Below are 230,686 nucleotides of genomic sequence, written 5' to 3'. Positions count from 1 at the left end.
TTTATCAAACACAGGTTGATCATGTTGCAGTAACCAATCAAACCCATTCAATTGAGGAAATAAAGGCGAATTATCAAACTAAATTTGAAGAGCTTCAATCAAAAACAAATAGCCAAATTGACACCTTAGTTGAGCAAGCACTTCATGATTTCAAAGCCTACATAAATAAAGAGCAGCCTGATGATTCACTGAGTACACTTTATCAAAGCTATGCTGCTCAAGGACAAATAATTGAGCAGCAAACAGAGGAAGAATTCCAGACGTTATATCAAAAGCTCATAATCGAGCTTTCCCAAAACGGATATCCTGAAGATGAAGCAGAAGAGTTTAAACAAATATATGAACAACAAAAAGAAGAACGGAAATCTGAAATTCTCAAACAGGCTCTTTCCCTTGTTCGGGAATAAAATATCGAGTATTTTTCTTGGTTATTAAATTAAACTATCTATTTAAATAAGATTTATTCACGATTTTTGATTTGTTATTTTCGATTCTGTTAACTTATTTTCGATTATAAGAATTTATTTACGATTTTCACTAACTTATTTTCGATTAGACAATTTTCGCCAAAATTCGCCCCCCTCTCCAGATCTGCACGTGCACATCCTGTGCTGCAGAGCTGGATATCGTGCACAACACAGTTCTAAAGACCAAAAAGCCGTGTGCTACTCAAGCACACGGCTTTTCCTATCCTACATCCCTGCTAATTTCTTCTTCAAATCCGTCTCCATCAGCGCTAAATCCTGTTCTGCTTGAAGTCGCTTTGCGCGTCCTTCTGCTTGAATACGGAGTGTTTCTTCTAGTGTTGAGATCAAGTGGTCTTGAACCTTTTTCAATGTATCTACATCGACAAGTCCTCGTTCGTTTTCCTTCGCTGTTTCCAGCGTATTGACCTTCAACATTTCTGCGTTTTTCAGAAGTAAATCATTCGTTGTTTTTGATACGAGTTTCTGTGCTTCTACTGCATCCTTTTGGCGAAGTAGTGTGAGTGCGATGGCTACTTGGTTTTTCCAGAGTGGAATCGCCGTTGTGATGGATGATTGAATTTTTTCGACCAATGCCTGGTTTGCGCTTTGAATTAAGCGGATTTGCGGGGCACTTTGCATGGTAACTTGTCTGCTTAAGACAAGATCATGTGTCCGTTTTTCCAAGCGGTCGGCAAATTGCATGAGATCATTAACCTCTTGAAAGGCCATTTGATCTTGTGTGAGTTCTGCCTTTTTCTTAAGTTCAGGAATTGTTTTGTTTTGCAATTCCTCAAGCTTCAGTTCACCCGCTGCAATATATACATTTAATGCATGGAAGTATTCCTTATTTTGCTCGTAAAGCTGTTCAAGTACTTGGATATCTTGAAGTAAGCCTGTTTTGGAATGATCGAGTTTGACGCTAATTCGATCGATTTGGGCGCCTGTTTTTTGATATTTTGTTAATACTTCTTGAACAGAGTTAGAGATTTTCCCAAACATTTTTGAGATAAGCCCGCGTTTTTCCGGCTTTAATGCATCAGGACTCACTTGTTCCAGCTTTTTCATTAAATCTCCAATGATTTGTCCAATTTCACCGGTGTCCTTTTTTTGGACATGATCAAGCATAGAGTGTGAAAAACTTAATAGTTTTGATTGAGCTTGTGTTCCGTATAATGCGATGGCCTGCTGGTTTTTCGGATCGATTTGTTCAGCTAGCTGAATTGCCTTTTTACGGTTTTCCTCTGGTAAAACATCAAGCAGCTTGGCTGGCTTTTCTGCTTCTGGTTCTTTATTTACAACAAGTTCCTCTTCCCCAAACGGGTTTGATAGCAACTCATCAAGTTGATTATGACTCATAAAATAGTGCCTCCTCTTATTTTTTCACCGTTTTATCGATTGTTAACTTTGCAACATCCAATTCAAAATTCAACTGAGATATATCCTTCGATAACACATCATGTAAATCCTGTTCCAATGAGTCAGAAAGCTGTGATATCGTGCGGCGTGTTTCTGTTAATGATTGTGACAGCTCACTAGTTTTCGAAGGCTGGCCAGCTAAAAATGCATACTTTTCACTTAGCTCAACAAGAGAATCCAGATGTGAATAATAAAATGATTCAGCTAAATAAAAGCGCTTTGGCTCTTTTTTCGTGATGGTATAAATTCGATTTACTACTCGGTACATCTCTATGTTTTGTTTTATCGTTGAAATCGTTCGTATGCTAAAAAGTGCCTTGCGGAGTCGTTTTATTTTCTGGTCCGCTTCTTTTAGATGTCTCTTAATATAGGCATATTCTTTTCTCGACAACTGATTTTGCTTTAAGAAATGCTGGTGAGTGAGCGCCTTTGTTGAAAAAAATACAGCAGTCCCTCCCCCTATGGCATATGCACTTGACCAAAGAAACGCTTGATCTAACGGAAAATAGCTAACCAACCAAATTGTTCCTGTTGACATGGTTGCAGCTGTTGATTGTATAAAAAAATGGACAACTTGCTTCATCATTATCGTCTCCTATAGATAACTTTCACTTCTTATTAAATAGTACGATTGAAGCACGTGATAAGTTTCATTTTTCATTAAGTTTTCGCCTATTTACTTGAACATACTTCAGCTCTTGACTAAAATCAAATTTTGTATACTTTGCTCATCGTAAAAACTTAGTTTAATATAGAGAATGGATTAGAAAAGCGGAAGCGCCTTGATCAGCTTCGGGCAAATAAGCTAATTTGGAATAGAAGGCGTTCCTTGCCTTCCATTCCAAATTAGCTTATGACCTCGAGGCAGTCTAAGATCGCGACGTCCTGTCGCAACGACTGCACTTGCACATCCTGTGCTTCGGGGCTAGGCGCTGTAGCTAGACACCAAAACTATGTATAAATATAAACTGCTTAATATGTTTAGAAAAGAATGATAGGTGATGAAAGTGGAACCAAGACGTAATGACCCGTGTATATGCGGAAGCGGGAAAAAATATAAAAAGTGCTGTATGAAGAAATCAAGTGTTATTCAACTGCACGAAGTAAAGGAAGAGCGTTTTTATCAGCAAAAGCATATGCTGACACTTAAAATAAAGGATTTCATTTATAAAGAGCTGCCTGCAAGTCAGCAGTACAAATTATTTAGTGAGTTTAAAAGAAGAACTGAGCACTCTCTATCTAATAAAAATGAGAACCCATTTTTTGAGTTCTGGCTTATCTTTTTCCATCGTTATGAAAATGGGTTACGTGGGATTGAATGGTTTATTTCAACCCAAGAGAAACGTCTTTCACAGGATGAACTTGAGATGGCTCAAACATGGAAGTCTCTGACTCCAAAGCTGGTTCAAGCTGTTGACCATGATGAAAAAAGCGTCATTTTCAAGGATATGCTGACAAATGAAACATATCCTCTAGCAAAAATTCAGGAAAACCTTAAAGACGCGGTTGCACCTTGGAGCAGTACATTCGCTCTGATTGAGCAATTTGACTCTTTATACTATTTTAACGGAGTCCGAATCGTTCAAGGCCCGGAAAACATTGAAAAAGCGATAAATGTGATAACAGAGCTTCAAAAAGAACAGAATCTATCTGTCGAACAAGTGATGATGGATTACTATCCTGAAGTGTTGGCTGCCTTTAACATGGCAAAAGTTCGGGAAAACACCGAAAAAAGTGAAATTACTCAATATATCAATAGATATCAGATCCTTAATCAGCAAGCACTGTTCGATCTGCTCCAAGCTGAGCCTCACTTTTTAATCGACAAATGGGAGAACCAGCTGAAAGTAAGTAATTGGGTGAATGCTTGGTATCAATATACGGACAATGCACTAACAGAACCAATCAATATTGGCAATGTGATTGGAACACTCACAATTGAGGGTAATACGTTAACATACATCACCCTTAAAGAGGATACGATAGAAGAATTACAATCAGTCTTTCATTCAGGCCTCATGACATTGCAGGATGAGCAACAGAAAACAATGGAGGTTCCGAAAACGGTTGAGCTGAAAAACACAGTTGCTTCTATACCGGAGGGTGCTCCACAATATATGCTGCTTTACGCTAACCATGATGTACGTTTAGATTTAGATTTGAAGCTTCCACTATTCGGAGACAAATCTGTACTAGACTTAGTGAATGAAGGACAAACAGATGTGGTTGAAGCATATTTACAGCAAAGAGAATACAATTTATTTACGCAAGCCCAGCGTGAATTCAAGCAAATCGAGATCACAGCTGATTTCAACAGTGTCCGAAAAGAACTCGGCCTGCCACTTTCACCATTTGTCACAGGTGGAACTGAGCGTCTCACAACCATAACTGAAATTGTCTCGACAAGTGAAGGACAAACACTCGTTAAAGAAGAAGATATCCCTGTTTATGAATTATTAGGATTCACTCCATCAACAGTAAATACCTTTTATTCAGAAGACCTTGTTACGTTTTTCAAGGAAAAAACAGATGGGAAATCAGACCTCACATTACGAAAATATCGAAACTGCTTATTCGATTTAAGAGAAATTCTAGAAGGACATGCAGTTGACAGCTGGGATGCATGTGACGAAGATTTCTGGAAGCAAGTATGCTTAAGAGACCTCCCTTCACTCTATGATCCAATGAGCAAAACCGTTGCAAAAGACTTTATGAGCACAATAAAGGCTCTGGCGAAATGGCTTGTGAAAGAAGAAAAAGCTACGGCGATTGCAAAAGCAATTGGTCATATTGCAAAAGATGCAGAGGAACAGTTAATTGAGTATGTTGAAGGACAAAAAGTGAAATAATTTTTAGATAGGGACTTTCTCCTGTGATCAGGGGTGAGTCCCTTTTCGTACTAATAGCTGTTTTCACAAAGATTGTTGCTCTTGACTTCACTTCTACCTCTATAGTGGAATGGAGCGGAAGAAACTCAACTCCTGCGGGAAGTAGAGGAATGGCTGAGACCCCGCAGAAAGCGAGTGTCTGGAGCGTAATAGAACTAATTTTAACATCTCTTGTATTAAATTTGCGAAAACAGACCAAAAAAAGAGCGCGAACCCGCACTCTCCCTACGCAGCAACCTCTTCAAAATCAGGTTGACTATATATTTTTCTCATAAAATAACCAACAATCACGCCCACAAGCGCCGGTAGAATCCAGCCAACACCCTGCTCATAAAGAGGAATAACCCCTAATACATCATTTAACATCCCATTTAAAAATGTTGTATTAATCGTTTCAATCACACTAAAGACAGCTGTGAAAATCGTTGCAACCAAATAAACAGAATGACTTACCCTGTTGCCTACAAGTCCAAGTAAAATTAAGACAACTGCGATCGGATAAATAGCTCCTAAAATCGGAACAGAAATCGATAAAATCTGGTTCAACCCTAAATTCGCAACCAATAAGCTAAGCACAGCGAGAATCACAGCCCACTTTTTGTACGAAAGCTTTGGAAAAAGTGTTGCAAAGTATTGACTACATGAAATAATTAGACCGATACATACACATAAGCAAGCTAGGGTAAAAAGTAAACCAAGCAAGATAATGCCTATACTGCCAAATAATTCATTCATCACAATCGTTAATACTCCGGCTCCATTTTCTGAAGTACCAAGAGATGCACTTGATGCACCCAGGAATCCAAGAATCGTATAAATGGAAGCAAGTAAGATTCCAGCACCTAGACCTGCAAAGCCCATATATTTAGAAACAAGCTTTGTATCCTGTACACCTTTAGAACGGATCGTATTCGCAACAACAATTCCAAACACCAATGCAGCGAGTGCATCCATTGTTAAATAGCCATCCATAAACCCTTGGAAAAACGAATTATCTTGATACGCACCTGTTGCTACAGGAAATTCTCCCATCGGTGTAATTAGACTTTTCACAAAAATGAGTGCAATCATGATTAATAAAATAGGTGTTAATAGTTTCCCAAACCGATCAACAAGCTTCGATGGCTGTAAGCTTAACCACAATGTTACAGCGAAAAAAATGATTGTATACACAGCTAACATGACGGATTGATTCATCCATGTTTCAGGTAAAAATGGCTTCATCCCCATTTCATAGGCAATCGAACCTGCTCTTGGAATCGCCAAACCAGGTCCAATGGAAACATAGATTAATAATGGAAATAAAAAGGCGAAAATTGGATGAACACGGTTTACGAGTGTATGAAAACTGCCAGCCTTGGCAACAGCTAGAACACCAAGAATTGGCAAACCTACTGCTGTTGTAATAAAGCCTGCGAGAGAAAGCCACACATCTTCTCCTGCAGAACTACCTAAAAATGCTGGAAAGATAAGGTTTCCTGCACCAAAAAACATCGAAAAAAGCATAAAACTAATAAAAATAAGTTCATTTTTCTTTAGCATGGTTAACCAAGCTCCTTCCGTATAATAGGCTGAATTATAACAAGGAGCCACTATAAAATCTAGTCTATTGAAAATAGATAGAGTATTAAAACAATTAAGATTATTCTAATATAAATTTTAAAATTGGAAGTTATTATAAAATTTATTTTTTTCTATAAAATTCTTATAATTTATGCTACACTATCCTTTGTGTCGAAATTTAGGGAATTTTATTAATATAGCTTTTCAGGAGGAAATTATGAAACAAACACAATCCGGTAAGCAAACAATTGTTATCGGTTTAATGCTATTTGCGCTCTTTTTTGGTGCAGGAAATATGATTTTCCCACCAGCATTGGGACAACAGGCCGGAGTCCATACTTGGACAGCCATTTTAGGATTTTTAATTACCGGGGTTGGTCTACCATTTTTAGGAATTGTTGCGATTGCACTATCGGGTAATGACATTCAAACAATCGGAAACAAAGTTCACCCAACGTTTGGTCTGATTTTTCCGATTATTTTGTATTTAACAATTGGTCCCTTTTTCGGAATTCCAAGAACCGGGACAGTTTCTTATGAAATTAGTGTGATCCCATTTCTTCCAGAACAATTAATAGATACAAAAACACCTCTATTAATTTATACCATCATCTATTTTGCACTTACGTATTGGTTATCATTAAATCCGAGCAAATTAGTTGATCGGATTGGAAAAATACTGACACCTGCTTTATTAACTATTCTTGTTATCCTAACTGGAAAAGCACTGCTCACACCGATGGGAAGTTTTCAAGCGCCACAAGGTGATTATGTAGAGGGTGCGTTTTTCAAGGGATTTTTAGAAGGATATTTAACAATGGATACGTTAAGTGCTCTTGTATTTGGGATTGTGGTGATTTCTTCCATTAAAGAGCAGGGAATAAAAGACCGATTTGCCATTACGAAGGTATGTATAAAAGCAGGACTTATCGCAAGCGCAGGGCTTGTGTTTGTGTATGCATCACTAGCGTTTATCGGTGCTTCAAGCGTATCATCAATAGGATATCTAGACAACGGAGGCGCTATTTTATCCTCAACAGCCAGTGCTTTATTCGGTCCTCTTGGAAAAATAGTGTTGGGACTTGCAATCACATTTGCTTGTTTAACAACAAGTGTGGGCTTGATATCTGCTTGCGGAAACTATCTATCAAAGGCGTTTCCGAAATTACGTTATAAACAAATCGTTCTAATTCTATCTGTATTCAGTACATGTGTAGCGAACTTCGGATTATCACAACTGATTTCTTTGTCAGTTCCGTTGTTAACAGCTCTCTATCCTTTAGCGATTGTTTTGATTCTGTTGTCATTTTTAGAGTATGTACTACCAGCAAAATCAATTGTATATATCATTAGTTTAAGTATCACGGCCGTTTTCAGTATCATTGATGGATTGAAGGCAGCTGGTGTGAATATGGATGGATTGAATTTAGATTTTATCCCGTTATTTACGATTGGAATTGGTTGGTTTGTACCTGCGGTTATTGGTATCGTAGTTGGATATGTGATTAGTATGGTAAATAGAGCTTAGCCCTGGGAGGATTCCTTTCAGGGTTTTAGTTTGTTGCTTTTAAAAACTTAGTCCGTTGCATTGCGCTCCAGACACAAGAGTCGCCGTGGAGGAATTCGAGCCTCCTCGTCTTCGCCTGGGGGTCTCGACCTTCCCTCTACTTCCCGCAGGAGTCAAGTGTCTTCCGCTCCATTCCACTATCTGCTTTAAAAATATTAAAACCGAACAGCCCTTTATTTATATTTATTTAATAGAAGCTAATATCTCTGAATACACTTTATTAGGGATCTACTTAAAGGAGCTGAGAACTATTCGGTACATTCGATTAAAGGCCGCTATTAATGAAGAGCAGATACGTGATCGTCTTCTTTATCAGCCTGAGATTATGGAGCTTCATTTAACAGAGAAAAACCTGTATCATCCGTATGAAATCGTTGATTACATTCGTCTGTTAAAAGCAAGAGGAATTCGCGTCTACCTTCATCATCCGATGAAACACCACGGTCGGTATTTAGATATTATTAGCTCCAGTCCGGAGATGCGCCAATTTTATAATTGGTCCAGTGAACTTATTGCATCTATTTGTAAGCAGGAAAACATCAAATGTATTATACATTGTCATTATTCAGATTCTGAATGCTCCAACTTCGCGGATAAGGAAAAACGGTATGAAATGAGAAAACGCATCGAGGAAATTCTTCATATATGTAATCAATCATTTTTATGGGAGGATACAACAGAAGGAATTTTTTCAGCTGAGAATCCACATCTGCTTGATGAAATCGTCCGTCCCCTTCATTTGCCTTTAAATATTGATGTTAGCCATACTTTCATTGCGTTAAAAGGTAATAATCGAGCGTTGGAGCATCATCTAGAAACCTACTCTTCATACGCTGACTACTATCACCTTGTTGATTCACTTGGTGTAGAGCATGATTCATTGCCGCTTGGAAAAGGAAGCATCAACTGGGCAACGGTGAAGCCTTTCGTCGGAGATACAGATTTTATTTTTGAGATTGATTTGAGGGAAAGTCAATTTCTGGACTGTCGATTGATGATTGAAAGTGCTGAGTATTTTAGTAGAATTTAAGAAAAACAGCAGCAAAACAAAAATATGCTGCTGTTTTTCTTGTATCCACAGCTGGCAGTACCGGAATTCATGGGCTTGTGATTTGTGTTGTGTCATTTTAGGTTTAGTTGCGTCTATCCGATGCTTCTTTGCGTCAAAACATACAAATGTTGCGTCGTTTTCCCACTTAGTTGCGTCCCACACCATATCAACCTTAACCAACAAAGCAAAAACCCCTGCAGATCTTTCCACAGGGGCTTCAACTGAACAACTTCCGTATCTCATACTCAGGCAATGGCTTACTAAAAAAGAACCCTTGTCCCAGATTACAGTTATTTTTCAATAAAAAGTCTACTTGTTTCTCTTCTTCAATCCCCTCGGCAATGACGGTGAATTTCATAATATGTCCCATATCAATGATGGCTTTTGCAATTGAACCATTGTGAGTTGGGTCCAAAATATCATCAACAAATGATTTATCCACTTTGATTTTATCAATCGGCAGATGTTTTAAATAGCTTAATGAGGAGTAGCCTTTTCCAAAATCATCAATGGCGATTTTGACGCCAAGTTGTTTTAGCTCCTTCAATATGACAATCGATTGATTGATATTTTGCATAATGCTTTCCGTAATTTCAAGCTCAAACATATTGGGGTCGACATTATATTCTTCCATGACTTGCTTCACACTGTTGATAAATTCCTGTTCCTGCATTTGGCGAACTGAAATATTGACAGCCATCTTGATTGATCCATGGCCAAGTTGCTTCCATTGATTATAATCTCTACATACTTGTTGTAAAATCCATTTTCCAATTTGAACAATCAACCCTGTTTCTTCAGCAATCGGAATAAACTCCACAGGGGAAATTGGACCTAGCTCCGGATGCTCCCAACGAATTAAAGCCTCCACTCCAATAATCGTACCTGTTTCCAGTTCAAACTGAGGCTGGTACACCATGTTAAACTGATTTGTATCAAGTGCTTTTCGCAATCCAACTTCAAGGACCATTTTTCTTGTTGATTGGGTGTTAAGACCCTCATTATAGTACTGAAAATTATTTTTTCCATGTTCTTTCGCCAAATACATAGCGGTATCCGCATTTTTAATCAACGTTTCCTGATCTTTTCCATCATAAGGATAAAGACTAATACCGATGCTGGCTGTCACAAAAATTTCTTCACAATGAACATAGAACGGACGGGAAAAATCGTCTATGATTTGCTGGGCAATTTTTTCAATTTCTTCCTTCTTCTTTCCTTCGAGAAGGATTAAGAATTCATCTCCCCCTTGGCGGGAAACAAGGCCATCACTTTTCACTGTATTTCGTATGCGATCTGCAACATCCTTTAATAAAAGATCACCAGTTGAATGTCCTTTTGTATCATTAATCACCTTAAATCGATCCAAATCTAAAAATAAGACAGCAAGCTCTTGGTTTTCACCATTTGTTGTTAAACTGTTATTTACATGCTCTTTGAACATGTTTCGATTAGGAAGATTTGTAACCGAATCATAGTAGGCCATATTGTGAATCAATTGCTGAGCTTTTTTTCGTTCGGTAATATCGCGACCGACTACAAGCTTTGCGATTCTGCCTTCATACAAAATTTTCATAAGAGAAACTTCTGCATCAATCACATCACCATTTGATAATAAAAGCTGACATTCGAAGTAATTTTTTTCAATATCATGGTCATTGTCATCCATCTCCTGAACAATGTCCTTAACACTCCTCACATTCTCAGTAGAGACAAATTCCAGTACATGACGTCCAATAATATCAGAGGTGCCAAAAAGCTCGTTTCCCGCTTTATTAATAAACACAAACTTCCAATCCCTAATAACAGCGATAATATCAGGAGACATTTCTACTATTCCCCGGTAGCGCTCCTCCCGCTCCTTTTGCTCTGTTACATCAAATAAGACACTTGAAAAATCGACAAAATCCCCTTTTTCATCATAAGTCGGTATACCCCGATCACGAATCCAGCGGACCTTTCCATCCGGCCGAATAATACGATAAAAGCTTGTGACTGGCTCCTTCTTAGTCAATTGCTGCAGCCGCTCTTCAATGACCTTCTGATCTTCCGGAAGAACAACCTTTCTCCATAAAAGCTGATCACGATAAAATTCATCCATGGAATACCCATATAACTTTTCAATTCCTGGTGTAATCATTAAATGATCTGTTTTCATATCATGCGACCATATTGCAACATCTAATGAATCAAAAATATATCTTAACCGTTCATTACTATGTTTGAGTTCTTTCGTCGTTTTGTTCATCACATAAATAAGAAATAAGATAAAAACCACCGTTACTAAGGAGATGGTAATATGTAGGATTGAAAAAGCAATATGTTTAATAGGAAGGAATAAATCTGCAACTAAAACGAATATCTCAACTAAAACAAATAAGCTGATCAACAACCACTTTGTTTTCAGCAAAAACATTTGAATCCACCTCCCCTTTCTTTTAAAACAAAATTTGATAATAGCATATTATCTCCCATTATACATGATGCTATGTCAAAATAGCGGACAACTGAACAAGCATAAGACGATTTAGAATAGAGGGCGTTCTTTGCCTTCAATAAATTAGCTAGACCATAGAGGGGCTAGGCGCTGGATGTCGTGCGCTTAACCACAGTTCAAAGAAATTTTTAATAGCCTACACAACTAGGAAAGCCGTCTTCTTTTTTGTATACTAATCTAGTAGAAAAGATTTGACAAGGTTAGACACAAAACTACATGAAGCAGTTTTAACTTCTTTAAAAATGGAAGCAATCAAAATAGTCATTTTTTCGCGAACCCATGCTTATAATGAAAACATGCCTATTAAGGGACATGTATATTTGTGAAAATGCAAACAAGGTTAGTCAGACTGAAAACAAGCCGCATAATGCTGAACGATATGAAAACATGATGGTATTTAAAAGGAGGATCACAATATGAATCTCATCGATGTTCAACCCGTCAAATTTAGTTTTTTTGAAAAGCCGCCAGCTTCCTCTATGAATCAGGCGTTTGTTTATACAAATGAACAAAACAATTATCAAGTTGTTAAAAATGGTGACCGCTTAAGCCGCAGTGATCTTCGTGCCGGGAAATACACGAAGGTCTACATTGTTAACATGGCGACACAGAGTTTCCAATGTGAAGAAGAGTACCCTTCATTAGACAGAGGTCGTGACTTTTTAATTGATCTTTCCATTGATTATAAAGTGGTTGATCCGATTTCCCTTGTTCAACAGGGTGCAGGTGAAATTGTGACATATATTAAAAAGAAGCTTCCTTACTGGCTTGAGGAAATCACAACCGATTACCCGATCTCAGATTCCAAGCGAGTGAAAAAGCATATTGAGGATCTTCATGAACACTCTTCCATGGTAGCTGGTTTAAAGCAGGTTGGGGTTGTGATTTCTGATATTAATGTTCTTGTCAAGCAAAGTCAACGTGATCAAGAACATGACAAACAATATTGGAAGCAGGATCAAGATAGCGAACTAAGATTGCACGAAAAAGAAATTAAAATGCGTGAGGCCCGCTTTGTTGCAGGTGAAATTCAAAGGGAAATTGAAAAAGGGAATCTTCTTAATGCCCTTTTTATTGCTGAAGATAATAAAGCTGCCCTAGAAGTTGTCCAAACCCGCATTCATAACGAAGAAGCGTTCAGGCTTGAGGTACAACACCAAGTGAAAAACCTGATGATGGACCCTACTGTTGATAAAGTCGAAATTGATAGGCAGGTAGAAAAAATTAAAACTTATTTTCCTTATGAATTTAGCGGCAGTGGCAACCAGACCCGCCTTTCAATGAGGACAACTGAAGAAGACCAGCTTGATGATTTACGTGATCGCTATCAATCTGCTAAAGGGGAGTAACGAGAGTGGAAACCATACTTCAGCAACTATACTGGCTATGGGTACCACTTGCCCTGCTACCCATTTGGCTCAGAATTGCTATTTTTACGTTTATCATGATCATTCTCATGCGGCCTATTCTTTTTCATTTAGCACCAAGACTCATCCATTGGGGCAGCATTTTACTGCATAAGGCCGTTTATCACTTATCCTATCCAGTAATGGTGTTCTTTCATAGAATGCTGACCAAAAGGAGAAATCAAGGGGACTATTCGATTCCTTCCTGGATCGAAGGAACTGAAGAGCTTTTTGCTTTTCTCTTAACAACATCGAGCAAAACAGAAACGCTCACAAAAAAGCGTACGCGCAACAAAGCCAAATGGAAAAGGACATTCCGTCTTGTTGGATTTGCCCTTGCCATTCTATTGCCACTCGCCATCATCAATAACCCGACAAGCTCCTACTCCCAAACGTGGGACCGCTTTGACAAATGGATGACAGAAGAAAAAGTCCAAAAAGATCTAGGCTTTGATATTAAAAGCTATCAAGGAAATTTTCTAGCAAAAGTGGATGAAGTAAGTGCAAAGGTGAACCCTAAGGAATACACCTTAACAGACCAATATAAAACCAGCGGCGGTAACATCCGCGCCAATCCTACGCTAGACGCTAAAATCGTTGCAGCTATCATCAAAGACGATACCGTCACATACCTCGACGAACAAAAAACCGACAACAACGGCATCACATGGCTCAAAGTCGAAACAAAAACCGGCAAAACCGGCTGGATCTCCGGAAGAATTATCCAAGAAAAATAATGCGGCTCGGTGGTTGGCCGGCTTTGGGTCGGGGGGACAGGTTCCTTGTCCCAACCGCCTGAGCTGAGTGCAATACCACCGAAGTTTATAACCCTAATAATGACCCTTTTCAGGTACATTGTTAGGGTTTTTCTATGGACCAGGGGGACAGGTTCCTTGTCCCAGATGGGACGAGGAACCTGTCCCCCTGTCCCGAAAAAAACATTAATTTTTTTCAATTTCACGCTACTCTCCTCCCCTTTTTTTATATATAGAGGGCGAAAGGAGGTGATCAGCATGGCAAGTCAAGTTATCCTTGATTCACAATTAAGTCTTGTGTTCGACATGGGCTTGGACGAAGATGGCAAAGTTATTTTAAAGCGTAAAAACTACAACAATGTGAAAACAACTGCAACACCTGATGAGTTGCTTCAGGTTGCTCAAGCCCTGGCAAGCTTACAAACTGAAACACTTTCATCTATCGAGCGAAACGACTCTAACCAAATTAACCCTTAATCGCATGAGCGTTTGGGACTTGAGAGAAAGGAGGTGACCACATGGCAAAAACATTAGAACTTCAATTTTTAAACACTGATGGAAAAACAGTTAAGCTTAACGTTGACTCTCCTATCGAACCTGTTGATCCGGCTGCGATCAATGCAGCAATGGATGACATCTTAGCGAGCAACATCTTCTTCACAACCGGTGGCGAATTTGTAGCTAAGAAGGGTGCGCGTATCGTTGAGCGTAATGTAACAGATGTTGGACTTGCTTAAACCAATTGAGAGCTGACGAGGTTTCTTTCTTCTTGTCAGCTCTTTGTCATTTATATTTTATCCTAAACGAAATGGGGTGAAAAAATGGATCAATGGTTATCGGTTATCAGCGAGCTGGGCTTTCCTATTGTAGTGACACTTTATTTGCTCAATAGGATTGAAAGCAAACTTGATACGCTAAATCATTCCATACAAATGCTGCCAACGCAGTTAGGGAAAAATTAATCAGCTAGTACTAAGGAGAATCGTATATGGCGGTTCTCCTTTTTTGAATAGACAAAAAATTGGGTCAAGGAACCTGTCCCCCCGACCCACAATATGCTAATATAATAAAAGTGCATAACTTTGAATAGTATTTAATGAAGAATAAAATAATGAGGGGTGTTTGGATGAACCTGATTGAGAGTATGATTAATGGAACGAATACATTATTGTGGTCTTATGTATTAATTATTATGTTAATAGGATTAGGGCTGTATTTTACGTTTAGGACAAAGTTTGTTCAGTTTCGCTTATTTGGTGAAATGGTTCGTTTATTGGGGGAAGGTGCAAGGGCCGATAAAAAAGGTGTGTCATCCTTCCAGGCTTTTTGTATTAGTACGGCTTCACGTGTTGGTACAGGGAACTTAGCCGGTGTTGCGATTGCCATTACAACGGGTGGACCCGGGGCTGTATTTTGGATGTGGCTTATCGCACTTATTGGATCTGCCTCCGCGTTTGTAGAAAGTACATTAGCACAAATTTACAAAGTAAAAGATGGCGACACATTCCGAGGCGGACCTGCTTACTACATGGAAAAAGCGTTAAATGCCCGCTGGATGGGTGTGACGTTTGCCGTGTTAATTACACTTACCTTCGGATTAGCCTTTAACTCTGTTCAAGCCAATACAATCACGAGTGCTTTTCACTCTTCTTTTGGAATAAACAAAGTTTTAATCGCGGTTATTTTATCGATCATTACCGCTATCATCATTTTCGGCGGGATTAAAAGAATTGCAAGAGTATCAGAGATTATCGTCCCGGTTATGGCTGGAGCTTATATTTTAATTGCACTTTTCATTATGATCATCAATATTACAGAAATTCCTAGTGTATTTGTTTTAATCTTTGAAAGTGCCTTTGGATTACAGGAAGCTGCAGGTGGTGCGTTAGGTGCTGCGATGATGAATGGAATTAAACGTGGATTGTTCTCGAATGAAGCCGGAATGGGTAGTGCGCCAAACGCTGCTGCTACAGCTGATGTTAGCCACCCTGTTAAACAAGGTCTTATCCAATCTCTTGGTGTCTTCGTTGATACACTGATTATTTGTAGTTCAACTGCGTTTATCATTTTGCTTAGCGGATTATATACTTCACCAGAATCAGATGGTATTGTGTTAACTCAACAAGCACTTGAAACATCAATGGGAACATGGGCTGGTATTTTCTTATCCATTATCGTGCTTATGTTTGCCTTCAGTTCAATTGTAGGAAACTATTATTACGGTGAATCAAATATTGAATTCATCAACAACAATAAATTATTCCTTAACATCTATCGTGTTGCTGTAGTAGCAATGGTTGCATTCGGTTCTTTAGCTTCATTAAGCTTTGTTTGGAGTCTAGCTGACTTGTTCATGGGACTAATGGCTATCATCAACCTGATCGCGATTACGCTACTCGGTAAAATCGCCTTCTCTGCTCTATCAGATTATATGAAGCAACGTTCAGCCGGGAAGGATCCTACTTTTACAGCGGATTCGATTGAAGGGTTAAAAAATATAGAGGCTTGGGGCAAGCCATCAGAAGAATAAAGGATTTAACAAGGCTGACTCATCATGGGGTCAGCCTGTTTTTTACTTTTTATACAAAATGAAGTTGTTTTTTCTCCGTTCTAGTTTGTGACTCCTTTAAGTGAATATATACTTCCTCACCTATAGAAAACATGTCATCAAGGTCTTGGTGGATCACCCACTGCTCCTCTTTTATTGTAACCGTATAGTGAATCTCTTTTCCTTGATACTGAACATTCGTAATAACTCCTTTTATACCAGCTTCTCTAAATGAGATTTCAAGCTGTTCCGGACGGGCAGGAAAGAGGTTTTCCCTTCTCAATTCCTCTGTTACAGCCGTTCCATCCCATTTAATTGTCTTCTGATGGAAAGGGTAAAATGCGGATCCTTCCCATTTCCCCTGGATTAAGTTCGCTTTTCCAACAAAGGAGGCAACAAATGGTGATGTTGGCGAGCTGTAAATTTCCTTTGGCGTGCCTACTTGTTCTATCTTCCCTTTATTCATGACAACAATTTTATCGGCCATCGCCAGTGCCTCACTTTGGTCATGAGTAACATACACAATCGAAGCAGCCGTCAAATGGTGCAGTTGCTGAATCTCTTTTCGCATCGACATGCGCAATTCAGCATCTAAACTACTAAGTGGTTCATCCATTAACAATAAAGACGGTTTTGGGGCGATCGCACGCGCTAGGGCTACCCTCTGTTTTTGACCTCCAGAGAGTTCACTCGGCATTCGTTCTCCAAGATGATACATATCCATCATCTTTAATACTTCATCAACTCTAAAATCCATGCCCTTTTTAAGATCTTCACTTAAAAATTGATGATGTTTCATTGGGAAACGAATATGGTCCCTTACATTCATATGCGGCCACAAAGCAAAGGATTGAAACACCATTCCAATGTTACGTTTCTCCGGCGGCAGGAAGGACGTTTCATCAGCGACTACTTGATTTTTCATTACTACTTCACCTGAAGTTGGAGAATCAAAACCGGCTAATAAGCGAAGCAATGTTGTTTTTCCGCAGCCTGATGGACCAAGTATCGCAACAAACTCTCCTTCATTAATATCAAGATTGATTTGCTGCAGTGCCCGAAATGAGCCAAAGCTTTTACCTACATTCTTAATTTGAGTGGTCATGATGCAGCACCCTCCGATCCCATAACTTTTGCAAAAAAGATAGTATAAAAAAAGCCAATAAGATGAAAAGAACGACTATACAAGAAAAGGCAGTGGAATAGGTTGAATAACCTGCTTGTTCAAAGTTAAAAATTACAAGTCCTATCGTTTCCGTACCACTGGACCATAGCAGCGATGAAACCGTTAATTCAGTTAGTGCTGTTAAAAAGACGAGTAACGCACCACTGATAACGCCGGGGATAATCAATGGCAGCAAGATTTGCTTCCACTTAAAAAACCCATTAGAACCGCTCACTCTGGCTGCTTCCTCTATTGAAGGATCCACCTGCATGAACGCCGTAATGCTTCCCCTAACCTGTAAGATTAAAAAACGGGTAACATAGGCAATGAAGAGAATCATAATCGTCCCGTATATCCCTGGATTCCACCCCGGAATTGGTTCCATCCAAGCAAAAATCATCGCTAACGCTAAAACCGTACCGGGCAATGCATACGGAATGCCGATGATCATCTCTAAACCCTTTGACAAGATTGAAGGTTTTTTTGTTCTTATATAGGCAATACCCGTACCTATCACCAAACAAAAAATAGTGGTAATGATCGCTAAAATCGCACTGTTCTTCAAGGAAGTGATCGCTTTTTGATTTTCAAGCAACACAAATTGATAGTTTTTCAAACTTATATGTTCAGGTGCAAACGGCAACCCATAGGCTTTAATGAGAGAGGCAGAAAGCATTGAGATAAGCGGAACCATTGTTGTCAGCAACAGAAAACTCCATAAAAGCAGTTCAATCATCAGGCGCTTTCTTTTCGAAAATAGAAATCTTGGTTCTTTATCCTCAACAGCTGTTTCATAGTTTTTAGACTTCTTTAACAGCAGCCACTGAATAAACGTACCTGTTAAAGCAATGAATCCTAAAATGACCGATAAGGTTGCCGCTCTTTCAAAGGAATTTGGCCCTAACCCTACAATTTGCTCATATATATATGTACTTAGTACTCTTATATTACCCGGTATCCCAAGAAACGCAGGAATACCAAAGTTATCTAAGCTCGCAATAAAAGCCAAAAATCCGCCACTAGCAATCCCAGGTAATGCAAGAGGAAGCGTAATGTTTTTGAAAGACTGCCACTTGCTTGATCCTGAAACCCTTGCCGCATATTCAAAATCACGTGGAATTTTTCTAAGAACCCCTACCGTTAATAAGTAAACCAGCGGGTAATGGGATAATCCCATCACAATAATGATTCCGTGTAAACTATACATGTTCAGCGGCTCTAAAGATCCGGGAAGCAAACTTAATAGATTAGCGAAAAATCCGTTTTTACTCATAAATCGAGTCCATGCTAATGTTGTAATATAGGAAGGGATAATAAAAGGTAAAAAAATGAATAATTGAATCAGCTTCTTTTGTCTAATATTTGTGTACGCAACAACCCAAGCTGTCATAATCCCTAAGATAATCGCAATAATAGACGAACCCACCACAACATATAACGTATTTTCAATCGTTTTCCATGTTGAACGATCTTGAAGCACGGATGTATAGTTTTCGAAAGTAATCCCGCCTTCTGAAGAAAAGCTTAAGAAGACCAGTCTGAAAATAGGTACAACAAAAAAGATTACTACAAACAGTGCACCCATTAAAAACCACCATTTATTTTGTTGTTGGACACGATGAACAAAGCTTTGCAACATGAGGAATTTCTCTCCTTACCTTTTAAAAAGGAAATAAGGCTATCTCAAGTATAAAGCACTGGATTAGCCTTATAATTTCCAAGCCATTATTGTCCAAAAATTGCTTCAAATTCCTTTTTATCTTTTTCTTTTGCTTGATAAAGCTCACTTATATCTGCATCGATCACGTTCATTTCGTCAATCGTCTGCAAGCCTTCCGGAGCGTCAACACCTTTGCGAATTGGTGTGTAACCTATTTCCGCCGCTAATTTTTGACCTTCTTCTGATAAAACAAAATCAACAAATGCCTTCGCCGCTTCTTCATTTTCAGCATCTTTCATAATACCGATTGGCTCAGTAATAACAGGCACTCCTTCTTTTGGATAAATTAATTCAACTGGTGATCCTTCCGCTTTTGCTCGGGCTACGATAAAATCGACAACCATTCCGTATGCTTTTTCCCCATCTGCAACAGCTTGAAGAACAGCTCCATTTCCTTTTGTCACCGTCATTTCATTTTCTTTTAAACTCTTAAAATAATCCCAGCCAAATGCTTCATTACGTGTAAATACACCTAAATTATAGGCTGCAGCACCTGAATAAAACGGACTTGGCATGATCGTTTTACCTTTCGCACTATTATCCGAGAGGACATTCCATGAGTCAGGCATTTCCTTTACATTTGCTGTGTTTGCTACTAAAGCCGTAGCCATAACCTTTGTCCCGGCATACATGCCATCAGGATCTACTAGATTAGAGGGTATTTCACTGAGTTCCTCTGACTTATATTCAAGTAATAGATCCTCTTCCTTCAAGTCCTCAAAGGTGACAGAGTCCGCCACTAGTAATACATCGGCTTGAACATCTCCGGCTTTCTGCTCAGCTTTAATTTTGCTAATTACCTCTTCTGTCCCTGATCGATATGTTTGGACATTTACATCAGGATATTTTTCAGTGAATGCATCTACTAACTTCTGCGCATCCTCATCCGGTTGTGATGTATAAAAAGATAAATCTCCTTCAATTCCAGTTGAGCTGCCATTATTTGTACTGCTTTCTTCACTTCCGCAGCCAACAAGTGCAAGAGATACAAGACTTAATAGAAATCCGCCTTTTACTAGATTCATGTTTTTTCCTCCTAAAATTTTCAACATCTTCTCAAAACTTTTATAGTAAGTTTAATAGATTGATGTTAAGCGACATTATAGGCAGGGTTAATGTTTTGATAATTTTATGTAAAGGAATGATTAACATTTAAAGATCCTCTATCTTTTCAGCTAGAGTTTTTGTGCCAAAAAAAGAACATGGTATGTTCACCATGTCCTTTTAAAATATTCCTAAAAATTTCTTACGTCGTACCTCTTGAGGTGGTTGACGATAAATTGTGTTACCTTCAACTACCAACTCTGCATTTTCCTGGAACATGTAGACTAAATCACGTCCAAATTCTTCTCCGATCTCATCATAAGCTTCGCGCAATCGGAAGGATCTTCCTGATAGATTATGTGCATCTGATGCGATAAAATGCGCTTGGTTTGATTCAATTAATTGAAGAGAAAACTTTTTTATTTTCTTGCCAAAATGTCCAGTGACACTTGAGGCTGTTACCTGTGTTGCAGCACCTTGTTCAACCAACTTATATAAAATCGAAGGATTCTCGATAATCTCCGAATTTCGTTCAGGGTGAACAATGATTGGAGAAAGTCCTGCCAGTTGAATATCAAATAATAGCTTTTTTGTATATCTCGGTACGTGATTTGACGGAAATTCAATAAAAAGATATTTTGAGTGATTAAGAGTCAAGATCTCGCCCTTATCATAATCCTCCAAAAGATCTCCATAAATTCGTGACTCCTGGCCAGGTAATATTTCAATAGGAAGATTGTGTTCCTTAATCGTCTTATTCAACTCTACAACTTTATCTTTAATTGAAGAAGCAACATTGTCGTACTTTCCATTTTTATGATGTGGTGTTGCAATAATCTTCGTAATCCCCTCATTCACCGCATGCTTAATCATATTCAACGAAGCATCCAGATCCTGAGCACCATCATCAATTCCGTCGAGAATATGGCAATGGATATCTATCATGTCATTCCCCACCTTTCTACTTAACAGAAAAATATCAATACTCCTATTATCATATAATCAAACAGGTACATGGGGACAGGTTCCTTGTCCCAGATGCTTATTGCTGTTCCATCTCTTGCCTACTAAAAGTTTTTTGTTCTACACACAATAAACAACAAGGCTTTCCTCAAAGGTTCAACTATCACAAAAACGAAGAATTTTTGCATAAACACGGTTACTCCAGCTTTTTGTATCGCTTTTATTGAAGTAGAGATCTTATCTCTTCCTAGAATTCTCCCTTTTTTACGTTCAATGTAAGTTGCTCTGTCGCTACTCATTTCTAAAGCTACGTGTTCTTTGTAAGGTCATGCACGTCACTTCCCAGCCCTCTGGATCACACTCTTCGAAATACCTGTCACTCTTGCAATTTGCCTTAAACTAATGCCGTTTACAGCCTTAAGTCTAAATAGGACAGAATCTCGTTCCTCCTTATCCATGTACTGCAACATGTTTATGTTGGACACACCTATTTCAAAAAGGTACCTTTTTACTTCATCATCTGTTAACCGTATTCTTACGGTATCTTCCAAGCATTGATCATCATTTGGTTTTTCCATATAATCCTTGAACAATAAAAGGGCTTGTTTTCTATCTGAAGAGAAAAATTGAAGGGGATAATCTACATCAATAATCGTTGCTTTATGAAGGTACTCATGGATGCTTGTCCATTTGCATTCGAAGATAGTAGGAAATAATCCTGCTTTTAGCGGGTTTTGGTGAATATAACGAAGCACGGTAAGAAAATATCTTATACTATCAACATTTTCGCTTTTAAACCGTTCTTGAAACAAATGACCACAGCGTTCATATTTCAAATTGTACCAGTAAACATAGCTTGAACTGATTCGCTTTATCACATTTGAGATATTATCTGACTCCTTTATCAATAGATGAATATGATTATCCATTAAACAATAACTGAAAAGGTGAAAATGACCCATTTCCTTATACCTTTTCAGAATTTGTAAAAACTTCCACCTATCTTGATCATCTTCAAAAATTGTTTGTCGATTGATGCCTCTAAGCATGATATGATAGATGCCGTTTGGACTCTTTTTTCTTGCTATTCTAGGGATAGGGACCACCACACTTTTGAATTATAGATAAACGAAAGAGATTGGAGACGAAACCAGAGGTGCAATGAGGGGAGGGGAAATTCACACATAAATTATTCTACTTTTTCCACTTGAATTCTGCAAGAAATTGGAACTGGGACAGGTTACCTGTCCCCCTGTTCCACTAACTTAATGAACGGTTCGACAAAGGCCGGGTCGAATTGCTGGCCTGAGCATTTGCGTAGTTCTTCGATGGCTTCTTCGAAGGTTTTGGTTTTTTGGTAAGGTCGTTCTGTTGTCATGGCATCGAAGGAGTCGATGATGCAGAGAATCCGGGCGAGCTTTGGGATGTTTTCTCCTTTGAGTCCGTATGGATAGCCCTTTCCGTCGTAGCGTTCGTGGTGAAGCTCGACAAGAGGCAGGAGGTCATCGTATTTTTTTGTGGATGCCAGAATTTCCTTGCCGTACGTCACGTGCTTTTTCATCATTTCCCATTCGTGAACTTGCAGTTTGCCTTTTTTATTAATGATGTCACGTGGGATTTCAAGTTTTCCGATATCATGGATGAGAGCTCCGAGTATTAACCTTCTTTTTTCATCCTCACTTAGCGAAAGTTGATCACTAATGTCGACGGCATATCTGAACACTCTTTTGCTGTGTTGATATGTGTAGATATCCTTTGATAGAAAAATCTGCAGCTGCTGTTCTAGACCTTCAATTTCCTCTTTAATTTGAGGTCCTTTATGATTAAAGCGACCTTCTTTATAAATTTGGCAATTGTTTTTCCCTTCAGCCTTAGCAAAATAAAGCGCTTTGTCCGCTCTTGCTAGTAGCTCAGAAGCTCCGTATGTGCCTTTTTCATACTCTGTAATTCCAGAAGAGAAGGATAGGCACCTTAATGGTAGAATATCAACACCTTTAAAAGGGGTATCATTGTATTCCTTGCGTAGTTTGTCCATGAACATTTTTGCTTTTTCCTGGCTTGTTTCAGGCATGATGATCCCGAATTCTTCCCCGCCGTACCGTGCGGCAATGTAAGGGAGATCCTTTATTTTTTCTGATAAGAAGCTACCAAAGAATGTTAACAGCTCATCGCCTTGAACATGTCCATTGAAATCGTTGTATTTTTTAAAATCATCTAAGTCCAGCAATGCGATAGAAAACGGATCTTCATATTCACTTTTTTTAATGTATTCATCAAGCGTTTGTTTAAAATAACCATGGTTATACAGGCCTGTTAAAAAGTCTTTTTGTGCTCTTGTTTCTTCATTTTTATACAAAGAAAACACTTTCTGAAAGGCGAGTGACAGAGTAATAGATAGAGAAATAAATAAGAAAACGCCAAAGATTGGTTGTGCATGAATAACAATCGTCATGACAAGTGATAGCACCAATGTGCATAAATAACTAATGAACGCTTCTTTTAAATCATCTTTACTTAATAAACTTTGAAAAACTGTCCCAAAAGGCTGTTTCGTTACTAAGAAAAAGTACAGCCACATAATGATAACATTCAGGATAAAATAGACGGTTAACGATATGGTATAAGGCCATAGATTTGTGATGTCTATACTCCCGACTGTTCCGCCTGTGATGATAAACGTATAATAAGTTGTAATGATCATAATTGAATAGTTGGCAAAATTGAACAAATGCTTCCACCATTCTAGTTTAAAACGAATAAGGAAAAAGGCTAAACTACTTAGGATTAGTACATAGAGTGGTACATTTAATCCAAACAAAAAGATACATGCTAAATAAATAGCAGAATCCATTGAGAGAGAATTTCCGGACGGAAGAATAATGTTGAAATGATTCAAGAGGAGAATAGCTCCAATGAGTGTATAAATTAAGACCCAATTTGATAGCTCCACAACATAAAGAGGCAGATTCAAAAAGAGGAGAATCATGCTGAATAGACAGATGAACGTAATATAGAGATTTTGACGATTAAGTATCATTTTTTATCACACTCACTACATACTAATTGGAAAAGAGGGAACCACAGATTCCCTCTTTTTATATGATTACCAGAATTTCCAGCCTGAAGTTAACGCTACGATAGCTGAACCAATAATAAGTATGTTTAGGATAGCATTTTTTGTTTTATTTTTCATTATATTTTCACCTCCTTCGAATTCCCATTTAATGGTTCCTCCCGTTCTTTTGTGCGCAGCATGATTGCTTGAATCGCAAGGAAGCCCCCTATATTCATCACCACATCACCAATGCTGATAATCTGCTCTCTTGGATATGGTGCCTTTAACGGAATAATATCACCTAAAAAGGCAAAAATCGTAGAATCTGTGACAAGCGTATGCTTAGCATATAAGCTGTTTTTTAATGTTTCTAAATAGTACGGATCTAAATGTAGAGCAGCCTCACCAGAAACAGGCATTCTCCCTCCATTTACCGCCATCACGATGAAGTTAAGCAGAACTCCAACGAAAATGAATTTGAAATGGTCATGAAATCGGTTAATCCATAAAAAGATAAGTCCAATCACATAGACGCCTATGAAGGAAAACTGACTAATTTCTCCTACCCATTCAATTTTATTTTGAAAATAGAAAATACAGAGCTGAAAAAGCAGAAGCGCCGGGAACACCCATCCCATTTTAAATCGAATCTCTCCAAATCCTTTTAAACTGCCACCTCGAATAAACCCTATTAAAATGGCAACAAGCAGGCCATCATAAACCATCGCACCCTCACCGACCTTCAAGAAATACAAATTTTTGACAGAATCTTCTAACAATCTACAATTATTATAATCTATTACAATTCAAATACACTAGTGCCTATCTTCTTTTTGAGGCTTTAGACCTAAATAAAGGTGGGTCAGGGGGACAGGTTCCTTGTCCCAATCGAGCAACTCCCGCTACATTAAATAAGAGAGAAGTGCGCAAACACTCCTCTCCTAACCTTCCAGCCCGTGCTGGTCGTTTGATTTCTAATATACTCTCTCATAGCACACGTCTGAATCACCTACTAGATGTGAAACCGCAGCATCAATCCCGGTACACTAAATGAAACGAAGCGGGACGAGGTACCTGTCCCCCCGTCCCAACCGGAGCGACACCTGTACCTACCGCAAATACCACATCAGTTCCTTTGTCTGTGTCATAGGCTGTGAAGCTGATGACTTTTTCTCCTGAGTTTAGGTAGAGTTCGATTGAGTGGAGGTCCAGGTAGATCTCTAGTAGTATCTCGTCTTTTAGTGATGAAGATAGTGTTTCTACTTTGATTTCCCCTTGGTTTCCGTAGTCTGATGTGAGAGATAGTGTGTTATTTTCTATGTCTACTTCTACTGTGGTTGATTTTTCTCCACTTTTGTTCAGGTTGATCTCGAATTTTCCGCTTGTTTTAGGGATCCTTATTTGCATATAGCCTGTTGGTTTTCCTTCAAACTTTAACTCCTCGCCATTAGCTAGTTGAACATGTTGGTCGGTAATAATAGAAGAGAAGTAGGTGTCTGTTTCAATAAAGGGCTGTTGGATGAGCTGTCCGTCCTTTACGTCCAGCTTTCGCGGCAGTGACATCATTCCGTTAAAGCCGTATTCCTTTGGTGGTGCTGTTTCATGCCAGCGGTGCATCCAGCCGATGAGTAATCGTTCCCCCTCTTTCCCCTCTGTTGATTGTGGAGCATAGAAGGTTTGGCCGTAGTCGAGCAGGCCTTTGCTCTCCGGTGTAAACATCCCTTTTTCAAAATCCATCTGACCGATGACATAGGCTGTTTTATTTTGTATTTCCCCCGCGAATTCAGGGTCACATGGCATCTCGGAAAATAACAAGACATCTTTGTCATCAATTCGGAACAAATCCGGGCATTCTAGTAACGTGTTATCTTCAAACTTCGATTGATAAATTGATGAGTGGAAAGTCCACTCTAAAAGGTCCTCCGACTTGAACATAATGATTTCGCCGCGTCTTTGAGTGTTTCTTACCGATAACACACAATAATAAACTCCATCGGCTTCCACAATTTTCGGATCTCTAAAGTCGCAAATAAGGTATCCCTCCGGTAATTGTTTTTCGCCGATCACAGGATTTAACTGATACTTTTCAAATTGAACCCCATCTTCAGATATTGCCACACATTGGCGCTCCGCAATTTCCAGTTCATCTCGGTCAAATCCCATGTTCGGATCAATATGTCCTGTATACATTAAATAAAGCTTTCCATCTTTTTCAATCGCACTGCCTGAAAAACACCCATTTGCGTCATACGCTTTATCATTAGCCAATGCAACAGGCAGATGCTCCCAATCAATGAAGTTTTCAGTTGTAGCATGTCCCCAGTGCATGTCATTCCACGTAATATCATACGGATAATACTGATAAAACAGATGATATTTTCCTTTGTAATAGACAAATCCATTCGGGTCATTCATCCACCCGATTTCAGGAGAAAAATGATAGATGGGCCTGCTTTGTACGTTATGTTTATTTGCTTGTATATAGTCATTTGCCTTTTGTAATCGGTTCATTTTGCACCTCACTTATTTAATTCCGCTCTGCATCGAGCCTTCGACAATGTATTTTTGAAAAATGATATAAAGCACAACAATCGGAATCGTAACAATCGTTAATGCTGCCATAATATGGCTTGTGTAGATATTATACGTATCACTGAAAATAGCATTTAATGCAACCTGAATTGGCATAAGGTCGGCATTCGATAACGCCATAACCGGCCATAAGAAATCATTCCAGGATGCCAAAAAGGTTAAAATTCCAACTGTGATATACATATTTAAACTAGATGGAATCACTATTCTAAAAAAGCAACCAATTTCACTGAGCCCATCAATTTTTCCAGATTCAATCAGTTCACCCGGGAATGATAAAAAATGCTGTCTGAATAAGAATATATTCATCACATTAATGATAAATGGCATTAAATATCCCGGCACTGTATTAATTAAACCCATTTCATTCACAACTAAAAATAAAGGCAGAATCGTCGCTTCAATTGGAACAATCATCAATGCGATAATAAAAATGAGAATCCAGTCCTTGAATGGAAATTGGAATCGCGCTAACGCATAGCCCGCCAGAGAATTAATGGTTAGTCCAAATACAACCGTAATCGACGCATAAATCAAGCTGTTACCGACATTTTGAAAAATATTATAAAAGCCCAGCAGCTCTGTATACGATTTTAATGATAGATCAGAGAAACGAGGGATGATTGCATAAATCGAACCCATATCCCGGTAGATCACTTCATCAATTTTGAAAGAAGATAAGATCATCCAAAAAAGAGGAACTAAAAACTGTAACGCCACAACAGATGCCAACAAATAAAACAACGATTTCTTTACGATCTTCATGCCGCCCGCTCCTCTCTAAATAGCTTTTTAATCACAATCGATACAACCACTAAGAAAACGGTGAATGCCAACGTAATTGCACTGGCATATCCAATATTTCGGTGTCTAAATCCGTATTCATAAATATATTGCAAAATGGTCATCGTAGAGTAATCCGGTCCTCCGCCTGTCATCACCATCGGTTGGACGATGAGCTTAAACGCTTGAATCGTAGTGGTAATCACTAAAAACATCAGAATTGGTTTTAATGAAGGAATGGTAATGAATAAAAACTTTTGAAATGCATTTGCCCCATCAATGTCTGCTGCTTCATATAAACTACCGTCAATATTTTTTAAGCCCGCCAGGAAAATCATCATTTGATACCCACAACCGGACCAGGCAGAAATGGCTACAATTGTATAAATCGCCTGATCAGCGCTTGATAAAAACGGCTGTTTCGGCAGTCCGATATTTGCTAAAATTTCATTGATTAATCCTGAAGTCGGGTTTAACATAACTGTCCAAAGTATGGAAATGACGACAAGAGACAATACTGCCGGTGAAAAGTACGCGGTTCTAAAAAACCCGACACCTTTGATCTTCTTATTGACAATTAATGCTAAACCAAGTGCCATCGCTAACTGAAGAGGTACAACAAACACAACAAACTTGATCGTGTTCAAAAAACTTTGAATGAGCACTTCATCTGTCAGCATTCGTTTGAAATTTTCCATGCCGATAAATTGTTTATCATTTGGTTTTAATAAATAGTAATCTGTAAATCCATACGTAAAAGCTAGAATAATAGGTAAGACGATAAATAAAATAGCAAGCACCATTGCCGGTGTTAAAAATCCATAGGCTGAGACAACTTCACCTTTTTTATAATGCTCACTGTTTCGGTAATGTTCCGTTGTATTTCTTACTTTCACAAAGTTTTTTACCGTTTTCATCACTTCACACCCTTTTCACTTGGCTTGTCAGGATAAGCCCAGTTTATAAGAAGAGGCGAGGTCCCCCTCACCTCTTTCCTAAATCTGTTATTTTTGATATTTCTCAAACTCTAAATCAATTTTCTTCACAGCATCATCCACGTATTGTTTGATTGTCGCTTCATCTGTTGCTTTATTTTGACCGATTTTCAAGATAACATCTTTTGCAAAAGTTTCTGAAAGGTAAGGATACCCCGGTGAAACAGGACGAGATTTATTTGTGTTTTCAACCTGGTATTTCAATACTGACCATGCTTCGTTATGATATGGATTGTCTGTATTTGTATCAATCACATCGATTGCATTTACTCGAGTTGGAATCGATCCGTTCGCATGATAATATTCCTCAGATGCTTCATCATTGTTTAACCATTCCATTACTTCAACTACCTGCTTAATGCGTTCTTCATCTTCCTCTTGTCCATTGCGTACAAACGCCCAGCTGCCTGATGGAGTATATAAACCATCATAGTTTTCATTCATTTTTGGATAACGAACAGTTTTAAACTTTAAGTTTGGATAATTGCTTGTTAATTCACTCACATACCAGAAACCGCTTACAGATAAAGCTGTTTTACCAGAATGAAAGGCTTTTTCCGACTCTGTTGCACTTGCAAGCTGCGGATCTGCAAATAATTGTGCATATTTTGTTAATGCTTCAACACTTTTCTCACTGTTTAATACACCGTCAACTGTGACTCCATCTTCACCAACTATGTTTGTCTCATTTCCCCATAAAAGCGGTGTGAAGTAGTATGTTCCTGTTTCATAAGCACCTGCTGTAATATCAGGTAATAGTAAGCTTACTGCACTTTCATACCCTTCAAATGCCGGATCATTTGATGTTTTTGCAAACTCATCTACTTTTCTGGCAAGTTCAACAAATTGATCCCATGTCCAATCTTGATCTGATGCAGGAATTAGTGATTTGACATCTTCAGGTAATGCATTAATCATATCTTCGTTATACATAATCGCTACACCTGAATCAGAATAACCCATCCCATAGAACTTCCCATCAACTGTTCCTTGATCAATAATCGCTTCTGTAAAGCCTTCTTTGAAACCTTCACTCATATAGCCATCAAGTTCACCAAGTAGACCGGAATCTACATATGCGGCAATATCCGGTCCATCCAGTGTAAAAATGTCCGGCATATCGTTCGCCGTAATGGCTGCGTTTAATTTATCTATGTAGCCGGATCCCGCACCTGCACGTGTGATATTTTGAATTTCAACTTGAGGCTTGTCAGGATGTTCTTCGTTATAGCGCTTCACTCGATCTGCAAACATCTTTCCTTCCGGATGATCGGCTGCAGCTTGTGTCCAAATCACAATTTTGTCATCACTGCTACTTGCACCATTTGAGCTGCACGCAACTAACGAAAGAGATAAAACTAAGATTGAAACGAACAACATTAATTTTTTCATACTTTCATAGACCCCCTAATCTGAATAATTGGTGAAAACGTATTCACGCTTTCTGGTTTTTATGTTACGATAGGCATAAATAAATGTCAATACATATTTTAAAGCGTTTTCATTGTTTATTCACCATACAAAGATAGTAGATGATATTGTGATATAATAGGTGTATACAAGCAATGTAATCGTCTAAACGAGAATAATTATAGGTTAATATAAGAATACGTATTCAAACGGAGGAGCAATTATGAGTAAGCTTACGATGAAAGAAATCGCCAAACTTGCAAACGTTTCCCAATCAACTGTATCACGGGTGATTAATGGAAATAATGGAGTAAATGAAGATGCTGCTAAACGAGTTCTTCAAGTCATTGAGGAAGTTGGTTATGTACCAAACAAAGCCGCCCAAACCCTTAAAAAAGTCAATCCAAAATTATCGGGGTATGTTTAACTGAAACCTATAACCCTTATTTTGTGGAATTAATCGACGCACTTGAATCGGAGGCCCGCAAGAACGGCTACAGTATTTTGCTGCACAATTCCAAGCATAATCCGATCACAGAATGGGAAAGCATCCAGAACTTTATCGCCCGTCAGGTAGATGGAATGATCCTTGTCCCTACAGGAGAGTACAATATTCAGCGGATCAGCAAACTGGCCATCCCATCTGTCGTCATGACCCAAAACCGCAAACCTCTTGATAGCGTAGGCCTTGATCATGTAAAAGCCGGAAAGATTGTCGGAGAAAAATTCATTCATAGTGGTCATAAAACCTTTGGATTTATGGGGACCATTCCTGACGATAAATTCCTCGGCTATAAAAGCGCATTATACGAAAACGGATTTGAATTCAAACATGAAAACTATATTCAACTTCAAGAAACCTCAACCAACAACTTTTTAATGAGACAGGATATAGAAGCCTATTTAAACTCTGCTGCATCTCTTGATTTCACATGCCTATTTACAGCAAATGATATTATGGCACTTGAATTTATGAAAGCTGCAAAAGAAAGAAAGATCGAAATACCAGAGGATATCAGCGTGATCGGATTTGACGATACCTACCTCGCAAAAATCATGGGAATCTCAAGTATTCATCAACCAATCGAAGAAATAGTCAAAACAACCATCGAACTATTACTAAACCGCATGGAAGACGAAGTCTCAGCCGAATCCGTACAAATCAAACTCGAACCATCCTTGATTGAGCGGGGAAGTTCTTGAGTCGGTGGGTCGCGGGGGGGCGCGGGGGGCGCGGGGACAGGTTCCTTGTCCCACTTATCGTGCAAAATCATGAACGATATAACTGTAGCAAAAGAGCCGTAAGTTGCAACTTACGGCTCACACACACTTTCCCCCTACCTTTTTCCCCTCTGTTTCTCCAACCTCACCACACGCGCACCCTCAAAATAAATCATTCTCACAACCTTATAATTGACAAACAGCACCGTTTTTTGCCAAAACGGAACACTCCCTGTATATCGATCAAAACACGCGACCAATACAACTGCCAACAAGGCTGTCTGCGGTGACACAAGCGGATGATCAAAAATTCCTGTAAAAAACAAAACCGGAAGTGATAGCAGGAAAAAGTTGAGCAATTCCTTTTTTTCGCATGCACAAACAACATACAACAAACCTTAAACAGTAAGGTCATAACAAGTAATAGAAAAGCCAGTCCACCAATTGTGCCATACTCTGCAAACAACCCTAAAAACATATTATGAGCATGTGGTTCTGGATGCGTAAATTGATCATAAGCATGACGGTATCCTAAAGGAGTTGTTCCAAAGAAAGGATACTTTTCCCAAATTTTAATACTCGTCACCCAAATCTCTTTTCTTTCAAGAATTGCTTCATTAAGTAAAGAAAACCTCGGTATAACACCAAGAATTTGTTTATGGAAAAGCATAAAAAGGGTGGCAGCCACCATTCCGATTTTCGCTGAATACCTAAACATAAATATAACCAAAACAAGAAACATCACACCAATCCCCGCACGTGAACCTGTTTGAAAAATGCCAAACATCATAATAGCCACGAGTACATAATTCCATCTGACGACCTGTTTGCATTGCTGCCTTTTTAATTGTTCTGCTAACAAAAAAGAAAGAATAAGCAATAACAGGAAACTAGCAAAATTCGGGTTATAGGCCGTCCCAAACAATCTGCCATCAGATTCGGGTGAAGGTCCAAGGAAGATCGTACCAGTCAACCCTCCAATCAACATGTCTGTTATTTGAACGTTTTTCAATAAACTCCCTGTCACGACCAAAAATATGCCACCAACAATCATAACCCACTTAAAACGCCGAACAAGAGCCATTGTTACTCGTTCTCTTATATACAAGTAAAGCCCTAAATATCCTAAAATCATCGCAAAAATCAGCATGTAACCTTCTTTATCTTCTGAAAAAGTTGCCCCCAATGTCGCTAATGCCAAGCAAATAAAAAAGAAAGTGGTTGTATTAAGATAGAATGGAACCTTTAAATCAACTGTATTTTTCAAGTGAATCCATCCGATCAACATCAGCCATAAAATTCCCACCGGCGGCAATACAAAACAAAATAGAACCCCTATTTCAAGTTGATGCTTTTCAAGAAATTCTTTGTTTATAACTTGTTTTAAATTTGTCATAAACTCTCCCTTTTTTCTTGCGGATTTCAAAAATACTAGTGTTATATATAAGTAGGACACTATTTTTTTATACAAAAGATCTAAAAATCACACAGTAAATTAACATTTGATTTACATTGCAATTAGATTTTTACAATTCCTGAATTCAGGCGAAAAGCAGATCATTCATAAGCGCATTTTCACAACAAAGTTAGTCCAAATTCACCAAATTCGTTTAATTATTATATAAATCGACAAATTCCAACGTTATTCTTCTAAAACATCATATAGACTAGAGGGGTAACTTTATTTAAGGAGAATAAATGATGATCTATGAAACATCCATTATAAAAGGGATTTTCCGTCCGCAGGTAAGCCTTTATCAACTGCAAAAGGCCGAGACAACAGGAGGGATTGGCTGGAGAATTTTCCTTCTCTATCTATTCAGTTTGCTTATATTTGCAGCTGGTGTTTATTTTGGCATTGGCACTGAATCATACTCAGGAGCAATTACGAACTTTTCCAGAGAAGAATTCGAGGTTGGGAAGGTGTTTATTTTATTAGGAAAACTGGTTTCAAGTTTACTCTATACGACTCTACTCCTTTGGTTTCCAGCCTTTGTTTATTGGATCGTACTTGATGTTTCCTATAAAAAAGCTTTGATTGTTCAACTATTCGCCTTCTCTATTCATTTAGTGGAAAAGGCGATCACCTATCCTGTACTTGTGTTTTTTCATTTAAGCCAGGCAAGCACCCCCTTCTCATTAGGGGTCATTGCTCAGCAATTAATCGACCACGAATATTGGGTTCATTTTTTTAGTTCCATCACCCTTTTTCAACTATTAGCCATCTTTGTTCTTTATGTTTATTTATCACGACTTACTGAAAAACATAATTTATTCACTCTTTTCATGATCGTTCTGTTTTACATATTAAGTTGGCTCTTACACGCCTTCATGGCGTATCTTGAGGTACCTGTATTAGTAAGGATGTGGTTAGGTTGAAAAAGTGGTTTATTTTCTCACTCATCTTCTTTTGCATTTGTTTTATTACATTAAATGCCTATTTGATCTGGAAAAAAGATAGCAAAGCAGAGCACACCGTATATGTTCACGATTGGAAAAGGGTTCAAGAGCGAAATATCATTAAAACACTTGATACAAAGGGAATCTTGATGCCTCAGGAGGAATATAAAGTTTATTTTGATGATAAAGATAAAGAGTTTCTGCGTTTTCTGGTTAAGGAAGGCGACGAAGTAACGGCCGGTACTCCGCTGATTGAATATGCAACACCTGAGCTTGATCAGGTAAGAGATACGTTGGAGAGTGATATTAGCCAGGCCGAAGGAGAGCTGAGCAGTATTGATGAATACATCGAAAAGCTATCAGACTATCAGGCTTCTATTTCTTCTGACTCAAGTTATGCATACGAATACGATTCGGTGTTCGCCTTTGAAGATGACTTTAATTTTTCGGAAGATATAACGGACACGGAAGACACGTCTAATGATGTGATAATCAGTCAAATCAAACAGGAAATCTATAAGCAGGAGCTTGAAAAAAGTAAGCTTGAAGATAAAATTTTCAACTATGAAACTCAAATTAGTTTAATTAACGAGAAAAGCGATTCCGCTATGATCATTAGTGAAGGAGATGGGATTGTGAAGGACGTAAACGATCAGCTCGGAAACCCTGTTGTGACGATTGCCTCCACTTCATTATCCATCAAAGGCACTTTAACTGAGGAACAACTGAAAAAGGTAAAGGTTGATATGTCCTTTAACGCGACAGTTTCAGGAGAAAAAGCAAAGCTAGAAGGAACAATATTCGATATAGGTTCTTTTCCTGAAAATGAACCGGAAATAGATAAAAAGAACGTCTATCCATATGAAGCCATACTGTCAGAACAAGCAGAGGCACTTCCAATCGGTACAACAGCCGACGTAATAGTAACACTTGATCAAGCATTAAAAGTCCCAACAGTTCCAAGTAAGGCCATTGTAAAGCAAAAGCATGGTAAAAAAACGTTTCTTTATTTCTTAGATAAAAATGGGTTAGTAAATAGAAAAGAAGTGACAACCGGACTTCGCTCAGGTGATCTACAGGAGATAAAGGAAGGAACAGAAATTGGACAAGTAGTCATGACAACAGATCAATCACACAACAAAAGCAAGTTTGCAACAACCATGCAGCCGACATACCTAAAAAAGAACGCATTTAAAAACCTTTCACCCAAAGAAAAGTGGGAATCGTTTCTCATTGGAGTTGCGGAGAGGTAAGGTGGAACGGGGGGACAGGTTCCTTGTCCCTGCCTCCCCCATTTCGTTTCAAGTCCTATATTGTCCTGCTTGATAAACCTCATATCTCGATTAAAACTGGACCAAGGAACCTGTCCCTCTGTCCCTACCCCGCAAATTCCACAGCTTGGCGAAGGGCTTCGATTAGGCTTTTTTCGTCTGCGATTCCTTTGCCGGCAATGTCGAAGGCTGTGCCGTGGTCGACGCTTGTACGGATGATTGGCAGGCCGACTGTGATGTTGACACCTGCGTCTAAGCCTAGTACTTTAACTGGTCCGTGTCCTTGGTCATGGTACATAGCGACAACGACGTCGAAGTCTCCGCGAACGGTACGGAAGAATAATGTGTCTGCAGGTAGCGGACCTACTACATTGATTCCTTCTCCTTGTGCTTTTTCTACACCTGGAACGACTTTTTCGTCTTCTTCTCCGTAACCGAATAATCCATTTTCACCTGCGTGTGGATTGATTCCGCAAACAGCGATTTTCGGTGATTCAATACCTGATTTTCTCAATGTGTCGTGCGCAAGTTTGATGACATGGTAAACACGCTCTGGGTTAATCATTTTTACTGCATCAATGATTCCGACATGTGTTGTCACGTGAATGACTTTTAGATTAGGTGCTGACAGCATCATCGAGAAGTCTTCCGTACCTGTTAAGTCTGCAAGAATTTCTGTGTGGCCAGGGTATTTATGGCCGCCTTTGTGTAACGCTTCTTTGTTTAATGGCGCTGTACAAATGGCATTGATTTTGTTTTCTTTTGCTAATTCGATTGCTTTTGCTAAATATTCAAAAGCCGCATGACCTGCTTCTGGTGACACTTGACCAATTGGCAGGTTGGCATCTAATAGATTTAAATCTAAGCAATAAACTGTACCGAAATTATATGGTAAGTTTTCAATAAGGTCAGCTGTTACAGATTCAATGATTAGCTCACTGTTTACAAAACTCTTTGCTCTTTCAAGAATTTTGCTGTCACCGATTACTAGAGGTCGGCTGATATTATACATTTCTTCACTTGCTAAACTTTTTAAAATAATCTCCGGACCAACGCCTGCTGCGTCTCCCATTGTGATTCCAACGATTGGTTTTACTTGACTCATGCTCTCACCCTTCTTTTGTTTGCCATGTATTTGACTACATTGACTAATGATTGTTCATGTCCAAATCCACCAGCTTTTGTAACCGCCCAATAGCTGCGATTCTCACTTCTTAAGCGACCGAACGGAAGACCTGGTTCTACTTCAGAGTAAAGCTCCATTTCTGAAATGGCTAATTCCGAGCAGACTGCCTTTGCTGTATCTCCACCTGTCAAAACTAAACCTTGAATAGAGGCGCAATTTCCTAAAAGACCTTTCGCAATCTGTCCCAGTCCTCTTGATATGGCTTCACTTACTTCCGTTACATTTAAACCAAGCGCTTCACCTGCTTCCTTCGCAGAAACACGATTTTCCTCAGAAGCCTCTACATATAAAACAAAGTGTTCGTATTCTGAATGTTGGTTTAGTTGATCTATATAGTGGTCTAATTCAAACGTATTTTCCACTAAAGTAGCAGGATCTACTTCCATAAAGAAAGAATTTTGCAGAGATTCTATTTTGCACAACTGTTCTTTCGTTACTTGAGATAAGCTGCCTGAAACGATTAACGTCTTTTCAATTTTGATTTCTTCCTGACTTTCTTCATTAGAATGTGTTAACTGAAGCGCATCTGGTAAATACTCAATTAATCCGGCAGAACCGGCCCAGACTGTTTTCTTGTTCAGGCTAGAAAAAATGTCGCAAATTCTTTGTAGATCTTCTTCTGTTTCACTATCACATACAAACCATGTTACCCCTTGATTAAGGATCGTCGTAATGATTTGGTTTAGTTCTTCTATAGATTGTCCCAGCATACGTTTATCAACTAAGGCAATTTTACGATCTTGATATTGTGTTAATAATTTCGGTATAAACGCTTCTGTTACCGGTGTTTTCGGATCTTTCGAAAACTCCGTATCCGTGATTAACACACCATTTACATAATGATTTCCATCAATTGTTTGACGCTTCATTTTTGGAAAAGCGGGCGCAATCACGACCACTTCAGGCTGATACACCTGTTCTACAGCAGATAATTCAGCCGCAATATTTCCTCTTAATGTTGAATCAACCTTTTTATATACATGCTGATAATTCTCCTTCTGAAGGAATAAAGCAGCTTGGTATGCCGCTTTATATGCTTCTTCTTGCTTCTTCGCGCGACTATCGGTATCAACGATTAACACATCGGGCTTTTTCGTTAAAGTTGATGTTTCAAAATCGAATACAACCGTTGACGATAGATGTTTTTTCGCTAATTGTACACCTGAATCGTTCGCACCTGTTAAATCATCAGATATAATGCCAATTCTTTTCTCCACTCTTATCACACCCTTAGACGTTTGCTTCTTTTACGTCTTCTTGTTGTTCAAATTTATAGCCCTTTTTCTCTAATCGTTTCACCAGGAACCCTACATAAATTGGTAGTAAAATAGCTGTTGTCACCACTGAAGCTGCGACCTGTACTGTCGCAATGTCGACAACTGATGCAAAGCTCGCATTTGCCGCTGCGATCGCAGCCGGTGTCGCTACCGCGTTTCCTGCTGTTGACCCTTCCGCAGCTCCAACGATTGGATTCCATTTTAATGCTTTAAATACGAAATAACCTGCAGAACCTGTTACAAATACTGTTAATAAACCAAGGATAATTCCCGATAATCCCCCTTCAAGGATGGCGCCAAAATCAATTCCCATCCCTAGTGCAAATGCGAAGAATGGAATTAACATTGAGCTACCTTTATCTAAGAACGTACGCATGTCTTCATCAAGGTTACCTAATACCATACCAACTAAAATCGGCAGTAACACTGATATAAATGAAGTTAATGAGAACATACCATCAACAAAGCCCATTGCTCCGAAAATAGATAGCGCAATCATTGTTAAGAAAGGACCATCATTAAGTGCTAAAAGTGAATATGCCGCACGATCTTCTTTACTTCCGTACTGACCAACTAATGCAACGAATAATCCGCCATTACTATTTGTCATGGCTGCGATAACAGCGATTGGCGCTAAACCTAACCATAATCCATTATCACCAGCCAATAAGTAAGCGATTAATCCAAATACCGCACCTACTGCCCATTTCGTTGCTAAAAGTGTCGCCCCTTTACCAACTGACACACCAAAAGATTTCACGTTAATTTGTGCACCTGTACATAAGAGGAAAAGGGCAATCAATGTACTCGCACCGTCTACAAATAGTGCTTGAGTAAAGTTACCAATCCGTAATAAGTCCGGGAAAAATGTATTTATCAATGCTGCAATTAGCAACGGCACAACCATCATACCGCCAGGAATTCGATCTAAAGTTGCTTTTATCTTCATAATTGTAACACTCCTTTTATAATTGTTTCAATATTAAACACTAAATATATTTAGTAATCGGTTACAAGGATTATTGTAATGGCTTACACAATATTTTGCAACACATTAAATATAAAATGTTGTATTTTGCAACAAATAAAAAAGCAAGCTGAACAGTTATTGTTTCAGCTTGCGCCATAAAGTCGATCGATTAATTCCTAACCGCTCTGCAACTCTTGTTTGATTATGATTTTCTTCTTCCATAATATGCTCAATAATCCGTTTTTCTATTGTCTCCAATGTACCAGAAAGAAATTCCTTATCCACTGTATTTGCTTCTTCTTTTTGCTCCTCAACATGTTGCTGCAGAAGTTTTTTTCCTAGAACATATCCCTTTTCTTCTAAAACAGCTGAGTGAAGAATCGATCGAAGCTGTGCGACATTTCCAGGCCAGGAATATTCCTCTAACAGTTCCATCGCATCTTCCTTCATTTTAATGACTGATGTTCCAATTTGACCGTGAAAAGCGGCGATAAAATAGGTCGTTAGCGGTCTAATGTCGTCTTTACGGTCTTTTAAAGATGGGATTTGTACTCGTACTAGATCAGTGTCGTAGATGAGAGAATGAGAAATTTCCTCTTCCTTTGTTAGAGACAGGACAATTGTTAGGTTTTCCATTTTTAAATGACCCAACATTGTCGTTAGCTTTTTCATCTCTTTTGGTGATAATGCTTCTATTTCATTTATATAAAGTGTCCGTATATCACGATCTATTCCATGTTCAAGCAGTAACAGACTTTCAGCCGTTATACTTGAATAAAGTCCCTGTCCGTTGTTTTTATTATAATGAATGTACTGAGAGAGAAGCTTCTTTCCTGTTCCTTCACTTCCAATAAGAAGCCATTGATCATGATTTGCGTTTTTTTCAATGAGATTCATACACCTTTTCATGGCTTGACTGTTTGAAATGATCATCGGCTGCTGTGAAACGGTTTCAACATGGATGTTTTGTTGATGAGTATTTTGAGTAGTGACCAAAGAGTACTGAAATACATAATATTCTTGAGCTTCAATCACTTTCTTCTTTACAGATTGTTTTACCATTTGCTGCTCACTTGTTGTAAAGATACTTACATCATGATTTAGGTTGTTTTTTTCCTGAATGTATTCATGCAGTTTGTTTAGTGGTAGTGGACACTCTTTAAAATCATTCCAGTGCTGATAGGCAATGTTACCATCACGTGATAGGACGATGATGTTTGAGGATGCTTCCACTAAAAGTGAACGAAGTAAAATAATCTCCTGCTGCTGTTTTTGATGCAGACGATAAATAGACTTCGCCTTATGAAACGCCTCAAAAATCGCTTCCCGACCGGACTGAATCAGAATCCCTTCCAAATGATGCTTTGTCGCCGCATCCATGGTAATGACATCACCCATGATGAGTTCATAACCCTCTTGCTTAAGATTTTCAACCAGGCCATCAACCTCTGTCGCTTTTTCAACGGTGAACACATCAATTTGGATATCAAGTAAGTCCGTAATCGCCTTTGCACCTAGAGTTATATTCGAAAAGCCGACAATTGCTTTTTTACCCGGAAAATCATTCGCAAGCGTCAGTACCCTAAGCATGTCATAGCCTGACACATGAATATCGATGACAGGAATATTCACCACATCTTCAATTAGCTTGGACGTACCACCACGGCTGATGATCACATCAAAGCCCTCATCCTCCGCTTCCCTCGCAACCGGAATGGCCTCCTGAAGATTCGCAACCTTCATATATAAATCAAGCTCCTGCTCCTCCTGCCGACAATCTTCAATTAAATGACTCATCGCCGGATAAGGAGCAATAACTAACGTTCTAATTCTCATTTGATTTGATCACACCTGTTTTCGTAATTGGGATGGGGCCTCGCTGGGGGCGGGGGCCTCTTTGTTGTGGGGCGGTGGTCCCTTGGTGGGACGGGGGGACAGGTCCCTTGTCCCACCTCCCCATAAAGTTGTAGCTATGTATGTTTTAATACCCGTTACTTTAATTTACTTTCTCTTCCTCTTACACTCTAACTCATTACCTTCAAGTGGGTCAATGAACCTGTCCCTCTGTCCCAAAAGCCCAGGCATATTGAGTGTGTACGATTGCCATTCATCCTTCTACCTATCTTTCAGCATCCTGTTTATCTTCTCAATATCAAACTCTTCATACCCCTGCATTATCCCCCATTGAACTGTATGTTTATAATCCTGATGCTCGGGATTTGCTAGAATGGAGAGGAATTCTGTGTAACCGGGAACCCCACCTACATCTTCCGGAGGAGCGTTTCCTTCTCCGTCAACGCATTGTGGGTGATAGTCATGATACTCATTTATTACCTTCTCAACTTCAATTTCGTGCTTCCAATCATCGCCAAAATCATAAGTGTATGTCAAAGTTTTATTTGCAGGTATATACACTGATAGCTTTATACCTTTTTCATGCTTCATTTCGGTTTGTTTTGGATAAGTTAAGGCTTTTTCATCACTTACAAGATTGATCGTTGGTTCTGCGTCATCGTTGTAAATAATAAATTCATGAAGGTGATTATTTTTCCATCCAAAGGTTGATTGAAGAATCTTATGCAAATCATGAAATGTCCGATTGACTGGCACGATGATTCGACGCCAAACTTCGTGATCTTCCAGCTTTAGCACCACTTTTAGTTGTACCGCCTTCGTCTCAAAAATAGGCTGACCTGCAAATATCTCAAGTTGTTTATACATCTCTTCATTCGGATAAATATATTTATTTTTCCCGTCACCAACTAAACTCCTGCTAACACGTTTACTTAACTCTGAATTAATGACAGATTCTTGATTCAAGTAGTCCAGAAAATAAAATGTTGTTTCACATGCCTTGTTCAATCTTGCCACCGAAGTACGGTCCTTCGTTTTCGAATAGGTGAAATCCATTGATTGAGTTAAAAACTGCTCAATTACTTCTTTTTTAACTCCTTCTGCTTCAAATGTTTCGCGGATCGCATTCACAATGAGTTGATCAAAATACTTATAATCCTTTGCCTTTAGGCCATGCAGGACTATGATATATCTAGAAAGATCATGAATGAGTACAATCGTTTTTCTACGATTTACAAGAATAAAATGGGCATGCCATGAGAAAAGTGGATTCTGCTCTTTGATTGGCTCGTGAGGCTTTATTTTAGTTGCTCTAACAGTTTTTTTGTACATTGAATGAGCATATTCGCAAATCTCCTAACCTGAATATTTGGATAGATACTTTATTATAAATGAACCTGAAGAGAAATAAATAGTAGGAGGTGCATCATAATTTGCCTTCAACCTAGTGGGACGAGGAACCTGTCCCCGTGACCCAGTCATGTAGTTCCCAAAATAGGTTGCTTTTGTTTTCTTGGCGTAGTTTTAGGGTGAAGGTTTCGTGTAGGATACGGTAGAAGTAACCTTCGAATGTTGTGTGAATTTTTCCTCTCTTTTTGCAAAGACAGTTTGTTTAAATGCGCTGATGATACATTCCATAAAATCCTCAATTGTTTTGCCGTGGTCGAATTTGTTATAGACGATCATGACTCGGTTCCATAGGTTATATATATCGATAGCATTAAAAAATGGTTGTGCAGTTTTTTTGAATTCTTCTGGGATGGATTCTGGTAGATAGCTGGAGTCTAATTCTTGTAGTGTGGGTTCACATGCTTCTCTTACGTTAGTTCGTTCTTTTGTTTTTTTCTCACAGAGTGAGCTTTGTTTATTCTCTGTTTTATTAGGAGTGACAGGTGCAGTGACATTCTGGGGTGACATGGTAGTTTTCATAGAATCGATGGATCCAAACGTCTGAATGATTAAAAGGTTTACTCCCTGTTTTCCATTCATTCTTTTTGTCGGAATTTTTTTAATGATTCCTCGCTCTTCTAACAATTTCACAGCACGAATGACCGTACGTTTACTCAAACCCACTTGCTCAGCAATATAATCATATTTAGCAAAAGAAACTCCGACAACTTTGACCGAATGCTTCCAAATAAGATGAAGAACAGCTAAAGTTCCCTCAGATAATTCAGCTTTATGTTTATATAAAAATCCACGAACTGACTTGTCCATTTCTTCAATTGTTGTAAATGATTGATACTTTTGGATTGTGTCATAATTTAGCTTTTCCACGTTTTCTCTCTCCCTATTATACATAATGGTTGGTAGACATTTTGTCTTCCACCCGTTATATAGGGATTTTTTGAGATAGAGTAGCATAAAAATTAAATATTCTTTAAATTTTTTGGTGGTACGGGGGGACAGGTCCATCGTCCCTGTTCCCCTCACACCCGTGTTCTTATCTAAGATCAATCCACTTTCTCTATCGGACCAAGGAACCTGTCCCTCTGTCCCTTCTATATTCTCCCTAACAAACCTAAATCGACCAAGTAATATATTTTCTTATCATGTTGCAAGTCGATTATCAGGTTGGTAGCTCCGGCAGTTCCGACAAATTCCCCTTTATAGTTTAGCCTCAAGACAATATAGTCCTCATTAAAATAATTTACTTCTACTGAAGCATTACCACTCGTATCAAGATCTAACCTTTTAGCAATTTCAGCTAAATCAAGATCGAAATTTATATCGGACGTATCGTTACCCTCAGCATAATTCTTTATTGTTTGAATTTCCTGGATTCCTCCTGATAGATCCTTGTTATTCCCATTTATATATACATATTTCCCGTCTTTACTTAAGAGGTCATCCTTTTTAATATCTATAATCTTATTTAGTTTATTATCAATAATTTTATTTCCAAACATTTTGGAATACTGACTAGATGGATCAACCTTTTGAAAGCCTTTATAATAGTCCTTTAACTCTCCTGAATCCAACTTACTTTGTAAATCTTCATCATAAAGTTCACTAATTACAATATTTGATAAATCTTGTTTTACAAAAAGCGTCATGAACAAATCCCAACCTTCAACACTTTCAACACTAAAATCCTGAATTTCTATGACAAAATGATCATTGTTTAATGACTTGAGATTTACTACCATATCGTCTGACTTTTTCACATCGTATTCTTTCATAAGCTCAGGTAAGTCAAATGTCTTTTCGCTCTTATTTGTCTTAATGTTAAGTTGGTTATTTTCCTCCAATGAAATTAGTGGCAGATGATATTCATTGGTTTTTTCGATGGTTTTATATAAATCATCTTCTTTTCTATCAGTTTGATTCATTTGTAACAACTTTTCTTCATAATTATTTGCATCTACTAAAGGTTGATAATAACTTTTTAATTGATCTTTTGTGAAATGGTAATAGTGAACTAATCTATCATTTTCACTTTTGTTACTAACTGAATAAACATAAGAATCATCCTTTTTCATTACCTCATTATCACCATCTCTAGAGAGATAACCTTTGATAAATTCAGTTAATCCCGGGCTTTCTTCTGTAGGAAAACCCTCCTTATAAGTAACTTCCATTTGGTTTGACGATCCTTTATTTTTCATATTACTTTCTTCACATCCTACGAGAAGGAATATAGACATTAGAAAAAAGGAAAGATTCACAAATCGTTTATTCATCATTTATGCTCCTTTTCCATCTGTTTAATATTTACTTCTTTCATTATTTTAATAAAGTCTTCGTCTTCTACTTCATAAACATGTCCGGGATCAAACACGTTAGTACCTTCCACTTCAATTTGGGGTCTTTCATCTATTAAGTCTCCTAGAATCTCAGCATTCTGACTTTTCACAGATACTGTATCATCACTGTTCGTCTTGTATTCTTGTGGAGGGGCAGAGTAATATGGAGAATAATTTACTGTATATTCAGTTCTATATCCTGCTACAGCTGTAATATCCATCTCTTCAAGTTTCCGATATATTTCCGGGTTTGCAGATTTCAATTGATGAATATCATCTGAAAGTGGTTCACTGGTCATATCTGTGTAAGCATTACTATAATCCATACCGTCTTTATTGTTGCGATTATTCTCATTGAAATCTAAAAAATCACTTGTGTTTTTTGGGTTTTTTCCTCCTAATTCTGCTGCCCACCGAACATTATTAGCTGCTGTAGCTAAGAAATTTGTGTCATATGGTGTTCCTACTGTAGTAATACTTCGTACATTGTCAGGATAATCCATTGCAAATTGTAGAGACCTTCTACCACCGTAACTATGGCCAAACATATCAATTTTTGTCTCCCCATTCATTAGCCCCATTTTATTTAATTCCAGTGCCAGATCATCACTTGTTTCCTGTCGATGTTCGTTTTTATGTGTTGTTTCATATATAAAGTGAATACGACCTTCTTTATTCACAAAAGCTCTATCATTCATTAATTCAGTTAAATCTTCATCATATTCAATTATTGTTTTTCCATCTCTATTTATAACTACTCTAGAGTAAAGCTTCTTTCCATCACGTTGAACAAAAACTATGATATCCCCATCTTGTGCTGCATCTTTTGCACTATTGAAAAAATCTTCTCCTGTATCCTCAATCCCATGCACATAAACCGAAACATTATTAAACCCAGAAAAATCCCCACTCACATTATTTTCAGCATGATAAAGAATACGAATATCCGTTAACGCAGAACGCACAGGCGATCGATACAAACGGACCGCATTTTCAAATTCAAGTTCAATGTCATCCAGATCATACTTCAAACTGTTATAGTTCATGATGATGTCATTAATATCCATACTCATGCTTTGGATTCTCATAAATTCAGTACCCGACTCGTCTTCCTCAGGATCATACTTTCTCCATGCATCTTCCAAACAAGTTTGCAGATCACTTATCCAGCCATCGACCGTACTTTTCGTCGCTGAAATATCCAATGTGATCATACTGCCGCCAACAGATGCTGAAAGCCCAAAAACAGTACTTACATTGCTGCTGAATTTTTCATAAAGAAGTTGTGATCCGGCATCAGTCAAGATTCCATTAGCCGTTGTTTCATGTCCTTTTATGATTGCCGCAACTTCCGGATGTCTGCCATACACGTCAAACCCTCCTTTACTTTACCAGTTGTCTTGAAATCAAGTTATCAACACGCTGCAATTCCTCAGTTAATAATCTCGCACTTTTTAACAAGTCTTCTAATCTATTTCTTGCATTTCCCACAATAGAAAAGATCTCCTGCTTCGCTTCCGGCCAAATATCCGCAACATCTCCCCAAGGAAATTCTGTATCAAACATGACATGATCTAGTAATGTATGGAAATCTCCGAGTACTTCATCAAGCGCAGCCATGTTTCCCTCAAAACGATCTGTCGCCTGCTTTAGTGATGCAGGAGTCAGCTTTACTTCATCTTCAATTCTGCTTACTGAAAATGTATAATTCATTTCAGCACGGCTACTCGATCCTGCCGGTCCTCCCGTTGACTCATCAACCGCTTCAACTGCCTTAACAAAGTTCAGGACCGTATCCGCAAAATACAATAAACTGCTGCTGGCTTTGCTAAAAAACGCCAGATTATTCACCATTTTTTCTTGAAGACTTATCGCAGCCTTTCCAGTATGCCGATCTAACTTTTGTTTAAATGTCGTCATATGCTCCAGCAATAAACTAAATTTTCCTTCTAATTCTATAATGAGCAAATGAGTTTTCCCCGGTAAATCCTTATTAAATCGAATTGTCCCCATGATCATCATCCTCACGTTTTTCCGCTTCTGCTAACAAAGCATCCAACTGCATTTCCTTTTCATCAACATATCCGTAATGATACACAACATGAATATCTTGATGATTAAATAAAATAAATTGTTCTTTTGCATCCGTAAATCCGTTCGGATAGTTCACAGCCGCATAGTCCCTGATGACTTGATTTGTTTCTGAAAATAATTGTCTACCTATAATTAATAACCGTCTTGAATCATCATGCAGCCCTACAACACTTCCAACTGGAAGATAATGTTTGGAAAAAATCATGTAAGATCCGCTCCTTATGTTAAAATGAAATACTATGATCAACGAGTTTTTTCCTTATTTTAGTAAAAAGTACACACTTATTCATCTTACATGACGATTCGATCAGGATAAATAGATAAAAATTCACTTTTTTTTATTTGTTTAGACTGAAAAAGTACTACGCAAGGAGATTTCTTACTATGTAAAAATTGAAACCTTCTATAATAAATTATCGTATTAAGATTAAGGATTTTAAGAAAAGATTGGAGGAATTGGTATGGAATGGATACTCCTGGGTGCTGCTGTAATGTTGATTTTATTGATTATCTTTATACGTAAAAAGGTCTCTTTTAAATTTGGTCTATCCCCGGGAACTTTGGAAATAAGGCCAATAAAAGGGTTAAAAAAGCTTAGTGATGACCTCGAGAAGTCCCTTAGTAACAGCTATATGGAAAATGTAGAAGAGAGGGTACATCGAGAAAATAGGCTAAAAGAAAATGAGTACAAGTGGCGCCTCCTGGATTTAAAACGTTATTTTATCTTGACTTCTCTTTTAAAGGAAGCTCCTATGTTTAGCGACAAAGTCGATGAACTGTGGCATCAAATGCTCATGTTTACCCGTGAGTATGATGAGTTTTCAAAGAAATTTTTAGGAACCACTCTACATCACAGTCCAAACGTAAAAGTAGAGCCTGACCCTGATTTGCGGGGATTTTTCGATTGGATCTATGCTGAGCTTTTTTTCATTCGAAGAGAGAATATCCATCTTTATCAGGGATTTTTCAGGCACCCTGTACATCCTGGAATCATTGATGATTTTAAACATTTACCGGAAAATGAACTGATTGATTTATATTTTAAAAGTGATAGCCATTATATGAATACAGTACTCGCACTGATCTCCTCCATGAAAAAAACGGCAAATAATATAAAAAATAATGAAAAAAGTGTGATTCACGACAAAATGAGAAAGTGCAAAAGTGAGCAAAATTTTAACAAAATGATTGTTCCTGTCTTATCTGTTTCATATTTTCATTATGATGAGTTTTCAAGTTACATGAAAATCAGCAAGAAAAGTACATCAACATCAAGTTGTACAAGTTGCGGATCTGCCAGTTCTTGCGGTACAAGTTCATGTAATTCTTGCTCGTCCGGAGGGAGTTCCTGCTCAAGTTGTGGTGGGGGTGGCGGGGATTGATTCTGGTAGATAACCGGATAACTATTCGTTTAGTTTAAGAAGAACAAAAGCTGGTCCACCTTGAACAGCCTAGGGCAAATAAGACGATTTAGAATAGGAGGCGTTCTTTGCCTTCAATTCTAAATTGGCTTATACCTAGAGGGGCTAGGCGCTGGATGTCGCGCGCATATCCACAGTTCAAAGAATTTATAATTTCCTAAACAATACTAAAAAGAGAAGTGCCTGTGACACTTCTCTTTAAAATTCTGCGGTCAGGGAGATGGTTTAATGATTCTTGCGAGAAATCGGGACAAGGAACCTGTCCCCCTGTACCAAATTAGATGTTAAATTTCTTCATTAGGTTTTGTAAGTCGTCTGCTAGTGTTGCGAGTGATTGGGAGGAGGCTGAGATTTCTTCCATTGATGCCAGCTGTTCCTCGGTTGCGGCTGAGATGTTTTGTGTGATAGATGCTGATTCTTTTGCCACTTCGCTTACTTCATTGATTGAGCCTGTGACGTGCTCTGTACCTGCCGTGAGGTCTTTTACCGCTTTTGAAATGTCTTCTATTTGTGAAACAACATTGTTTACGGCGATATCAATTTTTTGGAATGAGCTGCCGGCTGTGTTGACAACTTTGATACCTGAGTTTACTTCTTCAGATGCCTTATTCATTGTGTTTAATGTGTTTTCAGCATCTTTTTGGATTAATGAAATTAAGTTTGAAATTTGCTCAGTTGATTTATTTGATTCTTCTGCAAGCTTTCTTACCTCATCGGCTACAACCGCAAAGCCTTTTCCATGTTCTCCTGCTCTAGCTGCTTCAATTGCCGCATTTAAAGCCAATAGGTTTGTTTGCGCTGAAATTCCTGAAATCACATTGGAGATTTGGCCAATTTCAGATGTCCGTTCATCCAGGCTTTTTACTGCCTGTGATAAGCTTGTTACGTTCGTATAAATGGAATCCATCTGCTTATTTACTTGCTCGATTGCCTGGTTTCCATCTTGAGACATTTTTGAAGCATGTAACACATCGTTGGTTATTTTTTCTGTATTATCAAAAATCGATTTTGTATGATCCATGATGTCGTTCATCACTACAGAGCTTTTATCGACATTTTGAACCTGTACATCTGAACCGGATGCTAATTCTTGAATAGTGATCGTGACATGCTCACTTGCCTTGGTGCTTTGTTCAGCACTTGCACTTAGTTCTTCAGCAGCCGATGCTACTTGCTGTGTGGAATCATTGACAGTCGCAAAGATCGATTGTAGTGTTGTTGACATTTGATTAAATGAGGAAGTTAACTCACCCATTTCATCTTTCGATTGATAGCTTCCCTTGCCTGTGAAATCTCCATTTTCCGCTTTTGAAAGCAGACTCTTCATTTCGTGAATTGGTTTTACAATCATACGCGCGATGACTGTGCTAAGTACGACTAAAAGAATAAGTGCAATGATGATAATGATGAAAACAAACGTCGTTACTTGGTCTACTCTTTCTTTGTTCTCATCGTTAATTGACGTAGCGTAGGTCAAATTGTTTTGCTGCATACTCTTTAATGTTTCATTTAATGCTTTACGATTTGGCTCAACAGATTGCAGATACAAATCATATGCATCTTCATTTTTATTCTCAAGAGCTAATTTAATCACTTGATCTCTCGTCGAACTTAATGCTTGAGCCTTCATTTTATATTCATCAATTAATTTCACATTTGCAGGACTCAAATGTTTCCCTTCTAAATCATTGATAACGGCATCTGCTTCTTCCCAAGCCGACGTAATTTCATCGCGTAATTCTTTATTTCTTTCCGGATCTTTTGTCACAAGCAGTTCAATTGTATACGCATCACTTGCTCTTGCATTCACTCGGATTTGCATGATTGAGTTAAGCGGGATAAGACTATCCTTGTACATTTCCTCCGAATCTTTCGCCATCTCTTTAATATAATGCAACCCCAAATAACCAACTGTACCAAGTGCTAATGCACTGACTATGATGATGATTAGCAGCTTTTTCATCATATTTAAGTTTCTTAATAGCTTCACTTCACGATCTCCCTCTGTTTTTATTTTTCATTTTTCTATCTACCTTTAATATCGGTTTCAGAAGGGAGGTTGTTGAGGGTGAAGCGACTTTTTGTTGTTTGGCAATTCATGGGACAGAGGGACAGGTTCATTGTCCCTGCCCCAACTGCCCAAGTTTGTTTGTAGAAGGCGAATAATTTGCGAGTAAATGTGCTATAACTGAATTTTTATTTCATTAGATAAGTAACCACCGTAGAATTCCATCAATCACTTCCGCAACAATGATAATTAACATGATAAATAAAACAATAATAATAGAAGGTATACTGTAGTCATATTTATCAGTACTCATTTTCACACCCCTTTATTATAAGAGAGATAAGATATTTTTCTAAATGTCTTATCTCTTTCATTTTTATATCACATGCAAAAAAATAATAATTGAAACTGGCAAACTACCAGTTTTGTCTTTTAATGAAAATTAGTTTAATAGGAAAGAAAGATAACAACAGTGGAAGAACATATAGAAGTGGAAAACAGATCTAAAATTAAGGGGTTACTAGACGGAGCGAAACGAGGACCTTAAATATATCGAACAACAAAGAAATAATTCACCTAAGCTCAATTCAATAAATTCCCATCCTCTCCTTCCTTAAAGCCAGGGTGTTTCCTTTTCGAATAATTATTATGTATGATGGGAATTTATGAAAAAGAGAAGTGCACGAACACTTCTCCCAGCATTATTATTTTGAGTGGTGGGACGATGAACCTGTCCCTCTGTCCCTAAACAAATCCAGAAGCTCTTTTGCATGATGTACTTCATGGTCGGGCGTGAAGGTGGCGTTTTCAGGTAATGCTCTTTTTCGGTGGTTCATCCAGATTGCCTGCCAGCCGACTTGTTTTGCTCCGATAATATCTTTTTCAAAAGAGTCACCGATATAGACTGTTTTGGTTTTATCTAGTCCTAGTTTTTCTTCCATGATTTCAAAGATCTCTCGTTTCGGCTTTGCGTATCCATGCGTGCCGGAAATGAAGATATTTTCTGCGGGAATCCACTTGGTAAGCTTTAACTGTTCAATCTTTTTTGACTGGTGCTTTTCTTCTCCATTTGTCAGGATCGCTAGCTGAGTTCCTTCCTTGTGAAGAGCTTCTAATAATTCTTCTATTTCATTAAATAAGATGATTTTCTGTTGTTCCTCCACATAAAGGTGATGAAATGCTTCGGCTTTTTCTATATCTATTGGGATATTAAACTCGTTACATGCCTTGATAATCCGTCCAGTTTGCCATTCAAATTGGGTGATTTCACCCGCTTCACTTTGATCAAATAGGATTTCGCTATGCTTTCTACTTACTCTATAAATTTGATCAATCTCTTTATCTGTAAACGATCCTTCAAACATTTTTCTAAATGTCTGATGAAAGGATCGTGCTTGGTCATATAGTGTGTCATCTACGTCGAAAATGATTGTGTCCATATTTGATACCCTCCTTATCCTCTACTCTCATCATAACACGAATCATAGGGGTGAATTTATATGAACGAATAAAGAGCCAACAGGTATTGTTGACTCTAGATAACTTCTTTCATTTATCAAATTTAACAAACAAGAATACAATGAATAGGTAAAAAAGCAGTAAACCTGGAATAACAAATAAAGCTTGCGTTTCACCATCTATGAGCATAGCACATTCATCCTAATTTTTTTGCTTATTATTCCCAAAGCACAATTCTAAAATGTATACATTGCTAAAAATCTGTAAGAAGAACTTCTCTTTTTTAGCTGCTTCTTTTAAAAGTGCTAATTCAAATTTCATTGTATGATAACTGTTTATTGTTTCTGTTTAAGCGCATAAAAAAAACAGTTCCATCGCATAGAACCGTATTCTTCATTCATTTTATTGGGTGATTTCTGGTGGGTATCCTGATTCACCTAAAGGTATGTGATAAAGGTAAGAGCTAAAATGAGAACGGTAAAAAAGATCACTATATAAGATGAAAACTTAAAATCATATTTTCCTTTTTTAATTACGTTAAAGATTAGATCAACTAACTTATTAATACTGAATTTTTATTTCCTCTGGTGGTGTAGTCTCATTGACCAGATTCCGTGAAGAATTTTGACTTTGAGTCTGTCCTGTGAATCCTGATAACCGTTACTTGATAACCCAGTAACCGGGGAACTTTCACTTTATTTGAAGGTTTATCCCATGTATAATAAGAATATAATAGAAAAGAGAAGTGCGCTAACACTTCTCCCTGCAACCTCTACCGTCAGGGTGGTGGTTGTCAAAGTTGATTTATTTCTTTTGAGAACCACCCTTTTGCTTCCTACGGCGCGGGGTGGTTTTCTTGTTGTTTCGTAGAAATTCAAGAAATGTTTCCATAATTATCACCTCCTTTCCTCCAAAAAACAGAAAGAAGAGCGACAACCAACCACCCTCACAATATTCAGTTGCAATCTAATCTTATCATAATCTATCTATTCAAAAATCTATCCACCTTCGACAAATTTCGATTGATCCTTTTGATAATATCTTTGAGTGAGTGGGACAAGGAACCTGTCCGAGACCACTGAAAAAGTGTCCTTTTTAAATGCTCATTTTAAGAAATCGACGATTTCTATCTCTAGAATCCAGAAAATGGAATAAAAAATGGCTATACGTGTCTTTTTAGAGGATAGTATCGCTGCTATCCTCTTTAAATTTACTGCTAATGCGGTTATTTTTGCTTGTAAGGCCACGCTTTTTAGATCGTACCCCCTGGCACGATCTAACCCGTGGAAATTCTTCATCTCACCATTTTTCCATTCGTGAGAAGCTCTTTCCCGATATTTTTCTTTGAATTCATCTGACTTTTGTTGTTGGCTGTACTCATAGAAATCTGGAGTATTGATCCCAACCTCTAAAACTTTTCCTACAGTTTTACCAGAGATACAAACATCTCTAAATGGGCAATTTCTACATGTTTCCTTTTTGAAGTAATAACGATAGGATTGTCGATTTTTAGTCTTTTTGTGGTATTTCCTTACGGAAATATTCCCCTGGATACAGAACCATTCATCAGAATCTTTATTGTAGCTGTATAATGCTTCATTTACTCTATAGGCCATTTCACTAACTGGTATGTATGCCGTGGCTCCAATTTCCTTTATTCTATCTAGTATATTCTTGCGGAAGTATGCCTTGTCGGCCAATAATTCATTTATTGTAATACCGCCTTTTTTTGTCTGTTCCAATAACTTGTCAAACATCTTACCATCCACATAGGCTCCATTATCAACATGGACTGCAGTAATAATTCGCTCTTTCGGCATCATCATAAATTCAGTTTTATAGCCAAAGAAATGAGAGGTTTTACTTTTATGTCCTACTCTAGCGTCTAGATCGACAATTGAACGAACTCCTTTTTGTTCCAAAAATTTAGGGTCCTCCAGAATTTCTTGCGCAACCTTTAGTAATTTCTTTACCTTGGAGCTGTTTTGTATTTCTGTATGTTCTTCTACGCTTGTAATTGTCTCTTCGAGATAAGATTTCATGGTTGCCTTTGCTTCTTTATGATCTTCTATTTCTTTATAATCTGGAATTTCTTGATTTATTTCCTTTGGTACTTCACCATTTTCGCTCTCGATAGTTTTAAAAATCTTTTTAGCTAGACGCTTCATTACTCTTTCTGCAGTACATTTAAATGTATTAGCTACTGTGTGAGTGGTATCAATGCTTAATCCAGATCCCTCTAGAATCCCTTTATCAACACATTGTTTTACGATTTTAGAGATGATGTCATCGATCGTTAAATTTCCTTCTAATTTATTCTTACGAAACTTAGTCAAAAGGCTTGGATGAGGTAGATCATCTTCGGGGTTAATGCCAAGAAAATACATGTAAGCAAGATTCAATGAAGCCTCTTCTATGACGCGTTCATCTGATAGGTTATAAAGATATTGTAAGACTAAAAGTTTCACCATAAGCTCAGGCTCTTTTGCCGGTCTACCATAATACTTACAATAGGTTTTTTCGAGTTCTCTGTTAATAAAACTAAAATCTAATTCATCTTTAAGAATTTTAAGTTGATGATTTTCAGGAATTTTATTGTATAATACTGAATAGATGCTTAATTGCATATCTTTGTCTTTAAGCATAAAAAGAAAACCTTCCTTCTTTGATTAATTGTTTCTTGGTCGATTCAATTATACCAAAAGTAGGAGGGTTTTCTTTTTTATTGTACTGTTTTTTTACATATTACCAGTATTTAGGGGGCGTTTTTCAGTGGTCTCAACCTGTCCCCCTGACCCACTCCCGACCAAGAAGAAGCGATCTCTTTCCCTATTTTAACTCCTCAACCAACTGAGTTAGTAATTTAGCATTGTCTTTTGTTATTGATTTCCCGCTTTGGGCTGATAGTTGGTTTGTGTATGCTTTTAGTTTTCCTTCCATGGCTTGTTTGTTCCCTTTTTCTGCTGATTGTTTTGCAGATGTTAGTTTTGTTGTTAGGGAGTTGGCGATCCCTTCATTTGTAACAAAGGTTTGTGTTAATCGGCCTAGGCTGTCGAAGTCTACGGTTACTGTGAAGATATGTTCAACTTCGGCTTTATTTCCGGCTTTGTCTGTGGCTGAAGCGGAAATTTTGTTTTCGCCTATTTTGAACGTGTAAGCAGGTCCTTCAACTTTTTGACAGTTTGCTTCTTCAACCCCTGATAATTCGTCAGTCGCCTCACAAGTGATTGAGATAGTGGCATCGACTGTATATTCTTCATTAGCTGAAAACTCAATCACAGGGGCGGTTGTATCTAATGTAATCTGCTGCTGATAGGTATCACTTATGTTTCCTGAGCCGTCTTTGTATTGAATATATACTGTTTTTTCTCCATCACCACTAGGTAATTCCATGTTTTTAGATGTTGTGTAGTTTTCCCAGTCAGTCCAGTTTTCTGAATCTGTTGAGATTCTGAATTGGGTTACTTCGCTTGCGTCATCTTCTGCATTGAGGCTAAGGCTGACGTTTCGTTTATTTGTATATTCTACACCTTCATTGATTGAAAAGTCTCCAGTTGGTGCTGTTGTATCTTTTGGTTCCTCTTCGACGATCATTATCCAGCTAATTTGCGGGTCTGGAGCGTTTGTATTACGTACTGTTACATCCAATAGCCCATCTGTGATCTCAACATCATAACCAAGAACATCATAGGAATCTGTGAATGTATAGTTCTCTGTTCTGACTTCGTCGTTTATGAGGATGTTTGCTTTTCTCGAGCCTTTTGTCGATGAATACCAGCGATCATAAAGGCCTGTGTATACCGTATATTTCCCGTTTTCTAGTTGGAACTTATAGGTAAGGTCTTTACCGTTGCCGCCAATAAGGTATCGTAATGCAGAGAAGAGATCATCTCCTTCACCGCCGGCAGGTGCTGATATATCTCCAACATAGCCCCATGTTTGGCCTTTGTCTGGTTCATACATCTGGTCGATCGTTTCTTTATTTACGAGTGTATCCTGCATATAGGAAGACCATGTTACATAATCCTTTGTTTTAGCTCCTCCAGCATGGACAAAATATTTCACATTGTCAGGTATCACAACAATTTCTGCTCGAATGACTTTGTTTGACACTTCAGAAAGTGTACCTTCAACCACTACCGTACCTGGTGTAGAGAAATCGTCCGCGTTTATCTCCCATGTAACCGGTGTATCCATTTGCTTGCCTGAATACGTCACATTAATCTCATTTGGTAGATTTGGAACTTCATTTAGTGATACTTTTTCAGGTAATTCGGTGTTGATTGTTACTCTGCCCATTCGATTTAACGTATCCAAATTCCACTCATCATACCATTGTAAGATGATTTCATCTTCATCTCCAAATTCAATTGGAAGCCAGATATATCTTGAGTTTGCTAGGTCATTTTTGTTCCAGCGATCGCCCATATAAATATATTTACCATTCTCACGATCAACTGGGATGACGTACGTACTTTGTGACCCAAATGTTGTCGAGGCTCCATCTCCAACTGACGGATCACCCATTGGCTTCCATTCTCCTAAAACAGAGTCAGCCACATGGTATCTTGCCGGGTTTGGGTCCCATCCTGTTGCACCAGATGTGATTAAATAGTATTTCCCTTCATATTTGAACATAGCCGGTGCTTCACGGTGTCCATCGTAAATGGCGCGCGTAAAGTCTTTTCCATATTCTTCCCCGGCAATTGCTGTGTACTCTTCATTTAGTTTTGAAATATATAATGAATAATTTTCTTCACTTGAATAGATGATATAAGCCGTACCATCATCGTCTACAAATAAGTTCATATCGCGGGCCATTCCTGTGTTTTGGACCTTGTAAGGGAATCCTTCAGGCACTTTGTTTAAGCGATTGCTTTCTAAAAATTCAAAAGGTCCTGTTGGTGAATCACTGATCGCCACACCGGCTTTTGCTTTTGCATAGTTCGCATCAGAACCTTGATAAGGTCCGTCTACATGCAGCCATAATACATACTTATCTGTTTTCTCGTTATAAATGACCTTTGGTCGCTCTAAAATACCTCGTGCTGTATTAATATCACTGAAAATAACATCCTTTTCTTCAGCTGATCTATTTTTATATAACTCTTTAAAATATGGATCTGTATCTAAATCTTCACGGGTTTCAACCGCACGCATGACAACGCCTTCATCTTTCCAATTATATAAATCCTTTGATGAATAGGCATGAACACCTGTTGCAGGAAGGTATCCATTTGTTTTATCTTCTCCATACCAGTAGTAGGTTTCAGTTTTTTCATCGTACATTATGCCGCCGCCATGGGCCTGAATGATATTCCCATTCGTATCTAACCAAGGCTGCCCTGGTTTAAATGAATCATTTGGCGTGTTAACCATCAGTCCAGCGATCCCGTCATTTAATTGTTTAATAGCCGTTCGAATCTTTTCCTGGACTGCTTTTGTTGCTACATCTAATCCATTTTCATTGATATCTTGAATCAGTGCCTCGGCTTTCGTAATGGCAGTGTTTAACTCTTCAATTCCTTTCGGATAGTAAACATCCGTCTTTTCCGCTTCTATTTTTGCCTCGGCCATTTTGTCTTCCAAGTCAGACACTGGAATCACCACATACTTTTTTATCATAATATAATTCACTAATGGATCATTATAGTTCGTTAAAGCAGCTGAAGCTGGCCCCTGAATTTTAAGGTCTAGTTCACCATCTGTCACTTCGAGTTGATGATACGTGAATTCTTTTTCTTCGCTATAACTGCCAATCTCATAATCACCTTGAGACAGGTTTTGTCCCTCACCCATTATATTGACGCTTCTTCCACTCCATGGATTTTTAAATCCTACTAAAATATCATACTCGCCATCTGGTAACTCAAACTTGTATTCAATGGCTTTATCACGTGTTTGAGGACCGTTGTAATAACGTAATGTCGTCTTTTTATCTGTTTCGTTTCCATCAATCACCGAAGTAGACGTTGTTTGCGTTACTAATCCCCACTTCTTCCCTGTCTTTGCGTCTACACCGTAGGGTTGTTCTGTTTTACTTGAATAAAGCCCTATTTTGTCTGTACCTTCAACAGTGTCAGGTGTTTTATCACCTGCATTGACAAAATATAGGATATAGTCATTATTTTTTAGTTCTTCGTCTGTAAAATCGTCTTCACTTTCTGCTGCGGAAGCTGGTGTCATCGAAAAATGGGTTCCTAAGATAATGGCTAGTGTTAAAAGAAGACAAACGATTTTTCGCATGTTGGACAAACTGATTCCTCCTTACATTTTTTGTTAGGTTTGAAATGAAACATAAACATTGAGAACAGCTTTAGCCTGAGTAGTAAGTAAATAAGAATTCCTAGGATGTTGGGATCTGGAGGTATGTAGGGATGGTTGCGAAAAAGTATTTGAATAGAGGGGAAAGAGTTAAATATGCTATGTGATAATATTGCAACCGCTTTCAATATAATACCTGAACAGTAATATTGTCAATACTATTTGATTTACTGATTGTGAATATGCTTCGTTTGTCCTGTATTTTGTGTTTAGTTGGGATGAGATTAGGATAAATGGTGGGGATTTTCGGATTTGACTAGTGGATTAAAAGAGTTTAGCGGTTGTTTGCAATCGGTTTCAAAATAACAGTTTATCATTTGACCAGGACTTGACCGAGAGGGACAGGGAACCTGTCCCCTTGTCCCTAATATTCTTCCCGGTCTTCTGCGATCATGTTTAGTCGTTTTATGTTATTAGATGTTTTTTGGCGAAATTGATATGTAGTGATTAGGTGTCCTGCTTTTTCTCTTCTGCGTTCCAGGACGCTTTTGCTGATGTTTACTTCAAGTTTTACTTGGTTATGAAAAATAATGGTGGAGCTTGGTCCTTTTGAATCAATATCTCTAATATGCTGGTAGGCTACCCATGCTGTGTCCTTTTTCATGGGTGATCCTAGTGGGATCATGCAGTATTTCAATGGTATGCTCACCATGATGGGAAGGTTTTTTTGTCCCTTTAAGATTGATCGTGCTGACTTAAGACTCCCGTCGAAACTTCCCCCATAATACACACAGCTTTCATTTAAAACGTAATATGTACTTTCTTCTAGTTGAATCTCTCCGAATGTTTCCAATAATCTACTATGTAGATGTCCTGTATTAGTGTAATGAGGGATTATGGCCATTGTTGATTCTGTAATAATTTCCTGATTATGAACCTGAAGGTTATAGTTCATGTTTGTGTTCCTCCTTTTCTCGATATAAATGCTTTTTATTTTAAAAGGAGTTAGATATAATACCAATATAGTTGGTATTAATCCAACTAGAGAATTCCTTAAGCACTATACCCGTCAAAGTTGATGTGCTTAGGGGTTTTTTTTCCTCCTACATAAACACCACCTCCTTCAGTGACTGATCTATCTTGTTAACAAAACACTATTATGATCATTTTTTCGTTATTTAAATACTGTCTATCTGCTTGAATTACTGCATGTATATATATTTGCACTGTAATTGGGAAGGTTTCTATCTTTAATGGCAAGTTTGTTCATTACGAGTAAAATCGTGGTGGTTACTGAAGATATTACTTCGAGTGCTCCTTTTTTATTCGAGGTGTCAAAGTGTTTGAGATGAGAGCTACTGACTAAAGTTAGACTTTTAGTCTAGTCCTTAGTTCCTCTTTCATAAATTTCCACTTATATTATAACGGTAAATTTTACCTATTGGTATCGTTTTTCTTTAAAATTATGTAAAGGTTTTGTATATTTCACTTTTATATTAAATTCAAGTATTTTACCTTATTTGAAAGCCATATTAGGTTAAATAGTTGTTCTCCTCCTCCATCCCCTTTTCACCAAAAAGCAGTATATCGCTCATTTCCCACCTCACTCCCCCTCAATATGCCCCATATCCCTAAGGAAAATGCCCGATATTAATCCGAACCCCTTTCCCATTCCATCCATATTGAAAATGTCTCTAATCTCAATATCTTGTTATCCTCAAACTACCGCGGAATACATAAGAATGCATTCTTAGAAGGATTCTTTCATGTACGAGGATGCGAGATTTGAAGAATTGCATCAGCAATTTGAGCCGATGATTTATCATGCTATGAGAAAATTAGGGATTTACAAAAACAGACACGAGTTTTATCAAGTCGGATGTATTGCCTTGTGGGAAGCCTCCCTTCGATTTAATAAGGACAAAGGGGAATTTAAATCATATGCTTATTCATATATAATTGGACGAATGAAAAGTGCTCTTACAGAAGATAAGAAGAAGGAAGAAAGAGAAAGTCATAATGAAGACATATGGGTTGAAGATGAAACAACTTATGGGGATTTTTCTACTGTTTTATGGGATTCTCTGTTTGAAAAGGTCTCTTCTCTATTATCTGAAAATCAACGTAAATGGGTGAAAGCTTACTGTTTATATGGAAGTACCCCGGGTGACATTGCTGAAGATGAAGGGGTTTCAGTTGCTGCGGTGAAAGGATGGCGTAAGGAAGCGATTCGTAAGATGAGGGAGTATTTTGTTCATTATCATTATGGAAAAATGAAATAGTCGATGAATAGAGTATAGGTGTCTACCTACTTATATTATCTGACCATGGCCTGATCAAGTGGGACGACGTACCTGTCCCCTTGGTTCAAAAAAGAGCCGGAGTTTCAAGACTCCGGCTCTTCATTAAAAACTTATTCTTCTACAACTTCTACTTCCGTAGTAGCTTCTTCTTTAGTTGTATCTTCTTCAACAGCTACAGCATGAACTGCAGAGTTTTCATTTGCATGAGATTTTGCTGTTTCACTTGCGTGTGCATTTGCTTGTGCTTCTGCTTTGTTTACAGGAGATGGATTTACCTTTTCTACTTCTGTTTCAATCTCTTCAGCTGTTTCTGTTGGTTCCTCTTCTGTTACTACTTCTTCAGTTACTTCTGTTGGTTCCTCTTCTGTTACTACTTCTTCTACTTCTGTTTCAACTTCTTCAGCTGCTTCTGTTGGTTCCTCTTCTGTTATTACTTCTTCTACTTCTGTTTCAGCTTCTTCAGTTGCTTCTGTTGGTTCTTCTTCTGTTACCTGCTTCTTCTACTTCTGTTTCAACTTCTTCAGTTACTTCTGTTGGTTCTTTTGTTACTGCTTCTTCTACATCTGCTTCAACCTCTTCAGCAGCTTCTGTTGGTTCTTCTGCTACTGCATGAACTGCAGAGTTTTCATTTGCATGTAGTTTTGCATGTTCACTCGCATGTTCACTTGCTTGTGATTTTGCTTTATTGGCAGCAGATTTATTTTCTTTTACTTCTTCTACAACAGCTTCAGTTTGCTCTTCTTCTGTTACCTCAGGTTTTACTTCAACTTCTGTAGCAACTTTTGTTTTTCCATGTACGGCAGCATTTGGTGCAGCGTTTTCTTTTGCTTTAGCACTAGCATTCACACTTGCCTGCGATTTATTTGTTTTCACCTTTTTGTCTGAAGCATTTTCAACTTTTACCGTTTTTACTGCTTTTGCATCTGCTGGAGCAGCTGCTTCACTAATTTGTCCTCCTGCAAAAACACCAACTGATACGATTCCAGCTAACACCAACGATTTTACTACATTATTTTTACATTTCATTTTATATGTCTCTCCTTTTTCTTTTAAAAATTTATTTGCGTTCACTTTTAAATAAAGGGAGATTCTTGTGGTGGTGGAGATGGAGGTGCATGATCCCATTGGTTGCGTAATTCATATTGACGAGAAACAAATGGCTGAATTCGTTTCAAACTTAGATACTTCTCTGATTCTAGTAAGAATTTATCAAAAATACTACTTGTGTACGACCCATTTCCTGAACGATCCTTTGATGATGTTTCTGGTGCCTTTTGTTTAGATAAAGAGTGAATACTTACCTTTGCATAAAGACTGTTATCCGGAATTGATGGAAGGTTCTTTTTCTCTTTACCATTAGGCTTCTCTGTTACATCTTCAGGTGCTTTCAGGAGTTTAACAGTTTGATTATCATCTGGTACATCAAGGATTTTAGAATATGCCTTTTTGATATTCTTTTCTTCACTAACAGACTGTGCAGTTTTTTTTGAGCTTTGTAAAACATTCACTGAAGCTTCCTTTGACGTCTCCTTCTGCTTTTCATTCGTTCGTGTTTTTCCCTTATTTTGATCAGAGACAGACCTATTAACTGTTTGCTTCGTTTCTTTTTCAGTAGTATGTATATCTTTCAAAACTTTTTTACTATTTTGCTTACCTTCTTCGACTATTTGCTCCGCCTTTTCATTTGCTTTTTCTGGCAGTGGCAACTGATCCTTTTGTTTAGCTTTTTCACTGGCCTGAGCAGGAATGACTTTGATTTTCTCAACCACTTTCTTTGCAGGTTGTTTCGGCTCAGACTTCTCCGAATTTCCCTGTGAAGAAACTTTCGGTATAGGCTTTAAATCTTTCGCCGTTTCAACGATTTCTTTTGTTTTACTAGCCTTCTGTGTTTGATCAGGCTTTTCAGCAAAAGCTTCGCAAGGAAAAAACAGCCCTGCACAAACAATAGAACCCAATAAAAGTAAGCTCCTTATTTTCATCATTTCACCACCTTTCGTCGGAAAGAAATGAATACACTCATACTATTTCAACAAAATTCAGCATTTTTTGTCCGTTTGAATGTCTATTTGCAACAAAACGAGCCTTTTCTCCTAAAACGGGTCAGGGGGACAGGTCCGTTGTCCCTGTCCCCTACTCTATCATTGTGCATATGCATGTTTAACTTCAAAATTATGATCGTTCTCTAAGCAAGTGGGTCAAGGAACCTGTCCCTCTGTCCCATGATCGAGTAGAGGGAAGACCCCTCTGCTTTAGTCTTTTGTTTGAGATTGCTCTTTGAACAACTTTCGATAAACCGATGTATCGATAACCTCTTCGACAGAAGGTTAATCCCTTCGCCTCTCCCTCAGGGATTCCTAATTGGATAAGCGATTTGATTCGTTTCTTCGATACCTTCCATTGCTTCCATATGATGACTCTAATTCTGGAGCGAAGCTTCTTATCTATCTCAGTCTTTGCTTTTTTCATATTCGAGATTCTAAAGTAGTTAACCCACCCAAGTATGACTTGTTTTAGTTTTAAGGTTCGGTAGTCTAGCGAAACACTCCAATTTCGCTTTGTTAATTTTCGAAGCTTCCTTTGAAATTTTTGTATTGACGTTGAATGGGGTTTTACTTGGTATTTCTCATTCTTAAAATCGTAATAATATCCAAATCCTAAGAATTTCAAATCTTTTGGACGGGAGATTTTACTCTTTTCTCCGTTGACTATTAACCCTAATTTATTTTCTATAAATCTCACAATTGATTCCATCACTCTATTCGCTGCTTTCTCACTCTTCACGAAGATTAGGGCATCCTCAGCGTATCTCACGAATTGGAGTCCTCTACTTTCTAGCTCCTTATCAAGTTCGTTCAACATAATATTACTAAGCAGTGGGCTTAGGTTTCCTCCTTGCGGAGTTCCAACTGGTGTTTCTACATATTTTCCATTCACCATAACTCCACTGACAAGATATTTCCTTATTAGGGAAATGACATCTCCATCATCTATTGTATTAGAGATGATCCGCATGAGTTTATCGTGATGAACTGTATCGAAAAATCTTTCAAGGTCAATATCCACAATCCAATCGTATCCATCATTTAGAAATTCCAAACTTTTAATAATTGCCATCTCACAACTTCTTTTTGGTCTAAAGCCATAACTGAATTCACTGAATTGCTTTTCAAATATTGGACTGAGAACTTGATGAATGGCTTGTTGAACTACCCTATCCACTACTGTTGGCATTCCCAATTTGCGCATCTTACCATTTTCTTTTGGGATCTCCACTCTTAAGGCAACTTGTGGTTGGTACTTTCTTGTTCTGATGCGCTGACGTAGCTCATCCTTGTTCTCTCTCAGATATTGTTTCAGTTCATTGACCGTTATTCCATCGACCCCACTAGCACCTTTGTTTTTATATACACGCAAGTAGGCTTCATTCATATTTTGATTACTTAGAATTTGTTCTAAAAGTTCCACACTCGTTTCTCCTTTCCTCTCACGTAGTAAGTGATAGCTCCATTTTGGTTATCCTTTGAGGTACGCTCATACTTTCACCATTAACACATTCGGAGTATGTCACTTACGCATTCGTGGTGTTGAAACACTATAAATTGTTCAGCCCTTCATGAAATTACTTCACTACTATGGCTTCTGCTGACTTCTTGCGGCTAACCTTTTTCGACTGTACCCTTTGTACATCCGCAAGATCTCCCAGGGTAAGACAACCATCTTTCCTCTTTTACTCGCCTGATCTACTTTACAAAGTTACGCACATCTTTTGGACTTTAACTTGTTTGGGAGTCTTATCCCTTTGTAAAGCCTTAGTATCAGATTTCTGTTCGTCGAGCCAAGATTTTATTCCACGCTTCCTCCAGCCCTTATCTCACGATAAGTACCTTGCGCTTCCTTAGTGGTTGGTCGATGTGTACCCCTCAGTGGACTTTCACCACCTAGATAGTTGCCATGCCTGGCACACCAAAAATAAGGGAACAGCAAGTACTGTTCCCTTGTTTAACCTTATTCTTTTTCAGATTGTTTTTTTGCTTCTTCTTGTTGTTTTTCCCTAGCTTTTTTTGCTGCTTCACTTGCTTTCTCTTCTTGCTTCTTTATTTCTTCAGCGCGCTTTTGTGCTTCTTCTCGTTGTTTTTCTTCAGCTTTTTTTGCTGCTTCCTGTGCTTTCTCTTCTTGCTTCTTTATTTCTTCTGCACGTTTTTGTGCTTCTTCTCGTTGTTTTTCTTCAGCTTTTTTTGCTGCTTCCTTCGCTTTCTCTTCTTGCTTCTTTATTTCTTCTGCACGTTTTTTCACTGCTTCTTGTTGTTTTTCTTCATCTTCTTTTGCTGCTGCGTTCTTTGCTTTCTCTTCCTGTTTCTTTATTTCTTCAGCCTTTTCTTCTTTATCTACACTATTAGATTTATTTTCTGTGCTCTTGACACTTGTTTTTTCATGAGATTCCTCTAAAACTTCATCGGCCTCTTCATTAAGTTCTTCAACAACTTCAGCTTGTTCTTCTGCTAACTCTTCATTATTTTCAGCAAGCTCTTTTTGATATTCTTCTTCATCAATTTCACCTGATGCTAATTTTGCCTCTAATTCTGTACGTTTTTGATTAGCCTTTTGCTGCTTTTCTTCTAACTTAGCTAACTTTCTATTTATTTTCTCTTCAAATTTCTTCTGTGCATGAATAATATTTTTTTGAAGAGCTTCTTTCGCTTTTGGATTTTCTACTTTTTCTAATGCTGTTTGTAGAGCAAGCAGATTAGCCGCAAATTTGGACTCAAGTTCAGCACGTATTGGGTCAACTGGGGCTTTTTCTCCTGAAGGGTCACCTTCAACAGCTTCTGTTTGTTCATTATTAGTAGCTGGTGTTTCATCAGATACTGGCAGCTCAAATTTTTCTAATGCCAATTCTTGTTGTTCAATTGCTTTTTGAAGCATTTCATTAGCTAGCTCTTCCTCACCTTGAGCTAGTAATAATTCTGCCTCTTTGATGCGTTCTTCAACATATGTTGCTAGTAATTCGGCTTCTTTTACTTCATCAAACGTGAAAGCCAATTGTACATTTTCCTTTAATTTTTTTACAAAATAAAAGAAATCACCTGGTAAAAGTGTTGATTCTACAATCGTTGAATGATCATTCGTATCCTCTACATTTGACTTTTCTGTTTCAGTTTCTGCCGAATCTACTTCATCTTCAGTAGCGGTTTCTAATTCTTCATCCACCTGATTTGATGGCTCAACTGTTGAATCTGTTATTGTTTCAACTGTTTGCTCTTCTTGAACAGCTTCTTCTGCAGAAACTGGTTCTCTCTCATGATTATCCGCTAATGCCTGTCCAGTTCCAAAAGAAAACATAAATACTGCTGCAATCATACTTGTAGCTAGAACATTTCGAATTCCTGCAAAATTTTTCTCCATAAAAAAATTCCTCCAACATAAGTTTATATTCGGAAGAATCTCGAATGAACTCTATTAACTTAAGTTTATTCTCCATTCTTCATTTGGTAGTCCAGCCATCCTAGTAAATTCTTACCGTAGATCTGTGACTTTGCGTATCTACCTTTCGATAGAGTTGCCTTTTTCAAATGAGGAACGAAATTCCTTTATTATTTCCGTTCATCATTATCTAAATATAAATATACTAGAAAAGAAAACAAATAAACATACACCTTTTCTTGGAAACTTGGTGGGATACCATTGAAAACTTAAAATTGACACTGTGAAAGGAACCCGTCAACTTGGACCAGTGGCTTCCTTACTCACTATGATTTCACCCTTTAAAACTTTATGTTTTACGTTGCAATTCAGGGTACTTCTTTGCCCAGTACTTTGTTCGAAAAATATGGAGTCCAATTGCAGGCATAATATTAAAGACAAAAATAACAAAGTTAACAACTATCCAATCTTCCGTCGTTTTATTTGGATTCCCTCCTAATAAAACAAACCCAGTTAATAAACCAGATGCAAATAATACACAACTTCCAATAATAAATGCTGCATTTATACTCTTAAGTAATCTTATTTTTGATTGCTTCATAGAAACTCCTATTCTTCATTTTCTGCATAAATTAATTTTCCCCTTATAAAAAACATAATTGTATGAGCAGCATGTAATACTGCCAGGTAGACCGTATGTTTCATGAAAAAATCAAGGTCAATCGGATTTGCATTTACCAGATTCTTTGATTAAAAAGCATAAACTCTGATCTTATCAAAGAGTTCAGGATTTGCGTTTTTCCTAACTCTCTATTATCGCTATTAGATTATAACTATAATTTAATTGCTTTGTCATACTTTTTAATCTGTTTGTAAAAGGTGAATAACATTCCTTCTGTATGATTGATATACCTTTTAAACATCCTAGGAGCAACCACACATGAAAAAATTAAAATCAATCCTTTGTTTTTTTACGTAGATACCATAAATACGATTATTACACTTAATAGATTGTGGAAAGAAAAAATAAATCATATAAAACCCCCGGTTTTATCGACCGGGGGTTTTACATTCTCACTGCCTCTTCCTGCCTTAAATTTCTGAGTACAGTTGGTGGGTCAAGGTACCTGTCCCTCCGTCCCATCTTAATAAAACCTTTAAATGACATTAACTAAATTTACAATTTCATCCTGTATGATAAGAAGTGTATAGTAAATTAGACATGGTAAAGGAGATAGAGATATGGATGTAAAGGATATTCTTTCTAGTAGGGTTATCCACTTTGCTAGTATGTTTAATGAAGAGGTTGAGTTGGGAGTAATACAGTATCCTGATCATTATTATGTGTACGCGTCGATTTGTAATGATCGTGGGGAGTTTTTGGGAAGAGGAATAGACAAAGTTGAGAGGGATGCTGCTCGTCAGGCGCTTAAGAAGCTTTATATTGACGCATATGATAGTTTTAAGTGAAGAAACCAAGGGGAAATTTCCCCTTGGTTTCTTCGTTCGAGCATACTACCTATTATCCTTTACTACTACTTATAAAGAATATTGCTTCTCAAAGTAATTCTGATATTCACCACGTAAAATCTGCTCCCACCACTCCTGGTTATCCAAGTACCATTGGATGGTTTGAGCAATTCCAGTTTCAAAGTTATACGTTGGTTTCCAACCTAACTTCTCTAGCTTAGTAGGGTCAATCGCGTATCGCTTATCATGACCTAATCGATCTTTTACAAATTCAATTAAGTCTTCTGATTTTCCTAATGTTTTAATAATGGTTTTCACAACTTCTAAATTTGTCCGTTCATTGTGTCCACCCACATTATATACTTCTCCATTTTCACCTTCGTGTAAGACTAGATCAATGGCAGAACAATGATCTAATACATGTAACCAATCACGAATATTCTTTCCGTCATCATACACAGGTGCTTTTTGTTCATTTAACACACGTGAGATGGTTAAAGGAATTAGTTTCTCCGGGAATTGATATGGTCCATAGTTATTGGAGCAACGAGTAATATTAACAGGTAATCCAAATGTTTCGTGATAAGCACGAACTAAAAAGTCTGAAGATGCTTTACTTGCACTGTATGGGCTATTTGGCTGAAGTGCAGTTTCTTCCGTGAAGAAAGTTGTTGGATCAAAGTCCAGCTCTCCATATACTTCATCAGTTGAAACATGTACAAACTTTTTCACATTAATGTTTTTGCTAGCATCCAGTAATACTTGGGTACCAAGAACATTCGTACGAACAAACACTTCTGGATCTGTTATCGATCGATCAACATGGCTTTCTGCAGCAAAATGAACAACGTAATCAAACTTTTCTTTCTCAAAGAGATTAAGAATTGCTTCACGGTCTGCAATGTCTGCTTTTATAAAGTAATAATTATCTTTGTTTTGGATATCTTTATGTTTTGTCAGATCTCCCGCATATGTTAGTAAATCTAAGTTATAAATATCATAATGAGGATATTTATTTACCATATAATTAACGAAGTTTCCGCCGATGAAGCCTGCTCCGCCGGTTACAAGAACTTTTTGTTTAGCCAATATTACACCTCTTTCCTAGCTATTACTTTAGCTGAATAAAGAGAGTTACCCCATTAATATTTCGTACCCACACCTTTTTGTCTACCTTTTTCGGTTCTAGCATTTCATCAATATGTATAAGATCAGAGCCGAGTAATGCTGTTAATTGGGTAAGATCGATTAGTTGATGTACTTTTTTCTCATCATGTTGAAAGATGACATTAATTCTACCTGGTGAATTTGAGACCATATTTATCCTCCTTCTATTTTCTTTTTATGTTTCACAGAAGGAGGTGATTTTAATCGATTTTTTTATATAAAAGGTTTCTAATGACAGTCTTTTCGGTTATACCCCTTCTACATATCTGTTGGTTTTTGTGCTTTTACATAAACGTAATTACCCTTGCGGTAGCAGCCCAGCTCCTACGAGACCTGCCTTTTGATCTAATACGGCCGGCTTAATGACTAATGTTTCCTTTAAGCTCGGATACACATACTCTCTTGTTTTTTCAATCAATGGCTTTAGAATCAAATCCTTCGATTTCATGACTCCTCCACCAATGACAATGACTTCCGGGTTTACCGTATGAACAATGTTTGCAAGTCCGATAGCAAGATAGTTGATGGCTTCATCAACTATTTCCTGTGCTTGCTGGTTGCCTTGCTCTGCAAGCTCGAACACGCCTTGGGCACCGTTTGGTATATTTAGTCTCTCTTTTCCGATTCGACCAATTGCCGTTCCAGATGCAAGTCCTTCTAGTGCACCTTTGTTTAACCCTGGACCTTGGTAAGCATCAGGACTTGGATTCACGATCATGTTTCCGATTTCCCCACAGTTTCCTTGGGCACCTGAGACAAGCTGGCTGCCTAAAACATAGCCTCCGCCGATTCCTGTGCTGACGGTGACAAAGAAGACACTACTTGCGCCTTTGCCTGCTCCGAGTGTGGCTTCGGCAAGAGCTGCTGCGTTGGCGTCGTTTTCTAGCAAAACTTGCATACCTATTTTTTCCTCCAGCATGTCCACAATCGGGACGTTTACCCAGCCTGGTAAGTTTGGCGGCTCAATGATGATACCTCTGCTCGGGGATAATGGGCCGGGTGAGCCGATTCCAACTGCTTTGATGTCATATTGCGATTTTAGATCATTGATGGCATCTGCCATGTTGCTGATGGTGAATTCCGGACCTTTTTCTGGTTCTGTTGGGCGGCTTTGCTCGTTGATGATTTCTCCTTTTTCATTAAACAAGCCGATACGCAGGTTTGTTCCGCCTAAGTCAATGCCGATTGTATACATCATAATCCCCTTTTCTATTCGTATTAAGTATTTGTTATCTATAAGTTTACCAACTCCCCAAATAAATGAAAGCGTTATTTTTCCTTCTATTATATATATTTATGTTTCTATCATTTTATACTCCTGGCAAATAAAATACTAAAAATGGTATGATTGAATTTATGTGATGAAAGCCCTGAGAATGGAATCGACAGAAGGACCCATTTTTCTCTTCCATATACTGACAGACTTTTTTCATCCTTTTGTCTAATCTAGTTAAATAGAGTAAGAGAATGATGGAGGTCTTGTTGATGAAGCTTGAAAGAATTATTTTAGTGATACTTGTTATCCTATTACTAGTAGGATTTACATATGGAGGACATTCTTCAAGATATGAAATTGCTGCGTCAATCAAAAATTATGGTGATGGGTGGGAAGTTGTTGAGGATGATCGGCATGCTCCTCTGAATATTGAGAAAGTCGTCACTGAACAAACGCGAGTTCTTATCTATTATAAAAGTTGTACAGAGAAGATTCACTCCTTTATTGTCACTCCAGATGAAACGATGATTGCTGGTGGATATCGTGTTGGAGTGTCTGCCGCAAATGGGGTTGCTTCTATTTATATTTATGATAAAGAAGGAAATCCAATAAACCCGCATGAGTATGTTTCTGAAAAGGGAAATATTTGGGTATATGGTGTATTTAGTTTGAATTAAGGATTTCAAATAGCGATGTTCTTTTCACCAAAAGGCAGTTCCCTTCTCGGAGACTGCCTTTCCCCTTATCCTTTCACAGATCCAGTCAATAACCCTTTTACAAAATACTTCCCTAATAGAATATAAATTTATAATGTAGGCAATGCCGCTAACAGTGCTCCAGCCATCTGCACTTTCAATAGACAATCTGACTTCCAGAAAGATTTTGCAACGCCACCATACTCGGCTAGTTGATCGGACCTGACTGCCTGTACCCTCATGAGTAAGCATTTTCTAGCATTGTGCCTAAAAAGGACTAATTGACTATATTGATCTATACAATCTCATAAAGAAGTACCTATGGTAAGATATGTCCAGACTTTTTGACAAAATCCTACTTGAATGAAGCGAAAAACCCTTTATTATGTTAAAAAGCACTAGAAATCATTGAATAATATCAGTTAAAACCTTATAATAATTTGTGAAAATAGTACTATCTAAATCGTTTCACTTATAATTCTGGTGTGTTGAACAATTTGCTGTATGTGGGCGCCTGGCAAATTGGGAGCAAGTGGCGCAACCGTCCAATCTATTTGGGCGGTTTTTTTAGTTTGGAAAGCAGATTTGCCAAAAATAAATAAGGAAGTAGAGTGTGAATGAAAAAAATCTATATCGTATTCTTTTGCTTAATCGTCATGACTTTGACAGGATGTGCATTTAAAAAGAGTGAACCGGAACTTACTGCTGTTTCACCCAAAGTGGAAATACCTAAAAAGGAAAAAGAAGCAAAACCAGCTATCACGCAGATAGCTACAACAGAAAAAAAGATGGCACTAACTTTTAATGGACTTTCAGACAAAGAAATGATGCTTAACTTATTGGATGAGTTAGATCGGCTAGGTATTAAATCCACCTTCTTTTTACAAGGGATGAGGGTAGCTGAGGACCCGGAATTAGCAAGGGAAATTTTGGCGAGAGGCCATACCATTCAAAATAATACATTGAACCATGTGTTACCTAACAAGGTAAATTATGAGGAAGCATATGTTGAAGTAGCATTAGCGAACAAAATTTTTCAAGAACATCTAAACATTCAACCATCATTTATCCGCAGCCGTTCTGGTGATTCCTCTCAGTCCCTGGAAGAAGCTGCAGCACAGCTGGATATGCAGGTCATTTCCAACACGATTAATCCTCAAGATAGCAAAATGCAAAGTGCTGAAGATATTGCAGCATATATTAAACAATTTTCAAACCGTGGAGCTATTATTCAGCTTAACACATACATTAACCCAGAAGTCATACGGGCGATTGAACTCATTTACGATGATGCAGTTGCTGCAGGGTATACTCTGACAACATTTGAAGAAGTGGAAAAAGGTCATTATTTAACGGAAGAAAATCCAAGTACAAATCATCTTGCGATAAATCCTGATTATGATGAAAGTAAACCTGCTATTATTGACAAATTTTCTACAAAAGAAAAAGAAATCGCTCTAACATTTGATGATTGGGCTAGTGATGAAGGGATTTCTAAAGTTTTGGACATATTAGATACCTATCATATTAAATCAACATTCTTTTTGATAGGAACGGGTGTCGAAAAAAATCCTCAATTAGCTAAGCTTATTGTAGAGCGTGGACACGAAGTGGCTAGTCACTCATATAGCCATAAGGTAGTTACAGAAATGGATCCGTTAGATCTTCAAGAAGATCTTGTTAAAAATGATCAAGTCCTATCATATGCCTTACAAGAGAGGCCTGTAAATTATTTTAGACCCACTCAAGGTATTCTTGATACTGAATCAGCGAAGGCTATTACAGCGACAGGGATTGACTATATTATCCAATATGATGTTACATCACTGGACTGGGATATGTCCCGTTCTGATCAAGAGATTTATAATCGTGTAGTAGATCGAGTCGAGCCAGGGAGTATTATCACCATGCACATATTAGATAAATCACACACAGTGACGGTATTGCCAAGCATTATCGAAAACCTGCAACAAAAGGGCTACACTTTTAGAACAATATCAGAAATGATCACTAAAAATATTGAAGGAGGCAGCTAGTATCTTAGCTAAGTTCCTATGTCTACTCGTGAAATTATAACAAACCCAAAAAAAGACCGAAGAATATTATCCAATATTCCTGATCCACAAAAAATCCGAAAAAACATTGACAGAAGAGGAATTCATGAAACTCTAGAAGAAGTTGCTGATCCTAACCAAGTATATAAAGCACGACTAGATGGTCAGCGATATATTGCATCATTTCCAGTACGTTTACGAATGCCCTCCATAAAAAAGCAAACTGGTTCATGCATGGATATCTCTAATACAGGAATACTCATTCAACTACCAAGCGAATCTATTAAATTTGAACCAAACCAAGTTGTTAAACTATCTTTCTCTATCCCAGAGGGGGCAATGCCTGAAGGATTTGAATCTAAAGTTACCATGCGTGCCAAGGTTGTTCGTCAATTCACTGAAATATTCGAAGGGAAAGAGCAATATTTATGTGCACTCCAATTTGAACAATCCATTGAAAGTTATTTAAAAAAACGGCATTGGGGACTCTCAATATTCGCTTCAAGTTTGTTTTTACTATTCATTACGCTGCTTGTTCTATTAATGAGAGCTGAAAGTATTATTTATTTTAAGTTTAATAAATTCCTATATTTTTATAGTTTATTAGCCGCTGCCTTTTTGCTTAGTCGGTATGTCTTTGGACTACTCTATCGAAATACATCTGTGAACTTGAATTATCAACCAGGTGTATCGATTATCATTCCTGTTTTTAATGAAGAAGAGTGGATCCAGCGTACTATTCTAAGTTGCATCGATCAAACTTACCCGGTAGATAAACTAGAGGTCATTGTTGTTGACGACTGTTCAACAGATCATACCGCATCGAAAGTAAGAGAAATCATGGAAAAAATCAACTCTGAAGGTGAACGCTTTATGACAAAAGAGCGGATTTCCTTTCATATATTACCTCAGAACGCGGGTAAGCGTGAGGCGTTGGTTGTTGGCGTGAATAAAGCCAAGCATGATTTGGTTGTGTTTGTCGATTCTGATAGTTTTCTTGAACCAAACGCGATTCTAAATATCGTTCAACCATTCCAAGATCCGAAAATGGGCGGTGTAGCAGGACGAACGGAAGTGGAGAACAAATTTACAAACATGTTAACAAAGTTGCAGACTGTACGATATTATATTGCCTTTCGTATTATGAAGGCTGCTGAATCAACATTTGATTGTGTGACTTGTTTATCCGGTCCACTTTCATGTTATCGAAAAAGCCTAGTACTAGAAAATGCGGATGCTTGGTTAAAACAACGATTCTTAGGACATCCAGCAACATTTGGCGATGATCGAAGTATGACGAACTATATTCTTAAAACTCATCGAACTGGTTATCAAGATCAAGCCGTTTGTTCCACTATTGTCCCATCAGATTTTAACGTATTTTTAAAACAACAAATGCGTTGGAAACGTTCATGGCTAAGAGAATCATTGCGTGCTCTGACATTTATAGTAAAAAAAGAACCGTTTATGATGGTATTTTTTCTTATAGGCCTTGTTGTACCAATTGCAGCTCCAATTGTTGTGATCTATAACCTGCTTTACGTCCCTTTAGTACATGGCATCTTTCCAACAACGTTTATCGTAGGACTATTATTAATGGCCTTTATGATGAGTTTTGCTCATTTGCTATTCCGTAAAAGCAAATTATGGTTTTTTGGTGTTATTTTTGTGTTATTTTACGAGTTTATTCTATTGTGGCAAATGCCTGTTGCATGGTTTACGTTCTGGAAATCGACTTGGGGGACGCGTGAAACACCTCAAGACGTATTAGAAAAAGAGAAAAAACAAAACCGTGTACGAAAGAAAAAAGGCAAGTTAAAGGAGGGGGGCTAATTGTCATCTAATCAAAGTATATTTAACTACAAGCTAAAAAATAGAAAAAAGTATGTAAAAGTGATTTTTCAACTAGCAGTCCTTGTATTATTGGTAGGTATTATTATAAGAGCCGTGTTTATTACAGATGAATATAAACCCCTTTCTGCCAAGGAAATGGTTAATTCCGATGGATTTATTGCCCTGTCCTATTTTGGCGTTGATCGCAGCGGCTCAGCAAAATATATCTCGAAGGAAGAATTAGAGAAGCAATTATCTGTCCTAAAAAAACAAGGGTTTGAAACCATTTCTCAGAAACAAATCATTGATTTTTACCAACAAGGAACACCATTACCTGAAAAAGCTTTATTTCTATCATTCGAAGATGGAAGAAATGATTCAAGCATCTTTTCACAAAAGGCATTGGAGACGCTAAATTATAAAGCAACGATGTTTACTTATGCTGATAAAATGGACACAAAAGATACAAAGTTTCTAAAACCACATCATTTACAAGAAATGATAGAAAGTGGTTTTTGGGAACTAGGATCAAACGGCTATAGGCTTACTTATATCAATATTTTCAACGGAGATGGAGAATATTTAGGCGAGATAGAGGAAAATAATGTTCCTGATAAAACTTCAATTGAATATTATAATCACTATTTAATGGACTATTTACGTGATGAATACATGATTCCAAAGGAAACTCGCACAGAGATGGAAGAGCGAATTACAAAAGATTATCAATTCATGCATACCATTTATGAAGATCGTTTTTCGAGTATGCCAAAAGCATATGCAATTATGCATGCCAACTCTTTATACAATAATATGCACCCAGCTGTAGAGGCAGCGAACAACAAGATGATTAAAGAATATTTTTCTCTTCATTTTAATCGTGATGTTTATGCATACAATGATTCAAAACAGGATATCTACAATTTAAATAGATTGCAGGTGGCGCCACACTGGCCGGTGAATCACCTGTTAATGAAAATCCAACATGATTCGAAATGGACGATAGACTTTGAAAATGGCGATAAAAAAATTGCTGATAAATGGAAAATCAGTCATGGTGTTGGTGAGTTTGATCAGCATAAAATCGTTTTAACAACCGAACCTGGTAAAGAAGTGATTGCAACATTAACCGAGAACCTACCATCTAAATTTACTGCCAGCTTTGATTTAAAAGGGAATGTCATGGGAGCACAGTCATTCACTATCCAAAGCGGGGATGATCAAAATCAGCTTAAAATGATAATAGAGAAAAATGTACTCAATGTCTACAATGTAGCAGATCAAAAAGATGAATCAGAGCTTTTGTTTAAGCAGAAACTAGATGAAATAAATTGGAGCGGGCAAGATTATGCTTTTAACAAGGCGACACAGTATGACTTTATGACAACACAACAAGGATCACGAATTGATGAGGATGAATATCCAAGCACATTAAAAAATGATCGTCATATCGTTCTTTCTCTAGCTGATAATAAATTGAAGATCAAGGTTGATAATAAAAGGATTGCAGAGGTAGAAATGCCTTTTTCATCATCTTCTTATCAGTTACTGCTTGGAGGCTCCATGATTTCAAAACAAAACTCTCATGAGCAAGATACTGATTCCATTTACGATTCTATTATCGAAAATGTGATCATTCAGTCACAGGATAAGACATTATACACGGTAGATGAATCAAAAAGTGAATCGTTCCTCCGATCTGTTTCTCAGACTAGCTCAGACATAATTGACTTTTTTATAGAATCTTTTTAATAGGGTGACATTTAATGAACGTTCAAGTAATCCAGAGTATTCCTTTACTCGTTTCTATACTCCTCCTGACTTCTTGTTCATCTACAAACGAAGAAACGGAGTATGTGAAAGTAGAACCGGTTGAGGTTGTGCGAGACATCCACAAATCGCTATGGCTTGTCGATTGGGCATACGAAAAAAGTATAGAAGAAACTTCTGAGTCAATCGAACATATCGATAATATCCTTTTATTCACAACATATTTTACAGAGTCTGGTGAGTTACACCAAACAGAAGATTCGATTAAATTAATTGATCAAGTTCTTCAAGAAAAGGATTTTAAAGAAAAAGAAATCTATCTGACGATTATTAATGACCAATTTATGAACGATGGTACGGTTGTTCATAAAAATCCAGAATTACTGAAAAATTTGCTTTCAACAGCAACAACTCGTCGAGAACATATTGGGCAGATTTTAACGTATGTGAAGGATTATCCAATTGATGGGATTGAAATTGATTATGAAAAAATCCCCATTGACTTGACTGATGAGTTCTTGCTTTTTGCTAAGGACTTGGACAAAGCATTGGAGGAGGCAAGCCTATCATTACGTATTTTAATAGAACCAAGTTTCCCTGTTGATCATTACCCTTTACCTGAAAGTCTAAATTACGTTGTGATGGCTTACAATTTGTATGGATATCATAGTGGGCCCGGACCAAAAGCGGATTATGAATTTTTAGATCGTCTGATTGAAAAATTCCCTAATCACTCAGAGAATATTGGAATAGCCCTATCAACTGGTGGATTTAGTTGGCAAGAAGGTATTGTTAAAAGTTTAACAAATCAACAAATACAGGACTTAATAGACCAATATAACCCACAGCAATCTCGCGATGAGAAGAGTGGAGTGATGTTCTTTGAATATATAGAATCAGGCGAAAATGTTGAAGTTTGGTATGCTGATTCAACTACTTTGACACTATGGAGTGAGTATTTACTGGAGAATGGTGAGTATACTGACTTTTCTTTTTGGAGATCTGGTGGACTCACTGGAGAGACGCTTACGACGTTTGAAAAATTAAGTGATATGGAAAATTAATATTCACACAAAAGATACGAGCACCAATGGCGCTCGTATCTTTTTTATTAGGATGCGTATACTTTCTTTATTTGAGAAATTATGTCTTGAATCATTTCATTTGTTGTGATGTCTGTTCTTGCTTCGCCTTTATCATAGGCACTTAGGAGAATTTGTAACAGCTCTTCTTGTTTCAGCTGATTATCTTTCATATTTCAAAAGTTTCCTTTCTTTATTTTACAATTTCAGACAATATGGGAATATTATAATTGGAAGCTTGCATATAGACAAGTTTTTTTATACAAAAGCTGACAATTAAACCCTAATTTCTAAAAAATTCGTCACTTTTTATTCACATTAACATCCTTCGGAACCATCTCCCTTTTTATGTCCCCGGTTGAATCTCTTCCTAAACCTTTTTGTACCATTTGAAATGAGGTATAATAGATGAATTAGGGTTTATTTCATGATTCGATTTATTCTTACTTTATATATAGCAAAAGCGCTTTGCTTTTTTTGAAAGGAGTCCATTCATTATGCTTGGTCGGGAACTTAGTAAAGAACTTGTACTTGGTGCCGCTGAACAGATTAAACAGTTGCTTTCACATCAGGAAGAAGAGAATCGAAATGTTGTGAAAAAGGGACTCATTTTGTATCGTCAAGGCAGTATTTATAATGTGAGCACAACAAGTCATTCTGTGTCTGCCAAAGTACAGGATGTCACAAGTGTTCAGGTTGAGCTTGATTTAGATGATTTTTCGATGAGTACGTGCACTTGTCCTTCAGATTCAATTTGTCGACATCAGCTTGCAACGTTTCTCTATGTATATGCAAGTGTTGACCGAGTCGGCACGTTTGTTGACCTATGGAAGGAAGAAAAGCCGATTGACGATGTGTTAAAGCATGTAAAGAAGGCGAGTTCGCTTTTAAAGCCTGAAAAAGATTATGAAGATACTCTTGGCAGCTGGATTGCTTTTTTTGATCGGGAATTTGAGCGCTGGTATGAGCAGGTAACTTCTCCTAATCAGCTGTTTCAAAGTCTTTTTCATCATTATTATTCTGCTTTAAAAAAGAAGGCGCCTAAGTCCCCGGAGATGAAGCAATTTTTTATTGTTCAGGCATCTGTTACGGTGTTTTTGAAAATTTTGCAGCTCATTAATGAGACGAAGCCAACCGACTATATGTTACAACATATTATTTATCCTTATCTTGATCAGCTTATCGATAATGTTGAGGTGGCCATTTCTGAGATGAAGCGTTATGCTTTGCCGTTTGCTCTTGATCCTTATTTAGTTGATAGTGTGGAACGTTTCCGTGAGCTGTTGTTTACGAGTAAAGAGTATCAATATGAGCGAACAAATCTCTACAAGCTATTATGGATTGAGCTGCTTCGACGTGATAAATTCATTTCAATCGAGCGCGAATGGCTGGAGGAGCATCTTGAGGAAGAGCAGAAACAAGATCCCTCCTTTGCGATTGAGTTCGAAATGGCGCTTATGCATATGAACTTTCTTCAATCACGTGATGAGGAAATTTTTGAGGTCATGCGCACAAAGCTTACACCATCTGCCCTCCCATTTATCTTTCCTTGGGTAGAGGATATTTTTAAAAAGAAAAATTGGAAGCGACTGTCGAGTTGGATTTCTTATTTATTAAATGGTACGAACGAATATATTAATAGTCCTTTACCATTTGATGAAAAGCGGCAAACGATCCGCTATTTATTGAGATTTATCTCACAGTACGCACGCGCAACCAATGATGATGTGCTGTATGAGCGCGCATGTAAAATGATGCTGCCGTTAAGTTATGCCGAGTATCATGATTTACTTTTAGATAAAGAGCAGTACAAAACTTGGATTGAGCTGCAAACACTGTTAGGGTTCTCCCTTGATGAGATGGATACATATGTCTTAAGGGAAATTGAAAAAAGCGAACCAGGTGTGCTGCTGCCTCTTTATGTTCAGTCTGTTCAACATGAAATTCGGATGAAAACACGTGAAAATTACAAAATGGCTGTACGCTATTTGAAGAGAATTAAAGCTCAGTACAAGAAGTTGAAGCGTGAAGAGGTTTGGGAAAATTATATTTTGCAGCTGGCTGATGAGCATAGACGATTACGTGCTTTTAAAGAAGAGTTAAAGAAAGGAAAGCTCATTCATGATTAATACCATTGAAATTGTGTTGCATGCAGAGCAAATTGAAAACAATGATTTTTATGTGTATTGCACATCTGCACACGGTGATCATCATTTGGAGATTGATGAATTTGCCAGGTATCTTTTTACCTGGCATGAGTCGTCCTTCTTTGGCACAAAGCTCGAGGATATTAGTTACATCGGCATTCCTGCTGTTCAGCTGTCACCTTGGATGATGGTCGAACTCCTTGGAAAAGAAACGTATAATTCGCTTGCGAACATTGAGCTTTCAGATGATGCGCAGAGGTTGGCCGATATTGCCCATGACATTTATGAGCTCATTTCAAACGGTGAGTACCTGCCTGATTTTGAAGGCTGGAAAAATGGTGTGCTGAGATTTAAGGATACCGGTAATGAGCTGGAGGGATTTGCTCTTGACTGGTTTTCTCATGCGATCACGGACATGATTGCACATGATCGTCTTTTGCATGAGGCTTGGGAGGACATCCTTGCGTCATACCCGGTACTCACGACATTTCAAGGTCATTTTATCGACGAAACGGATTTTCTCGAAAAGATCGGTTGGCATAAAGATGAAACTCCATTCACCGTTGGACTGCGCCTGAATGAGCCGGAAACTGACACAGACGAGTGGCAGATGGAAATTATGTTACGAAGCAAGGCAAATCTTGATGAACTGGTACACTATCAAGGGAAAAGTGATCTGCCTAAAAAGTGGCATCCACATCTGGAAAAGATTGAACGTGAGCAGGAGCGCTTTGCCGAGATTGTGCCGTGGTTAAGCTTTGAAACGGGTACAACATATGTGACCGAGGATGAAGCTTGGTTGTTTTTAACAGATGCGAGTGAAACATTGATTAATATGGGCGTGGAGATTTTGCTTCCATCATGGTGGCAGGTTGTCAAGGATTCACAGCTTATGTTGAAGGCTAAGGTTTCTTCCACTCCACGTGGTCAGTCATTTGTTGGCATGAATTCATTGATCGATTTCAACTGGCGTTTTGCGACAAACGGAGTGGAAATGAGTGAAGAAGAATTTCTTAAGCTTGTTTCCGAGCAGCGTCGCTTAGTGAATTTTAAAGGTCAGTGGATTAAGCTTGATCCTGCTTTCATTAAGCAAGTTCAGGCCATTTTGAAGCGGGCGGATAAAGAAGGCCTGCATTTATCTGACATTCTCCATCAGGAACTGAATGCTAGGGATCTTGATGAAGATACTGATGAGATCATGGATACACGTGCGTTTGCAAATATTCAAATCGAGCTGAATCAGCAAATGAAAGGGATGCTTCGTAAGCTCACTGATACAAATGAGCTGCCGACACACGAGGTACCGGCTGATTTTCTGGGCACCCTTCGTCCTTATCAGCAGAACGGTGTTGACTGGCTGTTGTTTTTACGAAGTGTATCATTCGGCGCCTGCCTGGCCGATGATATGGGGTTAGGTAAAACGATTCAAATGATTGCATATTTTTCTTATGTAAAAGAAGTAGAAAAGCCTGAGCAGCCTGCACTGATTGTGGCTCCAACATCTGTTCTTGGAAACTGGCAGAAGGAATTTGAGAAGTTCGCGCCACATCTTCGTGTGAAGCTTCACTATGGTCCGAATCGACCGAAGGAAGAGAAATTTGCGGTGTCCATTGAGAATTATGATGTTGTCATCACCTCCTACGGCTTGTCACATGCGGACTATGAGGAAATTTCCTCGATTCAGTGGAGCACGATTTGCCTTGATGAGGCGCAAAATATTAAAAACGCCCATACAAAGCAATCGAAAGCGATTCGTAAGCTGCGCGGACAACATCACATAGCCTTAACAGGTACACCGATGGAAAATCGCTTAACAGAGCTTTGGTCGATTTATGATTTTCTCAATCATGGTTATTTAGGAAGCTTGCACAGCTTTCATAAGCGCTATGTGTTGCCGATTGAAAAGGATCGGAATATGGAGCAAATCGAACAGCTTCAACGCTACATTAAGCCGTTTTTATTGAGAAGAACAAAACGAGATGAACAGGTTGCCCTTAATCTTCCTGAAAAGCAGGAGCAGAAGGAGTATATTCCGTTATCTATTGAACAGGCATCCTTATATGAACAGCTTGTCAAAGATACGTTTGAACAGGTGAATTCTTTGGCCGGCATGCAGCGTAAGGCATTGATCCTGAAGATGCTAGGAAAGCTAAAGCAAATTTGTAATCATCCTGCTCTTTATTTGAAGGAACAGCAACCGAAAGAATTGGTGTCTCGTTCACATAAAATAGAAAAATTATTGGAATTAACAACTTCCATCCGTGAGCAGCAGGAAAGCTGTTTGATTTTCACTCAATACATCGGCATGGGTGAAATGATGAAGAAGCTGCTTGAGAAGGAATTTGGTGAAAAGGTTCTTTTCTTAAACGGAAGCGTGATGAAAGCAGAGCGTGACCGCATGGTTGAGTCCTTCCAGCGTAAGGAGTTTCCATTCTTGATTTTATCTTTAAAAGCTGGTGGAACCGGATTAAACTTAACAGCGGCAAATCATGTTATCCACTATGACCGCTGGTGGAATCCAGCTGTAGAAAATCAAGCAACAGACAGAGCGTACCGGATCGGCCAGGATCGATTTGTCCATGTTCATAAGCTCGTCACAACCGGAACGATTGAAGAAAAAATCGATGATATGCTCGAGAAAAAGCAATCGTTAAACGACGAAATCATCCAAAGTGAAAACTGGATCACAGAGCTTTCATCAGACGAGCTTGAAGAGCTCTTTACCTTATCAATGAGTTAGGAAGGGAGTTCGTGTTGTGGCAACAAAACAAAAGAGTAAGAAAACAGCAGAAAAAAAAGCCCCTCAGTGGGAGAAGTTAGTGAAGTTAATCGAGAAGAAGGTTTCTAAGTAAGAGCGACAGTTTCGGCTGTCGTTTTTTTGTCGCTTAAATCTTGAGTCTCTCTTCCATAACCTTGATTCTTGTATCATGAATTCCCATTTGTGAGCTCAAATGATACACACCTGATTTTAAATCATTGACATTCATTTCGTACACTTTAAAAGCACCACGATGTTGTTCAAGCTCTGTTTCAATTTTCACAAAATGACTTCTGAATTCTGTGGTCATGTTGTCTACTTTTGTTTCTAGATGTGCCATTCTTCCTTCTAAACGAACAACTCTATCCTTTACATCATGAACATCTTTAGATATATGGTCTAATTTTTTTTCGATACTGACCATAAATTGCAATACTTTATCCACTTTATTCACCTCCTTTTTTACCTATTATACCACCTTAGTCAGAAAAAATCGGCTGATCACAACTTTCCACTCGTGATCAGCCTTCCATTTTGAGGACATAAGGGGATACCATTGATTTTCTCTCATGAAGAGAAGTCGGAGACATAATTAACTTTCCTGCTCAACTAATTCACGCGGCTTACCGCTCATAAAGCGGACTGAATCTGCCACTACTTCTGTTACGTACACGCGGTTGCGTTCAGCATTTTCATAGCTGCGCGTTTGGATGCGGCCTGTCACACCTACGACTGAGCCCTTTCGGCAATAATTTGCCGTGTTCTCAGCTGTTCGTCGCCAAACCGTGCAATTGACGAAATCTGTTTCAATTTCTCCAGCTGCATTTTTAAAGTTCCGGCTTACCGCGAGAGTAATATTGGCGACCGGGGCACCATCCGCGGTATACCGAATTTCCGGATCCTTTGTCAGACGACCGACTAAGATTATTTGATTAATCACCTCAAACCTCCTTTCCTTTCATGTACAACCGTATTGTAAATGATGAATCACAATTGGAAAAATGAGTAAAACTCAGTTTTGTTTAACTGATAGCTCATGAAACTTGTTTTTCTTTGAAGAGAAAATAGCGTTTCCTTTTAAAACTTCAGATGTTTGGACATTTTTTTAAAACAGTTGTAGATATTCATTGCAGGGAATTCTCAAGGTATGAGAGTACTCACTTTTCATTTTATTGTAGCTACTTAATCCATTGATTGAATAAAAGTTTACTCGTAACAAAAAATAACAGTATGTTATGGATCAGGAGGAAAATGATGAGAAATATAAAAAAGAAGAAATATATATTTATTCTTTTAGTCATTCTTTTAAGTGGAACGATTATAACACTCCAGGAAAACAACACTGAAGCCTTTTCAAATCAAGTTATTCAACGAGGATCAGCTGGGGATGATGTCATTGAGTTGCAATCTCGTCTAAAGTATATTGGCTTTTACAAAGGGGAAATTGATGGTGTTATTGGCTGGGGAACATATTGGGCGCTTCGGAATTTCCAATCTGAATTCGGACTCCCTGTCGATGGGTTAGCAGGTTTAAAAACGAGGCAAAAGCTTGTTAGTGTAACAAAATATGAGTACACTAAGGGAGCTGATCAAGCTCAAAAACAAACAGCTATTAATGTTCCAGCTGGTTTTTCTCAAAATGATATTCAACTCATGGCTAATGCTGTGCATGGAGAAGCACGTGGTGAACCTTATATTGGACAAGTTGCAGTCGCAGCTGTTATTTTAAACCGAGTGAAGAGCCCAACATTCCCCAATACAGTATCAGGTGTTATCTTTGAACCATTGGCTTTTACTGCGGTAGCTGACGGACAAATTTGGCTGACTCCTAATGAAACGTCAAAAAAAGCTGTTCTTGATGCTATTAATGGCTGGGATCCGACTGAAAATGCGAATTATTATTTTAATCCTGATACAGCAACAAGCAGCTGGATATGGGGCAGACCACAAATAAAAAAATTGGGAAACATATTTTTTGTAAATAGAATCATTTGTTATACATTTTTGGCATAGCTGCATTCAAAAAAACGCATTCTTCTATAGAATCGCGTTTTTTCTTTATCTATTTTTTCTTTGCATTCTATTGACCTTATATTGTTCAAAATCCCACTTAGATAAAAATTCTTTTGTTGAAGTATAGCCTGATTTATAGAGAAAATCGATTTCATCCTCAGTAAGTTCATAATCAGTTGTGTTGATGTCTCTAGTCGGAATTTGAATCGTGCGTTCAAGCGTTTCTTCGTTTAAATGTCGCAAATCATGGGCTTGAAGCATCGTTTTATAAATATTTTTAATAAGGTGGATTGGCGTAGGTATAACTGGATCTATGTTCACTTCATCTTTTACAAAACGGAAGCCGAATGTTGGAAACCGAGGATTCTTAGTATCAAATAACCATATTGGAAAGTTACTTAGTAAACCGCCATCTAAAATGTAAGATTTTTTACGATCTTTTGTTTTCCATATAACCGGACGATAGAAAAATGGCAAAGATGCACTCATCATAACCGCAGTTGAAATATTTAAATCAGCAGGAGTCATCCTGTAGCGATCCAAATCATCTGGCAAAATAAGCATTTGCCCATTCGAAATATCAGAAGCAATAATCTTCAACTTCCCATCTGGCAGGTCCGCAAATGTCTTAATGCCTTTTTCTAGAAGAAGTGAATCCACCCACGATTCCAAATAATCGTTTTTATAAAGTCCAAGATGAATCATAAATTCTAAAAGAATGCCGAATACGGGAATTCGATGCAAAGTTGTCTTACCGCGGAGCTTTGAAAAATCGAGTACACTTAGACGATCTCTAATTTCATAGCTTGTGTAACCGCTCGCCAAAAGAGAAGCAATTAATGCTCCTGCTGATGTTCCAGCCAATCGTTCCCATTCTACTTTTTCCTCTTCCATTGCTTGAATCGCTCCAATAAAAGCCATTCCCCTAGCCCCGCCACCTTCAAAAACGGCATCTACCTTCAAATTGCCACCACCTCACTATAAGAATTAATGATTAAACTTTCAGGATCGTTCACTGACAATAATTTGGGTTTAAGTTGAAATTTTCAATTTCCTATTTTACATGTTCTAGCATACTTAAAACTTCAAGAAGCCTAATCTAAATTCCTTCCTTATTCCAATATATAGCCACATTCAAAAAGATGTGCCACTAGATCAACTTGCCTGCTTGTTGAAGACATCTATTTATCATGAAATTAAATCACTTCAGTAAGAATTTTATCCCACTCTTAACGGGCAGTAGCGATCCACACTTAAATCCGCTCCAACTTAGTAGCTTTCCTTAGACAATTAACCATTGAAAGGCCTGGGAGTAAGTGATTTTTTCAAAGAAAAAAGGAACGGAAATGGTATGAGAATTTCCGCTCCTTTTTTCTCTTATCGTGACATATTATCCTGAAACCGGGACAAGGAACCTGTCCCCCTGACCCAGGAACCCGACCCGCAAAACTTATAAAACAATGAAAAACGTTACTGGTAATGTTGCCAAGCTTAGTGTTGTACTAACGAGTGTTGCGCTTGATACGAATTCTGGTTCTGTGTTGAATTGCAGAGCGTACATTGTTGTGTTTGCGGCTGTTGGCATTGCTGCCATGATGATCATAATTTGCTTGATCATTTCATCAACTGGCAAGAACAATGTAATTAAATAGGCAATACAAGGTGAGACAGCCAGTTTGGTTACAAGGGAAAGAGACACCTTCCCTTTTTCAAAGTTTTTAAGAGAAATTTTGGCAAGTTGCATACCTAATACAATCATAACTGTTGGAATAGCAGCATCTGCCACCATGTCAATCGCCTGTGTCATAGATTTTACTAGATCAATATGAAAGGTTTGAAGGAGAAAGCCTAAGATTGCCCCATAAACTATTGGCATTCGTTTCACAGCACGAATAGCTGCACGAACTCCGTCTCCTTCTTCACTTCCTTTTGCTGCGTAATATACACCAACCGTACACATCACAAGCTGTTGAATGACCATCAAAATAATGGCATAATCGAGACCAGCTGCCCCAAATAGTAGCAGAACAACAGGTGTCCCGTAATTGCCATTATTCATAAATGATGAGGCTAAGATCATTCCACATGTTTCTTTAACCGAATACTTTCGTATATAAGCAATCAAATACACGACGGCAATTAATGAAAAACAAAGAGCAAATGTATACAAAGCCATATATACATAGGTGATCGTAAAGGTTGTTGTATAAAAGGTTCGAAAAACTAAAACCGGTGACATTAAATAAAGAGCCATCGTCGATATCGTTTTTGTTTCAAATCCAATTTTTTTCTGTCCTATATAACCGAGTGCAAAAATACTAAAGATCGGAATAAGGATAAGGAAGAAATCCACTCATTCACCTTCATTCCTAATTTCGTTATTTCTGGTAACTTATAAGTTTAATACAATAATTCGTTCCTCTGTCATTTCTTCAATGGCATATTTTGGACCTTCTTTACCATTTCCACTGTTTTTCACTCCACCGTATGGCATGTGGTCTACACGATAAGCCGAAGCATCATTAATGATAAGACCGCCTACCTCAATTTCCCGTGCTGCCTTCATTGCAAACTGTAAATCATTTGTGAAAAGACCTGCTTGTAAGCCATAATCTGAATCATTTACTTTCGCAATCACTTCATCTATGTCTTTATATGTTGCTATAGAAACCACTGGACCAAATACTTCCTGTCGACATACTTTCATGTCATCATTAACATTTGTTAGAATAGTAGGCTCATAAAGCGCTCCATCTCGTTTACCACCTAATGCAATCACAGCTCCCTGATCAACTGCTTCGTTTACCCAGCTTTCTACACGTTCAGCTTCACGAAGTCGGATCATCGGTCCAATGTCTGTTCCTTCATCCAATGGATCGCCAACAACTAGTGTTTCTGTTTTTTCCTTTAGAACTTGTAAAAAGTTTTCAAAAGCGTCTTCATGAACATAAACCCGTTGAACAGAGATACAAACCTGCCCGGCATTGTTAAAGCTTTTTTGCGCAATGAGTGATGCTGCTTGCTCAACATTTGCATCATGGTGAACAACTGTTGCTGAATTGTTTCCTAATTCTAATGCGACTTTACGCAGCCCAGCCTTTGAGCGAATATATTCACCGACACGTGGACTTCCTGTAAAGGTAAACATATTAACATCTTTATTTTCCAGTAACCAGTCACCGATTTTCGCACCGTCTCCTGTTAACAGCTGCAAACGACCTTTTGGCAAGCCCGCTTCTTCCATTAATTCTGCTAACATCAGTGCACAAATTGGTGTTACCTCAGCCGGCTTTAAGACAACACTATTTCCGGCAGCAATGGCTGGACCGATTTTATGACAAACTAAATTGACCGGTACATTAAATGGGGTAATCGCTGCAATCACACCTACTGGAACACGTACGGTAAAAGCCATTCTATTTTCAGAGCCTGGTGCGGCTTCTACCGGAACACCTTCCCCATGGATGCGTTTCGCTTCTTCAGCTGAAATCACTAACGTTTGGGCGGCACGCTCGATTTCCCCTCGAGATTCACGAATTGGTTTCCCTACTTCTAATGCAAGCACTTGAGCAAATTGGTCACGACGTTCGACTAATAGTTCCGCGGCTTTCATTAGCACTTCATAGCGTTCGTATGGGGAAAATGGTGTCTTTAGTGCTTCCTTTGCACCTTGTACAGCTGCATCAACATGTTCTTTTTCAGCTATAGAAATAGTTGCTGTTACCTCTTGATTATATTTATTTAACACATCCATAACGTCCATTGTTTTTTCCCATTGTCCATTAATATATAATCCGTATTGTTCTGTTGTGATTGTTGTCACGATTCCCACTCCTTCTTCTATCTCATAAGATCAATATGATATGTGTATGTTTCACTGCTGAACTTTGTTGTGGTAAATTCGATTGGTTGATCTTCATTGCCGAAGCTGAGTCTTTCCATCCTCAGCATAGCCTGACCTCCCCGTATCCCAAGTAAGTCAGCCTCAAATAATGTTGCATTTACTGCTGTAATTTTTTCCTTTGCATGTTTTAAGAAAATATTGTTTTCCTCTAATATTTCATAAAAGGTTGAGTCGTTTAAATCCTGGCATATTAATAATTCTCCGATTTTCTTGGGCCAAAAAGAGCGCTCAATCGCTATCGGTGCCTGGTTGGCAAAACGCAGGCGTTCAATGACTAAGATCTCCTCATCCATTGGTACCTGAAGGACCGATTTTTCATAAGGGAAATCTCTACTCATTGTTACTACCAGTAATTTTGAGCTTGGTACCATTCCCTTTTCTCTTGCTTCCTCTGCAAAACCTTTTAGCTTTGATAAGCTTCCGACAAATAATTGCGGTTTTACAATGGTTCCTTTTCCCTGCTGTCTTTCTAAGATGCCCTCTTGTACGAGAATGGAAATTGCCTGCCGTATCGTTGTTCGGCTGACATCAAACTCTTTCATCAGCTCATTTTCCGTGGGGATCATGGCATTTGGTTTCCATTTCTTTTCTTGAATCTGTTTAATAATCGTGTCTTTCACCCGGATATACAATGAAATGCTTTTCACAGGTTTGCTTCTACCTTCCACCGGAAAAACTCCCTTCATGTAGTAAAGATATAAGGGAAGTTTTAGATAAATACATCTGTGTTTAATTGAAGCAAACGACCAAGCTCAATTAGTTGTTTTGTTACATCGCCATATACTAACGCAAAATGCGGTTCATACCCTGAGTTCATAAGATCATAAAGGGTATTCGTAACATCTGTTGCTAAAGCTACTTCAACAGAAGTGCCAGTAAAAGGTTGTTCAACATCGAGTGCCTCCCCTTTCATGACGAGCAGCCTGTATCCATCAGGTGTATGGCTGACACGGAAAATCGTCACTTCTCCGGCTTTTAATCCAAAGTCCATCGCCAATCCTATTTTTCGATTTGGATGTACGCCGGCTGTTGCACCTGTAGATGGGTGTGCAAGTGAATAAGCACCAGCCCCGCAATGCCAAAACACAACAGAATTTTTCTCCTCGTTTACATGGACTAAGTCACCTAAGTATGGTGCTCCCCCTCTCGTTAATTCTTGTAAAATATACATAGAGATCGATCCATGAATATCAGACTCACATGAAGAAACCATTCCATCTTCCGTAAACTGTGATAAAACAGAACACGGTGCTGCACCTAATTCATTGAAAAAGTCTGGCCAACATCTCATCGCAATTGACTTAATGTTTTCTTCCACGATTTGTTTTTTTACGTAAGTTGAGAACTGAGCGAACTTTTTAACAGTCTCATCCTCACGGTTTAAGCCGATAACCTGTTGTTCTGCACGGTCGATTTCCCCAATCCATTCTTCCTCAGGAAGCTCCACACATTTATGAAAGGCTTCATGCAAATCCATTTTATGAAGCGTTACACCCAGGGCTTCTTTTAACTCATCTTCGTTTGCATCTGAGAAAAAGAATCCTGGTGGGTAATCGCCAACAACACCCATTTTTAATTGATTCAATGATTTCAACACACGCATCACATCAAATTTTTGATTCAATTCTGTTTGTAATTTTTCCTCATCCGGATTTCCAAAAGTAAATGTAAATGGATGGCGGTGGTTTCGTAGAACATTGCTTGTGCTATTGCCGCCTGTTAACGAATTTAATCGCAACCGTCCACCTACACTTGGTTCACGAACAGACCAGACAATCACAGGCTCCCTAAAATACTCAAGCGTTTTTACCATGAATTCTCCATCTGCAAATGTAACACTTTGATAAAGGATCGTATCAATTTCAGAGGAAGCGTTTGTTTGCAAAAATTGTTCTAGCTCTTCTACTGAGGTTAGAATTTCATTTGGCGCCACAATTGTGTGGCCGCTTTCCTCCAACCAGTTCATACTTTGCTTGCGATACGTTTCTCCCGCTTCTAAATCGAATGTCTTTCTCCCTATCGGAAGGTATAAAACAACTGCATATGACATCAACTATTCTCCTTTTCTTTTTCAAGCTTCACAACATTAATTTATCATTACAAATATAAATAGATCACTATCTTTAAAACTACAATTCTTTATTTTTCATAAGATCTTTCAATTCTTTATTCATAGTTACCTTTCAACAAAAAGTAGGTACCTTTAATTCTATGATATGTAAACGTCTACAATATTTCAAGTGTTTTTTCTTTTTTATTTCATTTTTCTACGTTAAAAAGCAGACAATGATTTGCTCACTGTCTGCCTTTTTATCTAGTAAGTTCAATATTATAATGGTATTTATCACTGCGAAATTTTACTTTAGAAAATTCAATGGCCCGATCATCGAGACCATAGCTGATTTTCTCTGTTTCCAGCAGTGCTTCACCGCCCCGAATCCCTAATAAATCCGCTTCATATAATGTGGCATTAATTGCTGAGATCTTTTCCTTGGCTCGTTTTAAAATAATTCCATTTTCCTCTAAGATTTCATAGAATTTCGCACGATCTAAATCTTGATTTTCAAATAGCTTCCCAATATGTGAAGGCCAGCATGTCCGCTCTATAGCAATTGGTTCGGAATCAGCAAAACGTATCCGTTCAATGACTAAAACCTCCTCATTTTCAGGGATATCTAACATTGATTTTTCATGATACAAATCCTTTTTCATTTCGATTCGGAGTAATTTAGATTTTGGAGTTAAGCCTTTCTCAATTGCTTCTTCAGCAAAACCCTTTAATCGTCCATTTCCGGTTAGTTGCTGTGATTTTACAATCGTTCCTTTCCCCTGCTTTTTTTCTAATAAGCCTTCCTGTACAAGTATGGTAATCGCCTGACGTAATGTTGTTCGGCTCACATTAAATTCTTCCATTAACTCTTGTTCTGTTGGAATCAATGAATTCGGTGCCCATATTTTTTCTTGAATGCGCTTAATTAAAATATCCTTTACTTGAAGGTATAGAGCGATATTTTTATTGGGATCAACTTTGGTTTCCAATGCTACCATTCCTTTCCGCTGCTACTTTTCAGACTTCATCTATTTTCACTTAGAATAGGTATTCACTAATCATCATGACTATTATATCATACATACCTACCTTAATTTTAAGTGTGTGTGTTACAAAAATTTGAAGGAATGCTGTACCAAAAAGGCTGTTGAATGCTTCAACAACCTTCTCGTCTCTTACATATTAGCGATCTTCAGAAATGTTTCTTTCCACTCGGAGTGTTTACGATAAAATACAGGTGGTTTTCCGATTGGCGCAGCTACTGTCACATCTCCGCCTTTATATTCCTGACCGGTCCAGAGGTGAACCCATTCATCTTCCGGTAAATAGACATTCCACTCTTTTTGATTTTCCTGATGGACTGGAGCAACCAGTAAGTCCCTGCCATATAAATATTGATATTGAATATGGTAGGCTTTTTCATCTTGTTCATAGTGCATAAATAACGGGCGTTGTACAGGAATCCCGCGTTCTGCGTTTTCCTTTACAAGTGATCTTGTATAGGGTGATAAGGCCACATAAATTTGTGTCATTCTTGCTAAGTGATCTAATGACTCGTCATCATCATCATATTGGAAGCAATCATCCGGACGATTTCCTTCATGTGTTCTCATGACTGGCGTGAAGGCGCCCATCTCAGCCCATCGCATCAATAATTGCTTTGAACGCTTATTGCCGTGTAAGCTGGTGTATCCACCGATATCACTATGATGTAAGCCACAGCCGATCATCCCGGAAGACAATGCAGCTGGTATGACTGAAGCTAAGCCATCGTCTATTGAGAAATCTACACTTTGATCGCCGCCCCAAAGAAGTGTGCAATATTTTTGCACTCCTGTATAGCCTGCGCGCATAAAGTACACAGCTTCACCTAATTTGTTTGCTTCTTGAACTGCCTCATAGTTAACTTTTGCCCATAGCGCAGGCCAAGCATTATGCATGATTTTGGCATCCACACCATTATGAAGCACAACATCTGTTGGTAAATACTCGCCAAAGTCAGCCATCCAGCCGTCAATTCCGAAATCAAGCATATTTTCTTTAATGACGCTTTTATACCACTCAAAGGCTTCAGGATGTGTAAAGTCCACAACTCCGCAATAAAACTCACCAAAGTCTACAAGGTATGTTTCACCTTGTTGATTTAATGCCAAATATCTCTTCTCATTTGCATATTGATAAAGATCACCCTCAACGGCTACATATGGATTAATATAGCCTAAGAATCGGATCCCTTTTTCTTTCCACTCATGAATTTTCTTATCAAGATTTGGGTATTCCTCCGGATTCCATTTCCAGTTCCACATTAATCGTTTTCCGAAGGAGGTGATCCGCTTTCCTTGCCAATCCTGACACCAAACTCCTCCAACCTTCACTCCCTTAGCAAGCGCCTTCTCCAGCTTAGCCTCTACAACATCTGTCCCACCTTGAATTCCAAGCCAAATTCCATCATAGGTCCATTCTGGTAATTCTGGCTGACGTCCAAAGCGTGCTGTGATCTTTTCTACTAAATTTAGAAAGGTGGATGCTCCTTCAAATATAATTTCCTTTGGTACTTCCCATACTTGTAATTCATGAAAATCAGCTTGGCGAAAATCGAAATCAGCATATGCTGTTGTTTCCACATGACAATAATATTTATTGCTTGAAACATAAGTTGGTTGCGGGAAATTGGTATTGTAATAATCTCCGCCAGCTTTGTCCTTCACATCAGCCTGCCATGTAACATAGGTATTCTTGTTTCTGCCAACACCTGGTTCTGATGTCCAAAGCGGAAAGTTTTTTCCTCTCATATTAAAATGAGACAGCTGTTCACCACATCCATACACTTTTTCATGTTGATCCGCTTCAACACGAATCCAAAAACGATTAACACTTTCTTGGGTTTCGACAACTCTTAATACCGCTTGACTATCTTCCACTTTTAACGAGAATGTTACTGTCGGATCTTCCCCTTTAAATCTACTAAGAGATAGGAAAACTGTTTCATCCTCATTTACACATGTTTTGGCATATCGAAGAGCTGTCCTCTCAATGACATAATCATGGATATCGAAATTCCCGCGATACATGTCCATTTTTTCTTCCCCATAACCTACGTAAACAAAAGGTTTCGTGGCTGAATGCTTTACTAATGTTTCTCCATTCCACACTAGTTCAAAACCGTCCTCACGTACTTCTAATTCCATCCCTGTTTTTGAATGAATGTCGATCATGTTCAATCCTCTCGCTTTCTTTCAACCTGGTCTCATAGAAGAGAGTCTAACAACCTGGACAGACTCAATCTCTAATTAAGCAAGTTTTTTATCTTTATTTTCACTCTCTGGTTGTTGATTCGTTAGATAGCTGGAGTATTTTTTCATCCAACTCTTCACTGAAAAAACACCTAAAACAACGGCAACAGCTGTTACCAATATCATGACCGGCCAAAACATTGGAGAAACAATTTCATCACCATAAGCCAGACCTATAGGTGAGAACACGACATATGTCATGACGATTAACGTTAATAACACAACGGTAACAAGTAATGAATATTTCCAAGGAACAAGACTAACTTGCGCATTTGACTTAAAGATATATGGAACTTTCATCGGCTTCATTTTTCCAATGACCATCATTATCGCAACTTCAACGCAGAATAAAATCGCATACACATAGATAAAGTTAATTGGTACCTGGAATCCAAATAATTGGTCTAATCCCCAAACAAGCATATAATACGTGATTACGTGAAAGACAATCACGACCTTCGCAGCAAGTGCCGGAATACGCTTAGAAAGCAAGCCTACTAGAACAATTGTGATAATTGGGATGTTGAAAAACCCTGTAAAGCGGCGGATTAAATCCCATAATCCGTCTGGTGCATTCATAAGCAATGGAGAGATGAAAAAAGATACTAACGCAATAATCGTTCCAAAAATCTTACTAACACGAATTAATTCTTGATCTGTTGCATGTTCTTTTAATGGTTTGTAAATATCTAAAGCAAACATGGTAGCAGCTGAATTTAATAATGAGTTGAACGAGCTTAAAACCGCTCCAAGTAAGACAGCTAAAAAGAATCCTGACATATACAATGGTAATACATCTGCTACTAGTGCCGGGTAAGCTAAATCAACCGGATTCATTCCTTCACCATAAAGTTGGTAGGCAATTAAACCTGGAACCATCATAAAAAACGGAATAGCCAACTTAAAAAACCCTGAGTAAAGAACACCTTTTTGCCCCTCTGCTAAACTAGCTGCACCTAGTGTCCGCTGAATAACATATTGGTTTGTACCCCAATAGAATAGATTCGCTAAAATCATTCCAGTAAAAATCGTTCCAAATGGTACCGAATCCGTACTGGAACCAATGGCATTTAGTTTCTCCGGGTTAGCCTTTACAACTGTTTTCACACCTTCTGCAAAGCTTCCGTCTCCAAGAGTCATAAAACCTAAAACCGGAACAAGAACACCGATAATTAACAATCCAATCCCATTAATCGTATCGGACACAGCAACCGCTTTCAACCCGCCGAAAATGGCATAAACAGCTCCGATAATTCCAACAACCCAAACGATTAACCAAATGGATTCCTCATATGAAATATTAAACATAGCTGGTACATCAAAAAGCTGTAATATCGCTAAAGCACCGGAATATAAAACAGAAGGAACTGTTACTAATATATAACCAAGCATAAACAATAACACAGAAAGACGACGAACCCCTTCATCATAACGTGAACTCAAAAAACCAGGCAACGTTGTAAAAGCACCACCTAAGTACTTTGGAAGTAAATAGAGTGCCATAATGACAACAGCAAATCCTGCTGTTACTTCCCATGCCATATTCGATAAGTTCGCTCGATACGCCTGCCCATTAAGACCAATTAACTGTTCTGCCGATAAATTCGTTAACAATAAAGATCCGGCAATAAAGGTACCTGTTAAGCCGCGGCCAGCCAAAAAGTAACCGGTGGAATCGCTTACATCACCCTTCGTTTTTAAATATGAGATCCAACCTACTAAGCCCATAAAGAAAATGCACGATAAAAGCGTGAACCAGATATTTGACATCTCCATAATTTATATACTCCCTTATTTTTTTATCATCATTTGTCTTAGTAATAAATTTGAATGTTTTCTCCCTTTATTCCTGGATAGGCACCACGATTAATCAATACTTCTCGATCCGGGTGTGCCAACAACCATTTATTCTTCATAAATAATAACGAATCTTCCTCAGTTCTTTTTTCAATCTCTTTATTTAATGGCTGATTCGTTCCATCAGGTAAAATCACAACAACTTTAAAACCTTTATCACTTATTTTACATGGTGCAAAATGAAGAGTTGTCCCGTACAGTTCTACTGCTGTTCCTTTTGGAATAAAAAAGGCTTCAATTTCGCTTGAATCATATTGATTATGTTTAATAGATTGCAATTTTCCTAGTAAAAGGACAATATCTGTCAAAGCGTAATTAATCTCACTGCCCTTATGATATTCTAGACCATTTAGCGTTGAATTAACACCATTACAATAACCAATTTGGATCGGTAGTTGACCATAGAAATGACTCTGAATTTGTTCTTTAACTGGTGTCTCTTCCATTTCTGCAACAGATGGGACATAAATATTTCCTTCATTTGGAATTACTGTATGGTCCATGTATAGATCTAATTCATTGAAATTGTAATTATCTATTATGTTTCCATATGAAGCAAAAGCAGGGTCATTCACATGATAAAAAGGGATATGGTTATTTAGTGTTTTTATGTTTTCAAATTTATCCAAAGGAATTTACCTCCATACAACTTGTGGGTTAAAGGCCCCTCAAAGAAAAAAGATAGGTATCTTTGAGGGATCTTAATAGCCTTTTTATTTTAGGCTCTTTTCTAAAAGATTGTTGTTTTAAATAAGTACTTAAAAACTAAATAGGGTTGATTTGAACGGATATGCGAGACTCCTGTGGGAGCTGTGGGACAGGTGAGACCCCGCAGACGCAAAGCGTTGAGGAGGCTCACCGCCCACCCCACGGAAAGCGAGCAGCCTGGAGCTCAAATCAACAACCTCTACACTTATTACAAAGCAACAATGTTTACGAAAACAGCCTTATTTTAAAACAATTTCTTCTTGTACCGTATTGTCCCAAGCCTTACGGAATACATCCAGACCGTAGTCCGTAAACGCATGATAAAAGCTGTTTTTATAAACATCAAATCCGCATGTTACAATGTGTGCTCCCGCTTTTGCCGCATCAACAATTTGCTTTCCGTTACGAAGTGCCGCAACAATGATTTCTGTATCATAGTTATAACCTTTATAGATATCAACAATATCTTTAATATATTGATTTGTATCTTCCCCGCTATTTTCCTTCCAGCCTACAAATGGTGAAACGAATTTCGCTCCAATTCTTGCTGGCTGTAAAGCCTGTGAAGGGGAAAATACAAGCGTAATATTCGTCCGAACTCCCTCTTTTTCTAGTTCTCTAGCAGCGATTAGCCCTGGCTCTGTACAAGGGATTTTTATAATAAAGTTTGATGAAAGAGCAGCAATTTTTTTCCCTTCCTGGACCATTTCTTTTGCATCATCCAAATGTGGATTGATCTCTGCCGAAATTGGAAAATTTTCTACACCTTTAAATTCACTTCCTACTTCATCTAAAACTGTTAAGAATGACTTTCCGCTTGTCATAATATGACGCGGGTTTGTTGTAACCCCATCAATCCCCCAATTTTCGTATGCGTATTTAATTTCCTCAATTTTGGCACTGTCTAAAAAATATTTCATTTTATTTCCCTCCGTCATCATTAGTTATATTCATAGTGACCTTTTATAAAAAGTAGTTACCTTTGTTATTATCATATGAAAACGCATTCTGAATTTCAAGTGTTTTTTTATTATTTATTTATTCTTTGAATGAGATTGCCTTGCTATAGTAGGGTTAATACGTTGATGCAATTGGGTTACAGCGTTTAATAAAGACTAAAAAGAGAAGTGCAATCAACACTTCTCTTTTCACATTAGGTTATCTAAGTTACTATTTAGGTATGTTTAATAAGGTTGATCCTTTAATCGCTGTATAGGGTTAATAAGGTATGAAAAATGATTTTTGCCTGAGAAGTTTATACTCTGAAGAATACGTTGAAAGGCTTTTGATTGAATGAGCTCATCATTAAGAGGTGTGTCTATGTAGTGTTGTTCATCTTTATCCCGTGTAAAATACTGAATGGACAGGTTACGTTGATCTTGCTGAAAGATGAATCTAAGGATGCTTTTTTTGTCAATGGCTTCATACCGAATATCGACTGTCGCATGAGCTGGTACCCGGAAATGATGGTAGTTATTTGTCCCTACTTCATGATCTCCTACCCGGAGAACGACTAGGTCCTGTGCATTACTTTCTTTTACTTGTAGTGGATTTTTTGCATTTTGTTTTAAATAGATTGACTTCAGCTTATAGTTTTTCATCGTTTACCCTCATTTCTCTTATTTTATCTATAAGTCCCACTGTAAGTATATTCCATATTAGCTGGTCGCTAGAGTTAATTTGTGTTGATATATTGCGAAAAATGACGATATCCGTGGAAAAAGTGTGGCTTGTCTCCATCTTTCTTCATATTTTTGAGATTTTCTTAAAATAGGTCTAAATATCTAAGTTTGTCCGTAATATGAACATTTACTGTATTGTCTTAGATTCGTACATTCCCTCTATCTTTTCTCCTTTACGATAACAGTAAGCTTGGAGAAGGGAATTGTTGGTTCAATGAGAGAGTTAGAAAAATTCCAAATGAATCTTAAATTTTATCGAGAGCAAAACGGATGGTCACAGGAGCAATTAGCGGAGAAAATCAATGTTTCCAGACCTGTCATCACAAGACTTGAAACAGGTGAACAGGAACCGGATTTGTCGTATTTATTAGCATTAAGCGATGCTTTTCATGTAAGCATTGATCATTTAATTGGCAGAGATGAACAAACAAATGATTATTTATATGAAGTTTACGGGAAGTATCAAGCTGATGGCTCTGTCTCTCAAGTTGTTGACTATTTAATTAAAAATCCAAAAATGACACAAAGCTTACAACAGCTTTTACAGGTAAAAACAAAGCACCGTAAGCTTATTGAAGATACAATTATTCGTGTAGTTGAGAATTCATCAAGGATTTCCGAATAATTCCATTCCGCTATTCCAGATTTATAGTAGCCTTGTGGTATACTAGAGGAAAATAAGGTAGCGGGGATGATCATGATGAAAACGTTCAAGCTTGTCGGCTTAAAAATTGATGAACAATCAACTGAAGCAAAAAACATTCCTTTACTTGACGGTCTTGTCATTAACAAAGAAGATGGCGAAAATTCATGGTTAATTGAGGCGTTGATTTCAAAGGACTATTTATCTTTTTTTAAGGAACATAAAGACGAGAACCATACATTAAGGATGTTTGTGACAATCTCAAAGGTCAGCAATGCACCCGCCAAGATTTCAGCTAGCGTTAATACGATCACGGTGCTCGATGAATCCATCTCCGTTCTTTTTGATGGCCAATTATTAACAACAAGACCGCAGTATCGACCTGAGGAGCTTTTGGAGTCATTAATAGATCAGGGATTGTCCGGCAATGCTTTAATGGATGCTTTTAAGGACACCGTTCAACAACGTGGATATTCAACAAAGTTGTAAGGGCTGCACACTTGGTGAAGCCTTTTTTTCATGGGGCAAAATGAGGACGAACAAAAAGGCTAACCCAAGCAACTTATTGGGTTAGCCTTTTGTAGAAAGATCATGATTAACGATTATTTGTTTTTATCCTTGTTGTTATCGTCAACATTTCCTTCTTCCAACATGTTTTCTCCTTCTTCAGCGCCCTCTTCCATCATGTTTTTGCCTTCTTCAGCGCCTTCCTCTACTGCATCTTGCCCTTTATTAACTCCTTCTTCTACTGCATCTTGTCCTTCATTAACTCCCTCTTCTACTGCATCTCCGCCTTCATTCACGCCTTCTTCTACATTTTCTTCTACTGTATCGTTTTCATTTGTTTCCTCTGGCGGTGCTGGATCTTGATCATCAGCTGTACAACCTGTTACAAGCATTGCTGCAAGAAGAGAACCTGATAAAGTTAATAGCCAATTTTTTTTCATAATAAATGCCCCTTTCTCTTGACCTTATTTTAAACCCGGTCTTTGATTATTTTTCCCGACACCTTTGTTTTCATTCTTATTTTTTCGATATTTTCGGTCGATATGCATTATTTAGACAGGTTTTCTTACCATGAAACCTTTTTGATGGAAAAAGAGTCGAATGACCTAGGCGGGTTGTGGCTGGATGGAGGACATTTTTTAAGGATTTGTGGGGTGGATTTGTCTTTCATTGGGGGGATGAAGGACTTTTCTCCCCTCTTTACAGCTTAATTCGTCCCTCGTACCTTAAATACTAAAAAGTCCTTCATGGAAACCCATGAAGGACTTTCTTAAAGATCTTAAGCTTCTTTTTTCTCACCTAATGCAAACATGATTTCCGCTTCACATGCGACTTCGCCGTCAACGGTTGCGACGGCTTTTCCTTTTCCGAGTGAGCCTCTTAGGCGGATGATTTCAACCTCAAGGCGTAGTTGGTCACCTGGTTTTACTTGTCTTTTGAAACGGCAGTTATCGATGCCTGCGAAGAACGCTAGTCTTCCGCGGTTTTCTTCTTTTTTCAAGATCGCAACTGCTCCAACTTGCGCTAAAGCCTCAACGATTAGTACACCTGGCATAACCGGGTAGTCCGGGAAGTGTCCGTTGAAAAATTCTTCGTTGGCCGAAACGTTTTTGATGCCGATCGCTTTTAATCCTTCTTCTACTTCTAAAATACGATCTACTAATAAAAATGGATAACGGTGTGGGATAATGTCTTTGATTTCATTAATATCTAACATATGTAGGAATCTCCTTTAAACTTATTTTCACGCTTCTTTATTATGTACGACAAAAGGAAGGCTTTCACCTTCCTTTAGCACAGTATATATGGAATATTACTCTTTTTCAACTAAGTCAATGATATGCTGCCAGGTCGATTTATTAAGGGCATCCTGTGGATTTCCGTTGCCGATTACACCGTATCCGACCATGAGTCCAACAATTAAACTGACGGCCATAAATAGGATCACAAGGATGACTCGCAGCCAAATGGGGATAAGGCGAATCCTTAATTTTAGTTTTTGTACTTCTGTTTTGCTGCTTTTTTCTTCTTGTTTTTTCTTAGCTTTTTTGATTTCTTCTCGACTGACCGCTTTTGTTGTTTCTTTTGCTACCAATAGACTAAACTCCTATCTTACGCCGTTAATTAATCCCAGCATTTGGTCGCCAAGTGTGATGGACTTTGCGTTCATTTGGTATGAGCGCTGTGAGATCATTAAATCGGTCATTTCCTTTGTTAAATCAACATTGGACATTTCCAGTGCACCTTGCTGTAAAGAGACACCTGCACCATCTAAGTAGGTTAATACGTCATCGATTTGCATGTTACCGAGATCTTTTAATCCGTAGAGGTTATTTCCTAACTGACTCAGCATTTGCGGACGATCTACTTGAACAACACCCAACTGAAATTCCTGTGGTTGTTCATTTTCATTTCTCGGTACTGCTGTGATCGTACCATCTTTTGAAATCACAAGCTCTTTAAAAGAATCATTTAGCCTGATTGGATTTTGATTTTCATCCAAAACAAGATTACCCGATGCTGTTGATAGTAAGAGCTGATTGCTGCCGTCGGTTGCTGGTGATAAATAGAGAGCACCATCTCGTGTATAATTAATTTGCCCATTTACATCAATTTGTAAAAACTGATCTGGTGAGGTAAAGGCAATATCAAGTGATCTGCCTGTTTGTTTGATGCTGCCTTGTGTGAACACAACGCTTTTGTTCAGCCTTGCACCTGTTCCCTGTCTAATCCCAAGCTCTGTGCTAAAACGTTCTTCTTCTCTTTCTTCAAGCGCATTTCCTTGATTGTTAAATTGCTGACGGACTAATTCTGAAAAGGATGTTTCCGTTCTTTTATAGCTTTGTGTATCCACATTTGCTAAGTTGTGGCCAATTTGATCAAGCTGCTTTTGGAGCTGGCCCATTGTATTAGTTGATGTAATCATTGAGCGTAACATCTGTTATTTCCCCCTGTTATGATAAACGGCCAATTTCATTTGCAGCCTTTTCCATACTTTTATCATATGCTTGCAACACTTTTTGATTTGCTTCAAATGAGCGATAAGCTGTCATCATATCTGTATATGTTCGTCCGATATCAACGGTTGAGTTTTCTAAATATTTTTGTTTTAAATTGTATTGAATGTCACCATTACCAATTGCTGTTGGAAGGGCTTGTCCGTCTGATGTACGGTAAATGCCGTTTCCTTCTTTGACAAGATTACGTACGTCTGCTGCGAAGCGTACGTCGATTTGAGCGACAGTTTGTCCGTTTACTAGTACGTCACCAGCTTCTGTTACGCTGAATTCTCCGGATTGAATGGAGATTGGTTGTCCATCTCTTGATAAAACCGGGTTTCCATCAGAAAGTAAAAGACCATTCTCATCAAGAGTAAAGTGTCCGTTACGAGTGTAACGTTCTTCACCAGCTTGATTTTGAACAGCAAAGAATAATGAACCTTTTACATTGGTTTCAGGATTTAGCGGAACATTTTCTTCTATTAACGCAACATCTGTTACCAACCCTGTTTCTTTTAGCTCGCCTTGAATATCTCTGCTTTTTATTTCTTGTAAATAAACTCCCGAGTTAAGAGAGCCGATTGTTTGCATACCTGGTACATTCATTCCATTACCAGTTGGAAGTGTTTTATTTTCCATTCGTTGCAGTAGCATTTCCGGAAATGCGCGGATTGTTGATTGATCTGCTTTATATCCTGCTGTATTGGCATTTGCCATATTATTTGATAACATTTCAGTTCGGCGCTGCTGTGTTAACATGCCGGCAGTTGCTGTATATAAACCTCTTAACAAGAGTTCCCCCACCTTAAATGTGTTTTTCCGATCAATTGAATTCTTTTCGACAGAATTCCCTATTTTCCATTATAAAGGAGAACGACTGTTTTCTCATCACATTTTTTCATATTTCCTTTGTTAGTTTTTAGGAAAAAAATATTTTTATTTCCTTTTAACATGCTTGTCTATATAATAAAGAAAATCTGATAAGGGCAAACTTGTCGAAAGGCAAGGACGCAAAGCTATGGGCCTATCCAATGTTTACATTGCACGGTCGCCAAGTTGCCAGGCTCCTTTTTGAGCCATGGGCTTAAAAAAGGAGAAGAATGAGATGAAAAAGCTTATTTTGATGTTTGTGTTTATTTTGCTTTTGGCAGGAGTTGCTGGTGTGAACAACAAGGCAAATGCCAGTGCGAATACAGAGTACTCGACTTGGCTCTGGGATACGAATCAAATTGTGACAAATCGTACTGCAACTTTACAATTTTTAGAGGAAAAACAAGTTGCCCGTGTGTATGTACAAATTAACCGATCGATTAAAATTGACCAATATAAGCTATTTATTAAAGAAGCTACAGCCCGTGGAATAAAGATTTATGCGCTGGACGGTGCACCCGATTGGGGGCCTTCTTCAAAACCTTTTCTTCATTTTTTGAACTGGGTGACGGCATATCAAGCGGGTGCAGCTGAGGATGAAAAGTTTTCCGGCATACACCTTGACGTTGAGCCCTATCTCACTTCACAGTGGACAACAAATTACAATGGAGCTGTGCTTAAATACCAAGGTGTCATTCTGGCTGCTGCAGATACAGCAGAATCACTCGGAATTCCATTTGCTGCTGATATTCCATTTTGGTTTGATGAAATGAATGTGAAAAACAAATACGGTAAAGGCAACCTCGCTGAATGGGTGATCAACAATACAAGTGAAGTCACAATTATGGCATATCGGGATAAAGCTGTTGGTCCTAACGGCATCATTGAATTAACTAAATATGAGATGAATCTCGCAGCATCACTTAATAAAAATGTTACGATTGCAGTTGAAACGATGAACTTAGGTAGCAGTGATGGGTTTCTGACATTTTATGAGGAAGGTCAAACCGTGATGGACCAAGAACTTGCGCTTGTTTATGAAGCCTATAAGGAGTATTCAAGTTTTAAAGGAATTGCCATACATCATGTGGGAAGTTGGATGGAGTTGGAGTAAAGAAGAGTGAGTGGGTCGGGGGGACAGGTCCCTTGACCCACTATATTTTCGATTTCGGGATTATATTTATGTTTTTTGACTATTTATTTATGTTTTTCACAAGTTTATTTTCGATTATTCAATTTTATTTACTATTAGACAAATTTCGCCATAATACGACGCTAACCACGTGTACCCTCACCATATATCCCCCTGCAAAACTTGGGACAAGGAACCTGTCCCCCCGGACCAACCCGGACCAACCCGGACCACCCAGACCAACCCCCGGACCACCAAAAAAAGAACCTGCCCCAGGCAGGTTCTTACCAAGTATTAACCAAATTTTTTGCGTGGTAGTTTGTCCATGTTGTCCAGCATGATTCCTGTTCCGATTGCGACACAGTCCATTGGTGCTTCGGCTACTAGTACTGGTACTTTTAGTTCTTCGGCTAAAAGCTGGTCTAAGCCGTTTAGCAGTGCTCCGCCCCCTGTTAGGATGACGCCGCGGTCAATGATGTCTGCTGAAAGTTCTGGAGGAGTTCTTTCTAGGACACTTTTAGCAGCTTGTACAATGGCAGCAATTGGTTCTCGAAGTGCTAATTCAACTTCTGTTGAGTTGACTGTAATTGTGCGAGGTAATCCTGTTACCATGTCACGACCACGAATACTAATTTCTTCATTACGTGCGCCTGGGAATACCGTTGCTACATTGACTTTAATGTCTTCTGCAGTACGCTCACCAATTAAGAGCTTGTACTCTTTTTTGATGTAATTTAAAATTTCCGCGTCAAACTTGTCCCCAGCCATTTTAATGGAAGAGGCGGTGACAATATCGCCCATTGATAGCACAGCGACATCTGTAGTTCCACCGCCAATATCAACAACCATGTTTCCGTAAGGTTGGAAGATGTCCATGCCGGCACCAATCGCTGCTACCTTTGGCTCTTCCTCAAGGAATACATTTTTTCCGCCGCTTTTTTCAGCAGCTTCTTTAATTGCTTTTTGCTCAACTGATGTAATATTCGTTGGGCAGCAAATCAGCATGCGCGGTTTTGAAAGTAATCCTTTTACATTCAACTTATTTATAAAGTGTTTTAACATTGCCTCTGTTACTTCAAAGTCTGCAATAACACCGTCTTTTAATGGGCGAATCGCAACAATATTCCCAGGAGTACGTCCTACCATACGTCTTGCTTCTTCACCAACGGCAAGTACCTTACCAGTATTTTTGTCCAGGGCAACAACGGAAGGCTCGTTTAAAACAATTCCCTTCCCTTTCACATGAATAAGTACGTTAGCCGTACCAAGATCTATACCAATATCCCTCGCAAACATTCTATCTATATCCTCCTTGCAAATCTTCATATCCGAAATACTGACCTAATTACCTATTTTATCACAAATTCGCAAAAATAGTATGATTTTGTAAAAAAATTTCAGGTAAGTATGTAGGGAATTGTCGATTTACTTAAAGTAGATAGAAATTTCTTTATTTCACTGGTTCTTCTTCTAAAATCTCGTCCTTCTTGTACTTAAGCTTTGTTGCTTCTCCACCACGCAAATGTCTGATTGATTTATGGTAATCAAGTATTTCCTTTACTTCATTCGCAAGATCAGGGTTAATTTCAGGTAGCCTTTCCGTTAAATCCTTATGAACGGTACTTTTGGAAACACCAAACTCCTTCGCAATAACGCGAACTGTTTTCTTTGTCTCCACGATATACTTCCCAATCTTGATTGTGCGTTCTTTGATGTAATCGTGCACACCACTCGACCTCCCTAATATGGATGTGAGAAGTGTGAAATGAGACTCGCATACCAAGACACTTTGGCTGAAATTCTCTTAGATGATCGTATGTTGCCTCTTTTACAGCGATTAAAAATTACACTCACGATCCCTCACCTCAAACACTCTCTTTGATAGGTTTGTAACATTTTATTAGCTTGGATTAAGATATATGCTAGAAAAGTCAGAAGGGACAAGGGTTTTCTTTATTTTTTTTTATTTTGATGTGATTTGAGCAAGAAAATCGAGGCTTTTTTATTTTTCAACATTTATTTTCAGTTCATTGTGAGATTTATTTCCCGAGAAATTTGTCGACGGGTGTAGTGATGAGTTGGAGGCATACCTTTTATTATATTTTGGAAGCTGGACGATATGACTAAGTCTCAATATATTTTCCAACAGGAAGGTAATATTTGTAAAATAAAAAGAGTAGTCAGACCACTCCTTTTTCATTTTTGGCAAAAAGCGATTTTCAACCCTATAAGTGTGAACAGGGAGCCTTGTATTAAGTTAATTTTTTTTGATAACGAGGCATCTTTACGTAGAAAATAACCGACTTTTCCAGCAAACAAACTTATTAACGTGTAAATAACTAATGCTTGGATTAAAAATAGAATGCCATAGATCAGCATTTGCATGGATACATTTCCATTTTCATATTGAATAAATTGCGGAAAAAATGCCAGAAAAAATAAAGAGACCTTTGGATTTAAAAGATTCATGATGACACCTTTTTTGTATAAAGCTTTGTAGTCTAAAGAGTCCTCATTGTTTAGATGAAAGCTTGAGCTCTTTTCTCTAAAGGACTTATATGCCAAGAACAACAGATATGCTGCTCCTGCATACTTTACGACAGTGAAAGCTAGAGCTGACTGATAAATAACCGCGGATATACCAATGGTCGCAGCCGCAATATGAACTAATAATCCTGTGCAAAGTCCAAGTGTCGTAAAAATCCCTGCATTTTTCCCTTTTGCAATTGCTTGTGCCAAAGTGAACAAGTTATCTGGTCCCGGCATAAGAGTCAGAACGATTGCTGCACCTAAAAAGAAAGTATTGATAGAAAGTCCACGATTATCCCCCCGCTTTTTTAATGTGAATTTTACCATATCAACGTAAAAAAGCTCAAAATCAAAAGATCTGAGCTTTTAGCATGTTTTATTGTGTTCTCTCATAGTCAATTTCGTATTCTGTTGCCAGCTTTTCCATTTCTTCATGATATTCGTTGAGAGCATTCATATATTCTTCACCTTTTGCATTTGACTGCTCAATTAATTCCTGATCTGTTTTCTCTAATGCTTCTTTTTCGAGCAAAAGAGCGTCATAATAAATGCCTAATGCTTCTTCCAATTTGTCTTTTATCGGCTCAAGCTCATCGACATTTACTTCCAGTGATTCTGCTGTTTCAATGGCTTTTTCGAATTCAGGAATAACCTCACTTGTTAAAACACTATGTAGCTCTTCATCATTTTTGAAATTTTCACCTGATACAGTTGCCAATGCTTCATTTGCTTTTGTTTCATAGCTGGCTATTTCGTTCATGTCTTCGTTGATAAAATCAACAATTTCTTTTTGCTTTTCTTCGTATGATAGCTCATTTTCTGTAGACTTTTTTGCACTAGGTTGTTTTTCTGAAGAAGTGTCATTACTACAGGCTACAAGCATGAACATCATCGCGATGATGAAACTGAGTTTTTTCACCTGAACCTATCCTTTCTACTGCTTAAGATTTGATCATTGTCGGGTCATTTTTAATAAATGCATCACGACGTTTCAGATATCTTTTCTCTTGTGTTACTTTGATTAAGCCCATCATAATCAGACCAACGATGATGCCTGAGAGAGCATACCAACCCACTACAAAAAGAAGTCCGATATATACAAAAAAGGCACCGAAAAACAATGTGTAAACCGCTAGTAAGAGAATGTTAAACAGTTGCAGCTGATAAATTCTCATCTTTTCTTCTTTTGATGTTGTGTCTTGATTTTTTAAGTTCGAAAACAGCTGTAATTCTGACCGTACTGTTTTATATGGCGCAATAAACCAATTAATGATCGCCTTCATGATGTGTACCTTGTTTTAATGAAAGTAGTTTTTCCTTCATGAGTTTTTCGCCTTCAGATTCAAATCCTTTGAAAATAACTTGTTTAATTTGTTCATGGTGAAAAAACACATTTGTTTCGTCTGAAATATGTCCTTGCGGGTAAGGACATGCAACATACTCCCACACTTTTTCCTCTTGATCCGCCTGCTGCTGCATTCTTCCATATATCATAACTGGTTGAACAATTGCTTCTATTAACACAACCGTACCAATTGGTAGTAACTCTGTTCCTTTGTCGATGTTGATCGAATTTATTTCATTTCTCATTTTCACGTTCTCCTTTCGTTAAGAAGGATTATTCTGCTTTTTCGACACTGAATCCTAGTTTAATTCCGAGGATAAACCGGAGATCAAGCATTGTTTCTTTTCCGATTTTTGCTTCGCCTCCGACACCAAATGCTGAACCGCCAATTGTACCCTTGATGTTGTAATCAATAAATGGAATAGGCAATATCCCTGAAACCTCTCCCTCTGCTACTGACGCTTTAGCGGCGATACCGACTGAGGCATTGTCAACTCCGGCGTAGGCATTCGCCTTTAGGACCTCTCCTTTGGCTTGTAAGCCTGTACGACCGACATAGTCTATTTCTTCATCAAGCTGTGTCTTGATTTCTGCTGCATAGACAGTCCCACCAGCTTTGACTAAAGGAAGAACACTTTCTCCCCCGACACTTGCTTGTGCCTCTGCTGCCCCAATTTGTAGATCGAAGCTAGAATCCATCACACCTGTATCATGCTTTACACCCGTGTGAATGCCGCTCAACTTACTGCTTCCGCCTAGCTGACCATCTCCGTCACCATATCCTGACCAATCATTCTCTACCTTTCCTGCACCTGCTTCAAAGGTGAAATCACCTTTTTCAACTGTGTCTCCCACTAGGTATGGAGATGTTTTTTCCACTTCTTTCTCAGTTGTTTTGCTTGTAGTTGAGGTGAAATTTAACCCTAACCATTGATATGGTGTCATTGAATAAGAGTTATAGGCATAAATAGATTGTGTTGAACGATTTGCTGCGAGTGAACCGTTTGTCATGAGATGCATGGGTGTTGAACGAATGCTTCCCATTAACAGAGCATGAGTCGGATTTAGAAGTGCCTGTAATGGATGAAAGTTTTCGAGACTTCGAGGGTTCACAGCTGCCTTAGTGCCCATTTCTTCTATGTATGCTGTTAATATTGCTAAATCAGCAGATAATTCCTCTAATGAAGATGTGCTTTTTCCATCAAAGTCTTCTAAATCTGTTATTGTATCATTGATTGATTTTTTTGCTTGTTCCACCTGCTGATTGACTTCACCATCGTCCAACAGGTCGACTGTCACAATATCTGATACATTTGAGATGTATTGATTCGCATCCGCTGTTACATCATTTGTATAGTTTTGAACAGCTGTCAGCTTATTCGTTAGCTCACCTTGTAAAAATTCCTGGTTGATATATCCCGTTTGATCAGATTCAAAGCCGTTCATTTTGTCTTTGCAGCTTGTTAGCTTTGTTTTATAGGAAGTAAGCATTTGTTTCAGCTTGAATAAAAAGGGCTGATGACAAGATTGGTAGTAGCTTTTAATGGCTGTTGCCCCTTTTCCTGTAAACGAGCCCTCCAAATTAATCAGCTCAGCAATCGATTTCTCGATAGCTTCCAATCCTTCTATTTTTTCAGTAACTGCCTGAATTGTGTCATCAAGTGATGCATGTAAGTCAGATACATCTAATACTTTCATTTCTCTACCTCCGCAACACCTTGTAGCAGCATGGATGTTTTTAACGATTCGTCCGTTGCTTTCATCGCCTCAACAGAGGATGTGACCATTGCTTCATTTTGCGCTAAAAGCTGTTGATAATTGGTCATGATCTGTTCTAGGGACTTATTAATCTCTTCTATTTTCTTGGTGACATCCAGTTGATTATTTTTCACAACATCCTTTGGTAATGAGGGATCCAGAGAGGTTGAAGCTCCCGTCATTCCCTTTACTACACGCTCTATATCATGATATTGAAATTTGATTTCTCCCATTATGATCTCTACCTTACTTTTTATTTTGGTTGTTATTCATCTTCCAGCATCTCTAACTCAAGAGTATGAATGGTTTGCTTTAGTGATAGGATTTCGCTTTTTAAACTACTCATTTTGCTGTTAATGGTTGAAAAAGCATTGGAGAGTTGAGTAGATTCAAGATCCTGGTAGGAAACAAGAATTCCTTCCGTTCGAATATCCTCAAATTTGTCGGCAATCGAGCCTTGCCACGTAGTAGATGTTAGCTCAGGGGTGGTAACCGATTGGTTATAATTCAAATACTCCTGCTTAATGCCTTGCAGTTGACTATGGCAATCTTGCAGTCGTTGTAGCTGTTCTTGTTTCTTCCTTAAAAGCCCATAATAATAAAATAAAGACAACGTAATCTCCCTCTTTACTTTTACTGACTTATCTATGTATTGTTCATTACAAATCGTTAAAACACTTTTATATACCCTAAATCAGGATCAATCAAACCTTATTAGATTCAAAATTTCCCAATCTTTTCAACTATAACATAGTTAAATAATGTAAGAATGGTGAGAATGATGGATTTTTCGGGGGTGGTGGTGTAGGTGGTTTTTCCTAGGTGTGGGGTGGGTCGGGGGGACAGGTTCCTTGTCCCGCCCCGCCATAAAGAAAGGGACAAGGTACCTGTCCCCTTGTCCCACTTACCCTCTGATTTGGCCGGCGATTTGTTGGTCGGCGTCTTCGAGTGCTTTTGATGTGCTGTTAAGTTGAGTTGAAATGTCTTCTAGTAGTTGTTGCATTTGGATGAATGATGGTCTTAATGATTGGTATTGTTCGCTGAATGCTCTGCTTGATTCACCTTCCCACATACCTTCAAGCTCACGAATCATCGTATCTAAGCGAGAGACTTGTTCTCCAACTTGACTGCTTTCACTTGAATAACGATTGGCCATACTAATCAGTTCAGCCGGGGTTACACGGATAATACCTGACATGCTATTCACTCCTTATGGATTATGTAGTTATTTTTCATACATACTACAAATACCATATTCCTCCAGATAAACAAATGAATATATCCATTTGTAAAGAAAAACGAATCTATTGAATTAGGTATCTGTTTTTCTATATGATTTTTGACATACTTTTTTTGCTTCTTATGCATGACAATGGTCTTATCGTCGGGACGGAGGGACAGGTACCTTGTCCCACATAAGAAGAGCGCAAGCCCCTTGGTTAACCTCGGGCGAATAAGACGATTTGGAATAGAAGGCGTTCTTTGCCTTCAATTCCAAATTGGCTTATGACCTCGAGGGGCTAGCCGCTGGAGCTAGACACGAACGCTAAGTACAAAAGTTTATACTTTCTTACCCCACACAAAAAAGGGACAAGGGACCTGTCCCCTTGACCCATTATTTGTCCATCCACACTTCTCCGTCTTTGTATGTCATTTGTTCTGGGTAGCGTAGGTTTAGGACTTCTTCTTGTGTTTGGATGGATGGTGCTTTTGTTGAGAGTGAGACGATGATATTGGTTAAGATGGCTGCGGCTGCTCCGAATACACCTGCGCCTGTGTCGATAATGCCGGCGATGGTGAAACCGCCGTATTTAGAGGCAAAGATGTAGATGAGTGTTACCGTTAAACCGACTAGCATTCCAGAGATGACACCTTGAGTGTTTGAACGCTTCCACCATACTCCGATGAGCAGTGCCGGGAAGAATGTCCCTGATGCCAGCGCAAATGCCCATGCGACGATTTGTGTGATTGCTCCCGGTGGATTTAGCGCGATTAACCCCGCTAATACAGTCGCAATGACAATTGACCAGCGAGCAACGGCTAAACGGTTCTTTTCTGATGCATTTGGCTTCATCACCCGATAGTATATATCATGTGCAAATGATGATGATATTGAGATCATTAGGCCGCCTGCTGTTGATAGAGCAGCTGCCATTGCTCCTGCAGCAACAAGACCGATGACGAACATTCCAAGATTTGCGATTTCCGGTGTTGCCATTACGACAATATCATTGGAAATTATCAATTCGCTCCATTGTAAAATGCCATCACCATTTCCATCAGCAATTTGCAGTTTTCCTGTGTTTACCCATGATTCAGTCCAAGCAGGCAGCTCAGATAGCTTTTGTCCTGCAACCTGTGTCATTAAAATAAAACGCGAAAATGCAGCATATGCTGGTGCAGATAAATATAAAAGTCCGATAAACAGAATCGCCCATGCCCCAGACCATCTTGCCGCTTTCATTGTTGACACCGTGTAAAAACGAACAATTACGTGTGGAAGACCAGCTGTTCCTGCCATTAACGTAAACATGAGTGCAAGGAATTGCCATTTCGTTCCGTTCGTAAATGGAGCAAAATATTCGGAGATCCCGAGCTGCCGATCAAGCTCCCCCATTTCCTCGACAATTTTTCCATACGAAAGCCATGGAGCAGGGTTTCCTGTAATTTGCAATGACATGAAAATAACCGGAATTAAATAAGCGATGATGAGGATAATGTATTGCGCAACCTGTGTCCACGTTATCCCCTTCATTCCACCAAAGGCAGCGTAAAAGGCAATAAGTACCACGCCAATCATTGTTCCAAGCTTTGCATCTATCTCAAAAAGGCGGCCAATAACTACTCCTGACCCGGATAATTGCCCAATTGAGTAGGTAAAGCTGATAATGATCGTACATACAGCCGCAATGACGCGGGCCGTGTGACTGTTATAGCGATCTCCAATGAATTCCGGTACAGTGTAACGACCATACTTACGTAGCTGTGGCGCGAGCAGAAAGGTTAATAGAAGGTATCCACCTGTCCATCCCATAATATAAGCAAGTCCATCATATCCAAGCAGCATAATCGTACCAGCCATCCCAATGAATGAGGCTGCACTCATCCAATCCGCTCCGATGGCCATTCCATTAAAAATCGGTGGAACACCGCGACCTGCTACATAAAAGTCAGATGTTTGCTTCGCTGTATTGTAGACCGCAATTCCGATATACAAGGCAAAAGTAAGCAAAATAATAGCAAGTGAAACAATAAATTGAGCGTCCAATAAAAATCCCCCTTATTAACTTGAGCACTCCCCTATGTACTCATTAGCTAGTGAAAGTTTATCTGATCCCCTTTTAATCAATATAATATCAATTTTATATTTTCCGTTTTTTTAATGATCAAGCGTTTTCCCGGCGCTAAGCTGTTCATTTTTTGATTCATCAATGCCATACTTTTTATCAATTGAATCACTGACTTTTGCGTTAATAAATAATAAAAGGATAAAGACCACAACAGCCCCCTGCGCCCCCATGAAATAGTGAAAAGGAAAGCCGTTAATCGTAAAGCCGCTGAAAAACTCCGCAAATAAGACAATACCGAATGATGATAATGCCCCAATGATTAAGTAAATGACAATGTTTCTAGTTCGTTCTCTAAAATAGGCATCCGCTACTTTTTTATCAATTTTTTTCATAAAGCACCTCCTGAAAATGAATGATCACTCGGAACCTTAAGACAGACTGAAGATGAATTTTATTGTTTCTAAAAATGGTGCAGGTACTAATGCAATTTGGACAACGAAGTAAATAAGCAGTGTTACAACCGGTATGAGTAAAAACTGAGGTTTTTTCTTTCTTAAACAAAAAATAAGACTAAAAAGAGTTAAAGCAAGCATCAAGAATAATGTCATCATATTGGACTCTCCTCCTTCATATAATTGTAAGCGTTATCATATTATGATATACTGAATACACCTCCTGACAGCTTTAACATGTCTTATTATGTATGGAAAAGATATAGCTGGTCAATAAAAAATTGAAAATTAAGGATATTTTTTCTTCGACAACTTTTTTTGCGGTCTATCGCCATTTGCCGTGAATTTTGGTATCTTTATCCTATTATGAAGATAAAAACATTACTTCTCTATATTTTTTTCTAAGTTATTTTTCATTGCTTTTGTATTTATTGTTTTTCTCTGCGTACCGGCAGTCTGTTGAGGGTGAGGTTGCTTATAACCTTGTTCCTTTTAGGACAATCGGTGCCTATTTTCACAATTTTGACGGCTTTTCGCTAACTGACCCGTTTATCGGAAATATATTGGCTTTTCTTCCGTTTGGCTTTTTTCTGCCGACTTTATGGAAGATGGTCGACACAATTTACAAGGCAGTTCTTTGGACTTTTGTCTTGTCGTTGTCTGTTGAAGGATTTCAATTTCTATTTCGGGTAGGAGCTTTTGATGTGGATGATCTGCTATTAAATACATGTGGTGGGGGATTGGGGTTCGGCTTGTTTTGGTTCGTTAGAAAAACGTGGCTTTCCGTCAAGTCCTAATAGTGAAGGTCGTACCTAATGATTACATAAAAAATCGAGGTTGATCTCTGAGTAGTTTGAGTTCAACCTCGTATCGTTGGAGGGACAAGGAACCTGTCCCTGTGTCCCGGCTTATTCTGCGCCTTTGTCAGCGTCTTTGTCTGATTTAGGGGCTTTTTCTGATTTGTCAGTGTCTTCTTTTGGTGTTTCAGTGTCTTTTGCTGGAGCTTCTTCAGCTGGTTTTTCTTCTTCAGCTGGAGCTTCTTCCGTTTCACCTGCTGGAGCTGGTGCTTCTTCACTTACTTCTTCTTCTGTTGCTTCTTCTTCAGCAGCTTCTTCAATGGATGTTACCGGCTTACCCATGAAGCTTTCTGGATTTACAGCTGTGCCTGCTTGGCGGATTTCAAAGTGAACATGGTTGCCATCTTCTTCATTGTAAAGATTTTCACCAGATTTACCGATTACTTCGTTTTGCTCAACTTTGTCGCCTGCTTGTACACTAGCTTCTGCTAATGATTGGTATACTGTTACGACTTCGTTTTCGTGCTCAATTTCTACAACAAATCCTAAGATTGGATCTTTTTCAGCTTTTGTTACAGTACCACTTAGTGATGCTACAACATCGAATTGCTTTTGATCTTCTCTTGCGATGTCGATTCCTTTGTTCATTCTATACGTATTGTTATAGAATACAAGTGCTGCTTCTTGCTCTTCTGTTGTTGCATTCGGGTCATAAAACTTTTTCACAACGTTTACTGCTTCAGCATCTACTGCTGGCATTGTGAAGTTTTCTTTTGTTGCGTTTACTTCAACTGCTTCCTGCTCATCTAATGCGATTTCGTCTTGATTATTTTGCAAATCCTCTGCAACATTGTTGCTGATGTTTTGGTACCATAATACTGCTGTAAGGATAACTGCTGCACTCATTAGGTAAATTGCCGGAAATACCCAACGTTTTCTGAAAAATTGTTGAACTTTAGTTTGAGAAGTACGTTTCTTTTCTTCCTCTCTCATTCTATCATCACCTCAGAAATCAGTCTGAACAGATTATCTGAATTATATACACATCCTGTAAAAAAATTTTTTAAAATTAGTTTGCGCAATGTTTATAATAATATGTATGCCTTTTTAAAAAATTTTTTAGAACGATGAGATAGGAGTATTGATAGATGAAAAAAATTGTCTTTACGCTGTTGCCTATTCTATATATGGCCTTTATTTGGACATTATCAAGCTTTCCGGCAGATGCGATTGTGGACACACAGCTTTCGTTTGATGCATTATTAAAGGAATCTCTGCATCTTATTGAATTTGCGATTCTTTATTGGTTCATAGCCTTTGCTTTTATGGCACATGGCAAATGGACAGAAAAAGCAAGTATCATTGCGGCTGTTATTTCGGTTGCTTACGGGCTAACAGATGAAATTCATCAATCCTTTGTTCCGGCACGCTCTGCGACTGTGATTGATTTTATAAAAGATACAATTGGTGTGGCCGTTTCTTATTGGATTGCGAAACGGAAGTTTTTTTCGAATTAATTTATCGGCGGGTTTTGGGGGGTTATCAGCGAAAAGCAGAATTTATCGGCGAATTCGACGATATATCAGCGAACTGAAGAATATATCAGCGAAACCGAAAAGGAGCCCGAGGGCTCCTTTAATTTTTGGCTGTATATTTAGATAAGAATGGTTCTGCTTCAGATACCTTTGTTCCATTATAATAATGAGCAATAATTTGTTCATATGTTTTGCCATCTTCCGCCATAAAGTTTGCCCCGTATTGGCTCATTCCGACTCCATGGCCAAACCCTTTTGTTTCAATCACAACGGAGTCACCTTTGATTTCCCATGTGAAATCACTTGATTTTAGGCCTAATTCTTCTCTTATTTGCCTTCCAGTAAACTGCTTTCCATCTATTTCAACCTTAGCGACGCGTTTTCCTGGTGTTAGTTCGGTTATTTTTCCAACTGTCCCGCTTGATGTATCGAGCTTTACGCCTAATGTACTTTCAAAGTCTTTAATCGTAATCACTTTTTTATCGTAAAATTTAGGAGAATTTTTGTCCCATGAGCTTTTTACACTTTTCAAATAAGGAATGGCTTCTGTCCAATAAGCCTCAGAGTTTTCTGTATATCCATTGCTTGTTGAGAAAAATGATGCATCAATTGGCTGGTCTTGATATGTAAGGATTTTTCCTTGTGTCGCTGCAACGGCTGCTGTGATTTTTTGCAGCTTTGATTCATATTTGTCTCCCCAAATGGCTTTTAACTCTTCCGGATTTTTATATACTTGATGCATTTGAGTGTCTGTTACAGCTGCACCATCAGGTGTACTTATTGGTCCATTCATAAGCTGTTTTGTAATATATGTTCTCGCTGCTAGTGCCTGTGCCTTTAATGCTTCTGCTTCAAACTCTGCAGGCATTTCAGATGCAACAACACCAATCACGTACTCTTCCAGAGGAATGGATTCGATTTGTTTTGTTTGGCTGCGGTATACAGGTACATCTAATGGCGACTCAGCAAGCACTGGTACCTCCGATTTTGCGACGGTTAATTCTTCCCCCAATTTTCCCTTTGATTGCTCCATAAATGGTGTAACGAGTAGTGTCGGAATGAGGAGTATAATGATAAATAATCCCCCAAATGCGAAGAGAATTGGTTTAACTGGTTTCATGTTCGGCCTCCAATTGGTTTAGGATGAGTAGTATGTCTATAGTTCATCTTATGGCCGTGGACAAGCAATTATGACTGAAAAAAATATGGACAATGTACTATTTTAGTGGGAATGGACAATCATTTTTAATGTATGCGCAATTAATTAGAAAGTTAATCGAATTCTTTTGTATTGTGGTTGAAAAACTTAAATTGTTAGCGTAATCATTCAAAAAACTGGTCGAATCATTGGATGATTCTTAAGCTCGTCCCCACTCCAGTGCTGTATTTGAAAAAATCCCTTAATCTATGTATAAACTCCCTCAAAAATAGGCACTCTAATAAAGTCGTTAAAAAATAAAAGAAGCAGATCGCCATTTTAGACTTCTGCTTCTTTTATAAAGGCATATTAATCTGATACGGCAGCTTGCTGCTGATCAGACGTAAATGTTGTAATTTCTTCTTTCACACGTTCGATGTCTGCGCCGATGCCTGCAAGTTTTTCGTGGAATGCTACATAACCACGATCTAAATGCTTAAGTTCAGTAACACGAGTGTGGCCTTCTGCACATAGTCCTGCCAGGATAAGTGCTGCGCCTGCACGTAGGTCTGTTGCTGCTACTTCAGCACCTTGCAGCTTGACAGGTCCGTTGATGATAACAGAACGTCCTTCAATTTTAATATCTCCATTCATGCGACGGAATTCTTCAACATGCATGAAGCGGTTCTCGAAAACTGTTTCTGTGATCATACTTGTTCCGTTTGCACATAATAGCAATGCCATCATTTGTGATTGCATGTCTGTTGGGAATCCTGGATGTGGCATAGTTTTGATGTCGACAGACTTCAGTTTTTCCGGTCCGATGACACGTAAACCTTCTTTTTCTTCGACGATTTTTACGCCCATTTCTTCCATTTTTGCTACTAGTGATGTTAAGTGCTCAGGAACGGCTCCTTTGACAAGGACATTTCCACCAGTTATCGCTGCAGCGACCATAAATGTACCTGCTTCAATGCGGTCAGGAATGATTGTGTGGTGTGCACCTGTTAATTTTTCCACACCTTCAATACGAATTGTTCCTGTACCAGCTCCACGGATTTTTCCACCCATGGCATTGATATAATTAGCTAGATCCACAATTTCAGGTTCTTTCGCTACATTTTCAAGGACAGTTGTTCCATCTGCAAGAGCTGCTGCCATTATAATGTTTTCTGTTGCGCCAACGCTTGGGAAGTCTAAATATACTTTTGCTCCCTTTAGTCTTCCATTTACCTCTGCTTCAATAAAGCCGTTACCAACTTTAATAGAAGCTCCCATTGCTTCAAAACCTTTTAAGTGTTGGTCAATTGGACGTGAGCCAATTGCACAGCCACCTGGTAATGCAACACGTGCATGACCATTACGAGCTAATAATGCTCCCATAACTAAAACAGATGCGCGCATTTTTCTTACATATTCAAATGGTGCTTCTGTTTTTAGCTCTTTTGATGCATCTACAATCACTTGATTATTTTCAAAATGTACATCCGCGCCTAGATGGCGAAGAACTTCATTAATTGTATACACATCGGAGAGCGTAGGTACATCACAGATTATACTTTTTTCTTCACTTGCTAATAAAGATGCAGCGATAACTGGTAGAACGGCATTTTTTGCTCCTTCAACTTTTACAGTGCCGTTTAACCTACGACCGCCGCGGACGATGATTTTTTCCAAATTATTCCCCTCCGCGTCCCAATTTCTCTATATTAATATTCAGACGTAATGATTGGTGTTCCTATAACGACCGTAGTTTTATCGCCCATTCCGTCAGATCTTAATGCAATTTGAATGTTCATCTTATCTTCTTTTGTTGGAATATAATCTTCCCAAAGTGAGGTCTTAGCTGATACCGAAAGAAAATCTTGTTCCGTGAGCTCTTCAATCGGTTTTGCGTTGAACTCTGTTAGTAATTCATCCATTGTCTCATTCAAAACTTCTTCCATCTTATCACCTACTATGCCTTCGATACAAGCATATATTGTAGGATTTTCTTGGAAAATGTCGAATGATCTTTGAGTAAAGAATGTATCCATATCATTCCAATTGCGATTAGTACCTACACCTATGACCTCATAAAGGATATACGATTGTTTTTCATCATTTGTGAGGGTGGCGAGAAACTGGAGTTTTTCCGTTATATTTTTTTCTTTATTTTCATAAACACCGATCGCTTTAAACACGTCGTCTTCATGTTTATACGTCCAAGTATATTGACGATATTGCTTCGTCATTTGTTTCAATTCTTGTATAGATTTATTTTCGACAAACTTTTTTGAATATAAAGACCATTTCGAAATCTCTACATTTTCGTTTTCCATCCGTTCTGCAATGGATGATAATTTTGATTGATTCTCAAGCGCTACTATATGATTGGCTACCAAACTGAAGATAATTGATAACGTTAAAACCATCATTCCTATCCCTTTATTTCTCATATACGGTCACTTCCTCTCCTTAGTAACATTGTTACCGGATTATCAGTGTCCATACGTGGAAAAACTCGTCAATATTAGACAAGGTGGAAATCATTCTTTGTTATCCCAAACGCATATGTAACCATACATTCCCTCTTTCAAAAAGTGGTAAACCCCTTGTTAGAATAGTGTTGGAAGTTGCTGAGACCATAATAAATAATCCAGGAAAAAATTACTTACAATAGATCCAATAGCGATAGTTAACAATATGAGAAGTACTCTTGCTTGAATCACTTTGCCCGCTTTTATCCATTTATCAATATTTAGTGCTTGTAAGGCCCACCACGTTACAATGATGAAGGCTAGGTGCACGATCATACTGATTAAGGCCAGTTGTCCATAATCGGGCATACTTCACCCCTCCACTTATCCTCATATCACTTGAGAATAACGCTTATTTTAAAGACACACAGCAATCTCAATCTTACCTGATTTAAGCCAAAAAACAACCTCATATTTTCCTATTTAAAAATGTAAATATTTCCGTGTTTTTAGACTTAGTTTCTTCGGTATATACCCTTGACTATTATATAGGGAAAATCCTGTAACATGATTGATTTTTGTTTTTAACAAAAATTTAATGAATGGTGTCTATGATTTTACAAAGTACACACAATATTTATTTTACTACGGGAAGATACCCACTATATTCCTCATTTATGAAATAATTGTTACAGATTTTCATTTGTAAATTGTGTGGTATACTTTCATGGAATCATTTAAGAAGTCTTGTTGTTAAAATATGTTCGTTTTATTGCGCTCCACTATAGAGTCAAAATAGGATTCATGAGCAACAATTTTTACGAGAACAACCTATGAAAAAGGGGGAGTTAGATGCAACTTAATTTTGATCATCAATATGATGCAACATTGGAATATGCAAAACAATTACCTTCTTTTGATAATATTTACGCAGCGCAAGCATTTTATTACGAATTCCGACAAGAACATCTTCACCTATTAATGGAAATTGCAAATGAATACCAAGTCGCCCTTGATGATTCAAAGAACAGTCTTATTGCATTGGAAAATTTGTATTTTTCATTATTTAAAAATAATAGTTTCTTTGATTTACAGGTGACGATTGAAGAGTTTGAGACAAGCATGGGTATTTATGTGTGTGATGTATTAGTTAAACAGCACCCTAACAAAGCAGAATGGCTTGTAGAGGCTTATGCTTATGGTGATTATCAATATGTTATGGGAGTCCGTTACGGCCGTTATAATCAATATTTTCAGAACTTATTTCCTCAATTTTATTTAATGAATAAAGATGCAGAGAAGCAGGAGTTATTAAGACGTTATCAGCGGATGGAAAAACGCTGTAATTAGAAAAACTTGGTTAATCGCCATGCCCTAATGGAGAAAGCCTTAGTTCTTTTCTTAAATTCAAATGCTTTCTGATAGTATAAATAAAAAAGGATGGTGCTAAGGGCACCATCCTTTTTTTGTTATCTCGTTACATCTAAACGGTTGATAGCACGTTTTAATGCCAATTCAGCTCGTTTGAAATCGATATCTTCTGTTTTTTGATTAAGACGCTCTTCAGCACGTTTTTTAGCTGCTTGTGCACGGTTTACATCAATTGATTCCGCAGTTTCAGCTGCTTGAGCTAAAATTGTTACCTTATCAGGTCGGACTTCGATAAAACCGCCAGTTACTGCAACGAATTCAGTGCTGCTCCCTTTCTTTAGGCGAACTGCTCCAATTTGTAATGGAGCAACCATTGGAATATGGCCTGGTAAAATACCAAGTTCACCACTTTGAGCTTTTACACTCACCATCTCTACGTCTGCATCGTAAACTGGGCCATCGGGAGTAACGACATTAACTAATACTGTCTTCATACTCATACCCTCCTAGGTCCCAAGATTAGGCTTCTACACCCATTTGTTTTGCACTTTCAATAACTTCTTCAATACGTCCAACAAGACGGAACGCATCCTCTGGAAGGTGGTCATACTTACCTTCTAGAATCTCTTTGAATCCACGAACTGTTTCTTTAACAGGAACATAAGAACCAGCTTGGCCAGTAAACTGTTCCGCAACGTGGAAGTTTTGAGATAAGAAGAATTGAACACGACGAGCACGTGCAACTGTTAATTTATCTTCTTCAGAAAGCTCATCCATACCTAAGATTGCAATGATATCTTGAAGCTCTTTATAACGTTGTAAAGTTTGTTGTACTTGACGAGCTACAGCATAGTGCTCATCTCCAACGATTTCAGGTGACAATGCACGTGAAGTTGAAGCAAGAGGATCCACCGCAGGGTAAATACCCATCTCAGATAATTTACGTTCTAAGTTTGTTGTTGCATCTAAGTGAGCGAAAGTCGTTGCAGGAGCCGGATCCGTATAGTCATCGGCTGGAACGTAAATTGCTTGGATAGATGTAACAGAACCTACGTTAGTAGATGTGATACGCTCTTGTAATTGACCCATTTCAGTTGCAAGAGTTGGTTGGTAACCAACGGCAGATGGCATACGTCCAAGTAGGGCGGAAACCTCTGAACCTGCTTGAGTGAAACGGAAGATGTTATCCATGAAGAATAGAACGTCTTGTCCTTGATCATCACGGAAAAATTCAGCCATTGTAAGACCAGTTAAGGCAACACGCATACGCGCACCAGGCGGCTCATTCATCTGACCGAATACCATCGCTGTTTTCTTAATAACACCAGAGTCAGTCATCTCGTGGTAAAGGTCATTTCCTTCACGAGTACGCTCACCTACACCGGCGAATACTGAGATACCGCCGTGCTCTTGTGCGATGTTATTGATTAATTCCTGGATTAATACAGTTTTACCTACACCGGCACCACCGAATAGACCGATCTTACCACCTTTGATATAAGGAGCAAGTAAGTCTACTACTTTAATTCCAGTTTCAAGAATTTCAACTTCTGTTGAAAGTTGATCAAATTTAGGAGCTGCTCTATGAATAGGATCACGACGAGCATCTGCTGCAATCGGTTGATCTAAGTCAATGTTTTCACCTAATACGTTAAATACACGACCTAATGTTACATCACCAACAGGAACCGAAATAGGTGCACCTGTGTCAGTAACCTCTACTCCACGAACTAGTCCATCAGTTGTAGACATCGCAACTGTACGAACTGTATCATCACCTAAATGCAGGGCAACTTCTAAAGTAAGATCGATCGCGACTTCATTTTCATTCGCTTCTGTTTTAATTGTAAGGGCATTATAAATGTCAGGCAGTTGACCGCTCTCGAACTTTACGTCAACAACCGGACCCAAAATTTGAGTAATGCGTCCTTTATTCATCGTTTTCCCTCCTATCATGAAATGCGTAAGGCGCCCGCTAATCGGCGACAAGCATAAGGCGAATAGGAATAGAAGGTGTTCTTTACCTTCAATTCCTATTTGACTTATGACTCGAGCCGATGGCGCCTGGAGCTAGACACCAACACTAAGTACGATGTCTATATTTTAAATAGAATACTGTCTATTCCAATGCCGCCGCTCCACCAACGATCTCTGTGATTTCCTGAGTGATCGCAGCTTGACGCGCACGGTTGTATGTCAAAGTAAGTCCATTGATAAGTTCTTTTGCATTATCAGTTGCATTTTTCATTGCTGTCATACGAGCTGCGTGCTCAGAAGCCTTACTATCAAGTAGTGCTCCATAGATGAGACTTTCAGCATACTGTGGTAACAGCACTTCAAGGATTTCTTCTTGGTTTGGTTCAAACTCATAAGAAGTTAAACCTTTGCTTGAAGAAATACCGGAAAGAGGAAGAAGCTTCTTCTCTGTCACATCTTGTTGAATCGCACTAACGAAGTGGTTGTAGTACAAATATAGCTCATCATAAGATCCGTCTGCAAACATGTTTACTGCACCACTTGCAATGTCCTTAATGCTAGCAAAAGATGTTTCGTCACCGATACCAGTAATTTCTGAAATCACGTTCATTCCACGCTTTTTAAAGAAATCACGGCCCATTTTACCGATTGCAATGATCACAAATTCATCATTCGACTTGTGACGTTTTTGAATTGTTTGGTATACAGCACGTAAAACACTACTGTTAAATGCTCCTGCCAATCCACGATCTGACGTGATGACCAAGTATCCCGTTTTCTTAACAGGTCTGCTCTCTAACATAGGATGACTTACGTCTGTGCTACCGTTCGCGATGCTTGCAACAACCTCCTGGATTTTTTCCATATAAGGTCCAAATGCTTTCGCATTGTTTTCAGCACGGTTAAGCTTTGCAGCTGAAACCATCTCCATCGCTTTTGTAATCTGACTTGTCTTCTTAGTAGAAGTGATTCTTGATTTTATGTCGCGTAATGATGCCAAAGGTTTTCACCACCTTTATTTATACTATCGCAAGGAATAAAATTTTCATGGATGATAGTATAAGAAAAACTAAGGCTTTCGCCATTAGCTTGGCGACAAGCCAAGTTTTTCTAAAAAATCATCTATAACATGCTGAGTGAAAGCTCAGAGAGCCTTCACTCATATAAATTATTGTTCAGAAGGAGCAAATGTCTTTTTGAATCCTTCGATCGCTGCTATTATTGCTTCATCTTTTGGAAGTTTACCAGTTGTACGGATTTCTTCTAAGACAGCTTTATGATTTTGTTCTGTGTATGCATGGAACTCATCTTCAAAACGATTGATATCTTCTACAGGGATATCATCTAAGAATCCTTTTGTTAATGCATATAGAATCATAACTTGTTTTTCAACCTTTAAAGGTTTGTTAAGACCTTGTTTCAGTACTTCAACTGTACGAGCACCACGGTTTAATTTTGCTTGTGTTGCTTTATCAAGATCAGATCCGAATTGAGCAAATGCTTCAAGTTCACGGTATGAAGCAAGGTCCAGACGTAATGTACCTGCAACACTCTTCATCGCTTTAATTTGCGCTGATCCACCAACACGAGATACAGATAAACCTGCGTTAATCGCTGGACGAACACCAGAGAAGAAGAGGTCAGACTGAAGGAAGATTTGTCCATCAGTGATTGAGATAACGTTTGTTGGGATATAAGCCGAAACGTCACCTGCTTGTGTCTCGATGAATGGTAATGCAGTTAGAGAACCTGCACCTTTTGCATCACTTAGTTTTGCAGCACGCTCGAGTAAGCGAGAATGCAAGTAGAAAACGTCACCAGGGTAAGCTTCACGGCCTGGAGGGCGACGAAGTAATAATGAAAGCTCACGGTATGCCGAAGCTTGTTTTGTTAAATCATCATATACAACAAGAACGTGCTTGCCATTGTACATGAACTCTTCACCCATTGTTACTCCAGCATATGGAGCCAAGAATAACATTGGAGCTGGTTGTGATGCAGAAGCTGTTACAACGATTGTGTAATCTAATGCACCGTGTTTACGTAATGTTTCAACAACACCACGAACTGTTGATTCTTTTTGACCGATTGCAACGTAGATACAAACCATATCTTGATCTTTTTGGTTCAAGATTGTATCGATTGCTACAGATGTTTTACCTGTTTGACGGTCACCGATAATTAATTCACGTTGACCACGCCCGATTGGTACAAGAGCGTCAATCGCTTTAATACCTGTTTGAAGTGGTTCATGAACAGATTTACGATCCATAACACCAGGTGCCGGAGCTTCAATTGGACGAGTTTTTGTTGTTTCAATTGGACCTAAACCATCAACTGGTTGTCCTAATGAGTTAACGACACGACCGATTAATGCTTCACCTACAGGAACCTCCATGATACGTCCTGTACGACGAACTTCATCACCTTCACGGATATCTGTGAAAGGTCCTAAAATAATGATACCAACGTTATTTTCCTCAAGGTTCTGAGCCATACCCATAACGCCGTTTGCGAATTCTACAAGCTCACCAGCCATGACATTGTCGAGGCCATGAGCACGAGCGATACCATCCCCAACTTGGATAACAGTACCAACATCGCTTACTTTTATATCAGACTGATAGTTTTCGATTTGCTTTTTTATAAGCGCACTAATTTCTTCAGCTTTGATGCTCATGAGTTTCACCCCTATCTACGATCTGTTTGCGACTAATTGTCGCTCTATACGTTCAAGCTTACCGCTAATACTACCATCATAAATGCGATTACCAATACGAAGTTTTACGCCTCCGATTAGCTTGGAATCAACTACGTTTTGCAAACGAAGTGAAGTCTTGCCAATCTTTTTTGCGAAAGAAGCGGAAATGGCAGATAACTCACTATCTGAAAGTGGGCGAACGGAATAAACGATCGCATCCTCTGTTCCACGGGCTTCATTTGCACTTTGTACAAAGTAATCAACGATTTCTGTTACAACATCCACACGATGACGATCAACTAAAAGATATAATGTATTCACAACCGGCAGTGACAGGCCGGAGAATGCATCCTTGATTATTGATTTCTTTGCTTCATTTGTAACTTTTGGATGGTTAAATACATTTATAAGTTCTTGATTCGTTGTAAAAACTTCTTTTACAACAAGTAATTCATTTTCGATTTGATCGATTACATTTTGTTCCTTTGCAAGTTGAAAAAGAGCTACTGCATAACGTTTTGCAACGATTCCTTTGCTCATCGACCTTCGCCTACCTCATTAATGTAGTCATTGATCAATTTCTCTTGCTCTTGTTCATTCAACTCTTTTTCGATTACTTTAGAAGCAATTAATACGGATAATGATGCAACCTGCTCGCGTAATGCTGCAACAGCCTGATCTTTTTCCTGCTCGATTTCTTTTAATGCTGAATCTTTCAAACGACCAGCTTCAGAACGAGCTGCCTGGATGATATCTTCTTTCTGTTGCTCACCAAGCTTTTTCGCATTTTCTACAAGAGCCTGAGCTTCTTGACGCGCTTGTTTTAATAACTCGCGCTGTTCTTCTACCAGCTTTTGTGCTTCTTTATTTCTTTCTTCAGAACTATTAATTTCATTAGCAATATGATCCTCACGTTGCTTCATCATGTTCATAACTGGTCCAAATGCAAACTTACCTAGCAATGCAAGAAGAATTAAGAACATGATAAGTTGGAATACGATATCACCTGTGTTAAGGCCGCCTGTCGCCGCACCTACAGCAAGATCAAAAGTTAACATAGCTCGGTTTCACTCCCTTCAAGAGTTCCATGATGGGTAAGTAGTTCACGGCTTCCGATGAACTTCGTATTTCTGCGTCAGCTCCTTCGTCAGCATCCTCACGTACACACAATAAGGTTCTTAGGCTAAATACTCGCACGTCCTGTGCGAAACGTCTAAGTCACCACATCCTGTGGTAGTCGGTGCTTCCTCAGTCGCTTCCTTGAACTACTCGTTCCTCGAAACCCTATTATTTTTTACATAGTATTAAAGCAAACCATTTTCATCAATTGTGTAAATATCTTTGCATAAAGCAATGGCGAAGGTTCGGTTTGAATGATCTTCGCCATATGAAAACATGTTTATTTTATCGAATTATGATCCCATTACGATGAATGCGATAACTACCGCGATGATTGGAATCGCCTCAACTAATGCTACCCCGATGAACATTGTAGTTTGTAATTTACCTTGCGCTTCAGGTTGACGCGCGATTCCCTCTACTGTACGAGATACGATAAGACCGTTACCAATACCAGCACCTAGTGCCGCTAAACCAATTGCAATTGCAGCTGCTAATAAACCCATTGTTAAATTTCCTCCTTTAAATGTATGAAAAATAGTATTCCTTTTGTTTTAGTTCAAGAGAACTGAACATATATTGATTAATGGTCATGGCTCACTTTGTGTGCCATATACACCATCGTTAACATAGTGAAGATAAATGCTTGGATTGCACCAACAAAGATACTAAATCCCTGCCATGCCAACATTGGAATTGCTGCGACAATCGAACCGAGAATTCCGCTTCCAAAACTTTCAGCATAACCGCTTGTTCCAAGGCTAACAAGCAAGCCCAGAAGAATTTCACCTGCAAAAATATTCCCGTAAAGACGAAGACCAAGCGTTAATGTGTTCGCAAATTCTTCAATTATCTTTAGTGGAAACATGAATGGCATCGGCTTGAAAAAGTCCTTACCATATTCAGATGCACCCTTCATCTTGATTCCATAGTAGTGTGTTAACGCTACTACTAAAATAGCAAGTGTTAATGTAATTGCAGGATCTGCAGTTGGCGATTTCCACCATAAATCATGTCCAACAACGATGGCAAAAGGTAATCCCAGCATGTTTGATACAAACACATACATCAGGAGTGTAATACCCAGCGTTAAAAAACGTCCGCCTGTTTGCCAGTCCATTGTGCTGCCGATAATGTTTTTGACAAAATCAACAACCCATTCAATGAAATTCTGCATACCTGTCGGCTTCATCGCTAGATTGCGTGTTGCAGCAAAGGCGATGATAAAAACGATTAAACTGGCAATCGTAATCATTAATACATTTGATAAATTAAAAGTAAGACCTAAAAAATCCCTCACAGGAGCTCCGTGACCCAATAGATTCACCTCTCTTCCTAAACTAAGCGCGTGAATGTTGAATAACAAAATCTATCATAATAACGATGTACATCGTCATTAATCCAATAATGACACTAATTAAATCAAAATACTCTGGAAACTTTAGTGCGAAAAATACCGCTACACCGGCGGCTGCCATTCTGGACGTTGTTCCCAATGAGCCCGCCTTCCGCCCTTCATCTAATGCGCGTCCAAATTGTTTGTGCTTTCTTACCATGATCCACAGGTTGTAAAGAGTTATGCATGTCCCAAGAAGCAACCCCAGAAATACTGACTGATACTCCGTAAATCCCCAGCCTAAAACGTAAAGGGCAAGCAGATAAAATATGTACTTTCTATATCTTTGAAACATCAGTTGCATATCAGACATGAAATAGTTAATCTCCTGAGAAATAGTGGTGGACTAATTTCAGCATGGCATAAACTCCAGCAGCTAGTCCTAGCAGAAGGCCTAAGATCAAAAACAGAGGCTCTGTTTTTAAATAATTGTCAATCCATTTCCCAGTAAATACACCTATTAAAATAGAGCCAACTAATTGGGAAAGGATAGCTGACATGAGGCCCATCGCATGAAGTGGATGGCGTTTTTTTTGTCGCATTTTATAAATCCTCTATCTTGATTTATTAACGGATTTAGGGGGTAAAACATGGGATTTGAATGATATTGTAAACCTTATCATTATACCCTCGTATAGCATACAATAGGGAAAATATGATGTCAATTGGTTTAAAGTTAAAATGTTCACAATCCAACCAAATCCTCACAATTCGTTCACATTTAAACGCTTACTGGTACTTGACTTGCTTTATCGAATTAATTATTCACCTAGTAAAATATCTGTTTCTAAATAATTTTCCTGCCCATTTTTCTTCGCAAATACAATGGCTTTATAATCGCCTTTAGGCACCTTCATTTCTTCTGCATTTATTTCTCCGCCGATCAACCCTCTCGGCGCTTGTTGCAGCCAATCTAAATACCCGACAAATGTTAGTGAATCCGGATCATATAACGCAATGCCGGCTTCATCTGCACCACCTGGTAAGTACATTTGATATTTAAACACATTTGGTTTGTCACCGTAAGTGAACTCAAACCCCATAATTCTAGGATAGTTGGGCTCATCAATAACATACGCATATGGAATTTCGACTGTTTTTCCATCTTGTTGGATTGATAGCCATCCTTCATAAATTCCCTGTTTCATTTGACTCGGTGTAAGATCAACGCCCACTTCCACCTGTTTCTTTTCTCCCGGCTCCAACTCCATTTTTCCTGGAAGTACCCATCTGATGCCAGGTTTATTTTTTGGCGTTTGAAATGTGATGGTTTTCTTCATATTTGATTGATTATCAATGGTTACCTTTTCTATTTTTTTCGTTCTTGGGTGGTTTGTATCAAACTGCCCGAATGATAGAGCCCCAGGATAGATGAGCACTTCTGCTTCAATTGCTTGTTTTACATTTATTCTCCCCGCACCTTGCTGATTTGGAGCTAATCTTTTCCCTTTTTCATCTAATAAGGTAACGGCATTGTTCATAAGCGAAGCTTTTATTTGTTCAGGTGTCCACTTTGGATGAGCTTGTTTTATAAGTGCGCATGCTCCTGCAACATGTGGTGCCGCCATGCTCGTTCCATGTAAGGATAAATAACCGTCAGGTACTGTGCTGTCAATTGCTACCCCTGGTGCAACAATATCAGGCTTTATCGCCCATGTCATTGTGACAGGACCTCTTGAGCTAAAATCCGCCAGCTTATCTTCTTCTTTTTTATAAATGGTTCGAATAGACGGATTTTGTTCAATTTGTTTTTTTATTGCCACCCCATCTTTCTTGGAAATGGAAGCGGCGGCTATATCTAATGGAACTTCAAGTGAGCCCGCAAAGTTTCCTTTTACATTATTATAAATGATAACCGCTTTTGCACCGTGTTTTTTTGCGTTTAACACTTTTTCGATAAATGGAATCTTACCTCTTTCAATAAGAGCTATTTTTCCTTTGAGTGAGTCTTTCATGTCAACTTCACGGCCAAGACCGACATATTCGATTTCATCTAACGATTTAAGATCCCATGGCTTTGCCCCTTGTAATGTATGGATCGGAATTTCTTTCTCCACTCCAGCCACAGATAGATATGGCAGATATATCGGTGGAGAGGATGCTCCTACTGTGATAGCCTTGGAGGATGTTCCCGGAGATCCCACTGTCCAAAGATCAGGACCTGAATTTCCACTGGAGGTAACAGCCACAATCCCCGCTTCAACTGCTCGGTCAAGCGCCAGGCTTGTTGGCCAATCCGGACCGTTCACATTATTTCCTAGTGATAAATTAATAATGTCCACTTTATCTTTAATTGCCCGGTCGATTGCTGCGATTACTTGATCTGACGTGCCCATACCACCTGGACCTAATGCCCGGTACGCAATAATTTCCGCTTCTGGAGCCATTCCTCTTAGCTTGCCGTTCGCCGCAATTATGCCTGCCACATGTGTTCCATGGATGGTACCTTCCCCTTTTATATCTGACGTTTCCATTGGATCCTGATCACCATCAATCACATCGTAGCCTCCGGCAAAATTCCTGTGTAAATCGGGATGCTCATAATCAATGCCCGTGTCAATGACAGCCACCTTTACCCCTTTGCCTGTTAAGCGTTGATCACCCGTGTCGAATAAGCCTCTTACCTCTTCTCCTCCAATGAATGGAACACTTTCATTAATTTGTGACACATAGGAAATGATTGGACTCGCATGCAGCACAGCTTTATTTTCTTTTATTTTATTTAGTTCGTTTACAGGGCCTTCTATTGAAAATCCATAAAACACATGTTGATAGGTTTGATGAATGACAACTAGCGGTTCCTTAGATAATAATTCATTTATGCGTTCAAACTCTTCTTTTTTAACAATCACCATGATTTTTTGATTTTGTTGTTGATCCACTTCCGGAAGTGGCGGTCGATTCGGAAACGTAATAGCTAGTACAGGCTGACTAAAAAAGAAACTAATAAATAGAAGAATACAGACAAAGATTTTATTTCCCATCATGTTCCACCTCCATTTTTAGTTTGTGCCTTCTTAGCTGCAAACATGCAAAAAGAGGATCGCTCCATATATGAGCGATCCTCTTTTACCATTATTTTGTTCCGTACAATCTGTCACCAGCATCACCTAATCCAGGGACGATATAGCCATGATCATTTAATTTTTCATCAAGTGCTGCAATGTAGATATCCACATCCGGATGTGCTTCTTTGACCACATCAACACCTTCTGGAGCGGCAATTAAACACATGAATTTAATATTTTTTGCTCCGCGCTTTTTCAGGCTGTTAATCGCTTCAACTGCTGATCCCCCAGTTGCTAGCATTGGATCTACTACAATTAATTCACGTTCTTCTATATCAGAAGGAAGTTTTACATAGTACTCAACCGGTTGTAATGTTTCCGGATCACGATATAACCCAACATGTCCAACTTTAGCAGCTGGAATTAATTTTAAAATTCCATCTACCATTCCAAGTCCTGCACGAAGAATCGGGATGATCCCCAATTTTTTACCAGAAAGAACTTTTGATTTTGCTGTTGTAACCGGTGTTTCAACATCTACTTCTGTTAATGGTAAATCTCTTGTAATTTCAAACGCCATTAAACTTGCTACTTCATCAACAAGTTCACGAAATTCCTTTGTACCAGTTTTGCTATCGCGAATATATGTAAGCTTATGCTGAATTAATGGATGATCAAACACGTATACTTTCCCCATCAAATCATCTCCTTTTCTTTGACACTTCAATAGATTTTACAGAAAAACAAACACAGTTTCAAGTTTACGGTGAGGTATTTCGCAGGAAATTATACAAAAAAAAGATCAGACCTATCATTTAGATCGGCCTGATCTTCTTACTTTTTATAAATTGCGGTATAAAGGGAATTTGCTAGTTAGGTTTTCAACACGTTGTTTTGCTTCAGCAAGTTTAGCTTCATCATCATGGTTTTTAAGAGCGAAGGCAATGATGCTTCCGATTTCATCCATTTCGTCTGAACCGAAACCACGGCTTGTTACAGCTGCTGTTCCGATACGAATACCACTTGTAACAAATGGGCTTTCTGTTTCAAATGGGATTGTATTTTTGTTTACTGTAATACCGATCTCATCTAATACGTGCTCAGCTACTTTACCAGTTAACTGAAGAGAACGAACATCTACTAATAATAAGTGGTTGTCTGTTCCACCAGAAACAAGTGTTAAGCCTTCAGATTGAAGCTTTTCAGCTAGGCGTCTTGCATTATCAATGATGTTTTGTGCATATGTTTTGAAGCTGTCTTGTAATGCTTCACCAAAAGATACAGCTTTAGCTGCGATTACGTGCATAAGTGGTCCACCTTGGATACCAGGGAAGATCGACTTGTCGATTTTTTTACCGAATTCTTCTTTACAAAGAATCATCCCGCCACGTGGTCCGCGAAGGGTTTTGTGAGTAGTTGTTGTGACGAAATCTGCATATGGCACAGGATTTTCATGAAGTCCCGCTGCAACTAAGCCGGCAATGTGTGCCATATCAACCATGAAATACGCTCCTACTTCATCAGCGATTTCACGGAATTTTTTGAAGTCGATTGCTCTTGGGTATGCACTTGCACCTGCTACGATTAATTTTGGTTTGTGTGCTAATGCTTTTTCACGTACATCTTCATAATTAATGCGGTGAGTTTCTTCGTCAACACCGTATTCTACGAAATTGTATTGCACTCCACTGAAGTTAACAGGGCTACCGTGTGTTAAGTGACCGCCATGAGATAAGTTCATTCCAAGAACTGTGTCACCATGCTCAAGGATTGTGAAGTAAACTCCCATGTTTGCCTGTGCACCTGAGTGAGGCTGAACGTTCACATACTCAGCACCGAAAATCTCTTTTGCACGGTCTCTTGCAATGTCTTCTAAAACATCAACATGCTCACAACCACCATAGTAGCGGCGACCAGGGTAACCCTCTGCATATTTGTTTGTTAATACAGAACCTTGAGCTTCCATAACTGCTTCACTAACAAAGTTCTCTGAAGCAATAAGCTCGATTTTTGATTCTTGACGAGTACGTTCTAACTGAATGGCTTCAAATACTTTCACATCTTGTTCTGGTAAATGTTTCATCGTTCGTATCTCCCTTCATATTAACCACATTTTATCTTCGTTTATTTCCATCTTTATTTTACACGCTAAAGGGATAGAATGTAAAAGATTTTCTGAAATAATTATGGTTTTTTTAACGTTTTGTGTCGATTGTCCATTAAAAACCGAATAATGGTGTGCAATTTCGTTATTAATATTCGCTTTGGTATGTTGTTCCTTTTTAAATATATACAACCTATTGTCGTTACTTTTTCTCACAATGTCAACTATAAAGAGAGAATATTTTGAGAGTTTTTTAGTGAAGGTCCAAAATTAATATCCCAAGTTAGAAAGTTCTTATTCAAGCTGCCCGATACCCGATAGGAGCACTTATTTGCGATTTTCGGAATTTATTTGCGATTTTGGAAATATATTTGCGATTATTAGATTTTATTTGCGATTTTAAAGATTTATTTGCGATTTGTCATTTTTCGACAAATTACGCAAACCACTCCTCCTTTCTCAATAAAAAAAGAGCCAACCTAAGTTGACCCCACTACTTTTACCGACATGATTGATTTTCTTTCGTTTGCTCATATACAGCTCTTACGCCGCCGATTAATTTCGGGCGGGTTTTCGCCATGGTCACATGGGCAGAGCCAATTTGTTTTACTTTGCTTCTTAATGGGACAGCGACATGTTTTAAGTGCATGCCTATAAATGTATCGCCAATGTCAATGCCTGCGTCGGCTTTAATAAACTCAACGACGGTTGGGTTATCCATATGCTGGTAGGCATAGGTTGCCATGGCCCCTCCGGCTTTTCTAACCGGAATAACGGAGACTTCTTCGAAACCTTTTGTTTTGGCTATTTTTCTTTCGATGACAATAGCGCGATTCAGGTGCTCACAGCATTGAAATGCTAGTTCCACTCCTGTTTGCTTCCGAAATTGGTCCAATGTTTCAAAAATCATTTCTGCTACTTCTTCTGTTCCGGCTGTACCGATCTTTTCGCCGATGACCTCGCTTGTACTGCAGCCAACTACGAGAATGTCTCCTTCTTGAAGATCGCTTTGAGTCTTAAGATCTGATAATAGACAAGAGAGATCCTGCATCCAGTCTTGAAGTTTTGTCATGATTTTAACATCCTTTTAGTTGTGTTCTTCTTCATACTTTGAAATTTTTCCAACACGTGTTGCGTGACGGCCGCCTTGGTATTCTGTTGTTAACCAGATTTTTGCAATATCTCTTGCAAGTCCGGGACCGATAACACGTTCACCCATTGATAAAATATTTGTATCATTGTGCTCACGTGTTGCTTGGGCACTAAATGTATCATGGACAAGTGCACAGCGAATGCCTTTTACTTTGTTGGCAGCAATGCTCATGCCGATTCCTGTTCCGCAAATTAAAATTCCTCGATCAAATTCGCCATTTGCTACCTTTTCCGCTACAGGCAGGGCGTAGTCCGGATAATCAACAGATGTTTCACATTCACAGCCCATATCTACGTACTCAATGTTTAACTCTTCTAGTAAATGAATGATTTCTTTTCGTATATTTACTCCACCGTGGTCTGAAGCGATCGCTACTTTCATAATATCCTCCTAAAGGTTTTACCTTTATTCTATCGCTTATATAACAAAGCGATCAATTGTTTTCCTTAATTCTTCTGAACTTTCAGCCAGCTTCTTCCCTAATTCGTTCATACTTTGGATATGATCTGATTGTTCTGTGATTGCTGAAGCAACTTCATGGGCACCTGCTGATGTTTGTTCAGCAATGGCTGCCACTTCTTCTGATTGTGCACCAGTTTTTTGAAGTGAGTTCATTTGCTGGTGAATGAGGTCGCTAATATGGTTTACCGCTTCAGCAACATCAAGAATCGATTGACCTGATTGATCAAGTAATTTGGCAGATACTTGTCCGTTTTTTGCTTGATTTTTTGCTGTTTCCACTTGATCAGCTATTTGAGTTACAACATTTTGGACTTCTTGTTGAATATTTCCGATAAGCCCTGTGATGCCCTGAACTGCTTTTGCACTTTCATCAGCAAGCTTACGTACCTCATCGGCAACTACCGCAAATCCCTTACCATGTTCCCCTGCCCGCGCTGCTTCAATCGAAGCATTTAAGGCAAGAAGATTTGTTTGGTTGGCGATATCACCTACTAGAGAAACGATGCTTGAAACTTCATTAGCATGCTGCTCTAAGCGGCGTACAGCTGTCATGGATTTTTCGTTTTCAATCGCTAGTGTTTGGATTCCCTCAATCAATCCTTCATAAACTTCTTTACTTTCATGTAGTGAAGTCACCATTTCTTTTGACAATTGTTCAGATGAAGCTGCTTTTCCTTCAACTTGTGAAGCGAATTCAATGATGTCTTCTACTGACGTAGCAGTTTCTTGAATGGCTACTGCGGATTGATCTGCTCCACGCGAGATTTCCTGGACGGTAATTAAAATCTCATCCGCCTGCTTTGATGCACTGCTTGAAGCATTGGCTATTTGACTAACTTGATCATTTGTTGTTTGAAAATTAGCCTCAATACTGTGCACCATATTACGCATATTATGAAGCATTTCGTTAAATGCAATGCTTAATCCTCTAATTTCATCATCACTATTTGTAACAGGAACATCTTCTTCAATATCGCCTTTTGCTGCTTTATATGCGGCAGTTTCAAGCTTTTTTAGAGCTCTTGTAATAAATCCAGATCCAAAAAAGGCCAAAACCCCCGACCAAAAGATCCCCATCAACAGTGTAATAAGAGTAAAGATAGACGGTGATACGATATGATCAACGTATTTCACGATAAAAGATATGAAAATGGCACTTGTTGAGTACGTAATCACAGCAAGTATTGTGACTAATAAAACAAGCTTCATGCGCAAGCTAAACTTGTACTTTTTGTCTTCCATGACGATTTCTCCTCCAAAGGGTTGAGTCATTTCTCTAATTTTAAAATAAGCTTTTCAATTAATTTTTCTAAATCAGTTAAGGTTTGGCGATACATTGGCAGCGGACCACCGAATGGATCTGAGATATCTTGTGTGACTTCTTCTTCAGGATCTGACACATATTCGGCAAGTGTATAGGTTTTTCGACCTACATGGGGATAAAGGTCAATGACCGATTGCTTGTGCTGATTTGTCATCGTTAAAATAATCGTTGCCCAATCAGCGAGCTCCGCTGTTAAACCAGAGGACTGATGATTACTTGAAATTCCTTTTTCCCTTAAGGCTTCAACAGCATTCGAAGAGGCCTGATACCCATCAACAGCAAAAACCCCCGCTGACTTCACTTGAATATGATCAGAGCTTTTCCCATGCTTCAATAACGCCTCCGCCATCGGACTTCTACACGTATTTCCCGTACAAACAAATAGTACGTTCGTCATATAAAAACACTCCTTTTTTCTATTATAATCAAAAATTGTGTCGGAAAGTAGTCTTATGAAATGCGAAAATAACAAATATATGTGAAGGGTCTAAAGAAATGTTTGTTGTAAAGGTTTTGTGAACATTTCTGTTATTTGTTGATGATTGTCTAAGAATCACCTATGATAATAATTAATAAATCGGAATGTTTCTTATTTAAAGCGAGGGATAAAGATGAATGCACCTATAAAAGTCTATCTCTTAAGCGGATTTTTAGGAAGTGGAAAAACAACCGTCTTAAAGAGAATGGTAAAGGAATTTAAAAACAGGAATATGAAGCTGGGAATTATTCTTAACGAACTTGGTGATACGAATGTGGAGCAGCACTTATTTGAAGATGAAAGAGCCTATGAATTGTTAAATGGATGTATTTGCTGTTCCATTCAGGATGATCTAAAAACAACACTAAATCAGTTTGTCCAAAGTCCTGTTGATGTGCTTTTAATTGAAGGAACCGGTGTGGCCAATCCGCAGGAAATTATTGACGCACTTTCAAGCCCGGACTATATCGATTACTTTTCCCTTACGTCTTTGATTAGCCTTGCTTGTGGATGCCAGTCATTTTCTCGATTATCATAGTATTTTTTCAAAGCTCGAAGGAAATTCGACAGTTACTTAAAGAACAAATCTCCCATGCTTCATTACTAATTGTTAATAAAACAGACCTTGTTTCATCTAAAAAGCTGGAAAAAGTAATGACAAAGATAAAGGAAATGGCTAGTGATCAGGCAAAAATTATTTTGTCGGAGTATGGAGAGGTTACGTTCGAAGAATTGCTGGCAGCCAGAATCAAAACGATCGATTTATTCAGTTCTAACTGTTCGAATCATCTGCCACATCACACCATAAAAGCAATTAAAATAGAGGACATCCCTTCTATTGATAGAAAGACGTTTGTCTCTTGGTTAAAAGAATTACCGAAGGACATTATTCGCGGAAAAGGTTTTGTGCGTTTTCATGATGATCCTTTTCTTTATTCATTTCAATTCGCATCGAAGAAGGTTTATTTTGAGAAAGTTGATGGCTCTGCAACAGAAACGCCCATTATTATTTTGATTGGAAACCATCTGGATCCGAGTACAATTCATTCTTCCTTTGACTATGCATTTTACGCGTAAACTAAAAAAGAGACTGCCCCCAAACAGTCTCTTTTAAATCTATTAAAATGGCAAAAGGAGCTTAATTCCAAATGCCAGTAGAATACTGCCTCCTAATGCTTCACTATAAGACCCTAGCCAATTTTGAACCCGCTTTCCAATTAAAAGTCCCATCCATGTCAGCACCATACTAACTAGTCCAAAGATTGCAACTGTAAGAAATGTTTTGGCTCCATAGATTCCTAAGCTTAATCCGACTGAAAAACTATCTAAACTGACACTTAATGCAAACACAATGAGACCGAAGCCGACCGGTGTAATAAAGGGATCTTCATCTTTTTTAAAGGAAGCAACTACCATTTGAATGCCTAATAAAATAAGAAGGGTGCCACCTAATAGTGTTGCAATTGTTCCAAAGGTGTCACTTAACAGCCTCCCGATTAACATTCCCACTAATGGCATCCAGATGTGAAAAACCCCAATTGTGATCCCTATGTAAAAAATCTGTCTAATTCTTAACCTAATTAAGCCCATTCCAAGGCCGACCGAAAATGCGTCCATTCCTAGAGCTAGTGCCATAATTAGTAATGTTAGCAGTTCTCCCGCCATTGTTTCTATACTCATGTTCCCCCTCCTCGGACACGCCTAATTCACTTTATGCGTGTCCGAAGACGAATAGAACATTGATTATTTTTCCACGATCACTTGGTTACCAGCTGCCTTTAACAGTCTGTTCATAATTGCTGCGCCAACTCCAACCTGTGGAAAACTTTCACTTATGATAAGGTCCACATCTTCCTGATCAAACCGTCTTAGCACGTCATACAACTTAGCTGCAACCGTTTGGAGGTCTGAACGATTTCCGCATGAAACTACTTTCGTTGCGTGATAATCATTTATGGCTTCTTCTGTTGTAAGAACGCCAACCTTTTTGCCTTCTTTTTCATACTGATCGATCTGTTGTTGAATATAGCGATGACTTCCGTCCACTATGATGACAGGCGCATTTGGCGCATAATGGGTATACTTCATTCCCGGTGATTTAGGTGCATGACCTTCCTCAACTAATGCCCGATCTACCTGAACCTCTCCAACAATTTCCTCCATTTGTTCCTTTGTCACTCCACCTGGACGAAGAATCGTTGGAATCTTTGTTGTGCAATCGATAACGGTTGATTCCACCCCGACTCCTGTTGAGCCTCCATCGATAATACCACTGATGCGCCCCTGAAGGTCATGGTACACATGTGAAGCGTGTGTTGGACTCGGTTTTCCGGAGCGATTTGCACTTGGTGCCGCTACAGGTACATTTGCTTCCTTTAAAAGCGCGAGGGCAATCGGATGATCCGGCATACGAACACCAACAGTATCAAGCCCAGCGGTCACTAAGTCTGATAACTGTTCACCCTTTTTCTTTAAAACAAGTGTTAAAGGACCCGGCCAAAAATGATTGATCAATGCTATTGCATACTCGGGTATATCTTCAACAAATTCATCCAGCTGCTCTTGTGAAGCAATGTGGACAATTAGTGGATTATCACTCGGGCGTCCCTTTGCTTCAAAAATTTTACGTACAGCTTCATCTGAAAAAGCATTTGCTCCCAGGCCATAAACCGTTTCTGTTGGAAAAGCAACAACTTCATGATCTTTTAGTTTAGCCGCTGCCTGTGTAATATGTGGATAACTGGTGGATAAGTTGGTAAGATCATCCACAGTCCAAAGTGTTGTTTTCATCCCTTCAAAACTCCTTATATTCCGTTCAATTCAACCAATATACTAGATGGTTAACTCTTGAAAGTATAAAAGAAGAAGCTACAGAAAACAAGCCTTATCCACAAAATGTGGATAAGGCTTTTGTTTTTGTGGATAACTTTGTTAATAAGTGAAACTTCTAACAATGATGAATTTCTAGAGCTTTGCTTGGCAAGTTGCTGCTAAAGTGTGGGATAAGTGAATTTTATGATGATTTAAGCATTACTTTTGCATTCGGGTCCTCTAGTGAATCTTTCATATGGTCAATTGTCATCATTTCAGCAGGTACTGACTCCGGGTTTAGCTTTTGAAAACCCATCAAAGATAAAAACTGTACAGATGCTTCTTTATTCGTAACTAAAAATAAATTTGTAATTCCCCGTTTTTCAGCCAGGGTTTGAATGCTTTGAAATAGTGTCACGATATGAGCCTGCTTAAGCTTGTCCGACACCACAAGAGAACGCAACAGCCCTGTGTTGTTCACAGGCTCCATTCCAATACATGCAACAATTTCTTTTTCTCCGTTTTCCATTAACACGAAATAATCTATTAAATCAGCAATTCCTTCTGAACTGATTCCCGCTTTTTCCACAAACATTGTTAATCGTTCAATATCTTGATTTTCTGCTATTTTTAATTGATAAAACATGTTTTCACCTCATTTTGTTTTTTCCTATTTCAACTCTATGAGGTGAATGCTAGATTTATGCCTAATAAATCTTATTCAAGATAGATAAAGGGACCTTGTGAGAAGGCTTTATTTGCGATTATCTCGTTTTATTTGCGATTATCAGAATTTATTTGCGATTTTGCTAGTTTATTTGCGATTATTAGAATTTATTTGCTATTTGACAATTTTCAACAAAATTCGACTCAACGATATTCCTCAAAACAATAAAAGGCGAGGGAATCCCCTCACCTTTTTAAGAAAACAATCCTTCAAACCATTCAACTAAGAAGAATTTCACTTCTACTTCTTCCTTCTCTTCTTCTTCGTCCACTACTAAAGATGTTAGTTTTTCATTTGTTTTTTCTTGATCATTTGTTGTTTCTTCTGCTTGGACAGCTTCCCCGTTTGAAAAGTCTAAAAAGCAAAGCGGCGGGAATAGGACACACCACCAGTTGGCACCTTTTGCTTCACCGAGACTGATTAAGATCGCATTATATTCACCAGCAGGATAGATATAGCTTCCATATAGCTTTGTTGGAAAGTTAACATTGTGATCAAATTCAACCGAATAGGATTGTTGCATGTTTTCTTGTTCTAGCACATCTTCAACAATGGCTTCGATTTCCGGTAGTCTTGATTGAATCAGTTCTTCTGCTGCTTCAACTGACGTTAATTTTTCTACCCATGTTGTGATTTCTTTATTCACTTCATCACGTACTTTTCGTTTTAATGCTTGGTCTTCATCAGAATCACTGTTTGCTAGAATTCGTAAGCGGATGGCTTCATCAGGTATGACAACCGGTTCCTGCGAGCTTGCTGTTGTTGTGACAGGCTCCTTATAAACACTAGTGATTGCTCCTATGAATAAGATAAATATATATATGAGTACTAATTGATTTTGTTTTTTCATGTCTCTCACGCTCCCTTGGTAGACAGTATGGACAGCGTGAGAGATTCTTAAACTATATTTTTAAAAAAATAGTTTGGTAGATTTAAAAAATGAAAAATCGAGTTTCATTACAATTAGTATAGGGCTGGTTGATAGGAGCTCCACGGCGCTCGCTTTCCTCGGGGCTGGCGGTGAGCCTCCCTCGACACTACGCTGCATGGGTCTCACCTGTCCCACAGGAGTCTCGCACTTTTCGCTCCAGTCAACTCAATTATTTTCCTGACTCATTAATAAAATAATCTTAAACAAAACGCATTCCATCTTACACAGCCGCAAAAACCATCCGATCCTTACCATTTATATCATAAACAACTTCTACCTTCGCATCAGGTAAGGCTTGTTCTAAAAGACTTTTCACATCTTCCCCTTGACCTGCACCGATTTCAAAAGCAATGAGTGCCCGGTCGTTAAGGTAATCGGTCATATCATGGATGAGTCTTCGATAAAAATCCAAGCCATCTTCTCCACCTGCGAGTGCCCGCATTGGTTCATGATCTTTTACCACTGGTGATAGTGTTTCGATTTCCCAGTCTGGAATATATGGTGGATTTGACACTAAAATATCGATTTTCTGTGTAACAGGTTCAAGGAGATCTCCGTGCAGCCATTTGACGCTTGCCCCTAAGTTCTCAGCGTTCTCTTTTGCGACTGAGATTGACTCTGCAGCAATATCAACAGCCGACACTTTGAACCTGGCATTTTCTAACGCCAATGTAATTACGATTGCTCCACTTCCTGTTCCAATATCGACCACATGCAATGTATTAGCACCTGAAAAATGGACAGCTGCTCTGTCTAAAATTCCTTCCACAAGCTCCTCAGTTTCCGGTCTTGGAATAAGCACTTCCTTATTCACGAAAAATTTTCTTCCATAAAATTCTTCATGTCCAATCAAATACTGGACTGGCTGACCTTCTACATGTTTTTTTACATCAGATGTAAATACTTGGATCTGCTCATCTGAGAGGACCATTCTCAAATTGGACAGCAATGTTGCCCGCTCCATTTGTAAATGGTGACGAAGCAACAATTCTCCAGCATTTTCATCTCTGCCTGCTTCCTTTAAAAAAGAAGAAGCCCAGTTGAGGGCTTCGTATACAAATTTCATTTGATTTTAGTCTTCCGCTGCTTGAAGGCGGCTTGATTGGTCCTCAACAATTAGTGCATCCACTACTTCATCAAGCTTACCTTCTAAAATTTGATCAAGCTTTTGAATCGTTAACCCGATTCGGTGATCTGTCACACGGTTTTGCGGGAAGTTATATGTTCTGATACGCTCTGAACGGTCACCTGTACCAACCGCAAGCTTACGGTTTTGATCGTATTCAGCTTGTGCTTCTTGTTGGAATTTATCATAGACACGTGCACGTAGAACCTTCATCGCTTTTTCTTTGTTTTTGATTTGGGATTTTTCATCCTGACACGATACTACTGTATTAGTCGGTAAATGTGTTAAACGAACAGCTGACATAGTTGTATTAACACTTTGTCCCCCTGGACCACTTGAAGCAAATGTATCAACACGAATATCTTTTTCATGGATTTCTACTTCTACTTCTTCTGCTTCAGGTAAAACAGCAACTGTTGCCGTTGATGTATGGATACGGCCGCCAGATTCTGTTTCCGGAACACGTTGTACACGGTGGGCACCATTTTCAAACTTTAATTTTGAGTATGCACCTTTCCCGTTGATCATAAAGATGATTTCTTTATAACCGCCAGTACCTGTTGCGTTTGCTTCCATAACTTCTGTTTTCCAGCCTTGCATTTCAGCAAAACGGCTGTACATACGGTATAAATCAGACGCAAATAATGCAGCTTCATCTCCACCTGCTGCACCGCGGATCTCCATAATAACGTTTTTATCATCGTTCGGATCTTTTGGCACAAGTAAAATCTTCAGACGAGCTGTTAATTCTTCTTCACGTACTTCTAATTCGGAAAGCTCTTCCTTTGCCATTTCGCGCATTTCAGCATCAAGCTTCTCTTCAAGCATTGATTTTGTATCTGAAATTTGTTCTCGGACTTCTTTATATTCACGGTAAGCTTCCACAGTTTCTTGAAGGTCTGATTGTTCTTTTGAATATTCACGCAGCTTTTTTGAATCGCTAATAATATCCGGATCCATTAAAAGCTGATTTAACTTTTCATAACGGTCTTCTACCGATTGTAAACGATCTAACATACATGTTCACCTCAATTTTCATGCATAACGTTATAATTATAGTATAGGTCAGATGAAGCGTCAAAAGCAAATTACGCCAGGATTCCTTAAACTATAAACTTTGTTGTTCTTAATTAGTGTTTGTCGGTTGATTTCCGCTACAGGTTGCTCGCTTTCCGCGGGGTGGACGGTAAGCTTCCTCGGTGCCAACGCCTGCGGGGTCTCACTGTCCCGCAGTTCCCGTGTCTTGCTCCAGCGCCTAGCCCCGAAGTACAGGATGTGCAAGTGCAGCCAATGCGAAAGGACGTCGCGCTTTCGGCTGCCTCAAGGTCATAAGCCAATTTAGATACAAAGAACGCCTTCGATTCTAAATCAACTTATTTGTCCTAGGCTGATCAAGGCGCTTCCGCATTTCTAACAGGAGTCTCGCACCTTCCGCCACAATCTACCTAAATAGTTTTGTTTAAAGAACAACAATCTTTATTAAAAAAGTCATATAATATATTTTAAGGAAAAAAACTCCATTATTACCGAAAGAGGGATCCTACTTTATGAAAATCAACAAAATCCACCATATTGCTATCATTTGTACAAGCTATGAAACGTCTAAAAAATTTTATACAGAAGTACTTGGCCTTAAGATTCTTTCTGAGGTTTATCGTGAGGAACGTCAGTCGTACAAGCTTGATTTAATGGTTAATGATCTTTACCAGATTGAACTTTTCTCATTTCCTAATCCTCCTAGCCGACCAACACAGCCTGAAGCTGCAGGATTGCGACATCTTGCTTTTGAGGTAGACAATATCAATGAAGCGGTTCAAGAACTGATAGAAAAAGGAATAGTTGTCGAAGAGATTCGAATTGATCCGATTACAGATAAAAAGTTTACTTTTTTTCAAGATCCGGACGGTTTGCCTTTGGAATTGTATGAAGCCTGAATCGTCGACAAACTTATTACATAATATGTAAAACTCCCACTTTCTTTGCCGAATTCGTTCTTGTTTTGTCTAACGTGAAGGGAACTGATGCAAAACGTAGAAATTCTAGTTTTGTACGTAAAATCAAGGGGAGGAATGCAAATGAGTACAGCCGCTGTTGCAAAGTCACTTGGTGTTTCCAGAAGAACGTTAATGAGATGGGTCGATCAGTTAGATTTACAACTCGCCAAAAATGAACTTGGACACTATCAATTTTCGGATGAAGATATAGAGAAAATAAAGCAAATGCAGGAAAATTCAGAACCAGCTTCACCACAATCGAAAGAGCAACCTCGAAAAGGAATTGTCATGGCTGCATCAGTAAATGAGGATAAAACCGTTGAACTAACTAATCGAATTGAGGAATTGGAGAGAAAACTTCAAACAAAAGCAGATGACGTTGTCTCCTATCAACTCCTCCAACATCGAAAAGAAATGGAAGAGTTAATTGGAACAATTAACAAGCTTGAACATAGAATTGAAGAGCTTGAAAGTGCACAAAAAAGACCAGAATTCTCTAAGGATCCTGCACTTGTTTTTGATCATGGACAAGCATCAAATAAACCTCGCAGAAAAGGTCTCATCAGCTCCATTTTAGGCTTTTAGGGGCATTTTAACGCCCCTCACTGTTTTTTTCTTTTAAATTTACATCAATACGATATCTCGGTAATGCCGTAATCATATTATCATGAACTTCTTTTTCTTTTTTCTTCATTTCGTCTGCAGTAAGCTTTTCTGTTGTAAAGACATTTACATGGATAGTATCACCATTAATCATCACTCGTCCTAATGATAATGTCTTGTCATTCCGAATTGCTTCTTCTAATTTGTTCTGATCATTCCCTTGGTCTGGTCTTAATTCTGTTAAATCCAGAAAATTAGGACCCGGATTTTCCGTAAATTGTTCATCCTCATCAGACCCAATTTCATCATAATCACCATACCCTGTTTTCATTAATCTTGTGCCGTTTTTATCCTCTTCCTGTGGCTCATACCCGTCACGAGCTTGAAGTTGGCAACCTGATAAACATAGGGAAACAACCATTAAAATAAGTACTTTTTTCATATTCAAACACCTCCTATATGTAGGTTGTCCGAATTGATTATTTTCATGATTTTTTTATAGGCTAGTTGCTGGAGCTAGATGCCTAAAGTCCTCAATTTAAACTTTCTTACATGCACACGCTAAAAAGAAACCCTACTCAACAATAAGTAGGGTTTCAGGTTAAATTTGATTATCTTTTAAGCTGATTTATTCTTTCTCCGGATGAATAAAAGTACACCGCCTAGAGCTAAAACCAACAGTCCAATAACTAACATATTAAACATATCTGTAGCTGTGTTCGGTAGTGGTAACACACTATTCTGTGACTGGTTATCTTTGTCCACTTGATCTCTGTAACCTGGTGTTCCATTTCCATCATCTAGTTTTGGATCTTCTTTACCTGGGTCTTGATCTCCACCATCTGGTTTTTGGTCTCCATCTCCAGGATCTTGATCTCCATTTCCTGGGTCTTGATCTCCATCTCCAGGATCTTGATCTCCGTCACCCGGGTCTTGATCTCCGTCACCCGGGTCTTGATCTCCGTCTCCTGGGTCTTGATCTCCGTCTCCTGGGTCTTGATCTCCATCTCCTGGGTCTTGATCTCCATCACCTGGGTCTTGATCTCCGTCTCCTGGGTCTTGATCTCCGTCACCCGGGTCTTGATCTCCGTCCCCCGGGTCTTGATCTCCGTCTCCTGGGTCTTGGTCTCCGTCACCAGGCTCTGATGATCCACCTTTCGTGAATGTCCATATGTCAGAAGCAGTTTTTCCTGTAAACTTATCCTCTGCTACTGCATACCAGGAGTACGTGTTATTTTCAGTTAATCCAATCCATTTTACTTGAGCTGTTTCTCCGCTTGAGATGTTTTCTTGTTTTCCAATTTCTTTGTCAGTTTTAACGGTAACACTAAAATAATCTGTTGCTACGCGTTTTTCCTTTACTTGAAGGTCAAGGTCCATAATAAACTCGTCTTTACCTGGATATTCTTCAGGCTCATAGAAGTTATAATCATCCAAGTATGGAGAGTACGTATTTACAAAGACACGGTTATTGTCCTGATCAAAGTGAAGCAGTTTCATATATCCTTGCCCACCTTCAGGACCGCCTTGATAATCTCCAAGCATTTGATAGACTTCACGGTCCGGCTGGCCATCACCATCGTCATCGATTTCACTAACAAGTGTTTCAGAGTCATGATAGTGACCACTTAATACTGCAATAACATTTTCATTTGGTTCTACTACTGCTTTATATATTTTGTCTCCGATCGGACTTCTATTTCCGGAAACTAATAGGTATTCATGGAAACTAAGGATCGCTGTTCGATCAGGATATTGGGCTAACACATCATTGATCCAGTTTAAATCCTCGTCTTGAACACCCCATCCCATGTAAACCATAATGAAATCATTACCGTTTGCTGAAATAAGATCATAATGTCCCCGGTTATTTTTATAGCTGCCGCCATAGTAATCTTTGTCTTTAAAACGATCTTCACCAAATCGCTTGTAATATTCTGTGTAATCATTTGATAACTGGTCTACATCATGATTCCCGGCTAATACACCGTATGGTACATTATTTTGATCTAATACACCCATGTATTCATCAGCATGGATCCATTCCTGTTCTTGACCGAAGTTATCGACTAAATCACCTGTATGGAACACATATTTGATTTTTAATTCTTCCTGCTTTTCTGCAATCCAATTTGTTTGTCTTTCGAAAATATAAGGATAGCTTTCTGCATAGTATTGTGTGTCAGACATCCAAACAAATGTGTAGTCATATTCTTCCGGACTGCTTGGGATTTCGTCTTGGATTAATACATTGATTTTAGAGTCTTTTACATATGTTGCAACTTCAACTGTGCTCCTTAATTCAAAATCTTCGGCACCGGCAACTTTATACGTAAGTAATGCCCAATCATTTTCTTCGTGGTTCCAAGCGTACATAGACACTTTTCTACCTTCTAGTGATTGACCGCTCCACGAAAGCTCAACTGTATCCGTCTCACTTACTGATGAATCAAGCTCGACATCAAAGCGATGATACGGGAATTGTTCACTTGAATCAGTGATTAAATATTCGCCATCTTTTTCAGATACTAGAGTGAGATCCTCCTGAGTAAGAGCTTCTTCACCTTCCGGATTCATCGTTTGAGGAGGCTCTGTATCTGTTGCGTTTTTGAATGCCTTTACGCTTTCTGTGTTGGCCGCATCATACTTATAGCCTTCATAGAAGGTTACATCAAGAGCATCACCTGTTGGATCTGTTACTTTCACTTTAAGTGTTGGATCTCCATTAACAGGCTCTGAACTGTTATCAGCAGGTGAAATCAATTCAGGCTTATTAGGATTTTCATTTGTTACTGTAAATTGAACAACCTTTTCAGCCTTATTTCCAACTTTGTCTTCAGCCACAATCATGACAGTGTGTGCACCTGGTTCAAGTTGTGAAGAAGCTGTTTGATAAGGAACTTCAATTTGCTTTCCATCCAGCATTACCTTCACTGATTGCACTCCTGCAATCTCATCAGTAACGGTTGGATCAATTGTAAATTCACCTTTATATTCTTTTCCTTCTACTACTTTTGTTTCAACTGCTGGTGCCGTATTATCGACTAATACAGAAGTTGAAACTGTATCATTCGAATCTTTAGCTTCAATTGTGTGTTCACCATCATCAACAGTCGTTGTGTCCCAATTATAGGTTTGTGCTGTTGCATGTTCTTCTGTTATCGTAAAGGTAAAGTCTTCGAATGGACGGAATGTACCATCATCACCCATGTCATATACCTTTGAAGGATCATTTTTATTTGGATCTGTAATCACAGTACCGTCTGCTAAAATGAGGCGAACATTTCGCAGGCTGTAATCATCGCGATTTTCTTCGTCCTCTTCCAATTGGAATGGTGATGCTTTGTTTCCTGCACGAACGGTTAAGACATTTTCCCCCACCTGCAAACGATCTGGATCAACTGGAATCGTAAATGTTTTCCAATGTGATAACCAATCCTTGTCCATCAGGAAAAGAATATCCTCACCCATTGTGACAGCATTTTGGAAATACGTATTAAGACCATTCACTTCAAGAGCAAGATAAGCCTCATTCTCTAAAGAATGATACGTATCTTCTTTAAGCTCTTCACCATCAACCGTGATGGCAACGTTTGTTGCTGCTTCATCTTTTGAAGTTGCCTTGATAATTTCCTTACCGGAGACCACATCATTGTCTTTCACATTTAATCGCAGATCAGAGTTATCAACATCACTATTTATTGTAATTTTAAACGTATCACTGCGAACCTCATTTACTCCATCAGAAACTGCAAAGAAATATTCCACATATTCTTTCCCAATTAAATCTGAAGCATAAATCATATTTTTGTATAGATGAGACTCTGAATCAAGCGCTAATAACGTTTCATTAAATACATCTTGATCGTTTGTACGATAGAATAGACGAACTGATTTTACTTCCTTATTATCAGAAGCTGCAGCTGCAATCTCAATATCTTCCGTTTGTTCTACTTCTGTCACAGCTGTTTTATTTTCAATCGTTGGAGCAATTGTATCTTTTTCAATATGAACCGGCTGTTTTGGTACTTGGAAGCCTTCTACTGAACCAGGAGTTGCAGCTTCTACACCAGCACTTACTTTAATTGCTTGTTTTGATCCGTCTTCTGGATACTTATAAAGAATGCCTTTATCCGGAACCGTATCATCAACATTTGCTACATCATTATAGTAAGAAACTGTTATTTCCTCTTTTGTATTTGTCGCTACAACCAGTCCTCTTGCACTTCCATTTGCCATTCCATCACTGTGAATTTTTACAATGTTTTTGTTTTCAACAAGGTTTGTGCCAAAGTGTGCATTAAAATCCGCAACCGTTAGCTCTCCATTTTGCCCATTAACAATCCAGAAAACGAGTGTTTCTTGGGCAGGGATAACAACATCATCTGGAATAGATGGCCATACAACATCACTTGCCGGATCTGTACCGTAGCGATATTGAACCTTGTAATCTTTAAAGCTAAGATCTTGATCTGTATTGTTGTAAACCTCAATAAATTCATATCCATCTGCAGATCCAACATTTGCAGTATCAGGAACAATTTCTGTTACAAGAAAGGCAGGAATTTTTGTGTAGTCTACCTCTTCTTTATTTACTTTAATTTCATATTCTTCCGTTTTAACCGTATTTATTCCATCAGAAGCTTCAACATAATAGGTAATGTTAGCGTCCACGTTTGTACCAATGATTTCAGCTGTGTAGCTTGCAGAATCACTGCTAGCATTCATTGCTAAAGAAGTGAAGTTTTGTTCACCTTCTTTTTTATAGTACAAAGTAGCAAAAGGAACAGCCATATTGTCAACTACATCAGCTTGAATCTTAATCGGTGAAAAAGCATCACTTTCTGTAATTGGTGTGTGTGTAATCACCGGTGCTTCAGAATCCTCCGGAATTTCATCTAACTCCACCGGTTTTGTTGGGACTTGAGTTTGCTCTACCGTTCCTGGTGTTGGAGCAGCAAGAGTTTCCAACTTTGCCATTTCCGAGCCTGAACTTGGGAATAGATACTGAATGACAGCACCTGTATTATCATTTTCTGTTCCTAAATAGCTTGCAGATATGATCTCTGCATTTGTATGATCTTTGATCACGATGGCACGATTTCCACCATTTGCAAAGCCTGGGAATACATCTTTAAATTCAACTACATTTTCGCTGGATAGATTTAATCCAAAGTTTTGATTAAATTCTTCTAAACCCCGATCTCCATTATTGAACCAGAATACAAGTGTTTGCTGTGGTTCAATCGTTGTAGCAGGAACTTGGAAAGTCACTTCTTTTCCACTATCTGTGTACTTATAAACAAAAGAGTAGTTTGTGAGAGAAAGTGATTGGTTACTATTATTATAGAGTTCAAAATACTCGTAGTAATCTGTTCCCCCACCTGCAGAGTTCGGTGAGAGTTCGGTAATAAGTAATGGACGATCACTATAAGTTTCTTCAGGTACCTCTATCTTTACTTGATATTCTTCTGTTTTAGAAGAATTGATTCCATCTGTTGCTTCAATATAATACACGAAGTCAGACTGTACACTTGCTGCTGGGATTTCTGTTGAAAAACTAGTGCCATCTTCACTATCAGCATTCATTTTTATGATTTGAAAATCCGCTTCATCTTTAAGTTTATAATAAAGAGTTGCAGACGATACGGATTCATTATCTGTTATCACAGCATTCACTTTTACAGTGTTAAGCGCTTGCGCCTCTGTTACAGCTGTATGAGTAATGACCGGAGCTTCAGAGTCTAAAGGAACCTCTTCTATTTCTACCGGCTGTGCAGGTACTTGAACAGCCTCGATCGTTCCAGGTGTAGGATCCGCTAACACTTGAAGCTTGTCCATCGTAGGTTGACCAGGTGCATATTTGTACTGCACAACTTTCCCTTCATTATCTGTTTCATCTGGTAAATAAGCCGCAGCTACAATGCTATTTCCTTCTTTATCCTTGATGACAGCTGCACGGTTTCCACCATTTGCAAATCCCGGAAATACGTCTTTATATTCAACAACCTGATCTTTTGTCAATTCTAACCCGTAATGATTGTTGAAATCCTCAAGAGTTAGTCCGTTGTTATTAAACCAAAAAACAAGTGTTTCCTGCGGTTCAATTATTGTAGCAGGCACTTTGAATTCTACTTCTTTTCCACTATCGGTATAATGATAAATAAAAGCATAGTCTGCTAATGGTAATGTTTGATTTGTGTTGTTATATACTTCGAAATACTCAAAGTTATCTGTTCCCTTTGAATTTGGTGAGATTTCTGTGATGAGTAAAGGGGAGTTCAGGTTATAATCTTCTTCAACAATTTCAGTCTTGTCGGCTTCCTGTTCCTCTGTTTCTGCAGGTTGCAGATTTTCTTTTTGTTCTGTAGATGTTTCTTCTTGTGTAGTTGTCTCTTGTTGATTAGTAGTGGCAGGATCTTTTTGAAGTTCTTCTTCATTTTGAGAAGCGGGTTCTTCAGTAGATTCCTCTGGTTTTGGCTGTTGTTCTACTTCTTGGACAGCCTTCTCATCTTCTTCGGTTCCTTCTTTATTTACAGTTGTCTCTTCTTGTTGGAACTCGTTGGTTTCTTTATCAGTTTCTTGTTCTGCTGTTGTTTCAGCTTGTTCCGATACATTTGTATTTGCATCCTCAACAGGCTTCTCAGCTTGAGTGGCTTTTACTGGAATGACTGAAACAAAATTGGATAGCACGATGGCTGCCATACAGATAAATATAAATAATTTCTTCAGCCTTTTCCTAACGATTCGTTTCCCCATAGCTTCCTCCCTCTAATATGTAGTCGTCATTGTCAATACTAATCGAAATTTGTAAAACTAATTTTAATGCAATGTAAAGGTTTCTAAATATTTCGATAAAGTATTGTTAATCTTGTAAACACTTATTTACAATTTTATTTAAGAGAGGGAAACACACTTAGAGGAGATGTATATATACCAAGGTATTATTCTTTTTAAGGATTCTCAATCCTCCTTCATCTATTTACACTATTTTTACATCACTCTTACAAATTTACAGAAGATGCGACATTTTTTGAAAAACAAAAAAACCTATGCCTTCTCTCTTTAAGGCATAGGTTTTTTCACGAATTAGCTGCACTATTCTCTTTTTTAAAGGTTTTTACAGGTGCACCTGGCACTTCATGGTGATGTCTGCATCTAGGCTCATACGATTCAGATGCACCAACCAAAATAATAGGATCATCATAGGATGCCGGTTGTCCATTGATTAATCTTTGTGTACGGCTTGCCGGTGATCCGCACACAGAACATACAGCCTGAAGCTTTGTTACAAGCTCTGCAAGTGACATTAGCTTAGGAACAACACTAAATGGCTCACCTCGGAAATCCTGATCTAAACCTGCCGCAATCACACGGTATCCTTGATTCGCCAATAATGTTAACACATCAGCAATATTATCATCAAAAAACTGTACTTCATCAACAGCAATGACATCCGTCTTTTCCGTAATAAAGTCAAAAATATCCTCAGATTTAGAGATCGGTTTACAAATGATCGCCGTTCCATTATGAGATACGACACTTTCTTCACTATACCGATTATCGATAACAGGCTTAAAAACTTTTACCTCCTGCTTGGCAAATGTTGCTCGTCTCACTCTTCGAATGAGCTCTTCAGATTTACCTGAAAACATGCTTCCGCAGATGATTTCAAGCCAACCACTTTGCTTCATAACATACATGAAACGGCCTCTCCCTTCCATTGAAAAGCGCAAGCGCCTTGATCAGACCCGTCAGGCATAAGACGATTTGGAATAGCAGGCGTTTTTTGTCTTCAATTCCAAATTGGTTTATGACCCCGAGACAGTTACAAACGCGACTTCAATCGCTATAACTGCACTTGCACGCCCTGTGCTTCGGGTCTAGGTGCTGGAGTTAGACACCAACACTAAGTACAAATTTTAATTCTTTGAATCAATTGACCAAATCCTAGTATCAATATTCATCTATATGACATGCCAACGACATGATTATTCCGTTTAACAATCCCTACCAATATATGTAGGATAACCAAATTCACACCTAAAAAATGCAAAAGTAGGCGTAAAAAAACAGGCAAGAGCCAGTTGTCTTGCCTGTTGAGGAAATCCTTATTGTTGTTTAAGGCCGTATTTTTTGTTGAATTTATCTACACGTCCACCTGCATCTGCAAATTTCTGACGTCCAGTGTAGAATGGATGGCACTCAGAACAAACCTCAACTTTGATTTCGTTTAAAACAGAACCAGTTTCGAATTCGTTACCACAAGCGCATTTCACCATAACCTTATTAAAGTTTGGATGAATTCCTGTTTTCATTCTTTTCATCTCCTTCCGCCCTGAATCATTCGAGACAGAGTTATATATCTAGGTAGGTCAACTCGTCCAATTGACGAACTAATATCCTAGAAAAGCACATGATGAAATTATAACAAGTGCCAGATCTAAAATCAAGCTGAAGTTAAATATTACTAGAAAAGCGAAAAGCACCTTCGTCATCACTTAAACGTCCTGTGCTTCGGGCTAGGTGCTCCAGCAAGGCAACAGAGTAAGTCAGATACGATGTAAAATTTCCACTATTTAACAAAAGCATAAGTACCTTAGCGATTCCGTAATCCTTTCATTTCTGCATCTAAGTTGCTAAAGAATTCTTCGTTTGATTTCGTTTGGCGAAGCTTACGAAGGAATTTTTCAACGAAATCCGGTGAGTCTGTCATGGACTTACGAATTGCCCACAGTTTTTCCAGATGGTCTTTTGGAATAAGAAGCTCTTCTTTACGTGTTCCAGAACGGCGAATGTCAATGGCAGGGAAAATTCGTTTCTCTGCTAGTGAACGGTCAAGATGCAGTTCCATGTTACCTGTACCTTTAAATTCCTCATAAATGACATCATCCATACGTGAACCAGTATCAACCAATGCTGTTGCAAGAATTGTTAAGCTTCCACCTTCTTCAATATTACGCGCCGCACCAAAGAAACGCTTAGGACGGTGGAATGCAGCAGGATCAATACCACCTGATAGTGTACGACCACTCGGCGGAATAACAAGGTTATAGGCACGAGCTAATCGTGTGATGCTATCCATTAAAATAATAACATCTTTCTTATGTTCAACTAATCTCATGGCTCTTTCAAGGACAAGCTCTGCAACCTTAATGTGGTTCTCAGGAACTTCATCGAATGTAGAGCTGACAACATCCCCGGCAACAGAACGTTCGATATCTGTTACTTCCTCAGGTCTTTCATCAATCAATAGGACGATGAGCTCTGCTTCTGGGTTGTTTGTCGTAATACTGTTGGCAATTTCCTTTAATAGCATGGTTTTACCCGCTTTAGGAGGTGCCACAATAAGACCACGTTGTCCAAAGCCGACAGGGGCAATGAGGTCCATAATTCTTGTAGATAAATAGTTTGGTTTTGTCTCTAGAAAAATTTGTCTATCTGGATATAGAGGTGTTAATGCCGGGAAGTGAACACGTTCCTTAGCTGTTTCTGGATCTTCCCCATTTACAGCTTCTACATGTAATAAACCGTAATAACGTTCGTTTTCTTTTGGAGGACGAACCTTACCGGAAACTTTATCACCATTTCGTAGATCGAAACGTCTAATTTGGGAAGCTGAAATATAGATATCCTCTGAGCTAGGTGAATAATTAATTGGTCTTAAGAAACCAAATCCTTCAGATTGGATAATTTCTAAGACACCTTCCATAAATAATAAATCCTCTTGCTCTGCATTTGCCTTTAAGATTGCAAAAATTAGTTCCTTTTTCGTTAGCTTGCTATAGTAGGAAACCTTGTATTGGCGGGCAAGCTCATATAATTCTTTCAGTTTCATATGTTCTAATGAAGAAATTGAAACCTGACTCATAAAAACACCACTCTTTTTCAATTTTCAATATTTTCTTTAACTTTCACCTATCAATGTTCAGACTCAATTCAAATTGAGAGCTTGTCTAAATAATAAAGCTATCTATTGTACTAATGAAGAGAAAAACTAGTTACGTTTTGGATAGAGAAGGAAATGAAGGTGAGCTTGAAGTAGTTTTTGTAGTATTCATTCAATGCAGCACTCTTTATTTTAACCCTATTTCAAAGATTTAATCAATGATTTTTGGAAAATATGCTTATCGTAAGAGGCAAAAATTGAAGGAACCATAAGAGAAATCAAGGATAATCCTTGATTTCTCTTGTTTTAAGAATTTTGCAGCTGTTCAATCTCTTTTTCCGTCATTTTTTCACGCCAGATGGTTGCACCCAGTCCTGTTAGTTTTTCTTCTAGTTGACTATATCCGCGATCAATATGTTCTAAACCTGTGATCTCTGTAATTCCATCTGCCATTAAGCCTGCACATACTAACGCTGCACCGGCACGTAAGTCACTTGCCTTCACTTTAGCTCCTTGAAGCTTTGTTGGGCCGGATACGATAGCTGAGCGTCCTTCTACTTTTATTGTTGCTCCCATTCTTCTTAGCTCATCGATATGTTTAAAGCGGGCAGAATAAATCGTATCTGTCACAACACTTGTTCCTGTCGCTTTTGTTAAAAACGATGTGAATGGTTGCTGAAGGTCCGTTGGAAAGCCCGGATAGACAAGTGTTTTAATATCAACGGCTTTTAATTCCTTTTGACCGCCAACAATAAGGATTTGATCATTACTTGTTTCGATATGCATACCCATTTCTCTAAGTTTGGCGATCAATGATTCGAGGTGCAATGGAATGACATTATCGATCATCACTTCTCTTCCCATTGCAGCACCGATAATCATATATGTTCCCGCTTCTATTCGATCCGGGATGATCGAATGACGACAACCGTGCAACTTCTCGACACCATCAATGCGAATTACATCCGTACCCGCACCTTTTATTTTAGCGCCCATGCTCGAAAGCAGAGTAGCTACATCGATAATCTCAGGTTCCTTTGCCGCGTTCTCAATGATCGTTCTTCCCTTTGCCAAAACAGCAGCAAGCATAATATTAATCGTTGCTCCCACACTTACTACATCTAAATATATACGAGCGCCTTTAAGCTCATCTGCCCGTAGGTAGATAGCTCCTTGCTCATTTGTGATTTGTGCACCAAGTGCTTCAAACCCTTTAATATGTTGATCAATCGGACGGGGGCCTAAATGACAGCCGCCAGGTAGGCCAATGACAGCCTTTTTGAATCGGCCAAGCATAGCTCCCATTAAATAATAGGAAGCTCTAAGCTTTTTCACTTTTCCATTTGGTAAAGGCATTGAAATCATGGATGAAGGATCCACAATCATTTCATTGTTTTTCAGTTCGACCTTACCGCCAATTTCTTCTAACAAGTCCCCTAAAATATTGACATCAGATATGTTTGGCAGTCCCTCAATTGTCACAGGAGATTCAGCGAGGATTGTCGCTGGAATGAGTGCTACTGCACTATTTTTTGCTCCACTAATTGAAACCGTACCGTTAAGTAAATCGCCGCCGGCAACTTTTAATTTTTCCATGTTAGTCTCCCTTCTAGGAAGTTGACTTTCCGGAAAGAACATCAAGGGCGAAGTTATTGCACACAGATCATACATGTGAAACCTTGTACTTAACTCGAGAGTCTAGCCCCAAATGAATTGAAGACAAAGAAGTCTTCTATTCATTTGCATCTTATTTGCCTGAGGCTGACCAAGGCGCTTCCGCTTTTCTCATTATGTATACGTTCACACGTCACGTCCATCATGTTTTCCGAATGAAACATCTTGTCAACATTAGTTCCGAATTTAGGATCAAGCTGTTTATTTATTTTATTGCCTTTAATTCATCTGTAAATACATAAGATTTATACTTATGTGTTAATTTCAGTAAAATGAATCATACCATCCTCCTATTATTAAACCATCTATTAGGCTGGACAACAATGTTTTAGGATAGATAATCTTTTAAAAAAAGAGTTAAATTATATGCTATGAGTTTTAGAAGATTCAAAAAGCCATTATTTGCGGATGTTATATATGAAGATTCAGCAGGACTAAAATTGAAAACGGACAAGCACAGGCGAGTCCGTTCAACTATTATTCTATCAAGATTAGTCATCCAGGTAAAGGATTAGAAGGATTTAATGACAGATGTTAGCGCTTTCTTAATTTTCAGAATATAACCGCCTTTCTATTAAAGGCGGTTATATCATTATTTCTTTTGGAATTAAGCTTTATTAGAAGAACCAAATTCACGCATTTTTCCGATAACAGTTTCTTTAATCGCGTCACGAGCTGGTCCTAAATATTTACGTGGATCATACTCATCTGGTTTAGCAGCTAACACTTCACGAACTGTTTTTGCAGAAGCAATTTGGTTCTCAGTGTTAACATTGATTTTAGCTGTTCCGAAAGAAATAGCTTTTTGGATATCTGTTGTTGGGATACCAGTACCACCGTGAAGTACTAATGGCATGTTTGTAAGACCAGCAATTTCTTCCATTTCTTTGTATCCTAAGTTAGGCTCACCTTTGTATGGTCCGTGAACAGAACCTAGAGCTGGTGCTAGGCAATCAATACCAGTGCGTTTAACAAGTTCAGCACATTCTTGTGGATCAGCGTAGATTACGCCTTCTGCAACAACGTCATCTTCTTGTCCGCCAACAGTTCCAAGTTCAGCTTCAACTGATACACCTTTTGAATGAGCATATTCTACAACTTTAGAAGTTGTCGCAACGTTCTCTTCAAATGGGTCATGTGAAGCATCAATCATAACAGATGTAAATCCAGCATCAATTGCTTCTTTACATTTGTCAAAGCTTGAACCGTGATCAAGGTGAATCGCTACTGGTACAGTGATGTTGTAGTCTTCTAGAAGACCTTCCACCATTTTTACAACTGTTTTGAATCCACCGATGTAACGTCCAGCACCTTCAGATACACCAAGAATAACTGGTGAATTCTCTTCTTGAGCTGCTTGAAGAATTGCTTGAGTGAACTCAAGGTTGTTGATGTTAAATTGACCTACCGCATATCCTTCATCTTTTGCTTTGTTAAGCATGTCTGTCATTGAAACTAAAGGCATGTCGAAAATCCTCCTAATAGACCTTATTTTCTTATAGAGGTTGTTCAAAAATCCACAAATGATAAGCTGCGAATCTCTGTGTTGCTCGTATTCTCCGATCCTCACGTATCAAAACATACACTCCGGTCCTCGAATCCTTCGCGCCTTGATCTTCTTGCTTCTAATTTGTGTATTTTCAAACAAACATTTAAACAGAAAAGTATATCATACCTAGCATGACCAAATAATTCCCTCATATGTAAACTTCGCATGATCACTTTTCACATCTTATAGCATACCAATATCTTCACAAAACGGCAACAATTCGACATATATTTGGGTAATATAATGTTACAGGGTTTGACAATAGCAGACCCTTTTCATTTACAATAAACCTTTTATCTATAAGGATTTACCGATTGTTTTCTCTTATTAGTTGGCTTTAAGTGGTAAGTATTTCCTTACCGCCTCTCGGATCTCATCGATATCAAACGGCTTGGCAAAATGCGTAAGAGCTCCCAGATCCTTTGCTTCTTGAATCATATCAAGCTCACCATAAGCCGTCATGATAATGACACGGATATCCTGATCCACAACCTTCATTCGTTTTAGAATTTCAATACCGTCCATTCCAGGTATTTTCATATCAAGCAACACTAAATCCGGAGAGTGGTTTTCTACGATCTCCAGTGCTTGAAACCCATTAGCAGCTTGAAATGTTTGATACCCTTCTTTCTGAAAAACCTCATTTAATAAAATACGAATTCCATACTGATCATCAACGATTAATATTTTTTCTTTTAGCATCCTGTATACACCTCTTATATTTTATAGTCAATCTATCCTTATTAAAAAGGAAAACTTTCCGCTCATGTATCACTTCATCAATCATAACGAAGGGTCAATTACTCACCCACCTGCGCTAATCTACATAATTAATTCGTCTCAAACATTTATTTCCCTTCATGATTTCCTATTCTTTTATCGACAATTTCTGACCGTTTTGTCATATTATACACTTTTTACCCGTATTTAAGTTACGATAAAAGCTATATTTCGATAACGCCTGACTTTCTTCTCTACCTTTTTATCGATATAATATACGATACTAGAGAAAGGAGTTTGTCTCTTATGATGAAAATATTTACAACACAATTAACAGGACATTTCAACCGGATCTTAGATCAAGAGGAATTTTCTATAGAGGATAGTGCTAGGCTATTGGCACAGGCTTTGATGGGGGAAGGAACATTATATATTTATGGACACAATGAGTTACAAGCAATAGTGTCAGAAGCAAAGAACAGCAGTGAGCCACTACTTCGAACTGAGGCGCTTATTGATGAAAATGGCCATTTAAAAGAACTGTCTCAAGCAGATCGAGTCCTCCTCTTTTCATACCTTTCAACAGATTCTGATAGCATTTTACTAGCAAAACAGTTAACTGAGATGGGAATTCCAACTGTTGGGGTATCTGGTATTGTAAAAGGAGAAGACGCAGGCTTAGAGGCTGTAACAGATTTTCATATTGATACGAAATTACGTCAACCTTTAATTCCTGGTGATGATGCTCAAAGATACGGCTATCCGGCACTGATGACAGCTTTATATGTGTATTATTCTCTAAAGTTTACAATCAATGAGATTTTAAGTGAATATACAGAGGAATAAATAAGAAAACCCTGTTCTAAATCTAGGACAGGGTTATTCTTATTTACTCCTGTATTTACTTGGATGATAAGTATTTTACATAAATAGCTTGGGATGTATTTACTGTTTTGCAACCTTCTAAATCTTCTTCATGCAGCAATCCTAGTTGGATGGCTGATCTTATTTTCTCTTCATCCGGCTTTTTTTCAATAAGATCGAGCAAATTTAACTCTTCAAGTTTTTTAACGGTTTGTTGTTGTTTAAATTTCACTGAATTTCTTATTTGTCTTTGCAACTTGTATTCCCGCAGGACCATTTCTCCTTTAGCGTTTTTACCCACAGACAAATCAAAATATTCATTAAAAGCTCTCTTCAATTCATCAATTTCTGTTTCCACTTCTTTTTTCTTATGCTGAAGTTCAAGAAAATGAGCAAGCATCTCTCTTGTGATGACCGTTTCATTCGACAATCATATCCCCTCATTTCACAGATGATAGTTCATCATATTGTGTAATGAGGGGATATATTCATAAAAGGAACAAATGTTTCTATTTTATTTCTTTCGGAGCAAATAGTTTTGAGATCTATTTTTTCCAGATGATCAAAAGCGCGACGTCAATCGCCATGACTGCACTTGCACGCCCTGTACTTCGGAGCTGGATGTCGCATACTTATCCAAAGTTCAAAGAATTTTATAGGTTCCTAAGCAACAAATAAAGCATGAAGAGACTCCCATTCTCTACAAGCTTTTTTACTATTACTCTTGTTCTAGGTTATGTTTTCTTCTTACATAAAAGTAAGCTCCGGCACCCAAAAGTAAAACGATCCCTCCAAATAATAGTGTATGAAACGAATTCGTTGCCGTATTTGGTAGCTTTTCACCTGCTTTATCGCTATTTTTCACCGGCTTTTCTTCAGGATCTTCGCTACCATCGTCACCACCTACAGGATCAGCTGGTGTATTGTCATCATCTGTGCCTGGTTTAGCTGGTGTTTCTCCATCGTCTTCACCTGATCCTGGCTTGGTTGGTGTTTCTCCATCATCTTCATCTGTTTCAGATCCAGAAGCTTTATCAAATCTTACATTATCCACGAACATTCTTCCTGCAAAGTCACTGTCATCATCTGCAAAAATTAGGAGCATGTTACGTAATGCTGTATCTGACTTCACGTTTTCAAGATTTGTAACATCAATTTTTGCCTCGTAATGATAAAGGCCATCTGCTGTTTTTTCTACTGAATCTAATGCTGTTAAATCAATATTAAAAGTTTCTGAGGATTGTTGCCAGAAACCTAGTGATTCTGGTTGGAAAACTAAATGAATTGACATTCCACCTTCTGATGCACGTGTAGGATCAAGATATAAATCAAATGCAACATACTCATTGTCACCCCGTTTTACATCTTCTGACCAGAAGTCTAGACGTGGAGCTGATGCCCAGTTGTCAGCTGGTTTTACTTCAGGATAACCAAATTCCCATGATAATGCTTTTGAACCATTTGCTTCTTCAATCGTTAATGCCGTTTTTACTCCTGAATCGCCACTCCATTTCCAGCCTTGACGAGTGTCATCTTCAAAAGTAGATGGAAGTGTTGCTGCTCCTTCTGGATCATTGATCACTTCAATCTCAACTTCTTTTCCTGTTACTGTTATATTATCCAAAGAGATAACATCTGTATTTTCCGCTCCAACAAAGAATATCAAATTCTCTAATTTGTTATTGTCAGGACTTTCTGCAATTGTTGCTAATGATGGAGCATCTTCTTTTGTTATCGTTAATACCGCTTTATATTGATCTCCGAATTCTACAAAATCCTCTTCATTTACTTGGATTGCACGCGTAGGATTTGCCCACCCAGCTGAAGGTCCTTGTGGAATGGCTGCCACAGATACAGTTGTTGGTTCATCAACAATCACATCCATTGATAACTCCTCGGCACCTAAAACATCAACTGATTCTCCCCAGTTATCTGCAGACAGGCGTACATTTGCCCAATAGTTGTCTGCAGTAACATCACCACTTGCACTTAGTCCTGAAATTTGCAGAGTTCCATCCACATTCTTTAACGTCACATCCTTTACGGGACTGTCTCCATTTACGCCAAAGCCTTGTGTGGAATCATTAAAATCAAATAGAACTTTAACATATTTTGTACGATCGATTGGCTCATATGAAACCCCTTTGATACGAGCACGAACATATTCACCTGATAAGCTTAATTCTTTAGGTGCCCAAACCTGATCCGCACCTGGATCTAAATCAGTTGCCTCTGTTTTCCCTAATTGAAATGGAGTAAAGGCTGCAGATGTTTCATTTTTATTTGTTAAGGACCAGTTAGCCCAGCTAATATTGTTTTCATTTAAGAAGTTGATCCATTGGTCGGCTTCCTCTAAATACGGACCATTGTTTCCATTTGCTTCACTTGTTCCCCACTCTGTTGCAAAAACAGCTTGTCCTTTTTCTAGCGCATATCTTGCATTACTCATTACATTTTCACGATTTGAGCTATCTGAAGCAGCTGGATGTGACCCCGAGTAGAAGTGAACCGTGTACATTGTATTAGGATCGTCAATTGGATTATCAGCAGCTAAATCTGCACGCTGACTCCAGTTCGGACTCCCAACAATGACAATGTTTTGATTTCCATTATCACGCAGCATTTTAATAATTGGTTCAGCATATGATTTTACCTTTGCCCAGCCTTCTGCATCATTTGTTAATCCCGGTCCATCATTACTATTGCTGCTTGGCTCGTTAGCTAATTCATAGATAATATGTGGATCGTTAGGATAAAGACTTGAAATTTCTTTAAAGAAATTCAATGCCCCTTTATAAACATCAGCATTTGGATCTCCCGGAGCATGTACATGCCAGTCGACAATGACATACATATCATTTGCCTTTGCTAATTCAATCCCATCAATGACACGTTGCTTCATCACTTTTGGATCTGAAGCATATCCGCCTTCACCAACATACATCGCAAGACGAATAAGATTTGAACCCCAGTCATTTGAAAGAGCTGAAAACGCATTTTCATTTAAAATCCCTGGAAACCATTGTAAACCATGAGTGCTCATGCCACGGAGTTGAATCGGTTGACCATTTTTATCAACAAGTGTTTTTTGTCCATTTACAACCTTAAGGCTTAATGCCCCCGCTTGAGAGGGTCTTTTCCCTGGTCCACCAAGCAAGCTGCTGTAATCAGCTTCTGCTGCTGAAACAAAATTCGGTAATAATGATGTTAATAATCCAAGAACCATTATTAGTGCCATAATCCTTTTTGCCATTCCGTGTTTCAAAATAAATCCCCCTTGTTTGATGTGAATTATTCATAGAAATCGGTTTCCAAAATAAAAAACAAGATTCAGAAACCTTTTCCCCCACAGTTAAAACACCCCTTTGTAAACGCTAATACAAAATCCAGTATACTATAGACCCATTTTAATAGAAAGCACTATCGTTTGAGTATTCTAACAATTCAGTCTAAACTCTAAATCTCTTTACCAGCTCCTGAAGTGCTAATGCCTTTTGACTTAATTCTTCTGATGACAAAGTAACTTTTGTCATAATCGCATTTTGTTCTTCAACTGATGCAGCCACTTCTTCTGTATTTCCTGCTGAAAAAACAGATATGTTTGCGATTTCCTCGATTAAACTAACCATACTTTGCGTGCTGGCATTTACTTGCTCCACAATAGCTGATACTTCCTGTGATTGTGATGCAACATCAGCTACCATTTCAACAATATTCTCAAAGGAATTCCCCGTTTTATTGACCATTATAATTCCTTCATTAACAGCATTGATTCCATCTGTCATTGACTTTAGTGCATGATCAACTTCTGTTTGCATTTCATAGATTACTTTTTTAATTTCCTCAGCAGCTTGACCTGATTGCTCTGCAAGTTTTCTGACCTCATCGGCTACAACTGCAAATCCTTTCCCATGCTCGCCAGCTCTTGCTGCTTCAATAGCTGCATTTAGAGCCAATAAATTGGTTTGATCAGCTACATTTGTTATTAAAGAAAGGATCTGGCCGATTTGGCTTGATTTGTTGCCTAATGAATTCATGACAGATGAGGTGTGTTGAACTTTATGTTGCACCTCATTCATTTGAATAACTGTTTGCGAAACTATTCCTTGACCAGTTGTTGCTTTCTCGTTTGTTGCTAATGTTAGGTCTGAAACAGATTGTATCGAACGTGCCGCTTGTGTCATTCCTTTTGAAATCTCTTGTATCACGCTATTTGCCTCTGAAGCACGCGTTACTTGGTTTTCTGCACCGCCTGCCACCTCTTTAATAGCAGTAGAAATAGAAGCATTTCCTGTTTGTGTTTGTTCCGCACTGACTGAGAGATCTTCCGACGTTGTTGCCACTTGCTCAGAGTTTTTCATCACTTCTACAATCAATTGCTTTAGATTGTCTGTCATGGTGTTAAAATCCGTTGCTAGTTTACCAATCTCATCCCTATTTTTAACAGAAATTGGCTCTATCATTAAGTTTCCTTGCGCTACCTGCTTCACACTCCTTGACATCGCTGACAATGGTCGAGATATACCTCTTGATAGAAGGAGCCCCATAATGATTGAAATGACTAAAGCAACCACAATTAATATAACTATAGTGGATAATACAGTTGTTGTTACATGATGTCTTTCTTCCGCAGCTTCCTTTGCCTTTGCTTGATTTAACTCGACTAGCTGTGTTAGATAACCTTCAACGGTTTCAATCTGTTGTCGGGATTGTTTAATAATTTGACTAGCTTCATCGTCTTGATTGGCTCTGGATAGGGCAAGAACTTCCTCGTGAACTACAAGATATTTATCCCACTCTGCCTGAAATCCGCTATAAATGGTTTCTTCCTCTTCAGTTGAGATCGTTTTCTCAAACTGTTCGAACAACTCGTCTAATCTACTAAAAATCGTATCAAAGCGTCCATCAAATTGGTTCAATTCTCCGATTGTTTCGGCACTAGCATAAAACAGTTGAAATGCTGCAACCTGTTCAACGAGATACCTCATTTCCCCTAGCCTCTCTACCGATGGAAGCCACACATCCTCTACTTCACTTGATTTCTTATTCATCGTGTTTAATCCATTAAGAGTAGAAACACTAAGAACGGCGATTAAAATAAAAATGATAGCAAATACAGAAAAAATCTTCCTTCCAACAGTTAGCTTTAAAGGTAATGTAACAACATTTCGGTGATGACTATTATTTCTCTGCTTCTTAACGTATTTATGTAAGAGCTTCCGCATATAGATCCCCCATCCCACTGCCATATTATTTTGTCTAATTATTTATTTTTACTTTTCCCATTGATGATAAAAATCCCCTTTCAGAATCGAAACCGGTTTCCAAAAGGGGTGACAAAAATTAATAAAACATATCAAACCAACCATTTTTAATTGTTTGTTTATACCAATAGTAGCTATCTTTCTTTGTTCTTTCTAGTGTATTGAAATCAACATGAATAATTCCGAAGCGCTTATCATAGCCTTCTGCCCATTCAAAGTTATCAAGTAACGACCAAGTTAAATACCCTTTAATATTTACACCACTATCCATCGCTCTTTTTAATGATGTTAAATGTTGTTTTAAGTAGTCAATACGTCTTTGGTCCTTTACTCGGCCATTTTCTACTCCATCATTGTAGCAGGCACCGTTTTCAGTGATGTAAATTGGCACTGAACCGTATTGATCATTGATTTTTGTTAGAACCTTATAGAAGCCCTCAGGATAGATATTCCAATCGAAGTCTGTTTTTTCATAACCGATATCAACTCTTTCAGCGTCTAGTAAACCATCATTTTCTTTGTATCTAGTAACACTGCCTGTGTAGTAGTTGATTCCAACAAAATCGATTTTTTGGTTTATTATATCCATATCGCCTTCTTGAATTGGAACTGTTACACCTTTTTTCTCAAACCATTCCACCATAAATTGTGGATAGCTACCTTTGAATACCGGATCAAAGAACCACTCAACAAACCAACCTGTCGCTCTGTTACACGCATCAATGTCTTCTTGTTTGCTGCTAAACGGTTCATTCCATTCTGTATTTGGGGCATAACCAATTTCACCCTCGTAGCCTCCGTCTCTAAAGCGAGATACTGCTTTACCATGTGCAAGTAATAAGTGATGTGAAATCGTTGTTGCTAATTGTAAACTTTGGTACCCTGGTGCATGAGCGCCGATATAGTTTGATAGAAATGATACACACCATGGTTCATTAATTGTTATCCACTTTTTAATTTTTCCGTTAAACTCTTTAAACATAAGCTCAGCATAATCAGCAAATGCATCCACTGTTTCACGACTATCCCAGCCACCCTTATCTTGAAGAGCCTGTGGCAGATCCCAGTGATATAACGTACACATTGGCTCGATTCCGTTTGCTATGAGTGCATCTACAAAATCACGATAGAACTGAAGACCCTTTTCATTTATTTCTCCAGTTCCATTTGGAAAAATACGTGGCCATGATAAGGAAAAACGATAAATATCAATGCCGAGTTCTTTCATTAATGCAATATCCTCTTCATAGCGGTGATAGCTGTCACACGCTACATCTCCGTTATCGCCATTTAGTACTTTACCAGGAGTCTTGGCAAAAGTATCCCAAATGGAAGGACCTCTTCCATCTTCATTAGCTGCTCCTTCGATTTGGTATGCAGCTGTAGCTGCTCCCCATCTCATTTCTTTTGGAAATTGTATAATTGCCATTTGAGTTACCTCCACTAAATCATTTCTACATTTGTCCACAAGATTCTCTAACAATTAGTTCAGAATCGATAAATAGAGGTTTAAGTTGTGATTTTCCATTTATTAAATCATCTAGCATATACGCCGCCAACTTACCTAGTCGGTCTTTATCCTGCCTTACGGTTGTTAATTTTGGGCAGCTATAACGGCAAGCATCAATGTCATCACACCCAATTACCGAGATATCTTGTGGAACATTTAAACCTTTTTCCTTAATTGCGTCTATAGCACCAAGTGCCATTAAATCGGAAGCTGCATAGATCGCACGAGGATATGGCTTTGTTTCTAAAATTTTCTTCATTGCGTTATATCCACTTTCTTCGTGGAAATCCCCGTATTGCACCCAATTTGGATTAATCTCAAGTCCAAGCTGATGTATCGTTTCCCTATACCCTTTTTCACGAAAAGATGTAATAGCAGATCCCATATTCCCACCGATATACCCAATATCACGCATACCATGTAAATAAAAATGTTGTATCACTTTTCTTGATAAATTCACATTGTCACTCATAACAAAGCTTGCTTTTGGGCCATTCAACTGAATATCGATTCCCATACAAGGAATTTCCTCTCTTACTAACTCATAAATGGCATCTTCTACTTCTTCACCAGAAATAATAATGCATCCATCAACGTGAAAGTGTCTACATCTAGCGATATAACTACCATTATCTTTGAAAAATTGTTCATTAGAAAACATAATGATATCGTAGCCTAATTGGCCAATTGTTTTTTTAAAAGAGGTCACAACCTCATTAAAGTATGGATGGGTAAAGTCAACGTTCACTTTTCCCGCATAGATTAACCCAATTAAATTAGATTTTTTTGTAGCTAATACTTTTGCGGAAAAGGTAGGTTGGTAACCTGTTTCCTTTATTATGTCCATTACCTTCTTCTTCGTCTTTTCACTAATTCCACCATAATTGTTTATTATCTTTGATACGGTACCAGGTGAAACTCCAGCCTTTTGTGCAATATCTTTAATCGTTAAGTTCATAATTCGTCCCTCTATTGCCTTCTAAGATTCAAATGGTTTTACCTAAGTTAAGATTACTATTATTTACTGCATAATTCAATTTCATAAAAGGCAAATATATAGCAGGAACCATTACTTAACAGCGCCGTCTGTAATGCTTGAAATAAACAGTTTATTAAATAGTAAGAATATAACTATTAAAGGTACTGTTGCCCAAAAAACTCCAGATAGGATCATTCCAAAGTCAACTTTAAACGTATTACTTAATGTTGCTAAAGCAACCTGAATTGTGTACATCTCTGGATCTCTCAGAATCGTGAATTGCCATAGGAATTCTCCCCACACAGCTGTAAATACAATAATCCCCAGTGTTGCGAAGGCAGGTAGTATAATTGGCAAGACAATGCTTCTATAAATCCTAAAGTTTGAACACCCATCAAGCTTTGCCGCTTCTAATAATTCATCAGGTACAGAACCGTTGACATACTGTCGCATCAGGAAAATCCCTAGTGGATTCAAGAAGAACAATATCGCTACCCCTTGAAGTGTATCTAGCAATCCCGCTTTGGAAATCATATAAAATTGTGGAATTAAACCTAACTGAGGCGGTATAACCATTGTTAATAAAATTCCTAAAAAGAAGATATTTTTTCCTGGAAACCTAAACTTTGCAAATGCAAACCCTGCAAGAGAACTAATTAGAAGTACTACGAGCGTTACCGAAGTACATAGAATAATTGTATTTAACATCGCCTTAAAGAAGTCAATTTGCCCAAGTACCTTCTGAAAGTTTTCAACTAGCAAATTCCCAGGTGTTATAGTAGGTGGAATTGAGTTGTAGGCAGCACTTGGTCGTGTAGCCATAACAAACATCCAATAAAATGGGAATAATGAGAGTAACGATGCTAATGACAGAAACAAATAGATGGCGATTCTTCCTAAAGAAAACTTTTTTGTTCCAGCTACATTACCCATCAGTTTTCTCCTTTCTTTCTACCAAAACCAGATGTTGCAAGTGTATTAATGGCAGAGCAGATAATAATAATAAATAACAAGATAACAGCTGTAGCAGATGCTGTTCCAAAAGATTGTAACCTAAATGCATCACGGTATAAGTACATAACAACTGTCATCGCTTCGTCACGAGTGAAAGCCCCTGTACCTAAGAAAATCGTTGGTTCTGCAAAAAGCTGTAGTGCTCCAACAGTTGAGAAAAACACAGTTAATACAATAAATGGTTTCAACATCGGCATTGTAATATAGATAAGCTGCTGGAATTTACTAGCTCCATCTATCGTTGCCGCTTCATATAAATCATTTGAAATAGATTGTAGTCCTGCTAAATATATAATTGTGTTGTATCCAATCCATCTCCAGAAAACCATTATTGAGATTGCAATCTTCGTACCCCACTCAGAAGTAGCCCAGTTTACAGGATCAAACCCAAACACTCCTAATACATAGTTAGCCAGTGAAGATTCATGATTACTAAATAACACACTAAAGATAAGTGCTACTGCAACCATTGACGTAATATACGGCATGAAGATTGTGACTCGAAAGAAATTCTTAAAACGTAGAAAGGTTAAATTTAATAAGAAAGCAATGATTATTCCCACAATTAGTTGTGGTGCTGTACCCATTAATCCAATAATGACGGTATTGTACAGAGATTTCCAAAATAGAGGGTCTTCTAAGACAACAAAAAAGTTTCTTAAACCGACAAATTCCATTGGCCCTAATCCATTCCACTTTTGAAAAGCTAAAAAGATACTAAATAGTGACGGATATAAACCAATAACAGCAAAGATAAGAAAGAAAGGAGCAATATATAAGTAACCCGAAATCATATCCTTCTTTTCTTCTGATAAAAATCTTTTATTTTTGAGAGTACTCTCGTTTGAAGAAGCCATTTTCACTCCCCGTTTCTTTGTAAGAATTAGATATGGTCTTTAAGAACCATATCTAATTCTATATTCATTATTATCGAGCAATTAAATCTTTTGCATCTTTGACAGCAGCTTTCCATTCTTTTTCTGGATCTCCACCGTTTTGTACGTTACTTAATGCATCAAGTACACGTTGGTGAATTGGGAAGAACTTTTCACCTCTGTATGCAACACCGTTAATATCTGTTGCAGCTTTTGCAAATACTTCAGCTGTTACTTGACCACCAAAGAATTGATCTTCATTTGCAGTGAATTCTTCCATATCATACACAGAAGGCGCAGATGGGAATAATCCGTGTGATTGTGATGACTTTAATTGATTTTCAGGTGATACTAACCATTCGATGAAATCATATGCCTCTTGTGCATTCTCAGTTTCAGATGGAATTGAGATGAAAGATCCACCCCAGTTGGCAGCAAATTCCGTTGGTAATGTCGCAACTCTAAATTTACCTGTAGCGTCTGGAGCATTTTCTTCAAGGTATCCTTTTAACCAACCCGCTCCTAATTCAGCTGCGAAATCTCCAGTGTTAACTGCACTAGCCCATTCAGGAGACCACATAGTATATTTACCAACAATACCAGCTTCGTGTAATTCTACTGCATAATCATATGCTTTTTTAACTGTGCTACCTTCTTTATCAAGAATCAATTCTCCATCTGGATTTAAATATGTTTCAGTAGCAGGGTCCATAAGGGCTCTGTAAGCCATTTCAATACTATCTACGAAAGGTTTACCCGTTTTTTCAGTCAATTTAATACCAGCTTCTTTGAATGCTTCTGGACTAGAAATCAATGCTTCAACTTCAGCCGGTTCAGTTGGTAGTCCTGCTTCTTCAAATAAATCTGTACGGTAGTATAATGCTTTTGGACCAATATCTGTCGGGAGACCAATTAGGAAGTCACCATCAACATTTTCAGCCGTGTCCCATTTCCAATCTAAGTATTGATCTTGTACATCTTTTGCACCAAGATCATATAAGTTATTGAAACGATCTTGTGCTGCTTTAAAACGATCTAGTTGGTCAACCTCCAGCATAGCGATATCCGGTGCACCGCTACCTGCTGATAGAGCTGTGAATAATGCATCATGATGTTCTGCTGTTTCAGAAGACTTGAACTTAATTGTTACGTTAGGATTTTGTTCTTCATATTCTTTCACTAAATCTTCATATCCTGTAGCTCCAAATGCCCAGAAATTAAGTTCTACTTTCTCATTTCCACCTTCTGAAGAAGATTTTTCTTTATCCCCACCGCTACATGCAGCTAGTGAAAATGCCAAAACTAAAGACAAACCAGTTGCTAACCACTTTTTCTTGCTTTTCATTCAAATTCCCCCTTAAACCCTGTTTTATAACTATCCCCACAACGAAACCGTTTTCGTAATTACCGAAAATAAAAAGCAGTTTTATTTGCGGAAACCGTTTTCAGTTATGATTATATAATTATAGAATAGGAAAATCAACCCTTTTTATCTGAAAATTTGACAATTTTTATAAACCGGTTTCCTAAACCTGAATTTATACTAGATTAGGTAAAGCTTAAATACTTTAATCAGCCGCACAAGCAAAAGGTGATCTTGAATAAAGCAATATCTCTTCCTTAATTCCAAATTGATTGCAACCTTATAGACTGGACCTTTGACCTAGAAATAGATACCCACACTGATTACTAGATATTTTAGTATTTACCCCAAATGATGCGTAACCAGTTTCTGAAAGATAACTATTGTCATAGTCTTTCACATTTTTTGTTGTATTTGGTATAGAATCAATTTCTGCTGCATGTCCTAATGTATTTACCCCAAATAGTAACGATGATGTAATAACTAATATTACCACCAGCCAAATTATTCCACTCTTAAATTTCAAAATATTACCTCCTTCACCTCATATAGTATTTATATATGCTTTCTACATATAATCAATCGTCATCTCTTTCCCTCATAACATCACCTCCTTAAAATGACTAAAAAGACTTCAGGTGGTAAGATTACCGACCATTATGAAAGCGCTATTATCTTATAAATAATGAGAATACTTTTAAAAGGAATGATATACAAGATGCTTTTCAAGATAGTAAGAAGACTTACTCTGAATAGAATAGGAAACTAAAGGAGCATGTTTCATGAGAATGATTATGTCTATATATTTAATCCATAAGAGCTGTAGATAGCCATAAATTCAAGCAATCTTCTCGACTAATTTTCTCAGACTAAAAAGATCAGCCCATGATGAGCTGACCTACCTTATTTTTTACTAGATTCCCTTATAATGAGTTCCGTATCAATAAAAACAGGTTTTAAGTCTGTTTTACCGTGAATTAAATCATGTAGCATATGAGCAGCAAGCTTTCCTAATTGATCTTTATTTTGCTTAACTGTTGAAAGCTTTGGACTACTGTAACGACATGCATCTATGTCATCACATCCAATAACCGATATATCTTCAGGTACATGTAATCCTTTTTCTTTAATCGCCGCAATGGCACCGAAAGCCATTAAATCAGAAGCCGCAAAAACTGCTTTCGGATATGTCGTGTCTTCAAGCATCTTGTTCATTGCAACATAGCCGCTCCCTTCTTTAAAATCACCGTATTGAAACCATTTTGGAGTGATTTGAATCCCTAGTTGATCCATCGCATCTTTAAATCCTTTTTCACGCAGCTCGGTAATGAGATAATGCTCTCTTCCCCCGATAAAACCAATTTCACGAATTCCTTGTCCGTAAAAGTGTTGAACAACCTTTCTGGCAAGGTTTACATTATCACTCATAACATAGCTTGCTTTAGGTCCTTGTAGCTCTAAGTCAATCCCAAGACTTGGGATACCTTCCCTAACAAGCTCATAAATGTCTTCCTCGATATCTTCCCCTGAGATAATGACACAACCATCTACTTGAAAGTGTCGACATCTCGCTAGATAACTTCCATGATCTTTGGAGATTTGTTCATTTGAAAACATGATAATGTCGTAGCCCAATAATCCAATAGCTTTTTTAAAGGATGTGACGACTTCATTAAAAAAAGGATGAGTGAAATCCACATTTACTTTGCCGGCGTGTATAAGACCGATTAAATTGGATTTTTTCGTCGCTAAGGCTTTAGCAAAAAAGGTGGGTTGATACCCGGTCTCTTTGATAATGTCCATGACTTTTTTTCTTGTGTTTTCACTAATACCACTGTAGTTATTGATGATTTTCGAAACAGTCCCCGGAGAAACTCCGGCCATTTCAGCAATATCTTTTATCGTTAGATTCATTGCATTCCCTCTATTATCATCTGCATTTTTTAGTTACTTTCAACATTACTATGATTTGTTCTTTTATTCAATTCACTTTTAAAAGCCCTTACATAAAGGATTGTCGATTACCACTCCAACAATAAAAAAACTACCCTCGTCCCACTTATTAATAGTAGGTATGAGGGTAGCGTTATTTATGACTTATAATTTTTCTGCAGCTGTTAATGATGCTTGAACAAAGTCACGGAATAATGGTTGTGGTTTTGTTGGTCTTGAAGTGAATTCCGGATGGAATTGGGATGCCACAAACCATGGGTGATCTTTAAGTTCGACGATTTCCACTAAGCGGCCGTCAGGAGTTGTTCCTGAGAAAACAAAGCCTGCGTCTTCCATTGCTTGGCGGTATTCGTTGTTAAATTCATAACGGTGACGATGACGCTCATAGATTACTTCATCCTGGTATGCTTCAAATGCACGTGTGCCTTCTTGAAGCTTACTTGGAGATAAACCAAGACGTAATGTTCCACCTAAATCTTCAATATCCTTTTGTTCAGGTAAAAGATCGATTACAGGGTATTTTGTGTTTGGATCAATTTCAGATGAGTTTGCACCTTCCAACCCTAGAACATTACGTGCATACTCAATTGATGCAACCTGCATACCTAAGCAAATGCCTAAGAATGGCACTTTGTTTTCACGCGCATATGTTGTAGCAAGGATTTTTCCTTCTACTCCACGATCACCAAATCCGCCAGGTACTAAGATACCATCAACATCTGATAGTTCATCTTTCACTGTTTCCTGTGTTAAGCTTTCAGCATTTACCCATTTGATTTCAATATCAGAATCAAATGCATAGCCAGCATGGCGTAATGCTTCAACAACAGAAATATAGGCATCCTGCAGTTCAACATATTTCCCTACAAGACCGATTTTTGTTTTTTTGGATAGGCTTGTTACACGTTTTACAAGCTCTTTCCATTCTGTCATGTCTGCCTCATTGCAGTTCAGTTTTAAATGGTTACAAACAATTGTATCCAGGTTTTGTTCTTGTAGATCTAGAGGAATCGAGTAAAGAGTTTCTGCGTCACGGCATTCAATAACCGCATTTGTATCGATGTCACAGAATAACGCAATTTTGTCCTTCATGTCTTGAGAAATTGGCATTTCTGTACGAACCACGATGATATTTGGTTGAATTCCTAAGCTACGTAATTCTTTTACACTATGTTGTGTTGGTTTTGTTTTCAGTTCACCTGCAGCTTTAATATATGGCACAAGCGTACAGTGGATGTACATCACATTGTCACGGCCGATATCACTTTTAATTTGACGAATGGCTTCAAGGAATGGAAGAGATTCTATATCCCCAACTGTTCCACCGATTTCAGTAATAACAACGTCGGCACCTGTTTCTTTTCCGGCACGGAAAACACGGTCTTTGATTTCATTAGTGATATGTGGAATAACTTGAACAGTTCCTCCAAGATAATCACCGCGACGCTCTTTCTTTAAGACAGTAGAATAAATTCTACCTGTTGTCACGTTGTTGAATTTTGTTAAGTTTACATCAATAAAACGCTCATAGTGACCTAAGTCCAGGTCAGTTTCAGCGCCATCACCTGTAACAAACACTTCCCCATGTTGGTATGGGCTCATTGTCCCCGGATCAACATTTATGTACGGGTCAAATTTTTGGATTGTTACACTCATGCCGCGATTTTTTAATAGTCTACCCAGTGATGCTGCTGTGATCCCTTTTCCTAGAGATGACACAACGCCACCTGTTACAAAAATATACTTTGTCATGGTCTTCCCCCTCAGAAGCTTGTATGTTTTTTATTTTGTACAAAAGATGAAGAAATCATTTAAGAACATAAAATGGGTTCATCTGAAAAAACGATAATAAAGAAGCATTACTTAAAAATAGTAGAAAAACTTGGCTTATCGCCAGCACTAATGGCGAAAGCCTTAGTTTTCCTTATACGATCATCAATAAATCTTATACGTTCTGATAGTATAAAATAAGAAAGCTCCCTTCCAAAACCATTTGAAAGGGAGCTGTAATTGTGTAATTGATAAAACAATTGCTTTTTTAAGAGCCCAAAATAGATTCTACCTAGTTAGAAAAAGAAAGTCAAGACGATTTCCTTTTATTTTTCGTCGTCGTCTAGATCGTCCTCTTCGTCTTCATCATCTTCGTCATCTAGATCATAGTCCTCATCATCATCGTCAATGAGATCGTCATCATCAAGATCGTCATCATCATCATCTGCGTCATCCAGATCATCGAAATCTTCTTCTTCGTCTTCATCTGTATCATCGAAGTCGTCTAGATCATCATAATCCAGATCTTCTTCCAATTCATCATATACATCATCGAGATCTTCTTCATCATCAGTCTTCTTAGCTTTTTTCTTCTTCGGTTTAGCGACTGGTACAATTTCTTCCTCTATTTGCTCATACGGGTACCATGTACGCAGCCCCCACATGTTTTCACCTACACAAATAAAGCGGCCATCAATGTTAATATCTGTATAGAATTGTGCAATTTTATCTTCAACCTGCTGTTTTGTTAAACCTAGTAATCCTTTTATTTCCTCTACTAATTCACTGAAAATATAAGGCTTTTTGCTATCTTCAAAAAGCTCATAGGCAACTTCTACCATTGCCATTTCTTTTATTTGTTCGTCTGTTAATTGTTTTAGACTCAAGTTCCGGCACTCCCTTTCAAGGTCATCAATATCTATCGGCTAACTTCTTAACCTTATTAGCAGGGTAAGACAGCCATGTAAACATAAGATTATGTACAAAATAAACCTAACAAATCATACCATTCATTATAAACAATTTCTAGCAGTTTATGCCACCTTTATCATTTAAAAATTTGGTTGTTTCAACTTGTTTGTCTACGTAAACGTTGTTTCAACATAATTTGTAAGGTGCATGTTGATTTCAGCTCCAGGTTGCTCGCTTTCCGCGGGGTGGGCGGTGAGCCTCCTCGACGCTTTGCGTCTGTGGGGTCTCACCTGTCCCACAGCTCCCGCAGGAGTCTCGCACCTTCCGCTGAAATCAACCTAATCAGTTTGGTTTATAGCATTCTAAAACACAATTAATAGAGATGTTTTTTATTGTACAAATAAAAAGTTTTTGCTGATAGAATAACTAAAATGGCATAGAAATTCTAGATTTAGTAATTAGAAAACAAACCGTTATCTGCCGGTTTCTTACTTATTTTCATCTACATATTCCGTCTATATTGGCCGCCGACTTCGTATAGGGCTTGTGTGATTTGGCCGAGGCTTGCTACTTTTACTGTTTCCATTAGTTCTGCAAATATATTTCCGTTGTGAATAGATGTTTGTTTTAATTTTGCTAATGCTTCTTTTACTTCGTGTGCATGTGTTTGATGGAAATCTTTTAGGTTTTGAATTTGGGTTTCTTTTTCTTCTTTGGATGCGCGGGCAAGCTCCATTGTGTCCATCATTTCCTCTGATGGAGGATTTGGGTTCAAGTAGGTGTTGACTCCAATGATCGGCAGTTCTCCCGTGTGCTTTTTCATTTCATAGTGCATTGATTCGTCTTGAATTTTTCCACGCTGATATTGAGTTTCCATTGCACCCAGCACACCACCGCGTTCATTGATTCGATCAAATTCCTGTAGGACAGCTTCCTCTACTAAGTCTGTTAATTCTTCTACGATAAATGAACCTTGAAGAGGATTTTCATTTTTGGTTAATCCATGCTCTTTTGTAATGATCATTTGAATGGCCATCGCACGACGAACCGATTCCTCTGTTGGCGTTGTTATGGCTTCATCATAGGCATTTGTGTGAAGAGAGTTGCAATTATCATGAAGAGCCATCAATGCCTGAAGTGTTGTGCGAATATCGTTAAAATCAATTTCCTGTGCATGCAGGGAGCGTCCTGATGTTTGAATATGATACTTTAATTTTTGACTTCGTTCATTTGCGCCATACTTATCTCTCATGACAGTAGCCCAAATTCTTCTTGCCACCCGGCCGATGACTGTATATTCCGGATCCAATCCATTGCTAAAAAAGAATGACAGATTTGGTGCAAAAGAATCAATATCCATGCCTCTGCTTAAATAATATTCTACATACGTAAATCCATTCGAGAGGGTAAATGCCAGCTGAGAAATAGGATTTGCGCCAGCTTCGGCAATATGATACCCGGAGATGGACACTGAGTAGTAATTTCTCACATTGTGATCAATAAAGTATTGTTGAATATCCCCCATAAGCCTTAAGGCAAATTCCGTTGAAAAAATACATGTGTTTTGACCTTGATCTTCTTTTAAAATATCAGCCTGAACCGTACCTCTCACGGTTTCGAGGGTAAATGCTTTTACTTCGTTTACCTCCTCAGCTGATAAAGCACGATCTACCTCAGCTTCCTTCTTTTTCACCTGCTGATCGATCGCTGTGTTCATAAACATCGCCAAAATAATTGGAGCAGGACCATTAATTGTCATCGAAACAGAGGTGGATGGTGCACATAAATCAAAGCCTTCATACAGCTTTTTCATATCTTCAAGCGTACATACACTCACACCGCTTTCACCAATTTTCCCATAAATATCAGGCCGGTAAGCAGGATCTTCACCATATAATGTAACAGAATCAAAGGCTGTGCTCAGACGCTTTGCTGAATCATCTTTTGATAAATAATGAAAACGCCTGTTTGTCCGGGCTGGTGTTCCTTCACCAGCGAATTGTCTTTTCGGATCCTCACCTTCTCGTTTAAATGGAAAAACTCCTGCTGTAAACGGAAAAGCTCCTGGTACATTTTCTTTGTATAACCAAGCTAAAATATCACCGTCATTTTTGTATGTTGGTAGTGAAACCTTTGGAATAGAAAGACCGGAAAGTGAAGTCGTACGTAGCTTTGTAACAATTTCCTTGTTACGAATGACGGTTGTAAATTCAGTTTGGGCATACTTTTCTCTTAAGCTCGACCAATTAACTAACAATTCCTTTGATTGTGGTGTCAGCTGTTGTTCGAGCTTATGTTGAAGCGACCGTAATGAAGTCACAACTTCCTCATTTTTTTCATGCTCTGTTACAGCTTCAATCGTTCCTTTTATTTGAAAAAGCTTTGTCGCAAGATCTGCTTGGTTTTCTGCATAGTGATGATAGGTCCTAACCGTTTCACTGATTTCTCTTAGATAATATCTTCGTTCTGGAGGGATGATGACATTTTGCTTTTCAACTTCTTTGACGACAGGTAATGTTGACTGCCAATTCAAGCCTGACTTTTCATTTATCAGCTCTAAAATTCTCGCAAATAATGTATTTGTTCCCAAATCATTAAACTGACTTGCAATGGTGCCAAAAATGGGCATATCATCTAACGGTTTATCAAACAGCATCCGGCTGCGTTGATATTGCTTTTGTACTTGGCGCTTTGCATCCTCTGATCCTTTGCGTTCAAATTTATTAATCACAACCAAATCCGCATAATCAAGCATATCTATTTTTTCTAATTGAGATGGTGCTCCAAATTCACTTGTCATCACATACATTGAAAGGTCACAAATCTCAGCGATCTCTGCATCACCTTGACCGATTCCACTCGTTTCCACAATCACAAGATCAAACCCTGCCGCCTTAACAATCGAGATCGCATCATGAATCGCAAGCGAAATCTCTGACTTAGATTGACGAGTTGCCAAGCTTCTCATAAAAACCTGTGGTGAGAAAATGGCATTCATCCTAATTCGATCACCGAGTAAAGCTCCCCCTGTTTTTTGCTTTGTAGGATCTACAGATAAAACAGCAATTCGAATGTTTTCGATTTCGTTAAGAAACCGTCTGATTAATTCATCTGTTAAGGAACTTTTTCCCGCTCCACCTGTTCCCGTAATACCTAGAACGGGTATATTCTTAGTTTTTGAGATCATTTCCTGGAAAATAGGTTCTACGTTTTCAGGTAATGCATGCTGTGAAATTTTCGCTTCTGCATAGGATATCAGCTTTGCGACTGTTTTTATATCACCTGATGTTAGCTGATCGACCTTCACATCGTCCTGACCTACCGGGGAAAAGTCACATTCCTTTAACATATAATTAATCATCCCCTGTAACCCCAGATCACGGCCATCTTCAGGTGAAAAAATTTTCGCAATTCCATATTCGTGAAGCTCTTTTATTTCTCTGGGAATAATGACCCCGCCACCGCCACCAAACAGACGGATATGTCCCGCTCCTTTTTCCTGCAGCAAATCATACATGTATTTAAAAAATTCGACATGTCCCCCTTGATAAGAAGAAATCGCAATTCCTTGGACATCCTCTTGAATAGCAGCAGAGACAATTTCTTCTACAGAACGATTATGTCCTAAGTGAATCACTTCTGCTCCGCTTGCCTGTAAAATCCGCCGCATAATATTGATTGATGCATCATGACCATCAAACAAGCTTGAAGCTGTGACAAATCGAATATCATGTGTTGGCTTATACACATCAGCTACCGCCATCTAATCACCCCTTTGTTCGTTCTGTTCCTCTCCTACTCCGTGTAAAATCACCTTTGTTTGCAGCTCAATATAATCGTCAATCGTATATATTTTTTGGAGAGCCCATCTGCGAAAGCCCCACATTTGTCCTTGTACAAAGATGTTATGGGCAATTAATTCAGATTCTTTTTCCGAAAGTGTGAGCTCTCCATTTTTTACACAGCAGTCGATGATATGTTTAAACATCCCGACCATTTCAATTTCTTTTTTTAATACATAAGGCAGGGCATCTTTTGAAAGAGATTTTGCTTCTTGGTACATGACAAGGACTTCATCCTGCATGTCGTCCATCACGTTAAAGTAGTTTTCAATCGCCTGCTTGAGGTTTTCAATTGTTCCTTGCTTTGTATCAAGGTTTTCCTCAAGACGGATGTGGACCTGGTCATAAATCCTGTCACAGACCAGGTACAGCACATCTTCTTTTTGTCGGATGTATTCATATAATGTGCCGATACTGAAGCCTGCCGCCCGGGCAATTTCTCTTGTTGTTGTTCTGTGGAATCCTTTTTCTTTAAAAAGGGTTACTGCACCCTTGATCATTTGCTCTCTGCGTTTTTCAATTAATTTTTCATCTTTTACAGATGCGACCACTTCTCGTTTTTTCATCTGTGTTTCCCACCTTACATTGGCTCTTTTGCATACTTTGTTGATTTCAAAATAGTTAATGGTAATAAAATAGTTCGTTCCATTGCGCTCCAGACACTCAATACGCCTGGGAGAAAGCTGAGATTCCTTAGCTTCGCTTGTAGGGTCTCAGCCTTTCCACATTTCCCGCAGTAGTTGAGTGTCTTTCGCTCCATTTCACTCTTGTTTTGAAATAAGATTTCTAAAGCAACAAACACTAAGGACTTCTAATATCTACTTCGTTAGCATTCTAGAAATAACTAATCGCTGGATTTCCTGGGTTCCTTCGTAGATTTGGGTTATTTTTGCGTCTCTCATGTAGCGTTCTACAGGGTAGTCTTTTGTATATCCGTAGCCTCCGAATACTTGGACTGCTTCTGTTGTGACCTTCATTGCTGTGTCTCCTGCAAAGAGTTTGGACATGGCCGATTCTTTTCCATATGGAAGTCCCTTTGATTCGAGCCATGCCGCTTGATAGGTTAACAGACGTGCTGCCTCAATGCTTGTCGCCATATCAGCCAGCTTGAAGCTAATTCCCTGCTGTGCGGCAATGGGCTTTCCGAACTGTTCACGTTCCTTTGCATAGGCAACCGCTGCATCTAGTGCGCCTTGGGCGATTCCTACTGCTTGTGCGGCAATTCCGTTTCTTCCGCCATCTAAAGTCATCATCGCAATTTTGAATCCTTCACCAATTTGACCTAAGATGTTTTCCTTTGGCACTTTGCATTCTTCAAAGATAATTTCTGTTGTTGGCGAGGAACGAATGCCCAGCTTGCTTTCTTTCTTACCAATAGAAAAGCCTTTAAAGTCTTTCTCAATAATAAATGCGGTTGTGCCTTTATGTTTACTTGAAGGATCCGTTATGGCAAAAACAATATAAAGGTCGGCAATGCCACCGTTTGTAATAAAGATTTTTGATCCATTTACTACGTAGTGATCTCCGTTTTCCCTGGCATGTGTGCGCATTCCGCCGGCATCTGATCCTGAACCGGGCTCTGTTAATCCGTAAGCACCAATTTTTTCTCCAAGTGCCATCGGTGTTAAATATTTCTGTTTTTGTTCCTCTGTGCCGAATTTAAATAACGGCCACCCAGCCAGTGACGTGTGGGCTGATAATGTCACACCTGTTGATGCACATACCCTTGAGAGCTCTTCAACTGCAATCACGTAAGCTAAATAGTCACTGCCGATTCCGCCATATTCCTCAGGCCATGGAATTCCCGTTAAGCCCAAATCCGCCATTTTCTTAAAAATGTTCATATCAAAACGTTCTTGTTCATCTCGTTCAGCCGCTGTTGGTTCAACTTCTTTTCTCGCAAAATCCCGAACTGTTTTTCTTAACATTTCATGCTCTTCAGATAGCTTAAAGTACATTTTTCTCTCCCCTTTGTTACCGCTTAATTTATCGTTCTTTTAATAGATGTTTACTGATGACGATTCGTTGGATTTCACTTGTGCCTTCATAGATTTCACATACTTTAGCATCACGGAAATACCGTTCTACAGGGTAATCCTTTGTATAGCCGTAGCCTCCAAACACCTGTATTGCCTCTGTTGTTACGTCCATTGCCGTTTTGGAAGCGAACAATTTGGCCATTGCAGCCTGTTTTCCACAAGGCATGTTCTGGTCCTTAAGCCATGCTGCCTGATAGACTAATAGTTTCGCTGCCTCCACATTTGTTGCCATGTCTGCAAGCTTAAAAGAAATACCCTGTTGAGCAGAAATCGGTTTGCCAAATTGCCTTCTCTCCCCGGCATATTGAACTGCTTTTTCAAGTGCGGCTTCTGCAATGCCCAATGCCTGTGCGGCGATGCCGATTCGACCGCCATCAAGATTTGCCATCGCAATCTTAAAACCTTCCCCTTCATGTCCAAGAAGGTTTTCAATTGGAACCTGTGCATCTTCAAAGATAAGCTGGACCGTTCTTGATCCATTCAAGCCCATCTTGTGTTCATCCTTACCGATAATCAAACCGTGTGTATCTTTTTCAATAATAAACGCAGAAATGCTGGTACTTGCTGCATCAGAGCCTGTTCTGGCAAACACGATATAGGTGTCTGCTTCCCCGCCATTTGTAATGAACATCTTTGATCCATTCAGCACATAAAATTGATCCTTTTTGACGGCTTTTGTTTTCATGCTTGCCGCATCAGATCCTGAGCCCGGTTCTGTTAAACAAAAGGCTCCTAAATGCTCCCCTCGTGCCAGCTTTTTTACGTACTTTTCTTTTTGCGTTTCCGTGCCAAACGACAAAATCGGATACGTTCCAACCGATGTATGAACAGATAAAATAACTGCCAATGTCGCACTTACCTTTGCCAGTTCATGAATAACCATCATATAGGAGGTGAAATCCAGATCGGCTCCATCATATTTGCTTGGAACCGGGATTCCCATCAGTCCCAATTCCGCCATTTTGTTGAGGATTGCTCTGGGAAATACCCCTTTTTCCATTTGCTCAACAAACGGCTCTACCTCTGTTTTTGCAAAATCACGTACCATTTTTCGTAACATCATTTGTTCATCTGTTAACGCTACATTCATAGATGCCCACCCCTTTGGTCATATCAGATGTTTTACGAATACTGATAAAAGCCTCTGCCTGATTTTCGACCGAGCCACCCTGCTTTTACGTATTTTCTCAGTAATGGACATGGTCGGTACTTATCATCACCGAAGCCCTCGTGAAGGGTCTCCATAATATAAAGGCACGTATCTAAGCCAATAAAGTCAGCAAGGGTTAGTGGTCCCATTGGATGATTCATGCCAAGCTTCATGACTTCATCAACTGCTTCCGGCTCTGCTACACCTTCATATACCGTAAAAATGGCCTCATTAATCATTGGCATTAAAATCCGATTTGACACAAATCCCGGGAAGTCCTGGACTTCAACAGGTGTTTTATTAAGGTTCCTTGTAATGGCTTCAATTTGCGCATACACCTCATCTGATGTTGCTAATCCCCGAATGATTTCGACCAGCTTCATGACCGGAACAGGATTCATAAAGTGCATGCCAATGACACGATCAGGTCTGGTTGTTGCGGCAGCGATTTCTGTGATCGGCAATGATGAGGTGTTTGTTGCTAAAATCGTCTTTTCACTCGCCAACTGATCCAGTTTTTCAAATAGACTTGTTTTGACTTCCATTTTTTCGATGATTGCTTCAATAATTAGATCCGCTTGCTTCACATGATCAAGAGTAGAGGAAACGTTGAGTCTTTGAGTGATTTCTTCTTTTTCACTGTTTGTTAGCTTTTTCTTCTCCACCTGTTTTTGAAGCTGATTTTTAATAGAGTTGACACCTTTATGGACGATTTCCTCATTTAAATCATGAAGAATAACCTCAAACCCTGCCATTGCACAAACTTGTGCGATCCCTGAACCCATTTGCCCTGCGCCGATCACCATAATTGTTTGAATTGTCATCAAAACCCTCCTTGATTTGACTTGATCAATCTCTATTAAACTTCAATCATAATCGCATCACCTTGACCGCCACCTGAGCAGATTGCTGCAATCCCAATTCCACCGCCTTTTCGCTTTAATTCGTGGATAAGAGTAATAAGAATTCTCGCTCCGCTCGCTCCGATCGGATGTCCGAGCGCTACTGCTCCACCATTTACATTGACCTTTTCAGGATCAAGATTTGCCAGTTGGTTTGCCGCCAACGCCACGGTTGCAAAAGCTTCATTGATTTCAAACAAGTCAATCTCTTCAACGGATTTCCCTGTTTTCCTTAATAGTTCATTTATGACAAGTCCAGGTGTTTTCGGAAAATCTCCTGCCTCACCTGCGATGGCTGTATGAGCTAAAATGGTTGCGAGAGGTTTTCTGCCTTCTTTTTGAGCCTTTTCATCACTCATAAGAACTAGAGCAGCTGCTCCATCATTTATCCCCGGGGCATTTCCGGCTGTAATGGTTCCGTCATGGTCAAAAACAGGAGACAACTTAGCTAAACGTTCGATTGATGTGTCCTTTCGCGGTACTTCATCTTTGTCCACGATGATTGGATCTCCCTTTCGTTGCGGAACTGATACAGGAATGATTTCTTCTGCCAGTACCCCTGACTCTTGGGCAGCAACTGCCCGCTTATGACTTCGTAATGCCCAATTATCCTGCTGTTCTCTCGTAATCTCGAGCTCCTTGGAGATGCTGTTTCCATATGTTCCCATATGGACGCCGGTAAAGCTACATGTTAATCCGTCATGAATCATTAAATCCTTCACCGGATGATCACCCATTCTTAAGCCCCATCTTGCCTTTGGCATGATATAAGGCGCATTGCTCATTGACTCCATCCCTCCTGCGACAATCACTTCTTCATCACCGGCACGAATGATTTGGTCAGCCATTGTGACACTTCTTAAACCAGATGCACACACTTTATTCACGGTTTCTGTTTTCACATTCCAAGGTAAGTCTGCAGCGCGTGCGGCTTGCCGTGAAGGAATTTGTCCCTGCCCGCCTTGCAGGACATTTCCTAAAATCACTTCTTGTACATCTTCAGCTTGAACCTTTGCTCTTGATAGTGCTTCTTTTATTGCAATTCCGCCCAGTTCTGCGGCTGTTAATGTTGACAATGCTCCACCAAATTTTCCGATCGGTGTTCTCACTCCACTTAAAATGACTGTTTTGACCATATATAATCTCCCCTTAGCTGTTGGTAAACGCTTACAAATTCGACTGAACGCTCGCTCAATTTCCGTTTTAGAAAAACTTGGCTTGTCGCCAAGTCCTAATGGAAAAAACCTATATTTTTCTTAAAATGTATATACTTTCTGGTAGTACAAGTCAAAGAGGGGTATGCCCCCTCCTTTTATTTTAGCTTATCAATCTTTGAAAATGTCTATGAAACTTGCTCATTTCGTTCGCCAAAAATCGACTTCTCTAATAGTTCTGCTACATCATAGGTACTCACAGCTTCTTCCACTTCCTTCGCCTTCGTCCCATCACTTAACATTGTTAAACAGTACGGACATCCTGAACTGATAACAGACGGGTTAACTGCCAAAGCCTGCTCTGTTCTTGCAACATTTATGCGGCTTCCTGTATCTTCCTCCGTCCACATTAAGCCCCCTCCTGCACCACAGCACATGCCCTTTTCTCGATTTCGTTCCATTTCAACAAGCTTAACACCAGGTAGTGCTTTTAAAATATTTCTAGGTGCATCATACACTTCATTGTATCTTCCTAAATAACAGGAATCATGGAAGGTAATCGTCTCGTTAACTGGAAGTGTAGGTTTTAACTTTCCTGATGCCACTAACTCAGCAAGTAATTCGGTATGATGATAAACTTCAGCTTCTAGACCAAAATCCGGGTATTCATTTTTAAAAATATTGTAAGCATGCGGATCAATCGTAACGATTTTTTTCACATTATTTTTCACAAATTCATCAATGTTTTTTGTTGCAAGTTCTTGAAATAAAAATTCATTTCCTAAGCGGCGCGGTGTGTCTCCGGAGTTTTTTTCTTTGTTGCCAAGAATCGCAAACTTCACACCTGCTTCATTTAATAACTTGGCGAATGATAGGGCAATCTTTTGGCTGCGATTATCATAAGATCCCATTGAGCCAACCCAGAATAAGTATTCAAACTCTTCTCCGGCTTTGCTCAATTCTTTCACTGTAGGAACGATCACATCAGGACGAGCTTCACGCCATGTTTCTTTTTCCTTACGGTTAAGCCCCCACGGATTTCCTTGTCGTTCTATATTCGTCATGGCGCGCTGTGCATCTGCATCCATTTTTCCTTCTGTTAGCACAAGATAGCGGCGCATATCAATGATTTTATCAACATGCTCATTCATTACAGGACATTGATCTTCACAATTACGACATGTTGTACACGCCCAGATCTCTTCTTCTGTAATGACATCCCCGATTAAGGACGCGTGGTAGCCGGTTGTTGCAGCAGCCGATTCCTGTGCACCGGAGCTCGCGGCCATCATCGCAATCTGATTCCCTTTTGTGTTATTAAAGGCAACGGCCGGTACCCATGGTTGCTTTTGCGTCACAGCCGCACCTGTAAAGGTTAAATGATCTCTAAGCTTAATAATTAAGTCCATAGGTGAGAGCATTTTTCCTGTTCCTGTTGCCGGGCACATATTTGTACAGCGTCCACATTCTACACAGGCATATAAATCGATTAATTGCGGTTGTGTGAATTCCTCAATTTTTCCGACCCCAAAGGTTTCCTGTGTTTCATCTTCAAAATCGATTTTTTCAAGCTTCCCCGGGTTTGTTGTACGATTAAAATACACATTTGCCGGCCCTGCAATTAAGTGTGCATGCTTTGATTGAGGTACATAGACTAAAAACGTTAATAAAAACAGTAAGTGAACCCACCATGCGATATAGAAAATAACGATCGATCCGGTTTCCCCTACAAAGCCCAGAATATAGGCAAAAGAAGAGGCGAGCGGCTCAGACCATGTCAGATCATGACCATGCCAAATGAGTCCCATTCCATTTCCCATTAACACCGAAAGCATAAGGCCGCCGATAAAAAGTAAAACAAGCCCTGATTTAAAGCCTCTTTTTAATCGTACAAGCTTTTCAACATAGCGGCGATGAAATGCCCAGACAACTGCCACTAAAATCATAAATGTGACAATCTCCTGGAAAAATGTGAAAGCCGGGTACAGAGGGCCAAGCGGGAGATGGGCTCCCGGGATAAGTCCCTTGATAATGAAATCAATCGCCCCGAATTGAACAAGAATAAAACCATAGAAAAACATCACATGGATAATGCCGCTCTTTTTATCCTTTAACAGCTTTTTTTGACCAAATACATTCACCCATATTTTTTCAAGCCGCTCCTTCACTTTCCCATCGAATTCAACCTTTTTTCCAAGCTTAATGTACGCCATCCTCGTACGGATTAAATAAACAAAAAGATGAATTGCGTAAGCGGTTACAATTAAAAATGCTACAAAATTAATCCATAATAATGCATCCACTTTTGTTTCCCCCAATCTCCCATTTGTTGCGGTCTATTTCTTTTCCCAAATGAAAAGCGTAAGCGCATTGGTCAGCCTCAGGCAAATAAGACGCAAATGAATAGAAGACGTTCTTTGTCTTCAATTCATTTGTGACTAGACCTTAGAGGCAGCCTAAGAACGCGACGTCCTGTCGCAAAGACTGCACTTGCACGTCCTATGCTTCGGGGCTAGGCGCTGGAGCTAGACACTAAAACTAAGTACAAAATTTCACCCTACCATTAACACTTCATTATACTCCTATCATAATAAATGAATGAGCATTCAGTCAATACCTTTTGTTTCTTTGTACAATGTATTCTTTTCTATAGGAAATATGCCGTGTACATAAAAATGTGAAGTTGCGCAAAACCTATTATGAAATGGTGCAGGAATGCTGCTAGGAGGTATGCTGGTTGGAACTTTTTTTCATCTTGAGCTTTATCATAGTGGCGATTATTTGTTGGTGTATTGTCGATTACCACCTTGGACGAAAAAGTCATCTTCTTAAGTCTAAATATACACAATATCCACCTAGAAAAAGTGATATTACCTTATTCACCGATGGTGATTCTTTATACAAGGACTTGTTTGAGCACATTAAAAATAGCCGGAAAAGTGTTCACGTGCTATTCTTTATCATAAAAAATGATCAGATTAGCCATGAATTCCTGTCTCTTTTAGGTGAAAAGGCCAGTCAAGGTGTTGAAGTCAGGCTTCTTATTGATTATGTTGGCAGCTCTAAATTAACAAAAAAGAAAATGACCCTTTTAAAAGAAAAAGGTGTAAAGGTCGTTTATTCTCATAAGCCAAAGCTTCCGTTTCTTTTTTACACACTCCAAGCTCGAAATCATCGGAAAATCACCGTTATAGATGGCATGATCGGCTATTTAGGCGGTTTTAATATCGGCAAGGAATACATTGGACAAGATCCAAAGCTTGGATTTTGGAGAGACTTCCATCTCAAATTAACCGGTGAAGGTGTGACAGATTTACAGACACAATTTTTGACCGATTGGTTTGATTCAACCGGTGAAAATGACCTGAAGGAAACACAGTATTTTCCAGAACAGGTTGCAGGTAAAAGCACCCACATGTTTATTTCAACCTATGGCGAAAACCTGGAAAAACATTTTATCTCATTTATCCAAGACGCAAAATATGAAATCATCATATGTTCTCCCTATTTTATTCCCGGGAAAAAATACTCAATGAATTGTTAGCTGCTTTATCAAGAGGGGTAAAGGTTAAGATTACAGTACCCATGAATAAAGATCATCCGTTAGTGAAGGAAGCATCTTATCCATACTTCCGCCCCCTTCTCTTAGCAGGATGTGAAATTCATCAATTTTTCCATGGATTTTATCATGCCAAGATGATTATGATTGATGACCATTTTTGTGATATCGGGACAGCAAACTTTGATAAACGCAGCTTTTTTTTAAATGATGAAATGAACTGTTTAATTTACGATAAAAAGTTAATTGGAGAGATCAAACAGTTTGTTTACACAGATTTTCGTCGCTCACAACTATTAACATATGAGAAGTATCAAAAACGACCGGTTTTTCAGCGGATAAAAGAGGCGTTTGCTACACTAGTAGCTCATTTTTTATAGAAAAATCAGCAAAGGAGGAGTCCAATGATTATTCGATTTGGATATGTATCACATGCTCTTTCCCTTTGGGACTGCTCCCCTGCTAAATCCTTAACGTTTACTCGTTGGAAAAAACTCGACGTAGAGGAGCGGCATGATCAGCTTTTATACGTTACAAAGCAGAACCTGGAACATACACTGCGGATGCTCCACTATAATATTGCCCACGAAATATGGGTTTACCGCTTATCCTCATCCATTGTTCCACTAGCGACACATCCTGAGGTGCTTTGGGATTATCGGACACCATTTAAGGAACTTCTTTTGGAAATTGGGGCACTGGTGAAAAAATACAAGTTGCGTGTAAGCTTTCATCCAAACCAATTTACTCTATTTACGAGTGATAAAAAGCATATTACTGAAAATGCTGTTTGCGACATGTCTTATCATTATGATGTTCTGGACGCGATGGGTCTTGCTGATGAAGCCATTATTAACATCCATGTTGGTGGGGCTTATGGTGACAAACAAAAAGCAACAGAGCGCTTCCATCAAAATATAAAAAGCTTGCCTGGACATATCAAAAAGAGAATGACACTCGAAAATGACGACAAAACCTACACAACCTCAGAAACATTGGCTATTTGCCAGAAGGAGCAAATCCCGCTTCTCTTTGATTACCACCATTTTATGGCGAATAAAGAAGAGGATGAAAATATGGAAGAGATGCTGCCTAAGATCTTCCCAACATGGGATTGGGTTGGTCTTCACCCTAAAATTCATGTTTCTTCCCCTAAGTCTGAGAAGGAATTTCGAAGTCATGCTGATTATGTAGACGCTGATTTTTTAATGCCTTTATTGAAGGTATTAAAAGAAATGAATGTTGATGTGGATTTCATGATTGAAGCGAAGCAAAAAGATAAAGCAGCACTTAAGCTTTGTGAGGATATCTCGAGGATTCGCGGGGTAAAACGGATTGGTGGGGCTACGATTCAGTGGTAGCTTGTACGTGAAATGATGGTTGTGGCTACTTATTTGCGATTCTGGAATTTTATTTGCGATTTTGTAGATTTATTTGCGATTCTCATATTTTATTTGCGATTTTAAAAATTTATTTGCGATTAGACAAATTTCGACTCATTTCGAGCAAAACAAAACTCAGATGCCACAACACAGCATCTGAGTTTTCCTTTTACATTTTTTCCGGAGCAGATACTCCAATGATTGTTAACGCATTTTGCAGCGTTACTTGTGTTGCCTTCATTAGCCCAAGTCTTGCTCGGCTTTTTTCTGTATTTTCTGGATCCAACACTTTTTCAGCGTTGTAGAAGCTGTGTAGTGTGGATGCTAAGTCATAAATATAATTTGTAATACGGTGTGGAATTCGTTTTTGCGCAGCTTCTGTGACAGCTTGCGGGAATTCTCCAAGCTTTTTCAATAAGTCGAATTCTTTTTCAGATGTGATTTCATCTAGTTTTAGATTCTCTTCATATGAGAGTCCTTGTTCTTCACCTTGGCGCAGCATACTGCAAATACGTGCATGAGCATATTGTGCGTAGTAAACCGGGTTTTCGTTTGATTTAGAAACAGCTAAATCAAGGTCAAAGTCCATATGTGTGTCCGCACTTCTCATCGCAAAGAAATAACGTACTGCATCAAGACCAACTTCTTCGATTAAGTCTCTCATTGTGACAGCTTTTCCGGTACGTTTGCTCATTTTCATCTTCTCACCGTTTTTGTATAAGTGAACAAGTTGAATGATTTCCACTTCAAGTGTATCTTTGCCAAAGCCTAACGCTTCAATGGCTGCTTTCATACGTGGGATATAACCATGGTGGTCTGCACCCCATACATTAATCAGCTTTGTGAAGCCGCGGTCAAGCTTGTCCTTGTGATACGCGATATCTGGTGTTAAATATGTGTAAGAGCCGTCGTTTTTAATTAATACACGGTCCTTGTCATCACCGAACGTTGTGGAACGGAACCATGTTGCTCCCTCTTCTTCATAGATATGGCCTTTTTCTTTTAATGCGGAAAGTGCATTGTCAATTTTTCCGTTATGGTAAAGAGATGTTTCTGAATACCATACGTCAAAAGGTACCCGGAACTCTTCCAGGTCTTCTTTAAGTTTGGCCATTTCGTATTTTAAACCGTACTCTCTAAAAAATGCTAAACGCTCATCACTTGATTGCTCAACAAATTTATCGCCGTGCTCTTCGGCAAGCTTTTTCCCGATACCAATGATATCTTCGCCATGATAGCCGTCCTCAGGCATTTCATTGTCTTTACCAAGTGCTTGGAAATAACGTGCTTCTACAGATAAAGCCAGGTTATTGATTTGATTACCCGCATCATTAATGTAATATTCACGTGATACATCATATCCTGCTTTCGCTAACACATTACATAATGAATCACCAACAGCCGCTCCACGTGCATGACCTAGGTGAAGGTCACCTGTCGGGTTTGCCGAAACGAACTCAACTTGTACTTTTTCATTGTTACCAATATTTGTTTCACCATAGCTTGTGCCAGCTTTTAGAATGGATGGAATCAAATCTGTTAAATAGCTGTTATTCATATAAAAGTTAATAAAACCAGGACCTGCGATTTCAATTTTATCAATAGAGCCTTTTTGCTTATCAAAATTGGCCACAATATCCTCTGCGATCATACGCGGAGCTTTCTTTGCGACACGTGCAAGCTGCATTGCCATGTTTGTCGCGTAATCTCCATGTGCTTTTTCCTTAGGAAGCTCTAATAATACTTCAGGAATCTGTGCTTCTTCTGCTAAACCGGCTTTTATGACTGCCGCTTTAATTTCTTCTTTTAACCGTTCTTTTACTTGCTCAACGATGTTCATTTTTTATCCTCCTTGTATGTGATCATCAGTTTATGTACATGTTTCTCATTTTCGTCTATTTGCAAATCATATAAAATAACGAGCCTATCTTCAAGCTCTGTTTTATCTATTGTTAATGAGTTTGTGTTGATTTCAAGCTGAAGCTTACCAAATGGTGTCGCATAATCTGTCATCGTTTTTTGCCCTTGAATGAACCGCTGTTTCATTGTAACAGCTCCTGATCTCATGACCATGACTTCTTCAGGTGTGATTTTCACTGTTGTTTTGACAGATCCAAGTTCATGCTCTTCATCATATCGCAGGTAAACGGTGTTCCCCTTTAGAAATTGCTCACCTGCAGTGTTCATTTCAATTGTTTCTTTATCTTGTTCATGCTCTTTGCGAATTTCAGATAAAACATGGATTTGAATAGGCGTGCTTTCTGACATGTCGACACTCCCTTTCCATCATTTCCTTTAACTTTAATAGTATAAAGAACCAAATGCAACTGCGCAAGAGGTGTTTGGGACGGAGGGACAGGTTCCTTGTCCCGATTTTCCAGTTTATGACGGGACACGGTACCTGTCCCCCTGTCCCAATTACGGCAAAAAGCGGCTAACCCTATCAAAGGGTTAGCCGCGTTCTATTATTATTTCCCTATAAATTGTTGAGTCCAGTAGTTACCTTCTGCTACGTAGCCTACTCCGATGTGAGTGAAGTTTGAGCTTAGGATGTTTTGGCGGTGGCCTGAGCTGTTCATCCATGCGTTAACGACTTCTTGTGGAGTGCGTTGACCTTTGGCGATGTTTTCGCCTGCTGCTTTATATGAAATACCAAACTTTTTCATCATATCAAATGGTGAACCATATGTTGGACTTGTATGTGAAAAGTAATTGTTTTTTTGCATATCTAGTGATTTCTCACGTGCTACTTTGCTTAATTCAAGATCTACTTTTAAAGCAGGAAGTCCTTGCTTAGCACGTTCTTGGTTTGTTAAATCAACGACTTGCTGCTCATACTGACTTAATTGATAGCTAGCTTGTTCCTTTGTTTCTTCAGTTTGTGCTGGTTGCTGTTGAGCAGGCTGCTGTGTTGCAGGTTGTTCAGTTGCTGGCTGCTGCTCAGTTTGTGTTTGTTCTTCTTTAGGTGCTTCTACTTCTTTTTGAGTAGTAGATTTCTGATAGTTGCTGAAATATTTTTTAATTAATTCATTGATTTGTTCTTGGTCGAGATTACCTGATTGATAGTAATAGACTTTTGCTTGTGTTGTGTTTGAAGCAGCATCTGCTTTTTGTGCAAGTGGATTTGCCATTAATAGAGCCGCACCTGCTACAACTGATAAAATGATTTTTTTCTTCATGTATAGTCATCCTCCTTATCAACTCATGTGCTGACGGGGATATCGTAACATGTGTTTTTTTGTCATATTTGAGGATAATTTTAACAGTTGGATACCATTATAGGCGGTTGGTCTTATGTGGATTGACTTAAGCCTCGTAATCTATCAATGTTTTTATCGATTTACTAGCAGAAGCGGAACTTTCTCCAAATGTCCTAATAGTTGGAAAACCACCCATTATTTTGGTTAAAACATCATGTTGACAAAGTTTTTCTAAAGTGTGTTTTTTTACATATATATCTGTATTGTTACAATTTTTTCAATAAAAAAAGCCTGATACATCAAGTACCAGACTTCCAAACCTGCTATTTTTTCTGAACTAAGCCTAAAATCATTTCTCTGATTATTTTACTTGCTGTGTTCGCTGTTTGTTCAGAGTGATCATAAATTGGCGCAACTTCTACCAAGTCAGACCCCACAACACGTATATCTGATTTTGCGATTTCATGAATAGACGCTAGAAGCTCTTTTGAAGTAATACCACCAGCGTCCACTGTACCTGTTCCCGGGGCGTGGGCCGGATCAAGAACGTCGATATCAATCGTTAGGTAGACAGGTCGTCCTGCCAGCTTTGGCAGCACTTCTTTTAATGGCTCCAGCACTTCAAATTTTGAGATGTGCATGCCCACTTCTTTTGCCCATTGGAATTCTTCCTTCATTCCTGAGCGGATTCCGAAAGAATATACATTCGTTGGTCCAATTAAATTCGCTATCTTTTTAATTGGTGTTGAGTGGGACAGTGGCTCACCTTCATAGTCATCACGAAGGTCTGTATGAGCATCAAAGTGAATAATCGCAAGATCAGGGTATTTTTTGTACATAGCTTTCATAACAGGCCATGATACAAGGTGCTCTCCGCCCATCCCTAATGGATATTTATCATCTGCCAGCAGCTGATCAATATATTCCTCAATCATGTCAATGCTTCGCTGCGGGTTTCCAAATGGCAATGGAATATCTCCTGCATCAAAGTATTTTACTTCTTCTAATTCACGATCTAAGTATGGGCTGTATTCTTCAAGACCAATTGATACTTCACGAATACGTGCAGGGCCGAAACGGGAACCCGGGCGATAGCTTACCGTCCAATCCATCGGCATACCGTAGATAACAGCTTCGCTTTCTTCATAGTTAGGGTGGCTTTTAATAAATACATTACCTGAATAAGCTTCATCAAATTTCATAGATGATTTCCTCCATTCAAAAAGTGAGAGATTTTCCCCTCTCTCACTTTTTTATTTCTAATTTATTTAATTAAATCACTTACAAACTTAGGTAATACAAAACAAGCTTTGTGTAATTCTTTTGTGTAGTATTTTGTTTCAATTTCATGGAAACGGTCTTCACTTACTTCTAATGGATCGTATTTTTTTGAACCGATTGTGAATGTCCAAAGGCCACTTGGATATGTTGGAATGTTCGCTGTGTATAGGCGTGTGATCGGGAAAATTTCCTTCACATCACGTTGAACATTTGTAATTAATTCCGGTGTAAACCAAGGGTTGTCCGTTTGGGCAACGAAAACACCATCTTCTTTTAATGCTTTGGAGATACCAGCATAAAAGCCTTTAGTGAATAGGTTTACTGCAGGTCCCATTGGTTCTGTTGAATCAACCATGATTACATCATATTCATTTTCACTTTCAGCGATATGCATGAAGCCGTCGCCTACTTTTACTTCAACACGTGGGTCGTCTAGCTTTCCTGCAATTTCAGGAAGGTATTTTTTTGAGTACTCAATAACCTTTCCATCAATATCAACAAGTGTCGCTTTCTTCACTTGTGGGTGTTTTAACACTTCACGAATAACTCCACCGTCACCGCCGCCAACTACTAGAACATTCTCAGGGTTTGGGTGTGTAAATAACGGCACATGTGCCACCATCTCGTGATAAACGAATTCGTCCTTCTGTGATGTCATCACCATACCATCAAGGAACAACATGTTTCCAAACTCTTCTGTTTCCACCATTTCTAAGTATTGAAAATCAGTTTGTTCTGTATGTAACGTTTGCTTAACTTTTAACGTAATCCCAAAACTTTTTGTTTGTTTCTCTGTATACCATAACTCACTCATTAAAATCATCCTTTCAAAACTGGAACAGAGGGACAGGTCCCCTGTCCCGTTCATTATGGGACACGGAACCTGTCCCCTTGTCCCTTATAGCAGAAAATGAGAAAAAAATCTATGACTTTTGTTTAAAATGTTTAAAATTCTGATAAAAAACTCATAATGGCTAACAGTATGTCTTTTATGACGAAAATAGGAGGTGAGCTTCATGGATGTGATGACACCTAGGCGTTTACGCATCACCCTAAAAACAGTACGAGCACTTATTTTTATTAGTTTATTATGTTTAGTTCTTTTTTCAACGATTATTTTAAGTATTGTGTTATATGCAAAGTGGCTGGGACCTCCTTCTTTATCAGTTCCACAATCAACTCTCATTTATGCAAGTGATGGGTCAAAAATAGGTGAATTGCATAATGGTCAAAAACGGTACTGGGTTGATATTGATCATATTTCCCCACATGTCCGTGAAGCAACCATCGCAATAGAAGATCGAAGTTTTTATCAACATGATGGATTTGATTATAAACGAATTGCAGGTGCTGCATTAGCCGACTTAAAAGCTATGGCAAAGGTACAGGGTGCCAGTACGATAACCCAGCAATACGCACGAAATTTATTTTTAGAGCATGAAAAAACATGGCAGCGTAAAGCAAATGAAGCCTTATATACCATTCGGTTGGAGCAAAACTACAGCAAGGACCGGATTTTAGAAGGCTATTTAAACACCATTTATTACGGACATGGTGTTTATGGAATTGAAGCAGCAGCTAATTATTACTTTGGAAAAAGCTCAAGTGACTTAACCCTTGCTGAAGCTGCCATGCTTGCCGGCATTCCAAAGGGACCAACCCTCTATTCCCCTTACGCAAACAGGGAAAAAGCAAAACAAAGACAAGAAATCATTTTAAAAATGATGAAAAATGAAGGGTATATTACGGAAAAGCAATTCCAATCAGCACTTACAGCAGAGCTTGTATATAAAAAGAAAACAGACACTATTCAACCAAGATTAGCCCCATATTTCCAGGATGCAATGTTAAGTGAGATATCCGACAAGTTAGGCATCGACGCACAAGCTATCCAAACAAAAGGGTTAAAAATCTATACAACATTGGATGCAGACATGCAAAAGCTTGCTGAAGAAATGGTTGAAGAAACGATTGATGAGTCCTCTGACATTCAAACAGGTATTGTTGCGATGGATCCTAAGACCGGTCATGTTCGGGCATTAATCGGTGGACGAAATTATGAGGAAAGTCCTTTCAATCGTGCTACTCAGGCAAAAAGGCAGCCGGGTTCAACGATTAAGCCTTTTCTTTACTACTCTGCGATTATGAACGGCTTTACACCATCTACCGAGATGAAAAGTGAACCAACTTCATTTACCTATGATAATGGAAAAGCGTCTTATAAGCCGAGTAATTATAACGACTATTATGCGAACGACTTTATCACAATGCTCCAGGCCATCGCTTTGTCTGACAATATTTATGCCGTGAAAACACATATGTTTATCGGGATGGAGGAGCTTATCAAAACAGGGAAACTCCTTGGATTAAGTACAGGCATAAAGAAAAATCCTTCAGCTGCATTAGGCACATCACCTGTCCGTTTGATTGACATGGTCAATGCGTACGGAATGCTGGGTAATGGCGGAAAAAAAGTTGAACCTACTTTCGTGACTAAAATTGAAGACACTGCTGGAAATGTCATCTATGAATCGAAACAGGCAAAAGAGCAAGTATTGAGCGAACAAGCAGCTTTCGTCACGACACATATGATGAAAGGAATGTTTGATACTACATTAAATGATTATACATCTGTTACAGGTCACAGCATTGCTGACTCCCTCACCCGGGACTATGCAGGCAAATCAGGTACAACCTCATCAGACAGCTGGATGATTGGATTTGCCCCGCAACTTGCCGTTGGTGTTTGGACAGGGTATGACAAAGGAAAAACGATCAACCTTGTTCAAGAACGCGGATATGCAAAGGAAATATGGTCCACCTTTATGGAGGAAGCATTAGATGATCAATCTGTAAAAGCTTTTCGCCCACCGGATGGAGTTGTCGGGGTTTATATTAATCCTGCCAGCGGAAAGCTCGCCACAAAAGGCTGCCCAACAAAGCGTCTTACGTATTTTATTGAAGGTACTGAGCCGACTGAGTATTGTGAGGAACATATGAGTGACGGTGAAGCTTCGGAAGCGGAGCAGTCCTCAGATCAGAAGGAAAAAGAAAGCTGGCTAGATAAGTTTAAATGGTGGGATTGAAGTTGAGAATGTGGACGGATCGGTTTTTGTCGAAAATTGACAAATCGTTGATATATTCTCAGAATCGAAAATAAATCTTTATAATCGTTGATAAATCTTCAAAATCGTAGATAAATTCCCAGAATCGAAAATAAAATCTCAGCAGCAAATCAAAAACCCCCGGGCAACTAATATGCCCGGGGGTTTTTGTGTCCTAGTTTTATAAACTGTATATTCAGTCTACTAATTTTCATGAAAAACCACAAGATTTTACCAATTTGTTCACGAAAACTTCACACTTTCGACAAATTTACATTCTAGACTTTTAAATCGTCTTTTAATTTTTGCTCGGAATGTTCCCACATTTTTTTATCGTGATGTTTTAAGAAGTGGGTTAAAATCTCTTTTGAACGATCGTCCATATGATCAACGATAATATGACGTTTCATTGATTTATCCATGCGGTTTACATGTTCAGGCAGTGATTTGTAACCCCTTCTTATTGAGCGGTCAACTGTAAGTTCACATGCGGTTACTCCTGCATAGTAAGGACCATCTTCTTTACGGTCAATGGTGACCCAAACTAACCAATATGGTTTTCCGTTTGGAACCTCTTCTTTTGTTTTTAAAAATTTAATCCCTTTTTCCACGACACTTCTCGCATGCATGGCACCGATATCAACGAAGGCCTCTCCTTCTTCGATATCAATGAAAACCGGGGACACATTATCCAAACTAAGGGCACCCACACCGAAACCGCCATGGCCATCTGTTGGATCGCTTTTTATTATATTAAACCCAATGCTTTTTTTCCTTTTTTCTTGTTCCATATCATGGACCTCCTCATATGTAAGACATCATAATAATGGGCTAAGCAATAAATGAAAAATATTCATAACAATTGCCCGGCCAATCTCAAAAATAGGTTGAATCGTATAGGCATCCAGTGGTGTTATAACTAAAACTAAGAAAATAATAATTCCATAACTCTCAAATTGAACGAGTTTTGGCCGAATATGTGCCGGAACCAAATCCTCAATAATCCGATATCCATCCAGCGGTGGAAATGGAAGTAAGTTAAAAATAAACAAAATCACATTAAGTGACACAAAAATATTAAAAAACTGCTCAAGTCCTGTTACATATTGTGCTGGCAGATATGTCACTGCGTTTGTCGCTAATAGTATATACCAAATTGCAGTTCCTAAGAAGGCTAAGAAAAAGTTACTTAGCGGTCCGGCAACAGAAACTAAGACTCCGGCTAATCGGGGCCGCTTAAAATGAAATCGGTTTACCGGGACAGGTTTTGCCCAACCAAACCCTGCAATAAAAATTAAGATTGTTCCAAATGGATCCAAATGTGCTAACGGAGAAAGCGTTAATCTTCCTTGTCTTTTTGCAGTTGGATCCCCAAACTTATAAGCTACATAGGCATGTGCAAACTCATGTAATGTAAAAGCAATCATTAGCGTAATGACCACATATGGAATCATTTCTAACGGAAAGGCTAAAAATTGGCTAAATTCATTCATCACTGGCTCCTCTGTTATAAATGTACTCATTCTTAGCTTACCATGATTAGGGGGTAATTTCGACTAATGGATACTGACAAAGACGTAAAAAACCGCCAGATTAATGATTGGCGGTTTCGTTTTGGGCGACTTGTTTAATTTTTTCAATATAATCATATGCCTCAGCAATTTCATCTTCTGTGTAACGCTGCTTACTTTTTAACGTAAACACCTTTTCTTTTACTTCTTCTCTGCTAAGTCCGTCAAAATATAATACGGTTGAAACTAATTCTAAAAATCTGGAGCTTTGCTCATTCAAATCCAGCATGCAGTTCTTTAATGGGGGCATGTCCACATCATAATGGCCAAGAAATTCATTTCCTGCTTCTGTTAAAGTATAACGATATTGAAAATATCCACCCTTTTTTTCATGGACCTCATCAATAAACCCTAAGTTACAAAGCTCTTCGATACGCAATGTAAGTTCTTCAGAGTATGGTCCAAAAAAGTGAAAATTGTATTTTTCATAGAAAGGTAAATCAATTTTCTTTGCGATATAAATCATTTTTTGCAATTTTTTCCGGCCAATGATTTCCCCTGCTGATGAGATCACCTTCATCAGCTTCGCATGTTCTTTCATCAATTCCCCGTCATCTCCTAACTTAAGAGCACTATTTCTTTATATTTAATAATTCAAGTATTTTCTTTTTCGCCGTACGCTTTGTTGAAAAATCCTCAATTAAGTCCAATGGAAAATACAATTTATGATCTGTTCTTCTTTTCCCAGAAATCGCATCGACAATCTCTGATTCCCGTGACAATTCGCGCAAATCTCCATTCGACTTTAATAGATGGATCGGCAGTCTTTCCTCTTCTTCACCAGGACGATAAAAATCATATGGAAGATCTGAGGAAGAATCAACAACCAGATAGTAATTCGGATCAATTCCCGCCTTTTTAAACAATGATGTTAATTCCATCAATGTCTTCATCTGTACATTCGGGTTAAATTCCACATATTTAAAAAGCTGGCGATTCATAAAGCGGGTACATAAGTCACGCAGGATTGGATCTTCTTCCTCCTGCCATGCCTGAAAATAAAACATAATAACAGACTCATCCAGTTTTAAATAGTCCTGAAGTGACAGCTCTTCTTCAAATAAAGAATAAAAATGAACAGGATCATGTTTGAAGGAATAAAACTCTTGATGCAGCTGTTTTGCACGGTGAAGAATTTTCGTTAAAATCACTTCGGCACTTCGTGTGACCGGGTGAAAATAAACCTGCCAATACATTTGATAACGGCTCATAATATAATCCTCAACCGCGTGCATACCACTGCTCTTTATGACAACCTGCTCTTCTCGCGGACGCATCACTCTTAAAATCCGTTCCATATCAAAGTGACCGTAGCTAACACCTGTATAGTAGGCGTCACGCTGCAGATAATCCATACGATCAGCATCAATCTGACTAGATATTAAACTTACAACCTGTTTATTTTCATAGGTTTTGGCAATAACCTCTGCTACCTTCTTCGGAAAATCAACTTCTACTGATGTTAACACCTTGTTAACCTCTGTATCTCCCAGAATAATGGCTTGGGTGTAATCCTCATGGTCAAGGTGGAATACTTTTTCAAAGGAATGGGAGAATGGACCATGACCTAAATCATGCAACAAAGCGGCACAAAGGCATAAAAGCCTTTCTTCATCATCCCATTCAGGTCTCCCATTGAACACATCATCCACTATTCGGCGAACAATTTCATACACTCCTAGTGAGTGATTAAACCTGCTGTGCTCAGCCCCGTGAAATGTTAAATACGTTGTCCCCAGCTGGCGTATTCTTCTTAATCGTTGGAATTCTTTCGTCCCAATGAGATCCCAAATGATTTTATCACGCACATGTATATATCGGTGAACGGGATCTTTAAAAACCTTTTCTTCAGACAACTTTCCATTTTCCATTGTCTTCCACATCCGTTCTACTTAGTAACTTTTGGCTGCTTTCTGTTTTTTAAGATCGTTAACCGTAAGAACAGGTTCGTTCCATTTCGCTATTCTTTTTATAAATCTTTGAAAGCAACAAACTTTGCAGAAAACAGCCTAAATTTTGACGCCATTCACTAACTTCCACTTATTATTATATCGGCTTCCAATCGACAATAACACCCAAAATCCGCAAAATCATTCGACAATAAGAAAAGCGGAAGCGCCTTGATCAGACTAAGGCAGGCATAAGCCAATTTAGAATAGAAGGCGTTCTTTGCCTTCAATTCTAAATTGGCTTATGATCTCTTTGGGCTGGGCGCTGGCAGTCAAAACACGCGACGTTCTGTCGCATTGACTGCACTTGCACATCCTGTGCTTCGGAGCTTGACACCAAAACTAATTACTATAAACCCGTTCTCCCTCAAAATAAAACATCACCCATGTATACAAACACAAAGGTGATGTTATTTTGATAATTTCTGAACGATCTTTTCAATTAATTCGTCCTCTGACGGTGCTGCTAATGGACGATTGTTTACAAAACAGAATGATTTCTTTCTTCCCGGGCCACAATAAGATTGGCAGGCAATATCTATCTTAGCTTCTGAATCTACCTTTTTTAACTTAGGCACAAGTGTTTTTATATTTGTTGCTTGGCAATCATCACAAATACGAAATTCATTTGCCATTGATTTCCCAATCCTTTCCTTACAATAGGCATACTACCGTTTTTCACTAAGAGGTATTTTACCGTTATTTTTCCCTCTATGCAAGTAACGCTGGACAAAGGACAAAAAGTTTTCACTTCCTTCAAAGGGTTGATTTACCATCGGTTTTCAGTAGATTTTAAAAAACCTATGAACATTTTGAAAAAATCTACTATCCTCTTAACAAATTTGTATAAAACACCTTCAACTTGTCCATGCTTACTAACAGTTGGAAGTAAATAATCTATTTATATAGGGAGTTGGAAAAAATGAAACAAAGACAAGACGCATGGTCTGAAGAGAATGATTTATTACTAGCTGAAACGGTTTTACGTCATGTGAGAGAAGGCAGTACTCAATTAAATGCTTTTGAAGAAGTAGGAGACAAGTTGAATCGTACGTCTGCTGCTTGTGGGTTCCGCTGGAATGCCGTTGTTCGCCATGATTATGAGAAAGCTTTATCACTTGCTAAAAAACAACGTAAACAGCGGATGAGAGCTTTGGGAAAAGGACAACCAGTGAAAAAGCAGCTTTTATATACGCCTGATACACCTACTATGGAGATGGAAATTGATGATTTTGATCAACATGAAGAGCAAACCATGTTGGCAAGTTTAGAGAGTCATATGGCTGAAGTGATGCCGGCTGACGAAGATGTTAAAACACCATTCAGCCATCAAGCACCTGTAGCAACACCTGCAGCCCAACCAAAAGAAATGCCGCAAATCAAGCAGCCTGTAAGCATAAATAACAGATTAACAATGGATCATGTTATTGCATTCTTGCAGTCTTATAAAACAAACAATCTACAATCAGAAGCATTAGTAAGTGAAAATAAACGATTAAAGAAAGAAAACCAAGATTTATCTTTACAAAATGATGAGCTGATGAAAAAGGTAGAAAAACTAGAACAAGACACTGTAACCGTTCAAGAAGACTATGAAACACTAATGAAAATCATGAACCGCGCTCGTAAGCTTGTCCTATTTGATGAAGAAGACCGCACAGCACCTACAACATTTAAAATGGACCGTAATGGAAACTTGGAAAAGATGGCAGAGTAATACCTAATGGTGTGCCTATTTGTGGCACGCCTTTTTATTTTTTTGAAACTATTAAAGGACCTCCTACGTATTAACTTTAACATCACATTTCAAAAAGGTTGGTTTGATCATGGAAAACAAAGACTGGCTATTAACTGAGCTAAAAACAATTGAAAAATGGGAGCAGGATCAGAAAGGAATCTTTTTTTGGGAGAAAATTGGCAGACTTCCATTTAAGCTATTAGATAAAATCACACCGGCATTTATCCAAAAGAAAATAGGTCTCCTTTTAGATGAGCTTGGACAATTCGTGCAAACTGGCGGTCAATATTTAACACAAGAAAAATCAATCTTAAAAAGGCTTCAAAAACAATCGAATCAACATCAAGAGCTGACTATACAAGATATTGCCTCCCTCCCTCTGTCTACTATGGATGAGGTTAGTGATCAATTAAAAACGAATCGGGGAAACCTAGCTACCATTCAGGGGGCAACAACAGGTGTTGGAGGTATTTTCACCCTTGCCATTGATATCCCTGTCTTATTGGGCCTGTCGCTGAAAACGTTGCAGGAAATTGCCATTACATATGGCTACGATCCTAAAGATCGGGACGAACGTATCTTCATTGTAAAATGCCTGCAGTTTTCTTCTGCTGATATTGTTGGAAAACAGGCCATATTAAATGAATTATCTTCTTTTTATAATAGAAAAGAAGTAACAAATAACGAAATGATTTCACAGCTCCAAGGATGGCGTGAAGTTGTTTATACGTACCGTGATCAATTCGGCTGGAAAAAGCTGTTGCAAATGGTTCCTATTGCAGGTATTTTATTTGGAGCGATCACTAACCGCTCCATGATCAATGATTTATCAGAAGTTGGCATTATGTTATATAGAAAAAGAAGAATTCTGGAAAAAATTAATGAAAACGAAAAGGAGCTAGCCGAATAATAACGGCTAGCCTTTTTTGATAAATACCTTTTCATTTCGATCAATCATCCGAAGCAAATTTTGCTGAAATAAAAGCTGTTCTTCTACAGTTAAAGATGACGACATTAAGTCCTGGCTGTGTTCTTTTAATGTGAAAAGCAACTGATATAAAAGCCTTTCAACAGTTAGGTTGACTCCCAATAAATCACTTAGAGACGACATTGTCTCAGGCTTTATTGTTGGAAAAACAAATTTCGTTTGTTCCTTTTTAAGAGAGAGCTCGTAAAATTGACGAATAAGATCTGCACGGTCTTCTCCACTGCCTGTTACACAAAGATAGATTTGAACCGCAACTCCTCCGCGTAGTCTTCTTTGTGAAATCCCTGCAAACTTCTTACCATTTATACTTAAATCATAGCTGCCCGGGCAATATGAGCCGACGATTTCTCTTGCTTCAATGTTTGCATCATAATCTTTTAGCATATGCTTGATTAAATCGAGCATCGCGTCATATCCACGGTCTATATCAATTCCCTTTTCAGACTCAGGGAAGATGAGGGAAATGTTTAAAACATCCTTATCCAACACAACCGCCAGCCCGCCGGAATTTCGTACAATCACTTGATAGCCCTGATCATGAAGAAATTGAAGTCCATCCTCTAAGAATGGTAGTTTTGTATCCTGTATTCCTAACACGATCGTTTGATGGTGCACCCATGTTCTGACTGTTGCTGGTGATTCATTTTTTCCGACACTTGCACAGAGTGTATCATCTATAGCAAACGAATGCTTAGCGTCAAACTGCGGTCCTAAGCTTGATTGATCAATGACTCTCCATTTTGGTTGGTAGATTAATGAGGACGGCTGTAATAGGTTCATGCTGTTTACTCCTTAACTTTTACTATCCCTTATTATATCACTATCAGCTTTACAGCAAAAACCTATTAAACAGAACCTCCTAAAGCCCCAATGAGATATATTTCACTTCCAAATATTCCTCAATTCCATAATGTCCGCCTTCACGACCAAGTCCACTTTCCTTAAAACCGCCAAATGGTGCTTGCGCAACAGAAGGTAATCCATCATTTAGTCCAACAATTCCATATTCAAGGTCCTCTACCATTCTGATACCTTTGGAAATATTTTGTGTAAATACATATGCCGCTAAGCCATATGGAGATTGATTTGCCCGTTTGACCACTTCTTCAATTGTTTCAAACGTTGTGACTGGTGCAACAGGTCCAAATGTTTCCTCTTTCATACAAAGCATATCATCACTTGCCTGACCAACAATAACAGGTGTCATAAAGTAACCATTCTCACTGTCTAATGATTGTCCTAAATAGGTAATATCTCCACCTTTATTCGATGCATCTTCTAAGTGGTTCTTTACTTTTTTTAGGGCATTACGGTCAATTAATGGCCCAATTGTCGTTTGATCTTGGAGTCCATCGCCAACATGGAGCTTTTGAAAGGCCTCTTTCAACTTGTTCATGAAAGGCTCATAGATTGTTTGGTGAACATACACTCTGTTCGTACACACACATGTCTGGCCGGCATTTCGGAATTTGGAGCTTATGACTCCTTCAACTGCCTGATCGAGGTCAGCGTCCTCTAATACAATCAGTGGAGCATGTCCCCCCAATTCTAAGGAGATTTTTTTAACCGTTTCAGCTGCTCCTCTCATTAAGTGCTTTCCAACTTCTGTTGAGCCTGTAAAGGAGATTTTGCGTACGCGGTCATCCTTTAACCAAACATCGCCTATTTCCTGGGCATCTCCAACAACTACATTGAGCACACCTTTTGGAATTCCTGCTTCATGTGCCAGTTCAATAAGTCGAATGGCTGTTAATGGCGTTTGTTCTGCCGGTTTAATAACAGCTGTACAGCCGGCGGCTAGTGCGGGTGCTACTTTTCGGGTAATCATGGCAGCTGGGAAATTCCACGGTGTAATGGCTGCCATGACGCCTACCGGCTGCTTACTCACAAACAGTCTTTTATTCGGGTGGGAGCTCGGTATGGTCTCACCGTAAATCCGTTTGCCTTCTTCTGCATACCATTCAATAAAACTATTAGCATATTGAACTTCTCCAAGGGCTTCCTTCAAAGGCTTTCCTTGTTCACTCGTCATGATTTTTGCGATTTCTTCTTTATGTTGATCAATTAATTGATACCATTTTTTCAGGTAGCCGGCACGCTCTCCAGCGACAAGCTTTGACCAGCTTGAAAAAGCATCATATGCAGCTTCGACTGCCATGGCGGCTTCTTTTTTTCCACCATAGGCGCTTTTTGCGATAATTTCGTTTGTTGCAGGGTTTTCTACATCAATGGTTGTGTCTGTTTGATGCCAGTTGCCGTTAATGTACATTGGTTTGGTTTCCATGTTTTCACCTCATGTCTTTTGTATGTCGCTCTTGTATACTATTATTCGCTATTTTCTTTTACCTTCCTGTTACTTTATTTAATTACCTTGTGACTTGGTGGGCAAACCTTTTAATCAAAAAAGCTATTTTCGCATAATTTGTTTCAAATCCAATTAAGGTGAAAAATAGTTCGTTCCATTGCGCTCCACTATAGAGCTAAAATGTTGATCATGCGCAACAAGCCTTAGGAAAAAAACTTTCAAAAAAAAGAACCGACTTACTCAGCCAGTTCTCTTCTCTATTATGAAATTAAGCCTGTGCAGCTGTAATCAGTGCTAGTTTATAAACATCCTCTGCATTACATCCGCGGGATAGGTCGTTTACTGGTTTATTTAAACCTTGCAGGATTGGTCCAACTGCTTCAAAATTGCCTAAGCGTTGGGCGATTTTGTAGCCGATGTTTCCAGCTTCAAGGCTTGGGAATACAAATATGTTTGCATCACCTTTAATAACAGAATCCGGAGCTTTTTTCTCAGCTACAGATGGTACAAATGCTGCGTCAAATTGGAATTCACCATCTAGAACAACACTTGAATCAAGTTCTTTAGCAATTTCAACTGCGTTTGCTACCTTTTCTGTTTCAGGAGATTTAGCAGAGCCTTTTGTTGAGAAGCTTAACATCGCCACACGTGGATCGATGTCAAACATTTTTGCTGTTTGTGCACTTGCGATTGCAATTTCTGCAAGATCCTGGCTATCTGGTGCAATGTTGATCGCACAGTCAGCGAATACATATTTTTCGTCACCACGGACCATGATAAATACACCTGACGTCTTTTTAATGCCTGGTTTTGTTTTAATGATTTGAAGAGCCGGACGAACCGTATCAGCCGTTGAATGTGCTGCACCACTCACAAGACCATGAGCTTTTCCAAGGTGAACAAGCATTGTTCCGAAGTAGTTTTCGTCTAATAAAATGTTGCGGGCATCTTCTTCTGTTGCTTTACCTTTACGTCTTTCAACAAACGCTGCAACAAGCTCGTCCATTTCCGTATAGTTTTGCGGATCATAAATGTCTACACCGTCTAATGTTAAGTTAAGTTCTGATGCTTTATTCGTAATTTCCTGCTGATTCCCAATTAAGATCGGTTGAAGGATGCCTTCACCTGATAAACGGTTTACTGCCGCTAGAATACGCTCATCTAATCCTTCCGGAAAAACAATTTTAATTTGTTGACCGCTCACTTTTTCTTTTAACGTAGCAAATAAATCTGACACGAAAAAAACCTCCTTGATATGTATAAAGAATGCTTCCTTATCTAGCATACTCCACTTATTTCTGTTTTCAAACTGTTCTGTTAAGCTATAACGCTTACATCATAAATTTCTTTCATTTCAAAAAAATCTAACTTTTCTAACAGGATTTTATCCCTTTTTAAGTTTCTCACAGATTGGTTTTTTTACTCCCTCGGTCTTACATGAAGTTCAAGTTTTATTCACAAGGGTTCATGGACAAACTATGATATAGTTAAACTGTGTACATAATCATTAACTTTTTAGGAGTGAATATATATGAGTGAAGCAGCACAAACATTAGATGGTTGGTATTGTCTGCATGATTTCCGTTCGATTGACTGGTCTTCATGGAAACTTTTATCAAATGATGAGAGACAAGCAGCAATTAACGAATTTTTAGGCTTACTTGAAAAATGGACTGTCACTGAAAATGCTGAGCAAGGTAGTCATGCGCTATACTCGATTGTTGGGCAAAAAGCAGATTTCATGATGATGATCTTGCGTCCTACAATGGAGGAGCTTAATGAGATTGAGCTTGAATTCAACAAAACAAAGCTTGCTGAATTTACGCTCCCGACATATTCCTATGTTTCAGTTGTTGAGCTTAGTAACTATCTTGCTGGTGAAAGTAATGAAGATCCTTATCAAAACCCGCATATTCGCTCAAGACTTTATCCAAAACTTCCACAATCTAAATATGCTTGCTTCTATCCAATGGATAAGCGTCGTCAAGGAAATGATAACTGGTACATGCTTTCGATGGAAGAGCGCCGTAACATGATGAGAAGTCACGGTCTAATCGGTCGTTCTTACGCAGGAAAAGTAAAGCAGATTATTACCGGTTCTGTTGGCTTTGATGATTATGAGTGGGGAGTAACACTATTCTCTGATGATGTTCTTCAATTTAAAAAGCTTGTTTATGAAATGAGATTTGATGAAGTGAGTGCACGATATGGAGAGTTTGGTTCCTTCTTTGTCGGAAACCTGCTGGATTCTGGAAAGCTTCAAAACTTTTTTGAAGTAAACTAAAAACTATATCTTTAAACAGACTCAGAATGTAATAGCTATTTCTGAGTCTGTTTATTCTTTTATCACCTTTTCAAAACAGTCTACTTTTTTCCCCTCTTTATAAGGCTTTGTTTCATACCTTCTATAGCCTAGCGACTCCCAAAAGGTTCTTGCCGAGATATTCTCTGTTAATACTGCTAACCGTACGATTTGCATCCCTGCTTTTCTTGCTTCATTTTCAAATAAAGAGTAGGCCTTTTTTCCATATCCTATCTCTTGATAATCATGATGAATCATGAGTAACCCAATCCATGGATATTGGTCGTTGGGATTTTCAACTAAATAGTCCAAAACACCAATATACTCATTATTGTTTCCTTTTATAAAGAAGCTTTCTGTCATTTCATTTAAAAACTCTTCTTCCATCTCCTTCATAGTGCGCTCTTCCCGTCCGTTTTCAAGCACATTATACCTTTTATTCGAATTCACAATGTCTCTTGCTTTGTGAAGGGTTTCTTTTGTGATTTTTTCTAAAGAAAAATAAGTCATATTTCATCCCCTTCTATTTATTTTTTATGGATAAGTCATAAGTTGTTTTTCTTTTACATACGTATGAATGAGCAAAGATTGAGTAATGAATGTCTTTTCTTACACCACCATCTTGCTTCATTTCTTTTTTCAAACAGTCCTTATGTTTATTAATATTTTAAGGAGGGGTCATTTTGGCAATGAACCAAAACCAGCAGTATGGATACCCAATGCAAGGCATGCAACAAGGAGCAGGTTATCAACAACCTTATCCTACATATGCCTATCCTAGTCCATATGGTCAATATGGTCAAAACGGAGTTCAACCGCCTCAAATGCTACCACAACAACAGCAGCAAGGGGTAGCTCAAAATATTCCCGGTATGCTGCCATTAGAACAGTCATATGTTGAAAATATTTTGCGGTTAAATCGTGGGAAAGTTGCAACTGTTTATATGACATTCGAAGGCAATCGTGAATGGAATGCGAAAATTTTTAAAGGTGTAGTTGAAGCTGCAGGAAGAGATCATCTCATTTTAAGTGATCCTCAAACAGGTAAGCGGTTCTTACTATTGATGGTGTACCTGGATTATGTAACATTTGATGAGGAGCTTAATTATGATCCACAATTCACACTTACAACGGCTTCTCCGAGGTAATGGTCGTTTAAAAGCCGATCTTTAGGATCGGCTTTTAGATTTATGTATTTCTGCTTTATAAATATCGAATTGCCGCATATCCCACCAATAGCCATCCGCCTAAAAACGCTAAGCCGCCAAGTGGAGTAATAGCACCTAAAATACTAATTTGTGTCACACTTAACACATATAGACTTCCAGAGAACAAAATAATCCCTGCTAAAAATAACCACCCTGCGGTTGTAAACGCCCCAATGTTTGTAAACTTATCTACTAAAAAGGCAACAACAAAAAGGGCTCCGGCATGAAACATTTGATATTGCACACCTGTTTGCCATGTTTTTAGGTATTTTTCAGGAATTTTCCCTTCTAATCCATGAGCACCGAAGGCTCCTAATGCTACAGCTAAAAATCCATTAATCACACCTAGAATAAGAAAAAGCTTCATCAAAAACACACCTCCCCCTTTCATCTTACCCTACTATCTTTTAAATTCAACTTGAAATCTTGACTAAATGATGGAGATTTTCAAAAGGCTGTTTTCGCATGCTTTTTTACTTAATATATTGAAGTTAAAAACAATTAGTTCGTTCCATTACGCTCCATTTCACTATAGAGTTTAAAATAGAATTTTAAAAGCAACAATCTTTGCAAAAAAACCTTAAAAAAGAGCCAAATAGGCCCTTAACGATTTTGCAAATACACTTTTAGCACGTCTGCAACTTTGTGCTCGTTTTCGATTGCTTTTATATGATAATGATCTCCATCTACTACCGAATGGAAATTTGAAATTCCTTCGTTTTTCAGGAAATCATCGATATCGTGAACAGATTCTTGTGCGGTTAATAAGTACTTTTGACCAACAAAGTCTTGGTTTACATATACATCATATCTGTCATGTGAGAGCTTTGTTGAGGAGAAATCATCAAACGCTCCCATCGTAAATCTGCCTCTTCCTACATTTAAAAATTCATCATATGCCATTTCACTAACCTCCATTAAGATAATTTTACTTATCATTGTGTCCTGATTAGTTTTAGAATATGATGGATTTCTTTGGAGAGGATAACCAGCTATTTTCAATTAAAAATCAAATAATGAGTCACCATTTGCATCATCTTCTTTTCTAGCCTCAGAGCTTGATGGATTTTTAACAACCGTTGCCATATTTCCCATCATTTTTTGAAGCTCAGCAGGACTTATTGAGTTTGAAGAAGGAGATGTAATCGTTTGTACCTGTGGTGATTTTTCATCTAAAATCAACTCACATAAAGATTGAATAACAACTATTCGCTCTCTTCTTTCCTTTTCTGATTGACTGTTTTTCGCTTTTGTTAATTCTGCTTCCATTTTAGAAAGAAGCTTTGATATTGGTATATCCAATCTTATCCCTCCACTATGCCTTCATGGACTTTTGTTCATATTTTAAGCAGAGCCATTCCAGATGATTTCTTTACCATGATTGCCGGTCTGCCGGCGGATTTAAACCCGTATGCCCGACAGCCATTTGGAAATCTCGTATCCCATGTAACATAGAAATGCTTACACTTCACACAATTAATTGGTGTTTCTTTCATCATTCATACTCCCTCATCTTAAGGTCCAGTCAATTTCACCTAGCCCATGTTGCTTTAAAAACTCATTTGCCTTTGAAAAAGGTTTACTGCCAAAGAATCCCCTTCTTGCCGAAAATGGACTTGGATGAGCCGACTCGATGATGAAATGGGTTGGTGAGGTTATCAATTGTTTTTTTGCTTGAGCATGTTTCCCCCATAAAATAAAAACAATCGGCTTTTCACGGTTATTTAATACATGTATGATTTCATCGGTTAAGATTTCCCACCCTTTTCCTTTATGGGAATTAGGCTGACCTTTCCTAACGGTGAGCACCGTGTTTAAAAGCAGAACACCTTGCTTTGACCATTTAACCAATGAACCATTTTGGGGTTTGTCACACTTTATATCTTCACAAAGCTCGGTGAAAATATTTCGCAGGGAAGGAGGAAGTTTTTCGCCTGGTTGAACAGAAAAACTTAACCCTTGTGCCTGCCCTTCTCCATGATATGGATCTTGTCCGAAGATGACCACCTTCACATTCTCATATGGTGTTTCATTTAAAGCGCGAAAAATATCTTCCCGCTTTGGAAATATAGTTTGTTGCTTATATTCATCATCTAAAAAATCTGTTAGTTTTTTAAAATAGTCCATTTCAAATTGTTTACTCAGTAACTTGCTCCAGCTTTGGTCCATTTTCTCATTCATCTTTTAGTACCTCTCATCTGCTATAACGGGTATGAATTGGTTGTCCATCCCATACAATCGCTGTTTTTGCTTCACGACCTTTCATTTCCGGCTCTTCAAGCAAAACAAAGAAATTTTTCTGTGGTAGTGATCCTAAGTGATGTTTTTCACATAACTTATCTAAATAGGTTTTCCGCTTATCATTTAAGCTTGCTGATTGGTTTGCTCCACTCTCTGCAAATGCGTAAATGACACTGGCAACAGGAACCCTTTTCACTTGACAAGCCTGTGCAGCTCTTAACATAAAATCCCAATCCCAATAGTTATGTACATTAGGATCAAACATTCCGATTTTATCATGCAAATCCTTTTTATACACACTGCCTGAGGGGACATAGGTGGAGAACTTCCTCATTCCTTGTTCATCATAGTGATAGGCAAACGTTCGTCTTTTTAAAGGAATACGGGTTTTCCCGCGCTTTTCAAAATTTACAATTTCAGCATCAAAATAAACAAAATCCGCCTCATGTAAGGCTTCTTTTGCATATTCCATATGCTTTGGTGAAAGGAGATCATCATCATCACAAAGCATGATATAATCTCCGGTCACATGATCAACCCCAATATTTCTGGCTCGAACATGCTTCATATTTTCTAGTAATTCAATTGTTTTTATTGGCAGCTCTTTATAAAGAGTAACGACTGGCTCAATGCTCTCTCCACAATCATTGACAATAATAATTTCATATGGCGCTTCGGTTTGGATGGAAATAGATTCAAGAAGCTCTGCTAATTCGCTCAGTCGATTATGTGTCACAATCACTATGGATATTTTCATTATCATCACCTGTTCTTTTATATTCTTCTATTTTAACAAAGAGCTCACTGTCTTTTATAGTTAAAACAACATTTTAGCCTATAACTTATTTTCCCATTATGTTTCATTTCCTTTTAGACGGGGTACAAGTTTATTAATCATGCAAAAGGAGATGATGAACTTGAAAACATATGTTGTAGAAAATGGTGTACAAGCAACTCAAATCATTCAGGAGCTTGAGGGTCAGGGATATGATAAAGATCACATCTATTTATTTGCACATGACACTACCCGTTCCAAGCATTTAACAGAACAGACAGACACTCGTCATATCGGTTTAAAAGAAGAAGGTCTTTTTGATAAAATGGCCAATGTTTTTCGATCTCGGGGATATAGCCTGAGAGAGAGAATGACATCATTAGGAGTTTCACAAACAAAAGCAAATGAATTAGAGGAAGAGCTTGATGAGGGCAGAGTCGTTATTGTAGCTCAATGATATTGATAGGGACAGTTCAAAGCTGTCCCTTTTGGTGTTGAAAAGCGCAAGCGCCTTGATCAGCCTAGGGCAATTAAGACGGAAATGCATAGAAGACGTTCTGTGTCTTCAATTCATTTGTGGCTTATGCTTGTCGGGGCTGGACACTAATACTAAGTACAAAATTTATACTTTCTTACATTCAAAAAAAATACCCCCTTACAAGTAAGGAGGCAACATACATATATAAAAATTAGGGGGGATTACTAGCATCATTGACACATTTAAGACATCTTATACTAGTAAATATACATTTTTTATTTTAATGAAGTTTGCAGTTGCTGAACAAAGCGCTTAAATCCTTGTTGTCCGGCTTCATCCTGCTTGAATACTCCTGCATGCTCTAAAATGGTTGCAAAAACATGTCCTACTTCTTTTAACAGTACATCATACACATTGGCTTCTGTTAGATCTGGGTATTTATTATATACCTGTTTCGCCCATTCATAATGTTTGTTCATTTCGTCATCTCTTGCGATCTTGCCTAAGCCATCTTCGTTAACCAAGTATTCTGCTAGTTTTTTGAGCTCATCCAGTAGTCTTCCCGGTAATACAGCTAATCCCATTACCTCGATTAAGCCGATATTTTCCTTTTTAATATGATGAACCTCTTGATGAGGATGGAAAATCCCGAAAGGATGCTCATCACTAGTTCGGTTATTTCTTAATACCAAATCAAGCTCAAAAAGTTCGCCTCTTCTTCTGGCAATCGGTGTGATCGTGTTATGTGGAGTCTCACCGGAAAAAGCGTGTATTTCTACAGTCTCGTCACTATAGGTCTTCCATTCATGTAATATATCATCTGCTGCTGCAATTAAATCTTCTTGATTATTTCCTTGCAGACGCAGCACAGACATCGGCCACTTCACGATGGCGAAATCAATGGATGGGTATTTACTTACAGAAAAAGTATACATTTTTTCTGCTACTTCCATCGGGAAGGTATGATGTCCCCCTTGGAAGTGGTCATGACTTAAAATAGATCCTCCCACAATCGGTAAATCTGCATTTGACCCAAGGAAATAATGAGGATACTGCTCAACAAAATGCAGAAGCTTTTTAAATGAGTCTTTGGAAATTTTCATCGGCTTATGTTCACCTGAAAAGACAATCGCATGCTCATTGTAATACACATATGGTGAGAACTGTAGAAACCATTGTTCATCATCAAGTGTAACAGGAATAATGCGATGATTTTGTCTTGCCGGATGATCCAAACGACCTGCATATCCAACATTCTCTTTACATAAAAGACAATCAGGGTACTCACTTTTTTGCATATTTCTTGCCGCCGCAATCGCAACAGGATCTTTTTCTGGCTTTGACAAATTGATTGTCATTTGCAGATCACCATATTCCGTACCAACAAGCCATTTTTCATTTTTCTCTATGCGGTCAGTCCGAATATAATGCACATCCTGTGAGAACTGGTAAAACCATTCTGTTGCTTGTTTAGGTCCGCCCTGAAAGACAAGTTCATCAAATCGACGTATGATTTCCCCTTGTGAAGGAACAAGACAGCCCATTATTTTTGTGTCAAATAAATCTCGGTAGGTAACAGTGTTATCTTCGATAAGTCCCTGTTCAGCAGCCCAATCCAATATCGAGTCTAAAATGGATACAGGAGAATCCGGTACTTCCTCATCAACTGTTACAGCTTTCACATCAGAAAGCTGTAACACCTCTAAGATTTTATTGCGGGCTAAATCCACGTCCCAGACTGTAATTATTTCCTTTTTTAAAGCAAATTGAAGCAATCTTTCTATTTCAGCATCAATATGAATAGACATGGTATACACCCTCTCGTCTTATATCAAAAGCGCAAGCGCCTTGTTCAGCCTCGGGCAAATAAGACGATTTAGAATAGAAGGTGTTCTTTGCCTTCAATTCTAAATTGGCTAGACCCTAGAGGTGCTAGGCGCTGGAGCTGGATGTCGCAAAAAGAAATTTATTTTTGATAGCCTTTAGGATTCTTTTGAAACCAGTTCCAGGCGCTTTCAATCATTGTGTGAAGATCTGCATATTTAGGTTTCCATCCAAGCTCATTGATCGCTTTTTCGGATGAAGCAATTAAAACAGCCGGGTCACCTGCACGACGCGGTGCAACTTCTGCAGGAATTGGATGACCTGTTACTTTTCGAGCTGTTTCGATCACTTCTTTTACCGAAAAGCCGTTTCCATTTCCAAGATTATACGTAGCGCTTGTATGATCTTTGCGCAGCTTTTCAATCGCTAAAATATGAGCATCCGCTAAGTCTGTCACATGAATATAATCTCTTATACATGTGCCATCTTCTGTGTTGTAGTCATCACCAAAGATCATAATTTTCTCACGATCTCCCAAGGCTACTTGTAAAATGATTGGAATTAAGTGTGTTTCCGGATCATGGTCTTCGCCAAGTTTTCCTTCCATATGAGCACCAGCAACATTGAAATAGCGAAGCACGACATATTTTAATCCGTATGCCTGTTCACTCCACTTCAGCATTTTTTCAACTGCAAGCTTTGTTTCGCCATATGGGTTTGTTGGAACAGTAGGGTCAGTCTCAACGATTGGAATATTTTCTGCTTCACCATAGGTTGCAGCCGTTGATGAAAAGACAATCTTCTTTACACCAAACTCTTGGATCACCTTTAAAAGGCACATTGTTCCGTACACATTGTTTTCATAGTATTGAAGTGGTTTTTCAACACTTTCGCCTACTAGTGAATCAGCCGCAAAGTGGATGACTGCTTCGATATCATTTTCTTGGAAAACGTTTTTTAGGAAAGCTTCATCACGTAAATCACCGTTGTAAAATTTTGCTCCTTCTAAAACAGCCGGTAGATGTCCCTTTTGAAGATTATCAACCACTACAACCTCTTCATTTCGATCTAACAGCTCGGAAACCGCGTGACTACCGATATATCCTGCTCCACCGCAAACTAAAACTGCCATCTTTTCATCCTCCAATTGTTTAGTTCATGTTTATTTCTTTTGCTCCATCGCCAACATTCGCTACGTAAAAGTCAGCTTTTAATCCTGTTTTTTCGTTATAGCGTTTGCCTACATCTTGAATGAATTCTTCAATTTTATCATTTTTCACAATCGATACTGTACAACCGCCAAAGCCAGCTCCTGTCATTCTTGAGCCGATAACACCTTCTTGGCTAAGGGCTGCTTCTACTAAAGTATCAAGCTCAAAACCAGTTACCTCATAATCATCTCGTAAAGATGTGTGAGAATCACACATTAATTGACCAAAGCTTTCAATATCACCTTGTTGAAGTTTTTCAACTGCCAGAATTGTTCTCGCATTTTCATAAACAGCATGTTTTGCACGCTTTTGATCAACTTCGTTTTCAATTAAATATCGATGTTGTTCAAATTGCTCTGGTGTTAGGTCGCCAAGAGATTGAATTGATAATTCCTTTTGCAATTGTGAAAGAGCACGTTCACATTCCGAGCGTCTTTCATTGTATTTCGAGTCTGCAAGTGTTCTGCGTTTATTTGTGTTGGCAATAACAAGTGAGGCATTTTCAAGGACAATCGGGCTATATTGATAGTCCAGTGTTTGACAATTTAACAAAATTGCATGGTCTTCTTTTCCCATTCCGATCGCAAATTGATCCATAATGCCACAGCTAACGCCGATAAATTCATTTTCTGCATGCTGACTCATTTTAACAAGATCCACACTACTGAACGTTGTTTCCAAGATTGATTGTAAAGCAACTGCTGTAACAAGTTCAATAGATGCTGAAGAAGATAATCCCGCACCATTCGGGATATTACCGTAGTATAAAACATCAAATCCTGTTTTAAGCTGATTGCCTCGATCAATAAACTCTTTCATCACACCTTTAGGGTAGTTGGCCCAATCATGCTCTTTTTGACGTACAAACTGATCTTGAGTTGATAGTTCAATGATGCCTACATTTGGAAAATTGACTGAGTACAGACAAATAGATTGGTCATTTCTTGGTGCAACGACTGCGTATGTCCCAAACGTTAACGCACATGGAAACACATGACCTCCATTATAATCTGTATGTTCTCCTATTAAATTCACTCGGCCCGGCGCAAAAAAAGTGCGAACAGACTGATCGTTGTTGAATATCTGTTTAAATTGTTGAAGTAATTGTTCTGTCATTGGAAATCACCCTTCATCTCGCGTTTTTGTTTGTGATAACGTTATCTTTATTGTAAGTTCCTTTCTTACCAGGAACAATGGTAAAATTATTTTATACATTAGCACTTATTTGCTTAGAAGTTTTATTTAAACACAATGAATATAGCTATATTTCATACGTTTTACGAACATACTTCAGTCTTTTTTTGCTCACCTCAACGAAAAAGGGTAAGAAAGGGGGATTTTTTTGCTATGGAAAAGAAAAAGGGCGCAATTGTTTTTCGGTTTAATGAACCTAATGTGAACAAAGTTGCACAAATTTGGTCTGTTGGTTGGGATGAACAGGATTCATCGATTTATTCTTGGAGCGGTACAGAAAGAAAGGATCAAGATAAATACATTTTTCAATATACGTTATCAGGACATGGAGAAATCAATATTGACGGAAAGATTTATCAACTAAAAGCAGGCCATGCGTTTATTGTGAACAGTCCAAGCAATTATCGTTATTATTTACCTGAGCAATCAACAAAATGGGAGTTTCTCTATTTAACTCTATACGGAAACGAAGCAAAGCGCTGTTGGGAGCAGGTTAAAAAATCAGACAACCAGGTTGTTCGTTTCCACCCGGAATCACCACTCATTAAACTGCTTAAGCAAATTTACGATGATTCAATCGAAAAAAATCACCAATGCCTACCATGGCTCAAGCATTGCTTATCAATTTTTAATGGAATTATCTTTATCCTTAAAAACAGTTGATAAATTTATGGAGGATTGGTCAGAAGGAATTATAAGCGCTGTTTTATTCGCCCAAAACTATTACCAGGATGATATTGGAGCAGAGGAAATGGCAGAGGCTTCAAAATTATCTAAGTATCACTTTACAAGATTGTTTAAAGAAGAAACTGGGACAACGCCTATTCAATATTTAACAAATATTCGCCTACAAAAGGCCATCGAGCTTTTGCAGCATACAAGATATACAGTTGATGAAATTGCACAGTTAGTCGGGTATAAAAATGCGAATTATTTAAATAAGATAACCAGGAAACTCACCGGGAAATCGCCAGGAGAAATTAGGCAAGAGAAACATACTGTTTAGGTTGATCCACATGTTACCGTTTGTCATTATTAATAAAGGTTACCTCGTTTTCCCTGAGGATAGCTTTTTCGGCAAAAAATAGTCCCCAGTAAATCACTGGGGATGTCTTCGTTCTTTTATGCAACTTTTGTCATCCAACTTTTAAGTCGGACAAATACCAATACAAACATTGTTGACATCAGCACACCTTTTACTACATTAAACGGTAATATTGCAGGTATAACTAAATTGCGCATATCAGGTGCCTGCATGAAGTAGGTATATGCCGGAAGGATAAATAAATAGTTTAATATACTCATAATAATTGCCATTGAAAGTGTTCCAACCGCAAGAGCAATCATCATTCCTTTTCTTGTTTCCATTTTTTTATATACAAAATACGTAGGTAAGATAAAGACAACTCCTGCTAAGAAGTTTGCTATGTGACCTACAGGCACTCCAGTTGGACTTCCCATCATTAAGAAATTAATGATATTTTTAATTAAAACGACTAAGACACCTGCCACTGGACCAAACATAATGGTAGCAATTAGTGCAGGAATGTCACTAAAATCAATGAATAAAAAGGTAGGAAATAACGGCAACGGGAAAACTAACAGCATTAATAAATACGATATACTGCTAAGCATTGCAACTGAAGCCATTGTTCTTACACTAAATCTTTCTGTTCTAATCATTTGTCTTTCTCCTCCATTGATCCATCGCGTTTGGAAGAGGTGTTCGCAAAATAAGATACCTTATGCGGTTAATTACCACATAAAAAACTCCCTCACAAATGTATGAGGGAGTGTTGAAGGCATCTTAAATAAACGTTCATCTAGTTATTTTTTGAACGTTAGCTGAACCTCCATCTTCTCCCATCCAGACTATACTGTCGGCTTTGGAATCGCACCAAATCCTGCCTAAAAGGCTCGCGGGCTTAAAGAAAGTTTCTTAATACCGCCGATCGGGAATTTCACCCTGCCCCGAAGATAGATCGTTATTTTGTTTATGTCTTCATTATACAGAAAACTACATATTTTAAAAGATATTTGCATTTTATTCCTAGTTATTCACTTGGTGAAAATTTCCCCTTTTTTATAAGAAAAGCGCAAGCGCCTTGACCAGCCTAGGGCAAATAAGGCGATTTGGAATAGAAGGCGTTCTTTGCCTTCAATTCCAAATTGACTTTGACCTAGAGGCAGTCTAAGAACGCGACGTCTTGTCGCAAAGACGGCACTTGCACGTCTTATACTTCGGGGCTAGGCGCTGGAGCTAGACATCCACACTAAGTACAAAATTTTATACTTTCTTACCTATTTAGAAAAACTTGGTTTATCGCCAAGTCCTAATGGTGAAAGCCTTAGTTTTTCTCATACTATTATCCATAAAATTTTAGCTTTCTGATCGTATAAAATAGAGGCGTGTACCGCAACGACTCTTCTCTCAATTATTTAGATCTATTTGAATGGTCCCCTTTTGATGCATAATCGTCATCTTTGTTCCAGGTGTCATGATATTTTCTAAAATATCCTTAGCCGCTTGTAAGGCAAATTCGATTCTTTCCAGCTTCTCTGTCACTTCTTCAGATTGGGTGAGTGGGTATTCTGATAGCTTTTCCGTGTAGTCAAAAGACTTTTGATGATATTCAGCCAGTTTTTCATACACTTCATCGTACAATTCTTCAATTTCTTTTTTCAAATCCAACCTCTCCCTTATTGTTTCCTACTCTCTCTATGATACAAAACATCACGACGAAGGAAAACAGAGATTTCACTTATTGTTTTTCAATAGTCGTTTATGAATCCATATTGCTGCCTGACATCCGTCTGCCATCGCAATAGTCACTTGTTCTGAGTGGGCAATAAGATCTCCCGCTGCCCAAACATTTGTTATATTTGTTTCCTTTGTTCGAGGATCTACAAGAACATGTTTATTTTCAAGCCTTTCCACACCTAATTGTTTTGCAAGCTCAGAATGAACAGCATTTCCGCCAAATCCGATAAATCCCTTATCACCATGTACGATTTGTCCATTTTTTAATGTCACACCTTTAAAGTCTGATTCATTTTCAGTGATAATCCCGTCAATCTCTTCATTGATAACAGCTATGTTCTTTTGCTTGAGCTCATTTAATAATGACAGCTCTATTTCTCCATCATGATTAATGAACGTAATCTTATCTGTCCAATAAGTAAGAGTTAGCGCTAAATTTGCACCTGTTTTCCCTGACCCTAAAAGGAGAACATGCTGATCCCTTACCTCATAGCCATCACAATCCGGACAAACATAGATGGAAACACCTAAACACGGGTTTATGTTTTTAATCCCGGGTATTCGATCTTTTATTCCTGTGGATAACAAAAGGGTTGTGGATTCATAGGTTTTACCTGATTTCGTTTTCACCATTATTATTTCTTGATCTTTTTTAGCTTCGATTACATAATCTTTTATAAATTCAATTCCATACTGTGCTGCTTGTTTTCTTCCTAAATCTCTAAGAGTTTCACCACTTACGCCGTTTGGCCATCCCAAAATATTATGATAGCCTCTGCATAAGTTTGACCTTCCATCTTCAGAATCAATGACTACTACCTTATGCATATACCTCCCTAATTGAATAGCCGCCTGCAAACCGGCAATTCCTGCCCCAACGATTAAACATTCATATGTATTTTTTGACATCATGACACGTCCTTTGAAGTAGATACTACTTATCGTGCGTCAAAGTAAAATTGTTCATTCAAATAGAAAGGGACCTTTTTATAATCGGTCCCCTCAATACTTCAAATTTTATTTTTCAATTGTGGATAACTACGCTTTCATTTGCAAATTGTTGATATTTCTTGAGGTATTTACCTTTTATAACGTAAAAATTTAGATATTAACAGCTTATTATCCAGTTAACAACAACTTATCCACAAAAGTTATCAACATATCCACAATTTCTATCCACATTTTGTGTGGGTACATTCGTTCGCCACAATATATATAGGACTATTATCTCCTATAAACAAGTTATTCACAGGGTGTTTTGTCGTAACTACGTTCTTTCACGAAGTGCGAAATTGACCTCCATTTACGTGTAATACTTGGCCTGTAACATAGCGTGAATCATCTGATGCAAGATACACATATGCAGGTGCAAGCTCAAAAGGTTGCCCTGGTCTTTTCATTTCCGAATCTGAACCAAATGTTGATACATTTTTCGCTGAAAAACTCGCCGGAATTAACGGAGTCCAGATTGGACCAGGTGCTACTCCATTCACTCTTATTCCTTTATCCACAAGTGATAAGGATAAAGATCTTGTAAATGTTGTGATTGCTCCTTTTGTTGCAGAATAATCAATTAACGTTTTATTTCCTTCATACGCTGTTATGGATGTTGTATTAATGATGGAGCTCCCCTTTTGTAAATAAGGCAAACTTGCTTTTACCATATAAAAAAAGGCAAAAATATTTGTTTTAAACGTTCTTTCCAGTTGCTCAGCTGAAATATCCAGAATACTTTTCTGCACAAATTGTACAGCATGATTATTTATAACAATGTCCAAGCGACCAAAGGTTTGTAAGGCCAATTTCACGACGTCATAAGACGTTTGCTCCCGGGACAGATCTCCAGAAAATAATAAGCAGTTTCCACCCAACTCCTCAATTCTGCGCTTCGTTGTCTGGGCATCTTGATGCTCATTATAATAAGGAATTACGATTGCAGCCCCCTCTTTCGCAAATACATAAGCAACCGCCCTCCCGATCCCACTATCTCCTCCGGTTATAATCGCCACCTTATTTTTTAACTTTCCACTTCCTTTATACCCTTCCCATTCTGAAATCGGCGGAGGATTCATTTCATATTCAAAACCAGGTTGGCGGTTTTGATGTTGCGGAGGAAATACAATCGGCTGCATCTTTATTTGTTGTTTTTGCCCATAATACGGATAAATAGGATATGGATACATGAATGCCCTCCCTCATTCAATTACTTCGCTTAAATCTATTCACAAATAGCTTGTAAAAATAACAAAAATCCTAAAGAAATCATCATTCCTTTAGGATTTTCCTATAAATTTTTTTATGATAAATGAAATGATAATAAGGAAGATCGAACAGACAAACATTGTAATAGCCACAATACTCAAGCCAATTCCATACCATGGATTTGTCAAAAATCCAACAATGAAGCTGGCAACAAACGTAAGAACAGAAAGCGCAAGACTAATCAATGAAGGCAAATACACTTTCCCCGATCTTCTCTTGGCAACCAGGATTAGTCCGACAAAAAAGAGAAGATAGTAAACGACAATGGCTTGTTCACTTAACAAAACTTCTATTGTCTTTGGAATAAAATAGGTTTCACTTGAGACAGGAAGATCCAACTCTATCAACTCCGGTTTTACATTACCTTCGAGAGAGACTGACATTAATTGAATATATTCGGGTTCATCTGGCCAATTTTCATACTGTAGAAATGCAATATGATCTGTCTTGTGCAAAAAGACCGGCGACTGCACATTTGCTTGTAAATCTGTTAACTGCTTCACTTTATTACTTTTCACATTTTTTACGAACAACTCATAATGAAACAAGCTACTATTCTTTGATTGCTCAGTTACTGCTGTATAAGCGAGTAAACTTCCATCTTCGGAAAAAATAGAAGAATACATATCATCATTGACTTGTGCAACAGGTGTTTCGGTTTTTTTCTCTAAAGAATAAGCAACAGGCTGTTCATTACTTTCAAATAAACTATAATACAAGGTTTCTCCATCAGTCGAGATGGACAGGTTATTCATTGAAAAATGGTCTTTATCTGTCAGTTGACGAATTTGACCACTTTGACGATCTACTTGGTAAAGATCATACCCTTCCTTTGTTTCGCCTTCTAATTTTCCTACCTCAGATGCTAGCATTGCAGTAAAGAATATTATCTCATTGTCAGAGGCGAAGACAGCATCTGTTACGTGAAGACCATCCAGCGTCAATCTTTTTGCATCACTTCCATCATGATTCATTACTGTAATGGTTTGAATTCCTTGATCATCCTCTGATAAAAACAACAATTCTTCTCCATCATGTGAAAATTTCGGTGAATGGGATCTTCCCTCTATTTTCTCACTTAATCTAGTAACATTAGATCCATCCAGATTTGACATATAAATGGCTTCATGTCCATCTAAAAAGTAAGAAAAAGCGAATTGTGAATCATCTGGGGCTATATCAAATTCCTGTCCCAGGCCTGTATAAAAACGATATGGGTCTCTGTCCTGTAGAGTTTGATACAGGATTGAACCGATCATGAGAAGCAGATTTACCACTGTGAAGATTATGAGTATTCGCTGTTTTTTCACCAATTCTCAACTCCTTCCTATTTTTATCCTATGTAACGGTACAATCTCACTTGTACGCAAAGTGAAAATCCAAATAATTCCTCAGCATTTTAGCCAATTATACTATATTTACTAGTAGCAGGACTGCTTTCAAGTGAAATTTATACAGAAAAAAGCCAGATGCAAAAAGCACCTGACCATAATGAATTTATCGCTTATTAAAGCCTTTTTCCTCCACAAATTCTTTCATATACATTCTTGTCGGTCTAGATAATAAGCGCGCCATTTGACCAGTCCATGTGTCTTTTCTTTCTCCATTTGTACGCTGTTCATAATACGCAGAAATTTGTTGATCATATTCTTTTAGTTGACTTAAATAGCTTGTCTGATCTTGTTGATACTCATCTTCATGATACACATGTTCAAACGGAAGTCTTTGCTTTTGATCAGGCTCCTGTGCCGGATAACCTACTGCAATACCAAAAAGCGGCAAAACATGTGAAGGGGTCTTTAATAAACTCGCCACTTCAGACAGTTGGTTTCTTAAGCCTCCGATATATACTGCTCCAAGTCCTATTGATTCAGCAGCGAGCACAGCATTTTGTGCCGCAAGAGCCGCATCTATCACAGCAACCATAAACTTTTCAGTACTCTCGAGAATTTCACTTGCATCCTGATTATATTGATCAGCAATCAACTGATGCCTATGTAAATCTGCACAAAAAATAAAAAAATGGCCATTTTCCGCTACATAGTTTTGCCCTCCGGCTAACTCTGCTAATTTCCGCTTTTTCTCTTTATCTTTCACACCAATTATAGAATATGCCTGAATATAGCTTGAAGTTGATGCAGCTTGGGCACTTTGAACAATCAGTTTAATTTGTTCATCTGATAATGGTTTATCCTCAAATTTGCGTATGGAACGATGATTTAAAATCGTTTTAATTACATCATTCATTGTTGCCGCCTCCTTTTTTCTATTATAAAAAGGATAACTCTTTTTTCGTTCATTACATACTGTTTTGCTTATACTAATTCTTTTTGCTTCGTTTCTTCGCCAAGCAGCATCACAGCTAATGCCCCAATAATAATGGATATGGCAAAAATAAGGAAGATGGTGTTGATTGAGTAATCAGCCGCAACAAAGTAACCGACAACTAACGGTCCCAAAATACCTCCAACTCTTCCAAATGATGCAGCTAATCCTGCTCCGGTACCGCGCACCTCTGTTGGATAGTGCTCAGGTGTGTAGGCATAAAGCGCCCCCCACGCCCCAAGATTAAAAAATGATAAAAAGATACCTGATGTGAGTAATAATGGTAAAGTATCAGCATTTCCGAAGAAATAGGCACTAAGAGCTGTCCCTATCAAGAACGAAACAAGAACAAATTTCCTCCCTGCACGTTCAATTAGATAGGCGGCCAGAAAATAGCCTGGCAGCTGTGCAAGTGTCATAATAAGCACATACTGAAAACTTTTAATTAAACTAAATCCCTTCAACACCATTACACTTGGTAACCAAAGGAACATACCGTAATAAGAAAAAACGACGCAAAACCATAGAATCCAAAGCATCGTTGTTTGCTTAACATAAGGCTTCGCCCACACTTTTGCAATTTTAGTCAACGAGGATTCTTTTTGTTTCATCATACCAACTGCCTGAAATCTTGGAGAGTCCGGGAGTTTCATTCTTAAATATAATGCATAGAATGCTGGTAAAGCACTTAATAATAGGGCAGCTTGCCAACCGTAAGTTGGAATAACAAAATAAGAGATAAGTGCAGCAATTAACCAGCCGCCTGCCCAAAAACTTTCTAATAAGACAACAACCTTTCCTCGCTCATTGGCTGGAACACTTTCAGACACTAATGTAGAGGCAACCGGAAGTTCTCCTCCTAAGCCAGCACCGATAAAAAATCGTAAAACAAGGAACAGTGCATAGGATGTGACAAATGCAGACAGTCCACTTCCCACCGAGAATAGTAATAGAGTGATAATAAATACTTGCTTACGACCAACTTTGTCAGCCATTAGCCCAAACACTAAAGCCCCTACAGCCATTCCGATCGAATTCATACTCCCGATCCAGCCCATTTGAGAGGAAGTTAAATTCCATTCCACTTGTAGAGCAGCAATGATGAACGAAAGGATCCCAACATCCATGGCATCAAACATCCATCCTAACCCCGCTATGCTTAGAAGCTTTCGTCTTGAAATTTCTTGAGTTGTGTTCATGTCATCCACCTTTCACTAAGGTCTTTTCCAAGTCAAATTCATGTTTCATCTTTTTCACTCAGGGAAACGTATAAATAGATACACACAAAGTGCATGAAATGGTAAAGGAAACACGACAAGGATCTTAGGAAAACCCGAATTTTACTAACTAACGAAGCATATACTATTTTACTCTCCACCTTCACTTATACGCTATACAAATTCTTGTCGTCAATTCATATTGCTTAACATGCCAAATTCTTTTTCACTCCATGCACTTTTCTCTTTATTTCTTGTTGGCAAGTGTGTTATATTAAATGTAACAAAAAGTTCACAAATTATTCTTTTTTTAGACACAGACTTGTAAACGCAGTCAATGTTAAAGGAGCGTGTCAGATATGGATGTATTTTTCGCTTATTTATTAATAGGAACAGCCACACCATTGTTTTTATGGAAAGAAAATAAAAAGCTTGCTATCTTACAAGTGCCACTTATTATTTTAATGTGGACAACATTAGTTCTCTATATGTACTCTGATTTCGGAACAGGCCACTTGGTATTTGGGGCAATGTTCATCTTTAATATCGTTGCAGCCCACTTAACTGTTCTTTATGTCCTTTGGAAATCTGAACTACCGGAATTTTTACAAAGCAGATCTGAAGATTATTTGCACTAATAAGAAAAGGGTATGACTCTCACATAGAGTCATACCCTTTTTCCTTTTAGCCCATATCCCAAACCATTGCTAGAAGCGTACCAAAAATAGTTACTAATGCAATGATTACTCCGTAATAGATGTTTGTGTAAATTGCCGCTTTGTCTTCCGTTTCACCTGCGTGCATGAAGACAACGAGCTGAAGACCAGCCTGTATGAATGCTGTAACAAGAAGTACAGTCATCCCTACTTGAAACGACATATCAAAGAAGTAAACACCAAGTGCAATGACCGTTAGGACTAATGAATAAACAAATCCCATAACTTGTTTAAGAGGAAATAATTCGCTCATGTTTACATCATTCCTTTCAGATAGATGAAGCTGAAGATAAAGATCCAGACTACATCTAAGAAATGCCAATACAGTGAAAAGATAAACGATTTATTCGCTGTTTCCGGAGTTAAGCCACGCTTTTTCACTTGCATGACGATAAATAATCCCCAGAAAAACCCGAGTGTTACGTGGGCACCGTGCGTTCCTAATGTTGTCAATAAGATTGACGTAAAGGCACTTGCTCCGATACCTGCTCCTTCATGAGCATAATGGATAAATTCATAGATCTCAATACCTAAGAACCCTAATCCAAGAATAAGTGTAACAATAAAGAAATTGATCATCGCCTTTTCTCTGCCAAGACGCATGGCATGAATACCAAGACCAATTGTAAAACTACTTGTTAAAAGTAAGAATGTTTCAAAGATAACAGGCGTAATAACGAAGATTTCAGCTCCATCAGGGCCTGAACCTGTACGGTTATATAAGGTAAAATAGGTTGCGAAAAGTGTTGCGAAAAGCATGATTTCCGCACCAAGGAAAATCCAAAACCCAAAAATCTTTAATCGATTTTCTTCTGTACTATATTCTAGTGGAAGCGAGTTATCAATTTTCAAGTTTAAGCACCTCGCAATTCTGATTCAGTTTCTTCTACTTCTTTAGCAGGAATATATCGACCATGATCTTTTTCAAACGAACGAAGAGTCATAAAGACGAATATTCCAATCGTTGTAATAATTGCTGGAATCCATAGACTAAAGATCAGCGAGAAGCCCCATGCAAAGAAGAAACAACTCATAATGAAAGGCATACCACTGTTATTAGGCATATGAATTTTTTCAATTTTACCATTAAATAGTTCATGACCATGTTTCTTCGCATCCCAGAATGCTTCACTCGTTTTTACTTCAGGTACAATCGCGAAGTTATATTCTGGAACAGGAGTGTGTGTAGCCCACTCAAGCGTACGCGCATCCCATGGATCTGAACCGATGTTTCTTTCAGCATAACGAATGCTGTAGTAGATGTTATACACAATTAATGCAAATCCGATCATCATAATTGCAGCTCCGACAAATGAAACCATATTTAATGGACCGAATCCAGTTGATTCTGAATATGTGAAGCTACGACGAACTTGACCATCTAAACCAGTAATATACATTGGGATAAATGCTAGCACGAATCCGATAGAAAGTAACCATGCTGTCCATTTCCCAATTTTTTCATTCAACATAAAGCCGAACATTTTTGGCCAGTAATATGTTAAACCAGCAAGCATAGCATAAACTACACCAGGGATAATAACATTGTGGAAGTGAGCAACTAAGAACATTGTATTATGGTATTGGTAGTCAGCTGCAGACATCGCAAGCATAACCCCTGTTACCCCACCCAATGTGAAAAGCGGGATGAAAAGCATTGAATAAAGCATTGGCGTTGTCATGCGAATCTTACCTTTTCTTAGCGTGAACAGCCAGTTAAAGATCTTAACACCCGTCGGTACAGCAATTGCCATTGTTGTAATAGAGAAAATACTGTTTGTAAACGCACCTTGACCCATTGTAAAGAAGTGATGCGCCCATACTAAGAAAGAAAGAAGTGAAATTAACACCATAGACCAAACCATTGACTTGTAGCCGTATAGGTTACGTCCAGAGAATGTTGAAATAATCTCACTGTAAAGACCAAATGCAGGTAAAATCAAGATATATACTTCAGGGTGTCCCCAAACCCAGAAAAGGTTCGCCCAAAGCATATCCATACCGCCGTTACCCAGTGTAAAGAAATGAGTACCAAATAGGCGGTCCATTGTTCCCATCGCTAACGCTACTGTTAAAACAGGGAAAGCGAAAACGATGATTAAGTTTGCAATAAGAGCTGACCATGTGAACATTGGCATTTTCATTAAAGTCATACCAGGTGCTCTCATTTTCATGATCGTCGTTATAAAGTTAATACCCGTCAGCAGGGTACCGATACCGGCGATCTGTATCGCAATCATATAATAATTCGTTCCGACAGATTTACTGAATTCCTCACTAGCCAGTGGGAAATACGAAGTCCAACCTGCGTCAGGTGATCCCCCAACAACGAATGAAATGTTAAATAACATAGCTCCCATAAAGAACAACCAGAAGCTTAGTGCATTAAGACGTGGAAATGCAACATCACGAGCTCCAATTTGCAATGGAACAACCAAGTTCATGAAGAACATGATAAATGGCATTGCCATAAAGAGAATCATCACAACTCCGTGAGTTGTAAAAATCTCATTATAATGCTGTGAATCTAATAATGTATTATCAGGAACGGCAAGCTGTGCACGCAACATAATAGCGTCAACGCCACCGCGGAATAACATAACTAATGCAGAAATTAAATACATAATACCGATACGCTTATGGTCAACTGTTGTTAACCATTCACGCCATAAATAACCCCATTTTTTAAAGTATGTTAATCCAGCAAGGATGGCAATTGTAGTTAATCCAATCGCAACCATTGATGCATAGATCGCAAAACTTGGATGAGGCACGGCAAAACGATCAAAGAAATCCATACGTTTGTGACTCCTTTCGGGAATGAATTATTTTGTAAGAAGAAAACTGTGATCGAACCCGGTTTTCTTCGTAAGGTAGTAAGTTACATTAAGACTTGGGAAAGCCAACTTTTCTAATGATTCATGTGTTCATGCTCTGATTGAGTCATGTCCTCATGTTCTGAATGATCCTCATGTGATTCTTCTGTTTTAGTTTCTGCGTCAGAAGCCGCTTCTTCCTCAGCCTCACCATGATGATGTTCATTTGGAGGTGAGAATTCTAAATGAGTTCCAGTGTATGTTAATTGTCCAAGATGTCCCGGTTCTAACAACTCTGTAAATTCTTCTTTTGTAAGAGGGTCAGCTGTTTCTTTTACCTCGTCAACCCACTCATCAAAATCTTCCTGTGACATAGCTGTTACATTAAATGTATTTGCAGCAAATCCTTCACCACTAAAGTTTGAGTTACGTCCCATATACTCGCCCGGTGCATCTGCAGCAAGATGAAGTGTTGTAACGTGATCATTCATCGCATATTTTTGACCACCAAGCTGTGGAATCCAGAAACTTGTAATCGGTCCATGTGAATATAACTTAAATTCAAGCGGACGATCAGTTGGGATATATAAGTAGTTAACTGTTTCAATATTTTCCTCAGGATAGCTAAAATGCCATTTCCAGTTAGAAGATGATGCATAAACAACTAAAGGCTCTTTATCTCCGTAACCTTCAGGCTTTGCCTCTACAATATAGTTACTTTGAACAGATACAAAAGAAAGGTAAGCAACGATTAAAATCGGTACACCAACGCAAATCGTTTCAACCCATATATTCCCGTGAATATGAGGTGGCTCATAATCTGCAGGTTGCTTAGAAGCACGATATTTCACTAGCATGTAAATTAAAAGTCCAAATACAGCAAGAACAATAAATAGCATGATACCCATAGTTAATAGAATGTCACTTGCTAGTCTTTCAGCCTGAGGCCCCTTCGGATCCAAAACCAATAATGGTTCACATCCAGTTAAAACAGCAGCAATTGTTAACATCATTGCAAACAAAGACCATTTTAATTTCATAAAAGTACTCCTTTCTTTATCGCATAGACTCAACAGGATCTATACTTTAGTTAGTTTGACTAACATGTAGTTTAAATTGTTTTGAACTGCTTTTGTGAAAAATTGAACATAGTGAAACTCACACATACGAATGTCACAATGTTCTTTACCCACATCATAGCAGAGGACTAACCTGAAATTTACTTCTTTTAGGATTTGTCATGCAACGTTCAACGGTTGATCACGATTTTGTAATACTTTCTTCATAAAACGTTCACTTTTCTGGAAAAGATATTGCTTACATGGGTGGGTAGAAGATATAGAGGTAAAATTGGGATTTTGTGAAATTAACAATTTTGGAATTCTTTAAACGTTAATTCGTAGGTTTTAGCTTTTGTTATACCTGAAGATGGCAATTTCATCGATCTTAGTATTCTTGAGACTAGAAAAGGTGAAGAGATCATTAAAAATTCTCTTGCGTGTTTGTTGGATATCTGTGATCCATATAAAAGATAATAATCTTTCAACGCTTGAACATGTGCATCTTTTTCACTTATTTTACATTGTTCACAATACCATGCTCCATTAACTCTTATCATAGGAAGATGGCTACACCCTGAACAAATGACTCCTTTACCTACTTCTGTCGAATTTATTTCATACTGATCAAGCACTGAAGTATCTAAAGGTGCATGTTCTTTTAAAAGCAATCTAGTTATTTTCTTTATATCTTTTGATGATAACATGGCTTTTGGATAGTTTCTTTCTATCTGATTGATTCGACTGCTTAGATAATAGCGGTTTGCAACAATTTGATTGATGGTTTGATGTTTTGGAGACGTTTGGATAATGGCATTGGGGTGGCTGACAACAACTAGCGGCACAATAGGAATCGCTGGAATTTGCTTTTTAGATAACCATTGCTTCAGTTGAAGCATTTGCCTCTTAATTTGAGTGATTGGATCAGGAAAGACTGCTTCCTCTCCGTTATGAGTTCTTATTAGTTGGTGAAACTCTTGATCGAAGAAAAGTGTACCAGTAATATGTTTCACTTCTATTATTAAAATGAATTTTTGAGAAATAACAAGTGTATCTATCTGAAAATAATGATCGGATATATTTAACCTCAAATCATGAAAGATAAAGTACTCTTTTTCATCCAAGAAACTCAGAGGGTAGTTTAATGACAATTCACCTTGGTAACCTGAACTTCTTTTTGCTAAATTTTCTTTTATTAGGAGGTACTTTGGATGTGTAGTTGAAATTCTTCTTAATAATGCTTCTAATTTTAGGTTTATTAGAGGTACTTTTCGTTTTTTAACAATCATTGTACTATTCCACCTTTGTATGTGACATGCTTTGTACCATTATAAATAGGTTCACAGATTTTTGGTAACTTTTAAAACTGGATATTAGCTGTGTCTTCGTGGGGTGGAGCCTGATTTTGTTCAGTTTAATTATAGATTTTTCCACTTTTATAAAAGTAATTTATTATTTTAGTAGGAAACTTTTGAATTGGATCTAAATAGTGGGCTATCTTGCTTTTGACTAGTCACTTTAGTTCTGCAACTGTACTTAATTTTGCAGGGTTCACCTCGTTTTTTTTGCAGCTTTGTCTGTATTTTTGCAAGCCTACTGCTCTTTTTTGCAGCGTAAGAGATTATTCTTGCAGTTTTCCCGATATTTTTGCAGACAGTAAATATGAGAATATATCATGTAAATTGGCTGGCTACTATGTTTTAGAACGACCTCAATTTGCCTTTTTCAATCTACGCGGTCTACTCAATTTTGCAGGTTCACCTCGTTTTTTTGCAGCTTTGTCTGTATTTTTGCAAGCCTACTGCTCTTTTTTGCAGCGTAAGAGATTATTCTTGCAGTTTTCCCGATATTTTTGCAGACAGTAAATATGAGAATATATCATGTAAATTGGCTGGCTACTATGTTTTAGAACGACCTCAATTTGCCTTTTTCAATCTACGCGGTCTACTCAATTTTGCAGGTTCACCTCGTTTTTTTGCAGCTTTGTCTGTATTTTTGCAAGCCTACTGCTCTTTTTTGCAGCGTAAGAGATTATTCTTGCAGTTTTCCCGATATTTTTGCAGACAGTAAATATGAGAATGTATCATGATGATTAACCTATTAACATGTCTACTATGTTTTAGAACGACCTCAATTTGCCTTTTTCAATCTACGCGGTCTACTCAATTTTGCAGGTTCACCTCGTTTTTTTGCAGCTTTGTCTGTATTTTTGCAAGCCTACTGCTCTTTTTTGCAGCGTAAGAGATTATTCTTGCAGTTTTCCCGATATTTTTGCAGACAGTAAATATGAGAATGTATCATGATGATTAACCTATTAACATGTCTACTATGTTTTAGAACGACCTCAATTTGCCTTTTTCAATCTACGCGGTCTACTCAATTTTGCAGGTTCACCTCGTTTTTTTTGCAGCTTTGTCTGTATTTTTGCAAGCGTACTGCTCTTTTTTGCAGCGTAAGAGATTATTCTTGCAGATTTCCCAATTTTCTTGCAGTCCACTTTCGAGCTGTATCTAACCTAATAAAAAGGGCCGCATTCAGCGGCCCACTCTCTCTTCAGCAATCTTCTTAATATACCGATTTCTCTTAATTAAAAATTCTTTCATATACTGCTCTAAAAACAGTTGGTCGGCAAGTCTACCAATGATGCCGAAAGGCGAGGTGTAGTCAAAAGTGTCGAGCATCAGGGTTCCGTTTTCTTTTTCAATAAATTCGTGGACGTGGTAGAAGCGCTTAAAGGCTCCTTTTTCCATTTCGTCGACAAACCTGTTGGGGAAATCAAATTCTGTGATTCGAACGGTTAGGTTTTGCTTGACCCCAAAGTGGACGGCTTCCCATGTGACGGTTTCGTTTAAACCGATAAGGCCGCTAGTGATCCCTCCGACGGCACGTTCATTTGTCTGGCTTGTGGACTCTGTATGAATATCGATATCACGCGCTACGTCAAAGCAGATGTCGCGTGGTGCATAAATAAACATATCTGTTTTAATAATTGGCACGTTGGATCTTCCTTATCTTTATCGTTTCACATTTGTGCTGGTTAATCTTTAAGATTCAATTTTGCTAATGCATCTGCTAATGCATT

Annotated in this window: 208 protein-coding genes, 3 pseudogenes and 4 riboswitches (2 of these 215 running past the window's edge); of the genes and pseudogenes, 47 read left to right on the top strand and 164 right to left on the bottom strand. The window is 38.4% G+C overall.

Translation table 11 applies throughout. The features are described 5' to 3' along the window. On the top strand, positions 1 to 407 hold the 3' portion of the coding sequence (locus AC0L8O_RS24425) for a hypothetical protein (RefSeq protein ID WP_473445889.1). It extends 160 nt beyond the left edge of the window; only the last 407 of its 567 coding nucleotides appear in the window; the start codon falls outside the window, past its left edge; it ends in the stop codon at positions 405 to 407. Between the two features lie 285 nt (positions 408 to 692). Here the strand turns inward: AC0L8O_RS24425 and AC0L8O_RS24420 are convergent, their stop codons facing one another. Both AC0L8O_RS24420 and AC0L8O_RS24415 read right to left on the bottom strand, forming a co-directional pair. Further along, complete coding sequence (locus AC0L8O_RS24420) at positions 693 to 1,823, bottom strand: toxic anion resistance protein (RefSeq protein ID WP_026560958.1); 1,131 nt, start codon at positions 1,821 to 1,823, stop codon at positions 693 to 695. 16 nt (positions 1,824 to 1,839) lie between these two features. Next, positions 1,840 to 2,469 carry a 5-bromo-4-chloroindolyl phosphate hydrolysis family protein gene (locus AC0L8O_RS24415; RefSeq protein ID WP_473445888.1) on the bottom strand — a complete coding sequence of 210 codons (630 nt, stop codon included), beginning with the start codon at positions 2,467 to 2,469 and terminating at the stop codon, positions 1,840 to 1,842. 421 nt (positions 2,470 to 2,890) lie between these two features. Here AC0L8O_RS24415 and AC0L8O_RS24410 point away from each other — a divergent pair, with 421 nt between their 5' ends. Continuing rightward, positions 2,891 to 4,732, top strand: a complete 1,842-nt coding sequence (locus tag AC0L8O_RS24410) for an SEC-C metal-binding domain-containing protein (protein ID WP_473445887.1) — start codon at positions 2,891 to 2,893, stop codon at positions 4,730 to 4,732. 264 nt (positions 4,733 to 4,996) lie between these two features. Here AC0L8O_RS24410 and brnQ (AC0L8O_RS24405) read toward each other — a convergent pair whose 3' ends face one another. Continuing rightward, positions 4,997 to 6,313 (bottom strand): branched-chain amino acid transport system II carrier protein, encoded by a 1,317-nt coding sequence (brnQ, locus tag AC0L8O_RS24405; RefSeq protein ID WP_034332583.1) that lies wholly within the window; start codon positions 6,311 to 6,313, stop codon positions 4,997 to 4,999. Between the two features lie 238 nt (positions 6,314 to 6,551). On the opposite strand from brnQ (AC0L8O_RS24405), the gene brnQ (AC0L8O_RS24400) reads away from it, so the two are divergent. Together brnQ (AC0L8O_RS24400) and AC0L8O_RS24395 are read left to right on the top strand one after the other, a co-directional pair. Then, on the top strand, positions 6,552 to 7,862 hold the full coding sequence (gene brnQ, locus AC0L8O_RS24400; RefSeq protein ID WP_473445886.1) for a branched-chain amino acid transport system II carrier protein: 1,311 nt from the start codon (positions 6,552 to 6,554) through the stop codon (positions 7,860 to 7,862). Between the two features lie 85 nt (positions 7,863 to 7,947). Next, positions 7,948 to 8,931, top strand: coding sequence for a TIM barrel protein (locus AC0L8O_RS24395; RefSeq protein WP_473445885.1), 984 nt, complete (start codon positions 7,948 to 7,950; stop codon positions 8,929 to 8,931). 238 nt (positions 8,932 to 9,169) lie between these two features. On the opposite strand, the gene AC0L8O_RS24390 is transcribed toward AC0L8O_RS24395, so the two are convergent. Then, positions 9,170 to 11,368 carry a sensor domain-containing protein gene (locus AC0L8O_RS24390; RefSeq protein ID WP_473445884.1) on the bottom strand — a complete coding sequence of 733 codons (2,199 nt, stop codon included), beginning with the start codon at positions 11,366 to 11,368 and terminating at the stop codon, positions 9,170 to 9,172. A gap of 497 nt (positions 11,369 to 11,865) precedes the next feature. Between AC0L8O_RS24390 and AC0L8O_RS24385 the strand changes: the two genes are divergently transcribed. From AC0L8O_RS24385 to AC0L8O_RS24360, 6 genes are all read left to right on the top strand, one after another. Next, positions 11,866 to 12,798: a hypothetical protein gene (locus AC0L8O_RS24385; protein WP_473445883.1), complete on the top strand. Its 933-nt coding sequence runs from the start codon at positions 11,866 to 11,868 to the stop codon at positions 12,796 to 12,798. Positions 12,799 to 12,803: 5 nt separating this feature from the next. Beyond that, positions 12,804 to 13,592: an SH3 domain-containing protein gene (locus tag AC0L8O_RS24380; protein ID WP_473445882.1), complete on the top strand. Its 789-nt coding sequence runs from the start codon at positions 12,804 to 12,806 to the stop codon at positions 13,590 to 13,592. A gap of 276 nt (positions 13,593 to 13,868) precedes the next feature. Continuing rightward, positions 13,869 to 14,087, top strand: coding sequence for a DUF1659 domain-containing protein (locus AC0L8O_RS24375; RefSeq protein ID WP_026560951.1), 219 nt, complete (start codon positions 13,869 to 13,871; stop codon positions 14,085 to 14,087). 41 nt (positions 14,088 to 14,128) lie between these two features. Then, positions 14,129 to 14,347 (top strand): DUF2922 domain-containing protein, encoded by a 219-nt coding sequence (locus tag AC0L8O_RS24370; RefSeq protein WP_026560950.1) that lies wholly within the window; start codon positions 14,129 to 14,131, stop codon positions 14,345 to 14,347. Between the two features lie 84 nt (positions 14,348 to 14,431). Further along, complete coding sequence (locus AC0L8O_RS24365; protein ID WP_026560949.1) at positions 14,432 to 14,572, top strand: YvrJ family protein; 141 nt, start codon at positions 14,432 to 14,434, stop codon at positions 14,570 to 14,572. A gap of 164 nt (positions 14,573 to 14,736) precedes the next feature. Further along, entirely contained in the window at positions 14,737 to 16,140 is a 1,404-nt protein-coding gene (locus tag AC0L8O_RS24360) for an alanine/glycine:cation symporter family protein (protein WP_473445880.1), read from the top strand. A 49-nt stretch (positions 16,141 to 16,189) separates the two neighbouring features. On the opposite strand, the gene AC0L8O_RS24355 is transcribed toward AC0L8O_RS24360, so the two are convergent. The 11 genes from AC0L8O_RS24355 to AC0L8O_RS24305 all read right to left on the bottom strand — a co-directional run bounded on the left by AC0L8O_RS24355 (position 16,190) and on the right by AC0L8O_RS24305 (position 29,867). Next, positions 16,190 to 17,263, bottom strand: coding sequence for an ABC transporter ATP-binding protein (locus AC0L8O_RS24355; RefSeq protein WP_473445879.1), 1,074 nt, complete (start codon positions 17,261 to 17,263; stop codon positions 16,190 to 16,192). Beyond that, positions 17,247 to 18,962, bottom strand: a complete 1,716-nt coding sequence (locus AC0L8O_RS24350; protein ID WP_473445878.1) for an ABC transporter permease — start codon at positions 18,960 to 18,962, stop codon at positions 17,247 to 17,249. Before AC0L8O_RS24350 ends, AC0L8O_RS24355 begins: the two co-directional genes overlap by 17 nt. An 86-nt stretch (positions 18,963 to 19,048) precedes the next feature. Continuing rightward, positions 19,049 to 20,068, bottom strand: a complete 1,020-nt coding sequence (locus AC0L8O_RS24345; RefSeq protein WP_473445877.1) for an ABC transporter substrate-binding protein — start codon at positions 20,066 to 20,068, stop codon at positions 19,049 to 19,051. 199 nt (positions 20,069 to 20,267) lie between these two features. Next, positions 20,268 to 21,032, bottom strand: a complete 765-nt coding sequence (locus tag AC0L8O_RS24340; RefSeq protein WP_473445876.1) for a tyrosine-protein phosphatase — start codon at positions 21,030 to 21,032, stop codon at positions 20,268 to 20,270. Positions 21,033 to 21,385: 353 nt separating this feature from the next. Further along, entirely contained in the window at positions 21,386 to 22,156 is a 771-nt protein-coding gene (locus AC0L8O_RS24335; protein ID WP_473449127.1) for a transposase, read from the bottom strand. A gap of 134 nt (positions 22,157 to 22,290) precedes the next feature. Next, positions 22,291 to 23,946 carry a bifunctional diguanylate cyclase/phosphohydrolase gene (locus AC0L8O_RS24330; protein ID WP_473445875.1) on the bottom strand — a complete coding sequence of 552 codons (1,656 nt, stop codon included), beginning with the start codon at positions 23,944 to 23,946 and terminating at the stop codon, positions 22,291 to 22,293. Positions 23,947 to 24,242: 296 nt separating this feature from the next. Continuing rightward, positions 24,243 to 24,830 (bottom strand): DUF5317 domain-containing protein, encoded by a 588-nt coding sequence (locus AC0L8O_RS24325; protein WP_026560943.1) that lies wholly within the window; start codon positions 24,828 to 24,830, stop codon positions 24,243 to 24,245. Between the two features lie 307 nt (positions 24,831 to 25,137). Next, positions 25,138 to 26,616 carry a glycoside hydrolase family 32 protein gene (locus AC0L8O_RS24320; protein ID WP_473445874.1) on the bottom strand — a complete coding sequence of 493 codons (1,479 nt, stop codon included), beginning with the start codon at positions 26,614 to 26,616 and terminating at the stop codon, positions 25,138 to 25,140. A gap of 12 nt (positions 26,617 to 26,628) precedes the next feature. Then, positions 26,629 to 27,462, bottom strand: coding sequence for a carbohydrate ABC transporter permease (locus AC0L8O_RS24315; protein WP_368658050.1), 834 nt, complete (start codon positions 27,460 to 27,462; stop codon positions 26,629 to 26,631). Then, positions 27,459 to 28,397, bottom strand: coding sequence for a carbohydrate ABC transporter permease (locus AC0L8O_RS24310; protein WP_473445873.1), 939 nt, complete (start codon positions 28,395 to 28,397; stop codon positions 27,459 to 27,461). The genes AC0L8O_RS24315 and AC0L8O_RS24310 overlap by 4 nt, the downstream gene beginning before the upstream one ends. An 87-nt stretch (positions 28,398 to 28,484) precedes the next feature. Then, on the bottom strand, positions 28,485 to 29,867 hold the full coding sequence (locus tag AC0L8O_RS24305; protein WP_473445872.1) for an ABC transporter substrate-binding protein: 1,383 nt from the start codon (positions 29,865 to 29,867) through the stop codon (positions 28,485 to 28,487). A gap of 241 nt (positions 29,868 to 30,108) precedes the next feature. Here AC0L8O_RS24305 and AC0L8O_RS24300 point away from each other — a divergent pair, with 241 nt between their 5' ends. Together AC0L8O_RS24300 and AC0L8O_RS24295 are read left to right on the top strand one after the other, a co-directional pair. Further along, a complete protein-coding gene (locus AC0L8O_RS24300; RefSeq protein WP_473445871.1) occupies positions 30,109 to 30,312 on the top strand; it encodes a LacI family DNA-binding transcriptional regulator in 204 nt (67 codons plus the stop codon). Between the two features lie 23 nt (positions 30,313 to 30,335). Further along, the gene (locus AC0L8O_RS24295) at positions 30,336 to 31,088 is read left to right on the top strand and encodes a LacI family DNA-binding transcriptional regulator (protein ID WP_473445870.1); all 753 of its coding nucleotides are present in this window, start codon (positions 30,336 to 30,338) and stop codon (positions 31,086 to 31,088) included. 196 nt (positions 31,089 to 31,284) lie between these two features. Here AC0L8O_RS24295 and AC0L8O_RS24290 read toward each other — a convergent pair whose 3' ends face one another. Next, positions 31,285 to 32,502, bottom strand: a complete 1,218-nt coding sequence (locus AC0L8O_RS24290) for an O-antigen ligase family protein (RefSeq protein WP_473445869.1) — start codon at positions 32,500 to 32,502, stop codon at positions 31,285 to 31,287. Between the two features lie 302 nt (positions 32,503 to 32,804). On the opposite strand from AC0L8O_RS24290, the gene AC0L8O_RS24285 reads away from it, so the two are divergent. Both AC0L8O_RS24285 and AC0L8O_RS24280 read left to right on the top strand, forming a co-directional pair. Further along, positions 32,805 to 33,485 (top strand): hypothetical protein, encoded by a 681-nt coding sequence (locus tag AC0L8O_RS24285; RefSeq protein ID WP_473445868.1) that lies wholly within the window; start codon positions 32,805 to 32,807, stop codon positions 33,483 to 33,485. Beyond that, complete coding sequence (locus AC0L8O_RS24280) at positions 33,482 to 34,759, top strand: efflux RND transporter periplasmic adaptor subunit (protein ID WP_473445867.1); 1,278 nt, start codon at positions 33,482 to 33,484, stop codon at positions 34,757 to 34,759. The genes AC0L8O_RS24285 and AC0L8O_RS24280 overlap by 4 nt, the downstream gene beginning before the upstream one ends. 124 nt (positions 34,760 to 34,883) lie before the next feature. Here AC0L8O_RS24280 and pdxA read toward each other — a convergent pair whose 3' ends face one another. From pdxA to AC0L8O_RS24230, 10 genes are all read right to left on the bottom strand, one after another. Then, entirely contained in the window at positions 34,884 to 35,882 is a 999-nt protein-coding gene (gene pdxA, locus AC0L8O_RS24275; protein ID WP_026562389.1) for a 4-hydroxythreonine-4-phosphate dehydrogenase PdxA, read from the bottom strand. Beyond that, complete coding sequence (locus AC0L8O_RS24270) at positions 35,879 to 37,180, bottom strand: four-carbon acid sugar kinase family protein (protein ID WP_473445866.1); 1,302 nt, start codon at positions 37,178 to 37,180, stop codon at positions 35,879 to 35,881. Before AC0L8O_RS24270 ends, pdxA begins: the two co-directional genes overlap by 4 nt. A 13-nt stretch (positions 37,181 to 37,193) precedes the next feature. After that, entirely contained in the window at positions 37,194 to 38,189 is a 996-nt protein-coding gene (locus AC0L8O_RS24265) for a 2-keto-3-deoxygluconate permease (protein ID WP_078431908.1), read from the bottom strand. A 156-nt stretch (positions 38,190 to 38,345) separates the two neighbouring features. Beyond that, the gene (locus tag AC0L8O_RS24260; RefSeq protein WP_473445865.1) at positions 38,346 to 40,046 is read right to left on the bottom strand and encodes a PrpR N-terminal domain-containing protein; all 1,701 of its coding nucleotides are present in this window, start codon (positions 40,044 to 40,046) and stop codon (positions 38,346 to 38,348) included. A 279-nt stretch (positions 40,047 to 40,325) separates the two neighbouring features. Then, positions 40,326 to 41,396 carry a plasmid pRiA4b ORF-3 family protein gene (locus tag AC0L8O_RS24255; RefSeq protein ID WP_473445864.1) on the bottom strand — a complete coding sequence of 357 codons (1,071 nt, stop codon included), beginning with the start codon at positions 41,394 to 41,396 and terminating at the stop codon, positions 40,326 to 40,328. 192 nt (positions 41,397 to 41,588) lie between these two features. Continuing rightward, positions 41,589 to 42,341, bottom strand: coding sequence for a helix-turn-helix domain-containing protein (locus AC0L8O_RS24250; protein ID WP_473445862.1), 753 nt, complete (start codon positions 42,339 to 42,341; stop codon positions 41,589 to 41,591). A gap of 224 nt (positions 42,342 to 42,565) precedes the next feature. Continuing rightward, positions 42,566 to 43,750 (bottom strand): hypothetical protein, encoded by a 1,185-nt coding sequence (locus tag AC0L8O_RS24245; protein ID WP_473445861.1) that lies wholly within the window; start codon positions 43,748 to 43,750, stop codon positions 42,566 to 42,568. Beyond that, positions 43,747 to 45,180, bottom strand: coding sequence for an alpha/beta fold hydrolase (locus AC0L8O_RS24240; RefSeq protein WP_026562398.1), 1,434 nt, complete (start codon positions 45,178 to 45,180; stop codon positions 43,747 to 43,749). The genes AC0L8O_RS24245 and AC0L8O_RS24240 overlap by 4 nt, the downstream gene beginning before the upstream one ends. 13 nt (positions 45,181 to 45,193) lie before the next feature. Beyond that, the gene (locus tag AC0L8O_RS24235) at positions 45,194 to 45,823 is read right to left on the bottom strand and encodes a hypothetical protein (RefSeq protein WP_473445860.1); all 630 of its coding nucleotides are present in this window, start codon (positions 45,821 to 45,823) and stop codon (positions 45,194 to 45,196) included. After that, positions 45,804 to 46,109 (bottom strand): DUF4176 domain-containing protein, encoded by a 306-nt coding sequence (locus tag AC0L8O_RS24230; RefSeq protein ID WP_026562400.1) that lies wholly within the window; start codon positions 46,107 to 46,109, stop codon positions 45,804 to 45,806. Before AC0L8O_RS24230 ends, AC0L8O_RS24235 begins: the two co-directional genes overlap by 20 nt. 427 nt (positions 46,110 to 46,536) lie before the next feature. Here AC0L8O_RS24230 and AC0L8O_RS24225 point away from each other — a divergent pair, with 427 nt between their 5' ends. Further along, a complete protein-coding gene (locus tag AC0L8O_RS24225; RefSeq protein ID WP_473445859.1) occupies positions 46,537 to 47,286 on the top strand; it encodes a glycine-rich domain-containing protein in 750 nt (249 codons plus the stop codon). 316 nt (positions 47,287 to 47,602) lie between these two features. Here AC0L8O_RS24225 and AC0L8O_RS24220 read toward each other — a convergent pair whose 3' ends face one another. The 5 genes from AC0L8O_RS24220 to AC0L8O_RS24200 all read right to left on the bottom strand — a co-directional run bounded on the left by AC0L8O_RS24220 (position 47,603) and on the right by AC0L8O_RS24200 (position 58,010). After that, complete coding sequence (locus tag AC0L8O_RS24220) at positions 47,603 to 49,315, bottom strand: methyl-accepting chemotaxis protein (RefSeq protein ID WP_473445858.1); 1,713 nt, start codon at positions 49,313 to 49,315, stop codon at positions 47,603 to 47,605. Between the two features lie 722 nt (positions 49,316 to 50,037). Further along, a complete protein-coding gene (locus AC0L8O_RS24215) occupies positions 50,038 to 50,772 on the bottom strand; it encodes an HAD family hydrolase (protein WP_473445857.1) in 735 nt (244 codons plus the stop codon). Between the two features lie 1,122 nt (positions 50,773 to 51,894). Next, positions 51,895 to 53,436, bottom strand: coding sequence for an IS1182 family transposase (locus AC0L8O_RS24210; protein ID WP_473445856.1), 1,542 nt, complete (start codon positions 53,434 to 53,436; stop codon positions 51,895 to 51,897). A 184-nt stretch (positions 53,437 to 53,620) separates the two neighbouring features. Further along, positions 53,621 to 57,037, bottom strand: a complete 3,417-nt coding sequence (locus AC0L8O_RS24205; protein WP_473449125.1) for a family 43 glycosylhydrolase — start codon at positions 57,035 to 57,037, stop codon at positions 53,621 to 53,623. Between the two features lie 442 nt (positions 57,038 to 57,479). Further along, positions 57,480 to 58,010, bottom strand: a complete 531-nt coding sequence (locus tag AC0L8O_RS24200; protein ID WP_473445854.1) for a competence protein ComK — start codon at positions 58,008 to 58,010, stop codon at positions 57,480 to 57,482. Between the two features lie 811 nt (positions 58,011 to 58,821). Here AC0L8O_RS24200 and AC0L8O_RS24195 point away from each other — a divergent pair. Next, positions 58,822 to 59,337 carry a sigma-70 family RNA polymerase sigma factor gene (locus tag AC0L8O_RS24195; protein ID WP_473445853.1) on the top strand — a complete coding sequence of 172 codons (516 nt, stop codon included), beginning with the start codon at positions 58,822 to 58,824 and terminating at the stop codon, positions 59,335 to 59,337. Between the two features lie 480 nt (positions 59,338 to 59,817). On the opposite strand, the gene AC0L8O_RS24190 is transcribed toward AC0L8O_RS24195, so the two are convergent. The 5 genes from AC0L8O_RS24190 to AC0L8O_RS24170 form a co-directional block, all read right to left on the bottom strand. Beyond that, complete coding sequence (locus tag AC0L8O_RS24190; protein WP_473445852.1) at positions 59,818 to 60,384, bottom strand: hypothetical protein; 567 nt, start codon at positions 60,382 to 60,384, stop codon at positions 59,818 to 59,820. A gap of 47 nt (positions 60,385 to 60,431) precedes the next feature. Then, entirely contained in the window at positions 60,432 to 61,340 is a 909-nt protein-coding gene (locus tag AC0L8O_RS24185; RefSeq protein WP_473445851.1) for a hypothetical protein, read from the bottom strand. A gap of 187 nt (positions 61,341 to 61,527) precedes the next feature. Then, positions 61,528 to 62,823 carry a group II intron reverse transcriptase/maturase gene (gene ltrA / locus AC0L8O_RS24180; protein WP_473445850.1) on the bottom strand — a complete coding sequence of 432 codons (1,296 nt, stop codon included), beginning with the start codon at positions 62,821 to 62,823 and terminating at the stop codon, positions 61,528 to 61,530. 540 nt (positions 62,824 to 63,363) lie between these two features. After that, a complete protein-coding gene (locus tag AC0L8O_RS24175; protein ID WP_473445849.1) occupies positions 63,364 to 64,761 on the bottom strand; it encodes a DUF5667 domain-containing protein in 1,398 nt (465 codons plus the stop codon). 82 nt (positions 64,762 to 64,843) lie between these two features. Next, a riboswitch (cyclic di-GMP riboswitch) is annotated at positions 64,844 to 64,930 on the bottom strand. 198 nt (positions 64,931 to 65,128) lie between these two features. Continuing rightward, the gene (locus AC0L8O_RS24170) at positions 65,129 to 65,380 is read right to left on the bottom strand and encodes a hypothetical protein (protein WP_473445848.1); all 252 of its coding nucleotides are present in this window, start codon (positions 65,378 to 65,380) and stop codon (positions 65,129 to 65,131) included. A gap of 641 nt (positions 65,381 to 66,021) precedes the next feature. Between AC0L8O_RS24170 and AC0L8O_RS24165 the strand changes: the two genes are divergently transcribed. Further along, positions 66,022 to 66,249 (top strand): hypothetical protein, encoded by a 228-nt coding sequence (locus AC0L8O_RS24165; protein ID WP_473445847.1) that lies wholly within the window; start codon positions 66,022 to 66,024, stop codon positions 66,247 to 66,249. A 69-nt stretch (positions 66,250 to 66,318) separates the two neighbouring features. On the opposite strand, the gene rfbB is transcribed toward AC0L8O_RS24165, so the two are convergent. The 3 genes from rfbB to AC0L8O_RS24150 all read right to left on the bottom strand — a co-directional run bounded on the left by rfbB (position 66,319) and on the right by AC0L8O_RS24150 (position 68,614). After that, positions 66,319 to 67,338, bottom strand: coding sequence for a dTDP-glucose 4,6-dehydratase (gene rfbB, locus AC0L8O_RS24160; protein WP_473445846.1), 1,020 nt, complete (start codon positions 67,336 to 67,338; stop codon positions 66,319 to 66,321). A gap of 22 nt (positions 67,339 to 67,360) precedes the next feature. After that, a complete protein-coding gene (locus AC0L8O_RS24155; protein ID WP_473445845.1) occupies positions 67,361 to 67,567 on the bottom strand; it encodes a hypothetical protein in 207 nt (68 codons plus the stop codon). Positions 67,568 to 67,714: 147 nt separating this feature from the next. Further along, a complete protein-coding gene (locus AC0L8O_RS24150) occupies positions 67,715 to 68,614 on the bottom strand; it encodes an ROK family protein (RefSeq protein ID WP_473445844.1) in 900 nt (299 codons plus the stop codon). Between the two features lie 287 nt (positions 68,615 to 68,901). Between AC0L8O_RS24150 and AC0L8O_RS24145 the strand changes: the two genes are divergently transcribed. Further along, positions 68,902 to 69,309 carry a hypothetical protein gene (locus AC0L8O_RS24145; RefSeq protein ID WP_473445843.1) on the top strand — a complete coding sequence of 136 codons (408 nt, stop codon included), beginning with the start codon at positions 68,902 to 68,904 and terminating at the stop codon, positions 69,307 to 69,309. 65 nt (positions 69,310 to 69,374) lie between these two features. Here AC0L8O_RS24145 and AC0L8O_RS24140 read toward each other — a convergent pair. After that, a pseudogene (locus AC0L8O_RS24140) lies at positions 69,375 to 69,535 on the bottom strand (carbohydrate ABC transporter permease); the annotation flags it as partial. Positions 69,536 to 69,800: 265 nt separating this feature from the next. Beyond that, positions 69,801 to 69,883: riboswitch (cyclic di-GMP riboswitch) on the top strand. A gap of 61 nt (positions 69,884 to 69,944) precedes the next feature. Between AC0L8O_RS24140 and AC0L8O_RS24135 the strand changes: the two are divergent. From AC0L8O_RS24135 to AC0L8O_RS24120, 4 genes are read left to right on the top strand one after another with little or no spacing between them, the layout of a single operon-like run. Continuing rightward, positions 69,945 to 71,363 (top strand): polysaccharide deacetylase family protein, encoded by a 1,419-nt coding sequence (locus AC0L8O_RS24135; RefSeq protein ID WP_473445842.1) that lies wholly within the window; start codon positions 69,945 to 69,947, stop codon positions 71,361 to 71,363. 18 nt (positions 71,364 to 71,381) lie between these two features. Next, positions 71,382 to 73,214, top strand: coding sequence for a glycosyltransferase (locus AC0L8O_RS24130; protein ID WP_473445841.1), 1,833 nt, complete (start codon positions 71,382 to 71,384; stop codon positions 73,212 to 73,214). Then, positions 73,215 to 74,966 carry a polysaccharide deacetylase family protein gene (locus AC0L8O_RS24125; RefSeq protein WP_473445840.1) on the top strand — a complete coding sequence of 584 codons (1,752 nt, stop codon included), beginning with the start codon at positions 73,215 to 73,217 and terminating at the stop codon, positions 74,964 to 74,966. A 14-nt stretch (positions 74,967 to 74,980) separates the two neighbouring features. Beyond that, positions 74,981 to 76,048: a glycosyl hydrolase family 18 protein gene (locus AC0L8O_RS24120; protein WP_473445839.1), complete on the top strand. Its 1,068-nt coding sequence runs from the start codon at positions 74,981 to 74,983 to the stop codon at positions 76,046 to 76,048. 47 nt (positions 76,049 to 76,095) lie between these two features. Here the strand turns inward: AC0L8O_RS24120 and AC0L8O_RS24115 are convergent, their stop codons facing one another. After that, entirely contained in the window at positions 76,096 to 76,239 is a 144-nt protein-coding gene (locus tag AC0L8O_RS24115) for a YwzD family small protein (protein ID WP_473445837.1), read from the bottom strand. A gap of 324 nt (positions 76,240 to 76,563) precedes the next feature. On the opposite strand from AC0L8O_RS24115, the gene AC0L8O_RS24110 reads away from it, so the two are divergent. Further along, positions 76,564 to 78,195 carry an SWIM zinc finger family protein gene (locus tag AC0L8O_RS24110; RefSeq protein WP_473445836.1) on the top strand — a complete coding sequence of 544 codons (1,632 nt, stop codon included), beginning with the start codon at positions 76,564 to 76,566 and terminating at the stop codon, positions 78,193 to 78,195. Further along, positions 78,188 to 80,953, top strand: coding sequence for a DEAD/DEAH box helicase (locus tag AC0L8O_RS24105; protein WP_473445835.1), 2,766 nt, complete (start codon positions 78,188 to 78,190; stop codon positions 80,951 to 80,953). The genes AC0L8O_RS24110 and AC0L8O_RS24105 overlap by 8 nt, the downstream gene beginning before the upstream one ends. Positions 80,954 to 81,098: 145 nt before the next feature. Here the strand turns inward: AC0L8O_RS24105 and AC0L8O_RS24100 are convergent, their stop codons facing one another. Next, complete coding sequence (locus tag AC0L8O_RS24100) at positions 81,099 to 81,416, bottom strand: hypothetical protein (protein WP_473445834.1); 318 nt, start codon at positions 81,414 to 81,416, stop codon at positions 81,099 to 81,101. Positions 81,417 to 81,563: 147 nt separating this feature from the next. Then, the gene (locus AC0L8O_RS24095) at positions 81,564 to 81,911 is read right to left on the bottom strand and encodes a single-stranded DNA-binding protein (RefSeq protein ID WP_026563160.1); all 348 of its coding nucleotides are present in this window, start codon (positions 81,909 to 81,911) and stop codon (positions 81,564 to 81,566) included. Between the two features lie 314 nt (positions 81,912 to 82,225). Here AC0L8O_RS24095 and sleB point away from each other — a divergent pair. Further along, positions 82,226 to 82,956, top strand: a pseudogene (sleB, locus tag AC0L8O_RS24090) (spore cortex-lytic enzyme). 73 nt (positions 82,957 to 83,029) lie between these two features. Here sleB and AC0L8O_RS24085 read toward each other — a convergent pair. The 11 genes from AC0L8O_RS24085 to AC0L8O_RS24035 form a co-directional block, all read right to left on the bottom strand. Further along, complete coding sequence (locus AC0L8O_RS24085) at positions 83,030 to 83,947, bottom strand: patatin-like phospholipase family protein (protein ID WP_473445833.1); 918 nt, start codon at positions 83,945 to 83,947, stop codon at positions 83,030 to 83,032. A gap of 487 nt (positions 83,948 to 84,434) precedes the next feature. Further along, on the bottom strand, positions 84,435 to 85,337 hold the full coding sequence (locus AC0L8O_RS24080) for an AEC family transporter (protein ID WP_473445832.1): 903 nt from the start codon (positions 85,335 to 85,337) through the stop codon (positions 84,435 to 84,437). A gap of 39 nt (positions 85,338 to 85,376) precedes the next feature. Beyond that, positions 85,377 to 86,747: an aldehyde dehydrogenase family protein gene (locus tag AC0L8O_RS24075; protein WP_473449123.1), complete on the bottom strand. Its 1,371-nt coding sequence runs from the start codon at positions 86,745 to 86,747 to the stop codon at positions 85,377 to 85,379. Positions 86,748 to 86,824: 77 nt separating this feature from the next. Continuing rightward, a complete protein-coding gene (locus tag AC0L8O_RS24070) occupies positions 86,825 to 87,556 on the bottom strand; it encodes a GntR family transcriptional regulator (protein ID WP_473445830.1) in 732 nt (243 codons plus the stop codon). A 41-nt stretch (positions 87,557 to 87,597) separates the two neighbouring features. Continuing rightward, positions 87,598 to 88,938: a sulfoquinovose isomerase gene (gene sftI / locus AC0L8O_RS24065; protein WP_473445829.1), complete on the bottom strand. Its 1,341-nt coding sequence runs from the start codon at positions 88,936 to 88,938 to the stop codon at positions 87,598 to 87,600. A 260-nt stretch (positions 88,939 to 89,198) separates the two neighbouring features. Further along, positions 89,199 to 89,927 (bottom strand): GntR family transcriptional regulator, encoded by a 729-nt coding sequence (locus AC0L8O_RS24060; RefSeq protein ID WP_026563153.1) that lies wholly within the window; start codon positions 89,925 to 89,927, stop codon positions 89,199 to 89,201. A 186-nt stretch (positions 89,928 to 90,113) separates the two neighbouring features. Then, positions 90,114 to 92,153: an alpha-glucosidase gene (locus AC0L8O_RS24055; protein ID WP_473445827.1), complete on the bottom strand. Its 2,040-nt coding sequence runs from the start codon at positions 92,151 to 92,153 to the stop codon at positions 90,114 to 90,116. A gap of 75 nt (positions 92,154 to 92,228) precedes the next feature. Further along, on the bottom strand, positions 92,229 to 94,007 hold the full coding sequence (locus AC0L8O_RS24050; RefSeq protein ID WP_473445825.1) for a solute:sodium symporter family transporter: 1,779 nt from the start codon (positions 94,005 to 94,007) through the stop codon (positions 92,229 to 92,231). A gap of 38 nt (positions 94,008 to 94,045) precedes the next feature. Beyond that, a complete protein-coding gene (locus AC0L8O_RS24045) occupies positions 94,046 to 94,717 on the bottom strand; it encodes a DUF4867 family protein (RefSeq protein WP_473445824.1) in 672 nt (223 codons plus the stop codon). Between the two features lie 318 nt (positions 94,718 to 95,035). Next, entirely contained in the window at positions 95,036 to 95,716 is a 681-nt protein-coding gene (locus AC0L8O_RS24040) for a transaldolase family protein (RefSeq protein ID WP_026563149.1), read from the bottom strand. Positions 95,717 to 95,980: 264 nt separating this feature from the next. Next, entirely contained in the window at positions 95,981 to 96,397 is a 417-nt protein-coding gene (locus AC0L8O_RS24035) for a hypothetical protein (protein ID WP_473445822.1), read from the bottom strand. A gap of 295 nt (positions 96,398 to 96,692) precedes the next feature. Between AC0L8O_RS24035 and AC0L8O_RS24030 the strand changes: the two genes are divergently transcribed. Together AC0L8O_RS24030 and AC0L8O_RS24025 are read left to right on the top strand one after the other, a co-directional pair. Next, on the top strand, positions 96,693 to 97,103 hold the full coding sequence (locus AC0L8O_RS24030) for a helix-turn-helix domain-containing protein (RefSeq protein WP_051475800.1): 411 nt from the start codon (positions 96,693 to 96,695) through the stop codon (positions 97,101 to 97,103). A gap of 75 nt (positions 97,104 to 97,178) precedes the next feature. Continuing rightward, positions 97,179 to 97,610, top strand: coding sequence for a YwpF family protein (locus AC0L8O_RS24025; protein ID WP_473449121.1), 432 nt, complete (start codon positions 97,179 to 97,181; stop codon positions 97,608 to 97,610). 113 nt (positions 97,611 to 97,723) lie between these two features. Here the strand turns inward: AC0L8O_RS24025 and AC0L8O_RS24020 are convergent, their stop codons facing one another. The 5 genes from AC0L8O_RS24020 to AC0L8O_RS24000 form a co-directional block, all read right to left on the bottom strand. After that, on the bottom strand, positions 97,724 to 98,068 hold the full coding sequence (locus AC0L8O_RS24020) for a hypothetical protein (protein WP_034333678.1): 345 nt from the start codon (positions 98,066 to 98,068) through the stop codon (positions 97,724 to 97,726). Positions 98,069 to 98,406: 338 nt separating this feature from the next. Then, positions 98,407 to 98,844 carry a 3-hydroxyacyl-ACP dehydratase FabZ gene (gene fabZ / locus AC0L8O_RS24015; RefSeq protein ID WP_026563146.1) on the bottom strand — a complete coding sequence of 146 codons (438 nt, stop codon included), beginning with the start codon at positions 98,842 to 98,844 and terminating at the stop codon, positions 98,407 to 98,409. 96 nt (positions 98,845 to 98,940) lie between these two features. Beyond that, the gene (locus tag AC0L8O_RS24010) at positions 98,941 to 99,222 is read right to left on the bottom strand and encodes a DNA-directed RNA polymerase subunit beta (RefSeq protein WP_473445820.1); all 282 of its coding nucleotides are present in this window, start codon (positions 99,220 to 99,222) and stop codon (positions 98,941 to 98,943) included. Between the two features lie 12 nt (positions 99,223 to 99,234). After that, on the bottom strand, positions 99,235 to 100,065 hold the full coding sequence (locus tag AC0L8O_RS24005; protein WP_473445818.1) for a flagellar hook-basal body protein: 831 nt from the start codon (positions 100,063 to 100,065) through the stop codon (positions 99,235 to 99,237). Between the two features lie 16 nt (positions 100,066 to 100,081). After that, the gene (locus AC0L8O_RS24000) at positions 100,082 to 100,918 is read right to left on the bottom strand and encodes a flagellar hook-basal body protein (protein WP_473445815.1); all 837 of its coding nucleotides are present in this window, start codon (positions 100,916 to 100,918) and stop codon (positions 100,082 to 100,084) included. Between the two features lie 183 nt (positions 100,919 to 101,101). Next, positions 101,102 to 101,190, top strand: a riboswitch (cyclic di-GMP riboswitch). A gap of 41 nt (positions 101,191 to 101,231) precedes the next feature. Between AC0L8O_RS24000 and AC0L8O_RS23995 the strand changes: the two genes are divergently transcribed. Next, the gene (locus AC0L8O_RS23995) at positions 101,232 to 102,110 is read left to right on the top strand and encodes an amidase (protein WP_473445813.1); all 879 of its coding nucleotides are present in this window, start codon (positions 101,232 to 101,234) and stop codon (positions 102,108 to 102,110) included. A 312-nt stretch (positions 102,111 to 102,422) separates the two neighbouring features. Here the strand turns inward: AC0L8O_RS23995 and mreB are convergent, their stop codons facing one another. From mreB to AC0L8O_RS23930, 13 genes are all read right to left on the bottom strand, one after another. Next, positions 102,423 to 103,424, bottom strand: coding sequence for a rod shape-determining protein (gene mreB, locus AC0L8O_RS23990; protein WP_078431969.1), 1,002 nt, complete (start codon positions 103,422 to 103,424; stop codon positions 102,423 to 102,425). Between the two features lie 154 nt (positions 103,425 to 103,578). Beyond that, entirely contained in the window at positions 103,579 to 103,854 is a 276-nt protein-coding gene (gene spoIIID / locus AC0L8O_RS23985) for a sporulation transcriptional regulator SpoIIID (protein WP_026563140.1), read from the bottom strand. 470 nt (positions 103,855 to 104,324) lie between these two features. Next, positions 104,325 to 104,984, bottom strand: a complete 660-nt coding sequence (locus AC0L8O_RS23980) for a LysE family translocator (protein ID WP_473445811.1) — start codon at positions 104,982 to 104,984, stop codon at positions 104,325 to 104,327. Between the two features lie 49 nt (positions 104,985 to 105,033). Continuing rightward, on the bottom strand, positions 105,034 to 105,576 hold the full coding sequence (locus AC0L8O_RS23975) for a hypothetical protein (RefSeq protein WP_473445809.1): 543 nt from the start codon (positions 105,574 to 105,576) through the stop codon (positions 105,034 to 105,036). A gap of 22 nt (positions 105,577 to 105,598) precedes the next feature. Next, positions 105,599 to 105,940 (bottom strand): hypothetical protein, encoded by a 342-nt coding sequence (locus AC0L8O_RS23970; protein WP_473445807.1) that lies wholly within the window; start codon positions 105,938 to 105,940, stop codon positions 105,599 to 105,601. Beyond that, on the bottom strand, positions 105,924 to 106,247 hold the full coding sequence (locus AC0L8O_RS23965; protein WP_026563136.1) for a DUF4176 domain-containing protein: 324 nt from the start codon (positions 106,245 to 106,247) through the stop codon (positions 105,924 to 105,926). Before AC0L8O_RS23965 ends, AC0L8O_RS23970 begins: the two co-directional genes overlap by 17 nt. 28 nt (positions 106,248 to 106,275) lie before the next feature. Then, the gene (locus tag AC0L8O_RS23960) at positions 106,276 to 107,700 is read right to left on the bottom strand and encodes a T7SS effector LXG polymorphic toxin (RefSeq protein ID WP_473445805.1); all 1,425 of its coding nucleotides are present in this window, start codon (positions 107,698 to 107,700) and stop codon (positions 106,276 to 106,278) included. Next, positions 107,697 to 107,993, bottom strand: coding sequence for a YwqI/YxiC family protein (locus AC0L8O_RS23955; protein ID WP_251684935.1), 297 nt, complete (start codon positions 107,991 to 107,993; stop codon positions 107,697 to 107,699). The genes AC0L8O_RS23960 and AC0L8O_RS23955 overlap by 4 nt, the downstream gene beginning before the upstream one ends. A 32-nt stretch (positions 107,994 to 108,025) precedes the next feature. Continuing rightward, complete coding sequence (locus AC0L8O_RS23950; protein ID WP_473445802.1) at positions 108,026 to 108,271, bottom strand: hypothetical protein; 246 nt, start codon at positions 108,269 to 108,271, stop codon at positions 108,026 to 108,028. A gap of 393 nt (positions 108,272 to 108,664) precedes the next feature. Then, positions 108,665 to 108,958, bottom strand: a complete 294-nt coding sequence (locus AC0L8O_RS23945; protein ID WP_026563132.1) for a WXG100 family type VII secretion target — start codon at positions 108,956 to 108,958, stop codon at positions 108,665 to 108,667. Positions 108,959 to 109,375: 417 nt separating this feature from the next. Then, a complete protein-coding gene (locus AC0L8O_RS23940; protein WP_473445800.1) occupies positions 109,376 to 111,028 on the bottom strand; it encodes a sodium:solute symporter family protein in 1,653 nt (550 codons plus the stop codon). A 111-nt stretch (positions 111,029 to 111,139) separates the two neighbouring features. Next, positions 111,140 to 111,442 (bottom strand): DUF4212 domain-containing protein, encoded by a 303-nt coding sequence (locus AC0L8O_RS23935; RefSeq protein ID WP_216775147.1) that lies wholly within the window; start codon positions 111,440 to 111,442, stop codon positions 111,140 to 111,142. A 36-nt stretch (positions 111,443 to 111,478) separates the two neighbouring features. Next, positions 111,479 to 111,661: a hypothetical protein gene (locus AC0L8O_RS23930; RefSeq protein ID WP_026563124.1), complete on the bottom strand. Its 183-nt coding sequence runs from the start codon at positions 111,659 to 111,661 to the stop codon at positions 111,479 to 111,481. A gap of 257 nt (positions 111,662 to 111,918) precedes the next feature. Between AC0L8O_RS23930 and AC0L8O_RS23925 the strand changes: the two genes are divergently transcribed. Next, positions 111,919 to 112,299: a VanZ family protein gene (locus tag AC0L8O_RS23925; RefSeq protein WP_473445798.1), complete on the top strand. Its 381-nt coding sequence runs from the start codon at positions 111,919 to 111,921 to the stop codon at positions 112,297 to 112,299. 111 nt (positions 112,300 to 112,410) lie between these two features. Here the strand turns inward: AC0L8O_RS23925 and AC0L8O_RS23920 are convergent, their stop codons facing one another. Further along, positions 112,411 to 113,292: a peptidoglycan DD-metalloendopeptidase family protein gene (locus tag AC0L8O_RS23920; protein ID WP_473445796.1), complete on the bottom strand. Its 882-nt coding sequence runs from the start codon at positions 113,290 to 113,292 to the stop codon at positions 112,411 to 112,413. 155 nt (positions 113,293 to 113,447) lie between these two features. On the opposite strand from AC0L8O_RS23920, the gene AC0L8O_RS23915 reads away from it, so the two are divergent. Next, the gene (locus AC0L8O_RS23915; protein ID WP_473445794.1) at positions 113,448 to 113,816 is read left to right on the top strand and encodes a VanZ family protein; all 369 of its coding nucleotides are present in this window, start codon (positions 113,448 to 113,450) and stop codon (positions 113,814 to 113,816) included. 118 nt (positions 113,817 to 113,934) lie between these two features. Here the strand turns inward: AC0L8O_RS23915 and spoIID are convergent, their stop codons facing one another. From spoIID to AC0L8O_RS23895, 4 genes are all read right to left on the bottom strand, one after another. Next, a complete protein-coding gene (gene spoIID, locus AC0L8O_RS23910) occupies positions 113,935 to 114,954 on the bottom strand; it encodes a stage II sporulation protein D (protein WP_473445792.1) in 1,020 nt (339 codons plus the stop codon). Positions 114,955 to 115,341: 387 nt separating this feature from the next. Next, positions 115,342 to 116,649: a UDP-N-acetylglucosamine 1-carboxyvinyltransferase gene (murA, locus tag AC0L8O_RS23905; RefSeq protein WP_473445790.1), complete on the bottom strand. Its 1,308-nt coding sequence runs from the start codon at positions 116,647 to 116,649 to the stop codon at positions 115,342 to 115,344. Between the two features lie 32 nt (positions 116,650 to 116,681). Next, positions 116,682 to 117,410 carry a YwmB family TATA-box binding protein gene (locus AC0L8O_RS23900; RefSeq protein WP_473445788.1) on the bottom strand — a complete coding sequence of 243 codons (729 nt, stop codon included), beginning with the start codon at positions 117,408 to 117,410 and terminating at the stop codon, positions 116,682 to 116,684. A gap of 159 nt (positions 117,411 to 117,569) precedes the next feature. Next, positions 117,570 to 117,800, bottom strand: a complete 231-nt coding sequence (locus tag AC0L8O_RS23895; protein WP_216775141.1) for a DUF1146 family protein — start codon at positions 117,798 to 117,800, stop codon at positions 117,570 to 117,572. A gap of 483 nt (positions 117,801 to 118,283) precedes the next feature. Between AC0L8O_RS23895 and AC0L8O_RS23890 the strand changes: the two genes are divergently transcribed. Further along, positions 118,284 to 118,781 carry a hypothetical protein gene (locus AC0L8O_RS23890; protein WP_473445786.1) on the top strand — a complete coding sequence of 166 codons (498 nt, stop codon included), beginning with the start codon at positions 118,284 to 118,286 and terminating at the stop codon, positions 118,779 to 118,781. Between the two features lie 119 nt (positions 118,782 to 118,900). Here AC0L8O_RS23890 and AC0L8O_RS23885 read toward each other — a convergent pair whose 3' ends face one another. The 17 genes from AC0L8O_RS23885 to AC0L8O_RS23805 all read right to left on the bottom strand — a co-directional run bounded on the left by AC0L8O_RS23885 (position 118,901) and on the right by AC0L8O_RS23805 (position 134,443). Further along, entirely contained in the window at positions 118,901 to 119,296 is a 396-nt protein-coding gene (locus tag AC0L8O_RS23885; protein ID WP_026563116.1) for a F0F1 ATP synthase subunit epsilon, read from the bottom strand. A 25-nt stretch (positions 119,297 to 119,321) separates the two neighbouring features. After that, entirely contained in the window at positions 119,322 to 120,740 is a 1,419-nt protein-coding gene (gene atpD / locus AC0L8O_RS23880; RefSeq protein WP_026563115.1) for a F0F1 ATP synthase subunit beta, read from the bottom strand. Between the two features lie 181 nt (positions 120,741 to 120,921). Continuing rightward, positions 120,922 to 121,779 carry a F0F1 ATP synthase subunit gamma gene (locus tag AC0L8O_RS23875; RefSeq protein ID WP_026563114.1) on the bottom strand — a complete coding sequence of 286 codons (858 nt, stop codon included), beginning with the start codon at positions 121,777 to 121,779 and terminating at the stop codon, positions 120,922 to 120,924. Positions 121,780 to 121,947: 168 nt separating this feature from the next. Further along, a complete protein-coding gene (atpA, locus tag AC0L8O_RS23870) occupies positions 121,948 to 123,459 on the bottom strand; it encodes a F0F1 ATP synthase subunit alpha (protein ID WP_216775138.1) in 1,512 nt (503 codons plus the stop codon). A gap of 15 nt (positions 123,460 to 123,474) precedes the next feature. Next, on the bottom strand, positions 123,475 to 124,020 hold the full coding sequence (locus AC0L8O_RS23865) for a F0F1 ATP synthase subunit delta (protein WP_473445784.1): 546 nt from the start codon (positions 124,018 to 124,020) through the stop codon (positions 123,475 to 123,477). Further along, positions 124,017 to 124,538, bottom strand: a complete 522-nt coding sequence (atpF, locus tag AC0L8O_RS23860) for a F0F1 ATP synthase subunit B (RefSeq protein ID WP_473445782.1) — start codon at positions 124,536 to 124,538, stop codon at positions 124,017 to 124,019. Before atpF ends, AC0L8O_RS23865 begins: the two co-directional genes overlap by 4 nt. Before the next feature lie 354 nt (positions 124,539 to 124,892). Further along, positions 124,893 to 125,105, bottom strand: a complete 213-nt coding sequence (atpE, locus tag AC0L8O_RS23855; RefSeq protein ID WP_026563110.1) for a F0F1 ATP synthase subunit C — start codon at positions 125,103 to 125,105, stop codon at positions 124,893 to 124,895. A 77-nt stretch (positions 125,106 to 125,182) separates the two neighbouring features. Beyond that, on the bottom strand, positions 125,183 to 125,917 hold the full coding sequence (atpB, locus tag AC0L8O_RS23850) for a F0F1 ATP synthase subunit A (RefSeq protein WP_473445780.1): 735 nt from the start codon (positions 125,915 to 125,917) through the stop codon (positions 125,183 to 125,185). A 22-nt stretch (positions 125,918 to 125,939) separates the two neighbouring features. Then, a complete protein-coding gene (locus AC0L8O_RS23845) occupies positions 125,940 to 126,308 on the bottom strand; it encodes an ATP synthase subunit I (RefSeq protein WP_368658117.1) in 369 nt (122 codons plus the stop codon). A 7-nt stretch (positions 126,309 to 126,315) separates the two neighbouring features. Beyond that, on the bottom strand, positions 126,316 to 126,537 hold the full coding sequence (locus AC0L8O_RS23840; protein WP_026563107.1) for an AtpZ/AtpI family protein: 222 nt from the start codon (positions 126,535 to 126,537) through the stop codon (positions 126,316 to 126,318). Between the two features lie 219 nt (positions 126,538 to 126,756). Then, positions 126,757 to 128,982, bottom strand: coding sequence for a S8 family serine peptidase (locus tag AC0L8O_RS23835; RefSeq protein WP_473445777.1), 2,226 nt, complete (start codon positions 128,980 to 128,982; stop codon positions 126,757 to 126,759). Between the two features lie 88 nt (positions 128,983 to 129,070). After that, complete coding sequence (gene upp, locus AC0L8O_RS23830) at positions 129,071 to 129,700, bottom strand: uracil phosphoribosyltransferase (RefSeq protein ID WP_026563105.1); 630 nt, start codon at positions 129,698 to 129,700, stop codon at positions 129,071 to 129,073. 144 nt (positions 129,701 to 129,844) lie between these two features. Beyond that, the gene (gene glyA / locus AC0L8O_RS23825; protein ID WP_473445775.1) at positions 129,845 to 131,086 is read right to left on the bottom strand and encodes a serine hydroxymethyltransferase; all 1,242 of its coding nucleotides are present in this window, start codon (positions 131,084 to 131,086) and stop codon (positions 129,845 to 129,847) included. A 520-nt stretch (positions 131,087 to 131,606) separates the two neighbouring features. Then, the gene (locus tag AC0L8O_RS23820; protein ID WP_473445773.1) at positions 131,607 to 132,179 is read right to left on the bottom strand and encodes a TIGR01440 family protein; all 573 of its coding nucleotides are present in this window, start codon (positions 132,177 to 132,179) and stop codon (positions 131,607 to 131,609) included. Between the two features lie 15 nt (positions 132,180 to 132,194). Beyond that, positions 132,195 to 132,641, bottom strand: a complete 447-nt coding sequence (gene rpiB / locus AC0L8O_RS23815; protein ID WP_026563102.1) for a ribose 5-phosphate isomerase B — start codon at positions 132,639 to 132,641, stop codon at positions 132,195 to 132,197. A 36-nt stretch (positions 132,642 to 132,677) separates the two neighbouring features. After that, entirely contained in the window at positions 132,678 to 133,964 is a 1,287-nt protein-coding gene (locus tag AC0L8O_RS23810; protein ID WP_473445771.1) for a methyl-accepting chemotaxis protein, read from the bottom strand. Positions 133,965 to 133,990: 26 nt separating this feature from the next. Beyond that, positions 133,991 to 134,443, bottom strand: coding sequence for a low molecular weight protein arginine phosphatase (locus AC0L8O_RS23805; RefSeq protein WP_473445770.1), 453 nt, complete (start codon positions 134,441 to 134,443; stop codon positions 133,991 to 133,993). A 214-nt stretch (positions 134,444 to 134,657) separates the two neighbouring features. On the opposite strand from AC0L8O_RS23805, the gene AC0L8O_RS23800 reads away from it, so the two are divergent. Further along, on the top strand, positions 134,658 to 135,062 hold the full coding sequence (locus AC0L8O_RS23800; RefSeq protein ID WP_473445768.1) for a GTP-binding protein: 405 nt from the start codon (positions 134,658 to 134,660) through the stop codon (positions 135,060 to 135,062). Beyond that, positions 135,035 to 135,601 (top strand): GTP-binding protein, encoded by a 567-nt coding sequence (locus AC0L8O_RS23795; RefSeq protein ID WP_473445766.1) that lies wholly within the window; start codon positions 135,035 to 135,037, stop codon positions 135,599 to 135,601. Before AC0L8O_RS23800 ends, AC0L8O_RS23795 begins: the two co-directional genes overlap by 28 nt. Positions 135,602 to 135,643: 42 nt before the next feature. On the opposite strand, the gene AC0L8O_RS23790 is transcribed toward AC0L8O_RS23795, so the two are convergent. The 6 genes from AC0L8O_RS23790 to prfA form a co-directional block, all read right to left on the bottom strand. Then, entirely contained in the window at positions 135,644 to 136,204 is a 561-nt protein-coding gene (locus tag AC0L8O_RS23790; protein WP_473445764.1) for a manganese efflux pump MntP, read from the bottom strand. 63 nt (positions 136,205 to 136,267) lie between these two features. After that, positions 136,268 to 137,314 carry an L-threonylcarbamoyladenylate synthase gene (locus tag AC0L8O_RS23785; RefSeq protein ID WP_473445763.1) on the bottom strand — a complete coding sequence of 349 codons (1,047 nt, stop codon included), beginning with the start codon at positions 137,312 to 137,314 and terminating at the stop codon, positions 136,268 to 136,270. A gap of 223 nt (positions 137,315 to 137,537) precedes the next feature. Further along, the gene (locus tag AC0L8O_RS23780) at positions 137,538 to 137,981 is read right to left on the bottom strand and encodes a GNAT family N-acetyltransferase (RefSeq protein ID WP_473445761.1); all 444 of its coding nucleotides are present in this window, start codon (positions 137,979 to 137,981) and stop codon (positions 137,538 to 137,540) included. A 274-nt stretch (positions 137,982 to 138,255) separates the two neighbouring features. After that, entirely contained in the window at positions 138,256 to 138,912 is a 657-nt protein-coding gene (gene spoIIR / locus AC0L8O_RS23775; protein ID WP_026563095.1) for a stage II sporulation protein R, read from the bottom strand. A gap of 301 nt (positions 138,913 to 139,213) precedes the next feature. Further along, positions 139,214 to 140,059, bottom strand: a complete 846-nt coding sequence (gene prmC, locus AC0L8O_RS23770; protein WP_473445759.1) for a peptide chain release factor N(5)-glutamine methyltransferase — start codon at positions 140,057 to 140,059, stop codon at positions 139,214 to 139,216. Positions 140,060 to 140,065: 6 nt separating this feature from the next. Then, positions 140,066 to 141,136, bottom strand: a complete 1,071-nt coding sequence (gene prfA, locus AC0L8O_RS23765; protein WP_473445757.1) for a peptide chain release factor 1 — start codon at positions 141,134 to 141,136, stop codon at positions 140,066 to 140,068. Between the two features lie 530 nt (positions 141,137 to 141,666). On the opposite strand from prfA, the gene gloA2 reads away from it, so the two are divergent. Both gloA2 and AC0L8O_RS23755 read left to right on the top strand, forming a co-directional pair. Continuing rightward, on the top strand, positions 141,667 to 142,053 hold the full coding sequence (gloA2, locus tag AC0L8O_RS23760) for an SMU1112c/YaeR family gloxylase I-like metalloprotein (protein ID WP_473445755.1): 387 nt from the start codon (positions 141,667 to 141,669) through the stop codon (positions 142,051 to 142,053). 141 nt (positions 142,054 to 142,194) lie between these two features. Further along, positions 142,195 to 142,698: a MerR family transcriptional regulator gene (locus tag AC0L8O_RS23755; protein ID WP_026563091.1), complete on the top strand. Its 504-nt coding sequence runs from the start codon at positions 142,195 to 142,197 to the stop codon at positions 142,696 to 142,698. A gap of 7 nt (positions 142,699 to 142,705) precedes the next feature. Here AC0L8O_RS23755 and AC0L8O_RS23750 read toward each other — a convergent pair whose 3' ends face one another. From AC0L8O_RS23750 to AC0L8O_RS23715, 8 genes are all read right to left on the bottom strand, one after another. After that, positions 142,706 to 143,158 (bottom strand): hypothetical protein, encoded by a 453-nt coding sequence (locus AC0L8O_RS23750; RefSeq protein ID WP_473445753.1) that lies wholly within the window; start codon positions 143,156 to 143,158, stop codon positions 142,706 to 142,708. A gap of 176 nt (positions 143,159 to 143,334) precedes the next feature. Continuing rightward, complete coding sequence (locus AC0L8O_RS23745; RefSeq protein ID WP_473445751.1) at positions 143,335 to 149,475, bottom strand: lamin tail domain-containing metallophosphoesterase family protein; 6,141 nt, start codon at positions 149,473 to 149,475, stop codon at positions 143,335 to 143,337. A 323-nt stretch (positions 149,476 to 149,798) separates the two neighbouring features. Further along, a complete protein-coding gene (locus AC0L8O_RS23740; RefSeq protein WP_473445749.1) occupies positions 149,799 to 150,419 on the bottom strand; it encodes a thymidine kinase in 621 nt (206 codons plus the stop codon). A gap of 408 nt (positions 150,420 to 150,827) precedes the next feature. Next, positions 150,828 to 151,034 (bottom strand): 50S ribosomal protein L31, encoded by a 207-nt coding sequence (gene rpmE, locus AC0L8O_RS23735; protein ID WP_078432012.1) that lies wholly within the window; start codon positions 151,032 to 151,034, stop codon positions 150,828 to 150,830. Between the two features lie 281 nt (positions 151,035 to 151,315). Further along, positions 151,316 to 152,587, bottom strand: coding sequence for a transcription termination factor Rho (gene rho / locus AC0L8O_RS23730; protein WP_026563086.1), 1,272 nt, complete (start codon positions 152,585 to 152,587; stop codon positions 151,316 to 151,318). A gap of 324 nt (positions 152,588 to 152,911) precedes the next feature. Beyond that, on the bottom strand, positions 152,912 to 154,201 hold the full coding sequence (locus AC0L8O_RS23725; protein ID WP_026563085.1) for a UDP-N-acetylglucosamine 1-carboxyvinyltransferase: 1,290 nt from the start codon (positions 154,199 to 154,201) through the stop codon (positions 152,912 to 152,914). A gap of 685 nt (positions 154,202 to 154,886) precedes the next feature. Continuing rightward, entirely contained in the window at positions 154,887 to 155,744 is an 858-nt protein-coding gene (locus AC0L8O_RS23720) for a class II fructose-bisphosphate aldolase (protein WP_026563084.1), read from the bottom strand. Positions 155,745 to 156,155: 411 nt separating this feature from the next. Beyond that, on the bottom strand, positions 156,156 to 156,530 hold the full coding sequence (locus tag AC0L8O_RS23715; protein WP_473445746.1) for a response regulator: 375 nt from the start codon (positions 156,528 to 156,530) through the stop codon (positions 156,156 to 156,158). 324 nt (positions 156,531 to 156,854) lie between these two features. Between AC0L8O_RS23715 and AC0L8O_RS23710 the strand changes: the two genes are divergently transcribed. Then, entirely contained in the window at positions 156,855 to 157,394 is a 540-nt protein-coding gene (locus tag AC0L8O_RS23710; protein ID WP_473445744.1) for a DUF2529 domain-containing protein, read from the top strand. Positions 157,395 to 157,449: 55 nt separating this feature from the next. Here AC0L8O_RS23710 and AC0L8O_RS23705 read toward each other — a convergent pair whose 3' ends face one another. The 19 genes from AC0L8O_RS23705 to AC0L8O_RS23615 all read right to left on the bottom strand — a co-directional run bounded on the left by AC0L8O_RS23705 (position 157,450) and on the right by AC0L8O_RS23615 (position 184,442). Beyond that, positions 157,450 to 157,842: a hypothetical protein gene (locus AC0L8O_RS23705; RefSeq protein ID WP_026563081.1), complete on the bottom strand. Its 393-nt coding sequence runs from the start codon at positions 157,840 to 157,842 to the stop codon at positions 157,450 to 157,452. 288 nt (positions 157,843 to 158,130) lie between these two features. After that, the gene (locus AC0L8O_RS23700; RefSeq protein ID WP_473445742.1) at positions 158,131 to 160,677 is read right to left on the bottom strand and encodes a carbohydrate-binding domain-containing protein; all 2,547 of its coding nucleotides are present in this window, start codon (positions 160,675 to 160,677) and stop codon (positions 158,131 to 158,133) included. Between the two features lie 184 nt (positions 160,678 to 160,861). Further along, positions 160,862 to 162,637 carry a methyl-accepting chemotaxis protein gene (locus AC0L8O_RS23695; RefSeq protein WP_473445741.1) on the bottom strand — a complete coding sequence of 592 codons (1,776 nt, stop codon included), beginning with the start codon at positions 162,635 to 162,637 and terminating at the stop codon, positions 160,862 to 160,864. A 118-nt stretch (positions 162,638 to 162,755) separates the two neighbouring features. Continuing rightward, on the bottom strand, positions 162,756 to 164,105 hold the full coding sequence (locus AC0L8O_RS23690; RefSeq protein ID WP_473445739.1) for a GH1 family beta-glucosidase: 1,350 nt from the start codon (positions 164,103 to 164,105) through the stop codon (positions 162,756 to 162,758). Positions 164,106 to 164,130: 25 nt separating this feature from the next. Further along, entirely contained in the window at positions 164,131 to 165,144 is a 1,014-nt protein-coding gene (locus AC0L8O_RS23685) for a LacI family DNA-binding transcriptional regulator (protein ID WP_473445737.1), read from the bottom strand. A 111-nt stretch (positions 165,145 to 165,255) separates the two neighbouring features. Beyond that, a complete protein-coding gene (locus AC0L8O_RS23680; RefSeq protein ID WP_226527930.1) occupies positions 165,256 to 166,098 on the bottom strand; it encodes a carbohydrate ABC transporter permease in 843 nt (280 codons plus the stop codon). Then, positions 166,098 to 167,036: a carbohydrate ABC transporter permease gene (locus AC0L8O_RS23675; RefSeq protein ID WP_264142510.1), complete on the bottom strand. Its 939-nt coding sequence runs from the start codon at positions 167,034 to 167,036 to the stop codon at positions 166,098 to 166,100. The genes AC0L8O_RS23680 and AC0L8O_RS23675 overlap by 1 nt, the downstream gene beginning before the upstream one ends. Positions 167,037 to 167,106: 70 nt before the next feature. Continuing rightward, positions 167,107 to 168,399 carry an ABC transporter substrate-binding protein gene (locus AC0L8O_RS23670; RefSeq protein ID WP_473445735.1) on the bottom strand — a complete coding sequence of 431 codons (1,293 nt, stop codon included), beginning with the start codon at positions 168,397 to 168,399 and terminating at the stop codon, positions 167,107 to 167,109. A gap of 298 nt (positions 168,400 to 168,697) precedes the next feature. Next, the gene (locus AC0L8O_RS23665) at positions 168,698 to 168,943 is read right to left on the bottom strand and encodes a hypothetical protein (RefSeq protein WP_473445733.1); all 246 of its coding nucleotides are present in this window, start codon (positions 168,941 to 168,943) and stop codon (positions 168,698 to 168,700) included. Positions 168,944 to 169,320: 377 nt separating this feature from the next. Continuing rightward, positions 169,321 to 170,331, bottom strand: a complete 1,011-nt coding sequence (locus AC0L8O_RS23660) for a LacI family DNA-binding transcriptional regulator (protein ID WP_473445732.1) — start codon at positions 170,329 to 170,331, stop codon at positions 169,321 to 169,323. Positions 170,332 to 170,514: 183 nt separating this feature from the next. Further along, positions 170,515 to 172,122: a CTP synthase gene (locus AC0L8O_RS23655; protein WP_473445731.1), complete on the bottom strand. Its 1,608-nt coding sequence runs from the start codon at positions 172,120 to 172,122 to the stop codon at positions 170,515 to 170,517. A gap of 344 nt (positions 172,123 to 172,466) precedes the next feature. Next, positions 172,467 to 173,027, bottom strand: coding sequence for a DNA-directed RNA polymerase subunit delta (rpoE, locus tag AC0L8O_RS23650; protein ID WP_473445729.1), 561 nt, complete (start codon positions 173,025 to 173,027; stop codon positions 172,467 to 172,469). Positions 173,028 to 173,554: 527 nt separating this feature from the next. Continuing rightward, on the bottom strand, positions 173,555 to 176,815 hold the full coding sequence (icmF, locus tag AC0L8O_RS23645) for a fused isobutyryl-CoA mutase/GTPase IcmF (RefSeq protein WP_473445728.1): 3,261 nt from the start codon (positions 176,813 to 176,815) through the stop codon (positions 173,555 to 173,557). After that, complete coding sequence (locus AC0L8O_RS23640; RefSeq protein ID WP_473445726.1) at positions 176,816 to 177,460, bottom strand: TetR/AcrR family transcriptional regulator; 645 nt, start codon at positions 177,458 to 177,460, stop codon at positions 176,816 to 176,818. It abuts the gene before it with no gap. A 252-nt stretch (positions 177,461 to 177,712) separates the two neighbouring features. Further along, on the bottom strand, positions 177,713 to 178,852 hold the full coding sequence (locus tag AC0L8O_RS23635) for an acyl-CoA dehydrogenase (protein ID WP_473445724.1): 1,140 nt from the start codon (positions 178,850 to 178,852) through the stop codon (positions 177,713 to 177,715). 28 nt (positions 178,853 to 178,880) lie between these two features. Further along, positions 178,881 to 180,023 (bottom strand): acyl-CoA dehydrogenase, encoded by a 1,143-nt coding sequence (locus AC0L8O_RS23630; RefSeq protein ID WP_473445722.1) that lies wholly within the window; start codon positions 180,021 to 180,023, stop codon positions 178,881 to 178,883. Between the two features lie 32 nt (positions 180,024 to 180,055). Next, entirely contained in the window at positions 180,056 to 180,907 is an 852-nt protein-coding gene (locus AC0L8O_RS23625) for a 3-hydroxybutyryl-CoA dehydrogenase (RefSeq protein ID WP_473445720.1), read from the bottom strand. Between the two features lie 35 nt (positions 180,908 to 180,942). Then, positions 180,943 to 182,121: an acetyl-CoA C-acetyltransferase gene (locus tag AC0L8O_RS23620; protein WP_473445718.1), complete on the bottom strand. Its 1,179-nt coding sequence runs from the start codon at positions 182,119 to 182,121 to the stop codon at positions 180,943 to 180,945. Positions 182,122 to 182,327: 206 nt separating this feature from the next. Next, a complete protein-coding gene (locus tag AC0L8O_RS23615) occupies positions 182,328 to 184,442 on the bottom strand; it encodes a (Fe-S)-binding protein (protein WP_473445716.1) in 2,115 nt (704 codons plus the stop codon). A gap of 434 nt (positions 184,443 to 184,876) precedes the next feature. On the opposite strand from AC0L8O_RS23615, the pseudogene cls reads away from it, so the two are divergent. Both cls and uvsE read left to right on the top strand, forming a co-directional pair. Further along, positions 184,877 to 186,078: pseudogene (cls, locus tag AC0L8O_RS23610) on the top strand (cardiolipin synthase). A gap of 24 nt (positions 186,079 to 186,102) precedes the next feature. Beyond that, positions 186,103 to 187,059, top strand: a complete 957-nt coding sequence (uvsE, locus tag AC0L8O_RS23605) for a UV DNA damage repair endonuclease UvsE (protein WP_473445715.1) — start codon at positions 186,103 to 186,105, stop codon at positions 187,057 to 187,059. A 190-nt stretch (positions 187,060 to 187,249) separates the two neighbouring features. Here uvsE and argS read toward each other — a convergent pair whose 3' ends face one another. From argS to speE, 5 genes are all read right to left on the bottom strand, one after another. Beyond that, positions 187,250 to 188,920 carry an arginine--tRNA ligase gene (gene argS / locus AC0L8O_RS23600; protein ID WP_473445714.1) on the bottom strand — a complete coding sequence of 557 codons (1,671 nt, stop codon included), beginning with the start codon at positions 188,918 to 188,920 and terminating at the stop codon, positions 187,250 to 187,252. Continuing rightward, complete coding sequence (locus tag AC0L8O_RS23595) at positions 188,917 to 189,348, bottom strand: YwiB family protein (RefSeq protein WP_473445712.1); 432 nt, start codon at positions 189,346 to 189,348, stop codon at positions 188,917 to 188,919. The genes argS and AC0L8O_RS23595 overlap by 4 nt, the downstream gene beginning before the upstream one ends. Positions 189,349 to 189,548: 200 nt before the next feature. Then, positions 189,549 to 190,259: a CAP domain-containing protein gene (locus AC0L8O_RS23590; protein ID WP_473445710.1), complete on the bottom strand. Its 711-nt coding sequence runs from the start codon at positions 190,257 to 190,259 to the stop codon at positions 189,549 to 189,551. A gap of 344 nt (positions 190,260 to 190,603) precedes the next feature. After that, entirely contained in the window at positions 190,604 to 191,482 is an 879-nt protein-coding gene (gene speB, locus AC0L8O_RS23585) for an agmatinase (protein WP_473445708.1), read from the bottom strand. Positions 191,483 to 191,544: 62 nt separating this feature from the next. Continuing rightward, positions 191,545 to 192,375: a spermidine synthase gene (gene speE, locus AC0L8O_RS23580; RefSeq protein ID WP_026563060.1), complete on the bottom strand. Its 831-nt coding sequence runs from the start codon at positions 192,373 to 192,375 to the stop codon at positions 191,545 to 191,547. 202 nt (positions 192,376 to 192,577) lie between these two features. On the opposite strand from speE, the gene AC0L8O_RS23575 reads away from it, so the two are divergent. After that, a complete protein-coding gene (locus AC0L8O_RS23575) occupies positions 192,578 to 194,647 on the top strand; it encodes a transglycosylase domain-containing protein (RefSeq protein WP_473445706.1) in 2,070 nt (689 codons plus the stop codon). Between the two features lie 296 nt (positions 194,648 to 194,943). On the opposite strand, the gene AC0L8O_RS23570 is transcribed toward AC0L8O_RS23575, so the two are convergent. From AC0L8O_RS23570 to AC0L8O_RS23550, 5 genes are all read right to left on the bottom strand, one after another. After that, positions 194,944 to 195,456, bottom strand: coding sequence for a YwhD family protein (locus AC0L8O_RS23570; protein WP_473445704.1), 513 nt, complete (start codon positions 195,454 to 195,456; stop codon positions 194,944 to 194,946). A gap of 27 nt (positions 195,457 to 195,483) precedes the next feature. Then, a complete protein-coding gene (locus AC0L8O_RS23565) occupies positions 195,484 to 196,158 on the bottom strand; it encodes a site-2 protease family protein (RefSeq protein WP_473445702.1) in 675 nt (224 codons plus the stop codon). Positions 196,159 to 196,258: 100 nt separating this feature from the next. Next, positions 196,259 to 196,780, bottom strand: coding sequence for a YwgA family protein (locus AC0L8O_RS23560; protein ID WP_026563056.1), 522 nt, complete (start codon positions 196,778 to 196,780; stop codon positions 196,259 to 196,261). Between the two features lie 28 nt (positions 196,781 to 196,808). Continuing rightward, the gene (locus AC0L8O_RS23555) at positions 196,809 to 198,107 is read right to left on the bottom strand and encodes an HD domain-containing protein (RefSeq protein WP_473445699.1); all 1,299 of its coding nucleotides are present in this window, start codon (positions 198,105 to 198,107) and stop codon (positions 196,809 to 196,811) included. 488 nt (positions 198,108 to 198,595) lie between these two features. After that, positions 198,596 to 198,820 carry a YuzB family protein gene (locus AC0L8O_RS23550; RefSeq protein ID WP_026563054.1) on the bottom strand — a complete coding sequence of 75 codons (225 nt, stop codon included), beginning with the start codon at positions 198,818 to 198,820 and terminating at the stop codon, positions 198,596 to 198,598. Between the two features lie 287 nt (positions 198,821 to 199,107). Here AC0L8O_RS23550 and AC0L8O_RS23545 point away from each other — a divergent pair, with 287 nt between their 5' ends. Together AC0L8O_RS23545 and AC0L8O_RS23540 are read left to right on the top strand one after the other, a co-directional pair. Then, entirely contained in the window at positions 199,108 to 199,902 is a 795-nt protein-coding gene (locus tag AC0L8O_RS23545) for an RsfA family transcriptional regulator (protein WP_473445697.1), read from the top strand. A gap of 109 nt (positions 199,903 to 200,011) precedes the next feature. Beyond that, on the top strand, positions 200,012 to 200,833 hold the full coding sequence (locus AC0L8O_RS23540) for an EcsC family protein (RefSeq protein WP_473445695.1): 822 nt from the start codon (positions 200,012 to 200,014) through the stop codon (positions 200,831 to 200,833). A 6-nt stretch (positions 200,834 to 200,839) separates the two neighbouring features. Here AC0L8O_RS23540 and lipL read toward each other — a convergent pair whose 3' ends face one another. The 3 genes from lipL to pta all read right to left on the bottom strand — a co-directional run bounded on the left by lipL (position 200,840) and on the right by pta (position 204,453). Beyond that, the gene (gene lipL / locus AC0L8O_RS23535; RefSeq protein ID WP_473445693.1) at positions 200,840 to 201,691 is read right to left on the bottom strand and encodes an octanoyl-[GcvH]:protein N-octanoyltransferase; all 852 of its coding nucleotides are present in this window, start codon (positions 201,689 to 201,691) and stop codon (positions 200,840 to 200,842) included. A gap of 79 nt (positions 201,692 to 201,770) precedes the next feature. Then, the gene (locus AC0L8O_RS23530; RefSeq protein WP_473449120.1) at positions 201,771 to 203,180 is read right to left on the bottom strand and encodes an NAD-dependent succinate-semialdehyde dehydrogenase; all 1,410 of its coding nucleotides are present in this window, start codon (positions 203,178 to 203,180) and stop codon (positions 201,771 to 201,773) included. A gap of 304 nt (positions 203,181 to 203,484) precedes the next feature. After that, positions 203,485 to 204,453 carry a phosphate acetyltransferase gene (gene pta, locus AC0L8O_RS23525; protein WP_473445691.1) on the bottom strand — a complete coding sequence of 323 codons (969 nt, stop codon included), beginning with the start codon at positions 204,451 to 204,453 and terminating at the stop codon, positions 203,485 to 203,487. Positions 204,454 to 204,747: 294 nt separating this feature from the next. Here pta and hemQ point away from each other — a divergent pair, with 294 nt between their 5' ends. Beyond that, complete coding sequence (hemQ, locus tag AC0L8O_RS23520) at positions 204,748 to 205,500, top strand: hydrogen peroxide-dependent heme synthase (RefSeq protein ID WP_473445689.1); 753 nt, start codon at positions 204,748 to 204,750, stop codon at positions 205,498 to 205,500. Positions 205,501 to 205,551: 51 nt separating this feature from the next. Here hemQ and AC0L8O_RS23515 read toward each other — a convergent pair whose 3' ends face one another. After that, positions 205,552 to 206,028 carry a GNAT family N-acetyltransferase gene (locus AC0L8O_RS23515; protein WP_473445687.1) on the bottom strand — a complete coding sequence of 159 codons (477 nt, stop codon included), beginning with the start codon at positions 206,026 to 206,028 and terminating at the stop codon, positions 205,552 to 205,554. Between the two features lie 179 nt (positions 206,029 to 206,207). Between AC0L8O_RS23515 and gerQ the strand changes: the two genes are divergently transcribed. Continuing rightward, entirely contained in the window at positions 206,208 to 206,666 is a 459-nt protein-coding gene (gene gerQ / locus AC0L8O_RS23510; RefSeq protein ID WP_473449117.1) for a spore coat protein GerQ, read from the top strand. A 55-nt stretch (positions 206,667 to 206,721) separates the two neighbouring features. Here the strand turns inward: gerQ and AC0L8O_RS23505 are convergent, their stop codons facing one another. From AC0L8O_RS23505 to AC0L8O_RS23480, 6 genes are all read right to left on the bottom strand, one after another. Continuing rightward, entirely contained in the window at positions 206,722 to 207,093 is a 372-nt protein-coding gene (locus tag AC0L8O_RS23505) for a DUF423 domain-containing protein (RefSeq protein ID WP_026563046.1), read from the bottom strand. A gap of 236 nt (positions 207,094 to 207,329) precedes the next feature. Beyond that, positions 207,330 to 207,629 carry a hypothetical protein gene (locus tag AC0L8O_RS23500; protein WP_473445685.1) on the bottom strand — a complete coding sequence of 100 codons (300 nt, stop codon included), beginning with the start codon at positions 207,627 to 207,629 and terminating at the stop codon, positions 207,330 to 207,332. A 99-nt stretch (positions 207,630 to 207,728) separates the two neighbouring features. Further along, positions 207,729 to 208,028: a YwdI family protein gene (locus tag AC0L8O_RS23495; RefSeq protein WP_026563044.1), complete on the bottom strand. Its 300-nt coding sequence runs from the start codon at positions 208,026 to 208,028 to the stop codon at positions 207,729 to 207,731. 35 nt (positions 208,029 to 208,063) lie between these two features. Further along, a complete protein-coding gene (locus tag AC0L8O_RS23490) occupies positions 208,064 to 208,225 on the bottom strand; it encodes a uracil-DNA glycosylase (RefSeq protein WP_473445683.1) in 162 nt (53 codons plus the stop codon). 10 nt (positions 208,226 to 208,235) lie between these two features. Then, complete coding sequence (locus AC0L8O_RS23485; protein ID WP_473445681.1) at positions 208,236 to 208,907, bottom strand: uracil-DNA glycosylase; 672 nt, start codon at positions 208,905 to 208,907, stop codon at positions 208,236 to 208,238. Positions 208,908 to 208,920: 13 nt separating this feature from the next. After that, on the bottom strand, positions 208,921 to 209,724 hold the full coding sequence (locus AC0L8O_RS23480) for a glycosyltransferase family 2 protein (protein WP_473445679.1): 804 nt from the start codon (positions 209,722 to 209,724) through the stop codon (positions 208,921 to 208,923). Positions 209,725 to 209,875: 151 nt separating this feature from the next. On the opposite strand from AC0L8O_RS23480, the gene AC0L8O_RS23475 reads away from it, so the two are divergent. Further along, complete coding sequence (locus tag AC0L8O_RS23475; RefSeq protein WP_473449114.1) at positions 209,876 to 210,199, top strand: YflT domain-containing protein; 324 nt, start codon at positions 209,876 to 209,878, stop codon at positions 210,197 to 210,199. 296 nt (positions 210,200 to 210,495) lie between these two features. On the opposite strand, the gene galT is transcribed toward AC0L8O_RS23475, so the two are convergent. From galT to AC0L8O_RS23460, 3 genes are all read right to left on the bottom strand, one after another. After that, positions 210,496 to 212,028, bottom strand: a complete 1,533-nt coding sequence (gene galT, locus AC0L8O_RS23470) for a UDP-glucose--hexose-1-phosphate uridylyltransferase (RefSeq protein ID WP_473445677.1) — start codon at positions 212,026 to 212,028, stop codon at positions 210,496 to 210,498. A 158-nt stretch (positions 212,029 to 212,186) separates the two neighbouring features. Beyond that, positions 212,187 to 213,176, bottom strand: a complete 990-nt coding sequence (galE, locus tag AC0L8O_RS23465; protein ID WP_026563038.1) for a UDP-glucose 4-epimerase GalE — start codon at positions 213,174 to 213,176, stop codon at positions 212,187 to 212,189. 19 nt (positions 213,177 to 213,195) lie between these two features. Further along, a complete protein-coding gene (locus AC0L8O_RS23460; RefSeq protein ID WP_473445675.1) occupies positions 213,196 to 214,371 on the bottom strand; it encodes a galactokinase in 1,176 nt (391 codons plus the stop codon). A gap of 231 nt (positions 214,372 to 214,602) precedes the next feature. On the opposite strand from AC0L8O_RS23460, the gene AC0L8O_RS23455 reads away from it, so the two are divergent. Then, positions 214,603 to 215,112, top strand: coding sequence for an AraC family ligand binding domain-containing protein (locus tag AC0L8O_RS23455; RefSeq protein ID WP_473445673.1), 510 nt, complete (start codon positions 214,603 to 214,605; stop codon positions 215,110 to 215,112). Positions 215,113 to 215,119: 7 nt separating this feature from the next. Continuing rightward, positions 215,120 to 215,455: a helix-turn-helix domain-containing protein gene (locus AC0L8O_RS23450; RefSeq protein WP_473445671.1), complete on the top strand. Its 336-nt coding sequence runs from the start codon at positions 215,120 to 215,122 to the stop codon at positions 215,453 to 215,455. A 116-nt stretch (positions 215,456 to 215,571) separates the two neighbouring features. Here AC0L8O_RS23450 and AC0L8O_RS23445 read toward each other — a convergent pair whose 3' ends face one another. The 7 genes from AC0L8O_RS23445 to AC0L8O_RS23415 all read right to left on the bottom strand — a co-directional run bounded on the left by AC0L8O_RS23445 (position 215,572) and on the right by AC0L8O_RS23415 (position 222,996). After that, a complete protein-coding gene (locus AC0L8O_RS23445; RefSeq protein WP_473445669.1) occupies positions 215,572 to 216,132 on the bottom strand; it encodes an ECF transporter S component in 561 nt (186 codons plus the stop codon). Positions 216,133 to 216,300: 168 nt separating this feature from the next. Continuing rightward, a riboswitch (FMN riboswitch) is annotated at positions 216,301 to 216,432 on the bottom strand. 448 nt (positions 216,433 to 216,880) lie between these two features. Beyond that, complete coding sequence (locus tag AC0L8O_RS23440) at positions 216,881 to 217,135, bottom strand: hypothetical protein (protein WP_473445667.1); 255 nt, start codon at positions 217,133 to 217,135, stop codon at positions 216,881 to 216,883. A 72-nt stretch (positions 217,136 to 217,207) separates the two neighbouring features. Then, complete coding sequence (locus AC0L8O_RS23435; RefSeq protein WP_473445665.1) at positions 217,208 to 218,122, bottom strand: NAD(P)/FAD-dependent oxidoreductase; 915 nt, start codon at positions 218,120 to 218,122, stop codon at positions 217,208 to 217,210. A 365-nt stretch (positions 218,123 to 218,487) separates the two neighbouring features. Continuing rightward, positions 218,488 to 219,393, bottom strand: a complete 906-nt coding sequence (locus AC0L8O_RS23430) for an SDR family oxidoreductase (protein WP_473445663.1) — start codon at positions 219,391 to 219,393, stop codon at positions 218,488 to 218,490. A 90-nt stretch (positions 219,394 to 219,483) separates the two neighbouring features. Next, positions 219,484 to 220,782, bottom strand: coding sequence for a TolB family protein (locus AC0L8O_RS23425; RefSeq protein ID WP_473445661.1), 1,299 nt, complete (start codon positions 220,780 to 220,782; stop codon positions 219,484 to 219,486). Between the two features lie 187 nt (positions 220,783 to 220,969). Continuing rightward, positions 220,970 to 221,719, bottom strand: a complete 750-nt coding sequence (nfsA, locus tag AC0L8O_RS23420; RefSeq protein WP_473445659.1) for an oxygen-insensitive NADPH nitroreductase — start codon at positions 221,717 to 221,719, stop codon at positions 220,970 to 220,972. A 68-nt stretch (positions 221,720 to 221,787) separates the two neighbouring features. Continuing rightward, positions 221,788 to 222,996 carry an MFS transporter gene (locus AC0L8O_RS23415; RefSeq protein WP_473445657.1) on the bottom strand — a complete coding sequence of 403 codons (1,209 nt, stop codon included), beginning with the start codon at positions 222,994 to 222,996 and terminating at the stop codon, positions 221,788 to 221,790. A gap of 377 nt (positions 222,997 to 223,373) precedes the next feature. On the opposite strand from AC0L8O_RS23415, the gene AC0L8O_RS23410 reads away from it, so the two are divergent. Further along, a complete protein-coding gene (locus tag AC0L8O_RS23410) occupies positions 223,374 to 223,652 on the top strand; it encodes a spore morphogenesis/germination protein YwcE (RefSeq protein WP_051475795.1) in 279 nt (92 codons plus the stop codon). A 46-nt stretch (positions 223,653 to 223,698) separates the two neighbouring features. Here the strand turns inward: AC0L8O_RS23410 and qoxD are convergent, their stop codons facing one another. From qoxD to AC0L8O_RS23375, 7 genes are all read right to left on the bottom strand, one after another. Next, complete coding sequence (gene qoxD, locus AC0L8O_RS23405) at positions 223,699 to 223,983, bottom strand: cytochrome aa3 quinol oxidase subunit IV (protein ID WP_473445655.1); 285 nt, start codon at positions 223,981 to 223,983, stop codon at positions 223,699 to 223,701. Between the two features lie 2 nt (positions 223,984 to 223,985). Beyond that, positions 223,986 to 224,582, bottom strand: a complete 597-nt coding sequence (qoxC, locus tag AC0L8O_RS23400; protein WP_473445653.1) for a cytochrome aa3 quinol oxidase subunit III — start codon at positions 224,580 to 224,582, stop codon at positions 223,986 to 223,988. 2 nt (positions 224,583 to 224,584) lie between these two features. Next, positions 224,585 to 226,528, bottom strand: coding sequence for a cytochrome aa3 quinol oxidase subunit I (gene qoxB, locus AC0L8O_RS23395; protein WP_473445651.1), 1,944 nt, complete (start codon positions 226,526 to 226,528; stop codon positions 224,585 to 224,587). A gap of 113 nt (positions 226,529 to 226,641) precedes the next feature. After that, the gene (gene qoxA / locus AC0L8O_RS23390) at positions 226,642 to 227,586 is read right to left on the bottom strand and encodes a cytochrome aa3 quinol oxidase subunit II (RefSeq protein ID WP_473445649.1); all 945 of its coding nucleotides are present in this window, start codon (positions 227,584 to 227,586) and stop codon (positions 226,642 to 226,644) included. 326 nt (positions 227,587 to 227,912) lie between these two features. Then, the gene (locus tag AC0L8O_RS23385) at positions 227,913 to 228,893 is read right to left on the bottom strand and encodes a nuclease-related domain-containing protein (RefSeq protein WP_473445647.1); all 981 of its coding nucleotides are present in this window, start codon (positions 228,891 to 228,893) and stop codon (positions 227,913 to 227,915) included. A 1,245-nt stretch (positions 228,894 to 230,138) separates the two neighbouring features. Beyond that, positions 230,139 to 230,579 carry an SRPBCC family protein gene (locus tag AC0L8O_RS23380; protein WP_473449112.1) on the bottom strand — a complete coding sequence of 147 codons (441 nt, stop codon included), beginning with the start codon at positions 230,577 to 230,579 and terminating at the stop codon, positions 230,139 to 230,141. Positions 230,580 to 230,641: 62 nt separating this feature from the next. Beyond that, positions 230,642 to 230,686 carry the final stretch of a DNA topoisomerase III gene (locus AC0L8O_RS23375; RefSeq protein WP_473445645.1) on the bottom strand. 2,133 nt of this gene lie beyond the right edge of the window, so 45 of the gene's 2,178 nt are visible here — the last part of the coding sequence; the start codon falls outside the window, past its right edge; its stop codon occupies positions 230,642 to 230,644.

This window comes from Metabacillus sp. KJ11-3, assembly GCF_055808295.1.
This window is presented reverse-complemented; position numbering and strand designations above follow the sequence as displayed.

Coding starts and splice junctions, on each gene's coding strand:
- AC0L8O_RS24235 (WP_473445860.1), bottom strand. CDS start 45,823: ATGGGGACAATTCGATTTAATAAGGATTTACCGGGGAAAACTCATTTG.
- AC0L8O_RS24375 (WP_026560951.1), top strand. CDS start 13,869: ATGGCAAGTCAAGTTATCCTTGATTCACAATTAAGTCTTGTGTTCGAC.
- AC0L8O_RS23970 (WP_473445807.1), bottom strand. CDS start 105,940: ATGAAGGCGATCATTAATTGGTTTATTGCGCCATATAAAACAGTACGG.
- nfsA (WP_473445659.1), bottom strand. CDS start 221,719: ATGAATGATGTAATTAAAACGATTTTAAATCATCGTTCCATACGCAAA.
- galT (WP_473445677.1), bottom strand. CDS start 212,028: ATGTCTATTCATATTGATGCTGAAATAGAAAGATTGCTTCAATTTGCT.
- AC0L8O_RS24165 (WP_473445847.1), top strand. CDS start 66,022: ATGGATGTAAAGGATATTCTTTCTAGTAGGGTTATCCACTTTGCTAGT.
- AC0L8O_RS23595 (WP_473445712.1), bottom strand. CDS start 189,348: ATGTCAGAAAGCACGCCTATTCAAATCCATGTTTTATCTGAAATTCGC.
- AC0L8O_RS23980 (WP_473445811.1), bottom strand. CDS start 104,984: ATGGTAAAATTCACATTAAAAAAGCGGGGGGATAATCGTGGACTTTCT.
- AC0L8O_RS24390 (WP_473445884.1), bottom strand. CDS start 11,368: ATGTTTTTGCTGAAAACAAAGTGGTTGTTGATCAGCTTATTTGTTTTA.
- atpE (WP_026563110.1), bottom strand. CDS start 125,105: ATGGGTTTATTAGCAGCTGCAATTGCAATTGGTTTAGCGGCACTAGGT.
- AC0L8O_RS23530 (WP_473449120.1), bottom strand. CDS start 203,180: ATGTACATTAACGGCAACTGGCATCAAACAGACACAACCATTGATGTA.
- AC0L8O_RS24040 (WP_026563149.1), bottom strand. CDS start 95,716: ATGAAATATTTTTTAGACAGTGCCAAAATTGAGGAAATTAAATACGCA.
- AC0L8O_RS24230 (WP_026562400.1), bottom strand. CDS start 46,109: ATGATTTTTTCCAAACATTATCTTCCAGTTGGAAGTGTTGTAGGGCTG.
- AC0L8O_RS23920 (WP_473445796.1), bottom strand. CDS start 113,292: ATGAGAGAGGAAGAAAAGAAACGTACTTCTCAAACTAAAGTTCAACAA.
- AC0L8O_RS24155 (WP_473445845.1), bottom strand. CDS start 67,567: ATGGTCTCAAATTCACCAGGTAGAATTAATGTCATCTTTCAACATGAT.
- AC0L8O_RS24350 (WP_473445878.1), bottom strand. CDS start 18,962: ATGTTGCAAAGCTTTGTTCATCGTGTCCAACAACAAAATAAATGGTGG.
- AC0L8O_RS24355 (WP_473445879.1), bottom strand. CDS start 17,263: ATGACCACTCAAATTAAGAATGTAGGTAAAAGCTTTGGCTCATTTCGG.
- AC0L8O_RS23410 (WP_051475795.1), top strand. CDS start 223,374: ATGGATGTATTTTTCGCTTATTTATTAATAGGAACAGCCACACCATTG.
- AC0L8O_RS23630 (WP_473445722.1), bottom strand. CDS start 180,023: ATGAATGTAGCGTTAACAGATGAACAAATGATGTTACGAAAAATGGTA.
- AC0L8O_RS23545 (WP_473445697.1), top strand. CDS start 199,108: ATGAAACAAAGACAAGACGCATGGTCTGAAGAGAATGATTTATTACTA.
- speB (WP_473445708.1), bottom strand. CDS start 191,482: ATGAAATTTGATGAAGCTTATTCAGGTAATGTATTTATTAAAAGCCAC.
- AC0L8O_RS24020 (WP_034333678.1), bottom strand. CDS start 98,068: ATGAAAAAAAATTGGCTATTAACTTTATCAGGTTCTCTTCTTGCAGCA.
- AC0L8O_RS24260 (WP_473445865.1), bottom strand. CDS start 40,046: ATGAGAATTAGAACGTTAGTTATTGCTCCTTATCCGGCGATGAGTCAT.
- AC0L8O_RS23740 (WP_473445749.1), bottom strand. CDS start 150,419: ATGTATGTTATGAAGCAAAGTGGTTGGCTTGAAATCATCTGCGGAAGC.
- AC0L8O_RS23635 (WP_473445724.1), bottom strand. CDS start 178,852: ATGTACTTTAAGCTATCTGAAGAGCATGAAATGTTAAGAAAAACAGTT.
- AC0L8O_RS23430 (WP_473445663.1), bottom strand. CDS start 219,393: ATGTATCCATATCCTATTTATCCGTATTATGGGCAAAAACAACAAATA.
- AC0L8O_RS23955 (WP_251684935.1), bottom strand. CDS start 107,993: ATGGGAGAAATCAAATTTCAATATCATGATATAGAGCGTGTAGTAAAG.
- AC0L8O_RS23490 (WP_473445683.1), bottom strand. CDS start 208,225: ATGATGAAAGAAACACCAATTAATTGTGTGAAGTGTAAGCATTTCTAT.
- AC0L8O_RS23565 (WP_473445702.1), bottom strand. CDS start 196,158: ATGAATGAATTTAGCCAATTTTTAGCCTTTCCGTTAGAAATGATTCCA.
- AC0L8O_RS23965 (WP_026563136.1), bottom strand. CDS start 106,247: ATGAGAAATGAAATAAATTCGATCAACATCGACAAAGGAACAGAGTTA.
- uvsE (WP_473445715.1), top strand. CDS start 186,103: ATGATTATTCGATTTGGATATGTATCACATGCTCTTTCCCTTTGGGAC.
- AC0L8O_RS23640 (WP_473445726.1), bottom strand. CDS start 177,460: ATGAAAAAACGAGAAGTGGTCGCATCTGTAAAAGATGAAAAATTAATT.
- AC0L8O_RS23575 (WP_473445706.1), top strand. CDS start 192,578: ATGGATGTGATGACACCTAGGCGTTTACGCATCACCCTAAAAACAGTA.
- AC0L8O_RS23795 (WP_473445766.1), top strand. CDS start 135,035: ATGCCAGTCATTTTCTCGATTATCATAGTATTTTTTCAAAGCTCGAAG.
- rpiB (WP_026563102.1), bottom strand. CDS start 132,641: ATGAAAGTAGCGATCGCTTCAGACCACGGTGGAGTAAATATACGAAAA.
- AC0L8O_RS24115 (WP_473445837.1), bottom strand. CDS start 76,239: ATGAAAGATAATCAGCTGAAACAAGAAGAGCTGTTACAAATTCTCCTA.
- AC0L8O_RS23435 (WP_473445665.1), bottom strand. CDS start 218,122: ATGATGTCAAAAAATACATATGAATGTTTAATCGTTGGGGCAGGAATT.
- upp (WP_026563105.1), bottom strand. CDS start 129,700: ATGGGGAAAGTATACGTGTTTGATCATCCATTAATTCAGCATAAGCTT.
- AC0L8O_RS24110 (WP_473445836.1), top strand. CDS start 76,564: ATGCTTGGTCGGGAACTTAGTAAAGAACTTGTACTTGGTGCCGCTGAA.
- AC0L8O_RS24105 (WP_473445835.1), top strand. CDS start 78,188: ATGATTAATACCATTGAAATTGTGTTGCATGCAGAGCAAATTGAAAAC.
- AC0L8O_RS23485 (WP_473445681.1), bottom strand. CDS start 208,907: ATGAATGAGAAAATGGACCAAAGCTGGAGCAAGTTACTGAGTAAACAA.
- AC0L8O_RS24320 (WP_473445874.1), bottom strand. CDS start 26,616: ATGAACCGATTACAAAAGGCAAATGACTATATACAAGCAAATAAACAT.
- AC0L8O_RS24170 (WP_473445848.1), bottom strand. CDS start 65,380: ATGAAGCAATCAAAAATAAGATTACTTAAGAGTATAAATGCAGCATTT.
- gloA2 (WP_473445755.1), top strand. CDS start 141,667: ATGAAAATCAACAAAATCCACCATATTGCTATCATTTGTACAAGCTAT.
- AC0L8O_RS23885 (WP_026563116.1), bottom strand. CDS start 119,296: ATGAAGACAGTATTAGTTAATGTCGTTACTCCCGATGGCCCAGTTTAC.
- AC0L8O_RS23445 (WP_473445669.1), bottom strand. CDS start 216,132: ATGATTAGAACAGAAAGATTTAGTGTAAGAACAATGGCTTCAGTTGCA.
- argS (WP_473445714.1), bottom strand. CDS start 188,920: ATGAACATCGTTGAGCAAGTAAAAGAACGGTTAAAAGAAGAAATTAAA.
- AC0L8O_RS23835 (WP_473445777.1), bottom strand. CDS start 128,982: ATGATGGGAAATAAAATCTTTGTCTGTATTCTTCTATTTATTAGTTTC.
- AC0L8O_RS24300 (WP_473445871.1), top strand. CDS start 30,109: ATGAGTAAGCTTACGATGAAAGAAATCGCCAAACTTGCAAACGTTTCC.
- lipL (WP_473445693.1), bottom strand. CDS start 201,691: ATGAACCTATTACAGCCGTCCTCATTAATCTACCAACCAAAATGGAGA.
- AC0L8O_RS24285 (WP_473445868.1), top strand. CDS start 32,805: ATGATGATCTATGAAACATCCATTATAAAAGGGATTTTCCGTCCGCAG.
- AC0L8O_RS23655 (WP_473445731.1), bottom strand. CDS start 172,122: ATGACAAAGTATATTTTTGTAACAGGTGGCGTTGTGTCATCTCTAGGA.
- qoxD (WP_473445655.1), bottom strand. CDS start 223,983: ATGAGCGAATTATTTCCTCTTAAACAAGTTATGGGATTTGTTTATTCA.
- AC0L8O_RS23500 (WP_473445685.1), bottom strand. CDS start 207,629: ATGGCATATGATGAATTTTTAAATGTAGGAAGAGGCAGATTTACGATG.
- AC0L8O_RS23695 (WP_473445741.1), bottom strand. CDS start 162,637: ATGCGGAAGCTCTTACATAAATACGTTAAGAAGCAGAGAAATAATAGT.
- AC0L8O_RS24215 (WP_473445857.1), bottom strand. CDS start 50,772: ATGGACACAATCATTTTCGACGTAGATGACACACTATATGACCAAGCA.
- AC0L8O_RS23945 (WP_026563132.1), bottom strand. CDS start 108,958: ATGTCAGGTATTATCCGTGTAACCCCGGCTGAACTGATTAGTATGGCC.
- AC0L8O_RS23720 (WP_026563084.1), bottom strand. CDS start 155,744: ATGCCTTTAGTTTCAATGACAGACATGCTTAACAAAGCAAAAGATGAA.
- atpF (WP_473445782.1), bottom strand. CDS start 124,538: ATGTTAACTTTTGATCTTGCTGTAGGTGCGGCGACAGGCGGCCTTAAC.
- AC0L8O_RS24025 (WP_473449121.1), top strand. CDS start 97,179: ATGAAAACGTTCAAGCTTGTCGGCTTAAAAATTGATGAACAATCAACT.
- AC0L8O_RS23690 (WP_473445739.1), bottom strand. CDS start 164,105: ATGGCAATTATACAATTTCCAAAAGAAATGAGATGGGGAGCAGCTACA.
- AC0L8O_RS23810 (WP_473445771.1), bottom strand. CDS start 133,964: ATGGAAGACAAAAAGTACAAGTTTAGCTTGCGCATGAAGCTTGTTTTA.
- atpA (WP_216775138.1), bottom strand. CDS start 123,459: ATGAGCATCAAAGCTGAAGAAATTAGTGCGCTTATAAAAAAGCAAATC.
- AC0L8O_RS23660 (WP_473445732.1), bottom strand. CDS start 170,331: ATGAATCTAACGATAAAAGATATTGCTGAAATGGCCGGAGTTTCTCCG.
- AC0L8O_RS23745 (WP_473445751.1), bottom strand. CDS start 149,475: ATGGGGAAACGAATCGTTAGGAAAAGGCTGAAGAAATTATTTATATTT.
- AC0L8O_RS23710 (WP_473445744.1), top strand. CDS start 156,855: ATGATGAAAATATTTACAACACAATTAACAGGACATTTCAACCGGATC.
- AC0L8O_RS24120 (WP_473445839.1), top strand. CDS start 74,981: ATGAACGTTCAAGTAATCCAGAGTATTCCTTTACTCGTTTCTATACTC.
- AC0L8O_RS24055 (WP_473445827.1), bottom strand. CDS start 92,153: ATGATCGACATTCATTCAAAAACAGGGATGGAATTAGAAGTACGTGAG.
- AC0L8O_RS24365 (WP_026560949.1), top strand. CDS start 14,432: ATGGATCAATGGTTATCGGTTATCAGCGAGCTGGGCTTTCCTATTGTA.
- spoIID (WP_473445792.1), bottom strand. CDS start 114,954: ATGAAACCAGTTAAACCAATTCTCTTCGCATTTGGGGGATTATTTATC.
- AC0L8O_RS24225 (WP_473445859.1), top strand. CDS start 46,537: ATGGAAAATGTAGAAGAGAGGGTACATCGAGAAAATAGGCTAAAAGAA.
- AC0L8O_RS23820 (WP_473445773.1), bottom strand. CDS start 132,179: ATGACAAAACTTCAAGACTGGATGCAGGATCTCTCTTGTCTATTATCA.
- brnQ (WP_034332583.1), bottom strand. CDS start 6,313: ATGCTAAAGAAAAATGAACTTATTTTTATTAGTTTTATGCTTTTTTCG.
- prmC (WP_473445759.1), bottom strand. CDS start 140,059: ATGAAATTTGTATACGAAGCCCTCAACTGGGCTTCTTCTTTTTTAAAG.
- AC0L8O_RS24210 (WP_473445856.1), bottom strand. CDS start 53,436: ATGCTTAAAGACAAAGATATGCAATTAAGCATCTATTCAGTATTATAC.
- AC0L8O_RS23480 (WP_473445679.1), bottom strand. CDS start 209,724: ATGAAAATATCCATAGTGATTGTGACACATAATCGACTGAGCGAATTA.
- AC0L8O_RS23960 (WP_473445805.1), bottom strand. CDS start 107,700: ATGAAAGTATTAGATGTATCTGACTTACATGCATCACTTGATGACACA.
- AC0L8O_RS24190 (WP_473445852.1), bottom strand. CDS start 60,384: ATGAAATGTAAAAATAATGTAGTAAAATCGTTGGTGTTAGCTGGAATC.
- AC0L8O_RS24035 (WP_473445822.1), bottom strand. CDS start 96,397: ATGAAAAACTATAAGCTGAAGTCAATCTATTTAAAACAAAATGCAAAA.
- rpmE (WP_078432012.1), bottom strand. CDS start 151,034: ATGAAAACAGGAATTCATCCAAACTTTAATAAGGTTATGGTGAAATGC.
- AC0L8O_RS23915 (WP_473445794.1), top strand. CDS start 113,448: ATGAAAAAAATTGTCTTTACGCTGTTGCCTATTCTATATATGGCCTTT.
- spoIIR (WP_026563095.1), bottom strand. CDS start 138,912: ATGAAAAAACAAAATCAATTAGTACTCATATATATATTTATCTTATTC.
- AC0L8O_RS24205 (WP_473449125.1), bottom strand. CDS start 57,037: ATGCGAAAAATCGTTTGTCTTCTTTTAACACTAGCCATTATCTTAGGA.
- AC0L8O_RS23995 (WP_473445813.1), top strand. CDS start 101,232: ATGAAAAAGCTTATTTTGATGTTTGTGTTTATTTTGCTTTTGGCAGGA.
- AC0L8O_RS24420 (WP_026560958.1), bottom strand. CDS start 1,823: ATGAGTCATAATCAACTTGATGAGTTGCTATCAAACCCGTTTGGGGAA.
- galE (WP_026563038.1), bottom strand. CDS start 213,176: ATGGCAGTTTTAGTTTGCGGTGGAGCAGGATATATCGGTAGTCACGCG.
- AC0L8O_RS23930 (WP_026563124.1), bottom strand. CDS start 111,661: ATGATGACATTATTCTTGATGCTTGCTTTAACTCTTTTTAGTCTTATT.
- qoxA (WP_473445649.1), bottom strand. CDS start 227,586: ATGAAATTAAAATGGTCTTTGTTTGCAATGATGTTAACAATTGCTGCT.
- AC0L8O_RS23380 (WP_473449112.1), bottom strand. CDS start 230,579: ATGTTTATTTATGCACCACGCGACATCTGCTTTGACGTAGCGCGTGAT.
- pdxA (WP_026562389.1), bottom strand. CDS start 35,882: ATGAGTCAAGTAAAACCAATCGTTGGAATCACAATGGGAGACGCAGCA.
- atpD (WP_026563115.1), bottom strand. CDS start 120,740: ATGAATAAAGGACGCATTACTCAAATTTTGGGTCCGGTTGTTGACGTA.
- AC0L8O_RS23540 (WP_473445695.1), top strand. CDS start 200,012: ATGGAAAACAAAGACTGGCTATTAACTGAGCTAAAAACAATTGAAAAA.
- AC0L8O_RS23385 (WP_473445647.1), bottom strand. CDS start 228,893: ATGATTGTTAAAAAACGAAAAGTACCTCTAATAAACCTAAAATTAGAA.
- qoxB (WP_473445651.1), bottom strand. CDS start 226,528: ATGGATTTCTTTGATCGTTTTGCCGTGCCTCATCCAAGTTTTGCGATC.
- AC0L8O_RS24245 (WP_473445861.1), bottom strand. CDS start 43,750: ATGATGAATAAACGATTTGTGAATCTTTCCTTTTTTCTAATGTCTATA.
- AC0L8O_RS23515 (WP_473445687.1), bottom strand. CDS start 206,028: ATGACTTATTTTTCTTTAGAAAAAATCACAAAAGAAACCCTTCACAAA.
- AC0L8O_RS23620 (WP_473445718.1), bottom strand. CDS start 182,121: ATGGTCAAAACAGTCATTTTAAGTGGAGTGAGAACACCGATCGGAAAA.
- AC0L8O_RS24030 (WP_051475800.1), top strand. CDS start 96,693: ATGAGAGAGTTAGAAAAATTCCAAATGAATCTTAAATTTTATCGAGAG.
- brnQ (WP_473445886.1), top strand. CDS start 6,552: ATGAAACAAACACAATCCGGTAAGCAAACAATTGTTATCGGTTTAATG.
- AC0L8O_RS23555 (WP_473445699.1), bottom strand. CDS start 198,107: ATGGAAAATGGAAAGTTGTCTGAAGAAAAGGTTTTTAAAGATCCCGTT.
- prfA (WP_473445757.1), bottom strand. CDS start 141,136: ATGTTAGATCGTTTACAATCGGTAGAAGACCGTTATGAAAAGTTAAAT.
- AC0L8O_RS24290 (WP_473445869.1), bottom strand. CDS start 32,502: ATGACAAATTTAAAACAAGTTATAAACAAAGAATTTCTTGAAAAGCAT.
- AC0L8O_RS23685 (WP_473445737.1), bottom strand. CDS start 165,144: ATGAACTTAACGATTAAAGATATTGCACAAAAGGCTGGAGTTTCACCT.
- AC0L8O_RS23570 (WP_473445704.1), bottom strand. CDS start 195,456: ATGGAACAAGAAAAAAGGAAAAAAAGCATTGGGTTTAATATAATAAAA.
- AC0L8O_RS24325 (WP_026560943.1), bottom strand. CDS start 24,830: ATGGTTTATGATGGCCTGCTTGTTGCCATTTTAATAGGGTTTATTCGA.
- AC0L8O_RS24385 (WP_473445883.1), top strand. CDS start 11,866: ATGAATCTCATCGATGTTCAACCCGTCAAATTTAGTTTTTTTGAAAAG.
- AC0L8O_RS23900 (WP_473445788.1), bottom strand. CDS start 117,410: ATGAGAAATAAAGGGATAGGAATGATGGTTTTAACGTTATCAATTATC.
- AC0L8O_RS23800 (WP_473445768.1), top strand. CDS start 134,658: ATGAATGCACCTATAAAAGTCTATCTCTTAAGCGGATTTTTAGGAAGT.
- AC0L8O_RS24185 (WP_473445851.1), bottom strand. CDS start 61,340: ATGATGAAAATAAGGAGCTTACTTTTATTGGGTTCTATTGTTTGTGCA.
- AC0L8O_RS23755 (WP_026563091.1), top strand. CDS start 142,195: ATGAGTACAGCCGCTGTTGCAAAGTCACTTGGTGTTTCCAGAAGAACG.
- glyA (WP_473445775.1), bottom strand. CDS start 131,086: ATGAAACATTTACCAGAACAAGATGTGAAAGTATTTGAAGCCATTCAG.
- AC0L8O_RS24150 (WP_473445844.1), bottom strand. CDS start 68,614: ATGATGTATACAATCGGCATTGACTTAGGCGGAACAAACCTGCGTATC.
- AC0L8O_RS24340 (WP_473445876.1), bottom strand. CDS start 21,032: ATGATAGATATCCATTGCCATATTCTCGACGGAATTGATGATGGTGCT.
- hemQ (WP_473445689.1), top strand. CDS start 204,748: ATGAGTGAAGCAGCACAAACATTAGATGGTTGGTATTGTCTGCATGAT.
- fabZ (WP_026563146.1), bottom strand. CDS start 98,844: ATGTTAGATATTAATGAAATCAAAGACATTATCCCACACCGTTATCCA.
- AC0L8O_RS23895 (WP_216775141.1), bottom strand. CDS start 117,800: ATGCCCGATTATGGACAACTGGCCTTAATCAGTATGATCGTGCACCTA.
- AC0L8O_RS23475 (WP_473449114.1), top strand. CDS start 209,876: ATGATGAACTTGAAAACATATGTTGTAGAAAATGGTGTACAAGCAACT.
- AC0L8O_RS23805 (WP_473445770.1), bottom strand. CDS start 134,443: ATGACGAACGTACTATTTGTTTGTACGGGAAATACGTGTAGAAGTCCG.
- AC0L8O_RS23750 (WP_473445753.1), bottom strand. CDS start 143,158: ATGAAAAAAGTACTTATTTTAATGGTTGTTTCCCTATGTTTATCAGGT.
- AC0L8O_RS24130 (WP_473445841.1), top strand. CDS start 71,382: ATGTCTACTCGTGAAATTATAACAAACCCAAAAAAAGACCGAAGAATA.
- AC0L8O_RS23725 (WP_026563085.1), bottom strand. CDS start 154,201: ATGGAAAAATTAAAAGTTGCCGGCGGCGATTTACTTAACGGTACGGTT.
- AC0L8O_RS23790 (WP_473445764.1), bottom strand. CDS start 136,204: ATGAGTATAGAAACAATGGCGGGAGAACTGCTAACATTACTAATTATG.
- speE (WP_026563060.1), bottom strand. CDS start 192,375: ATGAGTGAGTTATGGTATACAGAGAAACAAACAAAAAGTTTTGGGATT.
- mreB (WP_078431969.1), bottom strand. CDS start 103,424: ATGTTTGCGAGGGATATTGGTATAGATCTTGGTACGGCTAACGTACTT.
- AC0L8O_RS23680 (WP_226527930.1), bottom strand. CDS start 166,098: ATGGGTAATGTAGCTGGAACAAAAAAGTTTTCTTTAGGAAGAATCGCC.
- icmF (WP_473445728.1), bottom strand. CDS start 176,815: ATGGCGGTAGCTGATGTGTATAAGCCAACACATGATATTCGATTTGTC.
- gerQ (WP_473449117.1), top strand. CDS start 206,208: ATGAACCAAAACCAGCAGTATGGATACCCAATGCAAGGCATGCAACAA.
- AC0L8O_RS24005 (WP_473445818.1), bottom strand. CDS start 100,065: ATGTTACGCTCAATGATTACATCAACTAATACAATGGGCCAGCTCCAA.
- AC0L8O_RS24200 (WP_473445854.1), bottom strand. CDS start 58,010: ATGAACTATAACCTTCAGGTTCATAATCAGGAAATTATTACAGAATCA.
- AC0L8O_RS24305 (WP_473445872.1), bottom strand. CDS start 29,867: ATGAAAAAATTAATGTTGTTCGTTTCAATCTTAGTTTTATCTCTTTCG.
- AC0L8O_RS24360 (WP_473445880.1), top strand. CDS start 14,737: ATGAACCTGATTGAGAGTATGATTAATGGAACGAATACATTATTGTGG.
- sftI (WP_473445829.1), bottom strand. CDS start 88,938: ATGTCATATGCAGTTGTTTTATACCTTCCGATAGGGAGAAAGACATTC.
- AC0L8O_RS23415 (WP_473445657.1), bottom strand. CDS start 222,996: ATGAACACAACTCAAGAAATTTCAAGACGAAAGCTTCTAAGCATAGCG.
- AC0L8O_RS24145 (WP_473445843.1), top strand. CDS start 68,902: ATGAAGCTTGAAAGAATTATTTTAGTGATACTTGTTATCCTATTACTA.
- AC0L8O_RS24050 (WP_473445825.1), bottom strand. CDS start 94,007: ATGGAGATGTCAAATATCTGGTTCACGCTTTTATCGTGCATTTTCTTT.
- AC0L8O_RS23840 (WP_026563107.1), bottom strand. CDS start 126,537: ATGCGACAAAAAAAACGCCATCCACTTCATGCGATGGGCCTCATGTCA.
- AC0L8O_RS23715 (WP_473445746.1), bottom strand. CDS start 156,530: ATGCTAAAAGAAAAAATATTAATCGTTGATGATCAGTATGGAATTCGT.
- AC0L8O_RS24345 (WP_473445877.1), bottom strand. CDS start 20,068: ATGAATCTAGTAAAAGGCGGATTTCTATTAAGTCTTGTATCTCTTGCA.
- AC0L8O_RS23865 (WP_473445784.1), bottom strand. CDS start 124,020: ATGAGCAAAGGAATCGTTGCAAAACGTTATGCAGTAGCTCTTTTTCAA.
- AC0L8O_RS24195 (WP_473445853.1), top strand. CDS start 58,822: ATGTACGAGGATGCGAGATTTGAAGAATTGCATCAGCAATTTGAGCCG.
- AC0L8O_RS24370 (WP_026560950.1), top strand. CDS start 14,129: ATGGCAAAAACATTAGAACTTCAATTTTTAAACACTGATGGAAAAACA.
- AC0L8O_RS23780 (WP_473445761.1), bottom strand. CDS start 137,981: ATGTTTTATCAATTAAAAATAGCAGAAAATCAAGATATTGAACGATTA.
- AC0L8O_RS24175 (WP_473445849.1), bottom strand. CDS start 64,761: ATGGAGAAAAATTTTGCAGGAATTCGAAATGTTCTAGCTACAAGTATG.
- AC0L8O_RS24310 (WP_473445873.1), bottom strand. CDS start 28,397: ATGAAAACGGTAAAAAACTTTGTGAAAGTAAGAAATACAACGGAACAT.
- AC0L8O_RS23675 (WP_264142510.1), bottom strand. CDS start 167,036: ATGGCTTCTTCAAACGAGAGTACTCTCAAAAATAAAAGATTTTTATCA.
- rho (WP_026563086.1), bottom strand. CDS start 152,587: ATGAGTCAGGTTTCAATTTCTTCATTAGAACATATGAAACTGAAAGAA.
- AC0L8O_RS23550 (WP_026563054.1), bottom strand. CDS start 198,820: ATGGCAAATGAATTTCGTATTTGTGATGATTGCCAAGCAACAAATATA.
- AC0L8O_RS24265 (WP_078431908.1), bottom strand. CDS start 38,189: ATGAAGATAAAAGCAACTTTAGATCGAATTCCTGGCGGTATGATGGTT.
- AC0L8O_RS24315 (WP_368658050.1), bottom strand. CDS start 27,462: ATGAAGATCGTAAAGAAATCGTTGTTTTATTTGTTGGCATCTGTTGTG.
- AC0L8O_RS23670 (WP_473445735.1), bottom strand. CDS start 168,399: ATGAAAAGCAAGAAAAAGTGGTTAGCAACTGGTTTGTCTTTAGTTTTG.
- AC0L8O_RS23890 (WP_473445786.1), top strand. CDS start 118,284: ATGCAACTTAATTTTGATCATCAATATGATGCAACATTGGAATATGCA.
- AC0L8O_RS24255 (WP_473445864.1), bottom strand. CDS start 41,396: ATGTACAAAAAAACTGTTAGAGCAACTAAAATAAAGCCTCACGAGCCA.
- AC0L8O_RS23450 (WP_473445671.1), top strand. CDS start 215,120: ATGGAGGATTGGTCAGAAGGAATTATAAGCGCTGTTTTATTCGCCCAA.
- AC0L8O_RS23935 (WP_216775147.1), bottom strand. CDS start 111,442: ATGAAAAAAATTGATAAAAAAGTAGCGGATGCCTATTTTAGAGAACGA.
- AC0L8O_RS24075 (WP_473449123.1), bottom strand. CDS start 86,747: ATGGACGTTATGGATGTGTTAAATAAATATAATCAAGAGGTAACAGCA.
- AC0L8O_RS23785 (WP_473445763.1), bottom strand. CDS start 137,314: ATGAAAACAACACTTTGGACTGTGGATGATCTTACCAACTTATCCACC.
- AC0L8O_RS23460 (WP_473445675.1), bottom strand. CDS start 214,371: ATGACAGAACAATTACTTCAACAATTTAAACAGATATTCAACAACGAT.
- AC0L8O_RS23505 (WP_026563046.1), bottom strand. CDS start 207,093: ATGAAGCTTTTTCTTATTCTAGGTGTGATTAATGGATTTTTAGCTGTA.
- AC0L8O_RS23625 (WP_473445720.1), bottom strand. CDS start 180,907: ATGACAATTCAAACAATTATGGTGATCGGCGCAGGGCAAATGGGTTCA.
- AC0L8O_RS24135 (WP_473445842.1), top strand. CDS start 69,945: ATGAAAAAAATCTATATCGTATTCTTTTGCTTAATCGTCATGACTTTG.
- AC0L8O_RS23845 (WP_368658117.1), bottom strand. CDS start 126,308: ATGTCTGATATGCAACTGATGTTTCAAAGATATAGAAAGTACATATTT.
- AC0L8O_RS23590 (WP_473445710.1), bottom strand. CDS start 190,259: ATGAAGAAAAAAATCATTTTATCAGTTGTAGCAGGTGCGGCTCTATTA.
- AC0L8O_RS23455 (WP_473445673.1), top strand. CDS start 214,603: ATGGAAAAGAAAAAGGGCGCAATTGTTTTTCGGTTTAATGAACCTAAT.
- AC0L8O_RS24415 (WP_473445888.1), bottom strand. CDS start 2,469: ATGATGAAGCAAGTTGTCCATTTTTTTATACAATCAACAGCTGCAACC.